This is a genomic window from Candidatus Ichthyocystis sparus (assembly GCF_900078745.1).
Lineage (GTDB): Bacteria > Pseudomonadota > Gammaproteobacteria > Burkholderiales > 2013Ark19i > Ichthyocystis > Ichthyocystis sparus.
In genome coordinates this window covers 1-230686 of sequence record NZ_FKII01000061.1, presented here as the reverse complement: position 1 = coordinate 230686, position 230686 = coordinate 1, and the positions used below count along the sequence as shown (strand labels likewise).

195 protein-coding genes, 6 tRNA genes, 1 other RNA gene and 2 pseudogenes (1 of these 204 cut by a window edge) are annotated in these 230686 nt (G+C 39.3%); 105 read left to right on the top strand and 99 right to left on the bottom strand.

The genetic code is table 11. The annotated features are described in order from the left end of the window. The 18 genes from rpsG to ychF form a co-directional block, all read right to left on the bottom strand. Positions 1–97, bottom strand: the 5' portion of a protein-coding gene (gene rpsG / locus A6733_RS06780) for a 30S ribosomal protein S7 (RefSeq protein WP_092403113.1). It extends 374 nt beyond the left edge of the window; the window shows 97 of its 471 coding nt (coding positions 1–97); its start codon is at positions 95–97; its stop codon lies off the left edge, out of view. Between the two features lie 38 nt (positions 98–135). After that, entirely contained in the window at positions 136–510 is a 375-nt protein-coding gene (gene rpsL / locus A6733_RS06775) for a 30S ribosomal protein S12 (protein ID WP_092403115.1), read from the bottom strand. A 53-nt stretch (positions 511–563) separates the two neighbouring features. After that, the gene (rpoC, locus tag A6733_RS06770) at positions 564–4805 is read right to left on the bottom strand and encodes a DNA-directed RNA polymerase subunit beta' (protein WP_092403117.1); all 4242 of its coding nucleotides are present in this window, start codon (positions 4803–4805) and stop codon (positions 564–566) included. 42 nt (positions 4806–4847) lie between these two features. After that, positions 4848–9017 carry a DNA-directed RNA polymerase subunit beta gene (gene rpoB / locus A6733_RS06765; protein ID WP_092403119.1) on the bottom strand — a complete coding sequence of 1390 codons (4170 nt, stop codon included), beginning with the start codon at positions 9015–9017 and terminating at the stop codon, positions 4848–4850. A gap of 130 nt (positions 9018–9147) precedes the next feature. Further along, positions 9148–9534, bottom strand: coding sequence for a 50S ribosomal protein L7/L12 (gene rplL, locus A6733_RS06760; protein WP_242641458.1), 387 nt, complete (start codon positions 9532–9534; stop codon positions 9148–9150). A 50-nt stretch (positions 9535–9584) separates the two neighbouring features. Further along, positions 9585–10118: a 50S ribosomal protein L10 gene (gene rplJ, locus A6733_RS06755; protein WP_092403296.1), complete on the bottom strand. Its 534-nt coding sequence runs from the start codon at positions 10116–10118 to the stop codon at positions 9585–9587. A 127-nt stretch (positions 10119–10245) separates the two neighbouring features. After that, complete coding sequence (gene rplA / locus A6733_RS06750) at positions 10246–10944, bottom strand: 50S ribosomal protein L1 (protein ID WP_092403121.1); 699 nt, start codon at positions 10942–10944, stop codon at positions 10246–10248. Positions 10945–10946: 2 nt separating this feature from the next. Then, the gene (gene rplK, locus A6733_RS06745; RefSeq protein ID WP_092403123.1) at positions 10947–11378 is read right to left on the bottom strand and encodes a 50S ribosomal protein L11; all 432 of its coding nucleotides are present in this window, start codon (positions 11376–11378) and stop codon (positions 10947–10949) included. A 134-nt stretch (positions 11379–11512) separates the two neighbouring features. Next, the gene (gene nusG / locus A6733_RS06740; RefSeq protein WP_092403125.1) at positions 11513–12046 is read right to left on the bottom strand and encodes a transcription termination/antitermination protein NusG; all 534 of its coding nucleotides are present in this window, start codon (positions 12044–12046) and stop codon (positions 11513–11515) included. After that, the gene (secE, locus tag A6733_RS06735) at positions 12046–12393 is read right to left on the bottom strand and encodes a preprotein translocase subunit SecE (RefSeq protein ID WP_092403127.1); all 348 of its coding nucleotides are present in this window, start codon (positions 12391–12393) and stop codon (positions 12046–12048) included. The genes nusG and secE overlap by 1 nt, the downstream gene beginning before the upstream one ends. A 19-nt stretch (positions 12394–12412) precedes the next feature. Beyond that, a tRNA-Trp gene (locus tag A6733_RS06730) sits at positions 12413–12485 on the bottom strand. A gap of 41 nt (positions 12486–12526) precedes the next feature. Further along, on the bottom strand, positions 12527–13711 hold the full coding sequence (tuf, locus tag A6733_RS06725) for an elongation factor Tu (RefSeq protein ID WP_092403110.1): 1185 nt from the start codon (positions 13709–13711) through the stop codon (positions 12527–12529). Positions 13712–13864: 153 nt separating this feature from the next. Beyond that, a tRNA-Thr gene (locus A6733_RS06720) sits at positions 13865–13936 on the bottom strand. 24 nt (positions 13937–13960) lie between these two features. Further along, a tRNA-Gly gene (locus tag A6733_RS06715) sits at positions 13961–14034 on the bottom strand. Between the two features lie 26 nt (positions 14035–14060). Then, positions 14061–14146, bottom strand: a tRNA-Tyr gene (locus A6733_RS06710). Between the two features lie 95 nt (positions 14147–14241). After that, complete coding sequence (locus A6733_RS06705; RefSeq protein WP_092403129.1) at positions 14242–14760, bottom strand: NUDIX domain-containing protein; 519 nt, start codon at positions 14758–14760, stop codon at positions 14242–14244. A 1-nt stretch (position 14761) separates the two neighbouring features. Further along, entirely contained in the window at positions 14762–16183 is a 1422-nt protein-coding gene (locus tag A6733_RS06700; RefSeq protein ID WP_175330522.1) for a cation:proton antiporter, read from the bottom strand. A gap of 42 nt (positions 16184–16225) precedes the next feature. Beyond that, positions 16226–17323: a redox-regulated ATPase YchF gene (gene ychF / locus A6733_RS06695; RefSeq protein WP_092403133.1), complete on the bottom strand. Its 1098-nt coding sequence runs from the start codon at positions 17321–17323 to the stop codon at positions 16226–16228. Positions 17324–17369: 46 nt separating this feature from the next. Between ychF and A6733_RS06690 the strand changes: the two genes are divergently transcribed. From A6733_RS06690 to A6733_RS06680, 3 genes are all read left to right on the top strand, one after another. After that, entirely contained in the window at positions 17370–17738 is a 369-nt protein-coding gene (locus A6733_RS06690; RefSeq protein ID WP_141663014.1) for an accessory factor UbiK family protein, read from the top strand. A 43-nt stretch (positions 17739–17781) separates the two neighbouring features. Next, positions 17782–18300 carry a cytochrome b gene (locus A6733_RS06685; RefSeq protein WP_092403137.1) on the top strand — a complete coding sequence of 173 codons (519 nt, stop codon included), beginning with the start codon at positions 17782–17784 and terminating at the stop codon, positions 18298–18300. Between the two features lie 211 nt (positions 18301–18511). Continuing rightward, positions 18512–19027: a hypothetical protein gene (locus A6733_RS06680; protein WP_141663297.1), complete on the top strand. Its 516-nt coding sequence runs from the start codon at positions 18512–18514 to the stop codon at positions 19025–19027. A gap of 16 nt (positions 19028–19043) precedes the next feature. Here the strand turns inward: A6733_RS06680 and A6733_RS06675 are convergent, their stop codons facing one another. The 20 genes from A6733_RS06675 to A6733_RS06580 all read right to left on the bottom strand — a co-directional run bounded on the left by A6733_RS06675 (position 19044) and on the right by A6733_RS06580 (position 34723). After that, complete coding sequence (locus A6733_RS06675) at positions 19044–19883, bottom strand: symmetrical bis(5'-nucleosyl)-tetraphosphatase (protein ID WP_092403141.1); 840 nt, start codon at positions 19881–19883, stop codon at positions 19044–19046. A gap of 13 nt (positions 19884–19896) precedes the next feature. After that, positions 19897–20958 (bottom strand): zinc-ribbon and DUF3426 domain-containing protein, encoded by a 1062-nt coding sequence (locus tag A6733_RS06670; protein WP_092460703.1) that lies wholly within the window; start codon positions 20956–20958, stop codon positions 19897–19899. Positions 20959–21089: 131 nt separating this feature from the next. After that, positions 21090–22439 (bottom strand): acetyl-CoA carboxylase biotin carboxylase subunit, encoded by a 1350-nt coding sequence (gene accC, locus A6733_RS06665; RefSeq protein ID WP_092403145.1) that lies wholly within the window; start codon positions 22437–22439, stop codon positions 21090–21092. 18 nt (positions 22440–22457) lie between these two features. Then, positions 22458–22928 carry an acetyl-CoA carboxylase biotin carboxyl carrier protein gene (gene accB, locus A6733_RS06660; RefSeq protein ID WP_092403298.1) on the bottom strand — a complete coding sequence of 157 codons (471 nt, stop codon included), beginning with the start codon at positions 22926–22928 and terminating at the stop codon, positions 22458–22460. A 30-nt stretch (positions 22929–22958) separates the two neighbouring features. Then, positions 22959–23381 carry a TlpA family protein disulfide reductase gene (locus A6733_RS06655; RefSeq protein ID WP_175330523.1) on the bottom strand — a complete coding sequence of 141 codons (423 nt, stop codon included), beginning with the start codon at positions 23379–23381 and terminating at the stop codon, positions 22959–22961. A gap of 96 nt (positions 23382–23477) precedes the next feature. Further along, positions 23478–24614: a hypothetical protein gene (locus A6733_RS06650; RefSeq protein ID WP_092403149.1), complete on the bottom strand. Its 1137-nt coding sequence runs from the start codon at positions 24612–24614 to the stop codon at positions 23478–23480. 13 nt (positions 24615–24627) lie between these two features. Then, positions 24628–25383: a tetratricopeptide repeat protein gene (locus A6733_RS06645; RefSeq protein ID WP_092403151.1), complete on the bottom strand. Its 756-nt coding sequence runs from the start codon at positions 25381–25383 to the stop codon at positions 24628–24630. After that, complete coding sequence (locus A6733_RS06640) at positions 25383–25940, bottom strand: OmpA family protein (RefSeq protein WP_092403153.1); 558 nt, start codon at positions 25938–25940, stop codon at positions 25383–25385. Before A6733_RS06640 ends, A6733_RS06645 begins: the two co-directional genes overlap by 1 nt. Positions 25941–25949: 9 nt before the next feature. Next, positions 25950–27221 (bottom strand): beta-propeller domain-containing protein, encoded by a 1272-nt coding sequence (locus A6733_RS06635; RefSeq protein WP_092403155.1) that lies wholly within the window; start codon positions 27219–27221, stop codon positions 25950–25952. Between the two features lie 17 nt (positions 27222–27238). Beyond that, positions 27239–28021: a cell envelope integrity protein TolA gene (gene tolA / locus A6733_RS06630; protein ID WP_092403157.1), complete on the bottom strand. Its 783-nt coding sequence runs from the start codon at positions 28019–28021 to the stop codon at positions 27239–27241. 14 nt (positions 28022–28035) lie between these two features. Then, a complete protein-coding gene (locus A6733_RS06625; RefSeq protein WP_092403159.1) occupies positions 28036–28455 on the bottom strand; it encodes an ExbD/TolR family protein in 420 nt (139 codons plus the stop codon). After that, complete coding sequence (locus A6733_RS06620; RefSeq protein WP_092403161.1) at positions 28422–29126, bottom strand: MotA/TolQ/ExbB proton channel family protein; 705 nt, start codon at positions 29124–29126, stop codon at positions 28422–28424. Before A6733_RS06620 ends, A6733_RS06625 begins: the two co-directional genes overlap by 34 nt. 18 nt (positions 29127–29144) lie before the next feature. After that, entirely contained in the window at positions 29145–30152 is a 1008-nt protein-coding gene (gene ruvB, locus A6733_RS06615) for a Holliday junction branch migration DNA helicase RuvB (RefSeq protein ID WP_092403163.1), read from the bottom strand. A gap of 4 nt (positions 30153–30156) precedes the next feature. Continuing rightward, complete coding sequence (gene ruvA, locus A6733_RS06610; RefSeq protein WP_092403165.1) at positions 30157–30750, bottom strand: Holliday junction branch migration protein RuvA; 594 nt, start codon at positions 30748–30750, stop codon at positions 30157–30159. A gap of 10 nt (positions 30751–30760) precedes the next feature. Beyond that, positions 30761–31249, bottom strand: coding sequence for a crossover junction endodeoxyribonuclease RuvC (gene ruvC, locus A6733_RS06605; RefSeq protein WP_092403167.1), 489 nt, complete (start codon positions 31247–31249; stop codon positions 30761–30763). Next, a complete protein-coding gene (gene minE, locus A6733_RS06600; RefSeq protein ID WP_092403169.1) occupies positions 31246–31512 on the bottom strand; it encodes a cell division topological specificity factor MinE in 267 nt (88 codons plus the stop codon). The genes ruvC and minE overlap by 4 nt, the downstream gene beginning before the upstream one ends. Before the next feature lie 2 nt (positions 31513–31514). Next, the gene (minD, locus tag A6733_RS06595) at positions 31515–32324 is read right to left on the bottom strand and encodes a septum site-determining protein MinD (RefSeq protein WP_092403171.1); all 810 of its coding nucleotides are present in this window, start codon (positions 32322–32324) and stop codon (positions 31515–31517) included. A gap of 39 nt (positions 32325–32363) precedes the next feature. Beyond that, positions 32364–33131 (bottom strand): septum site-determining protein MinC, encoded by a 768-nt coding sequence (gene minC / locus A6733_RS06590; RefSeq protein WP_139057452.1) that lies wholly within the window; start codon positions 33129–33131, stop codon positions 32364–32366. Positions 33132–33208: 77 nt separating this feature from the next. Then, entirely contained in the window at positions 33209–34252 is a 1044-nt protein-coding gene (locus A6733_RS06585) for an FAD:protein FMN transferase (RefSeq protein WP_092403175.1), read from the bottom strand. Between the two features lie 6 nt (positions 34253–34258). Beyond that, entirely contained in the window at positions 34259–34723 is a 465-nt protein-coding gene (locus A6733_RS06580; RefSeq protein ID WP_092403177.1) for a PTS sugar transporter subunit IIA, read from the bottom strand. Positions 34724–34917: 194 nt separating this feature from the next. On the opposite strand from A6733_RS06580, the gene A6733_RS06575 reads away from it, so the two are divergent. The 15 genes from A6733_RS06575 to A6733_RS06505 all read left to right on the top strand — a co-directional run bounded on the left by A6733_RS06575 (position 34918) and on the right by A6733_RS06505 (position 47837). Next, positions 34918–35703 carry a TonB family protein gene (locus tag A6733_RS06575; protein WP_175330524.1) on the top strand — a complete coding sequence of 262 codons (786 nt, stop codon included), beginning with the start codon at positions 34918–34920 and terminating at the stop codon, positions 35701–35703. A 118-nt stretch (positions 35704–35821) separates the two neighbouring features. Beyond that, complete coding sequence (gene ruvX / locus A6733_RS06570) at positions 35822–36244, top strand: Holliday junction resolvase RuvX (protein ID WP_092403181.1); 423 nt, start codon at positions 35822–35824, stop codon at positions 36242–36244. Between the two features lie 12 nt (positions 36245–36256). Then, positions 36257–36682 carry a CopD family protein gene (locus A6733_RS09885; protein WP_092403183.1) on the top strand — a complete coding sequence of 142 codons (426 nt, stop codon included), beginning with the start codon at positions 36257–36259 and terminating at the stop codon, positions 36680–36682. 97 nt (positions 36683–36779) lie between these two features. Next, on the top strand, positions 36780–37202 hold the full coding sequence (gene gspG / locus A6733_RS06560; RefSeq protein ID WP_092403185.1) for a type II secretion system major pseudopilin GspG: 423 nt from the start codon (positions 36780–36782) through the stop codon (positions 37200–37202). A 5-nt stretch (positions 37203–37207) separates the two neighbouring features. After that, a complete protein-coding gene (locus A6733_RS06555) occupies positions 37208–38398 on the top strand; it encodes a type II secretion system F family protein (RefSeq protein WP_092403187.1) in 1191 nt (396 codons plus the stop codon). 11 nt (positions 38399–38409) lie between these two features. Next, positions 38410–40044, top strand: a complete 1635-nt coding sequence (locus A6733_RS06550) for a GspE/PulE family protein (RefSeq protein ID WP_092403189.1) — start codon at positions 38410–38412, stop codon at positions 40042–40044. Next, positions 40034–41209 (top strand): hypothetical protein, encoded by a 1176-nt coding sequence (locus A6733_RS06545; RefSeq protein ID WP_092403191.1) that lies wholly within the window; start codon positions 40034–40036, stop codon positions 41207–41209. The genes A6733_RS06550 and A6733_RS06545 overlap by 11 nt, the downstream gene beginning before the upstream one ends. Beyond that, a complete protein-coding gene (locus tag A6733_RS06540; RefSeq protein ID WP_092460701.1) occupies positions 41202–41744 on the top strand; it encodes a hypothetical protein in 543 nt (180 codons plus the stop codon). The genes A6733_RS06545 and A6733_RS06540 overlap by 8 nt, the downstream gene beginning before the upstream one ends. Continuing rightward, the gene (locus A6733_RS06535) at positions 41741–42205 is read left to right on the top strand and encodes a hypothetical protein (RefSeq protein WP_092403195.1); all 465 of its coding nucleotides are present in this window, start codon (positions 41741–41743) and stop codon (positions 42203–42205) included. Before A6733_RS06540 ends, A6733_RS06535 begins: the two co-directional genes overlap by 4 nt. Next, positions 42202–44523, top strand: a complete 2322-nt coding sequence (locus A6733_RS06530) for a type II secretion system protein GspD (protein ID WP_092403197.1) — start codon at positions 42202–42204, stop codon at positions 44521–44523. The genes A6733_RS06535 and A6733_RS06530 overlap by 4 nt, the downstream gene beginning before the upstream one ends. Next, positions 44516–44983, top strand: a complete 468-nt coding sequence (locus tag A6733_RS06525) for a type II secretion system protein (RefSeq protein ID WP_242641456.1) — start codon at positions 44516–44518, stop codon at positions 44981–44983. Before A6733_RS06530 ends, A6733_RS06525 begins: the two co-directional genes overlap by 8 nt. 2 nt (positions 44984–44985) lie before the next feature. Continuing rightward, positions 44986–45351: a type II secretion system protein gene (locus A6733_RS06520; RefSeq protein WP_092403199.1), complete on the top strand. Its 366-nt coding sequence runs from the start codon at positions 44986–44988 to the stop codon at positions 45349–45351. Beyond that, the gene (locus A6733_RS06515; RefSeq protein ID WP_092403201.1) at positions 45323–45826 is read left to right on the top strand and encodes a hypothetical protein; all 504 of its coding nucleotides are present in this window, start codon (positions 45323–45325) and stop codon (positions 45824–45826) included. The genes A6733_RS06520 and A6733_RS06515 overlap by 29 nt, the downstream gene beginning before the upstream one ends. A gap of 89 nt (positions 45827–45915) precedes the next feature. Next, entirely contained in the window at positions 45916–46932 is a 1017-nt protein-coding gene (locus tag A6733_RS06510) for a type IV pilus twitching motility protein PilT (protein ID WP_092403204.1), read from the top strand. 5 nt (positions 46933–46937) lie between these two features. Beyond that, positions 46938–47837, top strand: a complete 900-nt coding sequence (locus tag A6733_RS06505) for a hypothetical protein (protein ID WP_092460699.1) — start codon at positions 46938–46940, stop codon at positions 47835–47837. Positions 47838–47947: 110 nt separating this feature from the next. Here A6733_RS06505 and A6733_RS06500 read toward each other — a convergent pair whose 3' ends face one another. The 7 genes from A6733_RS06500 to A6733_RS06470 form a co-directional block, all read right to left on the bottom strand. Continuing rightward, positions 47948–49951, bottom strand: coding sequence for a lytic transglycosylase domain-containing protein (locus A6733_RS06500; RefSeq protein ID WP_175330486.1), 2004 nt, complete (start codon positions 49949–49951; stop codon positions 47948–47950). A 176-nt stretch (positions 49952–50127) separates the two neighbouring features. After that, complete coding sequence (locus A6733_RS06495; protein WP_092403302.1) at positions 50128–51810, bottom strand: proline--tRNA ligase; 1683 nt, start codon at positions 51808–51810, stop codon at positions 50128–50130. Positions 51811–51825: 15 nt separating this feature from the next. After that, positions 51826–52884 carry a uroporphyrinogen decarboxylase gene (hemE, locus tag A6733_RS06490; protein ID WP_092403210.1) on the bottom strand — a complete coding sequence of 353 codons (1059 nt, stop codon included), beginning with the start codon at positions 52882–52884 and terminating at the stop codon, positions 51826–51828. After that, positions 52884–54074, bottom strand: a complete 1191-nt coding sequence (gene hemW / locus A6733_RS06485; RefSeq protein WP_092403212.1) for a radical SAM family heme chaperone HemW — start codon at positions 54072–54074, stop codon at positions 52884–52886. The genes hemE and hemW overlap by 1 nt, the downstream gene beginning before the upstream one ends. Continuing rightward, positions 54059–54655, bottom strand: coding sequence for an RdgB/HAM1 family non-canonical purine NTP pyrophosphatase (rdgB, locus tag A6733_RS06480; protein ID WP_175330485.1), 597 nt, complete (start codon positions 54653–54655; stop codon positions 54059–54061). The genes hemW and rdgB overlap by 16 nt, the downstream gene beginning before the upstream one ends. A 63-nt stretch (positions 54656–54718) precedes the next feature. After that, on the bottom strand, positions 54719–55597 hold the full coding sequence (locus A6733_RS06475) for a PP2C family protein-serine/threonine phosphatase (protein ID WP_092403216.1): 879 nt from the start codon (positions 55595–55597) through the stop codon (positions 54719–54721). 16 nt (positions 55598–55613) lie between these two features. Next, positions 55614–56573, bottom strand: coding sequence for a serine/threonine protein kinase (locus A6733_RS06470; RefSeq protein ID WP_092411189.1), 960 nt, complete (start codon positions 56571–56573; stop codon positions 55614–55616). A 39-nt stretch (positions 56574–56612) separates the two neighbouring features. Between A6733_RS06470 and A6733_RS06465 the strand changes: the two genes are divergently transcribed. From A6733_RS06465 to A6733_RS06440, 6 genes are read left to right on the top strand one after another with little or no spacing between them, the layout of a single operon-like run. Then, positions 56613–57491, top strand: a complete 879-nt coding sequence (locus A6733_RS06465; RefSeq protein ID WP_092403220.1) for an endoribonuclease YicC domain-containing protein — start codon at positions 56613–56615, stop codon at positions 57489–57491. Continuing rightward, a complete protein-coding gene (gmk, locus tag A6733_RS06460) occupies positions 57481–58110 on the top strand; it encodes a guanylate kinase (protein ID WP_092403222.1) in 630 nt (209 codons plus the stop codon). Before A6733_RS06465 ends, gmk begins: the two co-directional genes overlap by 11 nt. An 8-nt stretch (positions 58111–58118) precedes the next feature. Further along, positions 58119–58328, top strand: a complete 210-nt coding sequence (gene rpoZ / locus A6733_RS06455; RefSeq protein ID WP_092403224.1) for a DNA-directed RNA polymerase subunit omega — start codon at positions 58119–58121, stop codon at positions 58326–58328. Between the two features lie 12 nt (positions 58329–58340). Then, entirely contained in the window at positions 58341–60512 is a 2172-nt protein-coding gene (locus A6733_RS06450; protein WP_092403226.1) for a RelA/SpoT family protein, read from the top strand. 18 nt (positions 60513–60530) lie between these two features. After that, entirely contained in the window at positions 60531–60752 is a 222-nt protein-coding gene (locus A6733_RS06445; RefSeq protein WP_092403228.1) for a DUF3460 family protein, read from the top strand. A 6-nt stretch (positions 60753–60758) separates the two neighbouring features. After that, positions 60759–62216 carry an MFS transporter gene (locus A6733_RS06440; protein WP_092403230.1) on the top strand — a complete coding sequence of 486 codons (1458 nt, stop codon included), beginning with the start codon at positions 60759–60761 and terminating at the stop codon, positions 62214–62216. Here the strand turns inward: A6733_RS06440 and A6733_RS06435 are convergent. Beyond that, on the bottom strand, positions 62198–62965 hold the full coding sequence (locus A6733_RS06435) for an exodeoxyribonuclease III (RefSeq protein WP_176695538.1): 768 nt from the start codon (positions 62963–62965) through the stop codon (positions 62198–62200). The two genes, A6733_RS06440 and A6733_RS06435, sit on opposite strands and share 19 nt — an antisense overlap. Before the next feature lie 34 nt (positions 62966–62999). On the opposite strand from A6733_RS06435, the gene pyrE reads away from it, so the two are divergent. Further along, entirely contained in the window at positions 63000–63674 is a 675-nt protein-coding gene (gene pyrE / locus A6733_RS06430; protein ID WP_092403234.1) for an orotate phosphoribosyltransferase, read from the top strand. A gap of 330 nt (positions 63675–64004) precedes the next feature. Beyond that, positions 64005–64838: a hypothetical protein gene (locus tag A6733_RS06425; protein WP_092403236.1), complete on the top strand. Its 834-nt coding sequence runs from the start codon at positions 64005–64007 to the stop codon at positions 64836–64838. A gap of 207 nt (positions 64839–65045) precedes the next feature. Here the strand turns inward: A6733_RS06425 and gatA are convergent, their stop codons facing one another. Together gatA and gatC are read right to left on the bottom strand one after the other, a co-directional pair. After that, the gene (gene gatA / locus A6733_RS06420; protein ID WP_092403304.1) at positions 65046–66521 is read right to left on the bottom strand and encodes an Asp-tRNA(Asn)/Glu-tRNA(Gln) amidotransferase subunit GatA; all 1476 of its coding nucleotides are present in this window, start codon (positions 66519–66521) and stop codon (positions 65046–65048) included. Positions 66522–66532: 11 nt separating this feature from the next. Next, positions 66533–66847, bottom strand: a complete 315-nt coding sequence (gene gatC / locus A6733_RS06415; RefSeq protein ID WP_092403238.1) for an Asp-tRNA(Asn)/Glu-tRNA(Gln) amidotransferase subunit GatC — start codon at positions 66845–66847, stop codon at positions 66533–66535. A gap of 250 nt (positions 66848–67097) precedes the next feature. Here gatC and A6733_RS06410 point away from each other — a divergent pair, with 250 nt between their 5' ends. Genes A6733_RS06410 through mreD form a run of 3 tightly spaced genes read left to right on the top strand, consistent with a single transcriptional unit; the run spans position 67098 to position 69580 of the window. Further along, a complete protein-coding gene (locus A6733_RS06410; RefSeq protein ID WP_092403240.1) occupies positions 67098–68141 on the top strand; it encodes a rod shape-determining protein in 1044 nt (347 codons plus the stop codon). 2 nt (positions 68142–68143) lie between these two features. Then, on the top strand, positions 68144–69052 hold the full coding sequence (mreC, locus tag A6733_RS06405) for a rod shape-determining protein MreC (protein WP_092403242.1): 909 nt from the start codon (positions 68144–68146) through the stop codon (positions 69050–69052). 12 nt (positions 69053–69064) lie between these two features. Then, a complete protein-coding gene (gene mreD, locus A6733_RS06400) occupies positions 69065–69580 on the top strand; it encodes a rod shape-determining protein MreD (protein ID WP_092403244.1) in 516 nt (171 codons plus the stop codon). A 3-nt stretch (positions 69581–69583) separates the two neighbouring features. Here the strand turns inward: mreD and dnaA are convergent, their stop codons facing one another. The 4 genes from dnaA to A6733_RS06380 all read right to left on the bottom strand — a co-directional run bounded on the left by dnaA (position 69584) and on the right by A6733_RS06380 (position 75983). Beyond that, positions 69584–71041, bottom strand: coding sequence for a chromosomal replication initiator protein DnaA (dnaA, locus tag A6733_RS06395; RefSeq protein ID WP_092403246.1), 1458 nt, complete (start codon positions 71039–71041; stop codon positions 69584–69586). Between the two features lie 82 nt (positions 71042–71123). Next, on the bottom strand, positions 71124–72233 hold the full coding sequence (gene rodA / locus A6733_RS06390; protein ID WP_092403248.1) for a rod shape-determining protein RodA: 1110 nt from the start codon (positions 72231–72233) through the stop codon (positions 71124–71126). A gap of 30 nt (positions 72234–72263) precedes the next feature. Continuing rightward, positions 72264–74093, bottom strand: a complete 1830-nt coding sequence (gene mrdA, locus A6733_RS06385) for a penicillin-binding protein 2 (RefSeq protein ID WP_092403250.1) — start codon at positions 74091–74093, stop codon at positions 72264–72266. 54 nt (positions 74094–74147) lie between these two features. Beyond that, on the bottom strand, positions 74148–75983 hold the full coding sequence (locus A6733_RS06380) for a phosphoenolpyruvate carboxykinase (GTP) (protein WP_092403252.1): 1836 nt from the start codon (positions 75981–75983) through the stop codon (positions 74148–74150). A 559-nt stretch (positions 75984–76542) separates the two neighbouring features. Between A6733_RS06380 and dnaN the strand changes: the two genes are divergently transcribed. The 5 genes from dnaN to ffs all read left to right on the top strand — a co-directional run bounded on the left by dnaN (position 76543) and on the right by ffs (position 81808). Then, positions 76543–77658: a DNA polymerase III subunit beta gene (gene dnaN, locus A6733_RS06375; RefSeq protein WP_092403254.1), complete on the top strand. Its 1116-nt coding sequence runs from the start codon at positions 76543–76545 to the stop codon at positions 77656–77658. A gap of 47 nt (positions 77659–77705) precedes the next feature. Then, positions 77706–80090, top strand: a complete 2385-nt coding sequence (gene gyrB, locus A6733_RS06370; protein WP_139057459.1) for a DNA topoisomerase (ATP-hydrolyzing) subunit B — start codon at positions 77706–77708, stop codon at positions 80088–80090. 103 nt (positions 80091–80193) lie between these two features. After that, positions 80194–80721: a type III secretion system chaperone gene (locus A6733_RS06365; RefSeq protein ID WP_092403258.1), complete on the top strand. Its 528-nt coding sequence runs from the start codon at positions 80194–80196 to the stop codon at positions 80719–80721. Between the two features lie 13 nt (positions 80722–80734). Continuing rightward, the gene (locus tag A6733_RS06360; protein ID WP_092403260.1) at positions 80735–81652 is read left to right on the top strand and encodes an aspartate carbamoyltransferase catalytic subunit; all 918 of its coding nucleotides are present in this window, start codon (positions 80735–80737) and stop codon (positions 81650–81652) included. 58 nt (positions 81653–81710) lie between these two features. Then, an RNA gene (gene ffs, locus A6733_RS06355) (signal recognition particle sRNA small type) lies at positions 81711–81808 on the top strand. Between the two features lie 68 nt (positions 81809–81876). On the opposite strand, the pseudogene A6733_RS09880 reads toward ffs, so the two are convergent. Both A6733_RS09880 and A6733_RS06345 read right to left on the bottom strand, forming a co-directional pair. Continuing rightward, positions 81877–82323: pseudogene (locus tag A6733_RS09880) on the bottom strand (Gx transporter family protein); the annotation flags it as partial. After that, positions 82304–82699, bottom strand: coding sequence for a NusG domain II-containing protein (locus tag A6733_RS06345; protein WP_092403262.1), 396 nt, complete (start codon positions 82697–82699; stop codon positions 82304–82306). The gene A6733_RS06345 and the pseudogene A6733_RS09880, both read right to left, overlap by 20 nt. A gap of 143 nt (positions 82700–82842) precedes the next feature. Here A6733_RS06345 and A6733_RS06340 point away from each other — a divergent pair, with 143 nt between their 5' ends. After that, positions 82843–83565 carry a YebC/PmpR family DNA-binding transcriptional regulator gene (locus tag A6733_RS06340; protein WP_092460695.1) on the top strand — a complete coding sequence of 241 codons (723 nt, stop codon included), beginning with the start codon at positions 82843–82845 and terminating at the stop codon, positions 83563–83565. 2 nt (positions 83566–83567) lie between these two features. On the opposite strand, the gene A6733_RS06335 is transcribed toward A6733_RS06340, so the two are convergent. The 4 genes from A6733_RS06335 to metG all read right to left on the bottom strand — a co-directional run bounded on the left by A6733_RS06335 (position 83568) and on the right by metG (position 88951). Continuing rightward, entirely contained in the window at positions 83568–84953 is a 1386-nt protein-coding gene (locus A6733_RS06335; protein WP_242641604.1) for a high affinity choline transporter 1, read from the bottom strand. 287 nt (positions 84954–85240) lie between these two features. Beyond that, positions 85241–85858, bottom strand: a complete 618-nt coding sequence (locus A6733_RS06330) for a MarC family protein (RefSeq protein ID WP_092403268.1) — start codon at positions 85856–85858, stop codon at positions 85241–85243. A gap of 7 nt (positions 85859–85865) precedes the next feature. Further along, positions 85866–87263, bottom strand: coding sequence for an L-serine ammonia-lyase (locus A6733_RS06325; RefSeq protein ID WP_092403270.1), 1398 nt, complete (start codon positions 87261–87263; stop codon positions 85866–85868). Then, on the bottom strand, positions 87260–88951 hold the full coding sequence (metG, locus tag A6733_RS06320) for a methionine--tRNA ligase (RefSeq protein ID WP_092403272.1): 1692 nt from the start codon (positions 88949–88951) through the stop codon (positions 87260–87262). Before metG ends, A6733_RS06325 begins: the two co-directional genes overlap by 4 nt. A 59-nt stretch (positions 88952–89010) precedes the next feature. On the opposite strand from metG, the gene A6733_RS06315 reads away from it, so the two are divergent. From A6733_RS06315 to A6733_RS06305, 3 genes are read left to right on the top strand one after another with little or no spacing between them, the layout of a single operon-like run. Then, positions 89011–90090, top strand: coding sequence for an Mrp/NBP35 family ATP-binding protein (locus A6733_RS06315; RefSeq protein ID WP_092414847.1), 1080 nt, complete (start codon positions 89011–89013; stop codon positions 90088–90090). Beyond that, complete coding sequence (gene dcd, locus A6733_RS06310; protein WP_092403276.1) at positions 90080–90646, top strand: dCTP deaminase; 567 nt, start codon at positions 90080–90082, stop codon at positions 90644–90646. The genes A6733_RS06315 and dcd overlap by 11 nt, the downstream gene beginning before the upstream one ends. 14 nt (positions 90647–90660) lie before the next feature. Then, positions 90661–91173, top strand: a complete 513-nt coding sequence (locus A6733_RS06305; protein WP_092403278.1) for a peroxiredoxin family protein — start codon at positions 90661–90663, stop codon at positions 91171–91173. Between the two features lie 215 nt (positions 91174–91388). On the opposite strand, the gene A6733_RS06300 is transcribed toward A6733_RS06305, so the two are convergent. Further along, a complete protein-coding gene (locus tag A6733_RS06300; RefSeq protein WP_092403280.1) occupies positions 91389–92192 on the bottom strand; it encodes a sulfite exporter TauE/SafE family protein in 804 nt (267 codons plus the stop codon). A gap of 37 nt (positions 92193–92229) precedes the next feature. Between A6733_RS06300 and A6733_RS06295 the strand changes: the two genes are divergently transcribed. From A6733_RS06295 to metK, 3 genes are all read left to right on the top strand, one after another. Further along, positions 92230–92466: a hypothetical protein gene (locus A6733_RS06295; RefSeq protein ID WP_141663298.1), complete on the top strand. Its 237-nt coding sequence runs from the start codon at positions 92230–92232 to the stop codon at positions 92464–92466. Positions 92467–92479: 13 nt separating this feature from the next. Beyond that, on the top strand, positions 92480–93358 hold the full coding sequence (gene dapF / locus A6733_RS06290) for a diaminopimelate epimerase (protein WP_092403284.1): 879 nt from the start codon (positions 92480–92482) through the stop codon (positions 93356–93358). A 2833-nt stretch (positions 93359–96191) separates the two neighbouring features. Next, positions 96192–97337, top strand: a complete 1146-nt coding sequence (metK, locus tag A6733_RS06285) for a methionine adenosyltransferase (RefSeq protein ID WP_092402313.1) — start codon at positions 96192–96194, stop codon at positions 97335–97337. Here the strand turns inward: metK and A6733_RS06280 are convergent, their stop codons facing one another. From A6733_RS06280 to A6733_RS06270, 3 genes are all read right to left on the bottom strand, one after another. After that, entirely contained in the window at positions 97338–98072 is a 735-nt protein-coding gene (locus tag A6733_RS06280; RefSeq protein ID WP_092460691.1) for a CADD family putative folate metabolism protein, read from the bottom strand. It lies immediately after the preceding gene. A gap of 46 nt (positions 98073–98118) precedes the next feature. Next, positions 98119–98194, bottom strand: a tRNA-Lys gene (locus A6733_RS06275). An 85-nt stretch (positions 98195–98279) separates the two neighbouring features. Further along, complete coding sequence (locus tag A6733_RS06270) at positions 98280–99815, bottom strand: alpha/beta hydrolase family protein (protein WP_139057494.1); 1536 nt, start codon at positions 99813–99815, stop codon at positions 98280–98282. 205 nt (positions 99816–100020) lie between these two features. Between A6733_RS06270 and A6733_RS06265 the strand changes: the two genes are divergently transcribed. From A6733_RS06265 to A6733_RS09025, 5 genes are all read left to right on the top strand, one after another. Then, positions 100021–101601 carry an Ig-like domain-containing domain gene (locus A6733_RS06265; RefSeq protein ID WP_092487399.1) on the top strand — a complete coding sequence of 527 codons (1581 nt, stop codon included), beginning with the start codon at positions 100021–100023 and terminating at the stop codon, positions 101599–101601. A gap of 11 nt (positions 101602–101612) precedes the next feature. Continuing rightward, positions 101613–102716 carry a tRNA nucleotidyltransferase/poly(A) polymerase-related protein gene (locus A6733_RS09700; RefSeq protein ID WP_139057493.1) on the top strand — a complete coding sequence of 368 codons (1104 nt, stop codon included), beginning with the start codon at positions 101613–101615 and terminating at the stop codon, positions 102714–102716. A 68-nt stretch (positions 102717–102784) separates the two neighbouring features. Next, a complete protein-coding gene (locus A6733_RS09445) occupies positions 102785–102988 on the top strand; it encodes a hypothetical protein (protein ID WP_141663002.1) in 204 nt (67 codons plus the stop codon). 57 nt (positions 102989–103045) lie between these two features. Beyond that, positions 103046–103186, top strand: coding sequence for a hypothetical protein (locus A6733_RS09030; RefSeq protein ID WP_176695522.1), 141 nt, complete (start codon positions 103046–103048; stop codon positions 103184–103186). A gap of 588 nt (positions 103187–103774) precedes the next feature. Further along, entirely contained in the window at positions 103775–103927 is a 153-nt protein-coding gene (locus A6733_RS09025; RefSeq protein WP_175330498.1) for a hypothetical protein, read from the top strand. 134 nt (positions 103928–104061) lie between these two features. Here the strand turns inward: A6733_RS09025 and A6733_RS06250 are convergent, their stop codons facing one another. Continuing rightward, a complete protein-coding gene (locus A6733_RS06250) occupies positions 104062–104613 on the bottom strand; it encodes a YggT family protein (protein ID WP_092402298.1) in 552 nt (183 codons plus the stop codon). Positions 104614–104727: 114 nt separating this feature from the next. Here A6733_RS06250 and A6733_RS06245 point away from each other — a divergent pair, with 114 nt between their 5' ends. From A6733_RS06245 to A6733_RS06185, 13 genes are read left to right on the top strand one after another with little or no spacing between them, the layout of a single operon-like run. After that, positions 104728–105531 (top strand): undecaprenyl-diphosphate phosphatase, encoded by an 804-nt coding sequence (locus A6733_RS06245; RefSeq protein WP_175330499.1) that lies wholly within the window; start codon positions 104728–104730, stop codon positions 105529–105531. A gap of 46 nt (positions 105532–105577) precedes the next feature. Beyond that, positions 105578–106036, top strand: coding sequence for a type II secretion system protein N (locus A6733_RS06240; RefSeq protein WP_139057436.1), 459 nt, complete (start codon positions 105578–105580; stop codon positions 106034–106036). Positions 106037–106071: 35 nt separating this feature from the next. Further along, the gene (gene gspG, locus A6733_RS06235) at positions 106072–106512 is read left to right on the top strand and encodes a type II secretion system major pseudopilin GspG (protein WP_092402289.1); all 441 of its coding nucleotides are present in this window, start codon (positions 106072–106074) and stop codon (positions 106510–106512) included. Positions 106513–106516: 4 nt separating this feature from the next. Next, positions 106517–106972 (top strand): prepilin-type N-terminal cleavage/methylation domain-containing protein, encoded by a 456-nt coding sequence (locus tag A6733_RS06230; RefSeq protein WP_175330501.1) that lies wholly within the window; start codon positions 106517–106519, stop codon positions 106970–106972. A gap of 5 nt (positions 106973–106977) precedes the next feature. Beyond that, positions 106978–107364, top strand: coding sequence for a type II secretion system minor pseudopilin GspI (gene gspI, locus A6733_RS06225; RefSeq protein ID WP_092402283.1), 387 nt, complete (start codon positions 106978–106980; stop codon positions 107362–107364). Beyond that, complete coding sequence (locus tag A6733_RS06220) at positions 107361–107954, top strand: PulJ/GspJ family protein (RefSeq protein WP_092402280.1); 594 nt, start codon at positions 107361–107363, stop codon at positions 107952–107954. Before gspI ends, A6733_RS06220 begins: the two co-directional genes overlap by 4 nt. A gap of 8 nt (positions 107955–107962) precedes the next feature. Further along, positions 107963–108850, top strand: a complete 888-nt coding sequence (gene gspK / locus A6733_RS06215; protein WP_175330502.1) for a type II secretion system minor pseudopilin GspK — start codon at positions 107963–107965, stop codon at positions 108848–108850. A gap of 29 nt (positions 108851–108879) precedes the next feature. Further along, entirely contained in the window at positions 108880–110028 is a 1149-nt protein-coding gene (locus tag A6733_RS06210; protein WP_092402275.1) for a hypothetical protein, read from the top strand. Continuing rightward, the gene (locus tag A6733_RS06205; RefSeq protein ID WP_092402272.1) at positions 110021–110563 is read left to right on the top strand and encodes a type II secretion system protein M; all 543 of its coding nucleotides are present in this window, start codon (positions 110021–110023) and stop codon (positions 110561–110563) included. Before A6733_RS06210 ends, A6733_RS06205 begins: the two co-directional genes overlap by 8 nt. Further along, complete coding sequence (gene gspN, locus A6733_RS06200; protein WP_092402269.1) at positions 110560–111315, top strand: type II secretion system protein N; 756 nt, start codon at positions 110560–110562, stop codon at positions 111313–111315. The genes A6733_RS06205 and gspN overlap by 4 nt, the downstream gene beginning before the upstream one ends. A 15-nt stretch (positions 111316–111330) precedes the next feature. Continuing rightward, positions 111331–113643: a type II secretion system secretin GspD gene (gspD, locus tag A6733_RS06195; RefSeq protein WP_092402266.1), complete on the top strand. Its 2313-nt coding sequence runs from the start codon at positions 111331–111333 to the stop codon at positions 113641–113643. Continuing rightward, on the top strand, positions 113640–115115 hold the full coding sequence (locus tag A6733_RS06190; RefSeq protein ID WP_092402263.1) for a GspE/PulE family protein: 1476 nt from the start codon (positions 113640–113642) through the stop codon (positions 115113–115115). Before gspD ends, A6733_RS06190 begins: the two co-directional genes overlap by 4 nt. After that, positions 115102–116307, top strand: a complete 1206-nt coding sequence (locus tag A6733_RS06185) for a type II secretion system F family protein (RefSeq protein ID WP_092402260.1) — start codon at positions 115102–115104, stop codon at positions 116305–116307. Before A6733_RS06190 ends, A6733_RS06185 begins: the two co-directional genes overlap by 14 nt. Positions 116308–116419: 112 nt before the next feature. Here the strand turns inward: A6733_RS06185 and A6733_RS06180 are convergent, their stop codons facing one another. The 5 genes from A6733_RS06180 to glmU all read right to left on the bottom strand — a co-directional run bounded on the left by A6733_RS06180 (position 116420) and on the right by glmU (position 124380). Then, positions 116420–117187: a hypothetical protein gene (locus tag A6733_RS06180; protein ID WP_092411171.1), complete on the bottom strand. Its 768-nt coding sequence runs from the start codon at positions 117185–117187 to the stop codon at positions 116420–116422. Between the two features lie 664 nt (positions 117188–117851). Continuing rightward, a complete protein-coding gene (locus tag A6733_RS06175; protein WP_092402254.1) occupies positions 117852–118631 on the bottom strand; it encodes a hypothetical protein in 780 nt (259 codons plus the stop codon). 1228 nt (positions 118632–119859) lie between these two features. Next, positions 119860–121044 (bottom strand): hypothetical protein, encoded by a 1185-nt coding sequence (locus tag A6733_RS06170; protein ID WP_092401227.1) that lies wholly within the window; start codon positions 121042–121044, stop codon positions 119860–119862. A gap of 49 nt (positions 121045–121093) precedes the next feature. Next, positions 121094–122920, bottom strand: a complete 1827-nt coding sequence (gene glmS / locus A6733_RS06165) for a glutamine--fructose-6-phosphate transaminase (isomerizing) (RefSeq protein WP_092411172.1) — start codon at positions 122918–122920, stop codon at positions 121094–121096. A 104-nt stretch (positions 122921–123024) separates the two neighbouring features. Beyond that, positions 123025–124380 carry a bifunctional UDP-N-acetylglucosamine diphosphorylase/glucosamine-1-phosphate N-acetyltransferase GlmU gene (glmU, locus tag A6733_RS06160; protein WP_092401221.1) on the bottom strand — a complete coding sequence of 452 codons (1356 nt, stop codon included), beginning with the start codon at positions 124378–124380 and terminating at the stop codon, positions 123025–123027. Positions 124381–124528: 148 nt separating this feature from the next. Between glmU and A6733_RS06155 the strand changes: the two genes are divergently transcribed. After that, positions 124529–125062, top strand: a complete 534-nt coding sequence (locus A6733_RS06155) for an ATP-binding protein (protein ID WP_092401218.1) — start codon at positions 124529–124531, stop codon at positions 125060–125062. A 13-nt stretch (positions 125063–125075) separates the two neighbouring features. On the opposite strand, the gene A6733_RS06150 is transcribed toward A6733_RS06155, so the two are convergent. The 3 genes from A6733_RS06150 to recA form a co-directional block, all read right to left on the bottom strand. Continuing rightward, on the bottom strand, positions 125076–125411 hold the full coding sequence (locus A6733_RS06150; protein ID WP_092401215.1) for an HPF/RaiA family ribosome-associated protein: 336 nt from the start codon (positions 125409–125411) through the stop codon (positions 125076–125078). 143 nt (positions 125412–125554) lie between these two features. Then, entirely contained in the window at positions 125555–126001 is a 447-nt protein-coding gene (locus tag A6733_RS06145) for a regulatory protein RecX (protein ID WP_092401212.1), read from the bottom strand. A 14-nt stretch (positions 126002–126015) separates the two neighbouring features. Continuing rightward, a complete protein-coding gene (gene recA, locus A6733_RS06140; RefSeq protein WP_092401209.1) occupies positions 126016–127110 on the bottom strand; it encodes a recombinase RecA in 1095 nt (364 codons plus the stop codon). A gap of 136 nt (positions 127111–127246) precedes the next feature. Between recA and A6733_RS06135 the strand changes: the two genes are divergently transcribed. After that, positions 127247–127801: a 5-formyltetrahydrofolate cyclo-ligase gene (locus tag A6733_RS06135; RefSeq protein WP_092401206.1), complete on the top strand. Its 555-nt coding sequence runs from the start codon at positions 127247–127249 to the stop codon at positions 127799–127801. Here A6733_RS06135 and A6733_RS06130 read toward each other — a convergent pair. Both A6733_RS06130 and A6733_RS06125 read right to left on the bottom strand, forming a co-directional pair. Continuing rightward, entirely contained in the window at positions 127791–130436 is a 2646-nt protein-coding gene (locus A6733_RS06130) for a DNA topoisomerase III (protein ID WP_092460687.1), read from the bottom strand. The genes A6733_RS06135 and A6733_RS06130 overlap by 11 nt on opposite strands. A 143-nt stretch (positions 130437–130579) precedes the next feature. Further along, on the bottom strand, positions 130580–131410 hold the full coding sequence (locus A6733_RS06125; protein WP_141663003.1) for a hypothetical protein: 831 nt from the start codon (positions 131408–131410) through the stop codon (positions 130580–130582). Positions 131411–131559: 149 nt separating this feature from the next. On the opposite strand from A6733_RS06125, the gene def reads away from it, so the two are divergent. The 24 genes and pseudogenes from def to A6733_RS06010 all read left to right on the top strand — a co-directional run bounded on the left by def (position 131560) and on the right by A6733_RS06010 (position 153981). Continuing rightward, a complete protein-coding gene (def, locus tag A6733_RS06120) occupies positions 131560–132063 on the top strand; it encodes a peptide deformylase (RefSeq protein ID WP_092401197.1) in 504 nt (167 codons plus the stop codon). Positions 132064–132101: 38 nt separating this feature from the next. Beyond that, on the top strand, positions 132102–133049 hold the full coding sequence (gene fmt, locus A6733_RS06115; protein WP_175330467.1) for a methionyl-tRNA formyltransferase: 948 nt from the start codon (positions 132102–132104) through the stop codon (positions 133047–133049). Positions 133050–133069: 20 nt separating this feature from the next. Continuing rightward, complete coding sequence (gene rsmB / locus A6733_RS06110) at positions 133070–134353, top strand: 16S rRNA (cytosine(967)-C(5))-methyltransferase RsmB (protein ID WP_092401191.1); 1284 nt, start codon at positions 133070–133072, stop codon at positions 134351–134353. Then, positions 134331–134942, top strand: coding sequence for a DUF4390 domain-containing protein (locus A6733_RS06105; RefSeq protein WP_175330468.1), 612 nt, complete (start codon positions 134331–134333; stop codon positions 134940–134942). Before rsmB ends, A6733_RS06105 begins: the two co-directional genes overlap by 23 nt. Beyond that, on the top strand, positions 134939–137053 hold the full coding sequence (locus tag A6733_RS06100) for a sensor histidine kinase (protein ID WP_092401186.1): 2115 nt from the start codon (positions 134939–134941) through the stop codon (positions 137051–137053). Before A6733_RS06105 ends, A6733_RS06100 begins: the two co-directional genes overlap by 4 nt. A gap of 34 nt (positions 137054–137087) precedes the next feature. After that, positions 137088–137436 (top strand): annotated as a pseudogene (locus A6733_RS09930) (response regulator); the annotation flags it as partial. A gap of 29 nt (positions 137437–137465) precedes the next feature. Beyond that, positions 137466–138377 carry an AAA-type ATPase lid domain-containing protein gene (locus tag A6733_RS09925; RefSeq protein WP_439328882.1) on the top strand — a complete coding sequence of 304 codons (912 nt, stop codon included), beginning with the start codon at positions 137466–137468 and terminating at the stop codon, positions 138375–138377. 3 nt (positions 138378–138380) lie between these two features. Continuing rightward, entirely contained in the window at positions 138381–139763 is a 1383-nt protein-coding gene (locus tag A6733_RS06090) for an NAD-binding protein (RefSeq protein ID WP_092401183.1), read from the top strand. A 15-nt stretch (positions 139764–139778) separates the two neighbouring features. Next, entirely contained in the window at positions 139779–142364 is a 2586-nt protein-coding gene (leuS, locus tag A6733_RS06085) for a leucine--tRNA ligase (protein WP_092401181.1), read from the top strand. Between the two features lie 23 nt (positions 142365–142387). Next, positions 142388–143389: a DNA polymerase III subunit delta gene (gene holA / locus A6733_RS06080; RefSeq protein WP_092401178.1), complete on the top strand. Its 1002-nt coding sequence runs from the start codon at positions 142388–142390 to the stop codon at positions 143387–143389. A gap of 27 nt (positions 143390–143416) precedes the next feature. Next, positions 143417–145603 (top strand): ATP-dependent helicase, encoded by a 2187-nt coding sequence (locus tag A6733_RS06075; protein ID WP_092401175.1) that lies wholly within the window; start codon positions 143417–143419, stop codon positions 145601–145603. 21 nt (positions 145604–145624) lie between these two features. Beyond that, complete coding sequence (gene lipB / locus A6733_RS06070) at positions 145625–146329, top strand: lipoyl(octanoyl) transferase LipB (RefSeq protein ID WP_092401172.1); 705 nt, start codon at positions 145625–145627, stop codon at positions 146327–146329. Next, on the top strand, positions 146319–147281 hold the full coding sequence (gene lipA / locus A6733_RS06065) for a lipoyl synthase (protein ID WP_092401170.1): 963 nt from the start codon (positions 146319–146321) through the stop codon (positions 147279–147281). Before lipB ends, lipA begins: the two co-directional genes overlap by 11 nt. Before the next feature lie 15 nt (positions 147282–147296). After that, positions 147297–147662: an HIT domain-containing protein gene (locus tag A6733_RS06060; RefSeq protein ID WP_092401167.1), complete on the top strand. Its 366-nt coding sequence runs from the start codon at positions 147297–147299 to the stop codon at positions 147660–147662. Positions 147663–147684: 22 nt separating this feature from the next. Further along, a complete protein-coding gene (locus A6733_RS06055) occupies positions 147685–147945 on the top strand; it encodes a Sec-independent protein translocase subunit TatA (RefSeq protein ID WP_242641442.1) in 261 nt (86 codons plus the stop codon). Positions 147946–147948: 3 nt separating this feature from the next. Next, positions 147949–148191: a Sec-independent protein translocase subunit TatA/TatB gene (locus tag A6733_RS06050; protein ID WP_092401161.1), complete on the top strand. Its 243-nt coding sequence runs from the start codon at positions 147949–147951 to the stop codon at positions 148189–148191. Continuing rightward, complete coding sequence (gene tatC / locus A6733_RS06045) at positions 148184–148912, top strand: twin-arginine translocase subunit TatC (protein ID WP_092401158.1); 729 nt, start codon at positions 148184–148186, stop codon at positions 148910–148912. The genes A6733_RS06050 and tatC overlap by 8 nt, the downstream gene beginning before the upstream one ends. A gap of 236 nt (positions 148913–149148) precedes the next feature. Next, the gene (locus tag A6733_RS06040) at positions 149149–149904 is read left to right on the top strand and encodes a Nif3-like dinuclear metal center hexameric protein (RefSeq protein ID WP_092401155.1); all 756 of its coding nucleotides are present in this window, start codon (positions 149149–149151) and stop codon (positions 149902–149904) included. 73 nt (positions 149905–149977) lie between these two features. Beyond that, positions 149978–150601 carry a ubiquinol-cytochrome c reductase iron-sulfur subunit gene (gene petA, locus A6733_RS06035; protein ID WP_092401152.1) on the top strand — a complete coding sequence of 208 codons (624 nt, stop codon included), beginning with the start codon at positions 149978–149980 and terminating at the stop codon, positions 150599–150601. A 3-nt stretch (positions 150602–150604) separates the two neighbouring features. Beyond that, positions 150605–151999, top strand: a complete 1395-nt coding sequence (locus A6733_RS06030) for a cytochrome b (protein WP_092401149.1) — start codon at positions 150605–150607, stop codon at positions 151997–151999. 12 nt (positions 152000–152011) lie between these two features. Next, positions 152012–152854, top strand: a complete 843-nt coding sequence (locus tag A6733_RS06025) for a cytochrome c1 (RefSeq protein WP_092401146.1) — start codon at positions 152012–152014, stop codon at positions 152852–152854. 45 nt (positions 152855–152899) lie between these two features. Next, positions 152900–153487: a glutathione S-transferase N-terminal domain-containing protein gene (locus A6733_RS06020; protein WP_092401142.1), complete on the top strand. Its 588-nt coding sequence runs from the start codon at positions 152900–152902 to the stop codon at positions 153485–153487. Continuing rightward, positions 153487–153888 (top strand): stringent starvation protein B, encoded by a 402-nt coding sequence (locus A6733_RS06015; protein WP_176696784.1) that lies wholly within the window; start codon positions 153487–153489, stop codon positions 153886–153888. Before A6733_RS06020 ends, A6733_RS06015 begins: the two co-directional genes overlap by 1 nt. A gap of 18 nt (positions 153889–153906) precedes the next feature. Then, positions 153907–153981, top strand: a tRNA-Thr gene (locus A6733_RS06010). Positions 153982–154000: 19 nt separating this feature from the next. On the opposite strand, the gene gpmA is transcribed toward A6733_RS06010, so the two are convergent. After that, entirely contained in the window at positions 154001–154687 is a 687-nt protein-coding gene (gene gpmA, locus A6733_RS06005; protein ID WP_092401136.1) for a 2,3-diphosphoglycerate-dependent phosphoglycerate mutase, read from the bottom strand. A 131-nt stretch (positions 154688–154818) separates the two neighbouring features. Between gpmA and A6733_RS06000 the strand changes: the two genes are divergently transcribed. From A6733_RS06000 to A6733_RS05985, 4 genes are read left to right on the top strand one after another with little or no spacing between them, the layout of a single operon-like run. Next, a complete protein-coding gene (locus A6733_RS06000) occupies positions 154819–155286 on the top strand; it encodes a rhodanese-like domain-containing protein (protein ID WP_092411174.1) in 468 nt (155 codons plus the stop codon). A 2-nt stretch (positions 155287–155288) separates the two neighbouring features. Beyond that, positions 155289–155555: a glutaredoxin 3 gene (grxC, locus tag A6733_RS05995; protein ID WP_092401130.1), complete on the top strand. Its 267-nt coding sequence runs from the start codon at positions 155289–155291 to the stop codon at positions 155553–155555. A gap of 47 nt (positions 155556–155602) precedes the next feature. Next, positions 155603–156061 (top strand): protein-export chaperone SecB, encoded by a 459-nt coding sequence (gene secB, locus A6733_RS05990; protein WP_092401232.1) that lies wholly within the window; start codon positions 155603–155605, stop codon positions 156059–156061. Positions 156062–156091: 30 nt separating this feature from the next. Beyond that, positions 156092–157063, top strand: coding sequence for an NAD(P)H-dependent glycerol-3-phosphate dehydrogenase (locus A6733_RS05985; protein ID WP_092460682.1), 972 nt, complete (start codon positions 156092–156094; stop codon positions 157061–157063). On the opposite strand, the gene A6733_RS05980 is transcribed toward A6733_RS05985, so the two are convergent. Together A6733_RS05980 and A6733_RS05975 are read right to left on the bottom strand one after the other, a co-directional pair. After that, entirely contained in the window at positions 157023–157514 is a 492-nt protein-coding gene (locus tag A6733_RS05980; RefSeq protein ID WP_092401124.1) for a tRNA (cytidine(34)-2'-O)-methyltransferase, read from the bottom strand. The two genes, A6733_RS05985 and A6733_RS05980, sit on opposite strands and share 41 nt — an antisense overlap. A gap of 90 nt (positions 157515–157604) precedes the next feature. After that, positions 157605–157898 carry a DciA family protein gene (locus A6733_RS05975; RefSeq protein WP_176695523.1) on the bottom strand — a complete coding sequence of 98 codons (294 nt, stop codon included), beginning with the start codon at positions 157896–157898 and terminating at the stop codon, positions 157605–157607. A gap of 5 nt (positions 157899–157903) precedes the next feature. Here A6733_RS05975 and A6733_RS05970 point away from each other — a divergent pair, with 5 nt between their 5' ends. From A6733_RS05970 to priA, 15 genes are all read left to right on the top strand, one after another. Continuing rightward, positions 157904–158821: a M23 family metallopeptidase gene (locus A6733_RS05970; protein ID WP_092401118.1), complete on the top strand. Its 918-nt coding sequence runs from the start codon at positions 157904–157906 to the stop codon at positions 158819–158821. Positions 158822–158867: 46 nt separating this feature from the next. After that, positions 158868–161507, top strand: coding sequence for a preprotein translocase subunit SecA (gene secA, locus A6733_RS05965; protein ID WP_092411175.1), 2640 nt, complete (start codon positions 158868–158870; stop codon positions 161505–161507). 14 nt (positions 161508–161521) lie between these two features. Continuing rightward, positions 161522–163369 carry a tRNA uridine-5-carboxymethylaminomethyl(34) synthesis enzyme MnmG gene (gene mnmG, locus A6733_RS05960; RefSeq protein WP_092460680.1) on the top strand — a complete coding sequence of 616 codons (1848 nt, stop codon included), beginning with the start codon at positions 161522–161524 and terminating at the stop codon, positions 163367–163369. Continuing rightward, positions 163362–163997 carry a 16S rRNA (guanine(527)-N(7))-methyltransferase RsmG gene (gene rsmG / locus A6733_RS05955; RefSeq protein ID WP_175330510.1) on the top strand — a complete coding sequence of 212 codons (636 nt, stop codon included), beginning with the start codon at positions 163362–163364 and terminating at the stop codon, positions 163995–163997. The genes mnmG and rsmG overlap by 8 nt, the downstream gene beginning before the upstream one ends. Beyond that, positions 163997–164809: a ParA family protein gene (locus A6733_RS05950; RefSeq protein WP_092401106.1), complete on the top strand. Its 813-nt coding sequence runs from the start codon at positions 163997–163999 to the stop codon at positions 164807–164809. Before rsmG ends, A6733_RS05950 begins: the two co-directional genes overlap by 1 nt. Further along, positions 164796–165692, top strand: coding sequence for a ParB/RepB/Spo0J family partition protein (locus A6733_RS05945; RefSeq protein WP_242641444.1), 897 nt, complete (start codon positions 164796–164798; stop codon positions 165690–165692). Before A6733_RS05950 ends, A6733_RS05945 begins: the two co-directional genes overlap by 14 nt. A gap of 58 nt (positions 165693–165750) precedes the next feature. Next, positions 165751–166587, top strand: a complete 837-nt coding sequence (gene atpB, locus A6733_RS05940; protein WP_092401229.1) for a F0F1 ATP synthase subunit A — start codon at positions 165751–165753, stop codon at positions 166585–166587. 33 nt (positions 166588–166620) lie between these two features. After that, entirely contained in the window at positions 166621–166866 is a 246-nt protein-coding gene (gene atpE, locus A6733_RS05935) for a F0F1 ATP synthase subunit C (protein WP_092401100.1), read from the top strand. Between the two features lie 38 nt (positions 166867–166904). After that, on the top strand, positions 166905–167393 hold the full coding sequence (locus tag A6733_RS05930; RefSeq protein ID WP_092401096.1) for a F0F1 ATP synthase subunit B: 489 nt from the start codon (positions 166905–166907) through the stop codon (positions 167391–167393). Further along, positions 167383–167904: an ATP synthase F1 subunit delta gene (gene atpH, locus A6733_RS05925; RefSeq protein ID WP_175330509.1), complete on the top strand. Its 522-nt coding sequence runs from the start codon at positions 167383–167385 to the stop codon at positions 167902–167904. Before A6733_RS05930 ends, atpH begins: the two co-directional genes overlap by 11 nt. A gap of 66 nt (positions 167905–167970) precedes the next feature. Next, the gene (gene atpA, locus A6733_RS05920; protein WP_420885910.1) at positions 167971–169455 is read left to right on the top strand and encodes a F0F1 ATP synthase subunit alpha; all 1485 of its coding nucleotides are present in this window, start codon (positions 167971–167973) and stop codon (positions 169453–169455) included. Between the two features lie 14 nt (positions 169456–169469). Continuing rightward, the gene (gene atpG / locus A6733_RS05915; RefSeq protein WP_092401086.1) at positions 169470–170342 is read left to right on the top strand and encodes an ATP synthase F1 subunit gamma; all 873 of its coding nucleotides are present in this window, start codon (positions 169470–169472) and stop codon (positions 170340–170342) included. A gap of 33 nt (positions 170343–170375) precedes the next feature. Then, a complete protein-coding gene (gene atpD / locus A6733_RS05910; protein WP_092401083.1) occupies positions 170376–171755 on the top strand; it encodes a F0F1 ATP synthase subunit beta in 1380 nt (459 codons plus the stop codon). 12 nt (positions 171756–171767) lie between these two features. After that, positions 171768–172205 carry an ATP synthase F1 subunit epsilon gene (gene atpC, locus A6733_RS05905; protein WP_092401080.1) on the top strand — a complete coding sequence of 146 codons (438 nt, stop codon included), beginning with the start codon at positions 171768–171770 and terminating at the stop codon, positions 172203–172205. A gap of 331 nt (positions 172206–172536) precedes the next feature. After that, positions 172537–174735: a replication restart helicase PriA gene (gene priA, locus A6733_RS05900; protein WP_141663294.1), complete on the top strand. Its 2199-nt coding sequence runs from the start codon at positions 172537–172539 to the stop codon at positions 174733–174735. Positions 174736–174769: 34 nt separating this feature from the next. On the opposite strand, the gene A6733_RS05895 is transcribed toward priA, so the two are convergent. From A6733_RS05895 to A6733_RS08395, 14 genes are all read right to left on the bottom strand, one after another. Further along, the gene (locus tag A6733_RS05895; RefSeq protein ID WP_092411178.1) at positions 174770–175345 is read right to left on the bottom strand and encodes a hypothetical protein; all 576 of its coding nucleotides are present in this window, start codon (positions 175343–175345) and stop codon (positions 174770–174772) included. Positions 175346–176041: 696 nt separating this feature from the next. Further along, the gene (locus tag A6733_RS05890; RefSeq protein WP_092401071.1) at positions 176042–176251 is read right to left on the bottom strand and encodes a hypothetical protein; all 210 of its coding nucleotides are present in this window, start codon (positions 176249–176251) and stop codon (positions 176042–176044) included. A 179-nt stretch (positions 176252–176430) separates the two neighbouring features. Continuing rightward, positions 176431–176880, bottom strand: coding sequence for a hypothetical protein (locus A6733_RS05885; protein ID WP_092411179.1), 450 nt, complete (start codon positions 176878–176880; stop codon positions 176431–176433). A gap of 2288 nt (positions 176881–179168) precedes the next feature. Beyond that, entirely contained in the window at positions 179169–179780 is a 612-nt protein-coding gene (locus tag A6733_RS05880) for a hypothetical protein (RefSeq protein WP_092411180.1), read from the bottom strand. Between the two features lie 2014 nt (positions 179781–181794). After that, positions 181795–183642: a hypothetical protein gene (locus tag A6733_RS08400; RefSeq protein WP_141663475.1), complete on the bottom strand. Its 1848-nt coding sequence runs from the start codon at positions 183640–183642 to the stop codon at positions 181795–181797. 1851 nt (positions 183643–185493) lie between these two features. Continuing rightward, the gene (locus A6733_RS05870; protein WP_092460677.1) at positions 185494–185934 is read right to left on the bottom strand and encodes a hypothetical protein; all 441 of its coding nucleotides are present in this window, start codon (positions 185932–185934) and stop codon (positions 185494–185496) included. A gap of 1486 nt (positions 185935–187420) precedes the next feature. Further along, on the bottom strand, positions 187421–187891 hold the full coding sequence (locus A6733_RS05865; RefSeq protein WP_141663474.1) for a hypothetical protein: 471 nt from the start codon (positions 187889–187891) through the stop codon (positions 187421–187423). 23 nt (positions 187892–187914) lie between these two features. Then, positions 187915–188142 carry a hypothetical protein gene (locus A6733_RS05860; protein ID WP_092403823.1) on the bottom strand — a complete coding sequence of 76 codons (228 nt, stop codon included), beginning with the start codon at positions 188140–188142 and terminating at the stop codon, positions 187915–187917. Between the two features lie 391 nt (positions 188143–188533). Further along, positions 188534–190954, bottom strand: coding sequence for a hypothetical protein (locus A6733_RS05855; protein WP_092460672.1), 2421 nt, complete (start codon positions 190952–190954; stop codon positions 188534–188536). Positions 190955–192369: 1415 nt separating this feature from the next. Next, complete coding sequence (locus A6733_RS09425) at positions 192370–195186, bottom strand: hypothetical protein (protein ID WP_242641602.1); 2817 nt, start codon at positions 195184–195186, stop codon at positions 192370–192372. 1597 nt (positions 195187–196783) lie between these two features. After that, positions 196784–198172, bottom strand: coding sequence for a hypothetical protein (locus A6733_RS05840; protein WP_092460670.1), 1389 nt, complete (start codon positions 198170–198172; stop codon positions 196784–196786). Continuing rightward, positions 198159–198455 (bottom strand): hypothetical protein, encoded by a 297-nt coding sequence (locus tag A6733_RS05835; RefSeq protein ID WP_092415338.1) that lies wholly within the window; start codon positions 198453–198455, stop codon positions 198159–198161. The genes A6733_RS05840 and A6733_RS05835 overlap by 14 nt, the downstream gene beginning before the upstream one ends. Before the next feature lie 1993 nt (positions 198456–200448). Further along, positions 200449–203052 carry a coiled-coil domain-containing protein gene (locus A6733_RS05830; RefSeq protein ID WP_092411615.1) on the bottom strand — a complete coding sequence of 868 codons (2604 nt, stop codon included), beginning with the start codon at positions 203050–203052 and terminating at the stop codon, positions 200449–200451. 1495 nt (positions 203053–204547) lie between these two features. Continuing rightward, a complete protein-coding gene (locus A6733_RS08395) occupies positions 204548–207541 on the bottom strand; it encodes a V-type ATP synthase subunit I domain-containing protein (protein WP_141663473.1) in 2994 nt (997 codons plus the stop codon). Between the two features lie 1253 nt (positions 207542–208794). Here A6733_RS08395 and A6733_RS08390 point away from each other — a divergent pair. Beyond that, complete coding sequence (locus A6733_RS08390; protein ID WP_092403613.1) at positions 208795–209004, top strand: hypothetical protein; 210 nt, start codon at positions 208795–208797, stop codon at positions 209002–209004. A 104-nt stretch (positions 209005–209108) separates the two neighbouring features. Here A6733_RS08390 and A6733_RS08385 read toward each other — a convergent pair whose 3' ends face one another. The 9 genes from A6733_RS08385 to A6733_RS05780 form a co-directional block, all read right to left on the bottom strand. Then, positions 209109–209300, bottom strand: coding sequence for a hypothetical protein (locus A6733_RS08385; protein WP_141663472.1), 192 nt, complete (start codon positions 209298–209300; stop codon positions 209109–209111). Positions 209301–209340: 40 nt separating this feature from the next. Continuing rightward, complete coding sequence (locus A6733_RS09020; protein WP_175330536.1) at positions 209341–211806, bottom strand: coiled-coil domain-containing protein; 2466 nt, start codon at positions 211804–211806, stop codon at positions 209341–209343. A gap of 1119 nt (positions 211807–212925) precedes the next feature. Then, complete coding sequence (locus A6733_RS05810) at positions 212926–214794, bottom strand: hypothetical protein (RefSeq protein ID WP_092411411.1); 1869 nt, start codon at positions 214792–214794, stop codon at positions 212926–212928. A 2341-nt stretch (positions 214795–217135) separates the two neighbouring features. Continuing rightward, entirely contained in the window at positions 217136–219337 is a 2202-nt protein-coding gene (locus A6733_RS05805; RefSeq protein WP_092460666.1) for a hypothetical protein, read from the bottom strand. A 2398-nt stretch (positions 219338–221735) separates the two neighbouring features. Further along, positions 221736–221990 carry a hypothetical protein gene (locus A6733_RS05800; RefSeq protein ID WP_092460664.1) on the bottom strand — a complete coding sequence of 85 codons (255 nt, stop codon included), beginning with the start codon at positions 221988–221990 and terminating at the stop codon, positions 221736–221738. Further along, positions 221965–222423, bottom strand: a complete 459-nt coding sequence (locus A6733_RS05795) for a hypothetical protein (RefSeq protein ID WP_092415346.1) — start codon at positions 222421–222423, stop codon at positions 221965–221967. Before A6733_RS05795 ends, A6733_RS05800 begins: the two co-directional genes overlap by 26 nt. Continuing rightward, positions 222410–224161, bottom strand: a complete 1752-nt coding sequence (locus tag A6733_RS05790; RefSeq protein ID WP_092460662.1) for a hypothetical protein — start codon at positions 224159–224161, stop codon at positions 222410–222412. Before A6733_RS05790 ends, A6733_RS05795 begins: the two co-directional genes overlap by 14 nt. Before the next feature lie 2110 nt (positions 224162–226271). Continuing rightward, on the bottom strand, positions 226272–226472 hold the full coding sequence (locus tag A6733_RS05785; protein ID WP_092403746.1) for a hypothetical protein: 201 nt from the start codon (positions 226470–226472) through the stop codon (positions 226272–226274). Between the two features lie 21 nt (positions 226473–226493). Continuing rightward, the gene (locus A6733_RS05780) at positions 226494–228929 is read right to left on the bottom strand and encodes a hypothetical protein (protein ID WP_141663471.1); all 2436 of its coding nucleotides are present in this window, start codon (positions 228927–228929) and stop codon (positions 226494–226496) included. Between the last annotated feature and the right edge of the window lie 1757 nt (positions 228930–230686).

Below are 230686 nucleotides of genomic sequence, written 5' to 3'. Positions count from 1 at the left end.
GGGTCATCAACACATTCACAAACTTCGACACCTCAACCGAACTAAACTTCGGATCAGGCATGATCTCACGAACCGGAACCTCCCTACGACGCGGCATAAAAACTTCCCCTTAAACAAAGCACTCTCAGACAACAACTATTTCTTGGGCATCTTCGCACCATACTTGGAACGCGCCTTCCTTCTATCCTTAACACCCTGCGTATCAAAAGAACCCCGCACCGTGTGGTATCTAACACCGGGAAGATCCTTAACACGACCACCCCGAATCAAAACAACAGAGTGTTCCTGCAAATTATGTCCCTCACCACCTATGTATGAAATAACTTCGTACCCATTTGTAAGTCTCACTTTACAAACCTTACGCAGAGCAGAGTTAGGCTTCTTCGGAGTAGTAGTATAGACACGGGTACAAACCCCCCTCCTTTGGGGACAATTCTCCAAAGCTGGAACCTTACTTTTCAGCCGGGGAACAGACCTCCCCATACGCACTAACTGATTAATCGTTGGCATACTCTTGTCCAATAAAAATTACAATCATCACATTCTCTAATAACTTAAAAAAACTAGCTAGATAGAGCAGGCCCCAAAACAACACCTGCTACATCGCCAGAAACAGGAAGCTGATCACAGGGGACATCATCACTCACCGCATCACTAGAATCATCACGACTTGGTATCATGGCATAGGTAGAAGATTTTCTATCCCTATGGTAGGCTAAACCAGTACCTGCAGGAATTAATCTACCAACAATTACGTTCTCCTTAAGTCCTCTAAGCTCGTCGCGCTTGCCCATAATAGCGGCTTCAGTCAAAACACGAGTAGTCTCCTGGAACGAAGCAGCAGACACAAACGAATCAGTTGACAAAGAAGCCTTAGTAATTCCAAGTAGCATGTAGTTAAAAGAAGCAGGTCGCTTAGACTGTTTCTCAACCTTCTCATTCTCATCCAAAACTTCGGAATACTCCACGTGTTCACCCAGTATGAACTTAGTATCACCTGGATCAGAAATATGAACCCTACGAAGCATCTGACGCACTATCACCTCTATGTGCTTATCATTTATGCGCACACCTTGCAAACGATACACATCCTGCACTTCGTTAACAATATAACGAGAGAGAGCCTCAACACCTAGTAAACGCAACACATCATGCGGATTGGAAGGACCATCAACAACAGGTTCACCCTTATTAACAATCTGACCATCGTGAACCAATACCTGACGATCTTTCGGAATAAGAAACTCTCTACTATTTCCCTCCAAATCAGTAATGACCAACCTCTGCTTGCCCTTGGTATCCTTACCAAAAGATACCGTACCAGTAACCTCCGCCAAGATACCACTATCCTTTGGTGCACGAGCCTCAAACAATTCTGCAACTCTAGGCAGACCACCCGTAATATCCCTTGTTTTCGAAGTCTCCAATGGTATGCGAGCTAGAACCTCACCAACATCAACAAACTGACCATCCTTGACTGTAATTACCGAACCAACCTGAAAACTAATGGTAACCACGTGCTCAGTACCAGGAATCTTAATCTCTTCACCAGATTCACTAAAGAGCTTAACCTGAGGCTTAAGAGCTTTAGATGATCCAGAACGACGCTTGTTATCAACAACAACAAGAGTAGACAAACCAGTGACATCATCAACCTGACGAGCAACAGTAACTCCCTCTTCAACATTCTCAAAACGAACAATACCAGCAAACTCAGAAATAATAGGCCTAGTGTGCGGCTCCCAAGTAGCCAACACATCCCCAACAGAAACTTGCTCACCATCACCGAAACGCAATACAGCACCGTACGGCATTTTGTGTCGTTCCCGTTCACGACTGGTAGCCACATCAACAATGGTTACCTCACCTGAACGAGTAATAACAATCTTCTCCCCTCGCATATTAGTCACATAGCGCATAGAAGAAGAAAAGCGCACAACCCCAGGAAACTTAACCTCTACACTAGAAGAAACAGCAGCACGAGACGCTGCACCACCTATGTGAAACGTTCTCATCGTCAACTGAGTACCAGGCTCACCAATAGACTGAGCAGCAATAACACCCACAGCCTCACCAACATTGATTAAATGCCCCCTAGCCAAATCACGACCGTAACACTTAGCACACAACCCATATCTAGTTACACACGTAAGAGGAGTACGAACCTTAACCTCATCAACACCAACAGCCTCGATGCGATCAACCTCATCTTCTCCCAACAACACACCTGCATGAAACAATACCTCTTTAGTATCTAAGTGAACGATATCCTGAGCAGCAACCCTACCCAATATTCTCTCTCTAAGGGACTCAACAACCTCACCACCTTCTATCAAATCCTTAACCCAAACACCGTTAGATGTACCGCAGTCGTTCTGAGTTACAACTAAATCCTGCGTTACATCAACAAGTCTACGAGTCAAATATCCGGAATTAGCAGTCTTAAGAGCCGTATCTGCCAAACCTTTACGCGCACCATGGGTAGAAATAAAGTACTGCAAGACATTCAAGCCTTCACGAAAGTTAGAAGTAATCGGCGTCTCAATGATAGAACCATCAGGCTTAGCCATAAGACCACGCATACCGGCCAATTGCTTAATCTGAGCAGCAGAGCCCCTTGCACCAGAATCAGCCATCATATAGATAGAGTTGAACGATTCTTGCTCCGTAACAGAACCATCTTCTAACGTAACCTTCTCAACAGACAACCGGTCCATCATTGCTTTGGCAACAAGATCACCAGTACGACCCCAAATATCAACTACCTTATTGTAACGCTCACCTTCCGTTACTAAACCAGAGCTGTACTGATTCTGTATCTCTTTAACCGCATTCTCTGCTTCATGAACAAAATCGTCTTTCTGATGTGGAACCAACATGTCATACACTGAAATTGATACACCAGACCTCATGGCATGATAAAAACCCAAACGCATCAACTTATCAACAAAAATAACAGTCTCCCCAAGGCCACAGCGCCTAAAAGAAGAATTAATAAGTTTAGAAATTTCCTTCTTGTTTAGAGTACGATTAACCATTGAAAATGGTAGCCCAACAGGCAAAGTCTCAGAAACGAGAGCACAACCGACCACGGTATCATACCTGGAAGATACACTAGACACTTTTCCGTCTACGAAAAATTTCCCTTCCAAACGAACAGTAACACGCGCATTAACATCTACAACACCCACATCGTAAGCTCGCTTCAATTCCGACAAATCGGAAAAAAACATGCCAGTTCCCTTGGCAGACTTGTTCTCTCTGGTGATGTAATATAAGCCCAGAACAATATCCTGCGAGGGAACTATGATGGGGTCACCATTAGCTGGAGACAAAATGTTATTGGAAGCAAACATCAACGTCCTAGCTTCCATTTGAGCTTCAAGAGACAAAGGAATATGCACCGCCATTTGGTCACCATCAAAATCGGCATTGAAGGCAACACACACCAGAGGATGCAACTGAATAGCCTTGCCTTCTACAAGAATGGGTTCAAATGCTTGAATACCTAACCTATGAAGGGTCGGGGCACGATTAAGTAGAACGGGATGCTCACGAATAACCCCCTCTAATATGTCCCAAACTATAGCCTCTTCATTATCCACCATTTTTTTAGCTTGCTTTATGGTAGTTGCCAAACCCATAACCTCAAGCTTCTGAAAAATAAATGGCTTAAACAATTCCAAAGCCATTTTCTTAGGCAAACCACACTGATGAAGCTTCAACTGAGGACCAACTACAATAACTGATCTACCAGAATAATCTACTCGCTTACCTAGTAGGTTTTGCCTAAAACGACCACTTTTACCCTTGATAACATCAGAAAATGATTTCAAAGGTCTCTTATTCGCGCCAGTCATGGCCTTGCCACGACGGCCATTATCAAGCAAAGAGTCAACCGCTTCCTGCAACATTCGCTTCTCGTTGCGAACTATAATGTCTGGGGCCCTCAGCTCCAAAAGCCTACGCAACCGGTTGTTACGATTAATCACCCTTCTATATAGATCATTCAGATCGGATGTAGCAAACCTTCCTCCGTCAAGAGGAACTAAGGGACGCAACTCTGGAGATAAAACTGGTAACACTTCCAAAACCATCCACTCAGGACGAGAAGAAGAAGAATCAAACGCCTCAAGCAATTTCAAGCGTTTCGCAATCTTCTTTATCCTTGCTTCAGAGGAAGTTTCTTCCAAAGATTTACGAAGAGCTTGAATCTCACGAGGCAAATCCAAACTCTTCAGCAAATCACGAACAGCCTCAGCGCCCATAAGCGCCACAAAATCATCACCATACTCTTCCACCTTAGCCATATAATCATCGTCAGTAAGCAACTGACCTTTGGTCAAAGGAGTCATGCCGGGATCAACAACAACAAAGGCCTCGAAGTACAAAACTCTCTCAATATCGCGAAGCGGTATATCCAACACCATACCCATACGCGACGGAAGCGACTTTAGAAACCAAATATGCGCAGCAGGAGAAACCAGCTCGATATGACCCATACGCTCACGGCGAACTTTAGAAAGAGTAACCTCTACCCCACACTTCTCGCATATAACGCCACGATGCTTGAGACGTTTGTACTTTCCACACAAGCATTCGTAATCTTTTACGGGACCAAAAATCTTCGCACAAAACAAACCATCCCGCTCTGGTTTAAGAGTGCGATAATTTATGGTCTCCGGCTTCTTGACTTCACCATAAGACCAAGAACGAATCTTATCGGGGGATGCCAAACTTATGGATATAGCATCAAATTCTTCGCCATGCCCCACCTGCTTAAACAAATCAAGCAACGCCTTCATCGAGTTCTCTCTCGCCAAATATCAAACCTACCGGAAACCAAATTAAGAAGTTTCAAGCTCAACGTCTATAGCCAAAGACCTAATCTCCTTAACCAGGACATTAAAAGACTCGGGCATACCAGCATCTACCTTATGATCACCCTTGACAATGTTCTCGTAAACCTTAGTCCGGCCAGAAACATCATCTGACTTAACCGTCAACATCTCCTGCAAGGTATAAGCTGCACCATAAGCTTCAAGAGCCCACACTTCCATCTCACCTAAGCGCTGGCCACCAAACTGCGCCTTTCCACCCAATGGTTGCTGAGTAACTAAGGAATACGGACCCGTAGACCGAGCATGCATCTTATCATCAACCAAATGATGCAACTTCAGCATATACATATAGCCAACAGTCACCGGACGAATAAACTTCTCACCCGTACGACCATCGTAAAGAGCAACCTGTGTCCTAAAAGATGTAAAGCCCATAGATCCATCACACAAATGATCCGGATACGCAAGCTCTAACATCGAACGAATCTCGTCCTCGGTAGCACCATCAAACACCGTAGTAGCAAAAGGAACACCATCCACTAGATTGGTAGCCAACTCAAGAACCTCATCATCATCCAGCTCATGCAAAGATTCTTCTCTACCACTGCTATTATAAATCTTAGCCAAATAGTCCCTTAATAAAGAAACCCTATCCTTATCTTCTTGTACTTTTTTCAATATCTCAGAAACACGAGAACCTAAACCCTTAGCAGCCCAACCTAAGTGAGTCTCCAGGATCTGGCCTATATTCATCCGCGATGGCACACCAAGAGGGTTCAAAACCATATCAACCGGGGTACCATCAGCAAGATAGGGCATATCTTCCACAGGAATAACACGGGAAACCACTCCCTTATTACCATGGCGCCCCGCCATTTTGTCACCCGACTGCAACCGCCTCTTAATGGCAACATAAACTTTAACCATCTTCTGAACGCCAGGGGATAACTCATCGCCCTGGGTTATTTTCTTACGCTTCTCTTCAAACATCAAATCAAATTCATGTCTTTTCTGCTCCAAAGATTGACGAAGAATATCAAGCTTAGCCGTACTAGCTTCATCCTTTAGAGAAATATCAAACCAATTATGACGGTTCAGCCGCGACAAATACTCTTCAGTAACAACCTGACCTTCGCTGAGATGTGGAGCATGATGAACCGCCTGACCCATCAAAACACGAGACATACGATCAAAAGTATCATTTTCAACTATTCTCATTTGATCAGACAAATTGGCCCTATACTTCTTCAAATTGTCGTCAATAATTTGTTGGGCACGAAAGTCTCTCTCAACACCATCCCTAGTAAATATTTGGACATCGATTACGGTACCAGAGATACCAGAAGGCACCCTAAGAGAAGTATCCTTCACATCAGAAGCCTTCTCTCCAAAAATAGCACGAAGCAACTTTTCTTCAGGAGTAAGTTGGACCTCACCCTTTGGTGTTATCTTGCCCACCAAAACATCGCCTGCCTCTACCTCTGCACCTATATAAACAATACCTGACTCATCTAAACGACCTAACTGGGACTCAGAAAGATTAGAAATATCACGAGTAATTTCCTCAGGTCCCAACTTAGTATCACGAGCAACGACAGACAACTCTTCTATATGTATGGAAGTAAACCTGTTGTCGGCAACAACACGTTCGGAAATAAGAATTGAATCCTCAAAGTTATATCCATTCCAAGGCATAAAAGCAACCAACATATTTTGCCCCAGCGCTAACTCACCCTTATCAGTGCACGCACCATCAGCAATAACATCACCCTTGCTTACAACATCACCCTTCTCAACAATAGAGCGCTGGCTAATATTGGTATTTTGATTAGAACGAGTACATTTAATTAGATTGTAAATATCAACACCAACCTCACCATCAGCTGCCTCATCATCGTTGACCCTAACAACAACACGATTAGCATCAACAAAATCAACCACCCCACCTCGGATAGCCTGAACAGTAGTTCCAGAATCAACAGCCACAGTACGTTCAATACCAGTTCCAACCAGAGGCTTCTCTGGACGTAAACACGGTACTGCTTGCCTCTGCATGTTTGAACCCATCAAAGCCCTGTTAGCATCATCATGCTCCAAAAACGGAATCAACGCCGCAGCGACAGAAACAATCTGAGACGGAGAAACATCCATATACTGAACACGATCGGGCGACATCAAACTAAACTCACCAAGATAGCGACAAGAAACAAGATCATTAATCAATCGCCCATCTTCATCTAAAACGGCGTTAGCCTGTGCTATAACGTAACCAGATTCCTCTATAGCAGATAGATATTCAATCTGATCTGTCACACGACTGTTTTCAACACGACGATAAGGAGTCTCCAAAAAGCCATACTCATTAGTTCTTACAAAAAGGGCCATGGAGTTTATGAGACCAATGTTTGGACCCTCTGGGGTCTCGATAGGACAAACACGTCCATAGTGCGTAGGGTGAACATCACGAACCTCAAAACCAGCCCTTTCACGCACCAACCCACCTGGACCCAAAGCAGAAACTCGCCTCTTATGTGTAATTTCAGACAAAGGATTAGTCTGATCCATGAACTGTGATAGTTGAGACGAACCAAAAAATTCTTTTATAGCCGCAGCTATTGGCTTAGCATTAATCAGATCATGCGGCATCAAATTCTCAGATTCTGCATGACTTAATCTTTCCTTAATTGCCCTCTCTACACGAACCAAACCAGAACGAAACTGATTCTCAGCCAACTCCCCTACACAGCGCACCCTACGGCTTCCGAGATGGTCAATATCATCCACCGAACCGCGACCATTGCGTAACTCCACCAAAATGCCAATAACAGCAACTATGTCACTGTCAGTCAAAGTCATAGAATTAGGAACATCCTCAAGATTAGAGTAAAAGGACTTCAACCAAGAGGCACTTCCGGAATCAATATTGGGAGGATAGGAACGACTATTAAACTTCATCCTACCAACCACAGACAAATCATACCTATCAGAAGAATAAAATAAGGCACGAAACAAAGCCTCAACAGCGTCTTCTGTAGGTGGTTCACCTGGTCGCATCATTCTATAAATGGCCACCTTAGCAGTCCGCTCATCCACAGTCTCATCAATACGCAACGTCTGAGAAATATAACCACCGTTATCTAGATCATTAATGTATATAACATCGAAGCCATCAATTTCAGCATCAAAGAGAGCCCTTAAAGTCTCTTCACTTATCTCGTCATTAGCACGACATATAATCTCACCAGTATTAGGATCACAATAATCCTTAGCAAGAACCTTCCCAAAAACATACTCAAGAGGAACAGGAACATCCGAGAGCTCCGCTGACTCAATTTCACGAATATGTTTCGAGGTAATTCGCTTGCCCCTAGCAACTATCAAAGAACCATCAGGTGCAAATATATCGAAACGAGCTATCTCTCCTTTCAACTGATCAGAATTCAAGCCTAAAAAGTACTGCCCACCTTCTATACGAAAATGATCGAATGAATAAAAGGTTGATAATATTTTTTCCTTTGAAAATCCCATCGCCTTAAGCAACACGGTCACAGGCAATTTACGACGCCGATCAACCCGAAAATACAAATAATCCTTGGAATCAAACTCGAAATCCAACCAAGACCCACGATAAGGAATAATCCTGCCGAAGAAAAGCAACTTACCGGAACTGTGAGTCTTACCTCTATCATGCTCAAAAAACACACCAGGAGAACGATGCAACTGAGATACTACCACCCTCTCAGTGCCGTTGATTATAAAGGAACCGTGACGAGTAATGAGCGGAATCTCACCCATGTACACCTCCTGCTCCTTAACCTCTCTAACTTTTTCTCTATTGGATTCTTTGTCAAATAACACCAAGCGAACCTTAGCCCGAAGAGAGGAAGAGTAGGTTAAACCCCTCTGCTGACACTCCAAAACATCAAACCCTGGTTCTCCCAAAGAGTAAGAAATAAATTCTAATCGCGCGCAACCAGAATAGCTCGAAATCGGAAAAACAGCCTCGAAAGCAGCCTGCAACCCTCTGGAAACCCTATTTTGCGCCGGAACATCCGCTTGTAGAAAATCTTTGTACGAACGAAGCTGAGTAGCCAGAAGATAGGGAATCTCAAGAACCGTGCCCCTCTTAGCAAAATTCTTCCTTATCCTTTTTTTCTCTGCATAGCCGTACGACATGAAAATAACCCCTCCCATTGGCAAAACGAGAACCGTCAACACAAGCCCGGCTACTGGCCTCTACCAGTCTTAGCTGACACAGAATGCATATGCCCCGCCCAACAAGTGCTAGTAACAAAGGCAATAAAAACTACTTAAGTGTAACAGTAGCACCAGATTCTTCCACCTTCTTCTTCATGGCCTCTGCATCGGCCTTAGCTACACCCTCCTTAATGGACTTAGGAGCAGACTCCACTAACTCCTTAGCCTCTTTTAAGGGCAGGCCGGTAATCTCACGGATAACTTTAATTACCCCTATCTTATTATCGCCGACGGAAGACAAAACAACATCAAATTCTGTTTTTTCCTCAGATGCATCTTTCTTAGAATCACCGTCAACACCTGCAGCAACAGCAACAGCAACCGGAGCTGCCGCCGATACACCAAACTTTTCTTCCATATCTTTAATAAGCTCTGACAGTTCTAGCACAGTCATACAGGAAATAGCCTCTAAAACGTCTTGCTTGGACATAGCCATAATAACTCCTCAGCACACAACAACAGTGAAAAACGTACACACCCCACACCCTAGGAGACAGAAGACTCCTTCAAGTCCCTAACAGCAGATAAGACACGAACAAACTTGGATGGAATCTCATGTACAACACGAACAAACTGCGCAATAGGGGCCTGCATAGTACCAGCCAATCTGGCCAACAAATCCTCACGGGAAGGCAATGTGGCAAGCATCTTCACACCATCAGGATCAACATACCTACCGGACACGGAACCACCACGCAGAACAAAAGTCTGCTGTGCCACACTAGAAAAGTTATACAAAACCTTGGCAGCTGAAATAGGATCCTCACCTATCGCATAAATCAAGGCACCAGAAATCTTATCTGATAAAATATCAAACGAAGTACCTCTAATGGCACGACGTACCAAAGAATTCCTGATTACCTTAAGGTACACCCCACTCTCTCTAGCATTTTTTCTAAGAGCGGTTGTCATAGTCGCACGGGTACCGACGTACTCAGCAAATAAAACAGCCTGAGCACTAGCAAGACGCTCAGACAACTGGGAAACAACAAACTCCTTATCTTTAAGGCTTAGGCCCATCACTCCCCCTTTAAACAATTGGACACACAACAGAAGCAAAAGAAGGAGCAACTCTACAATTACTATCTGCGGTAGCACATCTACTTTAAGCAACCAGGCCCTACCGGTCTCCGATAAACACAAAAAATCACACAATAGGAATAGAAGCAACATCTAGACGTACAGAACGACCCATAGTGCTTGACACAAAAACCTTTTTAAAATACGTACCCTTAGAAGAAGCAGGCTTAGCTCTACTTAAAGCTGACATCAAAGCAACTATATTCTCCCTCAAACTACCCTCAGGGAAAGAAGCTTTCCCAACAGCACAGTGTACTATTCCCGTTTTATCGGTCCTATATTGAACCTGGCCAGACTTAACATTCTTTACGGCAGCAGCCACATCAACAGCAACCGTTCCAACCTTAGGATTAGGCATCAATCCTCTGGGGCCCAAAATCTGCCCCAACTGACCAACCAGCCTCATGGAATCTGGAGAGGCAACCAAAACATCAAAATCAATCGTCCCAGCCTTAATAGTTTCAGAAAGATCTTCGAAGCCAACTATATCAGCACCAGCCACCCTAGCAGCATCAGCCTTCTCTCCTTGAGCAAAAACAGCAACTCGCACAACTTTCCCAGTTCCAGAAGGCAAAACCACACAACCACGAACAACTTGATCAGACTTACGAGGATCTACCCCCAAACAAACCGCTATATCAACCGTCTCATCAAAACGAGCCGTAGCAAGCCTCTTGAGCAAAGGCAAAGCCTCGTCCAACTGGTACAACTTATGGCGATCAACCAAAGCATCGCAAGATGAAAAACGCCTACTAAGTTTCGCCATAGCTAAATCCCTTCAACCTTCACGCCCATGCTCCTAGCAGAACCAGCAATAGTCGATACCGCCGCGTCTATGCCAGCAGCAGTAAGATCAGAACCCTTCAACGCAGCAATCTTCTTGCACTGCTCAAGAGTCAAAACCCCAACTTTATCTACATGGGGCCGCGCAGAACCTTTAGCAATACCGGCCTCTCTTTTTATGAGAAACGTGGCCGGAGGAGTCTTCATAACAAAAGTAAAACTTTTGTCAACATAAGCAGTAATAACCACCGGCACCGGCAAGCCCGGCTCAAGGGACTGCGTGGCAGCATTAAATGCCTTGCAAAACTCCATAATATTGAGTCCCCTTTGGCCCAAAGCAGGACCCAAAGGTGGAGACGGATTGGCCTTACCCGCAGGAATTTGCAACTTGATCAATCCCAAAACTTTCTTAGCCATCCGCAAACACTCCAGACCAACCTTACACAAAATACAATCGAGCCAACGATTCTACTATCAGATGGGGCAATTGAGAAACAAAAAAATCGCCTAAAAATAAAAATAAGCTATAAATAAGCTATTTTTAGTTGCTACTACACTTTTTCAACCTGATCAAACTCTAACTCTACAGGGGTAGCCCTACCAAAAATAGTCACGGAAACACGTAACCTGCTCTTATCATAGTTAACATCTTCAAGCACGCCATGAAAATCTGCAAATGGCCCCTCTTTGATACGTAAAACCTCACCTATCTCAAACAAAACCTTAGGCTTGGGCTTTTCCGAACCATCCTGAACCAATTTCATGATCTTCTCTACTTCTTTTTCGGAAACAGGAGTAGGTCTACTAGAGGTTCCCCCAACAAAACCTAAAACCTTAGTAGTACTACGTACCAAATGCCAAGTTTCCTCATTAAAATCCATTTCAACCAACACGTACCCTGGGAAAAAACGACGCTCAGATATCCTTCTCTGCCCACCTCTAATTTCAACAACTTCCTCTACAGGAACGAGAATCCTACCAAACAAGGACTCAGAACCAGAACGAGCTATCTTTTCCTCGAGAGATCTACGAACATGCTTCTCAAAGCCTGAGTGAACATGAACCACGTACCAAGACTTAGACATTATCTCCACCCTAGAATCAAATCATAAAGAAACCACTCAAGAAATTTGTCAACGAAAAAAAGATAAAGCGCCACAATAACTGTAAATACAAACACCACTAACACAAGTTGCATAGTCTCCTTACGAGTGGGCCAAAACACCTTTGAGGCTTCGCGAACAGATTCTCTAAAGAAGACCATCAGATTTCGCCCAAAGTCAGAAAACCAAATCAACGTCAAACAAACTGCAACAGAAACCAAGGCCACACCAAGTCTCACAAAAAATCCTTGAGATGGGAAAAAGCTGAAAAAAATCACACCAGCTAAAAAAACAAGAAAGAACAACGCTACTTTAATTTTCTCTAACATGTTGTCGTAATATCAAAAACAGGCCAAGAGGGAATCGAACCCCCAACCTTCGGTTTTGGAGACCGACGCTCTACCAATTGAGCTATTGGCCTTAAAAGTAAACTAATGGCCCGTACAGCTTGGATAATATCCACTACTTAATAACTTTAGTAACGACGCCTGCTCCGACGGTTTTTCCACCCTCACGAACCGCAAAGTGTACACCCTCTTCCATAGCAATAGGCGCTATTAACTCAACTCGCATCGTAACATTGTCCCCTGGTATCACCATGTCACCCTCAAACGAAATCGATCCAGTAACATCCGTCGTCCTAAAATAAAATTGCGGCCTATATCCATTGAAAAAAGGCGTGTGCCTACCACCCTCCTCCTTCGATAAAACATATACCTCAGCATCAAACACCGTGTGCGGAGTTATAGAACCAGGCTTCGATAACACCTGACCCCTCTCAACATCATCCCTCTTCGTACCCCTCAACAATACCCCAACATTGTCACCAGCACGCCCCTCATCTAATAACTTGCGAAACATCTCCACACCAGTACAAATCGTCTTCTGCGTGTCACGTAAACCAACTATCTCTATCTCCTCGTTAACACGCAAAATACCTCTCTCAACTCTACCTGTTACTACGGTACCCCTACCTGATATCGAAAATACATCCTCTATCGGCATCAAAAACGGCTGGTCCACAACCCTAACAGGAGTCGGTATATAACTATCCAACGCCTTAGCCAAATCCATCACCGCCTTCTCACCTATATCACTCTTGTCACCCTCTAACGCCTTAACCGCAGAACCCTTTATCAAAGGTACGTCGTCGCCAGGAAAATCGTACTTCGTTAATAACTCCCTAACCTCTATCTCTACTAACTCTAGTAACTCAGAGTCATCCACCATGTCGCATTTGTTCAAAAACACAACTATGCTAGGCACACCTACCTGCCTCGCCAACAATATATGCTCCCTTGTCTGCGGCATAGGCCCATCAGCAGCTGAAACCACCAATATCGCTCCATCCATCTGCGCAGCACCAGTTATCATGTTCTTCACATAATCAGCATGACCAGGACAATCAACGTGCGCATAGTGCCTCGCTTCCGTCATATACTCAACGTGCGATGTATTTATCGTTATGCCTCTAGCTTTCTCCTCAGGAGCATTGTCAATCTGATCGTATCCTCTAATCTCTCCGCCATACACCTTGCTCAGTATCGTCGTCAACGCCGCCGTCAACGTCGTCTTCCCATGATCAACGTGCCCTATCGTACCCACATTAACGTGCGGCTTCGTACGCTCAAACTTAGCCTTAGCCATATTAGGCCTCCCTTAGTCCAACACCCCTAAACTTAGACCTCACACAAAGCTCCCACCAATAGAAAAAAGCTCAATAAATCAGGTCTTACGCAAACAAACTATATATAAATAACGGAACTGAAACCGCAAACGACTTCTCACAAAAAGTGAAAATGCCCATGATCAGAGTTGAACTGACGACCTCTCCCTTACCAAGGGAGTGCTCTGCCACTGAGCTACATGGGCTAAAGATACACCCCAAAATAATACTGGAGCGGGTGAAGGGAATCGAACCCTCGTCATAAGCTTGGAAGGCTTCTGCTCTACCATTAAGCTACACCCGCACAAGCACAAGCACAAGCACAATCTATGGTGGAGGGGGATGGATTCGAACCAACGTAGGCGTAAGCCAACAGATTTACAGTCTGCCCCCTTTAGCCACTCGGGCACCCCTCCTCAAAGAGAGGTTATTCTTCAGAGAAAAGCAAGGTTTGTCAAATTAAAAAATTAAGAAAGCACTTCAAGACAACAAGAAAGATAACCAACAGCCATCATACGCTGCCTTTGCTATCAACATCAGATGAAACCTTCACATTCATGAGCCAACTTATCAAAAAATTTACTGCATCTTTTTTAAAATCAGGCGCGGTACTAGCCCAATCCTCAACGAGACACCAAGAGGCATCAATAAATTCACATGATTCAGTAGAGCGTAACGCATCATAAGAAGTAAGAAGCTGAAGAACATACCATCTATGTACTTGTCCTTTACTAAAACAAGAGGATTTATCAGTCATTGGCAGCTCATATCCCACCCAAACCGGACAAACAGCAATGACCTTTAGTTCTTGTGACAAAATGCCAGTCTCCTCAAAAACCTCCCTAAAAATAGCCTCATCTGTTTGCTCATTTTTATTAACACCACCCTGTGGACATTGCCACGTACCTGTGTAATCACTACGACGAAATAATAACAATTTGTCTAAGGAACAGTCCATAATGATGGCACCAACACCAACACGAAAAAACACACTATCATCATCTGCTAACATCAATGAATCTCTACCCATTTCACAAAGAACTCTTCTGCTTGCTTAGCAAAAAACTTAATACCCACGGACTAACTATAGTAGTAAGAATAGTAACCGCAACAAGAATAGAAAAGTATGGATCCACAAGCACTCCGTATGCACGACCCGCCGCCAAAAAGATTAAACCAACCTCTCCTCTAGGAACCATGCCCCAACCAACAATCCACCGGTTCGATGATTTTAAAAATACGGCTGAAAAAAGCTTACTTACTACTGCCAAAATACCAATCACCAGCACCAAAAAGAGATTCCTCATTTCAAAAAGCACCCTAAGATCCAATTCTGTACCAACAACTATAAAAAATAGTGGCAAGAAAACTTCTTTCAGTGGAGTTATTAAAGATATGCACTGCCCTCTGCGAACAGAAACCAGCCGATCTCTAAGATACTTAGAGGAAAGAACATCCGATTCCGATTGCATAACTTTCAAATAATCGTTGACCATCTGCACGGCTTTGTCATCAGAAAAAAGAAGCAAATTTTCTTCATCCAACATAAGCCCCGCAGCAAAAGCACCAACTATAGCAGCCAAACCAACACTAATAGCAAGATGTGATCCTACAAACGCCAATGAAATAAGTACCATAAGAGCCATAGAACGACTATTGTCTATTTTTTGGGCAACAAAATGAACAATTGATTTGACCACAGGCCTTCCTATAAGCAAGCAAGCTGCTAGAAAAGCAAAGGCAGCAACCAAAGAAATAAAAATTCCCCAAATCGAAACTTGCCCTTCGCCGACCAACTCTCCCAAAGCACCCAAAAGAGCAAAGCCAAAAATGTCATCGAACAAAGCAGCACCCATAATAACTCGCGACTCTATGGTATGCACCAAACTAAAGTCACTGAATATGCGGGAAGTAACTGCGATAGAAGTTGCAGAAAGAGCCGCCCCAATGAAAAGCCAAGCCTTAATACCTGCACTGGGCAAAAAGATGGGACCAATAACGGCAACACCCAAAAAAATGGCACAAATTGCCCCTAATACAGCTACTATCATAGAATCAACACCACACGACCTTAGAGTCTTGGGATCGAAATGTAACCCTATTTCAAAAAGCAGGATAACCAATCCAATATCAGATAAAAATAGAACTACATGGTCCTTAGAAAAGCCTTGAAGAGCTGTTGGAAGAGCAATACCCATCCAGGCAAAATTCCCCAGGCACACACCCACAAACATCTCGGCAGAAACTGGTGGCAATTTGATCTTACCTACAAAGGCAGCAAGTATTTGCGTGAACAACAATAGCAGGATCAGCATCATAAACGAAGAAATATTCTTCTCGTTACCTGCTGCCATAACAGTGGATGGGAAAAAAACAAACAAAAAAGCCAAAGCCCGATAAGATATGGACAAAGGCCTCTTAATAACAGTCAAAACCAGAGGAATTCTAAACATAGTCAACCCCATACTATCGCTATTTACGATATCTTATCGGCATTACACGTTAAACCTGAAATGTATGATATCACCATCTTTAACAATATATTCTTTACCCTCTAGGCGCACCTTCCCTGCTTCCTTTGCTCCTTGCATTCCCTTATATGCAATATAATCTGAATATGACACTACTTCTGCACGTATAAAACCCTTCTCCATATCTGAATGAATTACACCAGCTGCGCTCTGTGCTTTCGTCCCAATAGGAATTGTCCAAGAACGAGACTCTTTGGGGCCAACAGTAAAAAAAGAACATCTTCCCAATAGAGTGTATGCAGAACGTACAAGCCTGTTTAATCCCGAATCTTCAAAGCCCATATCGGCTAAAAACTCCCTACGTTCATTATCAGAAAAATCCATTAATTCTTTCTCTGCTGCGGCATTTAACACAAACAAATCTACTCCTTCATCTTTAGCCAAAGATGAAATCTCAGATAAATGTCTGTTTAAGGTTAAGCTTGCCTCATCAACATTAGCACAATAAAACATTGGCTTATCTGTCAATAAATTCAGAGAGCTAACCAAATCTCTCTGATCATCTGTTAAGTTCAAAGAACGCACGGACGGGGTATTACCGTTTAACTGATCTAATATAAACTCGACCAGATTAATACGAGCAAGAGACTCCTTTGAATTAGATAATTTTGCAGACTTGCTATTCTTGGCAAGATACTTTTCTAAAACAGATATATCTGCTAGGACTAGCTCAAGTTGGATAACACGAACATCGGAAACCGGATCAACTGTACCATTAACGTGAACAATGTTTTCATCTGAAAAACAACGCACAACGTGTATCAGAGCATCAGCTTCACGAATATGAGATAGGAATCTATTTCCCAAACCCTCACCCTTAGAAGCTCCAGACACTAGGCCAGCTATATCAACAAAGTCGCAAAACGAAGGCACCGTATTTTCGGAACAAGCCATCTCCGCCAAGAGATATAGCCTCTCGTCAGGAACAGCAACTGACGAAACATTAGGCTCAATGGTACAAAATGGATAATTCTCAGCATCAACAGAAAGACGAGTCAAACAAGAAAAAATTGTGGATTTACCAACATTAGGTAATCCAATAATACCGCACTGTACAGACATGTAAACAACTCTCAATAAAAATAACGTCCTACGTAAATGTTAGCACATGCATAAAACCATACTCATGACATCTAACATCAGCCACACAGCTTCACAAATTACCCTAAAAAATGATAGAATCGGTGGTTTCATATATAAAAGTACTCTACTGGATGTATTGCTTATGCTGGATATGAGTAAGGTCAAAGAAAAGTTATGTTCCGAGCTATGTGAGGCAGGAGAATCCGTGAAGAACATTATGTGCGCTTTGGTTGCCAATCGTTTGTCTCGTTCGGGTCTAGTAAGTCGTGACACTTTCAACGCCCAAAGCAATTTTCTGGACGAAATTGAAGACAGGATAGGATTAGTGGAAGAAAAACTTGCAAAAATAGAATCCTTGATAGACGGCAGTGGTTCGGCAGACTGCCGTAACTAGGAAAGTGTTAGTTCACATCCTCAATTGTGTGGAGGGGTAGCTCTTGGCTCACAACAAATATTACCCGGTGTCAATTTTTCTACATTGGTTGACGGCTGTAGTGGTGGTTTCTACCGGATTGCTCGGGTTCTCTGCGGTTAATATTATCTCGGGAAAACCCTTGCTTATGAAGGTCTTTTATGTTCACAAAACAATGGGGCTATCTGTACTCATAATAACAATAATAAGGCTGATGGTGCGTATTTCTTATGAAATGAACCCGGCAAAAATTACAGCGCTGGAAAAAATGCTTTCTAGAGCAGGTCACATATTGATGTACATCCTGCTTATGGCGATTCCCATCTCTGGTTACGCAATCAGCAATGCTCATGGGCACGACGTCAGTTTCTTTTCTATAGCTCTTCCTAGAATTGTACCCAGCAGCAAATACACGGCAAGCCTATTTGAGAAAATACATTCAGTACTAGCCTTCACCCTTTTCGTAACCATAGTATTGCATGTGACTATGGCTATCAAACATCTGTTGATTGATAAAATAAACCTATTTGCCCGGATGTGGTAAGAGATAGTACTAGATAGAGATATAAATATAATCAGAATCAAGCCCAGATATTATGGAAATATACGTGTTACTTCCTGAATTATTGGGCTACCATCGTTCCTATGTTTCAATGGCGCTTTAAATTTTAATTACGGCAGTGGGAGGGTAAATGGTTAATAATTTCAGTATTAGGAAGGTAATATCTGTAATCTCGATTTCTTTAAGCTTTTTTGTGCTAAGCGCTTGCAGTGAAGCTTTCTTAGATAGCATGTCTGAAGGAGGCTACAATGAGACCGTGTTCTATGGTCATATAAAGGAGGTGCGCACTGTATACTACATCGGCAGCGCTAAATCCAACTCTGCTAGTGGCGCCCTTCTGGGAGGCATTATAGGTGGAATGGCTGGGGCCGGGTTGAGCAATGGTAGTGGCGTGGGCATACTTGTTGGTGCAGGTGCAGGAGCTACAATTGGTGGGGCTGCCGGTAGTGTTAAGGACAGTGATTTCTCTGAAAATGCCTCTGGTAAAAGAGCCACGAAGCTTGTTATAAGAAAAGATAACGGCGATATAGTAGTCATTGTGCAAAGGTTTACCAGAGCCTTTATGCCTGGAGACAGCGTCAGAGTCTCAGTGTTTGGGGATGGCAGTGTAGGAATAAGGCGCGTTATGGAAGAAAGGCGTTCTTACGATGATGACGTCGATTACTACCGCAGGAGCAAGCACCATCACCATCATAATTATGACGATTAGCAAAGAAGAGGGGGTACTAGCTGTAGCAACCACCGTCCCTACTATGCAGGGACCATCTTTGCATGAGAGGCAATTCTACCATTGTAAGTTGGTTGCCCCACACGCACCCCGTGTCAATGCACAGGTAGTTATCCCCTTGGCTCCATCCAAGTCTAGACCAATGACCGAAGATTACCTTCCTTCCTCCGAGCTTGGATGGAGAGAGTCCTTTGAACCAGGGAATACAGTTGCTTGGTGGCCTTATAGGGTCGTCTTCTACGTCCAATCTGAGCTCACTATAGGAAGTAGATAGAAAACGAACCCTCAGTAGAATGTTTAGATAAAAAGCCCTCCTGTCGTCATCTTGCATATTTTCTGTCCACTTTACGCACAAATTGCCATTCTCGTAGAAATGTCTTAGAAAATCGACGAAACCAGGGCCTAATATCACCTCAGAGAGATCAGTGGCGTACAACTTGGCTTCATTAACGTCCCATAGGGGGGAAATTCCCGCATGAACCAAGAAATAATTTTTATCCATGAAGGCAATTGGACGAGCTCTCAGCCAATCCACTAAATCAGACTTGCGGCTGTATGATAGTAGGTCCACTAGATTGTGATCATACTTATCCGCAGCACCGCAAAGAAGTGCTAAGGCATATAAATCATGATTCCCCAGCACTGATAAAACATGGTCGCCCCAATTTATAAGGGTTTTTAAGACATTTAGTGAATCTGGGCCTCTATTAACCAAATCACCAACACACCACAAATAGTCAACTTGCGGATTAAACCCGACCAATTCAAGAAGCGACATGAGAGAAGAATAGCAACCGTGAATATCACCAACTACAAAAGTACGAGAAGAAGCACACAAGGGGCACCAAAACCTATCTCAAATACACCTGGAATCCATCTAATTTTTTTAGACTACCTCCGTCAATAGGAGTAGAAAAAAATATCCGAGATCCTGCATGAAATCCATCTTTTTCATTATGCTCCCTTAGATACCTACTTGGTGAAAGCACATCTTTTCTTAAAATAACCCCATTATCGTCCAACAAGCGTATCTCCAGGGACGGAAATAACAAATTCTGATAACTCCTATTTTTAAGAACACCAGTAAGGAGCAATTTATCCCCTCTATCAAATCTTAGTTCTAATGCACGCACACTAATTTGATCATTTTTACACGGCCAGGATAAATTTTTCCCTAAAAATAAAGACATCCTTCGCATTACATTGTACGTACTCGGGAAAAACCCCACAAAATCATTTCTATGCATAAATATAGTTATTGTTATAAGCAAAATTATACCGGCGGTCAAATTGGCAACAAATACGGATCCAGTTTTTCTCTTACCCTCCATGCGTAATGATTCACTAAATGTACGAATACTGTCCTCAGAATCAATACAAACATCATTGTCAGAACAATATCTACCTGAAGAAACAGGCCTAACATCAGGATACGTCAATGGTTTACGCATATTCAAAAGGGAAAAACCAAAATCATGTTCGTGTTCTGAAGGCAAGAGCTCATTGGAGTCAAAGGAGGTTAGAGAATCATCCATTAAAGTCACAGCGGCCAATTGAGTAACACCACCTATTATGTGAGAAGAATCATCAACTGATGCAATTTTCTCTATCTTTGTATACGAGTCAACATTATTATTGCAAACTGTCACGCCGGGTCGTACTTGCCAACTAGAGGCAACACCCTTGATATTGTTTACTATGTTACTTACTTCCTTTACTTCACACTTGGTAAGCGTCTTCGGAAAAGCGCGTATTACGGGATTGATCCTCGCACAACGTGCATCAAAAGTACCACGACAACTACCACAACGCACCTTATATGAGCACACCTTCAACCGATCATCGGCAACACGATAGCGACGGCGGCAAGTAGGACATTGTAAAATTGTATCGCTGCAGGCGGCTACGTTCATTGCTATCTTTCTCAGCAAACGGACAAAACGCCACCACCATTATATTATCGCAGCAAATGTTTTCATGTTTCCCATAAACACAACATTCTTATTTATAACTAACACACCACAATTAGTGCTCCACCCCTCTATTACCGCCTTAATTTTTTAACAAAGCCATCCAAGTATCCAATCCCAACCCCTCCATTACAAAAATCCGGATCTCTCAAGACCTCAAGATGCATTGGCACATTAGTTTTTATGTCACCTATAACAAACTCACTCAAAGCAACCCGCATTCTGGCTATAGCCTGGTCACGATCATAACCATAGGCAATCAATTTACCAACCAAGGAATCATAATAAGGGGGAACAGTGTAGCCATGATATACATGGGAGTCCAACCTAATACCAGGACCACCGGGGACATTGTACACCGTAACCGATCCAGGAGACGGCATCCAGGTCAATGGGTCTTCTGCGTTTATACGACACTCTATGGCATGTCCTCGCATAATAATATCAGACTGTTTTAAACTCATCTTATAACCAGCTGCAACCAAAATTTGTTGCCTAACTAAGTCAACGCCAGTAACCATTTCTGTAACTGGATGCTCCACCTGAATTCTGGTATTCATTTCAATGAAAAAGCACTCTTCCCCGCTCAGCAAAAACTCGAAGGTACCAACACCAACGTATCCTATAGAATGTGCCGCTTTCACGCAAAGTTCACCTATCCTATTTCTTAAATCATCACCAATGAAAGGCGCGGGGGACTCCTCTAAAATTTTTTGATGCCTACGCTGTAAAGAACAATCTCTCTCACCCAGGTGTATTATATTATGGAAGCTATCAGCTAGAATTTGAAACTCAATATGGCGTGGATTATCTAAAAATCGCTCTACGTATACATTGCTATTTTTAAATCCTCGTTCAGCTTCCTCTCTAGTTGTAAGCACCGACGACCACAAATCCTTCTCTTCATTGACGACTCGCATGCCTCTGCCACCACCACCACCAGTAGCTTTAATAATTAAAGGATAGCCAATCTGCCGCGATATGCTCTCCACTTCAGTGCGATCATCCGACAAAACATTATCAGATCCAGGAACGCACGTAATACCAGCAGCGGTCATCGCCTTCCTAGCAGAGACTTTGTCTCCCATCAAACGTATAACGTCTGAACTAGGACCTATAAAAACAAAACCACTTTTTTCAACTTTCTCTGCAAAATCAGCATTCTCAGATAAAAACCCATACCCGGGATGAATGGCATCAGCATCGGTAACCTCTGCCGCGCTAATTATAGATGGAATGTTTAAGTAGCTTTCAGAAGAAGCAACAGGACCTATACACACTGCCTCGTCAGCCATCTTTACGTAATTTGCGTTAGAATCAGCAAGAGAGTAAATAGCAGCCGTTCTGATACCCAGAGAATGGCAAGCCCTTAGAACCCGTAGTGCTATTTCTCCGCGATTGGCAATTAAAATTTTCTTGAACATGAACTACCTTAGCAAAAATCAGCGCAAGGCAAATAATGGTTGATTAAATTCAACCGGCTCACCATTTTCAACAAAAATGGATACTACGACACCAGAACACTCTGTTTCAATTTCGTTTAACAACTTCATCGCTTCTATAATGCACACAACATCACCAACCGAAACCACACTACCTACAGAGACAAACGGAGGGTTATTGGGGGCAGAAGAACTATAGAATGTACCTACCATGGGGGAACGTACTATAAAGCTAGACTCTTCGGCAATATCAGCAACAGACTGATCAGAAATTTTGTGAGGAGAAGCCATATTAACCGTATGAATATTATCTTGAGATGTCATAACCGAAGGTACACCTACCATCTGGTTATGAATTTGAGGAGTAGACTTAACAATACGAACCTTACTATCACCATCGGTCAGCTCCAACTCCGATATAGCGGAACTTTCGACTATACTTATCAACCTCTTTAACTTTTTAAGGTCCATAGGAAAACTCACACCCCCACCATTTTCAATTCAAACTACCGTGCAAAGCTCTTTGTCCATAAGGTTACGGACAACCCTACTACTCAATTTCCCAATAAAGGCCCGTCTCACATGGCCATGAATCAACAAGGTAAAAGGAATAACACCGTTCTCATCGCCGTATTCTAGCAAATGTTGGATAGCACTTACATCGGAGACATATACAGGGTAGTCCACCACCCTTTTTCTAACAAAAGAAATAACATTATCAGTGGAATCAACAGCAATACCTATAAAGTAAACACTTAGTGGCGCGTAATCCCTGTGGAGACCAGATATAAAAGAAACCTCTGCTCTGCAGGAACTGCACCATGTTCCCCAAAAATTGATGAACACTACCTGACCAAAATCAGAATTAACAGCAATCGGGTGACCCCTTAGGTCAGCTACATTTAGATCTTGTAAAAGCCTCACCCTAGGACTGTCGCAGACACTGCAATCATTGTGGCGAGAGCAGCCACAACAAACTAGAAACAGTCCTAACAGGAAAAATAACCTAAGTAACACGTCTCAGAAAGAAAACATAAATCCGACACCAGCAAAGCAAAGCCGCTGCTCTCTTACCAGTCCCGGCCAACTAACAAACCCCAACTGACCAAAAAGATGTAGTGCCGAGTTAATTTTCTGGCTTACAGAGAATATCCAACCATCACTAACTTGAGTACGATGAAATAAGCTTGTCCTAGAATAGGTAGCCAAAAAATGCGTGCGACCATGTACGTAGCGAATACCCTCGACAAAATAGCTTACTCTGGGCAAACTCTTCATGTCATAGCCTACCGGCCAAAGAAAATCTGACAATAAACCCATGGCCCTTCCCATCTGATAACTCATAATCAAAGAAACACCATCCCCAGACAAACGCGATGGCCCTAAAATACCACCTATTTCACCAGCTGAAACCATAAAGGAGGATTTATTATACCTATTGAACAGTGACTGCAAAAAGTAATTGAACCAAAAATGAGCCCAATCAACGTTATACGAAAAATGAACCGACATATTGGGCAAATAAGATTCTTGAGCAGAATTTCCTGTGAGCTTTTGTAGCTCAGTTCCATCACCAATAGAAACACCTGCACAAAAATTACTCAAAACAGGAGTACGATAAGAAATAACAGCATATGAACGAGGTAAATACGTCCTATATCCTGAGAAGGATTCAAAATTTCGCTCAACAGGGGATAACAACCCATTGTACGAGAAAACTTCCCTCCCCAAAGCAGGATAATTACGACCTATCTCGAATCTGCCAGAGGACGGACTGTCCCAAAAAATAAGATTCTGCGTAATAGAACGAGAAACTGTTAAGTCACCCTGATCAACCAATCCATTGAAAACTGGAAGACGGACTGTAAAAATACCACCCACGGTCATTTGCTGCTCTTTTTTAGACACCTCAAAAGAAATAACAGATGGCAACAAACCATTGGTAACTACATAATCGCCCCAACTATCCAATGAAGACGGACAACGTATAACATCACGCCCAATCAAATTTCTATCACATGAAGATAGCATAAAAGCACCATTGAGAAATCCATCCACTGAAACAGTCCACGGAACATTCTCAAATGAAACAGCAATAGAAGACCCACACCTAACAAAAAATAGCACCACCAGGACAATTTTCTTGTAAGAAATCACCGCCCATTAATTCCTAATAAGTAGATTTTGACAATGACTTTGCGGCAGAGGAACGAGGATAATTTTTAAGCAAAATTTCCTCTGCTGATTTTGCTGCAGACCTCTGATCAGTTTGATAATAGCTATTAATTATATTGAATAACGCATCCGAAGCATGATCATTACGCGGCCATAGTTCATAAACTTGAGTAAAAAATTCAATGGCATTTCTGTAATCACCCAAAAGGTAGTAAGCAGTTCCTATCCAATAACTCAAATCACCCTGAAGTGGTAATTTGAGTGGTGCCTTTGATTTAAGCTCCTGAAACAAAGTCAACGCTTCCCTGTAGTGACCAGCTCGCAAGGTCTTAAGTGCCTCTTCATACTCATCCAGACCAAGCGAGGAGTCTACGCCTCCGTCGGACTTAGCTCCAACATACTTGCTATTGCCAGCGCCAACATTCTCAGAATGATAAACTACATTAGGTGATGGTAAAGACTCTCGATCATGCTTCCTACGGGATAAGTTAAGCTGTAAAATCTGCCTTTGCAAATCCGACAACTGCCCAAACAACTTCCTATATTCTCCTAGTAGTTCTTGCTTACTATTAACCAAGTCAAGCTGGATCCGATCTAAACGTGAAGACATACGTCTAATCTCTTCATCACTATGATCTACTTTTGTCTCTAATTCTCCTACCCTACTGGAGCAAGGCAAATCACCAAAATCAGCCCAACCACGATCGCATACAAGAATAAATACAAGTACCAACAATGACTTGTAGTTCATCAAAACTCCCCAAGACTTTTGTATAGGAGATCACTCCTCCTATTTACTGCCCAGGACGCATCGTCGTGTCCCATAGCTTTAGGCTTTTCCTTACCAAAACTCACGGCTTCAACACGAGACGACTCTACACCCATGGAAATAAAAGCTTGGCGAACAACTTCAGCCCGCTTCTGTCCAAGCGCCAAATTATATCCCCTGCTTCCCCTCTCATCAGTATTACCAATAATACGAACGCTATCCTCAGGATTATCCCTTAGGTGAGCTACAGCGTCCAATACAACCTTTTGGTACTTTGGATCTACTGTAAAACTATCAAAAGCAAAATAAATATTTCTGCCTGACAGTTCCTCACCACCACTATCAAAATTCGATTCAGAGGTAGACACAGACTTACTGTCCAGCGGTATAGACTGAATCGGCGCATAATTATCCGAATTAACATCGGAGGACCTGTTCCTCATATTATTAGAGCCGTAACTATCTGCTTTATTATCATAAACACTAGTTGCACACCCCGCCAATAAAAACACCAAAAATAATCCACCGACCTTTTTCATTCTCTCAACCTATCTATCAACTTGATTACCCCAAACTGGTGTAATCACTTTTTGGTCAGGAAAGTGCATCTCGTAGTGACCTTTTCCAAGCAAAGAAACAATACGTATAGCACTACCCATGTTATAAGCATACATCACCAGCTGACCATTGGGCGAAAAACTAGGAGACTCATCATATGGACCTGATGTCAATGGCCAAAACTCATTTGTCAAAAGATCCATCAACATCACAACATAACCTTTTCCATCCAGTTTGCCAATGTATGCTAGATAATGTCCATCTGGACTAACTACAGGAGAAACATTATATCCACCGTCAAAGGTTACGCGCTCAATACTCTTGGTATTAATTGTGTAACGATAAATTTGCGGTGAGCCACCTCTATCTGAGGTAAAAAAGATATATTTACCATCATGAGAGTATACCGGTTCTGTATCAATACTACGGGAATAGATAACAGTGCTTGGCTCACTACCATTACTAGCAATAGAATAGATTCCAGAAAATCCATCCTTAGCAAGAACGACTAATAAATGTTTTCCATCCGGAAACCACGTAGGAGATGAGTTACTTCCCTTGTAATTGGCCAAAACAAATCTCGTTCCTCTTGTCATGTCCAAAACATCAATCACAGGCTTTTTTTTCTCAAGAGATACAAATGCCAACTTACCATTATCTGGAGACCACTTTGGTGATAGAAGAGGATCGGAAGACTTAACCCAAATCTTGTCATTTTTCCCATTTAAATCAGATGTATGCAACTCATACAATCCATTTTTTTCAAGAATATATGCAAAACTACTGCTAAAATAGCCATCAACTCCCAAAAAAGCTTTATAAATTTGATCAGATATTAGATGTGATACTTTATCTACTTGATTATCTAAAAAAATAAAGGCTTTACTAACCAGGTACTTACCTTGATTAACATCGTAGATTGTAAAATCTATCTCTAAATGTCCTAGCCCAATAACTCTCACAACCGCACGAACTAATGCATCAAAACCTCGAGACTTCCAGGCATTGGAATCTACAGTATCTTTAATTCCAGTAGTTTTAAGTTTGACCTGTGCAACACGAAAAAACCCGCTCCTCTCCAGATCATCGATAATAATACTTCTAGGATCAACAGTTAAAGAATTAACATTCTGAAATGGGGGCAATAAAAGATTAACTACAATCTTTGCACCGCCGCTTATATCTATGTCTACAGGTTGAGAATTACAAAAAACCGGAACTTTCAATAACATAAATAAGAAAAATACAATAAACTGTCTCATATAGAACCCATAATTTTTTAAAGTTTCCTTTGAGGGCTAAATTTCATGATGATAGCGTCTTGAAACATATCTGCATGCTTAGGTAACGGAAGTGGGCTACCTCTATAGACAGCGGAAACTACCTGCCTATCATAGGTATCATTGCCACTTTTCTTGATTATGCTGACTGACATAACCCTGCCACTATGGTCTTGAACAAGCTTTACTACAGTCTCCAGGGCAGAAGAAAACGAAGTAGATGAAAAAACTCCAGCATATATCTTGTTACGAATATCATTAAGATATTGCCTACGAGCTATGACACCAGCTATTGTAGAACCAGATTGATTTTCTAATTGTTTACTAAGGTACTGTTCTCTCCTCTCGTGTTCGACCTTATTTTTCTCTGCCAACAAGCTCTCCATAATTCTTTTATGAGAAATAGAAATTATCTTCTTCTTTGTATTTGTTACGGAATCATTTTTTTTATATGCATTGTGTTCAACTGCTTTTTGTTTTTTGTTATTATCCACGTGCATTACTTTTTTTGTCTTTTTTTCTTCAGGTTTAACCGCCATCTCCTTTACGGCACTTGCTGCTGGGTGTTGTTTGGCAACAATATCATCACGTGAATAAGTGTCTTCAGATTTATCTGGCAAATGACCATGTTCATTATTAAGATACGAAGCTGATGTCCTCATTGCTACATTAATGGGAGCACCAATTTTATTAGTAGATGCTCCTTGGGAAGCAAAAATCATCAATAGCAAAAACAGAACCACATGAATAAAAAGTGACAAGACAAAAAATTTTTTAAGCATCTGTCTGCCTAGAATTAAGTTCGAACTTCATCCTGAACTACAAGGCTTAGATTAACAAATCCCAATGAACGAAGCATAGAAAATATGCCCATGACTTGACCGTACGGTATTTTTTCATCTGCTAGGATAGATACATCTGTCGACCCAGGATTACTGTAGTATGATAGTTCTCCTCTTAGCTCGGAGGCCGTAACAGACCGATCCACTGCCTTGTTTGAATCAGAAAAGCGGATGCCATCTAAACTCAACTTAATAGACAAGAATCTATGCGAAGGTGAAGCACGCCCGCCAGATACTGATGGTAGACTAATGTCTGACACATTCATAATTGGGGCTGTTATCATAAATACTGCTAGTAGGACCAGCATAACATCAATCAATGGGATAATGTTGAGCTGTACTACAGTCTCCCTTTGTCTTGTTCTTCCCAACACACATATTCTCCAGATATTAAGTGAGTGTATAATTGCAACAAAAAATACTCTTTGAAGTCACAAACGGCACGTGCCAACTCATCCACAAGTAAATTCAACCTGCTATATGCAATAACAGCCGGGATTGCAACAACAAGACTAGCAGCAGTTGATATTAATGCCTCAGATATGTCAGGAGCCACCTGAGATAACGTTACTCTTGATAGATCAGCAAATCCATGAAAAGCGCTTACAATGCCCCAAACAGTTCCTAACAATCCTATATATGGCGCAACAGAACCAATCATCCCCAAGTACGAAACATGAGGCCCAATGGTACTGACATATTTTGATACCTCATCATCGGCACAAATACGAATGGGCATCATAATCTCTGATGGTAATAAAGGCTGTTGATTAGAAAAAGCCTTTTTACAAATTCTTTCACTTCGTTCGAATATGTATATAAATACTGAAAGTAAGACACATTTTTTTAGGTAATCTCCTATATCTAGAACACTAGAGAACCCACTAATTCTACGATTTATTGCTGTAACATGAAAAATGAGACGTCTTAAAACAACATACTCTGACAAAATTACAGCCCATGAAAAAATAGACATAACGAATAACATAAATAAAACAACCTTAGTTACTAAAGTTGCTGATTGCACTACCTCAATAACTGACATGTCCCCTAACCTTTCTCTTTAAAAGTCGGAAGATTCTTCTATACAACTATGTGACTTGGGTAAAAGCACCCTACCACGAGCAGTTCTTTGCACAAATCCTTGCTGAATTAGAAATGGCTCTATCACATCTTCTATAGTATCCACAGATTCACCCAAAGCAGCAGCAATACTTTCCAAACCAACTGGACCATTATTGAAGTAATCATGAATTGATCTCAGAAATCTTAAATCGTTATGGTCTAGTCCAAACTTATTAACCTGTAACATCTTCAATGCCGAACATGCTACATCATATGCAATACAGCCATCAGCCTTAACTTCGGCAAAATCCCTAACCCTACGCAATAGACGATTAGCTATCCTTGGAGTACCTCGTGAGCGACGAGCAATCTCAAAGGCAGCACGATCATCAACCTCAACTCCTAACAGCTTGGCCGAACGCTTTACTATGAGAGTAAGGTCATCACTAGAGTAAAACAATAACCGAAAAACTATGCCAAACCTATCCCTAAGGGGATTAGTTAGCATTCCAGCTCTAGTAGTAGCTGCAACTAAAGTAAACGGGACCAAATCCAATCGCACCGAACGTGCACTAGGACCTTCACCAATAAGGATATCTAACCTGTAATCCTCAAGGGCAGGGTACAAAATTTCCTCAACAGAAGGTGATAATCGATGTATTTCATCTATGAAAACAACATCGCCTCTTTCTATATTTGTCAAAATTGCAGCTAAATCACCAGATTTTTCTATGACCGGACCCGAAGTCTGTCTTAGGTTTACTCCCATTTCACGAGCGATAATAGCTGCCAAGGTTGTCTTTCCTAATCCTGGAGGGCCAAATAACAAAACATGATCCAAAGACTCTTGCCTTTGCTTAGCAGCTTGCATAAAAATTGACAGTTGCTCCGAAATAGCTGTTTGACCAACATACTCAGATAAACTTCTTGGGCGCAGTGCATGCTCTAGCGAATCGTCGCTTTCATTATTGCATTTGGGAGTAACAAGACGATCGATCTCTATCATGGCATCATGCGCTAGAAAGATACTTAAGAGCTAGTTTTATAGCATCAGATACACTGGCATCACGGGAAATTTTGGGAATAATGGATGCAATCTCCTTAGCTGAATATCCCAAAGATATAAGGGCATTTTGTACGTCACCAAGCGCCGATTTCACAATGCATGGTACATTTTTCAACTTGTCCTCATGGTTATTGTATGAGTAGCAAAAATCCTTCATCTCTAATGTTAATCTCTCAGCCAATCTAGACCCAACGCCAGGAACTGTCTTTAAAAAACACACATCCTTAGACATAACAGCAGCCGAAAACTGACCCAAGCTCATGGTTGACAATATTGCTAATGCAAGACGAGTTCCTACTCCATTAGTCCTAATTATCTGCCTAAAGAAAACACGCTCTTCTTCCGTAAAAAATCCGAAGAGCAAATGAGCATCGTCGCGAATTGATAAATGGGTTCTCAACAAAACTACATGCCCAATATCTGGCAGCTGATGAAAAGTAGACATAGGTATATCAACGTCATAGCCTACACCACTACATTCAATGACAACATGTATGGGACTCTTATCCGCCAAAATACCACTTAAGTAACCTATCATAGCCAAACACCTACAACTTAGACGACGAAAAAATACGCTGAGAACAACAAATTGCACATGCCAAGGCATCAGATGCATCAGACCCGACTTTTTCTTGCAGAGAAAGTAAGTATGCAACCATGTACTGCACCTGATTCTTTCCAGCATGTCCATTTCCCACAACAGACTTTTTAATCTGCAGAGCAGTATACTCCGCTATAGGTAAACCAGACATGGCAGCAGAACACAAAACAACACCTCTTGCTTGCCCTAGGCAAAGAGTAGAACGCGGATTAACATTAACAAACACCTTCTCAACACAAATCCAATCAGGCGAAAACGTATTGATAACCGTACTGACACCCTCGAACAGTTCTTTGAGACGAATTGCTAAAACCTTCTGCGTCATACGCACAACGCCACTAGAAACGTACTGGAATTTAAAATAGGAAAAACAGTCAATTACCCCAAATCCAGTCAAACGTGATCCTGGATCTAAACCGAGAATTCGTGCTTTCATAGCTCATGCTTAGCTTCTTCTGGGATAATAATGTTAACTTCTATGACCTCATAGTCACCTTGTTTTTCTAGAGCAACCTTTATATCCTCATCACTAACAGAAACATACTTTGAAATCACGGCGATTAAGTCCTTTTGAAGGGCTGGCAAAAAGTTATGATTGCGCCCACCAGCGTTTTGGTGTGCTAAAATAATCTGCAACCTTTCCTTAGCAACTTCCGCTGATTTTTGACGGCCGTGAAATATAAAATCAAATAAAGACAAAGCTACCTCCCTCCAAAGATTCTTCTCAACAAGCCCTGTTTCTCAGCGGAAACAAACCTAAGAGGTCTATCCTCTCCTAAAAAACGATCGACCACATCCCTATATGCCTGGGCACTATCATGCTCTGCCATATGAATAACAGGCTTACCTTGATTCGAAGCCTGAAGAACCATTTCTGACTCAGGTATAACACCGATTAAAGGAATCCTTAAAATCTCCTGAACATCAGAAAAAGCAAGCATCTCACCAGATTCAGCACGCCTCACACTGTACCGAGTAACTAACAGATATTCCTTAACTGGATCACCGTTACTTTCTTTGGCTTTAGCCTGTAAAATTCCTAAAACTCGATCTGAATCACGTACGGAGGAAATCTCAGGATTGGTAACAATTACAGCAACCTCAGCAAAACGAAGAGCCATAATAGCACCATGTTCAATACCAGCGGGGGAATCACATATTATGTAATCAAACCCCATGGATGACAGATCTTCCAAAACTTTCTGAACACCCTCCTCCGTAAGTGCATCCTTGTCACGCGTCTGAGATGCAGGAAGTATATGTAAATTGGGGCTATACTTATCCTTAATCAGAGCTTGAAATAGTGTAGCTTCTCCATTTATAACATTGACAAAATCGTAAACCACACGACGCTCACAACCCATAAGCAAATCAAGATTGCGCAGCCCAACGTCAAAGTCAATAACGACAGTTTTATGACCTTTCATTGCCAAGCCAGAAGCAAAACTCGCACTGGTTGTCGTCTTACCAACACCACCTTTTCCCGAAGTGATAACAACAACTTGAGCCACAGTATCTCCTTTGTCTCAAAACAAAATTGTTCAAAATAGTTAATTTGTCAGCACATCAATAGAAATATCGTGACCATCACGACCCTTTTGAACTAGTGAGATTTTCACAGGTTTAGACATCAATCGAGGGGGAATACCTTCCTCAAAATTCCTATAAACCCCAGCAATTGCAATCAACTCCGCTTCAAAACAAGTTGTGAATATCATGGAAGAAACATCACCAGAAGCTCCAGCTAAAGCTCGGCCACGCAATGGTGCATATATATGAATATTGCCGTCGGAAATTAGCTCAGAGCCTGCACTAGCCACGTTCAAAACAATAATATCCCCTCTACAATAAATTTGCTGACCAGAACGCACCGGCTTGTCAATGTTCATACTTTCTTTAATTGGCTGCTGATCACAAGATGTAACATCACCTATAACGTTCTTAGCTGCTTCCACATCATGATGTTGGCTTTTTATAAAATCCCTAACACCAGAACCGCAATCAACTACAGAAAGACCTGCACGAGCCGCCGAAGCACAGTGACTAGGATGAACACTTTTTGCGGCAAATGGTTTTAGTCCATGAGAACATAACAACCTTACAACTGCCATCCAATTTATACTAGCGTTGGATTCTATTCTAGACGTATCGATTATAGTAGGTTCATCTGAAAAAAAATCAGGGGTTTTTGACAACCTACGAACAAGAGCAGATTCTAAAAATATAATGTCCACTGTCTTTAAAACAGCTGTCACCACAGTAAGTACCGATCCCTTAAACTCTATATATTCCATACCACCACTCTGAAATGCCTTCAAAATACGCTCCACAAAAAATGATCCTAAGAGAAGATAGTAAACAAATACTATTCAAACAGAATGTCCCTTATTGCAAGTTAAAATAACTTTACAATGGTAATTTTGGGGTCAATAAATACAGCTCGTTTTGCTAAGCTAGAAGTCATTTCATACTTTCCTTCGAATACACGAGCAGCTAATTTAACGTCCAACGACTTAGCTAACTCAATCCAACTAGATGAGTCTGACAAAAACAGCGGCTTTGACAAAACATCGGACCTTACACCAGAATGTGTCCTCCTCTCAATCAAAACAGTTACAGACTCAACTCCCAATGGCGGATAGCCTAAAAACGGATTGATAATGTGACAATATCGAACACCCTTATAATCGAAATACCGGTGATAATTACCCGACGTTCCAATGGACTCACCATCGCGAAGCGGTATGATAGCAAAAGCACGCGCTAACCGAGGATCACGTATGCCAATTAACCAATTATTACCATTATTTTTCCCGATTGCTATAACGTTGCCACCTATATTTATCAAAGCATTCTTTATGTTGTGATGCTTCATAATATCAATCGCCCTGTCCAAAGCTAATCCTTTAGCATATCCACCGTCGTCTAGCGATACAAATCGATTACTAGAACGAACATATCCCCTATCATCAATCGACAAATCCCCCAAAGATGGCTTCTTCGAAAGCAAAAAACGAATGGATTTAGCAGATGGTACACATGGAACAAAACTAGAGGAATGAAATCCCCACAAATCTATCAAAAGACCTATAGCTGTGTTAAATAATCCTTTAGTTAATTTCTCGTAATATTGCATATCCTTTATCATAAAAACCATATCGGAAGATGCCTTGAACGGCTTACCTGCAGCAATATGTTCATTAAGAGATACCAGCTCGCTTGGCTTCTCCCACGGGTGAAATTGCCTATTGAGACGATCAAAATCATGCATAACTTCATCTATTGCCCAATTGGCCTGCTCTTTTGTAGCGTTGGAAACTATAACCTCTACCAAGGTCCCAAAAACAAAGGACTGACGCTCGGTAACATGGTTTGAATCACAGCTGGCCAGAAAAAAAAGAAGGACAAAAAAAGGACATAGCCAAACCCTTTTAATCATAATAATTCAGTCATAACAGCAAAAATGAAAGAGGTATTGGTAAAGAGCAGACGGATCGTCAATAATTTGAGCAGTTTTAATGACATCTTTGCGGTTTGACAGCATGGACCATTCCTTATAGATAGAAGATGTCTTATCACTACAAGTAGGAGGAGTCAAAACAAACAGAAAAAAAGACGCATAACGCCCACGGCGATCGAAAATTACTGGATCCTTTAGGCGAACAAGGCCACATAAAATTTCGGAAATTGATGCAATCACAGCATGCGGAATCGCCCATTCACAACCATCTGCAATAAGTGTAGAGCCTAATCTTTCTCTTTCAAACAAAGCAGGATACACCACATCCTTGGGAACCCCGAACCTATTTTCGAAGAAAATCCCCATTAATTCGAACAGTTTTTTTACGCTCCCCACCTCAACATTGATCAAAACATTAGCTGGTGGTAAAAGTTCTGACAACATGCTCATAACATTATGATTAACCCATTATCACAAAAATAATATACTCTCATTGAAGCGCAAATAGGCAATGAAATTCATTAATAGAGTACTCACGTATGCTAAGTTCAATAAAACTATTTTCGCACATAAAGAGAATACACCTATCAACCTTTATATCTCTGTGCACCCACATACTCATACTGTCCTTAGGGACAACATTTTTGGTTAGTAAAAAACAACGTTTCCATTCAGTAGAAGCAATAGTAATAAATACTAATGACAATACTACATCTCCCATGACTGCAAAATTTCAGGCACAAAAAAACAGCCATGGTGGTGGATCTACCACAGAGGGAAATAACATTATCCGTTCATTTGTACAATATGCACACAAAAACAGCGATGGCACACATAAAAAGCAGGAAAAATCATCTACCTCCACTTCAAACCTTTCCCATTGGGTAACAAGATCTTATTCCATGGATCTTGTTTTCATTTTGCCATCAACACATCCACGCGAGCAACATACAGGCCAAGGATATCTAAATGAAGATCTAAAAAAACTACTCAAGGCAATCAAAGCACAACTCCACAAAATGGTACAAGTAGAACAAAGTGAAAAAAAACGGCTGTTTGTAGGAATAACAGCAAAAAAAGCATCTCACGCAGAATACATAAATTCTATCGCTGAAAGAATTGAAAAAATAGGATCCAGTAATTTTCCAGTACAAGCACGAAATCACCCCTTCAGCATTATCGTAACCATATCCATACAACAAAATGGAACTCTTGAAAAAATAAGAATTGATAGGGGATCGGGAAGTAAATATCTGGATGAGTCTGCTTTAACAATCATACGCAAAGCCTTTCCGTCTTACCCATTCCCTCCTGACATAAGAAAAGACTACTCGGCTATTGACATGACCCGCACCATATACTTCGAACCCTGTACCACTGAACAACCCAAAAATAAACACCCAGGAATTAATACTGATAAAAATCAGTAGATATTTGGACGAGTTATATGTAGAATGCGGGAGGGTTTAGGTGTTGGACGCTTTGTAATGTAGGAGGTGTAGGGATGAGTGTCGAGATTGTAGTTAGGTTACCTATAAGCATCATACTGTGGTCGACCTGCACAAGGTAGAAACTCTTCTCGGTATTGACTGTGGGCTTAGGAGGACTGGCGTCTGTATTGGGAATACTCTAACTAAGACAACATCTCCGCTGGACACTATACACCACAAAAGTAGCCAAGACTTCCTGGATCAAGTGGGGCCGATAATCCAGTCCTGGCAGCCTCGGTTGATAGTAGTAGGCTATCCTATCGGAAACGAGATGATGATGAAGTATTGCAAATCAACAGCCCTATCCATGGAGGAATCATATTGTATCGCTTGCGTGCTGCATGAAGAAAATTTGTCATCATGGGAAGCAGAATCTTATCTAAAGCAGCAAATACGCATAGCAAAGAGCAATAAAGATCTAATAGACAAGGTTTCGGCCCAAATAATACTCCAATCTTTTATCAACGAGCACCTAAACTAGGATGAGTTAGAAGTGGAATACAACCTTATAATCTCTATCCATATAATTGCTGTAATAGCTTGGATGTCTTCTCTATTTTACTTGCCACGACTATTTGTATACCACAGCATAACAAAAGATAAACTAGGATATGATCTTTTTATAACTATGGAAAGAAGGCTGTATCGGATAATTTCGCTTCCTAGTATGATAGCTACATGGGTTTTTGGGTTATATGCGGCCTTGGTGGGCAATTGGTGGCACGCTCATTGGTTTCATGCAAAGATGTTGCTGGTCATAATATTGAGTATGTACCATGGCATGTGCGGAAGATTCATAAAAATTTTTCAAAATAGAAAAAACACCCACTCCGAACGCTTTTATCGCCTATTTAACGAAATTCCTACTATTCTCCTAGTTGGAATAGTTATGTTGGTAAAACTGAAACCATCTCTGTGACATCCAGGATGGTGGTGGTACACTAACAGTCTCATTGCCCTTTTCGCCTTTATAATCTAGTAGAACTAACTATTGATAAGTAATATATGGAATAGGAATGATAAAAACACCTTGTATAAACAAAACTGGCTTCACTCTCATAGAGTTACTTGTAGTTATTGTAATAATAGGATTACTAGCATCTTATGTCGGTCCTCGCTATTTCTCTCAACTGGAAAGATCAAAACATGAAACAACCAGGGCCCAAATGCAGGCCTTTGGTGAGGCACTGGATGCTTACAGGATAGATAACGGTTCATATCCATCTACAGAAGAAGGACTAGCAGCTCTAGAAAAAAATGTAGCAAACTTAAAAACGTGGTCTGGCCCTTATCTCAAAGAGGATATCCCTTCTGATCCATGGGGAAACGAATATATTTACAAGAGAACATCGGAAGAAAACTTCACTCTTTACTCCACTGGGGGAGGTACCGCAAATAGCGGTCAAGGAGATACCGATAAAAACATATATTATCAGTAGAGAAGATGCAGCCATTCACTGTTAAATTTAAAATAGGCACAGAAACTGGGAGTGATACAGTATTCGCTTCAAGTGAATCTGAGGCAGTTTTGCATGCCAAGTCTAGGGGATTGGACGTACTATACGTTACATCACAAGAATCATTAATAAATAACTCAAAAAAAAAATCATCTAACTTCGACGTTGCTATTTTTTGTGAGGAGCTACTCACACTTATAGAAGCTGGATTAACTATCAAAGAAACTCTAAGGACTCTCTACCTTAAAGAAAAAGAGTTATCACATAAACAAACACTTCAAGAAATCACAAGTGATCTAGAGCATGGCGTACCACTGTCTAATGCTTTGCAGAAACAATCCCATATCTTCTCCGACTTACTCATAGCATCGATCAAAGCAACTGAAAGAAGTGGCAACATAAGAGAAACTTTTGCAAGATACATAGAATACCAAAATAACATCGACACCATAGTAGCAAAAATCAAGTCAGCCAGTATATACCCTATAACAATCCTATCTATAGGATCACTAGTTATTCTATTCCTATTTAGCTATGTAATACCTAAATTTGCCAGTATTATTAAAGATGGATCCGGAAACGTATCTGGAGCTTCTTTAGTCGTTGTAAAAATAGGAAGCTTTGTCCACAATCACATAACACTTGTATATGCCAATGTAATTGCAATAGTGCTTTTAATAATATATGCCGTTAAAGACAAATCGTTTAGGAACAAGACAGTATCCATAGTATTAAATACAGGATTGATAAAGGAAAAGGTCAAAATATACCGTAGAGCCAAATTCTCACGTGCCCTAGCATTACTTTTAGAATCGGGAATAGATCTTCCTAGAGCACTACATCTATCATATAACATACTAAGTGAAGAAGAAAGAAACAACCTAACATCAGTTATAGAAGAAATAGAACAAGGTGGGTTACTATCATCTTCTTTGGATAAATACAATCTAAGTGATCCAATAACATCGTCTCTGGTATCAGTTGGAGAAAAATCAGGATCGTTGCCCAAAATGCTCCTAAAATCAGCAATATTTCATGAAAAATATTTCTCTCGTTGGATAGACAGAGCCACTAAAATTGCTGAACCCACGATAATGGTTGCGCTAGGAATCATAGTAGGGGGAATTTTGATACTAATGTACACCCCTATATTTGACCTAACTGGGTCAATAATGTAATAGGGACATAAATGGGCAATTCTAACATTAGTCTAGATACTCTTAGCAACTTGTCAAAACTAGGCTGGAAAAACGTTAAAGAAAAATATAGAGACAAGCCACCAATTGAGCTATCACGTACTCTTGGAAAAATGTTTGGATATAGTGTTCTATTGTTTGACGACCTTGTATCATGTGAACCAGATTTTGAAAAGCTAAGCTTTTCCTATTGTCTTTCCAAAGGTTGCATAATACAAAAAGATGCTGAAAAAAGGGTAATTTTATTTAATCCTTTTGATAAGGAACTAGTCAATTGGATACACTACTACCTTCCTGAACACCAGATTTACATATCACCAGAAAAAGATATAAAGGCTTACTTACACTGGTGTGAAAGTGAATTACGAGTTCTTACGGAAGTTGTTTCAGACTCTAATGAACAAGTAAAGGAGGACTCATCTGTAGTCAATCTATCCCTGTCGTCTGTAACTAGTGATCAAAACTTAATAGTAAGAACACTCAATTCTACCCTTTACGATGGCTTATCTTTATCAGCAAGTGACATTCATCTAGAGTCAAATGAGCATGGAATGTCAGTTAGATTCCGTATAGACGGATCTCTAATTTACGTTAGTTCTTTTGAAAGTAAAGAAATATCTCAGCAAATCATATCTCGCATAAAAATTTTATCTAACCTTGACACTACAGAACAAAGAATACCTCAAGATGGAAGATTCCGTGCTCGCATAAAAGATAGGGAAGTAGATTTTAGAGTATCGATTATGCCTAATAACTTTGGAGAGGACGCTGTTATTAGGGTGCTAGACAAACGCACATTTGAATCCAATCAGTCCAGCATATCTCTAAATAGCCTTGGGCTAGATCCAGAAATAATAGATATTATACGTATTCTCGGCAAACGTCCCTATGGCATGTTTTTGGTTACTGGTCCTACAGGATCGGGAAAAACAACAACACTATACGCATCATTAGAAGAAATAGACAATCGCGAACAAAAAATTATTACAATTGAAGATCCAGTAGAATATAGTCTAAAAGGTGTTTTACAGATACCGGTAAATGAGAAAAAAGGTTTAACTTTTGCTAATGGACTACGCTCTATTCTGCGGCATGATCCCGATATTATAATGGTAGGGGAAATACGGGACCATGGAACTGCACAAATAGCAATCCAGGCCTCACTTACTGGGCATCTAGTTTTAACTACAGTTCACGCTAATAATATTTTTGATGTATTAAGTCGCTTTCTTCACATGGGTATAGATAGCTATAATCTGGCTACTGCGTTAAATGGAATCATTGGACAGCGATTAGTGAAGAAACTTTGCCCTAATTGCAAACAAGAATACACACCAACAAAACAGGAAATAGAGGAATCAGGATTATCTACAGATGACATAAAAAACTCCCTTTACAAAAACGTTGGCTGTGGACAATGCCATGGATCTGGATATAAAGGAAGATATGCCTTGGCAGAAGGAATTATTTTCAATGATAAAATCAGAGATCTTGTTATAAATCATGCCTCTATTTCTCAATTAAAATTAGTTGCTAGAGAGAACAAATTCATCAGCATAAAAGATATGGCAATAAAAGCGCTTAACTCGGGACAAACAACTATTAGAGAGATCAGACGTGTCTACTAATATAAAGACCATATATGTTTCTTCCATGTATGTAGAAATATTAGGGACCGATAAAAAAATAATTTCTGATGAAAAAAATAAAATTCCGCAAATAGTAGAACATCTGTTAGAGGATAACAGCCTGCAACTCAAAGAGATTGACCTAATAATAGGGGCAGACATATCAGAACAACTTTTTGTGCCTTGGATATCTTCTATAGAAAATAACCCCTTTGTTATGATTGACAAATGGTGTAGCAATTTTTATGTTTCTCAAAAAAGAAATCTTATATCTTTTCAGAAAAAACTTATATCACGAAATTACAGGGAACCAATAGAATCTATATTTTTCTACGACGTTGAAAAAGAGTTGTTATCTATTCTAGATAAAAATAATATATCCATTAGAAATATATACATATCATGGCTACATTCTTGTGTAGACAACAGCAATCACTTATCTGTTATGGTTGAACAAAACACTCTAACTTCAGTATATTGGAAGAATAGATATATTTGTGCGGTGTATCAAGAAAAAATTATGTCTACATCGACCAATCCGTTGCCTATATTTATAAAGCGCTCATTCTTGCAAATGAATATTAATGACAATATTACTTCTATACATATTTCATACTTACAGCATCAAGAATTAATTATGTCTGGTATTGAAGATAGTTCAATAAAACAAGCCCATACAAAATCTATATCTGGTAAAAATATACCTTATTACTATAGAATAAACAATTCATTAGAAAATAACAAAAAAAGGAGTACTTTCATGGTAGCTGCGAGTATTCTAATTTTGTCTCTGTTTTATATATACTCTGTTAGAACATACATTAACCTAATTAATCGACAATCTATCCAATTAAATACGCCGTCACCAACAATTAGGAAAGCAAAAACAGAAATACTGCAGTGGATGTTCAAGTCAAAATTCAATCTATTGTCTATATACCAAAAAATAAAACCCAAGAAAAATATACATATTAATATTAATAGATTAAGTATCAAGAACCCAAACTTTTATCATTTAGAAGGTACGACACCATCTTTGGAAGATTTGAATTCTTATATCAAATCCCTACAAACTCAGTTTCCAAAACTTTCTGTACATTTAGATAAATATTCACTAGAAAAATCACGGCAATTTGTAATTAGCATAGGCAATCAAAATGAATAATACCTATTTTTCAAAACATTACTTGCTATGGTTAACATATCGTCAACTGCAAAAACTTACAGGAAGTAATTTAACTGCAGCAGTATTGATTTTGATATCTATATTTATAATATCTTTATCATCTCTGTACTTAGCAAATAATCTAAAAAATGTAAAATCAACCAATACAGCCTCTGGGCATTACTTTGGCACTAAAGTAGATTTTATGAAAGACTTTGCAAAAATAAGTAATGAAAACAAACTTATTCATAATATTCTAAAGACATATGATCATATAGACATAAAAAAGCTGTCCAACACCAATAACTATCAATATAGCCCCAAGGATTTGTATAACAAAACTGAGGTAAGCTTGTATTTTGATGTTTTTGCAGCAGATGCACAAAAAATTGCAGCTACCATACTAGACATTTCTCCTCTGATTGTACTAGATAGTGTTAGTTTTAGTAGAATAACCAACCGTATTGACTCCAATCCTATAATTAACGTTAAAATGGATTTAACACTCATTACAAATAGATCACTTAAGGTATGAAAAAAGCTGTCACTTACATCTCTTTAATCAGCATTGCTGCTGCTTACTGTGCTTACAATGTAATAATCAAACCCCAACATGAGACACACTACAAAAAGGATAGCAACACTGTGATTAAAACAAAGTATGAACCAACAACCTCAACATGGTCAGATACGCTTAATATTTTCTCTAGCAATAATCTAAAGCCATCACAAACAGAGAAAAATACGGTTGGTAAAATATTTAAACCCAACGCTGTTATACTGGAGCAGCCAATACCGTACAAATACATTGGCAAAATGATATATGAAAACACTCAGTATATCTTTCTCGAGTATAACAATCAAACAATAGTAGTAAAAGAAGGAAATATACTCCCTGGTAACTATAGGTACGATTACCTAGAGAAAAACAAGCTTATTTTTACAGACATGCGGGACTTCTCAAAAAGAGAAATAACCATCGGAGCTGAGACGTGAATAGAAATGTATTTAAAATATTTTTACCTATTTCAATTATTATTATTTCACAAGGATGTGCTACTGATTCAGCAAGTAATGATTACATACAAGCTAAAAATATTCTTTCTTTTTCACGCAATCAAGAAGATGCTATTCCTCATCTTAAAAAAGCGCTGGATAAAGAGCCAAACAACAATGAATTTATAACAGTATATTGGGATACTTTAGAACGCGTATCTAAACAAAAAACTAGAGAAGCTTTTCTACTCATAAAGGAAAAAAAATATGAAGAAGCAGAAAAGAAAATAGAAAAAATAAAAGCCATATACCCCCAATATCATCAGTTATCTAACATTATTAAATTTCTTGAGGTATCTAAAAATAATGATCTTGAACTAGAGCAAGCAATAAAATTTTATTATTCCAGACAATATGAGCAAGCTCAGGAAATATTAAATAACATACTATCACATTCTCCAGATGATGCAGAAACTAGGCATTGGTTAGAAAAAACTCAAAAGGCAATGCTAAGTCTTAGTAGCGACAAAAATGAAATAAACAGAATGCTTGACAGAAAAATAAGCATTGACTACAAGAATGTAACAACACAAATAATACTAGATAATATATCTAAAGTAACTGGCATTAATTTTTTCTTTGATAGAGAAGTTCGTTTGGAAAATGTTGAAAACATTGTATCAAAAGACAATTCAGTAAGAGACACCCTTGCTGTAATTTGTCTTTCAAATAATCTTAGGATGAAAATATTGAATAACAATTCAATCATATTCTTCCCAGATGTTCCAGACAAAATAAGAAAATATGAATCTCTAGCTATTAGAACTTTTCATATAACTAAAGGCAACATTACTAAAATAGCTGAAAGCATAAGAAACATATTACATGTAACAGACTTAAGTATGGACGAAAAGTCAGGGTATCTTATTGTACGTTCAACACCAGATACTATTGGTGCAGTAGAGCATCTAGTTTCAATAGAAGATCAAGAATCACCTGAGGTTGAACTTGAGCTTGAAGTTCTAGAAGTATCTCATAATGATGCTCGTGCTCTAGGAATTGAATGGCCCAATGATCTATCTTTTTCAGTAATATCTTCAGGAAAAACTGCATCTACTACTTTAGACAAACTACTTGATATAAGTAAATCTGACATTATGGTTAGTGGTCTACAAGGATCAGTTGCAGCCAGTGAATCCATAGGACACTCAAGTTTACTTGCTGATCCACGCATTAGAGTAAGAGATAGTGAAAAAGCAGAAATACAAATAGGGGAACGATTACCATTAAAAAGCTCCTCAACAACGTCAACTGGGGTAATATCAGATTCAGTTAGTTACATAGATGTTGGTCTTAAATTAGAAGTTAGCCCAAAGATATCATTCGATCAAAACGTAACTATAAACTTAAAATTAGAAGTAAGTAGCATGCTCTCAAAGCAGGATCTTGGAAATGGCTCATTTGGATATGACATTGGTACTAGAAATGTATCCACTACACTTCGTCTAATGAATAATGAAACTCAAATTTTAGGTGGATTACTTAAAAATACCAAAAGCCATAGTGACGCAGGATATCCAGGAATAGAAAGAATACCTTTATTGGGATATTTATTTGGCAAAAAATCATATTCCGAGGAGCAAAATGAAATCATATTGGCTGTCACACCTCATATAATTCATCCGGTATCTGCTATAAGCAGGTTAGACCAAAACTTTTCCTCTGGAACAGCATCTAATGTCCAATTAAACGCTTCTTACATAAACTATAAAAAAGTCAGTAGCTCAAAAACTAAAATAACGCCAGAAACAGAAAAAAGGCATGAAGATTTGGCAACCACTACGGTAAATAAAAATTATGTAACAACAAATAGTATCAATAATAATGAAGAAACATCAAAAACCAAGCAAGAAAAGGATTTATCTGATACAAATGAAAGCAAACCATCTTCTACAGTGACAAAAGGATGCTCTATTAGTTATTCTGTATCTGACACTGGCAAAATTTTACTAAGTAGATCCACTTCAGATAGACATATTTGGAACTTAATCTTAGAAAATATTCCTGAAAACATGAAAAACCTTATTATTTACATATGGATTGACAAAAGCAAAATAAACTTTATTAAGCTTCTACCAGGTTCCATAGCTACTATAAACGAGCCAGATGCTAATATAGAGCAAAATAGTATTACTCTCAAACTAGCAGCTATAACCGGGTTCCATTTACCTAAAGATGGCATAGCAACTCAAATAAAATTCAATTCTGATTTTTGCACTGATGGCATAAGGATAGACAAGATAGAACAAAATGTTTAGCATAAGATCTGGATTTACCATAGTCGAAGCTATCATAACTGCTCTCATACTTGGTATAGTTGCCGGTATGGTCCTAGATCAGAAACAAGTAGTAGTAAAAAGAAATAGAGAACAAGAGCTGCGCAGAGCTTTGATACAAATTCGTAGTGCTATAGACAAATATAGGGAAGCTGTATCCCAAAAAATAATTATTCAGGATGAATCTATTCCTCCATACCCACCATCTCTTAGTATATTGGTAAGAGGAGTAAAAACTGTTAATGAAAAGACTATATATTTCTTACGTCGCCTTCCTAGGGATCCATTCAATAATGAGCCCATGGAAAAAGATGAAGAAACATGGAATATACGTTCCTCAACATCTCCTCCTGGAGAATTTTCAAAAGGTAAGGATGTATATGATGTTTCCTCGAAAAGCGAAGAAATAGGACTAAACGGAATACCTTATAAAGACTGGTAAAAATGAAAAAAGGGTTTACATTCGTAGAACTTTTAGCGGTTATGGTTATTATTTCCCTATTAGCTTCGATAGCTGTTCCACGGTACCACTATGCTATAGAAAAAGCCAAGGTTAGTACGCTAAAGCAAGATTTATTTATATTACGTAAAGTAATAGACGAATATTACTCAGATAAAGGATTCTACCCCAAAAGTGTAGCGGCTCTTGAAGAAGAGAATTATATAAGATCAGTACCAATAGATCCGATAATTAATAGTAAATATTGGAATGAAATTAGAGTAAGCAGTGATATTAACTCCGGTGTTACGGATGTAAGAAGTAGTGCTCAAGGAAGGTCATATGAAAATATTATGTACAGCGATTATTAACAATAATAAGGGAACAATTTACATTTTTTTACTTATAGCTATAACCATAATAGCTATAACTTACAGATCAATATTTGAAATCATATACACTAAAACAATGAGAGAAAAAGAAGCATATCTTATTTATATTGGTGACAGATTCCGTGCAGGACTAAAGGAATACTACGAATGGCATGGACTTAACCAATACCCATCATCATTGGATAACTTAATTCTAGACAAAAGACCTCTTAAGCCTGTTAGTCACTGGAGAAAAGTATACTACGACCCAATTACAAGCAGCAAAGATTGGGGAATAGTTAAGATACATGACCGCATAGCTGGAATTTACTCCAAAAGCAAAATGCCCCCTATAAAGAAATCAAACTTCTCTGAGGAAGATTCATCATTCACTCAGGCCAAATCTTATCAGGACTGGAAGTTCACTTATCCTAAAGATATGAAATTATTACCCAGAGCGACAGGCAACGATTGACGAAAATCACTATTTTATTTGTGCTTTTCAAGAATTGAAATAATGATCAAGATACTCTAGTCTCATGTACAACCAAAAACAAAAACAAAATGAAAATTTCAGACATTTTAGGGTTCATGGTTCGCAATAATGCGTCAGATCTGCATATATCCTCTGGAGACATGCCTATTCTTAGGATAAATGGGGACATTAAAAGAATTAATAGTACCATCTTAAGCAGTGAGGAAGCCAAAAGTATAATTTATGAGTCAATGAGTGAAAAACATAGAAAAAAGTTTGAAGAGCATCTGGAGTTAGATTTTGCGTATGAACTGGATGGTATAGGCAGATTCCGCGCTAACGTATTCATGCAGGCAAGAGGAATATCGGCAGTCTTCCGTAACATTCCAACAGAAATTAAAAGCCTAGAGGATCTAGAATCACCTGAAGTAATAAAAAAAATATCTCTTAATGAAAATGGGTTAGTATTGGTTACTGGTCCCACTGGTTCCGGTAAATCTACCACTCTAGCGGCTATGATTGATTATATAAATAAGAATTGCCCATCACATATTTTAACTATTGAGGATCCAATTGAATTTATTCACTCTAATAAAAAATCCCTAATTTCTCAAAGGGAACTAGGAACTCACACGTTGTCCTTCAACCATGCACTTAAGGCCGCTCTTCGTGAAAATCCTGATGTTATTCTTGTAGGTGAAATGCGTGACCTAGAAACCATCCGACTTGCGCTAACAGCAGCAGAAACTGGCCACTTGGTTATGGGTACCTTGCATACTGTATCTGCAGCAAAGACCATCGATCGCATAATTGATATTTTTCCACCTGAAGAAAAAGAGGTAACGAGAACAATACTATCTGAGTCACTGCGGGCGGTAATTTCACAAAAGCTAGTCAAGAACAAAAATTTGGACGGCAGGGTATCGGTGCAGGAAATACTAATTGGCACCCATGCTATTAAAAATCTAATTAGGGAAAACAAGGTATCACAAATAATTGGAACTATGCAGGTTGGTCAACAACATGGAATGCAAACCATTGATCAGGCCATTGAAAGACTTTTAAAACTAGGAAAAATATCTCAACAATCTTTGAGCAAGAGCTAATCATTATGAAAAAAAAGTTCGCTATTATTGAAAACTCACAAAAACAGTCCAGGAAGAAGGCTATATTTGATTATATTATTGAAAAAAGCAATATAAATTTGTGCACTGAGTCCATGTACTGTGATAAGGATGGTTTTCAAGATCTTATTGATTCTCTAAGATCTAGCAACTACTACGGGGCTCAAGTTTCATCATCATTTAAAACCCATGCTTTCTCAGTTGCTGACCTAACTACAGAACGTGCTATTTCATGCAAAATGGCCAACACCCTAACATTTTCAGATGGCAGAATTTATGCTGATAACACATATGGACATAGTATAGTATCAGACATAGAAAACAATCTAGGCATAACTTTATCTGAAAAAAAAGTAATAATAATTTCTAGCAATAATAATATGTTCACCTGCCTATTAAGCGAAATAGAAAAAAGGGACATAAAACAAATTTTTCTTGCCAGTCGTTCACCGGAAAAAATAAGTAGTATACTAGAAGAAAATGATCAATTATCGCCACATACTTTTTCGATACACATTGATGATATTGAGGGATTATTTGATGTAATCATTAATACCACTAATGTTATATTCTCTGAAAAAAATAACCCGTTTTCCACAAGGCATTGGGCTAAGGGAGCCTTAGCATATGACATTAATATATCTGGTAGTGAATATAATCATTTTTTAGAATCAGCAAAATCAGAGAACATAACAACTAGAGATGGTACTGGATTTATGATAGAACAAGCAGTAGAATCCGTATCTGTTTGGGTAGGAGAAAAGATAGAAAGATCATTTGTAAAAGAATTGATAGAGTCAATTACGAATAAAACTTCGTCATCAGAAAACGTCACTACAATAATTAAATTATTAAACGATAGACAGCAAGCTCAGCAATCAATATAGTGGTATTTCTAATATTAATTAAATAAATGTATTTTGGTATTTGTATACGTAAATAACTATGGCCCCAACAATAAGTATCAAGTAAAAATTATTTAAATATCACACAAATATTAAGGAACTCTAGATAAATAAGGTTTGAAAGTAGATAACGACGGTATGTCTCTCATAAATGATGTTATCTTAACACTGTGGCTTGTATGGTTTAATTTTTTATCCAATATGAGCTTGTATATACAGGCGTTAGCTAAAACATTTTTAACGTATCTACGGGTTTCAGCAAATGGAATGGTTTCTATGTATATTGTAGCTGGCAATAGTGTTTCTTGGTCTCTCCACAAACTAGCCCTGTTAGGTCCGGCATTGTAGGCAGCAGTAGCTAAAATAATAGACTTAGAAAAAGCCCCGTAAATCCAATGAAGGTAAGCCGATCCCAGTATAATATTAATCGCAGGATCAACAATTTCTCTGCTGTGCTCCTTTTCAAATAAATGAAACTTCCTGGATACAACAGATGCTGTGTGCGGCATGACCTGCATTATACCCATTGCACCGGCTGCCGATACAGCTTTTTCCATAAACCTACTTTCTTGCCTAGCAACACCATAAACCCACGAAGGATCAATATGAAATCTCTTTGCTGTAGACATAACTGTATCAAAGTACGGCAACGGATATCTTAACATGAACCCTTTGTAATAATGAACCATACTGGCGCTTTGAATACATAACCCCAACATTCCATAATCTCGAGCCAAATATGAAGCGGTCAATAACTGGCTATCTGAAAGATTATTAGTGATCCAATTCCATTCTTTAATTGCCAAATTTAAATAACCTGCTCTATGTAATAAAATAGCCCTTTTTATTGATTTATTACTTAGTAACGACTGATAATATTTTTCATCTAAAACAATCTCTTTATTTTCAGGCAAAAAAACCTTAGTATGCAAAGCCTCTCGTGCTAAGAACGAATAGTAATTATACTTACCAGCTATTTTTTTCCAAAGTGCCTCAGATTCTTGTTTATGGCCCAATGACATTAATGCATACGCCTTCCAGTATACCCACACATCTTGATGTGACAAGGATTTTGGCATGTCATCTATAACTAAAATTAGCTGCTTCCAATTACGCTCACGTAAAGCTGTACGTGCTAGCCATTCTTGCAGATAATGTGGAAGACCTTTCTGCACCCTAACTTTCTTGAACCAAAACATGGCATCTTTACGATGTTGCCTAGAAGATTGATAGCTGTACTGAGAAATTAAGTAATCTTTTTGTGATGGCAAAAAAGTAGTTCGTGCCATAAATCTGTACCATAGGTGAACAGCTTGATCAAATTTTTTGGATGACAAATAACTCAATGCCATAATGATACATTCTTTTTCTAATCGTGAATAACTTCTTGAGATTGATAGCATACGAATCAAAAAAATGTCAGGGTACAAACGAATTTTTTTTATCTGATAAACAGAAAGTGGGCTATCAAAAGTAATAAACAAAAACTCTCTTAGAAGATCTATGTTGCCTTCATCAAATAGAACATGTACCTGCTTGGAAACATAATCTTCTGAAATAGCTTTGCTCTTGAATAGAAAATCAACTAAAAAATAACATTCCCTATCCAAGTCTCCGTAGGCCATTTTTTCTTGTATTGGGCTAATAAAATCCCAATAGGAGGATTTTTTAGATTTCACCTTCCATGACCAGTAAACACACTGCGAACCGTAAGATGGAAATTTGAGACGTCTGTAGTACTTTTCAATTATAGCGCCATACGTACCCCGCTTTGATAGCTCCTTTATCCATGCCTCTATAAGATCTTGAGTTAAGACTTCATTGGGGTATATGTTAATAAACTTGTCAATATCATAAGAACTAGCATTACTTATATCACCTACTATAGACCAAAAATCTGGATAAATTTTTAATGCACTCTTTCTCAAATTAATAGAATCTTGTTTCAATAGGTGTCTATCTTTAGGGTTATTATTATGATAATACGCTTCACGTATGGCACTAACCTGTGGCTCTTCATCACTCAACGAAAGATAGCCTGCCGTTATCATTATGGGAAAAAAAAGAAAAAAAGCAGCAAAAGTAGCTCTAGTCATGCAGTGTACCATTTTAACAAACTCTACTTTACGAACTACATGTATACAGTAAAAAGCCTGTTACTGTTTACTGCGCTATCACAAAATTAGCACGGCCATCTATCTAACTAGAAAATATAAGTATCGCGCACCTAAATTACCTACAAATTAACACTTGCCACAGGTAAAGCCCAATATTAGACTGATCTACCAACACTAATCAAATAAGACCCTATATCGGACAATGGAACTAATTTACTTGATCTAGATGATCTGCATTGATACTCCACACTATTTACCTCAATAGTAGCTTGGCTAACAATCAGCCTATCTGGAATACCAATAAGATCTGCATCATTCAACTTTATTCCAGGTCTAGATTGCCTGTCATCGTACAAAACTTCTATGGATAAAGAACAAAGTTCATTATACAAATTCTCAGCTACCTCAATGACCCTGTTGCTAGAACTAAGCCCTATTGTGATGATAATAACCTGAAACGGAGCAATCGCTCTGGGCCATATAATTCCTTTATCATCATGCGATTGCTCAATAATAGCGGCTAAAGCACGAGAAATTCCTATACCATAGCAACCCATGAATAATTCTTCTTTTTTCTGTTCCTCGTTAACAAAAGAACAGGACATAGCACGTGAGTACTTCTTCTCTAATTGAAAAATATGTCCTAACTCTATCCCTCGACAAAAGTGAAGTGGCCCACTAAGATCTGGTGACAAATCCCCTTCAACAACCTTTCTTATGTCTGCAAAAACTATTCCAGATATGTCGCGCCTTATATCTACATTTGTCCATAAAAAACCGTCTTTGTTAGCACCACAAACTACAGGACCAGAGTGATACAGTAATTTATTATCAGCTATTATGGTGGCTTTATCAGGCGATGGATATGGTCCTATGAAATCAGGTGAACAAAAATAAATCTTTTCGATTTCATCAGGTGACAAAAATTTCCAATCTAATCCAATACCTTCTATATGGGAAATTTTAGTTTCATTTATCTCATCACCACTAGCAAGAAGAAGAAAAAATAAATTTTCACCAGAACTCACAACTTTAGTTCTTATATTAGCCTCAGTACCAACATCAACTGACACTAGGACCGGGTCACCAACAACATCTTTAAATTCATCATTAGGCTCGTACGAACAGGTAGCTAGCTCTATGTTAGCAGCGTAATCTGAATTTTTAGAGTACACGAGTATATCTTCCCCGCAATCGGCCATAGCATGAAATTCATGAGAATACTTTCCCCCTATAGAACCTGTATCAGCATGAACAACACAATATTTAATACCCAGGCGACTGAATATATTATTATATGCCGAATACATATTGTCGTACGAGTTATTCATTCCCTCTTCATCTTTGTCAAAAGAATAACCATCTTTCATCAAAAATTCACGTGCCCGAATAACACCAAAACGAGGACGAATCTCATCTCTAAATTTAGTAGCAATTTGAAAAACTACTATCGGCAGCTGCTTATAACTCCTAATTTCTTTTCTCATTAAATCAGTAATTACCTCTTCGTGCGTTGGAGCAAAACAGAAATCCCTGAGATGACGATCTTTTATCTTCAACATCTGGGGACCAAAATCATCCCAACGACCAGTTTGTTGCCATAATTCTGCGGGTTGAATACATGGCATAATAATCTCTTGAGCCCCGATAGATAACATCTCTTCACGAATAATGCTCTGTATTTTGAGCAAAACTCTCATGCCCAAAGGTAAAAATGTATAAAGCCCAGACCCAACCTGACGAATCATCCCAGAACGCAACATAAGTTGATGACTAACCAATTCTGCATCAACTGGAACTTCCTTAATTGTTGGAAAAAACAAATTAGAACAACGCATACAAAGACTCACAAATCAAATTGCAAAGCGAGAAAATAAATCTCGCACTCTTTCAACAACAAAATTAACACTTCCAACAGGAGTAAGTCTATGTACACCATGACCTAGATTAAAAATGTACGGAACTTTGCCCTTAACAGCATTGACAATACGCACCAACTCAGAGTTTATTTCATCTGTAGTACCAAATAGGCTCATTGGATCCAAATTTCCTTGCAGGGCACATGAAAAACCACGTAACCGTTCAACAGCAGATGCTAAATCAACCGTCCAATCTAATGCCACTACATCACACTGCGACGATGCAATATTCTCTAGCCACAAGCCACCACCTTTTGCAAAGATGATAACAGGAACCATTGGATGAAGTACTTTCACCGATTTAACGATACGATTAATAAACGGAAGAGAGAAGGATAAATAATCATGTGTGGACAAAATTCCTGCCCAAGAATCAAATATCATAACAGCATCCACCCCAGCATCTATTTGAGCAAGTAAATGACTTTCCGCAGCAATCGCGACTCTTTCTAACAAAAATTTAAACCATTCTGGATTGCCATATCGTGCTTTCTTAACCCGCATAAAATCACTGCAACTGCTTCCCTCTAACATATAGCAAGCCAGTGTAAATGGACTTCCTATAAAACCTATTAGTGGCACAGATACAGCCAACTCTCTTTTGCAACAGCGAATTCCATCATAAACTGGCTGCAAAAATCCAGTAACTGAATCTACATCTAGATTACCAATATCACTACCACATAAAATCGGCTCGCTAAAAACAGGTCCCACCTTATCAACAAAATCCAGATGCATATTCATAGCATACGGAACTAGCAAGATATCGGAAAATATTATGGCAGCATCCAATGAAAAACGCTCAACAGGCTGAATAGTAACTTCCGTCAATGCATCTGGGTTAAAGCACAAATCCAAAAATGTGCCAACACGAGAACGAACTTGATTATATTCTTGCAAATATCGACCTGCCTGACGCATCAACCAAACAGGTACTTGGTCAGTGATGTTACCAGTTGCAGCTCTTAAAAAAAGACTATCGCTTGAAGACATTATCCTGTCTTCTCCATAGGCATAAAAGCCATTAAAATATCATTTAAAAAATCCCATCCAAGTGATGTAGTCCTAGTACCCAATACATCCCTAACTAGCAAACCCTTATTCACCAATTCATCCACTTTTGACAAAACAGTCATACGACTCAAGCCCGTTCTTTCTTCATAAACACTCCAAGTTATACCGTCCTTTAGGCGAAGTCCATTCATGAAAAATTCAAAGGGACGATCTTTGAACAAAACTTCTGCATCGTATGACAATACACGCTCTGAACCAGAACCGTCCATAAACCTTTTGGGACTATTAACACGAGCTTGACGAACAACTTTCTGATGGCAAGTCAACTTGGAATGAGCTCCGGCTCCTATACCAATGTAATCCCCGTATGTCCAATAGTTTAAGTTATGTTGACATTGTAAATTTGGCAAAGAAAATGCAGATATCTCATACCTATCATAACCACTATCTGCCAAAATGGCGCATAAGTTGTCTTGCATAACTGCACATACATCCAAAGATGGAATATTAATTGGCGGACGAATTCCAAATTTGGTCCCAGGTTCCAATGTTAGGTTATACAAAGATAAATGATCTGGCTCAAAACTTAAGGCTCGTTTAAGATCCAACATTGCTTCATCAACCGTCTGACCTGGCAATCCGTACATGAGATCAACATTATATGTAAAGGAAGAATCTGATAAAGCATACAAATTCTTTTCTATATCGTGCACACTGTGTATGCGTCCAATGGCATGTAGTAAGCTCTCAGAAAAACTTTGAACTCCAAGTGAAATACGTGTTACGCCCGCATAACGATACCCATCTAGATGGTCAGGAAGCAACACTCCTGGATTCGCCTCCATAGTAATTTCTATTCCTGGAAACAAAAAAACACGCGCACGAATTTCTGACAGTAACCGCGATATAGCCTTATAAGAAAACAAACTAGGCGTACCACCTCCCATAAAAATAGACCTAATTGGTCTGCCCCATATAGTTGGCAGCGCAAACTCCAAATCCCTAACCAAAGAATCTATGTACTCATCTTCAGGTAAAATCGTCTGCAAAGTATGGGAATTAAAATCACAATACGGGCACTTGCGCACACACCACGGAAAGTGAATATACAAGCTTAGAGGAAGAACAACTCTCCGTAAACCAGAAGTAAAATTCACCCCCAAGGACATCGCAGTATTTCCTCTCTCATCTTCCTAATAGCTTGAGCCCTGTGGCTAAGGTCTCTTTTACTGGATGGAGGCATTTCAGCAGCTGTTTGCTTACATCCCAATGGAAGAAAAATACGGTCATAACCAAACCCCGTCTCCCCCACCTCTTCAAGAGTAATACACCCCGACCAGAAGCCATAGGATACTAATGGACACAGATCGCTATAGGATCTGATTAACACCATCACACATATAAAAGTTGCTTGTCGATTAGAGATGCCATGTAGAGCGGATAGAAGTTTTCTCCTATTAGACTCATCAGTCCCGTCTTCGCTATACCTTGATGAAAAAACACCTGGCTTACCATTAAGCGCATCAACACATATACCTGAGTCATCAGCAAGAACAGGAAGTGATACTAGCTTTGATACTTCTCTAGCCTTATGTAAGGCATTTTCCATGAAGGAAAAGTATGGTTCATCATAGCTAAAAGAACAAGTAAAATCATTTAGTGACAAACAATTAACTCCCCAATCCTGGGTAATGCTAACTATTTCGGAAAATTTATGATTATTATTAGTGGCAATAACTATTTCTTTCACACTAACTCCGCAGTAGAAATATTTAAAATAGCAGTTATGTTGTCTACAGTTAGGTGAAATTGTCTACAATTCCAACATAATTTCGTCTTCCAGTTCGTCGAACACACTATCTTCGAAATTCTCTAATACTTCTTCACAACAAAAGTTTTTCTGGGTCGCATATCCAGACAAAACGGTATCTACATCAGGTAAGCAAGATATGTCTATATGAGACCACAAAAGAGCCATCAAAGTTAAATTATCTCGGTTAACTCCTCCTCTGCTTTCTGCCAAATCCATAAGATTGCTGCCCATAATTGATAATGGCGGTACAGACGTATACCCCCACATTTCCTGTTCTGTCACATAATTCCACAACCCATCTGAGCACAGAATAACAATATCCCCATGAGACAACGGTAACTCTTCCAAAGATGGAATAGAAGGGTTAAACAACCCCAGACAGTTATACACCTTGTTCCTGTCAGGGTGAAACAAAACTTCATTTACAGAAATTTCCATATGATCCATTAAATACTGGATCCTAGTATGATCCTTTGTTCGTCGTTTAAGCTCTCCGTCTTTACCTAAAACATACAAACGAGAATCACCAAGGTGTGCATGGTACAACATACCATTTTGAATTAGACAAGCTACCACGGTGGTTCTAGGAATTTCTAATAGGCCATTAATTGATGCATATTCCAAAATAACCCTATTAGCACTTTTACACGTTTCACTTAAAAAGCTGTAGTGGTCCTCTATAATCGGCTTGGCTGCATTAAGATGACAATCTATCATGTGAGTAACAACTAGGCGTGATGCTATTTCCCCGTAGAGGTGACCGCCCATACCGTCAGCCAACACCATGAATAGTGACTTGTCTGTGTAAGTATAGTCACAAAAATCTTCATTTTTGGCACGACCACCGACTCTGGCTTCATGAAAAATAGAAAACCCCATGATTTCCCTCTAATTCTTAATCTACGAGTAAAACGCCTGAATTAACCCTTTTTTCACAATACAAAATCTTCCCACAAGAGTTAAATATAGATATTAGAGCAGATTGAATCTCATATCCTGATCCAGGACGTTTGGATACATCAAGCGACAAACAAAGATCAACTAACTCAAGCAAATCACTGCTGTATAATCCCTTAAAAAGCATCTTTGCAGGCACTAACCTATCAACTTTTAGTCGTTCATAGGCAGATTGGGGGGCTTTTCGTGCCATGCAGGCATATAACGAAGCACCCAAGGCATAAAAATCGCTCCATGGCCCCAAAAAACCTGATTTTTTGTACTGTTCTGGAGCAGAATAACCATGGGTATACATAGGAATACCGGCATTAGGATTAGGAGGCATTGCAGAGAAAACCTGCCTGGCCGATCCAAAATCTATCAATACCGGCACAAAATCCTTGCGAAGATAAATATTAGCCGGCTTAACATCCAAGTGAAGAAAACGACAAGAGTGAATCTTCCTCAATCCAGATAAAACATGTATAAAAATCTTGAGTAATACTTTTTCTGAAAAATTATTGTAGTCACGTGATCCTTTTGACTTTATATAGCCATGCAGAGTCTGTCCCTCTTCGTAACGTAGTACCAAATATACAGTTCCGTTAGCACGAAAGAAGTTTAATATACGAACTATATTAGGATGGGATAGCTTAGATAGGGCCTGTCCTTCCTGAAAAAAACAGCTCATGCCATATTTGAATGATCGCTCTTTTCCTCCTATCATCATAATTTGGCTTCCATCATCTTGACGATAAGAAAAATTAGCAGGAACATACTCCTTAATGACCACAAGAGAACCACGTTTGTCTTTGGCTAAATATACGATTGAGAACCCTCCCGTAGACAAAACCTTAAGTATCGTATATTCAAGCAGTTGGTAATGTTCTGGTAGGGGATTATTATTTTGCTTTCGCATGTTTTGGTAGTAAACCGACTAGTTAATTAGTGAAAAAGTATGATTAAAAGTATGACAGGCTATGGCAATGCAACCATCAATACCAGCCATACCACCATAGAATTAGCTTTAAAGAGCGTTAATAGCCGAACGCTTGATATCCATTTCAAATTACCGGAAGAGCTTCAGCATTTGGAGCCAGAAATGCGTAAGATGGCAAAGGCTAAATTGAGTCGAGGCAAGGTAGAAATACGAGCTCACTGCATATGGGATTTATGTTCTACACAGCAACACATTAAGGATACCAATTCATCGTTATCGGCGATACAAACAAAGTACAGTTTAATCAAAAAAAACATTCCCGATATTCAATCACCTTCGATAGAGTGGGTAGTAAAAGAATGGCACTCTAGGCAAAAAAATGTAAATCAGTACCAACAAGAAATACTCGATTGCTTTGGCGTGGCTTTGGATAGTCTTGATGAAAGTAGGCAGGAGGAGGGAAAAGGTATTTCTTCCTTTCTATACGCGTCGTGCATGGATTTATCTAAGAAACTTATGGATCTATCTTCCTTACTTAGGAAAGAGTTAGAAAGTTCCCATAGGAAATTACTCGGACATTGGAAGGATCTCAACATAGACCCTGAAATAAATATCATCAAAACAGAACAAGAAAACTACATTATTTCAAATTGGCTTGCAAAATTTGATGTAGATGAGGAAATTGGACGTCTCACATCTCATATAATGGTTCTTACTGAGATAATTGGGAATCCACCCAAATCTGTGGGAAAAAAGGTGGAATTTTTCATACAGGAAATGGGACGGGAGGCTAATACTTTGCTATCAAAGTCATTAACTGGCAATACAGCCATCATTGCAATAGACATTAAGGTAATAATAGAAAAGATGAAGGAACAAGCACAAAATGTCGAATAGAACTAATGTGGATAGCAAAAAGTGCCTGTTCTTAATAAGTGGGGCCTCAGGCACTGGCAAAACATCATTGGTAGGCAACATATTAAAATCTGACCCTAACATAGATTTGTCAATCTCGTTTACCACTAGAAAACAACGTGGTCAGGAGGTCAATGACCGCGACTATCACTTCGTATCGGAAGAACAATTCGATATGATGGTAAAGGAAAGTGAATTTATAGAGTGGGCTGAAGTCCACGGTAATTTATATGGAACATCCAGAAAATGGCTAGAAAATACCATTAGAGAAAAAGATGTTATTTTGGAGATTGATCACCAAGGAGCTAGTCAAATCAGAGAAAAAATCAGTGAGTCTGTAAGTATATTCATACTTCCTCCATGCTGGAGGACCCTAAAAGAGAGACTTGCTAACCGGGCAACTGACTCGAATGATTCAATAGATCTTAGGTTAGTTAATGCAAAAAAGGAAATGTTCTGGGCCTTATCATCCGATTACGTTATAATAAACGATGACTTTGATCGTGCTATTGAAGAACTTAGGGCGATCATCATGTCTGCTAGGTTAACTTCACGTCAAAGAAGACGTGATATTCTAGAAATGTTAAAAGATCTACCTTAGGAGGATATATGGCACGGGTAACTATAGAAGATTGCCTAAAGAGAATTCCCAACCGTTTTGTTGTAACGCTCGTTGCTGTTGCCAGAGCTAGGCAGCTTGCTCAAGGTGCAGAGCCTCTAATTAATTCTAAGAATAAGCCTGAAGTTACTGCTCTTAGAGAGATAGCGGCGGGATTAGTTGACGAAACCATATTGAAAAACAAATATTCTAACATTTAGGCAAGTCATGGAATGGCTGAAAAAAACTCTGGTTCTGACAGGCACTTAGGGTACGAACAAGATGGGATATTCCGTAATCTGTCCGAAAAGTTATCAGAATACCTAAACAATAATGAAAGGAATTTTGTACTAAGAGCCTTTAGGTATAGCTATAACGCTCATAAAAATCAAAAAAGAAAAAGTGGGGAGCCCTACGTCACTCACCCCGTTGCAGTGGCAGAAATATTGTGCCGGTGGAGGCTAGATCACCAAGCTATAGCGGCCGCTATACTCCATGACGTCATAGAGGACACTGGGGTCACATTCGAGCAAATAGAGTCACTTTTTGGTAATAGCGTTGCTGAATTGGTGGATGGGGTCTCTAAAATCACTAGAATTACCATGACCACAAAAGACAAAAAAGCAGAAAGTTTCAGCAAAATGCTTTTGGCTATGGCGAGGGACATTCGTGTAATAATGATTAAGCTAGCTGACAGGCTACACAACATGCGGACATTATCGGCTATGCCTCCGCTAAAAATAAAGTCTATAGCACAGGAAACGATGGAAATTTATGCACCAATAGCGCATAGATTAGGATTAAATGATGTATTTCAAGAGTTACAGGTAATATCTTTTCGATTTATACACCCATGGCGATCAGATATTATCAGCAAGGCCGTTAATATCTCCCTAAGTCATCAGAGTGAAATTATAGATAAGATAGTCGACAGAATCACAGAGAGGCTTAATCAATCTCAAATCCCTCATTGTGTCAACGGTAGAGAGAAAGACCCTTACAGTATTTACAACAAGATGAAAGTAAATGGTCTTTCTTTTTCTCAAGTAAATGACATAGTTGGAGTACGTGTTGTTGTACATTCCGTAAGCGATTGCTACCTGTGCTTGGGAGAAATTCATTCCTTATTTCGGCCATTTCCAGGGCAATTTAAAGACTATATAGCATTACCTAAAAATAATGGCTATCAATCTCTACATACATCTGTCATGGGTCCCCACGGCAGTCCTGTAGAAATTCAAATACGCACCCATGACATGCAAAATGTTGCTGAATCAGGACTTGCTGCTCACTGGTTATATAAGAGTAAGCCTATCGAACTTACAGAACTCCAGAAAAAAACTCACAGCTGGATTCAGTCGTTACTGGAAATGCAACGATCATCAAATAGCGCTCAAGAATTTCTGGAATATGTCAAGGTTGATCTTTTTCCAGATGAAGTTTATGTGTTCACCCCCAAAGGAGAGATAAAAACTCTCCCTAAAGGATCTACAAGCATTGATTTTGCATATAATATACACACAAATGTTGGTAACAGGGCAGTGGGCTCAAAAATAAATGGCATTGGATCTTCGCTAAAAACAGAACTTAAGAGTGGGGATATGGTTGAGATTATTTTAGGTGACGTACCTAATCCAAAGATATCTTGGCTAAGCAACGTACGCTCAGCACGTGCTCGTTTAGCTATTAGAAATTTTCTCAAAAAGCGTCAATATGATGAATCATTAACCCTAGGAGAACGCATACTTGCCAGATCATTTAGCATGTTAGAAATGTCACTGTCAAAAGACATAACTGACAAAAATTGGGAAGATTATTTCCGACGTAGTGGTTATTCATCCAAGGAAAGTGTATTCGCAGATATTGGCATAGGAAAGATCTCGTCAGCAATAGTTGCAAGATCCATAGTTGGAGAGGGAATTCTTGGAAAAAATGAACTACATGAACAATCTGCGATGCCGTACAGTGGAGATATAGCAATAAGGACTGCTGATTGCTGTCAGCCAATACCGGGTGATACAATCATAGGCATAGTAGGAAGTGGCCAAGGTTTAACTATACACATGTGTGGCTGCCAAGTAGCAAAGAAGCAAATCAGTAACAAACGAGCACGAACTATAGATATAGAATGGGGAAACACCAAGAACAAGATGTTTTCCGCCTCTATGGTAGCAATAATTCAAAATCGCAGAGGAGTTTTAGCTAAGATAACATCTAAGATTGCAGAAACCGGATCAGACATAATAAGCGCAAACATGGAAGAGTATGATGATAAAGACAGGGTTGTAATATGTCTTTCTCTTAGTGTTTCTGGGCGTAAGCATTTAGCTGACATATTCAGAAAAATTCGCTTGGTTCCTGAAACATTGAAGATTTGGCGTACCGTAAAATCTGAGCACAGTTAAGGCCAAAGGGGAATTAAGATGCCATCCTTGTATCAATCGGATATCACTGTTTTCTTGAACAGTATTAAGGAAAAAGATAGTATGTTGGAAAAAGAGCAAAAAAGAAACTTCGATACTTGGTGGAACAAATTACAGGACTTCGATGTAGCAAAGAAGAATTCTATGTCTGAGTGTCATCAAAACTCATACTACTACATACAGAAAGATATAAGTAGGATGCGCGGCGATGAATCAAGTTAGGGGAATATGTTGGAACCTAGTAAATTGTCTACTACAAATGTACTGTTATGGACAGGAATACTGTACTTTATCGAAGGGTTCCCTTATGGACTATTTTTTGATCTTTTCCCGCTTTGGATGCGTTCCAATCAAATGTCGCTTGCAGGTGTAGGCACTCTTTCTTTACTAGGACTAGCATGGTCACTTAAGTTCTTATGGGCACCAATAATAGATTTTGTGTCCCATCACAAGTGGTGGATATTTGGCACAAACCTAACTATGGGTGCATGTTTTGTATTCATGTCTTTTCATACCACCAACCTCTCTCCCGTGTCTTGGGCAATACTTTGCGTATATGCTTTATGCTCTGCAACTAATGATTCTGCAATTGACGGCTTAACCATCTTGATAAGTGACGCCACACAGTTGGGACGGGTAAATGCGGTAAGGGCTGCTGCATACCGTGCCGGTCTGATATGTGCTGGAATGATACTTGTGCTAAGTGGCAAACTAGGGTGGGGGAAGACATTTGCTATTAGCGGTATAGCATTATGGATAAATTCCTGTTTCCCTCTATTTGTATCTAAATTTAAAATACAAAAAAGCATAAAAAAAGAAATGACCATTAGACAGGAATTTAAAGTTCTTATGGATCATCCTATTATTTTGCTTGGACTCATAATTTCATTAATTGGACTCCTATGGCCGGCTATAAGCAGGTTAATTCCAATAAAATCTGCTCTGTTAAACCTAACTCCTGTAGTTCTAGTAACTATAGGGGTATATTCCGTATCCAGAAACATTTCGTCTTTGAGCTATTCACAACTTGGCCCTGCATTTGGAACCTTACTTGGATTACTAAAAAGGCCTGGGATTACGGGTGCCATTGCCTTTATTTTGCTCTATAGAATTGGTGAATCTGCATCTGGGTTCATGGTTAAACCTTTTTGGATGGATGCAGGTTTCTCCAGACAGGAGATTGGACTTTTTTCGGTCAATCTTGGCATTTTGCTCTCAATAATTGGAGGAATAGTTGGTGGGTGGTATATAGATCGTAACAGCATGATGAAATCGTTGTGGATACTGGGAATAATACCGTCGCTTGCTAACCTTCTTTACAGCATTGCTGCTCATATAGCACTACCCCACATTCCTGGAGAACCGGTGTCATCGTATGCCAGAATAGCTATATATATATCAAGTATTACCGATTCATTTACGGGGGGGCTAGGAGCTTCAGTATTTCTAACATACCTTATGAAAATAACTAGAAAAGAGCACGCTTCATCTGAGTACGCTATTCTTGCGTCAATTTTTTCTTTCTCTAAGTCTATATCTGGATGGTTTGGTGGAGCTTACGCAGAGATAATGGGTTACAGTGTTTACTTCTTCTTTACTTTTTTGCTGTGTTTCCCTGCGTATTTGTTTATGCCATATGTTAAGAAAACCCTAGTAGGAATAAAAGATCACGGCAACAGCTCGTAAGTTACAATCAAAGGGGCATGATCAGATAGGATAAGATCATTGTACACATACGCCTCCTTTGCGCATTTCGCTAAGGGAAGAGATGCTATGTGGTAGTCTATGCGCCAACCTACGTTATTAGCCCGCGCCTTTCCTCTTTGCGACCACCAAGTGTAAGAAACCTGATCCGGGTACAAGTAGCGGAAAACATCAAAGTAATTCCTGTGTTCCAAAAAATCGGTTAACCACTGACGCTCTTCTGGCAAAAAACCAGGATTTTTACTATTGGAACGCCAATTTTTAAGGTCTATTGGGTGATGTGCTATGTTGAGATCCCCGCAAATAAGAACCGGCTTGTTAACATATTTATCAAAATCTTCAAAAAACTTTGAAAATAACCCTAAAAATCTATACTTCGCCTCTTGCCTTGAATTTGAGCTAGATCCAGAGGGAAAATAAACTGAAAAGATCCACAAATTATCCAACTCTATACCTATAAATCTACCCTCTTCATCAAACTCACCAAGATCAAAGCTATTTATGAGATTTATAGGCTCATATTTGGTATAAATACCTACTCCGCTGTATCCTTTTCGTGAACCATAACAAAAAAAAGACTTGTACCATCCCCCAAAAAAGTAATCATTACACATAGAAGAGGGGTCTATACGAATTTCTTGTACACAAAAAACATCAGGGAATGTACACTGTACCAAAGTCGAAAGCCCTTTACTGTAGGAAGAACGTATTCCGTTAAGATTAAGGGTCAAAATTTTCACACCGCTTACATTCTAAGAGGGGTACATGTTTGTCGAGCACGTAATAGAAAAGATATATCCTACCAGAATAAATTTTATTGAATTCTGCAGGAAGAATGAGTCTCTACTGTTCGGAGAGTTTATCACAAAATCTGGTAGAAAATCTCCGTATTTTTTCAACTTCGGTAACTTCAGTGTAGGAGGAGCTGTAGAAACTCTGGGAATGTATTATGCTCAAAAAATTCTTCTAATGAAGAACAAACCAGATGTCATATTTGGATCAGCGTATAAAGGAATATCTCTAGTAGTTGCCACTTCCATTGCTCTTCACAGATTAGGATTAGTAGTGGGGTTTTGTTACAACCGTAAGGAAGCAAAGAATCATGGAGAACAAGGACTGTTAATTGGTAGCTCTATTAATAACAAGCAGGTGCTTATCATTGATGATGTAATATCATCTGGTGGATCAATAATTGAATCTAGCAAGTTTATAAAAGGTGCTGGAGGAAATGTAATAGGAGCGGTTGTGGCGGTTGATAGAGAAGAGAGGAAGGGAACTTCCATGATAGCTAGTGAAGAACTACAAACCAAGCATAATATAAATGTAGAATCATTAATCAACCTTAATGATATTATAGAATACACAAAAACGGTACCAGAACTGTCTCAATATTCTGAGCAGATAATTAACTATAGTAGAGATGGTTCTATATCGAAGTGATAAAAGAACAGCTCCTATAAATAACTGCACTTGTCTATTCTACTGCTGCCATTCAAATGACATATGGGTTTTGGTATCTTGATTACATCAATTTTACATGCAAAAAAACATGTTAGTTATTACAAATATTAACAATTATATATAGCCTAGAATTTGTTTAATTCCATAAATAAAAGATCGTCTCCTTTCGTTGTGATATATTTATTTGACATAACATGTCATGCGTATTATAAGATCTGCGAGGGTGTCGTGTATAAGCACTTATAGTTTACGCTTGTACATCTTCAGCGGTGATATTTAGCATTTTAACATGACTGTGGTGTTTATAATATGGACAGAACAATTGGTAGGAACTGTTCACCTACCGTAGAAACAAACTCAGATAGCTCATTTGTACTGATTGATAACTCTAACGAATCTATAGATGATTTGGAGCAAGCATCTTCTAGTACCACTATAAGTAGCAATGATAGTGTTAGTTCCGGCAGTACCGATAGTTTGCCCGATATCGACTTTGGTGGTGCAGGATCTCCAGAAAGCAGTGGGCAACATCACCGTACTAGATTAGGATCAACTTCCCACCCCCTCACATTTCAGAGCTTGGGTCACCTACTGGACGTAGAATATAACGGAGATGAGTCTTCACTTTCCGGGGAGGAATCTCCACTTTCGAGTCATGATCAACCACCATCGTACAGAGAAGCGTTACGATGTAATACGGCGAATGGTGTGATAGGCATGGAACGTAGTTATTTAAATAATACTCATACCTCTCGATTAGCAATGATATGTCTGCTGGCATCACTTTCTTCCCAAATGCAACAACTACAAGAAAGTGATGATAGCGAGGGACCTTTGCCTATCCAACCGCCACCGCACAGAGAAGGGTTACGACATAGTGCAATGAATGGCGTAGGTCACATGGGCCGCGGTTATATAAACAATGACAACGAAGATAGAGATTTGGCACCCAGAAACAACATTCTTGGAGAGAGCACCTCCAACATTCGAGAACCGGTGTCTTTATTACTGGTAGCAGCAGCTTTCTTTATGCTTGGTGTTTTTTTTAAGTACCTGTATGGAGATGATTGCAGTCAAAAAAACAGCACTTCCACACCAAATAACAATATCTTGGGCGACAACTACTACACCAGAGAGTACTAGTGGACTTGATAGTTTTTAACCTACTTTAAACGAAAACCATGGGTGACAGAGATACCTTAACGTCTTTCTGCGTAAGGTGTATTAGAATCTAGTGGTTGCTTTATAGTTACATACATATTACGTAATACTATATTGAGCATAATAGAATTTAGGCAACAATGGGCAAGCGCGTAAAAATTTCACGCCCATAGAAGAACCGGGAAAATGCTAGGCACTAACAATACTAGGCAGGCGAGTATGGTAGTCAGTGTTACACTGAAATGAGTGAGCAACCCGAAAAAGTTCAGATTCACAAAAATGACGTGACATCATCTGTAACCCAACTGGGAGCTTATTGGAAAAACCACAAGGGATAGTAATGGCAGGAATACCCACCAAATTAGCTGGTATGGTAAACACATCTGAAAAGTACATGGATATAGCATCTACTGCTTTTTCTCCCATACGAAAAGCAACCGTAGGAGAAGTAGGACCAACCAATATGTCACACGAAGAAAGTACAGATATAAAATTATTGTACAAAATACGTCTAATCCTCTGGGCCCTTAGATAGTATCGTTCATAGTTACTCTTTGAGAGAACAAAATTTCCAGTAAGAATACGCCTTTTAACTTCCTCCCCAAATCCCTCACCCCTATTGTTGGAGTAAAATTCCTCTAAAGAATTAAAAGGAGTATCAGAACGAAAGCCGTACCTCACCCCATCAAAACGAGCAAGATTTGAAGCAGCTTCAGCAGAAGCTAAAACGTAGTATAGGGCTACCGAAAACTCAACCTCTGGTAACGATACCTTCTTAAGGTTAGCCCCCATCTTACATAACTCGCCGATAGCTCTATCAACAATAGACAGCAACTCTGGGTCTAACTCAGGAGAAAAAAATTCCTCCACCACACCTATACATAAACCCGACAAATCATTACTGGAAGACATTAAATCATCAAAATATCGTACTGGGGACCTATTAGCTTGAGTTGAGTCTCGCTCATCATAATCAACCATCTCCTGTAACAAAAAGGCGCAATCTGCAGCTGAACGAGCCATTGGCCCAGCCTGATCAAAAGAAGAAGCAAAAGCTATAAGACCATAGCGGGAGACCAAGCCATAGGTCGGTTTCAACGCAGTTATACCAGACAAAGCTGCCGGTTGCCTTACAGAGCCACCAGTATCGGTACCAGTAGACAAAGGAGACATCAACGCAGCAACAACAGAAGCTGAACCTCCGGACGATCCCCCAGGAACTCTGCCCAATTCCCAGGGATTATGCACAGGACCAAAAAATGAGTTTTCATTGGAAGCGCCCATAGCAAACTCGTCCATATTAGACTTCCCGAGAGTAATAAACCCTTTATTATTGAGAACGGAAACAATATGAGCATCATAGGGACTAATAAAGTCTTTTAACATACGTGAGCCACAAGTGGTAGGCAGATCACTAGTACAGAAAATATCTTTGTGCACAACAGGAAGACCAGCACATCTGGACATATCAAACTTGCCATATGCACGCTTGTGATCTATATCTCTAGCTTTTGCCAATGATTTTTCTCTATCGAAGGAAATGATGGCATTAATTATTGGATTCAAAGACTCAATACGATCCATGAAGAAGGTAACAACCTCCTCACTTGATATCCTTCTTAAAACCAGATCTTGCGACAACTCATATACTGGCTTCAAAATCATAGACATAGATATTATCTTTTTGCAATAACTGCAGGAACAATGTACAAGCCCTCCTCAAAAAGAGGGGCCACTTTCTCGAGCTGTGCACTGCAATCCCCCACTTTAATAGAATCATCCCTAAGAGCCAATCCGTACTCAAGCGGGCAAACCATAGGGTCCACACCTTCTATAGAATCGTAGTTCGACAGCTTATCAATAGTGCGAGAAATGCTGTTAAGGTGATCTTTAATGGAAGAACACTCAGATTCAGATAAACTAAGCCTGGAGATTGCTGCAAGCTCACAAACATCCTGATATGATACGCAACAAGCACCATCCTCATCCATCGACCAATACCTCAAACCCTCAACAACAAAAATAGAGATGCTACCAGAAATTTAGATCATATTAAAAAAATAAACCGCCCAAAATTTGGGCACAAAGTCACCCGCTAAAACAGCATAAAACAAACTTTAGTTATATTCTATCTCTATCACAATTTCAGGTTTGGTTGGTTATTAGGCTTGCTATAAAAAATATAATCAACTATGCAATAATGTTAAATAAATAGACGAATTACGTCAGGGGTTAGTCAATATGTTTGAAAGTATAAAAAGTTACTTTTCCAACGACCTTGCAATAGACCTAGGCACAGCCAATACACTAATATACGTTAGGGGCAAAGGGGTATTGCTGGATGAACCATCAGTAGTAGCAATAAGACAAGCAGGTGGTCCTAACGGAAAAAGATCCGTTCAGGCGGTTGGTGCAGAGGCAAAACAAATGCTAGGAAAAACTCCTGGAAACATAGTTGCCATACGTCCTATGAAGGACGGAGTTATAGCAGACTTTGCTGTAACTGAGCAAATGCTAAAACAGTTCATTAAAAAGGTTCATCCCACCTCCATTTTTACACCTAGCCCAAGAATCATTATCTGCGTTCCATGCGGATCAACTCAGGTTGAAAGACGCGCAATAAGAGAATCTGCCCTCGGCGCTGGAGCATCCCAAGTCTACCTTATAGAAGAACCCATGGCTGCTGCTATAGGTGCTGGGCTTCCGGTAGAAGAGGCAACAGGATCCATGGTAGTTGATATAGGCGGAGGAACAACGGAGGTTGGAATTATATCTCTTGGAGGAATGGTTTATGCAGGATCAGTGCGGGTAGGAGGAGACAAATTTGATGAGGCAATTATTAACTACATTCGAAGAAATTACGGGATGTTAATCGGAGAAGCAACGTCAGAACTTATAAAAAAACAAATAGGATCTGCCTTCCCTTGTCGAGAAGTGCGTGATATTGAGGTCAAAGGAAGAAACCTGGCTGAAGGAATACCAAGAAGTTTTACAATTTCTTCAAATGAAATACTTGAAGCAATTTCTGAGCCACTAAACAGCATAATAGGTGCCGTAAAAATTGCGTTGGAGAAAACTCCTCCAGAGCTGGGGGCAGACATAGCAGATCGTGGCATGATTTTAACTGGTGGGGGTGCTCTTCTTAGAAACTTGGATAGACTGCTCACCGAGGAGACAGGTCTACCAGTATTTGTTTCAGAGGAGCCACTAACATGTGTTGTTCAGGGTTCTGGTATCGCCTTAGAGCGCATGGATAAAATGATAGGTGTCTTTGCTTCTGAGTAGATATGCCATATCCTGAAAAAGTAGTAATAGAAAAACAGCGTCTGTTCTTTAAAAGAAATGAGTTTCACGAAAAAATGTGGACCATTATCTACATAATTCTTTCATTGAGCTTTATGACACTTGATCATGGGTATAACAAGCTAGAAAAAGTAAAATTCTTTGTTGGCTCATGCATAAAGCCTGTACAAGAATATATATTAAATATTACAGAACTTCCCTACATAGTTACGTCTGCACTTGCTAATGCACTAACAAACGCAAAAAAGGTATCAGCGCTATCCATGGAGCTTTCTCACAAAAGAATTGAGGAAAATTATCTTTTATCTCTAAAAGAGCAAAACGAAAACTTATTACACATTCTTAAACTAGTTAATGAAAACAGCCACACACATTTGGTTGCAGCCCAAATAGTGCAGATTGGATTAAACCCCTTTATCAATGAAATAACCTTAAACAAGGGACTTTCTGATAGCATTGCCCTTGGAGATCCAGTGATAAATGAGCAAGGGTTAATTGGTCAAGTTACTAGACTTTACCAACATCACGCTGAAGTCACATTGCTAACAGAAATAAATCAGGAAACACCAGTTAAAATATTACCAAACAATGACATAGGAATAGCTTTTGGTAGAGGAAAATTTATAGAAATATCATACTTGCCAGACGATGTTAAAACTAGCCCCGGTGACTCTGTAGTAACATCAGGACTGGATGGGTTATACCCAGGACAGATAAAAATTGGCACTGTAACCAAAATAGTAACAAATGCAGACAAATCAGTGAGAGTAATTGCCAAACCTATAGCAACGGAAAGACTATCCCCTTATGTGTCAGTTATTTCTTCACCTCATAAAGTTAACTTGGGAGATGAAAGATACATAGCAACTCAAAACCATCTATGTAAACAATAAGCGAGGTGTCCCATGCCGCTTCTTCGAGGAAAGCAAACTATACTACTTCCGGTAAGTCCATTGTTTGTACGCTCCACAATATTTATAGCATTTCTAATAAATATATCTCTTGGTAAAGCAGCTGAATTAGTAAATGTACTAGACATCGTTCTAATTTTTTGGTTCCTGAGAGAAGGAAGAATTGTAAAGCAGGGAACAGGATTCCTTATTGGGATTATAATTGATTTGTATTTTAACACCACGATAGGACTTAACGCTCTTTGCTACACAATCACATCTGCTATAGCAAACCACATATCTGTACGATTTCTATCTATAACCCCCAAAGCACAGGCTTTACTCATGTCTTTAACTTTATTAATAAAAAATATATTGTTATCAGCTCTGTTTGTACTAGTTCTAGGAAAATATCCACCACTAGGTATATTCGTGTCTCCAATAACATCTGCAATTCTATATCCATTGTTCTACCGTATGCTGCTTGCACCTCAACTAAGATCCACATCTTCTGAAGAGACACCAATATAAACACTACCCCTTAAGAACCTGTAATAGAACATGAACGTCATGGTTTATCCTGGGATCCTTCTGCCGTAAGCTGGCAACGTGTCTGCATGCATGAAGCACAGTGGTATGATCCCTCCCTCCAAACGCCTCTCCTATTAATGGCAAGCTAGCAGGAGTAAGCTCCCGCGCAAGAGCCATGGCAATCTGGCGCGGACGTGCAATACTAATAGACCTTTTTTTAGAGTAAAGCTCTGATACCTTTATCTTAAAATATTCAGCGACGGTCTTTTGTATAAGATCAATCGTAATTTGTCTATTGTAGGTATTTAAAAGGTCCTTCAGTGCTTCTCTTGCAAGTTCTAGAGTGATGTCTCGCCCATGGAAGCGAGCGTACGCTAAAACTTTATTTAAGGCACCTTCTAACTCTCTTACATTTGACTTTAGGTGCTTGGCAATAAAGAAAGACACATCCTCATGGAGAATTATTCCCTCTGCTTCTGCTTTCTTCATGAGAATAGCTACCCTCATTTCCGGCTCTGGTGGCTCAATAGCAACGGTCAGTCCCCAGTCAAAACGAGAAATCAAGCGATCACTAAGACCTGTTATATCTTTAGGATAGGTATCGCATGTTATAACTATTTGCTTTTTTGATTCTATCAATGCATTGAATACATGAAAGAACTCTTCCTGAGTACGAGTCTTATTGTTAAAAAACTGAATATCATCAATCAGCAACACATCCAAAGAACGATAGTACCTTGCAAAGGAATCGAACGAACCTTGTTGATATGCTTTCACAACATCAGCATAGTAGTCGTTTGCGTGTATATAACGGACAACGCAAGCTGGATTGTTACCAAAGGCATTGTTACCAATAGCCTGTATAAGATGAGTCTTGCCCAAACCAACCCCACCATAAATAAAAAGTGGATTATATGAATACCCAGGACTTTGGGCGACCTGCCTAGCAGCAGCATTAGCCAAATCATTTGCTTTACCACGCACCAATTCAGCAAATGTCAAATGCTCATTAAGACGTGTCCTTTCATAAGCACCACGAGAAGAATCAGCCACAGACACACAATTGGGTGATTCAGAAACATTGGTACCAGAAGAGTCAGAAGCGTCTATGTCTATATTAGGTGCTACTAAAGGCTTCCTTATATTTCCACTTACATTAACTGGCAAGGTAACAGGCCTGGAGTGAGAACCAGGCTTTGGTAAAACCAAAGCAACCTTCCATACAGATCCACCCCTATACTCATCGGCCAACTGCTGAATACGTGGAAGATACCTTTCACGTATCCACTGCAAAACAAAACGGTTTGGAGCAACAACAGACACAACGCCAGAAGAGTCGGCTCCGTCAACAACAAAAAGAGGCTTAATCCAAGTAGAAAATTGCTGGCCAGGAAGCTCCTCACGAAGCTTATCGGAACAAAAAGACCAAAATCCACTAACAGTAGTAGTATCAACTTCCATATAATTCTTCAGAGGAATTAGCCACTATTACAAGACTCCATAAGTAACCAGGAATTGTACACCAAATACAAACTATACAAAATTATACAGAAACCAAATGGCGTTGGCGGTGAATGCTCATTAAAAGACCCAAAGAAAAAAATAAAGTCATCATTGAAGATCCACCGTAACTAACATATGGTAACGGGACACCAACAACAGGAATCAGTCCTGTAACCATTCCTATGTTAGCAGATACATATGTTAGAAATGTGCATGCCAAGCTACCTGCCAGAAGACTGGAAAAAACAGACTGCGAGCTCCATGCAATCCAAAAACTTCTAAGTATCAAATTCCCATATAGTAGCAATAGAATTGACGATCCAAAGAAACCAAACTCTTCTGCGAAAACAGCAAATGCAAAATCTGTATGAGATTCAGGAATAAAATCAAGATGGGACTGAGTTCCGTGAAGCCATCCCTCTCCCCAAAAACCGCCAGATCCTATGGCTATCGTGGCTTGAATAGTATGATAACCAGATCCAAAAGGATCAGCATACGGGTCCCAAAAAATAAATAGTCTCTTACATTGATACGAATGTAGCAAAGGGTGGTGAATAATAGATGGAAAAGGAGTCCCACACAAAAATGGGTACAACAGAGCAATAGAAATTACTCCAAATAGAATAACCTTCCAGCTTAGACCTACAAGAACCAAAACACAAAATCCAGACGAAAAAATGAGCAAAGCTGTTCCCAAATCAGGCTGCTTAAGCACTAGGAAAACCGGGACCACTAACACAATTGTCGCAAAAAAATATGTTCCTACATCAATATTTTTGTCCTTCTGTGAAAACATCGACGACAACAGTAATGGTATAGCAACCTTCATCAACTCCGAGGGCTGAAGACGAAAAAGACCAAAATTAAGCCACCTTTTTGCTCCTTTAGAGGTATCGCCCCAAAAAAACACAGCAGCTAACAATATTAGACATAAAAAATAATACCTAAAAGCAAACTTCTGCAAGGTGGACAAAGAGCGAGTAGCAGCCCAGTACATAAGTACTAAAGAAACGCATAAATGAAAAACTCCCGACCAAAGTTTTGCTGGATTGACTGAAACCAGAACCATAAAACCGGCACAACAAATAAAGAGAGCATTAAGCAACAAATTAAAATCTATAAAATTAGTCCACTTTTTATCTTCAACCATAGTAGTACACTTAAATGATCTATTAACACATCAAGTAGACTCGATATGGGAGTAATAAAACTCCATGATGTTTCTCACAATTGGCGCGGCTGATTGTGCACCCCAGCCACCATTTTCAACTAGAGCTACCACAGCAATTTTAGGTTTATCTACAGGTGAAAAAGCTATAAACCAAGAGTGATCTCGTTGAAACTCATCCACATTTAGTGGATTGTAACGATCTTTCATATTAATAACTTGGGCTGTACCAGTCTTCCCAGCTATAGAGTAAGGGAAGTCTTTAAAAACTTCTTTGGCTGTTCCATCCTTACAAGCTCGTTGCATAGCCTGAATTACTCCATTGTAGCTAGAAGTATCCAATTTAATTACTCTTTTTATGTGCGGAGGAACGTTAACAATTTTGTTATCCGATCCCTTTATTGCTCTCACCACGTGAAGCTGCATCATCTCTCCTTTGTCAGATAAAACCTGAAGAGCCTGTGCAACTTGTATCGGAGTAAAAGAATTATATCCCTGACCCACACCTAAACTAACTGAATCACCGTCATACCAATTTTGATGAATCCTTGACTTTTTCCATTCACGTGACGGCAAAATTCCAGAAATTTCATAAGGAAGATCAATTCCCGTCTTATCTCCAAATCCAAATTGCTTGTTGAAATCATGAATTACATCTGGCCCCATCTCGTAGGCTAGCTGAAAAAAGTAAACATCACATGAGACGGAAATAGCATCATATATGTTTATGTATCCATGTCCAGATCTGGAATCGTCACGAAATTTGTGGTTACCCAGAAAAAAGTACCCTTTATCAAAAATAGTCTGAGATGGGGTACGATACCCCAAAGACAGAGCAGCTAAAGCCACGTAGGGCTTATAGATAGACCCAGGTGCATACAAGCTTCCAACAACACGATTAATTAGCGGGTGATTTTGATCATGTATGTATTTTTTCCAGTACTTGGTATCAATACCACTTGCAAATAAGTTTGGATCAACGTTAGGAGAACTAGCAAATGCCATTATCTCACCCGTTTTAGGATCCAAGACTACTATTGCACCACGCTTACCATGAATTAATTTCTCAACAACTTCTTGCAAAGAAAGATCAATCGTTAAATACAACTCTGCACCGTCTTGAGGTTGCTTAGTACCTAGATTACGAACAACTTGACCCGTCGCTGTTACCTCTGATGCTGAATAGCCAGTAATGCCGTGCAAATAAGCTTCATACTGTTTTTCAACACCCTGCTTGCCAATAAAACGCGTGCCCTGGTAATTACCAGATGCATGAGTTTCTTCAAGATATTTCCAATCTCCATCAGAAATATGCCCCATGTACCCTATAAGATGCGAAGCTGTACTACCATGAGGATAGTATCTTATAAAGTGGGTTCCTATACTGGCATACGGAAACAAAAAATGATGAGCATAAAACCTAGCTATATCAACATCAGATAACTCATCCTTTATGGTAATAGATTGATCACCATGGTGGGCTCCTCGAATAGACATCAAAATAGATTTCTTATCTTCCTCAGAAATAGGAAAAAATAAGGAAAGTCTGTCTAGTAAATTTTGGTGAGATATAAGGTAATTTATTTTTATATCAATTGTATGATGAAATCTTGTATCCGCAACAACCCTACCCAAACGATCACGTATAACCCCACGCCTAGGATGCATTGGAACAAGAACAATGCGATTGCTATCAGCTAACTTTTTGTAAAAATAATGCCTAAGCACCTGGACCTCAAACAGGTGCGCCATAACAACCACAACAAAGAAAAATAAAACAACAGCAACAACTATGATTCTAAAACGAATGGTCGACAAGTGGCCATCACCAAAGTCCGTCATAGCCACTCCAATATCACTAATGCATGAACTAAGTTACAACTATTGCAGCAAATACTAATCCTTAACAAACTTCTTCATCATGCGACAATGATACTCGTGAAGAGCCTTAGGAAGTCTATCTCCAAATTTTTTCAAAAATTCATCTCTATTACTAAGCTCCAGGGCCCACAAATCACTATCAACGCTAATTATCTTATCAAAACGCGATCTAGGAAAATCAAGTCCGTTCCAATCAACGTCATCATATCTAGGATAAAATCCCAACTTATTCTCCTCAGCACCAACCTCACCTCTGCATCGCTGAATTATCCATTTAAGAATTCGGGCATTATCACAAAAACCTGGCCACAAGAACTCTCCATCTTCTTTAAGAAACCAGTTAACCAAAAAAACAGGAGGACGGGAAGTAGAAGAAACTTTTTTACCCATATCGAGCCAGTGCTGAAAGTAATCAGCCATGTTATAACCACAAAAAGGAAGCATCGCAAATGGATCAATACGAACAACACCAACCTCAGAGGATGCAGAAGCTGTAGTCTCAGAGGCCAATGTAGAAGCAAAATAAACTCCAGCAGTCCAATCCTCTGTTTCTAATACGAGAGGAACTGTAGTCGACCTACGCCCCCCAAAAATAAATGCCGATATAGGAACACCACCAGGATAATCCCAGTCCGCATCCATAGATGGACACTGAGCCGCAGGAGAAGTAAACCTAGCATTAGGATGGGCCGCGGTAGAAGAACTGCCCGGAGTCCAAGGCTGTCCTCTCCAATCAATCAATGAAGAAGGAGGATTATCAGTTAGCCCCTCCCACCAGGGACAACCGTTGCTATCAACAGCAACATTAGTAAAAATAGTATTCTTACCCAGTGTTGCAATAGCGTTCGGATTAGTCTTAGGCGATGTCCCTGGAACAACACCGAAATAACCATTTTCAGCGTTAGTAGCATAAAATCGGGAATCGCCTCCCAAATGTATCCAGGCAATATCATCACCTACAGTAGTAAATTTCCAACCATCCATCCCTTTAGGGGGAATCATCATTGCGAAATTAGTTTTTCCGCATGCGGAAGGAAACGCCGCAGCTACGTAACTCTTTTTACCATCAGGAGATTCACAACCCAAAATAAGCATGTGCTCAGCCAGCCAACCTTCTTCTCTAGCCATACATGAAGCCAGCCTTAAAGCTAAGCACTTTTTACCCAGAAGAGCATTGCCACCGTATCCGGAACCAAAAGACATAATTTCACGACTTTGTGGAAAATGAGTAATGTACTTTACATCGTTACAAGGCCAAGAAACATTGTCCTCTTTTTCTATCAGCGGTCTGCCACACGAATGTAAACACTTAACAAACTTATTTTTTTTACCCAACTTCCTAGCTACAGGAATACCAACCCGCGTCATAATGTGCATGTTTACGGAAACATATGCAGAGTCTGTAATCTCAGCACCAATAACAGACCATTTAGAATCAACATGTCCCATGCAAAAAGGAATAATGTACATAGTCCTGCCACGCATGCAGCCATCAAACAGATGGCTTAAAACAGACTTCATATCCTTGGGAGAACGCCAATTGTTCGTAGGACCTGCTTGATCTGGACTATCTGTACAAATAAAAGTTCTGTCCTCAACACGGGCAACATCCGATAAATCAGAGAGAGACAAGAAACACCCAGGGTAGTTGTCTGAGTTCAACTCAATAAAAGTTCCTGAGCGCACTAAAAGTTGGCACAAAGCATCATATTCCTGCTTAGAACCATCGCACCAGTGAACTTCTCTTGGTTTAGTAAGGGACATCACTTCCTGTACCCAAGACACCAGCTCATCGTGCTCAATCCACGAAGGAACTGAAAGGGAAAACTCTGTACCTAAAGATTCAACCATGATAGTAAGATCCTAAAAAGCAACCAACTCCGCGCTAAGTGTGCTTAGAGTAGCGATTAGCATGAATAATATACCACTTTCTCATTATATCTAAGCGGCAATGAGAAAACTCAGCAAGACTAAATGAAGGAACCAGAATTAGTACTATGTATAAGTAACAAGAGCTATATCTACAAACTTATCAACATACTGTTAGTAAAAAAAATTATTATTATTTAATTGAGAATAAGCGTCCACCTGCGATACCAAGCAACTTATTCATACATTTGTCCACACATAACAATACAACACCAACTAAACATGTTAACAGAACCCCTGATTACTGTTAATAAAAACCCGTTTTTCAGGAAAACGGATTTTTATCCAATTTTAATCACATGCTTATACGGAGTTACGCACAGCCCTATATCAAATATAACTCACTAATGAATAAAGAACAATAGGAGTTATATACATAGTTAAGCTCGCTATTATTATTATAGTATTATTTAAAAATAAATAAAAAATGAACTAATAGTAATAAGCTAGAAAATGTTGAATAACATTGTAGGAAGAGTAAATGTCACTGACGAACAATATAGATATACTTGTAGATAATTTTTTGCAGCCATTGCAAAAATTAATTGGAACGGTAGAACGCAAGCAACGAATTCCCATATTGGGACATATACTGGTAACTATAAATGGTTCCGGATGTACTATGATTGCTTCTGATGGTGAAATTCAAATGCAATCATTTTTTGAAACATTTTCCTCAGAACCAATTGCTTTTACAGTTAATGCTCGTAAGTGCCTTGATATATTAAAGGGAATTACCCTAGGAACTCACATAAAATTAATTATTGAACCCTCAAAGTTCACATTGTTGTTTGGTAGAAGTAGGTATTCTTTATCCACACTTCCGGAAGACAATTTTCCTATTTTATTACTACGTGATAAAATATGCTGGGAGCTTTCCTTTCCACAGATTGTTCTTAGAAAGTGGTTGCTTTTGGTAAAGCCTGCGGCTAGCGCTCAAGATATTCGTTTTTTTCTTCAAGGAGTTCAACTAAAAGTCAGTAAAGGGGAAGTGTTTCTCGTTGCTACTGATGGTCACCGAATGGCGTTTGCTAAAATTTCATCAGGGGTTCGTTGTGAAGATTTTAGTGTAATTCTTCCACAGAAAACTGTGTCTGAACTTTCCAGAACACTTGTTGATAGGGAGGATATTGTGCACCTTTCTGTTACTAAATTTCAGGTGCAATTTTCTTACAGCTCAACTGTTCTTTTGTCTAAGCTTATAGAGGGCACATTTCCTGATCATACAAAGCTTCTCCCTTCTGATTTTAATATTTCCTGTAGTGTTGATAAATCTTTAATTTTGCAGAGCCTATTGAGGATATCAGTGTTTTGTCAGGATAAATTTCCTTGTGTGCGTATGGTGTTATCCCCAGGAAAAGTTTCTTTTTTATCTTTATCAACAGATTTTGAAGAAGCATGTGAAGAACTTGATATATCGTATAGCGGCCAAACACACGAAGTTGCATACAATATAAACTATATTACTGATATCCTGTCAGGATTTTCTGATTGTGTGGTGTGTTTTTCGATTAGTTTCGAAAAAAATTCGTTGCTTATTTTCCCTGAAAAGGATAATGGTACATACGGCTATTTGGTTATGCCACTGCGCATTTAGTTAAGTTTAGCAAGTTTGTTATCTTTGTAATATCCAAGGAGTTTCTTGTGACAGAGACCTATGATTCTTCAAGTATTCGGGTTCTAAAAGGACTGGAAGCTGTTCGCAAGCGTCCCGGTATGTATATTGGAGATACTGCCGATGGTAGTGGTTTGCATCATATGGTTTTTGAGGTTATTGATAATTCAATTGATGAATCATTGGCTGGGCATTGTACAGATATTACCTTAACTATTCATGCAGATAATTCAGTAAGTGTTCAAGATAATGGCAGAGGAATTCCTACGGGTATAAAAGAAGATGATGAAATGAATCGCTCTGCAGCAGAGATAGTTATGACAGAGCTTCATGCTGGAGGGAAATTTGATAATAATTCTTACAAGGTTTCTGGCGGGTTGCATGGTGTTGGAGTTTCCTGCGTAAATGCCTTATCTGAATGGTTAATACTTGTTATTTGCAGGGATGGTAAAGAGTACAAAATGACTTTTGAAAAGGGGATTCCAACTTCTTCATTGGAGGAAGTTGGCAATTCCACCAGTCGAGGTACCTTTATTCACTTTTTACCTGATAAAGAAATTTTTACTATCATAAAGTTTAGTTATGAGGCCCTGGCAAAACGTTTGCGTGAGCTTTCGTTTTTAAATAACGGGGTCAATATTTTTTTAGTTGATCGTCCAAACTCTCGTCAAGAAAGCTTTAATTTTACCGGTGGAGTTAAAAGTTTTGTAGAGTATGTAGATAGCTCGCGCCCGTCAATTCATCAGACGATGTTTTATGCTCGTGGGATGATAAATAATACAGGTGTTGAAGTTGCCATGCAGTGGAACTCTTCATACAGCGAAAATGTTTTGTGTTTTACTAATAATATTCCACAGCGTGATGGTGGAACTCACTTAACTGGATTACGTTCTGCCATCACTAGAACCATTAATCAGTATATTGAAAAGAATGATTTATTGAAGAAGAATAAAGTAGAAATTATTGGTGAGGATATGCGTGAGGGCCTTACTTGTGTTCTTTCTGTTAAGGTCTCTGAGCCAAAATTTTCATCTCAGACCAAAGAGAAGCTGGTTTCATCTGAAGTTAGGCAGGTGGTTGATGAGTTTGTTACATCAAAACTAACAGAATATTTGCTTGAACATCCTAGTGATTCAAAAATAATTTGTGCCAAGATAGTTGAATCATCCAGGGCTCGTGAAGCAGCTAGGAGGGCTCGTGATTTAACTAGAAGAAAGGGAGTATTAGACTCCATGGGGCTTTCTGCTAAATTGGCAGACTGTCAGGAAAAGGATCCATCTAAGAGCGAGTTGTTCCTTGTTGAAGGTGATTCAGCAGGTGGTTCTGCAAAACAAGGACGAGACAGGAAATATCAGGCTATTCTTCCTTTGAAGGGTAAGATTTTAAACGTAGAGAAAGCAAGATATGATAGATTGTTGGAATCTCAGGAAATAATTACACTCATTCAAACCTTGGGAACAGGTATTGGCAAGGATGACTATAACATCGATAAGCTCAGGTACCATAGAGTTATCATAATGACTGATGCTGATGTAGACGGTTCGCATATAAGGACGCTTTTGCTTACGTTTTTCTACAGACAGATGCCAGAAATAATCGAAAGAGGTCATATTTACATAGCTCAGCCTCCTTTGTACCGTGTGAAGAGGGGAAAATCAGAGCGATACATCAGAGATGACAGTGAAATGATGTCCTATATTTTGTCAACTGCTCTTGACAATTATGCGTTTTTTGATGGAGATAAAAAGCTATCTAGAGAAGATGTTCTTGTGTTAGCTCAGGATTATTTCTCCGCCAAATCTGTTGTTAAAAGTTTTTCTAGTATCTATGACCCATCGTTTCTCTTAGCAATAATGAAAGGTGTAGCTATTGATTTTTCTTCAAGAGAGAAATTTTTACTTTCAGTTGATGAGTTAAACAAAGTTTTATCTGTCGATTCCGTTTTTTGTACAACTGAAGTAACTGATAATGCTGTGTTTTTGCATTTTCATAGTACCAGTTTTGGAAATAGTGTTGAGACTGTTGTTCCTTCAGATTTTTTCTTTTCCTCAAACTATTTAACTCTAAAGTCTTTTGCTGAAAAAAATGCCCTATCTTTTCCTAATAGGGTTGTGTCTGTTGAAAAAGACAATGAAGTTAGTATATTTCCATCCTTTGTTGAGGCTTTAGATAGCATTATGAAGGTTGTACAAGATGGTATGACCTACCAGAGATACAAAGGTTTGGGAGAAATGAATCCCGATCAGTTATGGGAGACAACCCTAAATAAGGACTCTAGGCGCTTGTTGAGAGTAAAGATTGACGATATGGTTGAAGCTGATGGCGTTTTTAGTACCCTTATGGGAGATGTTGTAGAGCCTAGGCGTTTATTCATAGAGAATAATGCCCTTAAGGTTAAGAATATAGATGTGTGATTGTTTTTCGTATATACCTACTGTGTTCCTAGATTTTTTGGGTTAGTTTTGATAGATTGTTTGGTGATTTGGGGCTGGGTGTTTAATTTTTTATTGGTGTGGCATGGATAATTCCACTAAGATTGATGGTTTTTTAAAAGAGATTTCTCAGAAGCTAGGGACCAAGTTTTCCCTTATTGATGGCGTTTGTGTTCTTGTTGATAAGGACAGGACTAACCGTTGGATCATAGAGGTTCCGGAGAATGGTGACTTTGTTGTCTTCTTCGCCCCTCTTTTTGTTATTCCTGACTACAAAGTAAGGGAGGGCTACGAGATAGTTCTTCGTCGCAATATTTATGCCAATGAGAACCGAGGTACGTGGCTGGCGCTTAATCCTAATTCGTCTGAGCTTACCCTTGTTTTTTCTCATGTTGTCGACATGCTTAACTGTCAGCTTTTTGAGAACATTTTGACTCAGTTTGTTGAGTTCTCGAAGGAAGTTAAGGAGTCCGTTAATGATGAGATAATGAAGGGGGTGAGTCGTTATGATCGCCGTGCTCCTGCTGGTGGTACTGGCGGGCCTTCTCCTTCAGGTACTGATGGCGGTGGAGATGACGACGGTGGCCGTCCTGATTTTTCTCGCTTAGCTTAATTTTGAGGGCTTTTTGTCGTTTCATTTAGTTGATCCGGGTGCGCTTAGCGTATCAGATGTGGAGCGCTTGTTTGAGTTGGCTGCTTTGGCTGGGAGTGGTTCACTACTTTTGGACAAGCTGCGTGGCTCGAGTGTGTTTACCGTATTTTTAGAAGATTCTACTAGAACTAGAATATCCTTTGAGGTTGCTGCACGTAGGGTTGGTGCTGAGGTTTTCGATTTTTGTTCCCATGGTTCTTCTTTATCTAAAGGTGAAACTTTTGAGGATACGCTCCGTAATATAGTCAGCCTAGGTGCCGATTTTCTTATAATTAGACATTCGGATGGTGATTTTTTTGATCGGTTGCTGGTAGACTTTCCACTTGATGCTCATGTGATAAGTGGTGGGCATGGGGCTAGACATCACCCAACACAAGGCTTACTTGATGTTTTTTGTATAAGTAAGTACAACTCCAGGCTTGATGATGTCTCTGTTCTTATACTTGGTGATGTTGTTCATAGTCGTGTTGCTAGATCACAAGTTCAGATTTTAAAGACCCTTGGCTGCAGGGATATACGCCTTGTGGGACCGTCATCGTTTCTTCCAGATCCTAGTAAGGATGTTTTATTTTCTTCTGTCAATACCACCTCTTCTCTGGAGGAAGGACTTTCTGGGGTTGATGTTGTTTCTTTGTTGAGAGTACAGCGTGAAAGATTCTCGGATAATGAAAATATAAATTTGGATGAATACGTAGCTAATTACGGCTTTAAGCGTTCTCACGCTGAAAGGTTAAAGGAAGGTGCCATAGTAATTCATCCCCAGCCTCTTAATCGTAATTTAGAGATATCTGATGATGTAGTTGCACTTCCTTGTTGTAAATTTTTTGAGCAAGTTGAGTTAGGAGTGTTTATGAGAATGGCTTGTTTAGTTTGGCTTTACAATTGTTTGTAATATCAGCCGTTTCATATATGTCTGCCAATTTTTATGGGTACTGTGGTACAATCCTAGGCGCGGGCCTCCTCGCATGGGTGGTTTGCATACCTGGTCAGGTTCGGAAGAAAGCAGCCAAAGCGGATTTACTTTAGTGCCGGGGTAAGGCTCGTAGTATTTTTAATCAGATGATTGGCTATGGATCCATTGATGTATCCTGTCACTACTGCTGATATTACAAATATCGGTATGAGACTAAACAGTGATTTTGATGGTATTAGTACTACGTACGCGGCCGATATTTGCCCTACGTAGTGGAATATAGCGCATATTATGCTAGTTGAAATCAGGCTGAAGTATTTTTGTGGCAGATATTTAGCTAATATAAGCGATGCTAGGCTCAGTGTTGATCCCGATATTGATAGTATGAACCCAGGGGTACCCAGCGAACCAAAAATAAGTCCGGCTGATATTATCCTTAATGTAGCCACCCACGTTGCTCTGTTTATCCCCCCGGTGTTGTATGCAAACAGAGTTATTATGTTCGCTAGCCCAGGCTTTATTCCCAAGAATATGCTAGGAAGGCTGTTGTCTATTGCTGATAATCCTATAGATAGAGCTGCAAGCTGCGATATCAGTGCATCGTCTGGATTAGGAGTGTAAGATATGTGTTTAGTAGGACGTGCTGTCATATTGATGCTTATCTCCTTTAATTTCAAGTGTTATTTCACTTGGGGCGCAAATTAGAACAGAGTTGTTTTTTTCTATCCAACCTTGTCTAACACATATTTGTCTTGGGCCAGGGTCCTTTGTTACTCGTACACGATAATCACTTATTTCTACTTCAGTAAATCCTATTGCCCCGTTCAGTTTAATCTTTTGCCTTAATGGTAATAAATACTTATGTGTGATTTTTCCTGATTTACGTACGATTAGATAAAGCGGGCCGTTGCTTGTATGGGTGGTAATTTGTGTTCCTATTGCTATTAGTAAGACAGCAATTACAGCTATGTCTCCTATCCTTGGGGATGACATTTCCTTTAGTATCTTTACCAATTCGTTGCTCACAACCAACCCCGTTATCCTAGTATATTTTTAAGAAATCAATATTATGTAGTCAATATAACTCTAAGACTAAAGACAATTTGAATTTTATTCGCATAATTCGTTTTGATACAATGTTTGCGGAGTGTTTTTTTAAGGTAGTTTTTATGTCAGGACATTCAAAGTGGGCAAATATTAAGCATCAGAAAGCTGCTGCTGATGCAAAAAAAGGTAGTATTTTTACTAAGATAATTCGTGAAATTACTGTTTCTACTAAAAAGGGAGGAGCGGACCCCAGTTCTAATCCGGCATTGCGTTTAGCTATGGAAAAGGCTAGTGCTTCCAATATGCCTAAAGACACTGTTAATAGGGCAATACAAAGGGGAAGCGGCGCTTTGTTTGGTGCAGAGTACATTGAGGTACGTTATGAGGGGTACGCTCCTGATAGTGCTGCAATTATTGTGGATTGTTTAACTGACAATAAGGTTCGTACCGTTGCTGCCGTTAGACACGAATTTTCTAAGTATGGAGGAAACCTAGGAACAGAAGGATGCGTGTCCTATATGTTCAAACATTGCGGCTTACTAGTATTTTCTCCATATGTTTCAGAAGAACAAATAATGGGAGTAGCTTTATCGCATGAAGTAGAAGATGTCGTTAAGCAAGATGATGGATCAATTGAGGTTACAACGTTGCCGTCATCTTTTTTTGACATCAAGAATGCTTTTGAAGAGGCATCTCTTGTGCCTGAGCTGTCTAGGATAGTTATGCAACCGGAAGCAGAAATTACACTGTCCCCAGATTCAGAAAAAAAAGTAAGAAAGCTCGTATCTTCTCTCGAGGACATTGACGATGTTCGAGAAGTATTTACAAATGTAAATTTTTTATAATACTAAACTCTAAGTTTTATTTTTGCACTTACGTCTGGAAGATAAGACCCAAGTACCATTCCTATAGTTGCTGCTATAAGTCCCGCTATGTGAGGTGGTACCGCGCTGTTAATCTTGTTACCGGAGAATCCAAGCCATACTATTATTCCCATGCTTATAGCTATTACAGCCCCCGACGTATTTGCTTTTTTCCAATATGTTCCCGCAACTAGAGGAACGAAAGGAATTACCATAGTTATTTTATCCGAGTTTGTAACCATGTTATATATGCTGTCATTGGATATAGCCGAAAAAATGGTTGCAACTGTACCAAATACAACTACGACCACCCGAGTTACCAAAAGTACTATGTAGTCTGGCATCGGTGACATGTACTGCTGTATAAGATTTTTCGTTAGAATGGTCGCAGGAGCTAGTAAGCCTCCACTTGCCGTGCTCATGATAGCAGACAGCATAGCCCCAAAGAACACTACCTGGGTCCCAATTGAAGTATGCTGCATGATTATTTGAGGTAGTATGACTTGACTGTCTGAGTTGGCTAAATCAGGTGCTAGTATAAAGCCATAAGCTAGTATTAGTATTGGTAATGTAGCGATAAAAAAGTAAAGAATCCCTGCCAAGATAACTCCGGTTCGAGCTGTAAATACACTTTTAGCAGATATTATTCTCTGGAAAATATCTTCTTGAGGTATTGATCCAAGTGAAGCAGTGGCAACAGCAGCTACCATTTCTATTGTGTTTTTTATTGAATGACCTTCCGGTGAAAAAGAAAGTTTTCCTGAATCTCTCATTGATTGTATGATTACTGAAGGAGCTGGAAGCTTTAAAGACATGTGGTACGAGATATATATCAGACCACCGATAATTATTATCATTTGAAAAAAGTCTATTATTGCCAATGACCACATCCCACCGTATACAGTGTATGTAATTATTACACTAGAACCTATGACTATGCCAGATATTTTGGAAATAAGTCCCTGAGAAAGAGCATTTACAACCAGACCAAATGCGGTAAGCTGAGCAGCTACCCAACCTACGTAAGATATGGATATTGCTATCGAACAGAGAAGCTCTACAGTTCTTGAGAAGCGCTCTCGGTAGAAGTCGCCTATGGTTAGGAAATTACCGTTATACCAATATCGTACAAAAAAGGCAGCGATTATGAAAAGACACACCGCCGTACCTATAGGATCTTCTGCTATAGCTGATATTCCACCCTTCATGAACTCTGGGGGTATTCCCAGTACAGACTCTGATCCAAACCACGTTGAAAAAACTGTTCCTACAACAATAGGAAGAGGCAATGATCTTCCAGCAACAGCATAGTCCCTAGAATCTTTAACTAGAAATTTTGATGAAATTCCTACTATTATCGAAAAGATCATGTAAATGATAGTTAAGGTAATAAGCATGAGCTATTCCCCAGGTAAACCTAAGAGAGAAAGAAGAAGGGTATTACTAAGCTGATTAATACTCAAGAAATTTTTCCTAATATTGCGTACAAATGGCACTTTATATAGCCCTAATCTACCTATTAGCCAATGTTTACTCATTGCTTAAGTGCGATTAATTGGGATATTATTTATATGAACATATTTTCTGCGAGTTTGTGGCGTCAACTGTTGCCGTCGAAAAACGACGCAATGATACTGGATTTATATGGCTTTAAAATTTACATTGAGTGCACGAATTCCTTTATTCCCGCTAATACCATTTGAACTGATATGGTACTTAGAATAAGCCCCATTAAGCGAACAATAGCATTCATCGTCTGTTTTCCAAGACTCTTATATATCCATTCCGATGAAAGCAAAGTGATAGTAGAGATTATCATTGCAATTATCAAAGCTGATGAATTCAATAATTTAGAACTTTGGTTAGACAGTAACATCACCGTAGCTATTGCCGACGGACCAGCAAGTAAAGGAACTGCAACTGGGAATATAAAAGGCTCTTCATGAGTTATACAGCCCTCAGTTGAGCTTGCATTTTTTACTGTCCCCCCTGGAAATACCAAGTCTAGAGATATTATAAACAGTAGTATTCCACCTGATATTTGCAAAGAACTACTAGATAGTTTAATTAGCGATAAAATCCCGTTTCCAAAAAACATAAATAACAAAAGAATAAGCGTAGCTATGAATCCTTCACGTAATATAAAAAATCTTCTACGACTGGGCGCAACACTGTGGAGTATTGCTACTACAGCCGCTATGTTTCCAAGGGGATCAAGGACGAGAAGTAGTATTGCAAGAGAAGAAATAAAATAACTAATTGATGAAGAAGACATTATAATCTCAACAATTTATAAAGTTTACGGTTCGTTTATAATGAACAGCCAATCCTCCTTCGGATGTTTCTTTATACTTTTTCTGCATGTCTTTTCCAGTTTCACGCATTGTTTCTATAGCACTATCAAGTGATATTTGGTGCGATCCAGTTCCATTTAAAGCCAGACGCGCAGCATTTACTGATTTTACAGAAGCAATGGCATTTCTTTCTATACATGGGATTTGAACAAGCCCCCCAATGGGATCACAAGTTAATCCCAGAGAATGTTCAATAGCAATCTCAGCTGCGTTTTCTATCTGTAACGGTGTGCCATTCATTATTGATGCCAAGCCAGCCGCAGCCATTGAAGAAGCTGATCCTACTTCTCCCTGACAACCAACCTCAGCTCCGGAAATAGATGCATTGGTTTTAAACAAAATCCCGATTGCCGTTGCCGTCAAAAGAAATTGTAATACCATTTCATCACTGAACTGAGGTAAGAACTGTTCGCTATATTTAAGAACAGCAGGTATTATTCCAGCAGCACCGTTAGTTGGTGCTGTAACAACTCTTCCTCCTGCAGCGTTTTGTTCGTTTACTGCCATTGCATAAAGATTAATCCAGTCACATGTTTCAAGAAATCCAATATTGCTTTTGTCATGTTTGGACAGTTTTCTGAAAAGTTCTGAAGCTCTTCTTTGTACATTAAGCCCACCAGGTAAAGTTCCGTCTGTACGACATCCTATTTCTATACATTCTTTCATGGTATCCCATATTTTTAGTGTTTTTTCCATTATTTGATCGTACGTCAAGAAGGTCATTTCGTTTTTCAAGATGAGCTCACTAATGGTTAGTTCGTGCTCATTACACATTTGTAGAAGTTCATTGGCTGATTTAAAAGGATATGGAACCAGTTTAGTAGCTTTGTTACTGTAAATACGATCGCACTCACCTTGTTCCTGTATGAATCCACCACCAACTGAAAAGTATGTTTTTGTCTTTAAACAATTACCATCCTTGTCAATAAGCGATAGCGTTAAAGCATTTGGATGAAAATCCAATGGTATTTTGTCGAAAAACATGTCCGTTTCGTAGTTGAAAGGAATGTTTTTAACTCCCCCAAGTCCAATATGTTTTTCTTCTAATGCCTTATTAAATATCAACTCTATTTCATTAGGATCTACAGTTTCAGGATTTAGTCCCAGAAGTCCTGAGATTACAGCTTTATCCGTGCCATGACCCTTTCCTGTTGCTGCAAGTGATCCATGAAGCACTATACGAATAGACTCTGTTTTATCAATAAGACTTACATACTCTTTTACGAACCTAGCAGATGCAACCATAGGTCCTACAGTATGAGAACTAGATGGGCCTATACCTATTTTAAACATATCAAACATGCTTAGGTACTTTGGGTTATTCATTTTTTATCCTTTTGGTCAAAAGTAAACATGCCCTCGTGTTCTGGACCAACTCGGTTCATCAATTGCGTTCTATCTTGAGATACCGCTATACTTACATGCTCCAAACGCGGTAGAGTACTCGCGTCTATGCAACAACCACAATCAAGCATTTCCTCTACTCTTTGTGCCGTTCGTGGAATTATTGGCTTCATGTATAGTGTAAGTATCACGAATCCCCTTATGGCAGCAGATACACACGAAAGCAGCTTGTAGTCGTTCTCTTTTGACCTATTCTTTACCAATAGCCAAGGCTTTTTTTCATCTATGTATTTATTTATTTTGTCTGCAGCACCCATTACCTCACGTGTTACTTTAGAAAATTCTCTTAGTTCATATAGTTTAAGGATGTTAGACCTAATTTCTAGTAGTTTAATCTCAAGTTCTTTGGCATCCTGCTCCAATTTAGCATACGCTAGAAGGTTTCCGCCTAGAATATCTGCAAACTTTACTGATCTGCTAAATACATTTATGTATTTTCCTATCAGATTACTATTTATTAAGCTGTGAAACTCAGTCCAGTTTAGGTCTATATCCTTAATTGCCCGCCCAGAGTGAGCCGCTACATAGTATCTCATCCACTCCGGGTCTAGATTTGCCGATAGGTAATCGTTAGCACTTACGAAATTACCTCTCGATTTAGACATTTTTTCATGATTTATTGTTAGAAATCCATGAATGAAAACCTTAGTAGGTAGTTTCGTATCGGAGAATTTTAGCAATGAAGGCCAGAAAAGAGTATGGAAGTAAACTATATCTTTGCCTATGAAGTGGTAAATTTCGTACTCTGAATCTGGTTCCCATATATCCTTCCAAGACAATTTATTTGCATTGCATAGTTCGTGAGAGGTTGCTATATAGGCTATCGGGGCATCAAACCATACGTAAAAAAATTTATCGGGCTCGTCAGGTATGGAAAACCCGAAGTATGGCTTATCTCTTGAAATATCCCAGTCAGCCAAATTTGCTTCTCCACTACTACTATCGCCTATCCATTCTTTAAGCTTTCGTACTGTTTCATCCTGTACAGCAGTTGGTATCCATTCTTTCAGGAAAGAAACACACCGACTATCAGATAGACGAAAGAAATAGTGATCTGATGCTCTCATTACAGGGACTGACTTACTAAGAACAGAGTACGGGCTTTTTAGTTCCGTTGGAGAATATACGGACCCACATACTTCACATCCGTCTCCATATTGATCCAGAGCCGTACACTTAGGACATTCACCTTTGATAAAGCGGTCTGGTAGGAAAACATTTTTTTCTTTATCAAATAGTTGATCAACAGATTTTTTGTCGATGAGCCCTTTTGCCTTGAGTGAGTTATAAATTCGATAAACGTGATATTTATTGGTGGCTGTATGGGTTGATGAGTAGTGGTCAAATTCTATCCCAAATGCAGATAAATCACGTATATGATCTTTTTTTGTTCTATCAATCATTTCTTCCGGTGATATATTACTTTTTTGAGCACTGATCATTACGGGGGTTCCGTGTGCGTCATCTGCGCAAACATACCAGCAGTTTGTGTCTGATAGCTTGTGGTAACGGCACCATATATCAGATTGTATATACTCGATTAGATGTCCAAGGTGTATAGGGCCGTTAGCGTAGGGTAATGCCGATGTAACAAGAACATTTCTTTTCATAAGGTTTTTCCCCGTGTACGATTCACAAAGCAATTAGTGGCAGCCCTGGGGATTAGGGCTTGAGTGAGGTAATAATGTATGTCAATTCTCATGAAGTTTGCAATGTCTTATCAAAACTCTATGACCCATACCAGGGGGAGTTGTTAGTTGAATCTGGCCAATTAACTGTAGAGGATAATTCGGTACGGGTTCTTCTTCCATACCCTGCGCAAAGCTATCATTCTGTTTTGAGTGAGCAGATAAGGGTCTTGTTAGCTGATAATTTTCCTAACAAATCTTTTGACATATCTGTTTCTAGTGGATTTTCTGCTCATGAAAATGCTAGAGGAATGGATTCTATGCCTCACGTTAAGAATACGCTCGTAGTGGCTTCTGGCAAAGGAGGTGTAGGAAAATCAACAGTAGCATTGGCTATTGCCAAATCGTACGTTGAAGATGGAGCTTCTGTAGGCTTATTAGATGCTGATATTTATGGCCCATCATTGCCACAGTTAATTGATAATTGGGATGATAAACCTGATCTTGATGAAAATGATATGATGTTACCTATACAGGTAGATGGTTTGTCTGTTATGTCCATTGGACACCTAGTTCGACCAGAATCTGCAGTGGCTTGGCGTGGTCCTATGGCAACTCAGGCTTTGAATCAGCTTCTTACCAAGACATGTTGGGGAAGCCTTGATATCTTGGTTATTGATATGCCACCTGGTACAGGAGATATTTACTTAACTCTTTCACAAAAGGTTCCTGTTACTGCCTCAGTTATTGTTACTACTCCCCATCCCCTGTCGTTCTACGATGCGCGACGTAGCTTGCATCTCTTCCAGAGAGTAGATATTCCAGTGCTTGGTATAATTGAGAACATGAGTTTTTTTAGTTGTTCTAATTGCTCACATAGGCATTTTTTATTTGGTCAAGGAGCCGGAGACAGGTTGGCTAATGAGGCTAGAATTGATCTTCTGGGTCAGCTACCTCTTTCTATTGGATCGGGTTGTGATTCAGACTTTAAGGTTAAGATATCTGATATTGCTAGAAAGTTGGCTGTTAGTTTATCACGTCTTAAGAGCAAGTCCTCGCGGAGAGTAAAAATTGAAATTAAGCCGATTGCCAAAGGAAATGGGAAGGATAATGGGAGTTAAATCTGATGAGTGGATTATTTATATGGCTTGTGAGAAAGGTATGATTGAACCTTTTTCTGATCGTCAGGTACGAAAAACAGCTGATAAATCTTATATCTCTTATGGGGTATCTAGCTATGGGTACGACGTAAGATGTGCAGGTCAATTTAAAATTTTTACTAACATAAACAATGTAATTGTTGACCCCAAAAAATTTGATGATCGTTCCTTTGTAGATTTTGAAGGAGATGAGTGCGTTATTCCGCCTAATTCATTTGCTTTAGCTAGAACTATAGAGTATTTCAAAATTCCTCGTGATGTGCTGACAATTTGTGTAGGAAAGTCTACATACGCACGATGTGGGATTATTGTTAACGTTACGCCATTGGAGCCCGAATGGGAGGGTCACGTAACTTTGGAGTTTTCTAATACCACCCCACTGCCCGCAAAAATTTATGCACACGAAGGCGTCGCTCAAATGATATTTTTCAGCGCAGATAGTCCGTGCAGGGTTTCCTATAAGGAAAGAGATGGAAAATATTGTGGTCAGACGGGTGTTACTCTTCCTCGTCTTTAAAAAGGAGCAACATTGTGAATACTGCATTTTTCTTTAAGAGGTTGCTCATTATAGTTTCTATTTCAGCTGTTGTTGTAATGTCAGTGGTTGCGTTATCTGTAACTAGGGTTTCATTGACTGAATTGCCAATAGCACATGAGCATGACCGGATTGTACTGGTAAATTTTTGGTCTATAAGTTGCCCAACTTGTGTTTCAGAGTTACCTCTGATTAAAAAAGTTTGGTCTGATTTTCATAACAAGGGATTTAATGTCGTAGGCGTGTCAATGTGGTACGACGGCCGTGATGAGTTTAATAAATTCAGTAGTCGTAACAAGCAACTTTTCCCATATCCAGTATTAATTGATAGTGACAAGAAAATTCAACAGCGCTTTGGTGGTATATACGCTACTCCTACGTCATTTTTAGTTAATGTTGCAGATGGTAGTATAAGGAAGAGGTACCTAGGTAAAATTGATCCCACAGAGCTGTATAGAGATATAAATAATGCTTTGCCTAGCAAATTCAATCAGGTAGTATCCTATTGACTTGTTTTGCTGTACCTTTAAAATATGATAATCCTCTGCGGTGTTCGAGTAGTCATTCAATCTTTGAATCGAGATCATTGCATATGGCCAGTATTCCCTTTGCTCGGATAGCGGGTGCCTTTATTGATGCCCCTTGAAGCAAATATCTTGGCCAACTTATAGTTGTAGTTCGTAGATGGTGGCTATATGCGGCACAGGCGGAGGATTCCTATTTATCATATTAGGCCGTAGGCCATTTTTGCCATGCTTGTTATTAATGCAGCTAAGAAAGTTATTTTTATCCACTTTGCTGGTATCCTGTTTAGTACTAAAGCCCCTGCTCTTGACCCTATTAGCACTGCTATCCCCATGTATACCACTATGTGGAGTTTTATAAGCTCAACATTGTGGTTATTAATGTTGCCGATAGCATGTCCTAGTATTGTTCCTGTAGCTGTTGTTAGCACCAACAGGCTAGATGTTCCAACTACTTGTGCCATTTCTATTCTGTGAGCATTTAAAAGAGGCACGTATATTGCCCCTCCTCCTACTGACACCAGAGAGCTTATTACTCCGGATATACCGAATAGTAGTCCTGATGTTTTTTTTTCTTCCAATGGTATTGTCATTTTATCTTGGTTGGTTACTTTTTTTTGCCAAAACATTTTAGTTACTGTCATGAGACAAATAGCAATAAAGATCAACTTTAGTTCTACTATAGGTATGTTGTGTGAGATTGTCGCGCCTGCAGTGCTTCCTATGAATACATACATAAAGTACCTTTTTACTAATTTCCATTTGAAGTTTCTTTTTTTGAAATTGAAGTAGGCATTGGATAGAGAGGATATTAGGGTGAGAACGGCTGATGTGGCTAGGGCTATACGGTAGGATTCGTCTTTTGGGAGGTTTTGTAAGTAGAATGCATGTGTTAGTACAGATACGCTTATTATTCCCCCTCCAAGACCTGTTATATTTGATATGAATCCAGTTACTAATCCTGCGACAACATAATATAATATCCATCCCAACGATATATCCATGTCTTTTCCTTCTGTGAAACATGGCTCTTATGTAACCATGGCTATTCTATTATCCCAGTTGTCTCGTAGTTGTACTAATTTCTTTGTACTAATATTGGTGTTTATGTGGATTTTTAGGGCAATGTTTGTAGGTAGTAATTGCTGTATTAGAGGATATTCTTATTGTGGTTTTAGTATTTTATGTGGGGTGGCACAGTGTTTTGTAGATATTACCGCTTTTGCTTTGGCCATTGTTCTAAGCTATGCAATTGTTGTTGCTTTAATTGCAAGGTGATATTTTACCATCCGTGCTTGCCTTGCTTGGAGAAGTAATGCTTAAGTTTTATAAAATGCAGGCTAATGGGAATGATTTTGTTATTTTGCCTATGTGGGTAGATATTAATCCGGATGAGGAGACTATTCGCAGCATATGTGACCGTAGGTTTGGTATAGGGTGTGATCAGTTACTTATTATTTGCCCCCCGCTTCAAAGTGATCAGATGTTTTTTTGTAGAATATTTAATTCCGATGGCAAAGAAGCCTTTCAGTGTGGGAATGGTGCTCGGTGTATTGCTTTGTACGCCTTTGAAAAGTTATATTCCAGAAGTACAGGAATAGTTTTTCAAATGGGCAAGGCTGTAGTTGAGGCAACTATTGTTTCTGGGGTAGTAAAAATTAAGATGGGTATTCCTGAATTTGCTCGTGACGGGGATTTTTCCATTTATGAGTTTCCATGTGCCGTTGAAAGGTGGTGGCCTGTAATACGAGTTTTTCTAGGTAATCCCCATGCTATTGTTTTTAATCAGAACCTACCATATGACCTAGTTGGTTGTGTTGCCACTCATTTGATGAAGGTTATTGATCCGGTTGATGGCATAAATATTTCTTTTTGTGATGTTGTTAGTTCTTCAGATATTAGATTGGTAACCTTTGAAAGGGGTTCAGGGTTAACTACAGGATGTGGTAGTGCATCCTGCGCTGCTGTAGCTTCTGGTATTAGAGCAGGTTTTTTATCTCATCGTGTAAATGTTCGTCTTCTGGTTGGAGAGTTGGTTGTTGAATGGATTGATTGCCAGAAGGACATTTTTTTAATAGGTAGTGCAAGTTGCTCCTTCTGTGGAGACTTTCCTACAAATTGGATGGAAGTTCTTGTAGGAGATAAAATTTCTTCTGGTAATAAACAATAAAAAAAATTGAAGCTAATATTATTGGAATTTGGAAGGTGCACTCTATAGCAATGTTTCACGTGAAACATCATGGGAATGTGTTTCCGGTGCATAGATACTTTTAAGTCACTTGTTTATTTCTCATAAAATGGAGTTATTCTGAGGCTCATCCAAACCAGTTGGCCAATCAGATTTCTGACAACTTTCAATGCCCTTTTGTCCTAGTTCTATGAATTGAAGCTAATATTTGGAATTTGGAAGGCACCACCTACTTGCAGTCCTACAGCAATGTTTCACGTGAAACATTATGGGAATGTGTTTCCGGGGTACAAATGCTCTTAAGTCATTTGTTGGTTTTTCATAAAATGGGGTTATTCTGAGGGTCGTTCAAATCAGTTGGCCGATCGGATTTCTGGCAGAACTCTCAATGTCCTTTTGTCCTAATCCTATCAATTGAAGCTAATATTTGGAATTTGGAAGGTACCACCTACTTGCAGTTCCACAGCAATGTTTCACGTGAAACATTATGGGAATGTGCTTCCGGGGTACAAATACTCTTAAGTCATTTGTTGGTTTTTCATAAAATGGAGTTATTCCGAGGGTCATCCAAACCAGTTGGCCGGTAGGATTTCTGACAACTTTCAATGCCCTTTTGTCCTAGTTCTATGATTTGGAATTTGGAAGGTACCCACCTACTTGCAGTCCTACAGCAATGTTTCACGTGAAACATTATGTGAATGTGTTTCCGGGGTACAAATACTCTTAAGTCATTTGTTGGTTTTTCATAAAATGGAGTTATTCTGAGGGTCATTCAAACCAGTTGGTCGATCAGATTTCTGATAGAACTCTCGGTGCTCTTTTGTCGTAATCCTATGAATTGAAGCTAATATTATTGGAGTTTGGAAGGCACCACCTACTTGCAGTCCTACAGCAATGTTTCACGTGAAACATTATGGGAATGTGTTTCCGGGGTATAAATACTCTTAAGTCATTTGTTGGTTTTTCATAAAATGGAGTTATTCTGAGGGTCATCCAAACCAGTTGGCCGATCGGATTTCTGGCAGAACTCTCAATGCCCTTTTGTCGTAATCCTATGAATTGAAGCTAATATTATTGGAGTTTGGAAGGCACCACCTACTTGCAGTCCTACAGCAATGTTTCACGTGAAACATTATGGGTATGTGTTTCCTGTGTATGAATACTTTTAAGTCATTTGTTTATTTCTCATAAAATGGGGTTATTCCGAGGGTCATCCAAACCAGTCCAGTTGGCCGGTCAGATTTCTGATAGAACTCTCGGTGCTCTTTTGTCGTAATCCTATGAATTGAAGCTAATATTATTGGAGTTTGGAAGGCACTACCTACTTGCAGTCCTACAGCAATGTTTCACGTGAAACATTATGGGGATGTGTTTCCGGGGTATAAATACTCTTAAGTCATTTGTTGGTTTTTCATAAAATGGGGTTATTCCGAGGGTCATCCAAACCAGTTGTCCGATCGGATTTCTGGCAGAACTCTCAATGTCCTTTTGCCCTAATCCTATGAATTGAAGCTAATATTTGGAATTTGGAAGGTACCCACCTACTTGCAGTCCTACAGCAATGTTTCACGTGAAACATTATGGGAATGTGTTTCCGGTGTATAAATACTCTTAAGCCATTTGTTGGTTTTTCATAAAATGGGGTTATTCCGAGGGTCATCCAAACCAGTTGTCCGATCGGATTTCTGGCAGAACTCTCAATGTCCTTTTGCCCTAATCCTATGAATTGAAGCTAATATTTGGAATTTGGAAGGTACCCACCTACTTGCAGTCCTACAGCAATGTTTCACGTGAAACATTATGGGAATGTGTTTCCGGTGTATAAATACTCTTAAGCCATTTGTTTATTTTTCATAGAATGGGGTTATTCCGAGGGTCATCTAAACCAGTTGTCCGATCAGATTTCTGATGGAACTCTCAATGCCCTTTTGTCGTAATCCTATGAATTGAAGCTAATATTATTGGAGTTTGGAAGGCACTGCCTACTTGCAGTCCTACAGCAATGTTTCACGTGAAACATTATGGGAATGTGTTTCCGGGGTGTAAATACTCTTAAGTCATTTGTTGGTTTTTCATAAAATGGGGTTATTCTGAGGGTCATTCAAACCAGTTGGCCGGTAGGATTTCTGATAGAACCTCGATGCCCTTTTGTCGTAATCCTATGAATTGAAGCTAATATTATTGGAGTTTGGAAGGCACTACCTACTTGCAGTCCTACAGCAATGTTTCACGTGAAACATTATGGGAATGTGTTTCCGGGGTATAAATACTCTTAAGTCATTTGTTGGTTTTTCATAAAATGGAGTTATTCCGAGGGTCATTCAAACCAGTTGGCCGGTAGGATTTCTGATAGAACCTCGATGCCCTTTTGTCGTAATCCTATGAATTGAAGCTAATATTATTGGAATTTGGAAGACCACCTACTTGCAGTCCTACAGCAATGTTTCACGTGAAACATTATGGGAATGTGTTTCCGGGGTATAAATACTCTTAAGTCATTTGTTGGTTATTTCATAAAATGGGGTTATTCTGAGGCTTATCCAAACCAGTTGGCCGGTAGGATTTCTGATATAACCTCGATGCCCTTTTGTCCTAATCTTATGAATTGAAGCTAACTTATTGGCGTTTGGGCGGTGCCACTTACTTGCAGTTCCACAGTAATGTTTCACGTGAAACATTATGGGAATGTGTTTCCGGTGTGTGGATACTTTTAAGCCACTTGTTTATTTTTCATAAAATGGAGTTATAAAAGCTGATACAAAGGCCCTATAATAACAGCTATTAAAGTATTTACTTTTTGGCAAGGCCTTTCCTTATGTCTCTTGTTGTCAGTACTTCTGAATCTGTTTCTGAGGGCCATCCAGATAAATTGGCTGATCAGATTTCTGATGGAATTCTTGATGCTCTTTTGTCCTATGATCCTATGTCGAGAGTTGCGGCCGAAACTCTTGTAGCTGGTAACGTTGTTGTACTAGCAGGAGAAATATCCTCCTTAGCTTCTGTTGATTATGAATGTATAGTTAGGAAGGTTATTCTTAATGTTGGTTATGTTGATGAAAATACAGGTATTAATGCAAACAATTGCAAGATAAATGTTTTCTATGGAGAGCAGAGTCCTGATATTTCTACTGCTGTTTTTAAAGGAAAAGAGTTGGCGGCAGGAGACCAGGGGTCGGTGTTTGGGTATGCTTCTGATGAAACAAAGTCTTTTATGCCCATGCCTGTTTGGTTGGCACACCGTTTAATGCAACGGCATAGTGAGGTTAGAAGAGACGGTAGATTGCCTTGGTTAATGCCTGATGCAAAATCACAAGTTAGCATAAGCTATCGTGATGATCGTCCAGTTGCTGTTGATACCATAGTTTTTTCTACTCAACATAGGGAGGATGTTACCCATAAGGATTTGGTTGAGTCTGTCTTAGAAGAAATAATAAAACCAATGTTGCCAGACCTTCCTGAACAGAAGAACATTAACTTTTTTATTAATCCCACCGGAAGATTCGTAATAGGAGGACCTCTAGGTGATTGTGGTCTTACTGGAAGGAAGATAGTTGTTGATACTTACGGGGGAGCTGTACCTCATGGCGGTGGGGCATTTTCTGGGAAGGATCCATCAAAAGTAGATCGGTCAGCGGCCTATGCTGCTAGGTATGTAGCAAAGAATGTTGTAGCTGCTGGTTTGGCCAAGAGATGTTGCGTGCAAATATCCTATGCTATAGGACTCACCGCGCCAGTAAGCATATCTGTTAATACATTTGGAACATCTATAATACCTAAGGACGAGCTTAGAAGGGGTATTTTGCGTTGCTTTGATCTTACACCTCAGGGAATAATAGAGTCCCTGTCCTTGAGAAGAGCAATATACCTAAAAACAGCATCATTCGGCCACTTCGGCCGAAACGAGCCAGAATTTTCTTGGGAGGCAACTGACAAGGTGTACGACATAGCCGCTGCCTTATGATTAAGGAAGAGCGCAGCTAATGTCCGAGCAATAAGTTGTATCTATGGAATCTAAAAATCCTAGTAAAGCATCCGCTGCTCTCTGGCAGGCTGACTTCACGGACGATAACTTTTCTTCCGAATCCACAATACGTTCTAATATTTCAGCCTCTTCTGAAGAGTGGATCACATCAGCCTTTTCATGTACGGAGAAAAACTTGTAGGAGTCAGGATCTGTTAACCCGTAAAAATCTCTCAGGCCCGTAATCTTTTGTCCCGCAACCTCTGGAATTTGTGATTCAAATGCATACATGGCTGCAAGACCGTTGTAGAACGGCTCATCCCTGCAAATTTTGTGAAAACAATCAAGCAAATTCCTTGTGCCAGGCAGAGTATCTTTGTCCAGCATATCAGACTCTTCCATTCCTAAAGAGAGACAGAAATTTCTCCACAGTTCTGGGTGGTTTTCATCTCCCTGCTCTTCTCCAACTAGATTAGAAAGGATTCTTTGTCGGATAGAAATGCCACAAGGATCACCCTCTGTGGGGAAATTGGGTGTATTACTATGAATTGCGCTTAAGAACCTGGGCTCGTCCAAAACAAACTTAAAATACTCCTTAGCATACTTTTTGATATGTAACACACTCAAAAGACCCATTCTCCATTTTACATAATATCTGTGATCGAGCATTCTTCTCAGATCAATTATAGAGTCCAGAGAATTTCTTACACAATTTTCGGATGATAAATTAGCCATATAAGTATGAGCCCGCAAACAAGTAAGGTAAGCATAAATTTTTACGTGGTGGGCCGTGCGCGGATCGAACGCGCGACCAACGGATTAAAAGTCCGCTGCTCTACCAGCTGAGCTAACGACCCAAACACCCAACAGTATAGGAAACTTGCGCCAATTGTCAAAGCAGATTTTTTAACGTGTTTTTATATTTGCAGATGTGGGGGATAATCATAGTGCTTTTTCTCTTTTAAGCAAGGAGTCCCAAGCTTGATAGGAGCACACGGTCGATAAATTCAATATTCCTAATTTTACAAGCTTTTCTAATCCTGCCTTGTAACATGGGATCTTGTTTATAGTTATAGGAGTTGCTTGTTCACTATTTGATAAGTAACCTAGAAGCGCGGATAGGCTACTATCTCCTGCTGAGTTTTCGTATATAAAAATCTTAGAACTTTGATAATCCAAAGCATTATTTTGCGACAATATGCCGTTTAACTCAGTAAGACTATATAGGTACGACAGGTCATCTTTTGATGCACCTGATATGTTGTAAGCTGTTCCAAAATAGTATGCGTATGTTTTGATAATAGCTCTAGCAAGTTGTTTTTGATAAGTAAGATCAGATTCCACCTGCTTTATTAGATAAGGAACATTATATATGCCACTATACAGAATTAGATCAGATACATTTTCTCCATGCTTAGCAAAATCTATCCAGCCCGCAATTGCATTGTATGCTCCACGTCTTCCACCTACTAGGATGATTTTGTTTGTTAATCCTGATGCTAATTGATCAACAAAATAAGATCTAGCAGCAATCCACGCATCTCTTACTTGTTCTCCTGTGCTATCTAGTATGAAATAAGATGGTTCTACCCCTACTGTATCGCCGTATCCAAGCATGTCTGGTGCTATAAAGACAAATCCTTGGCTGGCTGCCAATATAGCTAACCAAGTGTCTGTGCTGTTTTTGTTGGACGGGCTGTGCTTAGGTTGATCCCAGCTATGCAGATATATGATTGCTGGTAATTTAGTGTACTCTATGCCCTGAGCTACAGGATAAGCTACAAGGGCGCTGAGATTTTTTTCCCTTCCAAATGGGTCTGCCGATGAGTAGATCATCTTCCCAATAGCAACATCGTATCTGCCCTCTAAAGTGCTAAGCGTATGGAGGTCGTTATCCATAATTTTACTTACCGTTGAAATAACCTCCTTACTTCTGGACTTGACCAACTTTCCAGTTAGTATCTCTAGAGGTTTAGTTATGCTGTAGGCAGGTACGATCTTTGTTCCTGAGTAGTCTTTCCATTTGTAGAAATCAGACAGTATTTCTTCCTGTCCTAGGTAGTTTCCTTGGAAACTGTTTTGTTGAGCTGTTTTAAATTCTGCAATGACAGAATCTCCGAGTACAAGTTTATATTTTTCTTCTGGTTGTAGATAATCTTCGTCTAAAAGTAGCTCATAAGTATTTAAGAACAATGATTGACTAGATGATAGAAATGATGAATTAAACACATGGGAATTTACTGTTCTACCCGTTTTAGATTCTACGATTTTGGGTTGACCACATAAATTCTTTTTTTCACTTTGATAATAGATGGTCATGCTATGGTTAAGGGGTACTTTTTCCGTAGTGGTTGGGTCTACGTATAGAACTACACATGCGTCCGGAGGTAATCGAGGTGATGTTTGTGATTTATCTGTGGATGCTAATGCTAAACAACTACTTATAAAAACTGCCAAAGCTATAAGGTTCTTAATCATTTTTTCCCACATGTTAGTACTCTATACTTACTACAGTCTACGAGCGAAATAATGCAATGTTATGCACAACCACACTGTGTTAGTAAGTAATCACACTTTCGTATGAACATTCTGGATTGATGTAATATCACACACATTGTGTTATGAGACTGTTTAATAATAAATGCTTAGAATGTCTTTGTCATTTTTTAAGGAATATTTGTATATGACCTGCCGACATTCATTATGTCTTAACTTGTTAAGGTTATTGTGCTTTATTTGCAATTTTTGCGTGGCCACCAGCGCATTGAGTTGTAACATTATTCTTTCAGATCCAGTAGATGGTCAGAGAGATGTTGCCGTTAATCACAATATTGTGCTGATTGTAGAGAAAAATTTTTCCGAATCATGTCCCATCAAGATTACAACAAGTGATGGTAAGAGCGTGATTCCAGTAACTGTGTTGTATAGCAGTCCTGTTGTGAAGGAGAAAGATGTATCTCGTCAGATAGTTGTTGCTAGGCCAAAGTCTCTACTGTGGTCTCCAGGTGGTAATTATGTGGTATCAGTAAGCGCCAAAAGTAGCGTAATTAGTTTTTCCGCTGACAAGAGCGCCCATGATATAGAAGGAAGGCTGTCTTCCGTAGTTGACAATCCTATACAATTTTCTCCTTGGCGTAACAGAAAATTTATTGCAGCTTCAGATATTAACGATTCCCTTGGTGTTTTTTTGGACTTAAAATTAGGACAAGATCCAGGCCCACGGATTAAAGAGTTTTTGTCAAAGCAATTACATGTTTCCTTTCCTAATTTTTCATCTGCTAAATCTAGGTACGGGGTGAGGATAGGAAAGATTTATTTTTACTCCTTTATTCCAGGAGGTAGGAAAGAAAAATTTAGTGCACTTTTAGTATATCCTGTTGCGGAAAAATTGGACTATAAGAAATCAGGCATAGTTTTATTTGATACCCGCTCAAGATCACACTATCAGCCTTCTAGTGCGGATAACTACATATCCTGGTTGGGTAGTGTGATTGCATCCAAGGGTTATGTCTTTGTTTCTCCAGACGCATGGGACAATATGAGCAGTGATATTTCTGCAGATGCTTACCCCTTTTATTATGCGAAAAAAAATATTGATTTAGTTGAGGCTACACGAGAATTTTTTCTTAACACGTATTCATCAGATTTGAAAGACAAGTCAATACTTGTTGGTAGTTTTGATGGGGGAAGAGATGTTATAGATACCTTGTTATTGTCTAGTATTTTATCATACAGAATGCCTTCCATTGTTATGAGTGATAGTTCTGCCTACGATCTTTCATCATACTTTTCCCCAATTTTGAGTTGTTCGGATTCTTATAGTCATAATATACCCAAAGACTTGTTGAGCAACTTGTCTTACATTGTTTACTCTTATTCACACTACTGGGACTTGTATTCTTACTTAGGTAATATATTTTCACTTGAAAAAGGACTGATTTTTAATGAACCAAGGCTTTGTAAACAATTTTCGGATTATTTGCAGTTGATGAGTCCATCTCATCAGTCTTGGACAATGCATGCTAATGGAACAGAGGTTTATTTATATCAACATCCCTTAGATGATACTCTTCCAGCGAATAATTCCCTGGAATTGTCCTCGTCATTAATGAATGGTGGGAAATTTAAGTTTATTACTCATAGTCCGTGTGATAAAAAGTCTTTCTCCGCTATAATGCGCTCAGGTGCAGTTACCTCACACTCTGCTTGTGGGTTTTTCATGTTTGATGATTTATTACATTTACTTTCTACTGGTAACGCATAGTTGGGAGGAGTGTGCGTTGCTACATAGTTGGCGGTGCCGTGCGAGACTTTATTATGGGAATTTCCCCAGAAGATCGCGATTGGGCTGTTGTTGGCTCTTCTGTAGAGGAGATGTTGTCTCTTGGCTTTATTCCAGTTGGAAGAGACTTCCCGGTTTTTTTGCATCCTGAAACAAAGGAAGAATATGCCCTAGCCCGTACGGAGAGGAAATTTGGTAAAGGCTATAAGGGCTTTACCATATGTGCAGAGCCTAATGTAAGTTTAGAACAAGACCTTATGCGTAGAGATCTCACAATTAATGCCATTGCCATGGATGAGGAAGGTAACATATTTGATCCTTTTGGCGGCGTTAGTGATATTAAAAATAAGATTCTTAGACATGTTTCTTCTGCATTTTCAGAGGACCCTCTGAGAGTTCTTCGTTTGTCTCGTTTTTCAGCTCGTTATCCTGAGTTTAATGTGCATCCAGATACCATGGAATTATCGCGCCTAATGGTGCAAAACGGTGAATTAAATACTCTGGTTGAGGAGAGAGTGTGGCAAGAGTTAAGTAAGGGATTGGCTGCCCCTTCTCCTCACAAAATGTTTTCATTCTTGTTCCTTTGTAATGCATTTTTTGAGATTTTTAAAGAATTTAAGTACATAACTAAAGATAGTGATTCTATTTCTTTGTTCTTTAGTAGTTCTTCAGATGCAGTGAGAGATCTTGCGGTACCTGAACGATTTGCCTACTATTTTGCGGAATTTCTTAACATAGAAACGTTGTGTTCTATGTGTACTAGAATGAAGATACCTGTTATTTTCAGGCGGCTTGGAATGATATGGCGTCGTTGTTTGGAAAGTTCATGTACGCCTCCAACTACCTCTTCTGATATTGTTGAGTGGTTTGATACACTAGATTTGTGGAGATGCCCAGATAAATTTAGTTCCGTGTCTAAGATTATTGCAAGTCGTATGAGTACGTCCACAAGCGTTTTAGATACTCTTAAAACTGCATTTGATGCTTCCCGCACGGTAAAACTGTTGCCGCATGAGATAGCCTTGCTTTCAGTTAAGGAGATAAAAGACCTTCTTAAAAGAAAAAGAATTATTGCCGTTTCATCCGCAATTTACTGATATCTCTGAAAGACAATGTTCTTACTATACTTATGAATATTCTTACAAAACCTATTCTTCCTGCCCACATGGCTATAGTTAGTAGAGTTGCTTGTTCAGTTGTGAGAATATTCGAAGGTAGTATTGAGTCATTCCATGAAATTCCCATATTGTTAAGTGAAGCTAGTGCCAGAATTAACGATGTCGATATGGATTGGCCGCTAATATTTAATAGAAAGCAAATTGCAAATATGGAACACAAATATAGAGTTAGATTGAGAGTAATTTGCTGAGGAATGTCTTGATATGACTTATAAATTTCAACTATACTGCTTGGATGGAGACTTATAATGATCTCTTTTTTAGCCTTATTTATTAATGATTTTAAGTTGACCAATGAAATGCCAGCTTCATTAGTTTCATTTTTGTATAAGCAGGTTACTAATGACATCATCATTACTACTATAGGTGGCCAGATACTTATACTTTGAGTATCTATTCCTATTCCTGTTACCCAGGCTAAAGTTGTGAGGATGCTATTTTCTGTTGGGTGAATATGTGGCTCAATTATCAATAGCATTATGGTTACTATTATAAACAGTATGCTAATTAGAGCTAGCTTGTCTGAGAATATAGTTCGATTGAGAAATTGTTTTTTTTGTTGTATTTGAAAGAATGAAAAGCTAATCCAAGATATAACCACTATGATAGATAGTATTCTCTTCAAGAAAGATACGTTGTTAGTCACATTGTCTAGGTTTGTATCATAGAAGCTAAGAGATGATAACCTCATCCCAAGGCAAGATGCATCTATCCATTTTATCCCACATATTTTAATTAATAAAATGCACATAATGACTAATGAAATGTAACACGCAATGCAAATAGATAAAGAAGATTCTGTTTCTATTATTGTGGCCTCTGATCTGGAAAAAATCAAAAAGATTGAGTACATTCCACCTACAAAGCAAAGGTAGCTTCTCCAAAAATACAATGATGTAGAATTTGAAACATTAGGTGCAGCTGTTCCAGTAGATGTTATTTGTGAAACTGTATCAAAATATGCTAATGGAAAGTTTTTGCTTATAGAATATAGAGGTATAGTTGCAATTAGGGATAACAATACCCACGAAAAGACGGTTGCTAATAGAGGGTCTGCAGATATTTTGTTCTTAGCGGCAATATCTATGAGATATATTGATAGTAAGCACAGGACTCCTGTTATGCCATAATACCAAGACACTTCTTCCTTGTTATTAGTAGATATAATAAATGTTGCTATACAGACTACACATGTCAAGAAATATATGCTCTTCTGCCGGTCAATAACGCGTCTTCTCAATTAGTGCTCCTTCCCTACAACTATCTACCACCATGAAGGAATATATAGCCTAAGCGGTACAAGGATAATATTAAGTACCAAGAGCAATAGTAGTGGTGAAATATCTATATTGGCAATTGGATTTACAAACTTTCTTATAGTGAGGATAGCAGGTCTAACTATTGTCATGAAGAAAGGAAGGGTTTGATTGCGAGGAGAAATCCATGATAATATCGAGTAAGCTATGGTCGAGAATATGTATATTTCTGTTAGAAGAAACGCTATCTTACATACTGATGCCAGCATCAGTTGAGCAATGCTTATTTCTGCTATGTTTCCCATATTGATAAGTGCCAGTATGGTTCCCTGTGCTATTGTTACTATAAACACCGCCGCTATGCCAGCGCCCATCTTTCCTAGCGGTGGAATTACTCTCCTGATTTTTGTTACCAAGGGGTTGCTTACAGATAGGATAAACAGTCCTATTGGGGAGTGGAATGACATGTTAAGGTGGATCATTATTAGGCGCAGAAGGATAATATAGGAAAAAAAATTGCCTATTGCGCTGACAATTACACTTAGCATTTCTCTCAACATGAGTTTTCCTCCGGAGGCACATTGTTCCGACGGTGTAGTGGTAAGCTCCGCAGTGCCTAATTGTAAGCCAATATTGTACCAGATATTTTTTCCTACTTTGGGGGAATGTTATTAGTGTTAAGTGCTGTATTTATACTGAAAGCGTGCTTATTGGGGGTTGTACAGGGTATTACCGAATTCTTACCTGTATCTAGTTCTGCTCATGTTGTTCTCTTGTCTTCTTTATTGGGTGGTATTGGGCCACATTCTAAGGCAATGCTAATTTTTCTACAGGGAGTGTCGGTTCTTGCTGTAGTACGTTTGTACAGACCTGCTTTGTGGCAAGTAATTGTTAATTACAATACTACTGGTCGCTCTTTCATAATTGGTGTTGCATTGGGAACTTTGCCGTTTGTAGCTATAGGTGGTATAAGTCACGGGTTCGTGGTTAGAAATTTGTTTTCCCCTATGGTTGTTTCCATAAATCTCATTATTGGTGGTTTTGTTTTGATTGTAGCCAACTATTTTTGCCGTATTGATAAATATAATAATATCTCTTCTTTAGATGAAATTAAGCCCTTAACTAGCCTAATGGTAGGGTTAATTCAGGTATTAGCAGTTTTACCCGGTGTTTCTAGGTCTGGTTCTACTATTATTGGTGGCATGTTGTGTGGAATGTCACGTCCTTTGGCAGTTAAATATTCTTTTATTTTGGCTATTCCGCTTCTAACCGCCGTGTCAATTTTTCAAATGTCATCTGTTATTAATTTGTTGACTATGGACGAATGGGTGATATTGTTGATTTCTTCATTAGTAACTTTTTTTATTTCCTGTGCTGTTGTGAGGATACTGGTTGATTTTTTGGGTCATGGGAGTAATAGCCTATTGTTAATTGGCGGGTACCGTGTTTTTTTAGGGATAGCTATTCTCATTTTGTAACTTTGATTTAGTATACCGGAGGTATTTTGTGGTTCTTCAGGAGCTGATGAATAGAGTTTTATCCTACAGCTGTGCCAGTTTCCTTTTTTCTAAGTTAGTTGCTGCATTGTTTGATATTATCTTGGTATTGGCTGCAGTGTTTTTTTTAGCAGGTGTTTTACAGTTTTTGTTTTTTTCTTCTGTGGATACTGAGTTCTCATTTGCGTATCCTACTAATGCCTACACTAGCGTGTCTTTATTTGGGAGCGTGTCTAAAAGTGATACCGCGACTTCTATTTTATCTCATCTAAAGTTGGTTGGTACCATGATTTTGTCTAATGGGCATGGAATGGCCGTTATTTCTGACAAAGATGATTACTCCAATACTTATGTTGTTAAGGTTGGGGATGCCTTGCCTGATGGTTCGGTTCTCAGTGAGGTTGCTGTTGATCACGCAATCATTGACGATCATGGTAGGAAGGTTAGGCTGGAAGATGTTTCTAATCAGGATTTGGTGAAGTTTTAAGTAAGTAATTTTTTAATAATTTTTGTTTTCGAGGTATGGCAATGTCGCGCAGAGGTGGTGTGGGGTTCACATTGATTGAAATTATGGTGGTTGTGGTGATCTTAGGTATTTTGGCAGCTCTTATTGTGCCAAAGGTTATAAATAGGCCAGATGATGCCAGGATTGTAGCCGCTAGACAGGATATATCATCAATTGTGCAGGCGCTAAAGTTGTATCGTTTGGATATTGGGCGTTATCCTACGCAGGATCAGGGCTTAGAAGCTCTGGTAGAGAAGCCTAAAATTGCTCCAATTCCTGTAAATTGGAAAGAAGGAGGATATCTTGATAAATTGCCCAGTGATCCATGGGGAAATTCTTACAAGTACATGATTCCTGGCAAACATGGGGAGATGGATGTCTGTAGCAATGGTGCAGATGGTGAAGATGATAGCAAGCCTGATGCACCCAAAACTATAGTTTGTTTTTCGGATACGTGATCCAGTGCGTGCGGATGGTTTCACCCTAATAGAGGTTTTGGTAGTCATTATGATCATGGGCGTTGTTATGGTTTCCTCCAGTATAGCTTTAGGTAATGGGGACAATTCTAGGATGCGTAGATCCGTTGAGGAGTTGTTGTTAGAGGCTAATTATTTATCTCAGAAATCTGTGTTGAGTAGTAAGTCTTATTCTGTAACTATAAGTGCTCTAGGGATTGATCTTTGGGTGTATGAGGATGGTGGTTGGGTTCCTTTTTCTGAGGAAGGTTTGCCACACCACCGGAGTTGGCCTCTTGAGGGGGTAAAGGTGTCTGGATCTTTGAGTCATGGTGGAAGGGTTTCTTTGTTTTTCTTCCCTGATGGGATGGGATTTCCGGCTGACCTAGTGATAAGATCCCCCGTTTCAAACTATCATCTTACTAGCGATTTTATGGGTAATGTAACTGTTAATCGAGAGTAGCAGTCATGATTCTGGTGCTTTCTTCTTCGCGTGGTTTTACTTTATTGGAAGTTCTTGTAGCGGTTATTTTAGTTGCGATTGGTTTAATGTCTGGTCAGCGCGCCGTTTCTCAATCTATCAATACCTATACCTTTGTTAGGCAACATCAAATTGCGACCTGGGTGGCCCGTAATCAGGCTACCTTGATGTATCTTAATCATAATTGGCCTAATCCAGGAAATGTTTCTTTTGATTGCTCTGATATGGGGTACAAATTCTCGTGTCAGAGACGGGTGTTTTCTACTGAGGATGATTTGTTTCGTGAAGTGGAGTTTTGTGTATTTTCTGATAATAACCATATGCGATTGGCCTGTTTATCAGCGATTATTAATCGTGTGGAGGGAATATTATGAAACTTGATGAGGGCCTAACGCTCATCGAGTTGCTGGTTTCTCTTATCATCGTTTCCATTTTGTCAGTTATAGTCACACGTTCTTTGTCGTCTTTTATACGAGTTAAAGAGCAAACTGACGTTGCTATGAATTCCTTTGATAGACTCTCCAAGGTCTTTTTGGTAATTGATCAGGATGTTACTCAGATAGTGCCGGTTGCTCCTGTAGGTAAAAGATTGGTTGATAATCAATTTTATGCTTTTCCTGTTGGTGTAAAATCTGATACTACTTGGCTTGTTTTTTTAAAAATGTCTCCTGATAACTTAGGTAGGTTAGTTCCGCCAGAAATAGTATCCTACAGGATTATTAATGGGAAACTAGCACGTTTGCACAGACATTCTTATGAGTCAGAAGATAAGACTAAAACAGACGTACTTTTAGATGGAGTGACATCAATACACGCGGAGTATTTTGATAGCGAGCATAAAAAATGGTGTGGCCAGTGGCCTTGTGCTGATTATAAGAGGTATTTTACTCCAACTGCTTTCTCTTTGAGTCTTTCCACTGTTGATGGTTACGAAGTTCATCAAGTTTTTCTTTTGCCGAGGTGATGGATTTTATGAAGCGTTTATCTAAGGGCGCTGTTTTGATGATGACTTTATTAGTTCTTTTTATCATCTCCCTGATAGCGGCGACCTTGATGTCAAGGGCATACTTACAGACATCATTACTATGGAACAGACAAAGCAAGGCCCAGCTCGATTTATTTAATAAAGGGGTTGTCAATTGGGTTAAGGTTATGTTGTGGGTTGACCAGAAGCACCGTACACCTACTACACTGAATGATTCTTGGGCAATTCCTCTTGATCACACGACCATACATGGTGGTACTATAACTGGGAAAATAGATGATGCTCAGTCTCGTTGGAACTGTAACAATATGGTTTACGGTGGCGTGTTGCATAAGTCGCAGGTCATGATTTTTGAAAAGTTGCTACGAATATTAAAACTACCCACAGAACTTGCTATATCATTGGCACAGGCCCTGGTACATGATTCTTTTGGGCACAGTAAGATTCATAGACCAACATATTTAATTGATATATCTGAGCTTTATGCCCTACCAGAGTTTTCGGATACAGTTATTGCTCGACTTAGACCTTATGTTACCGCATTGCCTGGATATACCAAAGTCAACGCTAATACAGCTTCTCCAGAAGTTTTAGCAGCAGTTGTACCATCTTTGGATATGTCATCAGTACAGCATTTGATTGCCAAAAGAGATATGTCCCCATTTTATAATATGGAGGAATTATACTATTTTATAGAAAGTATGATTCCATCATCTAAGTATCCTTTTAGTGAATTGCTGGAAATTGTATTGAGAAGTGACTATTTTTCCCTTTCTGGATTTACAGAAAAAAATGGTGCCAAGAGTCCTATAACAGTTTTGATTAAGAGAGACTTACAGGGAAAACCATATGTGATTTGGTTTAAGCGTTCCTAACCATTTGGTCATTCTAAAGGGGTTATTACGTGAAGGAGCGTATTGTGAGTGAGTTAGCAATTTTTTTACCTGCTGAGAATGATTATCCCTTTCTCATATATGATCCTGTTACTGGCGAAACTTTAGAATCCTTTTTTTCAGAGGATATTAAAGATGGTCGTTTTTCTGGGCGTTATGCTAATGTTGTTATTCCCTTAAGTCGTTTATCAGTAGCTGTTGTTACATTGCCGGGCAATGTAAAACAAAAGAAAAAAGCCCTACCCTATTCTCTAGAGAAATATATTATTGGAGATCTATCTGCGATCGAATTTTTTGTATCCAACTTTGCGTTAACTGATACGGTAGCATATTGGTTAAACAGGGATTGGCTCATATCAGTTTTAGAAAAATTAAAAAATGCTGGGTTACTTATATTGAACGTGGTTGCTCAGCCTAGAGCAATAACTAATAACTCTGGTAATTATCTATGCATGAAGGTTGGAGTAGGATTGTTTTTACTGCGAGGTGATGGGTTTTTCTGGCGTCTTGATGAATCACGTTATGTTATTGATAGGTTAAAAGAGAAATTGGATAAATTTTCTTTGATTTCTTGTGACAGTGAATCCGATGATTTTTTGAAAAACTTTAAACGCATGCGAAGAGATTATAGTTGGTGGCAAGCTAATTTTTCTAGAAATGACAATTGGCTTATATCTAAAGCACTGTGTAGATTTTTATCTAGAAGAAGGCAGTACGAATGGTTGGTTTTGTGCTTTAGAAAATTGTTTTTATCTTCAAGTCTAGTATTTTTTTGTAGTACCATTTTGTTTTCATATGGTTTTATTGATTATCACAGGTATAAAAAAGCTGCGCAGTCTTTGATTAAATCGACATGTACTTCTTTTAATCCTGGGTGTGTATCAGAAAAATTGCGCTTGTTAAAGCATAGTCTTGGTTTAATTGACAGTAGTGATTTTTTGCCTATGATTGCCATACTACAAAGAGCATACAGGGTGGAGTCTCTTCCCGTGGTACATCACATAATTTATGATAGAGGCACATTGAAGATATATTATTCCGGTAAAAAATTATTGCCTACTGCCCATCGTGTTTTGGAAACAGTATTTAAACAGGCAGGATACTTGGTTGATTCGACCGAAGAGAACAACTTTCTTTTGATGGTGGTTAGGTATGTTTAAGGGAGGAAGAAAGAACCTTTTTAGGGCCTGGGAAAAGTTTAAAGTAGCTATTTGCTCTTGTAGAAGTAGGACGATCATTCAGTACATTAAGCTTTATGAGCCTATTTTTTCTCTAGGTGCATCTATTGTAATTTTTCTCATTTCTCTTTTGTTGATATCACAGTCCAGAGTGTTTTTAGATGCATGTTTACAGCAAAGTATCAAGTACTCTGTTATTAAGTCTAGTGTTTCTAGTATAGCAACTTTGTCTAATAAGAAAATTACTGCTGATAAGTCAGTTGATATGGCTATGAGTATTTTAAGAATAGTTATAGATAACTTTTCTCACTACCAGATTAATTTGGAAAAAACAGGAGAAGGTAAGGTTAAGCTTCGTGTTTCTGACATTCCTTTTACTGAGCTGATTAAGATGATTAATGATATCCAACGTGTTTCTCATTGGGTGGTTGAGAACATTAGAATTGATAAACGGGCACTAGAGGGGATTGTAGCAGCTGAATTTTCTTTGCGTGTATTAGGGAAAGAAAATAAATGAAGAAGATTTTGTTATTCTTATTTTTTGTTATAGGTATGTTTTGTTTTGTGCCTTCTAGTGTAATAAATATGGTATTTAAGCACTTTAATGTTCCTTTATTGCTTGAAAATGGATATGGAACGATTTGGTCAGGTGGTGGAGGTATGTTTTTTTCTCCTCCTCCAAAGTCAACATTGAAGCCATTTATAATTCTAGATCAAGTAAATTGGAAAGTTGATTTTAGCCACATATTTTCTAAGGGATTGGTAATTGTTTTTAAGTCTAATAATTTTCTGAAAGATATATTTCTATCTGTGTCTTTGAATAAAATTTCTCTTTCTAGGCTAAAGATTTTTTCTAATGCTGAAATTTTAGAAAAATTAGGGGAGCCACTTCATACTCTTGCGCTCCATGGAGTAGTGACATTTGAATCAAATGGTGTAACATTTGGCAGTGATTCTGTTGTAGGGGAAGCGGTTGCTCATTTTGATTTAATATCATCTCGTCTTGTTCCTGGAGTTAATGTTTTAGGTAGTTATGATTTGCGTATTGGTTTTATCAATAATCGTTCATTAGTTGATCTTTCGTCCAGGGATGATGTTGTTATTCTTAAGGGATCAGGTAAGATCGATTGGAGTAGTAGACATTTTGTGTTCAAAGGGTTTGCTGAAGCCTCTCCACAAGCACCTATATCTGTACAAAAAATTTTACTTCTTGTCGGACGACGTAGTCACGGATCTCGCAGCATTTTGGATATTAATTTCTCTTGGTAATAAAAAGGTTAATTTATGAGGCTGTGCATTTTGGTTGTGTCTTTTGCGTTGAGCTTCGTTTCATATGTTATGGCTGACAGTAGTTATCCAGACAGATCTGGCCTTTTTATAGATATTGATAGAAACAGCAGTGATAGTGTGCTTAAAAAGGATGATGTTGCAAAAGATTATAATAAAAAAAAGCCTGTTCCTTCTACTACTGGTGGCAGTGATGTTAAAGCAACTTTAAATTTTAATCATGCTGATCTTGAAGCAGTTATAAAAGCTGTTGGGTATTTTGTTAAGAAAGATTTTTTAGTTGATCAACGTGTTCATGGGAGTATAAATTTAATTTCTAATGGCCAAGTTTCTCGTAGCCAGGCGTATGATATTTTGCTTGCTTCGCTTCGTATGCAAGGATTCGTTATAGTAGAGGGGGACAAGTTTGTAAAAGTATTGCCTCGTGCTGATGCATTTGGCGAAACTGTAGTGGCAGATTCTTTAGATAAGGTTCCTGATGATCAGATAGTTACCAAGGTTGTAGACTTACAAAGTGCATCATCATCTCAAGTGTTGCGTGCAATTAGGCCGGTGTTTTCTCCCCGAGGTATTTTGACAGCATATCCTGACACTAATACTTTGATTTTTAGTGACTATAAGAACAATATAGTTCAGGCCATGAAAATCATTGATAAATTGGATTCTCACGGAAGTAACTTTGATAGAGTTTTTCTAAAGAACTATACAGCTTACGATATGTCAGTTTTAGTTGCACCTTTAGTTGATCCTAAAACTTTGGGTTTGACTGAAGATCCTGGTAAGAGAGTTTACGTATTGCCTGATAGGGATAATAATTCTCTAATTATTTATGGGGGCACGCGCGACTACAGAAAGAGAATTGTAGATATTATAGGATCTATTGACGACAGAGTAGATCAGTCATCAGACTATCATATAATTTACTTGAAGTATGCTGACGCAAACTATATAGCTGATACTCTAAGGTCGGTTTTTTCTCGTAGTCAGGATAAAAATTCAAAAACCTCATCTATTTCTAATGCAAATACCCTTTCTTCGAATGGCCATACCCCAGAAAGCTATCGTAGTACTGGCATTCAACAAAATCAGCACAGTGGATTTTCGCATGGGTCTTTGTCTGCATTTTCGTCATCTTCCATGGATTCTGATTCTTTGCCTCCAGTTAATAATGGACCAAAGTCTGTTGAGCCAGTGATGTTTTCTGGAGCTACAATTGCGCCAGATGAGTCAATTAATGCTTTAGTTGTATATGCCCCCCATGAAATTTATGTTGCTATTAGAAAATTGATTGATCAATTAGATATTCGTCGTGCTCAGCTTTTTATTGAGTCACTTATAGTTGAGATATCGTCTGACCATGAGGGTGATGCTGGATTTCAGTTTAGTAATTTGTCATCAAAAGGCCCATTTTTTGTAACTAATTTTTCTAATATAGGTTCTTCCATTATCCAATCATCAAATAGCGTTGCTAATTTGGGTACGGGCCTGATTGTAGGTTTACTGCGAGGGTCTATATCTCTTCCTGGTGGCCAGAAGATACTTGATCTTGCTATGTTAGCCAAGTTTTTAGAAACACAGACTCATACTAATATTTTATCTAAGCCTAATTTACTTACTCTTGACAATCAGGAGGCCAAAATTGTTGTAGGACAGAATGTTCCTTTTGTTACAGGGCAATATGTTCCACAGTCAGGATCATCTCAGCAGCCATTTCAAACTATTGAGCGTCAGGATGTTGGATTGACTCTAAATATCCGTCCTCAAATAATGAAGGATGGTCTGGTTAAGCTTGATATATACCAGGAAGTTTCTTCTGTACAACCTAAATCTTTTACTGATGGTACTAGTTCTGCGGCTGATATTGTTACCAGTAAGCGCTCTATTAGTTCTACTGTTATGGTGGATGATGGTCAAATTGTTGCTTTGGGAGGTCTTATAGAAGACAAGTTACGTGATTCGTATCAGAAGGTTCCTTTCTTAAGTAATATACCGATTATTGGAAATTTATTTCGTTCTAGTAATAGAAGCCATCAAAAAACCAATTTAGTCATATTTTTGAGACCAGTAATTATAAGAAATAATCAGGATGTTGATTCCTATACTATGGAGCGCTATCGTTATTTGAAAGTTATTGAAGACAAAGAAAAGCTACCTAGTGTTTTCGGTATACCCAATATGGAGTTTACACTTTTGCCTGATATTGCTAAAGATAACTTACCTGCTGATCATGGCAAGGATAACGTTTGCTCATCAGATGAGCGTTATTTGTTATCAAATTTATGGAAGTCATATGGAAATTGTAACTTATGATTACAGTTCTTCCTTATGCTTATTCTCGTCTACACAACGTTATTATTTCAGACAATGTATTGTTAGTTACTGCTGCCACAGATTTAACTGTTTTAACTGAAGTGTTTCGTTTCTACGGAAGAAATTTTTTTGTTCAGCTGTTGCCGCAGGAGGAGTTTGATCAACAATTGGCAGTTGCTTATTCTGATGCTCAATCAAAGGAGAGTGCATCCGATGTGGTGGATGCAGCTGCTGATGAACTTAATTTGACGGCGTTGCTTGATGATATTCCAGCTAAGGAAGATTTGCTCAATAGTGATAATGATGCCCCCATAGTTAGAACTATTAATGCTTTACTTGCTCAAGCGGTTAGGGATCGTGCCTCTGATATTCATATTGAACCTTTTGAGAATTTATCTTTGGTCAGGTTTCGTGTTGATGGGTTGCTGGTAAATATTGCTAAGCCTAGGCGTTCTTTGCATGCTCCCATTGTTTCTCGTATAAAAGTGATGTCCAAGATGGACATAGCTGAGAAGAGATTGCCTCAGGACGGTCGAATTGCTATTCGGTTAGGAAGTAAGCAAGTTGATGTTCGTGTTTCAACATTACCTACTGTTTACGGAGAAAGGGTTGTTATCCGCATTCTAGATAAGGAACGTGGAATTTTGACTTTTGAGTCCCTAGGATTGTCTAGTGATATTAGAGCTAAGGTTAGTCGCATTTTATCTATGCCACATGGAATTTTATTGGTTACTGGTCCGACTGGATCTGGTAAAACTACGACTTTGTATGCTGCTTTGAGAAGTTTTACTGATATATCCAATAAAAACATTATGACTGTTGAAGATCCTGTGGAGTATGACCTAGAAGGAATATCTCAGACTGGCGTTAATGCTCGTATTGGTATGGATTTTGCTAGATCTCTGCGATCTATTCTTCGTCAAGATCCGGATGTTGTGATGATTGGTGAGATTAGAGACGTGGAAACTGCACAAATAGCTGTTCAGGCTAGCTTGACTGGTCACTTTGTGTTGGCAACCCTGCACACAAATGACTCTTTGAGTGCCATCACCAGGTTACGAGATATGGGAATTGAGCCTTTTTTATTGGCCCCGGTTATACGTGGTGTTATAGCTCAGCGCTTGGTTAGGCGTGTTTGTTCTCACTGTGTAAGTTTTAAGGAGAGTTCATCTGCGGTTTCCAAATTATTGTCTTTACCTGAAGGTGCTATGGTTCCGGTGGCTGTTGGTTGTGAGAATTGTAGGTTTAGTGGTTACTCTGGAAGAGTTGGTGTTTTCGAGTTACTAGAAGTATCGCCTCAGTTGGAGGCCATGATTCACTCTTGTGTATCTGAGCAAATATTGCGTGATAACGCTATCCAACAAGGCTTTAGGACTCTTAAGGAGGATGCTTGTCGTTTGGTTAGAGACGGTTTTACTACCCCAGAGGAGGTTTTGTTGCTAGGTAGAGAGATAGAATATGCCGGTTTATAAATATAAGGCTATTGATTCTTTGGGTAAGCCCTGTGCTGGTGTGATTGAGTCTGACAGTGAACGTCTTGCCCGCCAAAGTATTTTGCAGCAGGGTCTTACTTTGTTAGAAATTAGGGGCGCTGACTATTCAGATAGAGGTTTTTTTGTATTTAGGGAATCTCTCAGCTCATCTGACCAGGTTCTGTTTGCGCGGCAGTTGAGTATTTTGTTATCTGCTGGGTTGACCATAGAAGATTCTTTGCTTGCCCTTGTGCAGCAATCAGAAAAAAAACACTTTCGAGCCACTGTAGCTGTTTTGCGTTCTGATATTTTAGAGGGAAGTACTTTGGCGGACGCTTTGCTAAAAAGGGGTAAAGATTTTCCTAAATTTTTTTCAATGTTAGTTCGTGCAGGTGAGATGTCCGGCAGTCTTTCGGAAGTTTTGTCATTGTTGTCTGACTATCTAGAAAATCGCCAGCAGCTTTTTCAAAAGGTGGTAGGAGCGTTAGTTTATCCTGCCATTGTTACGGTATTTTCCATGTTTGTTATAGTCTTGATGATGGTTTATGTTGTTCCGCAAGTTGTGGGTGTGTTTGCGCATTCAAAACATCAATTGCCGTTTCTAACGCGTTTCCTAATAGGGGCAAGTTATTTTTTGAAGAAGTATGGATTGTTAATTTTGTTACTATTGGGAATAGGTGTGATATTGTTCTGCAGATGGGTTAGATTGGAAGATAGATTGTTTAAAGTTCATAGGTTTATTAACAAATTTCCTGTGGTTGGTCGTCTCATTATTGCCCTTAATACTGCACGCTTTTCCGCTACATTAGCAATATTGCTTAAAGGCGGGGTATCTTTGTTACAGGCTTTGTCTATATCTGCTGAATCGGTGCAGAATTTTCCCTTACGAAGGCTTATTAATAGATCTGAGACATTGGTGAGCGAGGGTGCTACTCTTGCGAGTGCTTTATCTGCGGAAAGATTTTTGCCTGCTATATTTTTACATTTAATTGCAAATGGTGAGAAGACAGGACAGCTGCCAGCACTTTTAGATAAGGCAAGTAATATTATGCAAAGGGATGCTGAGCGCCGGATAATGTTGTTTGCCAGTTTGCTGGAACCCATACTTATTATGTTAACAGGGGGGATTGTCCTATCGATAGTGTTAGCTATACTAATTCCTATTCTAGATATGAACACTCTAGTTAAGTAGTTCTTAATATTTTTATTGAGAATCCACATAATGCCCAGCAAATAGTTATTACTTGAGTTTTTGATGACAAATGCAATAATTGTGCTTTCTGCGGACGCAAGTACCGCTGTTATCATGAATTTATATAATCCCAGTTAACGTAGAGACTATAGATTGCCATAACTATCGTATATAGCGAAACAAAAAATGTAACTGTGAGTATAAAGATAGAAAGTACGCCATTTACTATATCGTTACAGGATGTCCTTGATACTTCGTTTTGATTATTCGCTGCACCTACACTATCATCGCTATTGCTATCTTCATATGTAGACAGCATAGACATTGGTTCTGCGTTTCTATCTCTGCCACCAACATAATACATGCGTCTACCGTATGATTCACGAACAGAGTTGTAAGACGGCGGGTCATAAGCTGGCAGGAAGAAGGGGTTGGCCATGTTTCCTGCGATAGATTCTTCGTAAGAAGGCAGGTAGCAGTTATCAAGGGAGATAGGTATGCTATTTTCAGGTATTTCTGCATCCGAGCTGCTAGTATTTCCCTGATTTTCGGTAGTTTGTATGTGAGTCTGATGATCCGGTGTTTGGTGTGTAAATGTTACTTCAATGTAGATATCTTCTTCTAATGACGAAGAACTAACTCTGTCAGCCGTAAATAGATTAGGCATTGAATTTGTGCGCGCAGCTAAACCACTGAAATTTTCCTGGTCTTCGGCAGGTTGTATATGAGTCAAATTATCTAATGTTTGGTGAGATATTAATGATATTTGATTATCATTAATAGAAATAGAAGATGCTGCTTCAAAGTAGTCCTCTTCTTCTGATGACGAAGAACTAACACTGTCAGCTGTAGATATACCAGCCACTAAATTTGCACGCACGGTTGGATTCCTGAAAAACTTAAAACACACTCTTATGCTACCTAGTTTAATTTGATATAGATAGGAACTATGATGTGTATTGGTAGATTATATATAACAATGTGACATTTATTTTACATTATTTGGATTGCGTTATATTGCGTGTGCTATGCATAATTTGTTTTGTCATAGTTAGTTAAAAAACCAGAGCTATGCTAGGCGTTTTAGTCTCATGACATTAGAATAATTTCCACTGATATTCTCACATTTATTGGTAGAGTTTTTAGTCACTGTATAACAAAGGCATATGCCAATATATGGCAAATGTATATTCATTGTAGATCTTACTTTACTACAGCAAGATATAAACATCATGCAGTAAGTATTAGAACAAGTATATGATTAAAAACGAGTTGACTCTACGTGTAGTCAAAGTTAAAATGATGCGCGCGTACCGTACGTGCGTCTAGACCAAGACCACGTTATAAGAACAATATACACAGATTAAATACATACCTATGTTTCACCGCAACCTATCCCACTTACACACAATGTAATACTGTAAATTACTTAATGACAGAAAATAAAAACCAGCAAGATGATATATCTTATTTGTACGGCAACCAAAAACTTATTTTTGGTAAATAACCACATGTTCTAACCAAGATGTAGTTACATCCTATTATTATGGTGCAGCAGGTGAAGAGGAGTTATTTCCACCACCACTGTCGTTATTTAATCCTTTTTCGTAGTCTCTTCCATATACGAATCCTATGCCAAACATAGCAGCTAGTATTACAATTATAATCAAAGCCCATACGAAGAAACCGCAATATGTAGATGCACTAACACCACTGTGGCAACAACGAAAAACCAGTTCATCCTCCTCCTCCTCCTCAGGACCTCTTCTCACTGCATCAGCGTTTTGTGCTTCTTCTATACGACGTGCAGCACCTCCCATGACGAGGCTCATTCTTCCTGCAGGATGTCCACTTGCAGTTTCTCCATCAACACCATATCTGGGCAACAATACAAGTTGAAGTTGGTCTCCATTACCCACAAGCCTACTCTCGCCACCTAAAATTGGCATTGAGTCATATGAGGGGGGGGGGTCAGTCAATTCATAGTCAGATCCCTGTAGATTTGCAGGATTGGCAGAATAGGGGGGAGGTGGCAAGCCTACGTCGTATACTGTGTCTTGATTATTTCCACCTTGTTCACCCCTTCTGCTATTTCCTTGATTATTTCCACCTTGGTTACCCCTTCTGCCGTTACCCCCTCTTATCCACCTAACTAATGACAATCCACCACCGGTACCTGTTGGTCCCATAGTACCAGTACCATTTTGCATACCCCCATCTGGTGTTTCATGATGCTCCATAGCCAATTCTACATGATCACCTTCCTGCGCCTCATTACCGGGAGACTCTCCTCCCATAGTGGTGACAGGTGTTGTATTATCCATAAAACCAAATCCTTCCTTGATAAGCTAGATTTGCTTTGGTCTTATGCACTTCACATAAAAATAGATACTAGTGCGGCATTCATACTAGAACATGAAAAATCATGCGCCCATACTATTATTATCATGAAGTAGCGCTCAAACTAACTATTATTAAGTTTTGCACATTGCATAACACACGGTTATCGTTATTATATGTATACCCTTTAGTCATAATGCCTAGATGACCATGGCCACTAATTATCACTCGTACGACAAAATTTGATAACAGAACCAAGTACCACTTTTTATAGTAGAACCAGGGATCATTTAACGTACATTAAGGCATCATTATTAATAAATTGGGAAAAACATCTAGGTTACTACTATAATTTTATGTACATAGGTTTTTGACTATTGATTTTTGTCTGCTTGGCGTAGCTTTTACCTAAAAATTTCAATATTGACATATTGGATAAAAAAATAGATTAAATTTTTTTATTATGAAGTAAGTATTTGAATGATTAGATTGCCATAGTTAGTAACAATTTTGCTGTTTTGTAAAAATATAATAATGACATACGTGTTTGCCCTAACATAAAAAATTAGAATTTATATGTCATGGATTACACCTAGATCGCTATTAGGTTCACATAAACTTACATCTACTACCAAAGTAAGATAGCTATTTATTTTTCTTCTTTTATAATATTGGCAAATCTTCTTGTATAATATTGCAAAGTTAATCAATTAATTATCAATAATGTTTAATAGGTAAAAACATGTACTATGCTTGGATTTTAGTTTAGTGCATATTTATTGTTTATGACAAACTTATAATTTGATTATGGTCTGTTTTAGTATCTCGTATATCATGTAATAGATAGTTTAATTTATTAAATATTAACGCCGTTTGCTTTTTGTTAGTTTACATACATAAATGTGTACCCAAACAGTATACAGATGTTCGTACGTTACATCCGTAGTCCTATTGAATTTGCTAGTACTGTATAAAGTACTAGATCTATCATAGGTTATTGTATATTACTCGTAGGAGGTACAATCAGGTGTGTTTACGGTTTTGCTGGCCTTTAATTTATTACCTGTATAGTTTGCGGTTTAGTAATTTTAGACTAGTATAGAAGCTAATTTATGTGTCCAGCTCCAGTATCCTGGTTGCTTAATTTGGATATTATTTTTTCTACTTGTTTTTTGTAAAAATTCCTGTAGCACAGAAAAGCTTTTTCAAGTCCTATACCGCTATGTGTATCAAGTAGAATCCAACGACGAAGGATAGTATTAATGGCAGTGACAGCCATTCCCTAATAGTTCTTCCCTTTTTTAGGTGGTGGGTTAGTATTATACCAGCAGAAGATCCAAACCATAAAAGTGATCCACCAAATCCAACAGAGAATGCAAGTAATGGCCAGTTATATCCTTTTTGTTCGATGGCCATAGCAGTCAATGGTATATTATCAATACAGGCTGATACTATACCTATAATTAGCGTAGAAAGTGCAGATGGCGTTGGCAGCGATGAGATATTTATTAGGTGAGCGTTTACAATAAGTCCTAGCAGTATTATATGTCCAGACATATTACCTATAATGTTTTTTCGTGGAATGTTTCTGGTAATCGCAGTTAGGAAACACATAAAAAGCATGAATATGCCAGTAATTGGGTAATCTTTAATAAGTTGCGTATCCGTGTATCTGTTCTTTATTGAGTTGGTTACTATGAGCATTAACAATAAAAAAGCAACTAATAGCAATCTGGTTTTGTCCACTGGTAAGTGAGTTTTGTCTACCGGTAAATGAGTTTCGTTATTACTTGACATACCTTGACAGTTTTCTATTTTAGTTTTTTTGTACTGATTTAATGAGGCTGGGATACCAAATAAAAATAAAGCAATTACTGAACCGTAGAATGCATAGATAAGCTTTGTCGCAGGAACACCTGAAAGCCACAGCATAGTAGTTGTGGTATCGCCAAGTGCGCTTCCAGCCCCACCGGCGTTAGCTGCAGCTACTATAGCAGCAATAAATTGTACACTTATGTTGCCTATGATCTTTTGAGCTACAGTTCCGCACACAAGAGCCGCAAGTATATTATCTAGAAATGTAGATAGGAGAAAAGTAATCAATAGTAAACAGAAGTATCCCATGGCATTTCTAGGAATGATGCGCTTTATTACAAGGGTTATTCGGGATCGTTCAATGTGCTCTGATACAAAAGAGAAAGTTGTCAATATAAAAAATAAATCTATTAGGAAAGTAATGTTAGATGTTATTGGTAGAAAAATATTACCCAATGATTCGTGACTAACTAGTAATCTACTGGCAACAATAGATACAGATCCCGCAAAAATAAAAAACTTACTGTGTTTTTCAAAAAGAGCTATGCATAACACTGAAAGTAGAAAAAAAAATATGTCCATTTTTTATCCCTGATATAGCTACTAATAATTGCTAAATATTAATTGGTAGCTATTCAACTGTTACAGACTTTGCTAGATTTCGTGGTTTATCAATCTCCAACCTGCGTGCTTGAGCTGTAAATCTAGCTAACTGTTGAATAATAATGCTCATGCAAAATGGTCTGCACAATCTGTTGATATTGTTGATAAATATTCCCTTACCATCTACACTTAGACCATCTCCAACTGCCATGATGAGTGTTTCCCCTTTTCTGGTTGTTACTTGCGAATGGTGTGCACGTACTTGGGAGAACACATTGCTATTGGTTATGATAAATACCACAAGAAGTTTGTCGTCAACCATTGCCAATGGACCATGCTTGAACTCTCCAGATGAGTATCCCTCAGCGTGAATATATGCCAATTCCTTTATTTTTAGTGCTGCCTCCAGGGCCAGTGAGTAATCTTCATTCTTTCCTAGAAAAATTATGTTTTGTTGTTGACTAAATTGTTTTGCATAGTTAACAAATACATTCTCATTCATACTCAGTACTTCTTTCATGGAAGAAGGAATCGTACGCACCATATTACAAAGATTAACTATTTCATCTTTACTTGCACATGGTTTTTTTGATTTGAGTGAAATTGCTAAAATAAGTAGGCACAATAGCTGCGATGAAAAAGTCTTTGTTGAAGCTACACTTATCTCAATTCCAGCTTGTATGTTCCAGAAAAAGTCAGTTTTTCTCGCTAAAGTTGAGTTTTCAGCGTTACATAAAGCTAAAGTCAGTGCTTTTTTTGTAGTTGGCATGCGCGAAAGAGCCGCCAATGTATCTGCTGTTTCTCCTGATTGAGAAATAAATATTACTAGACTGTTATCTAGTATTTGGCATGGGTATCCTTTAAACTGACTGGCTATATCAACTTCCGTATGAATTTCTGCAATATCCTCTAACCAGTTTTTTGCGAGAACAGCTGCATGGTAACTACTTCCACAACCAATAATATAAACATTTTGAATGTCATTAAGTGACTGCCAAAACTCTTTTGTTAATTCATCGTTTGGAGAAACGCCATCATTATCTATAAAACGATCTATTATGTTTGATAGTACTTGCGGCTGTTCGTACGTTTCTTTTTCCATAAACGTGTTGTACTTGGAATTAAGTTGAAAGTGGTTGCTGGGAAATATAATTTTTCTTTCGTGACGTTTTACTGTAATTTTATTTTTATCGATAATGTGTATACCATTTGGCGAGCAATGTGCTATATCATAGTCCTGTAATTCAGAAAAGTTAGTGCTCAGATGTGCTATACCTAGTGGATCAGACGATGCTAGTATGCCCCATATTGTTTTTGCTACCACTATAGGAGAAGAATATTTAGTTATATATATCTCTCTTGGGAATTCTGTATCTATAACCGCTAAGGCGAAAGATCCCTCTATGAGTCTCGTAGTGTTTATTATGGCGTCAAGTGTGCTAAGGCCCTTATTTTTTTTCCACCAAACTATTATGGATGCTAGTACTTCGGAGTCAGTCTCAGAAGATAGTGGTTCAGTATTAGGGAATTTAACCAAGAGTTCTCTGACGTTTTCTACGATACCATTATGTGCTAATACGATGTTCTCGAACAGCAAGGGGTGGACGTTTCTTTCATCGAGTTGTCCATGTGTGGCCCATCTTGTGTGTCCTATTCCGGTAGTGCCGAATAGTCCCTGTTCCTCTGTTTTCTTTTTAAGCTCAGATATTCTTCCCACTGTTCGTATTCTATGAGTTTGTGGCGTTGTCACAGCTATCCCCGCTGAATCGTATCCCCTGTACTCTAGGGCCTCCAAACTTTTTATGATAGCCGGCACAACGTTTTCCCGGGATAATGCTGCTACTATTCCACACATTGACGGTTTCTTTCCTGCAAATAAGTAAATTGGTAGAAAGCTGGATTATGCCGTAAAAATTATCAGTTAATGTCTCCTTTATCACAAACGGTGTCGTTTTCTTTCTAAGATTTGATTTTTCTCTTAGAAATTACTTTTTGATGAATGCGTGATGTGGCTATGGATTGGTTAGGGACGTTTTTTGTAATGGTACTTCCAGCACCTATTGTTGCATTACTTCCAATAGATATAGGTGCTATTAGCTGAGTTCCAGATCCTATGAAACTGTCGTTTCCTATGTGGGTAGGATTTTTTTTATGTCCATCAAAGTTGCACGTTATTGTACCTGCTCCTACTAATACCTGTGTTCCTATGGTGGCATCACCAATATAAGATAAGTGATTTATTTTGCAGCCATCTCCAATAGAAGAATTCTTAACTTCTACGAAATTTCCAATCTTTGTGTGATGTTGTAAGTTTGTGCATGGGCGAATACGTGCAAACGGTCCTATGGATGAATTCATGCCTACAGTGCTGCCTTCAATTATACTGTTCGGTAGAATTTCACTGTTATCCTGTATTGTTGAGTCACGTATATAACAGTTTGGTCCCACAGTAACATTCTTCCCCAGATGTACTTTTCCGACGAACACACAGTTGATGTCTATGAATACATCTTCATCACATTTAAGCACTCCTCTAATATCTATTCGCGACGAATCAGCTAATCTAGTTCCATGTGCCATGAGATGTTCTGCTCGATTTTTCTGTAATCTACGTTCAACTTGTTCTAGTTGCTTGGCATCGTTGATTCCTAGGATTTCGTATGGATTTTCTGGACTTATAGACTCTACTGCTACCTTTTCTAGTGAAGCTTTTCTAACAATGTCGGTTAAGTAATATTCACCTTGTCTATTATGTGCTTCCAATGAGGTTAACCACCTGCGGAGCATGGTTGTGCCGGAACAATAGATACCACAGTTAACTTCATTAATTTTTTTCTCTTCTAAATTGGCATCTTTTTCTTCAATTATATCGATTATTTTGTTGTTCTTATCGCGAATAATCCTACCATAATGTGATGGATCCGATAAACTTTCTGTTACTAATGTGAGACTTGCTTTTTTTTGATTGTGAAAATTCACTGTTTTTTGAAGAGTGGGTGCACTCACAAGCGGCATATCTGCGCATAATATGAGACACACATCATCATTATCAATCAGATTAAGTCCTATCAGAGCAGCAGATCCGGTTCCAGTAGGTTCATCTTGTTCTGCCCAGAGAATGCTATCTTTACCAACAAGTGATTGCAAATCCTTCTTGTTTTTTCCACATACAATAACTACTCTATGTGCACCTATGGTTTGTACAGTCTCTACAATATGACTAATAATTGGAACGCCAGCCAGTGGTTGGAGTACCTTAGGCTTATGGGAGCGCATACGAGTGCTTCTACCGGCGGCAAGGATGATTATATTCATGGATGTTGTACAGTTAAGCACTCATTCATTGGAACAAACGAAAAGCTACCTGCTCTTGCCCTGATGATATCACCTAATTGAGGTTATTACGATACCGATTAGGTGTGTCTATTTATTCTTTAAGGGTGTTTTGTAAACATAGGGCTGAATGTATATAGTGCTGGTAGCTACTTTTGAGACAAGGATCTTTCTCTTGGGGCCAGGAAAGAGTTTTTATTGGGAAGCTACCGATAGCGATCATGGATTAAGCAGCTTAATTGATGCCTTTATGTTATGGGCTGATTCCGCACTAAAAGACCAGGATCCAAGTGTTGTTGTGTCTTTGACCTTAGTTTTTGATGAATTGTATATGAATGCATTGATGCACGGATACAAGAAGACCCCTACCTATTTTTGGGTTTCAATACACGCATTTGTGCAAAGAGATAAAGTTATTGCTATTTACAGAGATAAGGCCGTAAAGTTTAATCCGCTTCTTATATCTACAAAAGATCGTGATCACTTTGTAGATAGACCCATAGAAGAAATTGCTCTAGGGGGCCTAGGAATACATATTATAAGAAAATTTGTAGATGATATAAGCTACAGCTTTGTAGACGATTGTAACGTGGTTACGGTAACCAAGAGACTACAAGTACCCGGCACCCGAGGGGCAGCAAGCACGGGACCAGATACTTACTAAAATAATACCCCACCTAATCCACAGGGTGTTTTTTATTCACAGAATTTATAGATCTACGTAGTTCCGCGCGCTTCTTGCCCTTTTCCTTAGATACTACCTTGTTAAGTTGTATTGCAGCAGTGCTTACTACATCGTAGATGTCACTACCCCCCTCCTGCACCGACATACTACGGTGTCCTACGTTACATTGAGCCTTAGCGATCCTGGACTCCTTCTCCTTGCTCAGAACCACCCTTACCTTATCGACGGTGCGACTAATTGATCTGAGGGCTCCAATAAACTTTTTCTCCGTAAACTCCTTGAGAGCTTTTGTAGGGCGTATATTCTTTCCGAATACTATGATCTCCATAACAGCCTCCTAATCTACACTTTTGTTTTTGGCAAAAGAAGCATCAGTGTTCTTGTTTTCCTTGTACCTACACGATAAATGCTATTGCAACATTATATACCACACTGTTGTATAGGATGTGTACACATATTTGGCTGTTATAACTATTGTTTATGGGAAAATATGTCATTTATTGTATCTAGGGAAAAACCCTTATTTTTTAGGAACAAGCGTTGCTTTGCAGGAGACATTGATGGTTGCTGACGAAGTCTCTTTGCTATTAGCTTGGATGCGACTTCAGGTTCGTTGTTTTGAACCTTTTTAAGTTCTTCCACGATTAGCGCATCGTCTATATCATGTGCTTTCAAAAATTTCTTTATGTAATATGCACCGTGATTTGTGGATTTTACAGAACACACACTACTAGCGAAACGTTTATTTGAGAGAGCTCCATCATTTGCCAGAGCAAAAATAACCGAATAAACAACTTCTTCCTCACAGCAGTAGCGCATAAGTAAGGAAATAAGCTCCTTTTGAGAGTATTCTCTACGTGCCAAAGCCCTTATGCCTCTATGGTATAGAGAATCAAATAACTCTTTGTTATTATTCATGTTTTTACACTGAACTACTGATCAGCTAGTACCAGAGATTTTTCACTTCCTTGCACATTGCCCCCTTCGGTAGTGCTTTGTGCATTGTCGTCCTTAGCTGTGCTTTTTTTAGTAACTTTTGAACGAATACTGCGTTCCATGATCTGATTTATTATGTCAGATGATATGTCTGGATTTTTTTTCATAAATTCGCGAGCATTGTCTTTGCCTTGGCCTATCTTTTGTCCTTTGTAGCTGTACCAAGATCCTGACTTATCTATTATCTTTAAGCTTACTCCAAGATCTATTGATTCACCCTCACGAGATATTCCCTCATCATACAAAATATCGAATTCTGCCTGCTTGAAAGGAGCAGCGATTTTATTCTTTACTACTTTAGCTCTAGTTTCTGAGCCTATTATTTCATCACCATGTTTTATGGTTCCTATGCGGCGAATATCTACACGTACAGACGAGTAAAACTTGAGCGCATTACCGCCCGTTGTTGTTTCTGGATTTCCAAACATAACACCGATTTTCATGCGAATCTGGTTTATGAAAATAACTAGCGTGTTTGTTTTTTTGATATGTCCCGTTAGTTTTCTCAGCGCTTGACTCATCAATCTAGCCTGCAGTCCCACATGGGAGTCTCCCATTTCTCCCTCAATTTCAGCGCGAGGAGTAAGTGCTGCAACTGAGTCAACTACTATGAGGTCTATGCCTCCAGATCGCACCAGCATGTCACAAATCTCTAATGCCTGTTCACCTGTATCTGGTTGTGATACAAGAAGATCATCTATCTTTACACCTAATTTAGCAGCGTATTGCAGATCCAAGGCGTGTTCTGCGTCTATGAATGCCGCGGTCCCACCTGATTTTTGAATATTTGCTACTACGTGTAAGGTAAGTGATGTTTTTCCAGACGACTCAGGACCGTAAATTTCTACCACTCTTCCTTTGGGAAATCCACCTATACCTAGCGCTATGTCAAGGCCTATTGAGCCGGAAGATACTTCCTGTATGTCTTCTACTTCAGTTTTGTCACCCATTCGAATAATAGCCCCACGACCAAACTGCTTTTCTATCTGAGCAATGGCGACAGACAGGGCTTTTTCACGATTATTTTCCATAAGAGTTGCTCCTGATATCAGGTAAGGCGATAAATACGAGGTCTATACAAATCTGACTGGGGCGTACTTTTTATTACAACCAAGATACCATAAACAGTAGAATAATAATCTTATATTATTTCTCAGAGTTAATTGTATGTCCGTACTAAAAAAAGATCTAAGAAAAGGATTACGTAATATTCGCGAAAGTATGACCATTGATTATAAATCATGGTCTGACAGAGTTATACAAAAAAAACTACTAGAACTCATTTCTAATATTAAAAGCTCTTGGATAGGTTTTTATTTTCCTATTCATGGGGAACCAGACTTATTGCCAATGGCTAGTTTTTTGCAAAATGAGGGAGCAAGAATATGTTTTCCTCGTGCTAATGACGATGATTCATTGAGTTTTTATCAGTGGCGTCGTGGTGATTTATTTGATAAGGGTCGATACCTAATTCCAGAATTAATGAACGGTTCTCCAGAAGCAAAAATTGACACTATTGTTATTCCTATGCTCGGATGGACATTGACAGGATACAGGGTGGGATATGGAAAAGGTTGTTTTGATAGATTTTTGTCTGAATACCCCGAGGTTTTTAGTATAGGTGTTTCTTATTCGAATTTAATCGTTAATCAAGCATTTGAGGAAGAACATGATTTACCAGTGCACAAAGTTATTACTGAGAGGGAGATAATTACTTGTTAGCTGGTTTTTTTCTAGAAGATGTCTTTGTACTCTTAGCAGTAAGTGCTTTTTTGACCGTAGATGTTTTCTTTGATGTTGCGGTTGAAGGTTTGGTACGTAGCTTTTTGGTTGTTGCGGTTGAAGATTTGGTACTTACCTTTTTGGCTGGGGCTGATTTTTCTTTTGTTTTTGTTTCTTGTTTTTTCTCAAATTTGAAACCTATAGATCCGTCATCCTTAACTATGAGGTGAGCGGAAAATGCCCTTCCCTTCTTGGAAATAAATTTGTCAAGTAGGTCAGTTTCCTTGAATGTTAGTAGCTTAATTATTTGTTCTAACTCTATGTTTCTTTGCAAGATGACCTTGGTTGTTCTGAATGTACAACGTTTGTCTCCTGTCATGTTTACAGCATTTTCACATGTGTACTTGAACGGTAGTTCAAAGACCCTTCCAGAACACTTGGGGCAATTACCCAACGGTTGTTTCTCACTGAAGTCTATAGGCTCACTCTGTTCATCAGTCTGACCAAAATCAAACGCTATGCTCCCCTCTTCACTTAGTTTCAAAGCAGCAGAAAAAGGACGCCCCTGCTTGCTTCTAAAGCCAGTTATGGTGCCCAACGATTTGTTTTTCAATAACTCTTCTATTTCTTCATACTCGAATATGCGCCCTGCAAGAGCTTTAGGTAACGAAAAATTGCACCCCTGACATTTGAAATAACGATAATTCTCTCGGATAGTATTGTTACAGTGAGGGCATGGTGAAGAAAGCGTAACGTAATCTCCAGGCACCGTATCAGATTCATAATTTTTGGCCTGTGAGACAATTCTTGCTGTAGTTTCTTTTATTGCCTCCATAAAATTTTCCCGAGAGAGTTGTTTTTTCTCTATCAGTGATAGTTTGTATTCCCACTCCCCTGTTAGTTCCGGTGATGTTAGCTCTGCTATATCTAAACCACGAAGTAGTGTGATTATGGAAAATGCTTTTGCAGCTGGGATTAATTCTTTTCCTTGGCGAACTAAGTATTCTTCGTGTATTAGCCCTTCAATGATTGCAGCCCTCGTGGCAGGAGTACCTAGTCCCTTCTTACCCATGGCCTCACGGAATTCATCGTCTTCAACAAATTTTCCTGCGCTCTCCATAGCAGATAGTAGTGATGCTTCTGTGAAACGCGGTGTGGGCTTGGTATGCAGATTTTTTATTTCAATATTTTTGATATTGGTATTACCTCCAGGGATAAGTGGTAGTAAATCGTCGCTATCTTTTTCTGTGTTATAGACGACCCTCCAACCTGGTGTTGTTATTACTCTACCCTCTGTGCGAAATTTATGTTGTCCTACAGTGGTAGTACGGGTAGTTATTACAAATTCTGCAGAGGGGAAAAAAGCGCTTAAGAATCGGCGCATAATGGTATCAAATAACTGCCACTCAATATCTGAAAGTTTTTTAGGAACCATCGTAGTGGGGATAATTGCAAAGTGATCTGATATTTTTTCATTGTCAAATATTTTTTTGTTGTTGCCGTTAACCCAATTGTTCTTAATTATCTTTTCAGCAAATTCTTTGTATTCGCTTAATGCAGGAGAAGACTTAATAGTTGCTAATACAGATTTAGACGTATCTACGTAGTCTTCCGGCAGTGCTCGGGCATCTGTTCTGGGATAAGTAATGACCTTGTGTTTTTCGTATAATGCCTGGGCAACGTTTAGCGTGGATTTTGCAGATAAACCGAACCTTCTATTGGCGTCACGCTGCAAGCTTGTTAAATCAAACAACGGTGGGGGAGATTGTTTGCTGGGCTTTTTTTCATCAACTGCTTTGCCAGTTCCTATACTTAGACATTCTTGTTGGATTTTCTTTGCTGTTTCTTCATCCCATATCCTAGTGTTGCGCTGATGCTCCGCGTCAGCAGCTTTCTGGGTGTTATTGGGGTCGAACCATATAGCTTCGTATTCCCCTAATTGCCCTACACTGAAGTCAGCTATTATTTCCCAATAGGGGTGACTTTTGAATTTGCGAATTTTATTCTCGCGTTCCACCACCATGGTTAGAGTCGGTGTTTGCACTCTGCCAACGGTCACTAGGAGAAATCCACCCTCCCTGGAGTTGAAGGCAGTCATGCTCCGAGTGCCATTTATGCCTATCAACCAATCTGCCTCAGCCCTGCATCTTGCAGCGTCGTTAAGCCCCTGCATTTCTTTGCTACTACGTAGATTTTTGAACCCCTCCTGTATGGAAGCTTGTGTCATTGATCTCAACCACAACCTACGAGTAGCTTTTTGGGTTCTAGAGAATTGTACTATGTAGCGAAAAATTAACTCACCCTCACGCCCTGCATCACAGGCGTTGATTACTTCCACTATGTCTTTACGTTTAATTAGCTTAATGAGGGAATTTAGTCGATCTTTAGTTTTTTCAATTTCTCTTAGTTCAAAGTGAGGCGGTATTACCGGTAGTTTTGCAAAGGTCCATTTCCCTCTTTTGACCTCAAATTCCTCAGGAACAGTTAACTCAAGTAAATGCCCCAATGAGAAACTTACGACAAATTCATCGTTCTCGTAGCGATCCGTATACTTTTCAAATTTTCCGAGAGATTTAGCAATATCGGCCGCGACAGATGGTTTTTCAGCAATTATTAGGGTCTTGAGTTGGCTCATGGGGTGTTCGCAAAAAGGTTACAAAAAAACTACCTAAAGCTATTTTGCCCGGGAAGAAATTTTTGTCCAGGACAAGAGGAAGCTATAGGTTGCCTACGTTAAGAGTTCGTTACCGAAGAAAGATAGCAGCTTTTTTGTTTTCTTTATTGATTTCTTTTATTGGTTACCATGTATCCAGGCTCTATAACTTCTTCGGCTGACGTTACTATAGCGTAGGAAACGTCGTGAAAAACTGAAATTACCATCAGCTTCCCTATAAGGTTTTTATCATATATGACCTTAGGTATGCCACTTTTGGGCTTAAGTCTGAATCCCCTATGCCTTTTACGGCCCTTATGCTCACTTTTAGGTAGTATTTTATCAACTGTGGAGTACTGTGGTTTGTACACAAAAAATAGATCCCCCTGTGTAACGCCATTTTTTTCACCTAATCCTATAGATACTATGTCTAGACCTCCAGCAAAAGTCATCATAGACTCGCCATATATGGAGTAGATGCTGGTTACCTTTTCTTTTTCATTTTCCCCAGCCATCCGCGGTATAATTTTGGAAAGCTCTATCTTTACTTTGGGCACTGTAAGGCTGGTTATACTTATTTCACGCAATGTCTTAGTAATTAGCACCTTACTTACAATCCCTGATGATACTACCCGTCCCTCCCCTGCTTTAATGAGTTCCGTTCCTATTACATGTTTTGTTCCCGGCACAACCACGTTTTTACCACTATTGACTATATCCACTATGGTATTTTCTGGAATAGATCCTATGTTCTTTACATAAAGTGTGTCTCCTTCAGAGGCTATAGCTTTCCCGCCACTTAAAGATAGAATTTTACCTATTATGATACTACTACTATTGTTGTTCTCTATTGATAGCGGAAAGTCTAAAAAAGATTCTATTTGGTTTAGCTTTACAAGATCGCTATATTGATCTTTAGGCTGTCCTTGCGTTCTAATATGCGGTGAGATCGTCACTGTGTTTGCCGAGGATCCGTGGTCAGTCCATGGAGACGAGGAGACCGCGGGCGCAAGTAGTATTGCGATTGAGCCTGCGATGGCGGTGGATTTTCTCATAAGAGTCCATGTGGTTTTCTGTCAAATGAATTTTATAGGCTATCTCTCATATGTCCATACTGACCATACTATCGTATCCAGATTCTAGGCTACGGCTTAAGGCTAGCCCTGTTACCAGTTTTAGTGCAGATTTGGCGGTACTTGCTGACAATATGGCTGATACCATGTACCGTTGCAAGGGTATAGGTTTGGCTGCTACCCAAGTTAATGTACAGCAGCGACTAATAGTTGTTGACATTTCTGATAAACGAGATGAGTTGAAGGTCTTTGTTAACCCTAAGGTGATTGACAGTAGTGGTACTGTTGTGACACGCGAGGGTTGTCTTTCGGTTGCTGAGGTTATGGGCGATGTTGAACGTCCGTCGCATATTGTACTGGAATACCATACCCTTAGGGGTAAGCATTGTACTACAGAAGCAGATGGATTGCTTGCTGTTTGTATTCAGCATGAAATAGATCATTTAAATGGCGTTGTTTTTATCGATCATTTGGACGAGAGTGAACGTTCGAAGGTGGATGCTTTCTTTGCTAACCGTAGTTCTCAGGCCTCTTAAGTTTTATTTGTGCTTTACAGAGGGAAGGTTTTTGTCGGGTGAATATTGTTTTTGCTGGCACGCCTGACTTTGGTGCTGCTACTTTGAAAGCGATCTTGTGTGACTACAAAGTTTCTGCGGTTGTGACTATGCCAGATCGTCCAGCTGGGCGAGGTATGAAGGAAAGAATGTCTCCAGTTAAGGAGATTGCCTTGTTGAACACGATTCCTGTCTTGCAGCCTGAGGCACTGGGTGATCCTGAATTTATGGAAGCTTTGAAGTCATATTCTCCAGATATTATTGTTGTATCCGCCTACGGAAGTTTTTTCCCCAAATCTGTCCTGTGTTTGCCACCTCTGGGCTGTATCAATGTTCATGCTTCGCTTCTACCAAAACACCGTGGTGCGTCGCCTATTGCTCAAGCTATTCTTCAAGGTGATAGTATTGCCGGTGTGTCAATTATTAGCATGACCAGCGTATTGGATGCAGGACCTGTGCTTGTTTCATTGTCTACTCCGTTGTCTCCTAAGATGGAAGTTTCTGCTTTACATAATGTTTTGTCTTGCTTGGGGGGAAAGGCTGTTCGTATTGCATTACAAAGAATTGAAAAAGGAGTTGTTTGTTCTCATGAACAGTGTGGGACGGAAGCGACATATGCTCCCAAGTTGGGGAGGCGGTGTACTATAGATTGGTCAAAAAGTGCTTCTGAATTGGATCGGTTTGTGAGAGCACTAGGAAACTTTCCGGGTGTGTACTCTACCTATAATAATAAGCTCATAAAGATAATATCACTTGAGCCTGTTACGGATATAGTAAGGTCTATTTACGGACTTCCTGGGGCAATATTGTCTATACATAAAACAGGCATAGTGGTTAGCTGTGGTGACGGGTGTGTGCGTCTGCTTAAGTTGCAAAAACCAGGAGGCAAACGCTTGTCTGCTTTTGAGTTTTCTTTGGGTTCTGGCTTAGCTGTTGGTGGGGTGTTGGGTCTTGGTTCAGTTGTGTAGGTTTTTCATGATCATATTGAATGTCTCTTTCTTCTCTTGGTGAAGTTTTGCGCTTGAGCGCGGTTGTCCTGTCCGAAGTTATGCGAGGGCGTTCTTTGACTACGGCATTTGTCTCTGTATCTATACCTGATTTTTTGTTGTCAGCTGTTCGGGCCACTTCGTACGATGTTGTTAGGAGCCTAAACTATGTTATGGCTGCCTTTTCCCACTGTCTAGACAGTACCAACAGTAAATTGGATCCGTTCTTTCATAGCCTAATGTTGGTGGCTTTTTCTAAATTAGAAACTAATCAATATTGTTCTTATGCGATCGTTGATCAGACCGTTAATGTTGTTAAAAAGAGTAAGTATCGTCACCTGTCAGGTTTTGCAAATGCAGTTCTTAGGAGGTATCTCCGCGAAAGGGACGTTTTGAGGGAGGCATTGTCTAAGGACGATAGTTTGAGGTATTGCTTGCCAGATTGGTGGTGCCAGCTCTTGAAAAAGCAGTATCCTGATTTTTGGCAGGAACTTGCTAAGGAGTTGCTTTGCCACCCACCGATGTCGTTACGTGTTAACAGAAGGAAAGTTCCTCTAAGCGAATACGTTGATATTTTGAATAAAATGCATATTGACCATAGTGTCATTGATCAGTACTCCATTATTTTGGATAGGCCCTGTCCCCAAAAGGACCTACCCCATTATGATGATGGATACGTTTCTGTGCAGGACTATGGTGCACAGAAAATTACATCTTTCATTAATTTAAATAAAGGCGATCGCTTACTTGATGCTTGTTGTGGATCTGGAGGCAAACTGTGTGCTGTTTTAGAGTCATTTGATGGACTTGATGTTGTAGCCGTAGACAACGACTGTGTTAGGTTGTCTCGGTTGCGTGAAGAATTAAAAAGATTGCAATTGGATGCTACTGTCATTCAAGCTGATTTGTTCGATCTTTGTCAATGGTGGAATGGAGTTCCATTTGATGTCATAGTGTTAGATGTTCCTTGTTCTGGCTCCGGAAGTGTGCGTAGACATATTTGTTCTAAGTGGCATAAAAGACAGGAGGATTTGTTGAATTTTTCACGTATTCAGTCCAATATGTTGCTAGCTCTTTGGCCTTTACTTAAGCAAGGGGGGCAGCTTTTGTATGTAACTTGTTCTTTGTTCGATGAGGAAAATCTGATTCCTTTGAGATTTTTAGTAGATAGATTTACAGACGCCTTTGTTGCACATTTGCCGGGGCAGAACGGTGTGTGGGGTGTTAACTTGCACCCAGGTCCATATAGCGATGGTTTTTTCTATGCTGCTCTTACCAAAAAGTAGTAAAGCGCGCAACTTATCTGTGGTTTTGATCAAGTTGATGGCCCCCCTACTTTTTTTTCTGCCTGGATCTTGTTTGGGGCAGATTCTTATAACTCATGGCTCTTTATCCTACAAAGGCGGGTGTTTGTCTGTTCAGTACGCGTTTAAGGTGAGCTTTCCCGACGATTTGAATAATTTAGTTCGCTTGGGTGTTGCTGTATATCTGGGCTCTGAGTTTCGTTTGGAGAAGAAGAGGAGTTTTTGGTTTGATGAGCAACTCGTTGATGAAACCCAGGAGTGGAAGATTTCTTACCACGCTATTACAGGTAAGTATTACTTGACCCGCAATGGCAGCTATCTACCATTTAATTCATTGGATGAGCTTTTGTCTCAATTGAATCATATTTACAGTTGGCAGTTGACTTGTTCAATACGGATGTTGGATTCTTCCCAGTATCAGGCTATGATGCGGGTTTTTATAGTGACTGACAAGCTACCATCAGTTTTTCAGATAGGTTCGGGTGGGTATATTAGGTGGCAGTCCGATTCTGGTTGGTTGCGCTGGGACTTTATGTTAAATGAAGGTGCTTTTAGTGTTGATGCACTATGAAATACATACTGTCTGCGTTGGCTATTTGTTCAATTTTTCTTCTTTTATTGATTACTTTTGGCACGGCCAATTATCCTATTTTAGCTCGCTATTTCTGGGTTTTTGTCCTATTTGACATAGTGCTTTCTCTCTGTTCTATTGCACTAATATTTTTTCAGATTAAAAATTTAGTGTGCCAGTACCACGCTAGGAGGTTTGGTGCGCATCTTAAGATGCGACTGGTAATTTTGGTTGCATCCGCTTCTTTTTTCCCAGGGGTAGTGATTTACTTGGTTTCTATAGGATTTGTTACACATAGTATTGAGTCGTGGTTCGACGTTCATGTTGATAAGGCACTAGAGTCAGGCGTCAAGCTAGGTAGGGACATGCTTGATACTATGCTCCACAATTTGTCCGCGATTGCTCGGGATAACGTTATTTATTTAAATTCTTCCTCTGCCAATAATTCCAAGTTGAGTCGATTACTAATCAAGCTGAAAGATTCTTCTCAGTCTGATGATGTCTTTATTGTGGATTTACATGGTAGGGTTTTATCCTATGTGTCAGACCATAGCCTATCGTTGCAGCCTATTGGTATTCCTACTGCCGCCCAGTTATCAGAAGCAAAGAATTTGGGATCGCTGTCCATGGTTACTATTCACTCAAAAAGCAATCGTTATGGGTTAATGGTTATTAGACCGCTTATTGGTTCCTATATGGTTCCACAAGAATTGTTTTTGGTGCTACAAAAGAGTATCCCCGATTCTTTAAGCAAGTCCTTAACTAGTGTTGAAGATGCTAATAGAGATTACGCTACATTAGCGTTTTCCAGGAAAAACCTGAAGAACCTCTACATACTGTCACTTACGTTGGTTTTGTTGCTGATATTGTTATTTGCTGTCTTGGCGGCCATCTATTACAGTGATCTTTTGGCCGCTCCTCTTTTTATCCTATTTGAAGGAACCGAGGCTGTCTCCCACGGAGATTTTTCTCCTAGGAAGTTTAGTGGAGGTACTGATGAGTTATCCTTGCTGACTCGACTTTTCCATCAGATGACGGGTCAATTAAGAGAGGCTAAGCAATTAGCAGAGGAGAGGAGTATAGAAATAGAGCGGGAACGCTCTTATTTATCCAATATATTGAAGACATTAACAGCGGGAGTAATAACCTTTGATGCGCATTTTCGTGTAAAGGCTATAAATAAAAGTGCTACAGAGATTTTGGGAGATGATTGTGAAGATTTACTTAATATCAGCTTGAGTTCTTGGACCAGACTATGTGAAATTTCAGAGCTTATTTTAAGTAATTTTTCCTTAACTCAATCAACTTGGAGAAGACAAATTAACTATACTTCATCTTCATCCGATAAATCTCTTCTGGTTCGGGGGGCTTATTTTAGTCACGATGATGAAGGAGGGTATATTGTAGTTTTTGACGATTTGACTCCACTGGTTCATGCACAGAAGATGGTGCTTTGGGGGGAGGTTGCTCAGCGGTTAGCTCACGAAATTAAGAACCCGCTTATGCCTATTCAGCTTTCTGCTGAACGTCTTCAGTTAAAGTTGTCCGATAAGTTGTTCGGTGATGATAGGTTAATGCTAGAAAAATCTACTCGCTTGATTGTTAGGCAAGTTGTTGCAATGAAGGATTTAATAAATGATTTTAGAGATTTGACACAGTTACCTGTTCCTCAAGTTTTTCCGATAAAGATTTCTGACTTGGTAACCGAGGTTACATCATTGTACGAACAGGATAATTTTAAAATTAATCTGGATTTGGATAGTAGGGATGTTAACGTATTGGTGGATGAGAAACAGATAAGGCAAGTTTTGCACAATCTTTTGAGAAATGCTTTGGATGCTGTTTCTGAAGAAAAGCATCCTTGTGTTGGTGTGAGGCTATATTATGAGAATTCTATGGCTGTGGTTGTTGTGTCTGACAATGGTGTGGGTTTCCCTCCCCATCTGATTAAAAAGGTGTTTGAGCCGTATGTTACTAGTAAGCTTAGGGGGACAGGGTTGGGTCTAGCCATAGTTAAGAAAATTATTGATGAGCATGATGGGACTATAGAAGTTCGTAATGATGTTAAAGGTGCTTCTGTGATAGTGGCTTTGCCGTGTATTAGGCAGTAGTTTTTTTGTGTTTTCGAGTCAAAAAGGTGTAGATATGCCTCAAATTCTAGTTGTTGATGATGATATTGGTATTCGTGAACTGCTGTTAGAAATTCTTTCTGACGAGGGGTTTACGGTACACTTGGCCGAGAATGCAGCGACAGCTCGGCGTGTTCGTCAAGCTGGTCGTCCTGATTTGGTTCTGTTGGACATTTGGATGCCAGATATGGATGGTATTAGTTTATTGAAGGAGTGGGCTGCAAATGGTCAGTTGACAATGCCTGTTATTATGATGTCTGGTCATGCAACAATTGATACTGCAGTTGAGGCTACGCGAATTGGTGCGGTTGATTTTCTAGAAAAGCCTATAGCTCTACAAAAGCTTTTAGCAACAATTAGGCGAGTTTTACAGACTCATGGTACAGCTCGTCGTGTGGGTCCAACTCTGTCTGCTTTTTCTCGTGTGCGGCTTATATCTAGTCTGCAGGAGAGGCTAGATAAGGCATCTGAGCATTCGTCTGCAATTATGTTATGCATGAATGTGCCAAATAGTTTGGCTGAGCTTTGTGCTCGTTCCCTTCATAAGCCCAATACAGTTTGGATTGATGGTGCAACCGTTTTAAATAGGGCCTCTTTAGAGTGGATTAATGGCTTAAATGATGGACTATTGTTTATTGCAGACTATACTTCTTTGTCACCGCAAGCACGCAAGAACCTACTTGCAATTGTTACTGAGCTACAGTCTAGGCGTATTCTTCTTGTTTTAGGAACTTCCGTTAATCCTCTTCCTGTTCCAGATGGTGTTATTTTGCAAAAGCTGTCCCCAGTGTGGATTCAGCTCCCATCTTTAAGTGATAATAGAGATGATATTCCTGAGCTAGCAACATACATACTGTCACAGATGGTTGAGCATGGAGTATGTCCATTGAAGCGTTTTTCTAGCTCTGCTCTAAATGCCCTAAGGGCATACTCGTGGCCGGGTGATTTTTCTGAATTGATGGAAGTTATCAGGAACTTGGCTCTTATTTCCCCGGGAGATGAAATTTCTAGTCATGATGTTGCGTACTCTCTTCGTCATGCATCAGGGAGTATATCTACTTTTTCAAACATGACTATAAATCTTAATCGACATTTGCGTGAGTCCAGAGAAGAATTTGAGCGGCTATATTTTCGTTATCACATAGAAAAAATAGGCGGAAATATGACTCGTTTGGCAGAGATAAGTGGTCTTGAGAGGACTCACTTATATCGCAAATTGAGACAATTGGGTATGACTGCAGGTAAGAGGGCCGATGCTGAATTGTACGAGAGGGAATCTACATCATCTAGCCCTGATCAGAGTTAGTTCATGAAGATAGTAGTACTGGGAGATCATTTTTTAGCTGTTTCAATGGCGCATCTCTTGTTTAGGCAGGGACATGATGTGTCTTTGGTTCTAGGATCAGCTTTTTTTCATTCCTTTTTTTACAGAGAGAAGAATTTGCCCTTCCAGTGTATAGAGGGGTCTTTGACTTCTATGGCGTCATTGGAAAAAGTAGGAGTTGATGACGCAGAGCTGGTTTTGCTGCTTAGTAGATCAGATGAGAAAAATATTATTGCGTCTATGTTAGTAGAGAAGGTTTTTCATGTTCCTCTTCAAATTATGGCGCTGCAATCTTTTGAGCTTGATTGTCTTACCGATCTGTTAGGCGGAAGCTATGCCCGTGGGGCGATGATTATTTATCCAGATCATCTAGTATTGGGATACTGTATCGATATAATTAGGTATCCACAAGTTTCTGAGCTGTTTGATATTTTTGATTGCTCATTTAGATTGGTCGTAGCTGAGGTAGCAGAGCAGTCTGTATTGTGTGGACACGAGTTTAGTTCTGCATCATCCTATTGGTATTCCCAAGGTATTTACTTTTTAGCATTATCTAGGTCTGGTAGAGTTTTTCTTAGAGGAGAAGCGGCGCGAATTTTACCTTGTGACCAAATTTTGTTTTTATCCATGCCACAGGCATTGGGCGATTTCTTAAAACACTCTTTTCCCAATCATTCACCTATTAAGCGGATTATGCTTAATAGTGGCTACGATATCGGCTTTAGGCTTGCTAAGAGTTTGCAGGATACTCACAGTGTTTGCTTGTGTGAGACCGATAAGTCACGCTATGGGTTGTTACTTCAAGATTTGAGCAATTCTTTGATTCTAAATGCCGATGCTTCAGATCCATTTGTATTGCGTGAGGAGGGCATAGAAGGAGTGGATCTTTTTTTGGCAATAAGTCCAGATGATAAGGTTAATATTATGTCGTCTCTTATGGCAAAAAAAATGGGAGCAAGGAAGACGCTACTTCTAACGCGCCACGAAGACTACCAAAATTTTTGGGATACGAAAGGTGTGGATTTTGAGTTGTCACAATCGTCCATTGTATTTTCCAAAATTACGGGATTTTTACGCCTAGGCGATGTAAGAGGGGTATACAACCTAAAATTTGCCAATGTTGAGGTACTGGAAGTAGTTGTTCATGGAGATTCCAAACATTCCAGGGTTGTAGGTCGAAAATTACAGGATTTAAAATTTCCTGAGGGGGTTATGATTTGTGGTGTTGTTCGCGATTCGGTATCTCTATTTTTTGAGCCGACGTTTATTCTAGAAGACAATGACAAGGTTGTTTTATTGTGTTGTCGTGGCAGTAGCAATGATTATCCTGAAAGTTTATTTCAGGTTGATGCAGGTTTTTTTGAGTGAGTGTGGTGTATCAAGATGGACCAATTTTATGACCCCCATAAGGTAGAGAAGCAAGCGCGAGATATTTTCGATAAGGAGTCGTATGTTGCTGTAGAGCACGAAGGCATGCCTAAGTACTATTGTTTATCTATGCTGCCTTATCCGTCGGGGCGTTTGCATATGGGACACCTTCGTAATTACACAATAGGTGACGTGTTGAGTCGTTATCGTCGTTTACTGGGGTTTAGTGTGTTGCAGCCTATGGGGTGGGATGCTTTTGGCTTGCCTGCAGAGAATGCTGCGAGGGAACGTAATACTTCGGCTAGCGATTGGACGTATAGCAACATATCATCTATGCGTTCCCAGCTTAAATCTCTAGGTTTTCATATAGATTGGAGTAGAGAGCTTACTACTTGTTCTCCCGACTATTATTGTTGGGAGCAGTGGCTATTTCGACGATTTTGGGAGAATGACCTTATCTATCGTGCAGAAGGCACTGTAAATTGGGATCCTGTTGATAACACTGTATTAGCTAATGAGCAGGTTATAGATGGCAAAGGATGGCGTTCTGGGGCGCAGATTGAGCGTCGCAGTATGCCCATGTATTACTTACGAATTTCCAAATATGCAGATGAGTTGCTTGATGGTCTTGATGGTTTGTTATGGCCAGAGCAAGTAAAAATTATGCAAAGGAATTGGATTGGTCGTTCTTATGGTGCGGATGTTGATTTTTATGTAGATGGTTACGATAGTAAGATAACGGTTTTTACCTCTCGAATTGATACCATCTTTGGTGTTACATATATTGCTATATCTATTGAGCATGATCTGATTAAATATTTGTCCGAAAAGTCAGAGCATGTTCGTGAGTTTGTTGAGATCGAAAGCAGATTTTCTGGTACTGCCGAGTCAGTGCATATGACAAAAGAAAAACGAGGGGTGGACTCGGGCGTATTTGCCATTCACCCTTTAACGGGCAAAGTAATACCAATATGGGTTGCTAATTATGTTTTGTCTGGCTACGGTAGTGGCGCTGTAATGGGGGTCCCAGCGCACGATGAACGAGATTTTGATTTTGCAAAACAATACAATTTGCCCATGTTGTCAGTTATAAACTCGCCAATATGCCCTTCTACTTGGGATAAGAGTTTTTCGGATAAGGGTGTTTTGGTTAATTCTTATGTTTTTGATGGACTAATGTACGAAGAGGCTACAAATAAGATACTAGATACATTGGTTGAAATGGGAAAGGGTCGGAAATGCGTTAAGTATAGGTTACGAGATTGGGGAATTTCCAGGCAGCGGTATTGGGGTTGTCCACTACCAGTTGTTCATTGTGATAGTTGCGGGGTTGTTATACTTAGAGATGATCAGCTACCTCTTTTACTTCCAGACCAGGATGAACTAGGGGGGAGATTTTCTTTGCATTATGCTCATAAGTGGAAGCAGGTAGATTGTCCTAAATGTGGATGTTTGTCTCAACGTGAGACAGATACTCTTGATACCTTTGTTGAGTCTTCGTGGTATTTTCTTCGTTATTGTTGCTCTGATAATAATAAACAGATATTTGATAGTAGGGTTGACTATTGGATGAAAAACGGAGGAGTTGATCAATATGTGGGTGGTATAGAGCATGCGGTAATGCATCTGCTTTATGCTAGATTTTTTACAAAAGCACTAAGAGATATAGGATTAATCAATTGTGATGAGCCATTTAGGCGCTTGTTGACTCAGGGAATGGTTACAGCCAATACTTACTATCAATATGATAGCTCGGGTAAAAAGATATGGATAAACCTAGATGATGTTGTAGTTTCTGCCAATGATAAGAACAAATTTTTTGTGTCTAAGATTAATAATGAGCCCGTTTTTTGTGACGGTGTGCAAAAAATGTCGAAATCTAAAAATAACGGAGTTGATCCACAGGTAGTAATCGAACATTATGGCGCAGATACGGCAAGACTATTCATGATTTTTGCAGCCCCTCCTGATCAAAACTTGTTTTGGTCTGATAGAGCTGTTGAGGGTTCTTTTCGTTACCTGAAGAGACTTTGGTCGTTGTGTATTAAGCACAGTCAAATGGGTGTGATTTTACCTTGTGATAAATCAGATGGACTTACAGATAAGCTTAAAAAATTGCGCAAACAAGTTCATGAAACATTGAGGAAGGTAGCTAACGAATATGAGTGTAGGCTGCAGCTTAACACCGTAGTGTCGTCATTGATGTCATTAACTAATGCTATATCTGATGTGATTTGTGATACAGATCGTGTATCTCGTTCTGTTATCCAAGAAGCTCTACAGGATGCCATAATCATGGCTCACCCCATTATTCCTCATATAACTACTGTACTATGGCCAATTTTGGTACCTGGCTCTTCCATGTGTGAGCAATTGTACCCTAAGGTGGATGAGTCAGTTACTGTTTCTGATACAGTATCTTTGGTAGTTCAAGTTAATAGTAAAAACAGAGCAACCATAGTTGTAGCCTCTAATGCTAGCGAAGAAGAAATAAAATCTTTGGCCCTTGAACAAGAGGAAATATCGTTATACATCGAAGGCAAAACTGTGCAACGCGTTTTAGTCGTTCCTAATCGGTTAGTCAATATTGTTGTTAAATAAATATAAGGCGGGGAATTGGTAAGGTGCTTATTCGAGCCGAGGAATTTATCAGATTTTTTCAACGGGGACTAATTCTCAATCGTTTGGTTGTGTACGGTGACGATGCGTTCTTTAGAATGCAAATCATAGATATGATTAGAAATATTTTTCGTGCTAAGACAGAGTCCGGGGAAAGGTTGGTCTTCGATTGTCGAAAAGGAAATTATGATAATTTTATATCAGCACTTCGCAGTTATTCTTTGCTCTACTCCCATAGATTATTTGAAATTAAATGTCTTCCTTCTCAGGTAGAGGAGTTGTTACAATATTTTTCAGTAGAAGATGGAAATGATTTTTGTGTGGTTATTTTAGATGATCTATCATGGCAAGATAAGAAGGGAGCTTGGTTTGTTGATGCACTTAGGAGCGAGAGTACGTTTTTGTTTTCTTGCATAGCTCCAATTTCTGAAGATTTTACCATGTGGATTGGTAGCATGCTTAAGCTAAAAGGCATAAAATATGCACCAGATGTCCCAGAATTTTTATCTGGCTTTTTTGAGGGCAATTCTTGTGGAGTTTTTCAGGCACTGGAACAAATTACTCTTCAGAGATTGAAAGATGAAATTACAGTTGAATTTATTCAATCAATTTTTTTTTCTGCCACTAGGTATAAGGTTGATGATTGTGTAAACGCTATTTTTTCTCGTAACAGACAGCGTTTTGTCAGAGTACTGAATTATTTACGTGAGAGCGATGAATCTTTGATGTCCCTTCTTGTGTGGCGATTTGCACATGATTTACGTGTGTGTTGCGCTTATTATGGTGAATCCCCAGCTACATCTAATCAAGTAGACTTATTTTTTCAAAAGAGGAAAGTATTTGGTGCACGTCGTTCGTTTTTTATTGAGGCTGTAAAATTTTTGAAAGAGTCTGACATCGTGAAAGCACTATCCCGCTTAAGTTTTATTGATAAAAAGCATAAGGCAATTGTTCCTGGTAATCCTTGGGAAGATTTCTTTTGGCTGGGAATATTTTTAATGCGCTAGCAGTAAATGTGTTAGGTGGAGATTATTATGTCATGTTTGGATGGTCTCAATGCACAGCAAATGGAATCAGTCTCTTGGGATAATGGATCACTTCTTGTTTTGGCTGGTGCAGGCAGTGGTAAAACCAAAGTTCTGATTTCAAGATTAGCCTGGCTTATTGAGACTGGGCGCTGTAATCCTTACCAAATCCTAGCAGTTACTTTTACAAACAAAGCTGCGAAAGAGATGATTAGGAGAGTTTCGGATATTCTTCCCGAGAGGATGAGTTCTTGGGTCAGTCGCATGTGGATTGGTACGTTCCACAGTATTTGTTTGCGATTCCTGAGGCAATATGGCAGGGAAGTTAATTTATCATCAACATTTCAAATTATGGATCAAGCTGATCAGATTTCCTTGGTTAAGCGCATATTGAAGGACGAAGGAAAGGATCCCGCCCTTTACCCTCCAGCTCAAGTAGTGAATTTTATTAATACTTCAAAACAGAGAGGACATAGGAACTCAGACGTATCTGATGATAATTTGTTTTATCGTAAGATGAAGTCCATTTATGTGAGGTATGAGCATATCTGTGAGACCGAGATGTTGTTTGATTTCTCGGAATTGATTTTGCGTAGCTACGAACTTCTAATGAGTAGTAATGAACTACGTCAACGAATGGTTGATCAGTTTCCATTTGTTTTGATTGACGAGTTCCAGGATACGAACTTGTTACAGTATCAATGGGTTAAAGCTATGACTGGACACGGAACTGGCAATTGTCGTTCGGTCTTTGCAGTTGGTGATGATGATCAGTCAATCTATTCTTTTCGTGGTGCAACGGTAGACAATATACATGATTTCCAAAATGACTTTAATGTTAAGAAGGTAATTAGGCTAGAACAGAATTATAGATCGGTGAGTTACATACTAGATGCGTCCAATAAACTTATTGCCAATAATTCTAATCGTCTAGGTAAAAGTTTGTGGACAGATAACTGCAAGAACGGCGCAATTACTGTATGTCGTGCTCAGAATGATTACTATGAGTCCATGTGGATAACAGAAATGATAAACAAATGTGTTGGTAATGGATTTAGTCTTTCTGAAATAGCCGTGCTTTATCGCACTAATGCTCAATCACGATCGATTGAACATGCTCTGTTTTCAGCAAATATACCATTTCGTGTTGTTGGTGGAGCAAGATTTTTTGAACGTATAGAAGTAAAGCACGTTATGGCTTATCTTCGCTTGGTGGTAAACGACACCGATAGCATGTCGTTTCTACGAATCGTAAATGTTCCCTCGCGTGGTATAGGACCGCAAACCATTGCATCTGTACAAGCTCAGGCCGATAAGAATGGACAATCGTTGTTGCTAGCAACTGCTAATTATCAAGGACCGAAATCCAAACCTGTTCTCCGTTTCTATCAGCTTATTACGAGATTGAAGGAAGCATCAAAGGAGATGTCATTACTTGATTATGTGTCATTTGTAATCAAGGAAACAGAGGTCATATCATCCTTTCCTATATCAGAGCAGGATGAAAGACGTGATAATCTTAACCAGTTATTGCTATCTCTAGAGTCTTTTGAAAAAGAATATTTGTTAGGAAATGGTAATTTACATAGTGACAATTTTTCCATCTTGTCCGCGTTTTTGTCATCTGTTGTTCTGGAGACTCCTGTATTGTCGGAGGAAGAGGTTGATAAAGTAAGCTTGATGACGGTTCATATGGCTAAGGGGTTAGAGTTTGATACGGTGTTTATTGCTGGCCTAGAGCAAGGGTTGTTTCCCAATGAACGCTGGGATAAAGATGTAGAAAAATGTATTGAAGAGGAAAGGCGGCTGATGTACGTTGCTATGACGAGAGCTAAGCGTGATTTATTTTTTAGCTTTTGTCGCGAGCGGCGCTCATATTTTCGTTCTGAGCCGGTGATTTGCTATCCGTCCCAATTTGTAGAAGAAGTTCCAGGGGCCAACATAATTGATTATCCACGATGCAGAAGTGTTATATCTAAACCTATTGCAAAAAAATCATCTCAAAACTTAGCTTCCTCAATCGACAAATCTTCTCTCTATCGAGTTGGTCAGACAGTTAATCACCATAGCTTTGGTAGGGGAGTTGTTATATCTATAGAAGGTGGTAGCGACGATTTATACATTCGTGTGCGTTTTGATGGGTGTGGATCAAAACTTTTGTCCTCTAAATTGGCAAAATTGGAAGTTGTGCATTGATCAGCGCGGGGGTTTGCAAATTTGATTGTTGGACCTAATGCGTTTTTGGGAAAAGTAAATTTATACTTACGTAACCATTGTCTTGTAAGAGACATTGGGCTTATACCATACGATAGGTGCTTGGTTGCTATGATCAAAGAGGTAGAGCTACTGGCGTCATCGCTGCATGAACCCATTTCTCAGTGTTGGTTGGTTGAACACTATCCGGTGTTTACTGCCGGTATTTCAGCCTCTCCTAAGCATTTTTCTTCTATTGGTCAATCCGCTCAAAAGATACCTTTTGTATTTACAGATCGAGGAGGTCAAATTACCTATCATGGCCCTGGTCAGCTGGTTATATACCTATTGGTTGATGTTCGCCGCCTTTTTTGTTCCGCTCCAAAGTTATTTGTTTCTTGCATCGAGAAAACCCTAATTAATATTTTTCGCTCCATGGATATTGATGTACATTTAAAGCCCGGTTATCCAGGAGTTTATATTTCTGATTTAAAGCTGGTATCATTGGGTTTCAAGTTTCGTAGAGGGTGGTCTTACCACGGTATTGCTATCAATGTGGATATGGATTTATCGCCGTTTTCAGAGATTAATCCTTGTGGCAGTTGTGGGTTGAAGATGACTCAGTTGAAGGATGTTAGTACATCATTGACTACCGTGGATATTTTGGATGTTGTAGTCGATGCTTTGACAGCTAGTATAGTTGGGCGGGGAGGTATGGATGGCAACTGATCGTTTAGATCCGACGCAAAAGCAAAAGGGGAGACTTAAGACAGCTAGAATTCCTATCAAGCTAGCTTCTCCAGCTACTGGTGTTCGGCATCCTAAACCGGATTGGTTACGTGTAAAAGTTCCCAGTGTAGATTCACGTTTCTACGAAATAAAAAAGCTTCTTCGAGACCATAATTTGTACACTGTGTGTGAGGAGGCTTCATGCCCCAACATTGGGGAGTGTTTTGGTAGAGGCACTGCTACTTTTATGATCATGGGCGACAAGTGTACACGTAGATGTCCGTTTTGTGATGTAGGCCATGGTCGTCCAGATCCGTTAGATCCTGATGAGCCTAATAAAATAGCCCAGGCTGTTTCTTACTTGAATCTTAGCTACGTTGTCATAACTAGTGTTGACCGCGATGATCTTAGGGATGGAGGGGCTATGCATTTTGTTGAGGTGGTTAAGAGCATTCGTTCCGTGTCTAACGCTCGTATAGAATTGTTAGTTCCTGATTTTAGAGGGCGTTTGGATAAAGCTATATCCATACTATCTAATAACATGCCTGATGTCATGAATCATAATTTGGAGACAGTTCCTGCTTTGTACAAAAAAGTTCGTCCCGGAGCCGACTATCACCACTCCCTTACCCTACTAAAACGTTTTGCTGATATTTGTCCTGACGTTCCAACAAAGTCGGGTATTATGCTCGGTTGTGGTGAGACTGATGAAGAGGTTTATCAACTAATGCGTGATTTGAGAGCTCATGGTGTAAATATGTTGACCGTAGGGCAGTATTTACAGCCTTCTCCTCATCATTTGCCCATAGACAGATATGTTCCTCCAGATAAGTTTTTGGCAATAGAAAAGTTTGCTTATTCCATAGGCTTTACTCATGCTGCCTGTGGACCACTAGTTCGCTCTTCTTATCATGCGGATGTACAGGCTGCTAGTGCCGGAGTTTGTGGTTAGTGTAAAGGAGATAGTATGTCTTCGGTTGTCAATTGTATTTTTTGTCAGATAGTTAGCGGTAACATTTCCGCAGACATTGTGTATCGTGATGATACTATAGTCTGTTTTAAAGACATTAAGCCAGCAGCTCCTGTACATTTGTTGGTGGTTACTTGTGAGCATATCGATTCTTTGTCATGCGTTGGTCCCGCTCACGCTGGTGCTTTGTCTAATATGCTTTTAATAGCTGATAAGTTAGCCAGGGATAATGCTTCCCCAGATGGTTTTCGTTTTGTCATTAATACAGGTCGTGTTGGTTGTCAGGAAGTTATGCACCTACATGGGCACATTTTGGGAGGCGCAGATCCATTAAGAATTAGTCGTATCGGTGCTGTTCGCTAAGGGAGAAAGCAAAGTGGGTTCCATGAGTATTTTACACTGGTTGTTGGTTATGTTGGTTCTTGGCTTATTTTTTGGTACGGATCGTCTGCGTAACATGGGGAGGGATTTGGGTGTTGCGTTTCGTCAGTTTAAAGAAGGCTTAAACGATGGCGAATCTTCCCCAACAAATACCAAGGCTAATGTTCCAAACGCCAAGGATGATGCCGCAAGTGCTAAGGAAGGTGCTACAAACGCCGGGGATAATGTTCAAGTGGATGGCAACAACAATGGAAATACTCAGTAATAGATGTTTAATATAAGTTTTTCAGAAATTGTGGTGATATCCTTGGTGGCTTTGCTAGTGCTTGGCCCCGAGCGTCTCCCAAGAGTTATGCGTACTGTGGGATTTCTTTGGGGTCGGGTGGTGTCTGGGTTTAATCGATTGCGTTTCGATTTATCCCAGGAAATGCATCAATATGATTTGAAAAGGATGCAAGATGATGGCTCAGTAGCGCCTAAAGATACTTCTCGCTGTGCTGAAGATGACTAAAGCCTTTATTCCTTACATTGCTGAGCTACGTATACGCGTTATTTACTGTCTTGCTTTTTTCTTTTGCGTGTTCTTGCCAATTTTTACTTTTCGTAAGTTTTTCTATTCCCTACTGGCATTACCAATGGTGAAGTTTTTACCCGAAAGTAATCTGATATCCACTGCTGTTTTGTCCTCTTTTTGGGTGCCAGTAAAAATTGCAGCCTTTTTGTCATTACTTGTTGCTATGCCTTTTATTTTATGGCAATTATGGTCCTTTGTTCGTCCTGCACTGTATTCCGCAGAGAGAAATATAGCCTTTTTTATAGTCTCTTGTGGGTACCTTCTGTTTTTATTGGGAATACTTTTTGCATATTTTGTGGTTTTTCCTATTATGTTTGCGTTCATTCATCACGAAGCCCCGTATGGGGTTACATTAATGACCGATATTGATCAATATTGGTCATTTATTTGCTCTTGTTTTTTGTCATTTGGGTTTTGTTTTGAGTTGCCTGTCGTGATGTTAGTTGTTTCTTATTGGGGCATTTTTGATGAGAGTAAGTATATACACTACAGGCGTCATGCTATCGTTTCTTCCTTTGTTATTGCAGCAATTTTATCCCCACCAGATGTGTTATCTCAGTGTTTGCTAGCAATTCCATTGTGCTTTTTGTATGAATTGGGAATTCTATTAGTTAGGTTGGTACTGCGTAGCCGTAACAATGGGGAGTATGGGATATAATTATTTGATTTGATATACAGTTAGCTTTGACAGAACTGATGTACGGAATTTAATGTTGTTAGCAGGTAGTTTTTAGGGAGTTTTGCCAATTGTCGGGTTTCTTCTACCTTATGACTGGATTCTAGTATATATTTTCGTATTTTCAATTTATTAAAATACAATGTTCTAATTTTAAGGACTATTTTTATCGCTAAAGCGGCACACCATTTGTGTTAGATACAAGAGAGATTTTTTCTATGAAGTTTTCGGATCTGGTTGACTATGCTGATAATTTACTCCAAATCAAGAATTTTTCTCCTGATTACTGTGTTAATGGTGTGCAAGTAGAAACAACTCGTGAGATACGTAAAATTGTTTCCGGTGCTACCGCTTCTCTAGCACTGATCAATGAAGCCGTTGTTCTTGATGCGGATGTTGTTGTTGTCCATCATGGTGTTTTTTGGAACGGTGACCCCCCGGTTATGACGGGTATAACTAAGGGGAGAGTTTCTGCCCTGTTGGCAGCTAATATTGGATTACTAGCTTATCATCTTCCTCTGGATGCTCATCCAGATGTAGGAAATAATGTGTGTTTAGCTAGGTTGATGGGATGGAATTGGGAAGGTGAGACTTTTGGGCGCCATAATTTAGGGTTCGTTGGCTTACTGGACTACTCTATTCCAGCGCATGAGTTTTCCCAAAACATATGTTCCACTTTGGGCCGTGAACCTTTGTTTATTTGTAATGATAGGAATAAACTCATTCGCAAGGTGGCTTGGGTTACTGGTGCCGGGCAGGGTTATTTTAAGGGTGCTGTCTCCTTGGGGGTAGATGCTTTTGTGACAGGTGAAGCATCTGAGTTTGTATATCATGTTGCTATGGAGACGGGTGTTGCCTACGTTGCTGCTGGACATCATGCAACGGAGCGGTATGGTGTACAGTCTTTGTGTAAATTGTTGGCAGATACTTTTGGCTTGGATCATCAGTATTTGGAGCTGGATAATCCTGTGTAATTAACCAAGGTCTTCTATGTTTGTCTTGAAAACGTTAGAATCTTCTGTTTACGCTTATGAGGCTCATTAAGTTATGAGTGACACGTCGGATGGTAGGGATACTGTAGATAAGCAAAGGCGTCGACTTATTGCAATCGTTTCTGCAGCTGGTGCAGCTACTGGTGTTGCTTGTGTTATCCCTTTTGCAGCATCGTTAGCCCCCTCTGATAGGGCGCGCTTAGCCGGAGCTCCTGTTGAGGTTGATATTTCTTCGCTTAATTACGGTGACATAATTACTGTTGAGTGGCGAGGAAAGCCCGTGTGGCTATTGAAAAGAAACCAAGAAATGCTCGATACCTTGCCCCAGCTTGATTCTTTGTTAGAGGATCCAAAGTCTTTGCGGCACGGAGATGAATTTACTCCTCCGTATTGCCGTAATGAGCATCGCTCCATTAAGCCAGAGTGTTTAATAGTTATCAGTATTTGTACTCATTTGGGCTGTATTCCTTCGCCTAGGTTACAGGAGGGTCCACAACCATCTCTCCCAGATGATTGGAAGGGCGGTTTTTTGTGTCCATGTCATGGTTCTAAGTACGATCTCGCAGGTCGTGTATTTTTGAATCAACCCGCCCCCGACAATTTACAAATTCCACCACACCACTATAAGGATGACAATACCGTAATTATAGGAATTGCGCCTGATGAGAAAGGTAGTTAGGTTATGGCTTTGAGGGAAACTGGTAGCCAAGATGGCTTTTATGCTTGGATTAACAGGAGACTTCCTATATCTTCTTTTGTTAAGAAGCATCTAACGGGCTATTATGCTCCTAAGAATTTTAACTTTTGGTATTTCTTCGGTTCTTTGGCACTGATTGTTCTTGGTATTCAAATTGTTACTGGTATTATTTTGGTCATGCATTACAAGCCAGATGCATCTTTGAATTTTGCTGGAATACCAAGGGCATTTGCTAGTGTTGACTATATAATGCGTGAAGTGCCTTTTGGGTGGTTAATTCGTTATATGCATTCCACAGGTGCTTCCATGTTTTTTGTGGTTGTGTATTGTCATATGTTTCGTGGTCTTCTATACGGTTCTTATCGGGAGCCGCGTGAGTTGATATGGGTTTTTGGCACGCTTATTTTTCTATGTTTAATGGCTGAGGCTTTCTTTGGGTATTTGTTGCCTTGGGGACAAATGTCGTATTGGGGTGCGCAGGTTATAGTTAACCTGTTCTCTGCTATTCCCATTATCGGCGAAGATCTGTCTTTATGGATACGTGGTGACTATGTTATCGGCGATGCAACTTTGAATAGATTTTTCTCGTTTCATGTTATTGCTATTCCATTGGTCTTAATTGGGCTTGTTATTGCCCACTTAGCAGCTTTGCATGAAGTTGGATCGAATAATCCTGACGGTATAGAGATCAAGGATCACAAAGATGAATCTGGTGTGCCACTGGATGGTATCCCGTTTCATCCTTATTACACCGTAAAGGATTTATTTGGTGCCTCAGTTTTCATGGTCATTTTTTTCTTGGTCGTATTTTTTGTCCCGGAAATGGGAGGGTACTTCTTGGAAGCTAACAACTTCATTCCTGCTAACCCCATGAGTACTCCGACCCACATAGCTCCAGTTTGGTACTTTACACCGTTTTATTCGATACTTCGTGCTACGACTACAGACTTTTTGTACCGATTGGCTGTAACCTTTTTGTTGTACATAATTCTTTCTTGGCGGCTTTTGGGCAGCTTGGTGGCGCGTTCATCTGTGGTATTGATGTGGGTGGCTATGGTCATAGGTTTTAGATACGTAGATGCTAAATTTTGGGGAGTGCTTCTTATGGGCGTTTCTGTGCTTATTTTGTTCTTTCTGCCCTGGTTGGACTGTTCTCCCGTTAGGTCTATCCGGTATCGTCCCTATTGGCACATGGTGATTTATTTTCTTTTTGTAATTTCATTTTTTGCACTTGGTATTTTGGGGATACAGCCCCCGACTCCAGCCAGTCAACTTGTGTCCCAGATGCTGTCTCTGGGGTATTTGTCGTTTTTCTTCTTAATGCCCTGGTGGAGTAGGAAGGGTCGTTTTAGGGCTGTTCCCGTGCGGGTAGTTGATTGAGGGCCTGCTAAAATGTATAGAAGAACGATTCTTTGTTTGTTTATATTTGCGGTTTCTACAGTGCCTGTTGAAGGCTTATCTGAGGAAGGTGATGTTGCGCTAGATAGAGCTAATATTTCTTTTAATCCAGTTCACCTTCAAAGGGGAGCACGTACCTTTGTTAATTACTGTCTGAGTTGTCACAGTGCCTCGGGGTTTCGTTACGATGGTTTTCGGAAGATTGGTTTAGGGAAGAAGGAAATTTTAACGTACCTAGCACCAGGTAAGAAGATGAGTGATTTTCTTATTTCTCCTATGTCTCATTTTGATGCAGAAAAGTGGTTTGGTGTTGTTCCCCCAGACCTGTCATGGGTTGCTCGATCCAGGGGCGTGGACTGGATCTACACTTATCTTAGGAGTTTTTACAGAGATAATAGCCGTCCTAGTGGGTGGAACAATGTGATATTTCCAAGTGTTAATATGCCTAATGTGTTTTATGATCTCGAGGGTGTTCGTTCTGTTACCTTCGAAGATCTTAGAGCTATTCATCACGCTGCTTCCGGTGATATCTCAGGGTACGTGCATACTGTGAAAACTTATCCTGGCGATGGGTCTCATAGTGAGACTGTTAATAATTTACCAGATATGGGGCATTATCCTATGAGTAGGGTGATCTGGGGTGATCCAAGTGGAGGTGTTGTTGACCCGGTTGCTTATGACCATATTATTGCTGATCTGGTTGATTTTATGGCGTATATGGCAGAGCCTACATTAGAGGATAGAGAGTCTATCGGCTTCTTTTTTGTTTCCTGGTTGTTGGTTCTTTCTGGCCTCTTTTACGCGCTCAAGGTAGATTTTTGGAAGGATATTGATTAATGCGTTTTCTTGGGTTTTTGTTCTAAATTTAGGGAATCTTTGTCTATGATGCGTTTGTACTCAGGTTCTACTTGTCCTCTTAGCCAGAGATGTAGGATTGTCCTGTTTGAGAAGGGTATGGATTTCGAGATAATTGATGTTGATCCTTCGTCGCGTTCTGAGGATATACTGAAGATGAATCCCTATGGAGATTTGCCCATTCTTGTAGAACGCGACTTGGTTTTGTACGTATCTAATGTGATAAACGAGTACATTGATACTAGGTTTCCCCATCCTCAATTGATGCCTCCTGATCCTGTTTTGTGTGCTCGTGTGCGTTTGTTATTGTTTACTTTTGAGAAAGAGATTTTTTCCCATATACCAGCCCTTGAGGAAGGAAGCGATGCATCTAGGCGTATTGTTGCAGAGCAGCTTTTGGCCATGTCATCTGTCTTTTTAAAGAACAAGTACATATTGGGGGACGATTTTTCTATGCTAGATGTAGCTATGGCTCCGCTTTTGTGGCGTCTGGATCATTACGGCATCGAGCTTGGTAAGCAGGCTGCTCCTATAATGAAGTACTCGGAGAGAATTTTTAGTAGAAATGGTTTTATCGAGGCCCTGACCTCTCAAGAAAAAGTGATGAGGAAATGATGAATGATAAAGATGATATCCCTTCCAATAAGCCATATTTAATCAATGCCATATTTGATTGGTGTATGGATGCTGGGTTGACTCCTTTCTTGACAGTTGCTGATTCAGAGGCCTGTGTTTTTCCTAAGCAGTACGTTACTGCCGGTCTCATGACACTCAATATTTCTCCGAAAGCGTCTCCAAAGTGTGATATAGGTCCCGTCTGGGTAGAGGTTACCGCTCGTTTTGGCGGTGTTGCTACAGACATGGTTTTTCCTGTTTCGCGTGTAGTAGCAATTTACGCACGAGAGAACGGCAAGGGACTTAATTTCGATCCAGAAGATGATCCAGAGCCAGATCAACCAAGGGGTGGTGGTGTTCCAAGTGGCACTAAGGTGGGACATCTACGAGTGGTGAAGTAGAAGAAGTTTATCTTATCAGCCGGCTTAGCTCAGTGGTAGAGCAACCGCCTTGTAAGCGGTAGGTCATCTGTTCAAATCAGATAGCCGGCACCACAGGCCGGTCTGAGTAGATCTACAATTCGTGTTGTTTACATATTTCCAGAGAATTATCTAACTCATACACTATCGGAACCGCATTCGGTACATTTATCGATGATATTTGCTGATCAGATATATTCATTAGGTGTTTTATGATGGTCCTTAGTGAATTCCCATGCGCACTGATCATGACGGTTTGGTTTGCGACCAACAAAGGGGTTACCTTGTTCTTAAAAAATGGAATAGTGCGGTTAAATGTATCCTCTAGAGACTCTGTTGCTGGCAAGTTCCTAGGGTCTATATCTTTGTATCGCGGATCCCACATAGGGTGTCGTTTGTCGTCCTCTGGTAGGGACGGTGGAGCGTGTTTATAGCTCCTACGCCACATGTTAACTTGCTCAGAACCAAATTTTTTCCTGGCCTCATCTTTGTTCATACCCTGTAATGATCCATAGTGGCGTTCGTTCAAACTCCAGTGATGATAAACAGGAATGCTAATATTTCCCATTCCGTCTAGAGCAAGCCATGCCGTTCTTATAGAGCGAGACAGTACAGAAGTAAGTACAACATCACACGTAATGTCAGCTTGTTTGAGTTTTCTGCCAGCTTGAAATGCTTGTTCCTTTCCTGCTGAAGATAGATCGCTATCGTACCAGCCGGTGAACAAATTCTGGTGATTCCAGATACTTTCACCGTGACGCAGTAGAATCAGGCGATGCATGTGAGGTCCTTTAAATAGAAAGATATGATTATTAGGGTATTTTGTACAGTTCACATTTTTGCTGCAATAAATTTTTATCTTTGATTTACTCTGCAATCGCTAATAGAGTATTTTTGTTGTAGCATTGCCCTATGGTTTTTAACTGGAGGTTGTTTGCTTTGTACACGTTGGCAGATTTCCTGTTGCGCCATTGGCTGTTATCTGGTACCGCAGTTTTGAGCGCTGTTGGCTTGTTATTTCTGCTTGACGGTAGCGTGCGTAATGCTTTGGGTGTTGATCCGGAGCAGATGGTTATCATGATAAATAAAGGTAAGGTTGTTTTAATTGATATCAGACATGAAGATGAAGGCCTGTTGAAGGGCGAAATTAAAGGATCTAGACATGTTCATCGAGATAAACTTAGTTCAGTAGCCTCTTCGTGCTTTTCAGGGAATCGAACTTTATTGTTAATTTGTCAAGATGGTAGTAGTTCGAAATCGTTTGCCCATAGCCTAAAGAAGGAAGGTATGGCTGTACACTACCTTATTGGGGGGATAAATGCCTGGATGGCTGCTTCCTTGCCGGTTAGTAACTACGAGAAACATGATGGAAGGGGATAGTTGTGGCTGTTGTCGAAATGTACAAGCGGAAAAATGGTCCCTGTCCGTATTGCGATAGAGCTGAAAGATTGCTAAGAGAAAAGGGATTTACAGATATTTCTTTTATATATGTGGACGAAGATCCCACCAAACTTGAGGAAATGATGGAGCGTTCTTCTAAGCGTTCCATTCCGCAGATTTTTATTAACGGACAGCATGTTGGGGGTTCGGATGATTTGGCTGCTGCCTATGCTAGTGGTGAGCTGGATCGCTTATTATCCTCTGGGTGAAGGTTTGCTTTATTTGATGTTAGTTGATAATGAAAGGTAGTGCCCATATGGATAGTAATCAGGGGAATCAGGATAAACAGCCAGTTTTTTCTATTGAGAAGCTTTATGTTAGGGATGCATCCTTGGAGGTTCCTCTTTCCCCCCTAATCTTTTTGGAAAGACATTCTCCACAAGTAGAGGTAGAATTGGATTCAGTACACAAGAAAATAGATGATTCTGTCTTTGAGGTAGTTGTCTCAGCCAACGTAAAAGCCACCTCGTCTGCTGATAAGGTGCTCTTTATCATAGAGGTATCCCAGGCTGGTGTCTTTAGACTCAGGAATATTCCTGACGATTATCTTGAAGGTATTCTCAGTGTAGATTGCCCAAACGTTGTCTTTCCATACCTTAGAGAAGTGGTTACTGATTTTTCTACAAAAACTGGATTTCCACCAGTATATATGTCCCCTGTTAATTTTCAGGCGCTTTTTGAGCAACGTAAGGCTGCTGCAAACAAGGATAAGTAGGGGGTTTGGGAAAAACTAAGAGGTGTTTAATTGAAAATAGCAATTCTTGGTGCCGGAGCGTGGGGGACCGCTATGGGCTTGTCTTTATCCTCAGCTAGACATGATGTGACCTGGTGGTCACGTCATGGCGATATCGTGGATAGCTTAAATTCTAATGGTCGCCATCCTTATCTCTTTTCAGATGTAGTAAGGAAAAATGTTGCTGCCACAACTTTAATGAAAGATATATCAGGAAGTTTCGATTTGGTTATGATGATGGCATCTAGCCAAGGTTGTAGGCCTGTGCTCTCAGAATTGTTTGGTTATTACAGAGGGCCAGTTGTACTAGGTGCCAAAGGTATTGAAGCAGAAACTAAGTGTTTTCCTCACCAAATTGCCGCAGAAGTTGGTTTTTCTAAAGATAAAATATTGACCTTATCTGGTCCAAGCTTTGCGCGGGATGTTGTTTATGGTCTGCCAGTTGCCCTAGTATTGGCATGTAGTGATGAGACCAATGCGCGGAGTTTGTCTGCGTTTTTGTCGTCTCCTACAGTGCGTCTCTATACTGCCTCCGATATGTTGGGTGTTGAATTATGTGGGGCCGCAAAAAATTCCCTGGCAGTAGCCGCTGGCGTTAGCGATGGTTTGTCATTAGGATCAAGTGCTCGTGCTGCATTACTGACCAGAGGTCTCCTTGAGATGAGTAGATTGGCTCTTTCTTTGGGCGGAAAACAAGATACCGTATATGGTTTGTCTGGGCTGGGAGATTTAATTCTTACGGCTACTAGTGATTTATCGCGGAATTGGCGACTGGGATACGCTTTAGCTAAAGGTAGATCCCTTGATAGCTTTCTTGATGAGTTGGGTCAGGTAGCTGAGGGTATTGGAGTTTCATATGCACTGGAGTGCATTGCTAAGGACAAAGGGGTAGATGTTCCTATTATCCGATCGGTGTGCAGGATATTGCGAGGAGATGTCAGGCCTATAGATGTAGTAAATGACTTGATGACCCGCGGGCGATGAACTTGTTTTGTCTCCACGCCTCATATACTGCTATGGCAACTGAGTTGGATAAGTTTATGCTTCTACTGTTTGGCATCATGGGTATTTTGGTTGCTAGTCCTATTTTTTTGAAAGAATTAATTATGTGTTCTGGCAATCCCCTAGTTTCAGGTCCAAATACCAGAGCCGTGTTCGGGCTGTACTGTACCTCATCGTAGTTTACGGTGCCTTTAGTACTGAATATGACTATAGTATTGTCGGCCATGCTTGATTCAAAATCTTCCCACTTTGAATGTATCGTTGTCCTTGTAAGATCGTGATAATCAAGTCCTGCGCGTTTTAGTTGTTTATTGTCCAGATTAAACCCCAATGGACCAATAAGATGAAGTAAACACCCAGTGTTGGCACATAATCGTATAATATTGCCAGTGTTATGTGGAATTTCAGGCTCAAACAATGCTATGTGGAACATGGTTTTTCCGTTATTTGAGGACTATTCCCTATTTATGTACGATGTATAAGTAACGCATTTTGTCTCAGTCTGTTGTGCAGATCTCACTGGCTATGATGCTGGCTGTGATAGAATCTTGATTTCCTCTACGGTAATTCCGTGTTCTTTCAGTGTTTTTATAAGGCTATCCTGAACGAACCGTAATCTTGTTGCCACAGATGAATCGTCTGCCCGTATGACAAGCTTTCCGTTCCTGAGGACCACTACTCGGCTGTTCTTTGCTGGATACGGAGGTGGGAGTTGAGAATATATCGCTCTTACAGACAGAGTTAAGTTTATGTCGCTTAATAAAGACCCTAGCGGGAGCTCGATTGCATCTCCAATTTTTTTTCCGAGTACTGACACCAGTTATGCCGTTTGTTCGTTTATTACAACTAGGGGGCTTTGTGGTAGGAAACTATTTTCGTTCAATGTATTACTTCCTTAATAAACGCAAGTTGCAATCGTACCAAAAATTTATCGGCATTGCATTTTTCTTTTTTGTAGCTGTTTTTTTTACCATCGTGGGTTATTTTTGCGCTTTTTGGTTTAGTAATATTTCGGAATTAAAGCCAACACATCAACGTATTGTACGAGAAGTTAGCGTATTGGAAGAGCGATTGGTTGGCTTGGAGTCGGGACTTAAGAAGGTACAGGACAGTTTTGGCTTTCATTTGCCAGAAAATGTCCTATTGCGCTCTGTGCCACAGGTTTTGAAAAGTAGAGATCAGGGGGGACCTATCGTGTCCTCATCCTCACTACAGGTTGCTAATCACTATATTCAAAAAGCTATAAATGGCATATCTTTAAGAATGAGTCGCGACGAAGGTGTGCTTAGTATCGCTGAATCCATACTAATTCGTCAAAAAGCCCTTAATTTATTGATGCCTAAACAACTTCCCGTTGAGGAGTTTCGTATCACCTCTGGATATGGGCCCCGTGTGGATCCCATAAACCATAGACCATCGTTTCATGTCGGTTATGATTTTGCCGCACCAATTGGTTCGCAAGTTATGTCAGTGGCTCCCGGCATAGTTAAGAGGTCTGGTAGTTTTGGAAGTTATGGTCATATAGTTGATGTTGACCATGGACACGGGTTGGTAACACGGTATGCCCATCTTGGAAAGGTATTTGTCCATGTTGGTGATTTGGTTGAGCAAGGTTCGTGTTTGGCACAGATAGGTGTTTCTGGACGTTCTACTGGGCCACATTTGCACTTTGAGGTGCTAAAATATGGTGTCCCACAGGATCCTGGTTTGTTTTTTATCAAATCAGATCAGTACAAATAAGTTATGTAAGCACTATGTTTTGTTTAACTTCAAAAAAGAGTGATCGATGCTGAGACGTCTCATAAGGTCAATGTTTGGTAGTAGGAATGATAGGGTGATCTCGCGCTATCGTCAGATTTTGTCTCAAGCAAATCAGTATGAAGATGCATACAAGGAGCTTGCTGATTGTGATATTCCATTGAAGACTGCCTCCTTTAAGGAGCGTTATAAAAATGGAGAATCATTAGATAGTCTGCTACCAGAAGCTTTTGTTTTATGTAGGGAAGCTAGTAGCAGAACGCTCAAGATGCGCCATTTTGACGTACAGTTTGTCGGGGGTATAGCACTACATCAAGGTAAAATTGCCGAGATGCGTACTGGTGAGGGTAAGACTCTTGTAGCCACATTAGCTGCTTATTTGAACGCTTTGTCTGGAGATGGCGTTCATATTGTGACTGTAAATGATTATTTAGCCAGCAGAGATGCGGCTTGGATGGGCAGGCTTTATGAATTTTTGGGATTAACAGTTGGAGTTAATCATAGCGGATTGAGCATAGAAGAAAAGAAGGAAGTCTACAAAAGGGATGTGGTTTACGGAACTAATAATGAGTTCGGATTTGACTATCTTCGGGACAATATGGTCTACGATGTTGGCTCGCGAGTTCAACGGGGATTAAACTACGCAATTGTTGATGAGGTTGATTCTATACTTATTGATGAGGCTAGAACCCCGTTGATAATTTCTGGTCAGTCTGATGATATGACCGACTCGTATGTGGCTATGGTATCAGTTTCTGATCAATTAACTATACAGGATTCGGAAGAAGTTGAAGACGGGACAGTTTGTGGCGATATAGTTGTAGATCATAAAAACCATCAGGTGTTTTTGACAGAGCAAGGACAAGAAAAAGCTGAGGGTCTGTTGGTTAAAGCAGGATTACTCCCAGAGGGAAGCAATCTATATCACCATTCCTTTATCAGTTTGATGCACTACCTTAATGCGGCTTTGCGTGCTAAACATCTATTTCATCGTGATCAGCAGTATGTTGTTCATAATGGTCAGGTGGTAATAGTTGATGAATTTACAGGGCGATTGATGCCAGGTCGTCGTTGGTCTGATGGTCTTCATCAAGCTATTGAGGCTAAGGAGGGTGTTGAGGTACAAAATGAGAACCAAACTTTAGCTGCGATAACTTTTCAAAACTACTTTAGACTCTACAATAAATTGGCGGGTATGACTGGTACCGCTGATACCGAGGCGTACGAATTTCATCAAATTTATGGTTTGGAAACAATAGTTGTTCCAACGCATAAACCAATCCGTCGTGATGACAGGATGGATCAGATTTACATGACAATGGAAGAGAAATATTTGGCGGTTATAGATGACATTCGTAATTGTCATAAAATAGGGAAACCTGTTCTAGTTGGTACTACCTCCATAGAAAGTTCAGAGTACCTTGCAGGATTGTTGGACAAAGAAAATCTTCCTTATCAGGTGTTAAATGCAAAACAGCACGAACGTGAAGCGGAGATTATAGCTCAGGCTGGACGGCCGGGTGTGATTACTATAGCAACCAATATGGCTGGTAGGGGGACTGATATTGTTCTTGGGGGCAATATAACACATAAGCTTGCTGAAGTTTCAGATCATGCAGATTGGGACGATAATCGCAAGCAGAAGGAAGAAGAACTGTTGCGTGTAGAGTGGCAGAAGATGCATGACAAAGTTATAGAAGCTGGTGGCTTGCACATTATCGGTACGGAACGTCATGAATCACGTCGTATAGATAACCAACTGCGAGGACGCTCCGGCAGGCAGGGTGATCCAGGTTCCTCACGTTTTTATTTATCTTTAGATGATCCCTTGCTTAAAATTTTTTCTGGTGATCGTGTGCAAGCCATTATGCAGCGGCTAAATATTCCACGTGGTGAGGCAATTGAACATCAGATGGTTTCTCGTTCTTTAGAATCTGCTCAGAAAAAAGTTGAATCTCGTAATTTTGATGTCAGGAAACAGCTGTTAGAGTACGACGATGTTGCCAATGAGCAAAGGCAGATAGTTTATAGGCAACGCAACGACATCTTAGAAAATAGTGCATCTGAAGTTATTACTAATATGAGGCACGGGTACATATTAGACCAGTTTAACACCTTCATTCCTCGAGATTCTACCGATCATCAGTGGGATTGGGATGGTTTGGGAAAATTTTTATCTGGTTTGTCATGGACAGTTGATTTACGTAAATTGTTTTCTGAGCACGAAAAATGGACAGCTAGTGATTTGTTAAAATACATAACTAGTGAGATTGATCGGTTGTCTGCACAGCGTTTTGCGGATGTACCATCGGATATTCGCGCCGATATAGAAAGATCTGTGCTTCTTCAATGTTTGGATACACATTGGAGGGAGTTGTTATCTGCCTTAGATCATTTGAGGCAGGGGATTCATTTACGTGGATACGCTGCAAAGAATCCGCGGCAGGAATATAAGCGCGAAGCATTTATGTTATTTGATCAGATGCTGCAGAATGTACGGCACGATGTAGTAAGTTTGCTTATGAAAATTTCTGTTGTTCCAGCTGAAGAGGTTCCGCATACTAAAAATCAGAATGTATTAGATCGTGTTTCACGTAATCAACCATGTCCCTGTGGCAGCGGAAAGAAATATAAGCACTGCCATGGTTCGCCGGTTGTGGTTCCTTAGAGAGTGTTTTTCCTATGGGTGGATGTTCCCGTTTTGAGGTTATTGTTGTTGGTGCTGGGCATGCTGGTGTTGAGGCAGCTATGGCTTCAGCCAGGATGAATGCTAGTACTTTATTGCTGACTATGAGTAAAGATGATCTTGGACGCATGTCATGCAATCCCTCAATTGGTGGTATTGGTAAGAGCCATTTAGTTAAGGAACTTGATTCTCTCGGTGGACTGATGGCCACTGTTGCAGATCGTTCCGGGATTCAGTTTCGTGTTTTAAATCGAAGCAAGGGCCCCGCAGTTCAGGCTACCCGTGCTCAGGTTGATAGACTTTTGTATCAGCAGGCAGTGTCAGATGCTGTAAATGATTTTCCTTTTTTGACCGTTTTGTGCGGAAAAGTTACTAGCTTATCTATTTCCAACAACAAATGTATAGGAGTTTTTTGTGGAGGGGAGGAAATTTTATCTGATGTGGTTATCCTGACATCAGGTACTTTTCTAGGTGGAGTAATGTATGTAGGCGAAGAGAAGTTTGAATGCGGTAGATTGGGTGATCCATCAGCACACGAATTATCACTGCAGTTACGTAGTATAGGACTGCCTGTTGGTAGGTTAAAGACTGGTACCCCACCGCGTTTGAAAACTAGCTCTATTAAGTTCGACAATTTGGAAGAACAATGGGGTGATTCTCCCACTCCAGTGTTTTCTGATCAAGGTGTTTTTTACCCTCATCCAGAGCAGAGGTGTTGCTGGATTACCAAGACCAATCAAAAGACGCATGATATCATTCGCGCTGGGTATGATCGGTCCCCTATTTTTTCAGGTGCAATTGAGGGAGTTGGTCCAAGGTACTGTCCTTCTATAGAGGACAAAGTATTTCGTTTTTCTGACAGGGATAGTCATCAAATTTTTCTTGAACCAGAGGGATTGAGCTCAGATATAATTTACCCTAATGGTATTTCTACCTCTCTTCCTAAAGATATTCAAGATGAGTTTATTCGCTCTATACATGGTTTAGAACAAGCAGAGATTGTTTGTTACGGATACGCTATTGATTACGATTACATAGATCCGCGAGATTTGTTTCCTCATCTAGAATCTAGGTCGTTGCCTGGATTGTTTTTGGCAGGCCAAATAAATGGCACGACTGGTTATGAAGAGGCTGCTATTCAGGGTCTTTTGGCGGGAATCAATGCAGCTCTTAGGGTAAGAAAACAAGAGCAGTGGGTTCCTAGTCGTTATCAATCTTATCTTGGCGTTTTGTTGGATGATCTAGTTTTTAGAGGAGTCACAGAGCCTTATCGAATGTTTACGTCACGGGCTGAATATAGACTTATGCTGCGTGAGGATAATTCTGACCAAAGATTGACAGAAATTGGGTATCGCTTGGGTACTGTTACTGATGCGCAGTGGTCGTACTTTTGTCGTAAGCAGGATGCTCTGATACGAGAAGAAGAAAGGCTCAGATCTTCTTATGTTAAGCCAGAGTCTAAGGAGTGGTTGTCACTGGACTTAACTAAGGAAGTGTCCTTATTGCAGTTATTGAAGAGACCTGAAATTAATTATGTTGATGTTGTTTTTGGTCAGGGGGAATCTTGGCCTGCATCGTGGGTGAGATCATTAGAGGCCAGTATTAAATACGCTGGATACGTAGATAGGCAAAAGAAAGATATTGAGAGGATGAGCCTATTTGATTCTTTAAATATCCCCACAGATTTAGATTTTGACCGAATTTCTGGATTATCAAACGAGGTAAAGCAAATTCTTAGGAAAATTTCCCCAAATACTTTAGGACAAGCTTCTAGATTAGCTGGTGTTACTCCAGCTGCTATTCAGTTGTTGCGTGTATATCTGCGGCGTTGTTACGGTGTCTGATATAGAATTTCTTTCGGAGGCACTTGCCAGACAAAAAATTTTGGTAACTAAGAAGCAGCTGGATAAACTTTATAGATATGCTAATCTCATACTAAATTGGAATAGAGTATATAATCTTACATCTGTTAAGGTATTTGATGAGGTAGTTATCAGACACATTGTGGATAGTTTGTCTGTGGTGCCGTATTTGTCTACACGTTCCTTTTTTTCCTTATTAGATGTAGGTAGTGGAGCTGGGTTACCTGGTATTCCATTATCTGTCGTTTATCCAGATGTTAATTTTTGTTTGTTGGAGGCCAGGGAGAAACGGTGTATTTTTTTGTCGCAAGTAAAAGCTGAGCTAGATTTGCCTAATGCTGATGTCAAGTGGTGTCGTGTGAGGGATTTTGTTTCTGATGAGGGATATGACGTAATTATATCTAGAGCTTTTTCATCTCTGTCTGAATTTGTCTTATGTTCCAGACATTTGTGTGGCAAAGGCGGTTGTTGGTATGCAATGAAAGGTGCATATCCGGAGCATGAAGTTAGAGAGTTGTCAGATGATTTTGTTGTGCTAGAGTGGTGGCCTATTAAGTTTGTTGATACTAGAGCTAGTCGCTGCTTGCTGCGTATAGCGAGGAAGGTTTGATGAATAAGGTGTTTGCTATAGCAAATCAGAAGGGTGGCGTAGGAAAGACCACAACTGCTGTTAATTTAGCTGCATCTATTGCTATTCGTGGCTTTAAAGTGTTGCTTATTGATCTGGACCCTCAGGCCAACGCGACAATTGCAAGTGGAATTTCTTCTATTGATGTTAGCGTATACGATGTTTTATGTGGCCGTGCTTCAATTAATAAGGCCATTTATTTTAGTAAAGATGTTAATTTTCATGTGCTGGCTTCTTGCAGAGATCTAGTGGCAGTTGAGTTAGAGTTGGCTAGTATGCCCAAAAGGCAATTGCTTTTACGTAATTTGCTATCAGAGATCAAAGGTGATTTTGATTTCATTTTATTAGATTGTCCTCCGGCCTTGGGTTTGTTAACTTTGAACGGTTTGACTGCCGCGCATCGTGTTCTTATTCCCATGCAATGTGAGTACTATGCTCTTGGTGGTCTAGCTGAGTTAGTTGGCACTTTGCGCTCTGTTAAGCGTTCCTTCAATAAAGGACTGGAAGTGGAAGGTCTAGTTTTGACGATGTTTGACAGCAGGAGTGTGCTTTGTCGTCAAGTTGCTGATCAAGTCCGCGAACATTTTGGGGACAAGGTTTTTGACTCAGTTATTCCTAGGAATGTTCGTTTAGCGGAAGCTCCCAGTTATGGCTTGCCATGTGTTGTTTTTGATAGGGCAGCACGAGGTTCTCGTGCCTACTTGGCATGTGCTGATGAATTTATTCGTCGTGCTAAGCAGGTGCAGTTAAAAATTCATCACAGAGAAGATGACGTTACTTATGAAGAAGCATAGAGGTCTAGGTAGGGGATTGGATAGTTTTTTTAGGGAGTCTTTTGTCTCCGATGATTTTTCTACCAGTGATTCTGTAATTCAGTGTTCTGTTGAGGAGTTGTTTCCCGGCAAATGCCAACCAAGAACCTTTACGGATCCTGATGTTTTAGAGGAATTATCTGCCTCTATCCGTGCTCATGGTGTAATACAACCAATTGTTGTTCGTCCTCGCGCTGGTGGTGGATACGAGATTATTGCTGGTGATCGTAGATGGAGGGCATCAAAGTTAGCTGGTCTTAAGCTGGTTCCAGTTATAGTTAGAGATGTTCCAGATTCAGTTGCCCTTCCCTTGGCCATTATTGAGAATGTACAAAGAGAGGCCTTAACCCCTATAGATGAAGCTCAAGCTATAAAGAGATTGTTGGATGAGTTTGGAATGACTCATCAGCAAGTTTCAGAGACTATTGGTAGATCTCGTACTGCTGTAACTAACCTACTTCGGCTATTATCTCTTCACAAAGGTGTTGTCCAATTGTTACAAGATTCTTGTATTGATGTTGGACATGCACGGCCGTTGCTATCTTTGAGCAAAGAAGATCAGATAGAAGCGGCTAAACAGATTATAGACAGGGGTTTATCTGTTCGCCAGACAGAAGCTATGGTTCGTAGCTTTGTTAAGCAACCAGGTAGGTCTGATCTTAAAAAGAACCCTGACAGGATTGATGCTGATACACGTCTTATCCAAGAAAGGCTGTCCGATATATTATGTGCTCCAGTGTCAATTAACAAACTCTCAAATGGCTCCTTTTGTCTCTCCGTTAAATATGATACCCTGGACCAACTGGACGGTTTTTTAAGCAGATTTGGAGTTTTTGAGACCGATAAGGTAATGGATATTTGCTAGACTGTTGTTGAATGTGCTTGTTGTTTCTGGTAATCTCTGGTCTTGTTGTTTTTGGATTTTGGCAGCTCCAGTGGATGCTTCTAGTTTAACTCCGGCGGGGTATGTTCTTCACCACTTGCGGAGTATGGTTTCGAAGGATTTTGGTCATCATATCCCCATAGTTGACTTTTCTTACATAAACATCGATACAGTCCTGTGGTCTGTCTTGATGTCGGTTTTCGCCTTTCTATTCATGTTTCTTGTAGCTCGACGTGCTACTGCTGGTGTTCCTTCTAGGTGGCAGTGCTCAGTAGAGATTCTGTTCGAATTTTTTGCGTCTCAGGTGCGGTCGATTATTCCTGGCTCTTCTAAATGTGACTTTGTTATCCCTCTTTCGGTAAGCGTTTTTATCTGGATTTTTATGATGAATGCCCTGGACTTATTGCCCGTAGATTTGTTTCCCAGGTTGTTTTCGGTTACCGGTATATCGGAGTATCAAAGAATAGTCCCTACTGCCGATGTTAATGGTGCTTTGGGGATGTCCCTTGGAGTGTTGTTGCTGATGTTCTTTTATGGAATTAAGTCGAAAAAATTGGGATTTTTTAAGGAATTAGTTACTGCACCTTTTGGTTCCAAGTTGATTTTGTTTATACCTAATCTGGTGATAAACGTAATAGAATACTCAGCCAAATTTGTTTCCTTGGGCTTGAGGCTTTTTGGGAATATGTATGCCGGTGAGTTGCTGTTTATGTTGATTGCACTCATGGGTGCTACTGCCAAGATCTACGGTTGTGTTGGCCAGTTTTTTGCTGGATTGCTATGGGCGATTGCTCATATTTTTATCATATCACTGCAGGCATTTATTTTTGTTATGCTGATGATGATATACATAGGTCAAGCGCAGGAGAAGCACTAGTTTTTTTGTTATTTTTTGACTCAGGGGATTTTCATGACAGATGTTTCTTTTGTTGCACTTGCTTGTGGGATGATCATTAGTTTTGGCGCTATTGGGGCCTGTATAGGTATCAGTTTGATGGGTGGAAAGTATATTGAGGCTGCTGCTCGTCAGCCTGAGTTGATGGACAAGTTGCAAACTAAAATGTTTCTTTTGGCAGGGTTGATTGATGCTGCTTTTCTGATAGGTGTTGGTGTTGCTATGATGTTTGCGTTTGCTAACCCCTTTGTTACTGGATGATTTAGAGTTGGTTGTAATTTATTAATGGGTGAAAATGCGTGAATCTTAACGCTACATTGTTTGTTCAGTGCCTTGTGTTTTTTGGTTTGGCCTGGTTTACTATGCGCTTTGTTTGGCCCCCAATTTCTAAGGTCTTGGATGAGAGGTCTGAGAGAATTTCTTGTGGTCTGGCAGATGCTGAGGCCGCTGCTCTTGCGTTATCTGAGGCTAAAGCTGAATCTCATGATCTGATTGGTAAAGCAAGATTAGAAGCCAGGGATATTGTGCTTAAGGCAGAGAAGCGAGCTGATGATATTGTTTGTCGTGCGCGCGAAGAGGCCGCTGCTGCTGTTGCTCGTGCTCAAGTATTGGCAGAGCAAGCTTCTGTTCAGGCTAAGAAGCGGGCTGAAGAAGAGTTAATGAAAGATTTTTCTAGCTTGGTTATGGAAGCAACCCGTGCGGTGTTGCTTAAAGAAGTAGATATGGGAGTTCACCAAAGTATATTGGAGCGTATGGTGCGTCGTGATGAGTCGCGGTATGGCAAATAGTTTTACTTTGGCTCGTCCCTATGCAAAGGCCGTTTTTGATATTGCTGAGAGATCTGATTTGCTGGATTCTTGGTCCGATTTTTTAAAAGCGGTTAACGATGTTTTTCCGGACCTTATGCTGGTTGTTTTTGGAGCTTCGGGTCGTCGTGGTGTGTTGTCCCTGTTGGACTTTCGGTCTATTTTTTCTGAGCAGCAGGTGTTTTTTCTAAAGTTGCTTTTGAGTAGAGGAAGGTTTAGGTATTTTCCGGCTATTTGCTCGATTTTTCATGAGATGCTTTACCAAAGAAATGCTATTACTCCGGTTGTTGCGAAATCAGGCTTAGATTTATCTCCGGAAGATATTTCGTCTATTACCGCTTTCTTAGAGAAGATGCTTTCATCTAAGGTGGATGTTCGTTTTGATATAGATTCTCGAATTATAGGTGGTTGTGTGTTCCACATCCATGACGATTGCTACGATGCATCAGTTTTAGGGCGCCTTGAAAAGTTGGAAGGTGCTTTGGGCGTATAGGAGGTTTTTTACATGCAATTGAGCCCCAGTGAAATAAGTGCAGTCATTCGCGAAAAAATAAAAAGTATGAGCATGGATGTTGTTGTGTCTAACGAGGGTGTTATTTCATCCTTGTTTGACGGCATTGCTCGTGTGGATGGGCTTGGAAAAGTTATGCAAGGGGAAATGGTTGCTTTTCCCGGTGGTACTTATGGGTTAGCTTTGAATCTAGAGAGAGACTCGGTTGGTGTGGTTTTACTTGGTGAGTATGGGCATTTATCTGAGGGAGACAAAGTTCATACCACTGGGCGTATTCTCGAGGTTCCTGTTGGATGTGCTCTTTGTGGGCGTGTGGTTGATGCTTTGGGAAGTCCCATTGATGGACTTGGCTCAGTAAATACAGAGAAAACTTCCCCTATAGAAAAGATTGCTCCTGGTGTTATTGATCGCTGTTCCGTTTCTCAGCCATTGCAGACAGGAATTAAGTGCGTTGATTCGATGGTTCCTATTGGACGTGGTCAGCGTGAGCTCATAATTGGAGATCGTCAGACCGGTAAGACTTCCTTAGCCATTGACACTATTATAAATCAGAAAGGCACCGGAGTTGTTTGTGTTTATGTGGCTATTGGCCAAAAGGCTTCCTCTGTCGCCAACGTTGTGTCTAAGCTTGAGGAGCACGGAGCCTTAGCTCATACTATTGTTGTGGTGGCCTCTGCAAGTGATTCGGCTGCCATGCAATATATTGCCCCTTACTCTGCGTGTGCTATGGGTGAGTTTTTTCGTGATCGCGGCGAGGATGCGTTGATTGTTTATGATGATTTGACGAAGCAGGCGTGGGCCTATCGTCAGATATCGTTGTTGCTTCGTCGTCCACCTGGACGAGAGGCTTACCCAGGTGATGTATTTTATTTGCATTCCCGTTTGCTAGAGAGGGCGTCACGGGTAAATGAGAGCTATGTAGAACGGGCTACTTGCGGCAAAGTTAAGGGCAAGACTGGTTCTTTGACGGCTCTACCAATCATTGAGACTCAGGCAGGGGATGTCTCGGCTTTTATTCCCACCAACGTAATTTCAATCACTGATGGTCAGATTTTTTTGGAAACTGATCTTTTTAATTCGGGTGTGCGTCCTGCTTTGAATGCGGGAATTTCGGTATCACGTGTCGGAGGTGCTGCACAAACCAAGGTCATCAAAAAGGTTGGTGGTGGTGTTAGGTTGGCTCTTGCCCAATATCGTGAACTAGCATCTTTTTCTCAGTTTGCCTCCGATCTTGATGAAGCTACGCGTAAGCAATTGCAACATGGAGAGCGGGTGGTAGAGCTGATGAAGCAGTCTCAGTTTTCTCCGTTTTCTGTTGCTCAGATGGCTGTAGTGTTGTTTGCTGCTAATAATGGCTACCTTGATGAAGTAGAAGTGTCTAAGATTTCTTCATTTGAGAGTGAGTTGTTATCGTTTATTGACCATAATCATGCTGATTTTATGTCACGTCTTAATAAGAGTAATGATCTTGTTCGTGATTTGGAGGTTGAGCTGAGGACGATTATTGGTAAGTTTAAAGAAACTTATTCCTAGGTAGGATTTTCTTTATGTCGTCTGCAAAGATTATTCGTCAAAAAATTAAGAGTGTGACAAGTACACGTAAGATTACTACGGCTATGCATATGGTTTCCGCATCTAAAATGAGAAAAGCTCAGGAGGAGATGTTTGCCATGCGTCCTTATGTTGTTAAGGTGCGTGAATTGGCATTGAACTTGCTATCGTTGGCAAAGGACTATCGTCACACCTATGTATTTGGCAATGGCGCCGTTCCCTCTAGTACCGGCTTTATCGTAATTTCTACCGATAAGGGTCTATGTGGGGGCTTAAACTCCAATCTATTTCGTAGTCTCCTAAAGAGTATTGATGATCTTAGACTCAGTATAGATTCGGATTGCCGTGTTGCTACTATAGGTGAGAGAGCTTATAGTTTTGTTAGACGTACTGGTTTTAATGTGGAAGCTCATGTTTCGTTAACGGGATACCAAGATAATTTTTCTGGAATTTTGGCAGTGGCAAAATCGATGCTGTGTCTTTTTGACCGAAATGAGATTAGTAGGCTGTTTATTTTGTTTAATCGTTTTGAGAACACGATGAAGCAAGTTCCAAAGCTGTTGCAGTTGTTGCCAATACAAACTATAGAAGATACAGCCATTAACTCTAAGAGGCGCGACTGTATTTTCGAGCCTAGTGAGACGGAGTTGGTTGATCTTTTGTTAGAGCGCTACATAGAGAGTTTAGTCTTTGAGTCTGTGGCCGAGCATAATTCATCGGAGCAGAGCGCGAGGATGGTTGCTATGAAAGCTGCTTCTGACAATGCCGGGGATTTTATTGATTATCTGAAGCTAGAGTATAACAAATCTCGTCAGGCTGCCATTACCAAGGAGTTGTCAGAGATTGTTGGTGGTAGCAGTGTTTTGTAGCGTGGTTGTGCCCGTTCAAAGGAAATATAGTGTATGAGTAAAGGTAAGATAGTTCAGATCATTGGTCCAGTAGTGGATGTTTTGTTTCCGCTTGATAGTATGCCAAAGATTTACGAAGCTGTCCGTACAGTTGATTCGGGTCTGGTTTTGGAGGTTCAGCAGCAGCTTGGTGATGGCTTAGTGCGCACTATTGCCATGGGATCCACAGATGGTTTGTCACGCAGTGTAGATGTTGAGTCTACTGGGGGGCCTATTTCTGTTCCAGTAGGGGAAAAAACTCTGGGGAGAATAATGGACGTTCTTGGGCAACCCATAGACGAGAAGGGACCAATTGGTGATGGCGAGCTTCGTTCCATTCACGCTCCTACCCCTGCATTTGAGGATTTGAAGCCATCTACAGAAATATTGGAAACTGGCATTAAGGTAATCGATCTGGTTTGTCCCTTTGCCAAGGGCGGTAAAGTCGGACTGTTTGGTGGTGCGGGTGTGGGCAAGACCGTAAACATGATGGAACTTATTCGTAACATTGCTATTGAGCATAGTGGATACTCAGTTTTTGCCGGTGTTGGTGAAAGGACTCGCGAAGGAAATGATTTCTATCATGAAATGATGGAATCTAACGTACTAGACAAAGTATCTCTAGTTTATGGACAAATGAATGAACCACCAGGTAACCGTTTTAGAGTTGCATTAACTGGACTTACCTTGGCCGAAAAGTTTCGTGATGATGGTCGTGATGTTCTCTTGTTTATTGACAATATATACCGTTATACCCTAGCAGGTACTGAAGTTTCAGCTTTGCTGGGTAGGATGCCATCTGCCGTAGGTTACCAACCCACATTAGCTGAAGAAATGGGCCGACTACAAGAGCGTATAACCTCTACCAAGAAAGGCTCTATTACCTCCATACAGGCAGTATATGTGCCAGCAGATGATTTGACTGATCCCTCCCCTGCAACAACGTTTCTGCATTTAGATGCTACAGTAGTTCTGTCGCGAGACATAGCTGCCTTAGGTATATATCCCGCAGTAGATCCACTGGACTCTGCAGCTAGGCAGTTGGACCCGGCAGTTATTGGTAAGGAGCACTATGATGTGGCTCGATCTGTCCAGGGTACATTGCAGCGCTACAAGGAGTTAAAGGACATCATAGCTATTCTCGGTATGGACGAATTGTCGCAAAGTGATAAATTAACAGTTACAAGGGCCAGGAAAATTCAGAAGTTCTTATCCCAGCCGTTTTTTGTTGCAGAGGTGTTTACAGGCTCTCCTGGTAAGTATGTCTCTGTGGCTGAAACCGTCCGAGGGTTTAAAATGATTGTGGATGGTGAATGCGATCATCTGCCAGAGCAGGCCTTTTATATGGTTGGTGGCATTGATGAGGCCTTTGAGAGAGCCAAGAATTTATCTTGAGGGGGCGGCCGCATGGCTAATTTTTTTCAGCTAGATGTTCTGACACTCAAGGGTTCTTTGTTCTCAGGCAAGGTTTATTTCTCTGTTTTTCCTGCCGTGCGAGGACCTATAGGAGTCTATGCTGGTCATGCTGCGTTTTTAACCCGTGTTCTTTCAGGATTGCTGAGAATTTACACCAGTGAATTTGTTGGGGTAGAACCATCGAAACCCGATGAATCCATTGTGGTTAGTGGTGGTGTGCTGGAGGTTCTTCCCACATCGGTTGTGCTTTTAGCTGATGTGGCTCTTCGCACTGATGAAATTGATGAGGAGCATGTTCTAGAAGCTCAGCTTGTCGCTAAGAGGAAAGAAGTGTCTGAGGTTGCCGATGATGAGCGTGCTAGAATGATGCAGGAAATTGCCCTAGTTCAGGCCCAAATGGCTGCTTTGAGGCATCTGCGCAGGCGCTAAGCTTTATGAAAATATCCACAGGATTCTACTTAAATCCGCGTTGAGGTTTGTTTTTTCTCTCGTAACGAAAGTGTGTTTTTTGCTACAAGCTATGTTTATACATATTCCATAGTTTTGAGCAAAGCGTGTTTTATATTTTAAAACAATATGTTACCGGAATGGCACAATATTTTTTCTAGATTTTTTGTGTTGTTTTATCTGTCCCATCAGGGCAACTGTCATCTACTGTCTTATATTGTCCACAACCACGCTAGTCATTTTATAACAGATTTATCCACAGCCTTAATGGGTAGTTGAGTTTATAATATTTTTATTAACACTGAGGTGCAACTTGAGCCGCTTTATACGAGTTGTTGTGGATGTTTGCGCACGTAATCAATTCTTTGACTATCGTATTTCTGATGATCAATCAGTATCATGCTACCAATGGGTATTTGTTCCCTTCAGAAAAAAGTCTGTTTTAGCATTTGTTATTGGGGTAGATATTGAGCCTGCTATAGATGGCGATAAGTGTCTATTTATTAACAGTGTGGTGCCATTGCCACCAATGCCTAGGAGCTGGTACAACCTAGTTGAGTTTGCCTCTAGCTATTATTTTTACCCCATTGGCCGGGTCATTCTGCAAACTGTGCCAGCAGATTTTAAAAAAAATGGGAGCAGTTTCTGTTTAATGTGCTACAAACTGACAGAAGATGGACAGGATTTTTGTGATAATACACCACCTCAGACTAGTACTACGGCTCAGATTTGCCACATAATCGGATACTACAACGGGCATTGCCTATTACCTAGCGTTGCTTATGTAACGCCAAAAATATCGCAAATTTTGAAGACCCTGCTGAGAAAAAAATATATAGAATCACATACCCATAGCGTTGGAGATGAATTTAAACAACCAGCGCCATTACCAATCTCTTGGCCTACAATTGCATTGTCATCTGAGCAGAAAAAAATTTTTGAAGAATGTATTTCTTCCAAAGAGGGGTTCTCAGTACATCTGCTATACGGAGTTACAGGTAGCGGTAAAACTAATACTTATATGCAATGGATTAAACATACTTTGCTTCTTAATAAGCAAGTTTTAGTTCTATTGCCTGAGATAGGTCTGATACACCAAACTTGTCAAAGCTTTGTTAGATATTTTCCTGGAATTTCAGTTGTATGCTGTAGTAGTGCTACTACTGGCAGGATAAAAACTCAGGACTGGTTAGCTGCTTTTACTGGTAACGCCAGCATAATTATAGGAACGCGTTCTGTACTGTTTTTTCCATTACCATATCTTGGGCTAATAGTAGTTGATGAAGAGCATGATCCATCATATAAACAAGATGATCACTTAAGATATAATGCCCGTGATTTGGCAGTTTGGTATGCTAAGAGCATTAACATCCCAATTATTCTTTCTTCGGCTACTCCATCATTGGAAACAGTTAGACATGCCAAGGCTGGAAAATACATATGTCATAAGATAACATCTCGGCCCAATAATCAAATAATGCCAGATATTTCGCTAGTAGACATAAGAGGGCAATACTTATCATCTGGTATAAGTAATGGTATTTTATTGGCAATAAGAAATGCTCTAAATAAATCTGAACAATCATTAGTTTTTATCAACCGTAGAGGTTTTTCTCCTATACTTAGATGCTTAATTTGTCAATGGGAAAGCATGTGTCCCCATTGTTCAGTGCGACTGGTTTTTCATAGAGAGAGTAAAAAATTAGTTTGCCACCACTGTTCTTTTAATCAACCCGTCGTTGTCTCATGTCCAAATTGTGGAAATATTGATTTATCATTGTATGGTATTGGCACACAAAAAGTTGAGATGGTGCTGGAAGAGCATTTTCCTGGAACAAAGATAACTAGAGTCGATCAAGACGTAATTAGAAACCCACAGGTGTTTAATGAAATCGTTGGTCGCATTAAGCGTAGAGAAGTAGATATTATCGTTGGAACACAGATGATGGCTAAGGGACATGATTTTGAACATTTAACTACAGTGGGCATTATAGATGCTGATTATCTATTATTTTCTCCTCTTTTACGAGCCCCAGAGAGATTATTCTCATTATTGCTACAAGTAGCGGGACGTTCAGGTCGAGGGCGTTGTTCTGGCAAGGTATTTATACAAACAGCATATCCCGATTCCTCGTTATATCAAAAATTGAAGAATCACGATTATTGGTTATTTGCTGATGAGCTTCTTAAGCAACGAGAGGAGTGCAACTTGCCGCCGTTATGCCACCAAGTGCTACTATGTATCCGTGACAAAGATGAATCTAAATTATGGAGCAACATCAAACGATGTCGCGAGATAGCATTGTCTATAAAGACTAGTTCGGTAATTATTTACGATCCAGTGCCAATGATGCCCTTTAAAGTGTCAAGACGCTATAGAGCACGACTACTTATTGAATCTGCTTCCAGATCCAATTTGCACCTACTTATTAGCTCCCTACGCATTAAACTTCTGGAGTCGCTGAATAACAACATAGAGTGGTACCTAAATGTTGATCCAATAGAGGTGTAAGAAGAAGTACGACCCTAACCGCACTTAATTCATACTATTTAGTTCCCTCTTTTGAGGCTTCACTGTCTCCCATTAGTACGCCGACCCTAGCCGCAAATGACGCTGAACTTGATTCAGAATCCAGTGAACATCCTTCTACCATGTCTGCAGCATCTGCCAGTTCCATTCTGTCGTCTCTAATCTCACTTTCCAGGTCTGGAGTCCAACCTTTACCCAGCGAATCTACTATTATTTTTCTTGCTCTGTGAATTTCATTGCTAGCTGCAAGTATTCTATCTGCAGCCGTGACCATATTTTCACACGCTACAATCATTTCTTCCTGGCTAACAAGAATCTCTGAAAGCACCTGTGAGCGACCACCCTCCGCCAATGAACGATTAGCGCACTTCACAGCGTCTCCCATCAGGTAACCTCTGGCCTGGCCTAGCAGAGCTGATCTTTCTCTCAGATCATGCTCAACCTTTTGTAATGGATCACATTCCTCATCTGCTCCCCCTACAGTATCCACTTTTGCTATATCTTGGGATCCTGTAGATGAGGAATCACCATCCTCTGGTCTACCCGCACCAGCACCTGAGTAACCAGATCTAGAAGCCCCTGCTTCAGCCATAATATTTGCCCCTTAAAAGTTATTATATTTCTCATTAGCAGGAACCGAAAAAACAACACACCCAATTAATCAAAAACACGCTAACGCTTTCTTAGCTTGAACTGAAAATACCAAGGTTAGTTATTGGAACATGTGTTGCAATTGTAATTATTAGTTTTTAGTTAAGCGCCGAGTATACGCAATGTGTACATGTTAATTTATATCACCGATCGATTTTTTATACTCATCATATAGCAAAGGACCCCCTACATCCTATAAAGTACAGTGGCCCGCTATATTACTAATGCTGTAAGAATATCAACAAACTAAAATTAATTCACACAGCGTGGGCAGATATCGACCTAACATAATCCATATACAATATCTATGCGCAATATAAACTTAAACTATGTATTCCATGTAAGTAAATTAAGTACTTAAATTAGAGCATATAGACACAAATATCTATTGATGTTTGTATCTATGTTCTTACTTTGTTTACGTTGTTAGAGTTAGTGTTTACCAGTAAATAAAGCTCAGAGTAAGACGGCATAGCCATCGAGCTATTGTCAATTAGAAACTCATTTTATCGGAACTTATGTTATTGAAAGAAGATGCCTACAGGCACCACAAGACTTAGAACAAGAAAATTCTAAAATCATGCGGAGTATAATTTAGAGGATGTTTGTCTGTGCTTTTTATATTCAAGCAACTAACTCATTCAAGATCTTCATTACTATTACCAGCTGAGCTTTCATATGAGGCAGTTTCAGCATCTGCTAACTCATCATCACTAAATTCAGGTTCGGCAACGGCTATATCTAATCCATTGTTATCAGGCTCAGGTCCAGCCTCAGCAAGAAGCTCATCGCCAAGCAATGCTAACAAACTTTGCGTTCTTAAGGAAAAACCAGTTATATCTGTCATGGTATAGCTAACACATCAATCACTTTAATTATTCTAGTAGAGCTACTAACAGGAAAGCACTTTTTATACTGCATACAGTCAATACAAAAAAATAAGTACGCAGATAAAGCAGCTGCAAAACGTTTCCCTAAACAATAACTCCGCGGGCACTACTAGTATTTTGGTCTGTTATCCATATTTTAATACGGCGAAACACTCAAGCGTCTGTAAAGGAGCAAGAACAAAATTAATCCCAATAAAAGCAAAAAAACAAACGCAGCCAATACAGACACGAGAACCATACACCTAACTAATATACGCTCGCGACCTTCGTAAACATTAGCATCTGCATTTCCTACTTCAAGCAACACTGCAGTAGCACTATCACTACCCAGCAAAGAGCCATCACCCGATTCTGGGCCAGAACCATAGCCATCATCAACATAATGAGGAGGAGGTGGACCCCCACCACTAGATCCCACAGCAACTAGTACCTCACAACATGGTTCTTCTTCTGGGAACTTATCATCATTGTTATTGCATACTTTTCCTTGCCACAATCCTAAACTTTTTTCTTCTTTTAATACAAGATCTCTATTGCCGCGTGGTTCAAGGAGACCAGAAGTCCAAAGAACTGATATTCCACCCATTGCTATTTCTCCCTATCTTACACGCAGTGACAATCTTATGGCTACCAACGATTTTCTCATATTAGGTACAAAATATTCCCTAAACTAACCATAAATGCACATGCTGAAATCCGATTTTTTTCAAGCGACACCAGAATCAGGTATGCTAAGAAATCCAATACTTATCAAGTATGCAGAACTGAGATCTACATATTCCAATTTTCTGCATGACGCAACTATGCTATAAAGCGCGACTAACATCTTACCTGTACTACCCTACCAAATTTACATCTTTGCAACTACCATGACAGACAGCACTAATTACTAATGTGAAATCTTCCCAATTTATTCGGGAATTTTGTGCAATATGCTCACATTGTCTACTACACCGGTAGTTCCTCATCACCAAATAACTCAACAAGGTAACATTCTAACAGACACAGACGCCGCCAGGTGACAGTAACAGACAGTAGGAGACCTAGCGCCAACTTAATGCACTAGTACAATGTGGCTTATGGTAGTCCTTAATTACTGAGAGTATATGTATTTTACATATACTCGTGTTACGGACACGGAATACCCAATGCCAAGCGTTCCTGCTAGAACTATGGTCAGACTATTGTTTTTTCAACATTACCGTTCCTGTAACTACTCCATTAAAACTTATTCAGCGCCAGTGACTGCATTAATAATAAAACAATTTTTTTCTGCTAAGTTAATTGTTGCTACTTTATCTTGTTTTAGTACTTGTCGGAGAAAAAGATGCTAGGACTATTATTCCGGACGAAGCAGTACAACTACTAACTTTAGCCCATGAAATAAGAGAAGGACTAAACGCATTTAGTCATTTTAGTTTTACCGGCAGTAATTATATTATCAGCATTATTTACATTATCTTCGGTTGCACCAGCAATTAGCTTACGAACTCGTGCAGCGCAGATAGATCTGCTAATTTCGAGTGTTTTTTTCAGTTTCTTGTACTATTAATTATGATATCTCTGATAGTGTACAAGAAACCCCTCTTTTTAAGAATGAGCGGTCCCCCCAACGAGCCTAGGATAGGGCAGATTGTAGCACGTTGATCAGATACACTCCCAGAAGGAGTATTTGAAATAGCACGTTCTGTGTTTCTATTATTAACGCTGAATATCATCTTCTTCTGAGCTTTGTCGGGTAAACTCGTAGTTGCGGGTTTCTCCTTTTTATGGCATTGCTTTTAACAAGAGAAAAAGCACCGTCAGAATCTGATTCCGCAGATTTAGAATCTCCTCCTGCTGTGTTTGCTACTAATCCCGTTCATTGATTATAATTTTTATCATGACGATGAAAGATTTGTAAACTTACATATGATTCATAATTTCATGAGCATAAAATAACTGAACAAACTACAATAATTTACGTTGACCTATACGTAAATTTAAGCAACTTATCAATGATGACTTAACTAGTCATGTTTACCTAGCAAGTTAGTACATTCCTTTTAAGCTATTTTTTTATGTATGCTGATATTGCTTGGCAGGTGTGGAGTGATTTTTTTCTGCACTTGTAACATACGCATTATTACTTACAAGTAAGAAGATGAAAGTTTTTAAGTGTCCAATTTTACTGAATTTAGTTTTATTCAATTAAAATAATGTAATCATAGATATGGAAAAAACATCGAAACACTATTTACAGTAGTCATATTGTGCTACCTAGTGCCTAATTTTGGGTCTAAATTACCATACGTAATTAGTAGTTACACTAAAAAGCATGCGACTAACATAAATTGTTATATAAAAGGAGTACTTATATAAAATTTTACTCAAAATTTACCACACAACCACATTTTTAATATCTGGCATTGAGTTTACTGATGCTATAAAGAACATACTGCCAAATATCCTAATTATATTGGATATTCATTTTATTAATATGTGATTGACATATACCCATATACCTGGTTTAGTTAATATAAGCATTGTCCGCCGACAATACTAACACCATGTAAAACAATCTACTTGATACTACAAATTTACAAATGGGAAAAACATTTTATTGCACTGTAGTCGATATTTATACTTGAATCATTAAGTTTAACCAAATATGATATCGTAGCTGCATCGTTAATAATTTGTTTGTTGCCACATACAAATTACATAAATGTTTAAAACCAAGCATTTCTGATAAAACTAAGTCCGGACCATTTTTTACAACATATGTACCCACCATTATTACAATTTACCTTCCTTGTTACGATTTCATTAAAACCTATTCAGCGCCGGCGCCTTCAAGTAATACTAAAATAATTTTTTCTGCTAATTAATAAATTAATCGTTGCTACTTTCTCTTGTTTGAGTACTTGTCGAAGAAGAAGACGTTAGGGCACTTACTCCGGCATCAGCAGTACAACTACTGGCTTTAGCCCATGAACTATAATTATTCAACGCCGAAACGCAGTTTCTCATTTTATTTTCACCAGCAGTTATTATACCATCAGCATTACGTACATCATCTTCGGTTGCACTATTACCTAGTTTACAGGCTCGTGCATGGCAGATGTCTTTGCTAACTTCTAGCATCTTGTTAGCTTCTTCTGACATTAAATCTGTCATCTCTGAAATATCTGATAGTGCACAACAAACTTCTCCTATTAATAATGAATGTCCTCCTGACGAACCGAGGATAGCTGCAGCACGTTGACTAGCTACACCACTAGAAAGAGAACTTGAAACAGCACGATCTACGCTCCTACTATTACGCTGAATCTCATATTCTTCTTCTTCTTCCCCTGGGCTTTTTCGAGTAAGCTCGTAATTGCGGGTTTCTCCTTCTTCCAGCTTTTCTCTAACTCTAGTGAGAACACTATTTGAACCTGATTCATCATCAGATTCATAATCTCCATCTCCAGCTGTACCTGTCACTAATCTCGACCTGTCCATTGATTTTATCCCTTTTACATGAGTGATGAAAAATTTGTAAACTTACATATAATTCATAATTACATGAGCATAAAATGTGACAAAAAATAACTGAAAAATACAATAATTTATGCCGACATATGATGATTTAATTTAAGCAACTTATCAATCAGATCTACTAACTAGTCATATTTACCTAGCAAGTTAGTACATCCCTTTCAGCTATTTTTTTTATGTGTGCTGGCATTACTAGACAGGCAGAATTGTAATATTTTGTTTGCATTTGTAATATACGCATCATTACGTACGAATAAGAAGCTGAAAAAGCTTAAAGCATCTGGTTTTACTCAATTTAGTTTTATTCAATCAAAATAGTATAATTATAGATATAGCCAAAACATAGCTTGCGGTAGTCAAATTGTGCTACCTAGTACCAAAGGCCTAAATTACAATACTTAATTAGTAATTACACTAATATATAAAGCATGCGACTACATTAATTGATATGTAAAATGTATAGTACTTATATATGACTAATAATTTTACTCAATTAAAATTTACTATATTTCTAATGTTTGGCATTGAGTTTATTGATGATATAAAAAATATTTTGCCAAATTATTCTAATTGTATTTGGATATTTATTTTATCAAAATGTATTTGAGATGTGCACGTATATCTGAATTAGGTAATCTAATTGTTATTAACTGATGACACTAATAGCCTTTAACATGGGAAACGACTTAATTGATCCTACAAATTTATGAATGGGTAAAACATTTTATTGTACTGTGAATGATATTTATACTTAAGTTATTAAGCTAAACAAATATGATATTTAGTTTTATTATTTATAATTTATTTGTTGTTATATATAGCTACATACATAAATAGATATTTACGCAAGAATTAGGAAGAGAAAAAATAATAACCTATAATTTATACTCATGATTCTTGGTTTAAATGTCTAAACACTGTCGATGATATTTTAGTTAAGATATTATTAATATTGGATGTACTGTATAGATGAATTTGGTGAAGTATTAATTTATTTGCACAAATTAACTGCATACTTATGCTATAATATTTCCATTAATTTTTATCCACAATACAGTTGTTGCTTTCAGTTATTCTTCTTCTTCCAATACTTCTACTCTTCTTTCTAGTACTACCGATAACGCTTTTTATACCCCTGTAGTGCTTTTATGCTATTAATCAGAGATGTTATAAAAATGTCTTCTAATTAGAAGAGTATCAGTTATTACTGCCATTATTCTTAGGCTAGCATTGCTAGTTTTTACTATATGATTGCTCAATAGATCTTCCTGAATTGCTAAATCTGTCCAACTGTAACCATCCTTCATAGGATTAAGTACTTTGTTCTAGTACACTTACTGTGTATCTACATCATCTTTTTCATCGTTATTTATCTTGCTGTTTACTTATTTAATTTGTACTACTTAATCTTAGCTGCATACCAGAGGGACGTATTTTAGGGGCAATAGAACATACTGCAGACAATATTTTCTTCAACTAATGTTAATATACGTACACTCATTAACAAAAAATGAACAACTAAACATACATACCAAAAATAAGCTATCTCACTACAAAGATATAGTATATACATTATGAATTTTATTATCCGTATTAAGAAAAAATAAAACATAAAGTTCAATTCATTTGATATTTTTATGTGTATTGCTCATACTCTGTAAAGTATTGCTAGCTGTCTATACAGCCTCATTAGGTATTAACAATTGTTGCTGCAACGATAACGCTAGGGCAAATATTTAATCTCCTTGTTTCTGGATTATTCTACTGCTATTTTTGTTCTTCTTGATTTTATTGTGCAAACAGTACATTCATAAAACTTGTAGCTGCAGTTATCACTGCATACGGAGCAGTAATATGTCGACATACTGACTCTAAGTAAAGTATACAATTTGTATCTTATTTAAAAATACTTAACTAATATGATAACACTGTTTAAATAACTTACTTCATAGTTAATATATCATATAAATATTACCACTTAATCGCTGTCAGACTCTTCCCCTGCTAAAGATCTTTCTATTGCTTTCAGTATATCAGGCCTGATATGTTGTCCCCTATGTCTGGTGTGTCGTACAGCAGAAGTTGATGGCATATCCACTTCTGGAATGGTTGTGCTTATTGCTACTAAAGACGATGTGCCATCTAAATTAGATGAGGTGGAAGATTCACTACTAATTTCTAATGACGTATCTTCTTGTGAAACTACTGCTGACGTTTTTCTGACCATTAATTCAAATAAACTGCTAATATAATCATTATATACTGATAGAGTATTAACAAGTCTACATTCTCTGTTTTTACTTTCCTTTAATTCAGTATAATATTTACCTGCATTATCTTTTAATTGATCTTGTAATTTTTGCTCTTTATCTATAAGTGATATTGATTCTGATCGTGCTTTAATAATTTTTTGTACCATAACCAATGCAGTTTTATATTCCATATGAAGAAGTAAAGATGATACCTTATCTCTACTTTCAGCTACGAGCGTTTCTTGCTCCTTTATTTCTTCTAGATACGTACTCTGAAGTTGTAATTCTAGCAAATTAACTAGTAATTGTACTTGTGTGTCTAATTCACTTTCAATAGCCTCTGTTAGGCTACTCTGATGATTACTAAGCTTATCGGTTGCTGTTGTTGTAATTCTTGTTTCCGATGCCATTACCCTTTTTATTGCATCTTCTATTGATGCTTCTTCTTCTGCTATCGCTTTCTCTACTTTTGCTCTCGCTGCTCTTTCTGCTTCTTCTACTCTTGCCACCCCCTCTGCTATTACACTTTCTATTTCCATTTCTACTTCTTTCATTTGTGCTGCTAATGCTGCTTCTTCTATTCTTTTTTCTATTAATGCCACTGCTACTCCTACTGCCACTCCTTCTTCTACTACTTCCCCTAATAACTCCTCTGCTAGTAATTCCATTTCTTCTTTTTCTTTTAGTAACGCTACTTCTTCTAATTCTTTTTCTACTTTTTCCATTTCTTCTTCTGCTATTCCTTTTGCTATCAGTATTGCTATTTCTTCTTCTAATACCTCTAATACTATTTCCATTTCTTCTTTTTCTAATGCTACCTCTTCTTCCATTGAGTCTTCTACTACTGCTGCTATTTTTACTTCTTCTACCCTTTCCATTTCTGTTCCTACTTCCATTTCTTCTTCTGTTGCAGATGCCTCTCTTTCTTCTACTACCGCTGATACTTTTTCTCCTGACTCTTCTATTTCTTTTTCTGCTATTACTGATTCTACCGCCATTCCTTCTTTCATTATGTCTTCTATTACTGGTGATACTTTTACTTCTTCCACTCTTTCTATTTCTGTTCCTACTTCCATTTCTTCTTCTGTTGCAGATGCTACTCTTTCTTCTACTACTAATGTTACTTTTTTCCTCAGTTCTTCTGCATCTTTTTTAGCTACTTCCAATACAGTACTTTCTACCTCTTCCGGTTTTTCTGCGCTTCCTACCAGAGCTTTCATTAATGCCTCATTATATGCCATGAGAGCATCGTCTTTTTTTGCTTCTTCTCTGGTTGCTGTACTGGTTTCTTTTTCTAGTGCACTAAGTATTATGTTTTCCTGGGTTTCTAAAATTTGATTTGCTAAACTTAATGCAATGGAAGCCTGTGGTGTGCCATAAAACATACCCTGATGTATCGTGTTGTTTCCAGGGGGCATTCCAAGAGCTAGAGCTAAACTTGGCTCCAATTCTAATCCCTCTCCAGACGGGTCTGTGCTTTGATCCAAACTTAATGATGGTTGGGGGACTGTATTTGCAACATCTTGTCCATTGTTATCTTGTGAGCTACTTTTACTACCCGATGCTCTTTCCATACTCGGAGACCTTATTTTTCTTTGTGATAATCATAGACGCTGTGGACAAGTTACTCCATGATTCGAGCTTTATTTTTTATATTATCTAATATTTCATCAACGATATATGTACACTCACTCTGAGAAAAAACATGATCACAAAAGTATATATATCCACATTAACATTAAATACGTTTAACATACTGAGTTAGCAAAAGCCAGCTTTCAACTAGCATTGACCCTCATTCATTACTTTATATTATCTTTATTATCTTGCCGGCAGTAGAATTAGTTTTTTTATTAACTATTATGATTTTAATAATTCTTAAAATTTAGTTAATAGAGTAAAAAGCAATATGTAAAGTTGTATTTTTACTAAATTGTTTACATAAAAACAGGTAAATGTTTACAGTATTGAATATAACTATAGAAGATCAGTTTTATTTTCATCCATCCTTACCTTATAAAATTAGATAAAATGCTAATCCCTACTTCTTAATGAATATATGTTTCATACTTGGGCTTATTATATTCAGTCTCATAACTATAGTTTGCCATCCTAACATTATTTGCAATTAAACTCAGCAGAAGATTACTAACTACCAATATGGTTTCATCAAGCATTAACTATTGTTGCTATCTTACTACTTACCCGTAGACAGAACATATAATTGCTTATTGCTATGATTAGCTTTTTTCTTAAATTTCTTGTTGTTGATGCACATCTATATGCGGATGTGCTGGTTCTTGAAGAATAAAATACCAATGTCTGATTTATTTAGACAATTTGACAAACTTACAATGTAGTTCCAATAACACATTTGTTGGTAAAATATAACATTTACATTTATACACTTAGATAAAAATACTAAAGAGGTTAATGAGTCAAGTTAATACAAGAGCAAGAAAAATTAAGTACCAGATCGCTGTTCTACACTATATAAACATTACATTATTCAATAAGTATTGATCTTTGCTAGCTAAGATATTTTTAGTAGCTTGTATGAGTGGTATGTCATACATCTTGTACTTCTGAAGTTGATGGAATAACGACATTATGGTGTATTGTTACTAAAGACCACGATTACTAGAACGATGGCAGAAAGGATAAACTACATAATTTATTATGTATGATATTATGTTATTTCCAATATCGAATACTTTTTATATCACAAACTCTACAAGAAATAATTTTAAGAGAATTTTTTCTTTGTATTTCCCCCTCTATACTTTAATAGTACACTGTTTTTTGACACCATATCGATGCAAGTAAGTAGCCTACATATTGGCTTATATGTTCAACAGAGCCAACAATCTATATCGCCTGGATTCAATTTATTTCAATTCATGAGAGATTATACATTTCAATCATTTTGCTATTTACTCTGTAACCATTTTTCTTTATTTATATTATGGTAAGTATAATTGCACTTTGATCACTGTCTCTAATTCCACTTTCATAATTACTTACAATACACTTACTTAATGGCTGCACATGCAACAAAGACTTTTTACTCAGATTTGTTATTTTAGCTGATTTTGGGGACAAGGCATTACTCTTACGCAGGCTCTATTTTGTTCTTCTAAGTTACTCTCCTAAGATGCTACTTATTTATGGTTTTTCATTTGGCAACCCACATGACGATGAGTTATTACATACCTGACATACTTCTTAAGAAGGAACAAATAGCCACAGAATCACAACTGATTTTCCTTACTTTGGTAACTAAACATATTTACTTTAGAACCAGTATTACGCTCCGTAACATCAGTTAGTTTCAAGGGGAATCAATATATTTAGGATTTGGTCTCGGGTTTATTTTGTGTCCATAGTGCAAGGCTAAGGTAAGAACTTTCCCTCTTTTGTGTTTATTATTCCTCACTTTGTGATGCTATAATAAATTCCTCCTCCTCTGATCTCTCCATACCTTCTGGTGCCTCTAAGCTGTCGATTAGAGCGTCTACCAACGATGCATTAGATGCCATAAGAGAATCATAGTCATATGCTGCTTGTGCGTTATCAGGCCCTTCTATTGGTTGATTGAGAAGTAGACTCCTCTGAACTTCTAAAATTTGAGTTAATAAATCTAACACAACAGGAGCCATCATGCTGCCATAAAACATACTCCTAGACAGCATAGCACCAGGGGCTAACCCCAGCATTAGTGATAAATCTGCACACAGTATAAATCCCTCACCTTCTGCACCCTGTTCGAGTGGTGCTGGTGATCGTTGTCCTTGCGTATTTGCACCAGAGTGCATATCGCCGTTTTGGTAATTTTGCCCATTTGCACCACCCAATCCTCGTTCCATACGTATGGCCTTATTTTCTTGATCAACTGCAAATAGAGTTTTCCCCTAATAGTACTAAGCCTGATTTTTTATACTTAACATACTACGCACACACGTCTACTATGACAAAAAATACACATATTTACGCACATTACTGACCAACTACGGAGACACCGCAATCCATAGTGTGAATTTTATTGTCCATATTATAGCCACCATCAACAAACATTATTAAATTTAGTAAAAGCCTTTAAATGGAACTATCTCCATTTACTTACGTCACATCGTTATCATCATCTTTGCTGATTTGTTGGCAGTTTTATAAATTAATGTGATTTTCAAAATTTAGTTCAGTTAGAAAATAACGCATAAAATTGCAATTTTATTTATGTGAGTCATAATCCTCCTTATGGAAAGCAGCTGTTGATACAGACTATCTAGTGACAAACCGGCCCCGCACACTCCTCATCTTATATGATTATTAATATAAAGTGGTTATGTACATACCCTAATGGATTTCTGTCACATATTTAGCCTCAGCAGATTTACGTTCGGATCAGTGATTTCTACATATCGGTAATTGGTTGTATAGCTCTGGGATAATTAGAAGATTGTTAAACATAAATGATGTGTTTTCATAGGTTGTAGGCAGCTGTTGCTGTGGTGATGATACTGGAGCTGACATGTCACAGTAATTGATTAACTTATTCCGTGTTCTTTTACCAATTCATCGCAACCTATTGGAGGGTTGCGCTGCCGGTTGTACTTATTGTGTTTTTTTCTCAGACTCTGCCTTTAGGACACTTGCAGTCTTGCTAATGTTATCAATACGTCAACTCTGCATTGATGCACTTCTTTAGAAGAAGGTAGTAGTATTTACGTATTTAAACAATTGGACTGACAATGCAGTGCCGTTTTTGTTACGTGTAGGTCTGTTCTGTTTCTCTCTGGCCTTTCTTTAATCTATAATCATTTCTTGCATTAGTGCCTTACATTATTTACGTATGAACCAGAGTTGTACTTTTCAAATTAATTGCCTTCATGTTTCTAACTAATTATGAATATACGACATGAAAATGTTCTTCTTACATTATCTATGTTTCATTAACCTTGTTTTGTTGTTGAATTTGTTCCCCACATGTGCAAATTCAGGAAACGTAATAACCATGAGATTTGGTACCTGTCTACGTAACTTATTGCACTCTGAATTGATATCTCTATCATTTTATCATCGGATATAGGACCTATTACCACCCTTTGGCCACTTTTGCCTCAGAGATTCCTTTTCTCACATCCTTTCTTACATTCCACAGTGCTTTGTTTTTTTGACATTGTTGTCTTTACCTTTGTTTTTTGACCTGCCACCGGTATTGTAAATTTTTCCCGAATCTTTTCTTCCCTACCACTTATCATTTGTGCTTCCAGTGCCGCTAATCTATTGATTTTCTCTTCCTCTGATTCTTTTATTGTTGTTATTTCCGATGTTGTCTCTGCAGTAACTACTGTGCTATCTGATTTTCCCTTTTGTTGAGGCGTCTTTTTTTGCCCGCACTCTCACCTTTCCATTTACTGCTCCCGATTCTGTTTCTAAGTCTGAGTCTACTACTACTGTAGAAGATACTGCCGCTGTAGGTGCTTCTATACTACCCATTAGAGCTTTTATTAATTGTTCGTTAGTTGTTATAAGAGAAGCAATGTCTCCAAAATTAAAGCCAATTTCTTCTTGGGTTACAATACCGGCTCTTTCTAGTTTTTGATTGTGCAATAAACCTTCCCGAATTGCTGAAATCTTATTTACTATGTCTAAAATGTTGTGAGACTGTTGAGTGCCATGAAACGTACTCCGAAACAGCCTTTCACCAGGTTGAATTCCCAGCTCTATTGCTAAATCTGGTGTTAATATTAATCCTTCTTCCTCAGAGTCTATAGAACCATGTTTTGGCGTACTTTGGTACACTTGCCCGTAAATAGAACTCATATCCTCCTCTACCACTGTCGGTGCTACTGTAAGTGCAATTTTTCCATGCTATCCATCAGCGCTTGCATTGTTAACGCGTTAGATTCAAATAAGACTAAGAGATCAGCAATACTATTTTGAACGGCAGAACCAGTTCCATCATCTAATTTATGGCGAACTAGTACTTCCTGTTCGTCTAAAAGCTGAGCTACTAAATTTGATATATGAGAAGCCTGCGGTGTGCCATGAACATACTTAGAAACACATCTCACCAGGTTACATCCCCAATGATTGTGTCAAATGGGGTACCAATAGGAACCGGCAGATCATGCACCTTGTCTCGATACTAAAGCACTTGATTGTTTCGTCTGCTTATCTACCCTTCCTATAGACACCCTACTCAGGAGTACTTGCTTTACTACCCGAGCTTTATTCTTTATGTCCGATTAATCTTGCTGTTGAATTTGTTACACATGTAAGTCAGAAAATAGAACAACTACTAGATTTGGTAATTGCATTTTTGCTAGCCGGAAGAAGATAACATCTCCCATTGGCGCATATGCTGACATAACAATCACCTCTTCTATTAATTTTTATGCGCTACTCATTCTATTATCACTCATTTATACCGAGTACCCATTTGCATTGCCAATTCTTTTACCACTACTGCTTTCCTTGCTTATCTTTTTCTTCCTCCTTTTCCCTCTCTTTTTCTTCCAACAATGCTCTTATTCTTTCTAGTGCCTCTTCCCTCTGTCTGTCCTTCATCGCTTTTAATTCTTCTTTCGCTTTTTTTGCTGCTGCTTTTACTTCCGCTTTTTCCTCTCTTATTCTCTTCCTTTCCCTCTCTTTCTCTGCTTTTACTGCTGCCTCATTCTCCTGTCTTAATAATCTTATTCTTTCTCTTTCCCTCTCTCTCGCTGCTTCTGCTTCTGCTTTTAGCCTCGCTTTTGTCGCTTTTACTTCTGCTTTTCTACTCTCTGCCGCCGCTTTTCCTGCTGCTTTTATTCTTTCTCTTTCTATCCTAATAGCTTTCATTGCTGCATTTTCCCTTGCTTTACTTTCCGTTAGTGCTTTAACTATGGCTGCACTTCGTGCTTCTATTTCTTTCATTATATCCTCAGGTATGGAGGAACCTATCGCCACTCTTTTGCCACTTCTTACCTCATCCATTTTCTTTTCTTCTCTCCTTCTAGCCTTCGCCAGCAACTTTCTTTTTGTTTTCTCTTTTTCTTCATCTTCTTCCTCATCCTCCCCCTCCAGTGTTGCTAATTTTTCCATGGCCCTTTTTTCCGCATCACTTATCATTTTTGCTTCCAGTGCTGCCAATCTATTAGCTCTTTCTTCCTCTGATTCTTGTATAATTATTGTTATTTCCTTTGATGCCTCTTCACGCGCTTTCCTCAATGCAATCATTTCTTCTTCCTCTTTTACTTCTATAAGCTTTAGCTCTTCAGCCATCAGTAGCTCTCGTTCTATCAACAGCTCCAGCTCTATCTCCGTTGTTCTAACTCTAGCTCCCTCTAATTCTAATGCTAGTTCTATATCTTCTTCGCTTGTTCCAGCTCTTGCCTCTATTCTCAATCTATCTAGCTCTACAATTCTCTCTTCTATGTTCACCATCCTTTCTATCTCTCTCTCTCTCGTTATCAACTGCTCTAGTTCTGTTTCTCGTCTGCGAGCAGTTTCTATCATTGCTTTCGATTCTACTAGCCTTGAATTTATCTCCATCTGCCTTGCTCTTACTTCCTCTATCTCTTCCCCGCTTGCTCCTGTTGCCACTAGTTCTATCTCTTTTGTTAATAGTTCGTTCGTCTCTCGTTCTAGAGCTTCCGCCTCCTTCATTCTATCTGTTGCTCTTCTTAGCTCCTCCTCCATTACTATCCGTCTTGCTCTTACTTCTCCTAGCTCTACTGCACTTTCTCCAGCTCCTACTCTGTCTAATTCTATTTTTCTTGCTCTAACTTCATCTAGCTCTCTTCTCATCTCTTGCAAGCTTCTTGATGGTGTTAATCCCAGAATCGAACCTAATGCTTTCTTTTTCTCTGTAATTGCTCTTAACCTTTCATCAATTTCTGTCAGGCTTGGCGGTATTTCTATCCCTGGTCCTCTTGTGCCCACTCCTACCCTATTTTTTACTTCCCTTAGCTCTTTCTCTCTAAGTGTAGCCCTGCCTAGAGCTAATACTACCCCTTGTTCTACTCTTTCCTTTTCTAATCTAGCTTGAGATCTAGCTAATCTCTGATTTCTCTCTTCTTCCAATTTCTCCAGCATTCTTTTTTCTGATCCTGTTTCTGAGTCTGAATCTGTGCTTGAGCTTGAATCTACTACTGTATAAGGTACCGTACTCCGCCCTGATGCACCTGGGTCTTGCCAATGCGATGCACCTGGGTCTTGCCAATGCGATGCACCTGGGGCTTGCCCATGCGATGCACCTGGGTCTTGCCAATGCGATGCACCTGGGTCTTGCCAATGCGATGCACCTGGGTCTTGCCAATGCGATGCACCTGGGTCTTGCCAATGCGATGCACCTGGGGCTTGCCAATGCGATGCACCTGGGTCTTGCCAATGCGATGCACCTGGGTCTTGCCAATGCGATGCACTTGGGCCTTGCCCATGCGACGCACCTGGGGCTTGCCCATGCATAGCACCCACACCTCCTCCTATTATCAATGATGCAGGTGCTTCTATGCTACTCACCAGAGCTCGTATTACTCGTGCGTTATATCTAGCAAGACTAAGAGACTCAGACATGTCATGTTGAGTGCTAGAACTAGTTCCCTCTCCTAGTTGTCCACGGCGAAGCAGTGCTTCCTGTTTACTTAAAAGTTCATCCACCAGAGATGATATACAAGAAGCCCGTGGGGAGCCATAAAACATACTCTGAAATAACTTTTCACCAGGATGCATTCCCACCATTTGCGCTAAATGTGGGTCTAATATGAATCCTTCTTCCCCAGCAGATCTTGTACCTTGTTCTAATGCTAATGCACCTGATTGTTGCACTTGCCTATCTGAATTGTCTCCATCGTTGCCATTCAGACTACTTTCTCCACTACTTGTGCTACTTAATTTACGTTTCATTGGTATACGGCCCTTATTTTATTGTTTTTTTTCTTACTATCGGTGCCACACGCTGTGGGAAGGTTTCTCTGCAATTAACATCAAAACTTAATTCATATGTATCCTATTCTAAGAAAAACACCCCCAGCAAAAATACATGGGCTCACGCATTCTAAAAAAACTTCGTTAACTGTATAGATTAGATGAAGCACGATATCTAAGAGCTAGACGCAGCCTGTATCTGAATGGATATACAGCACACTCACCATGCTGGGTTAGTAAAAGCTTTCTTTCAACTAGTATTGCTACCTATATGTTGGCTTCAGTATTGTAACTATCTCTGTAGGTTTACTGATAGCTGATAGCTAGATTAAAAATATTTATCAATTAGCTCAACTTCAACAATTTTTCAAATCTAATTAATAAAAAATATAACATAAAAAATGTAATTTATTTGATACTTTTATTTGTACTTTTTAAGATTTTTTTATGAAATTTTTTGAAAAATACTCAAAATTTTGTTGTAAGCACGGAACATATCCAATATCACCGAGCAGATTGGTTAACTTTCAACTAACCTTGCTTCAGTATCTAAAGTTTAATAACCGCGCCTAGGCTCTAGTACATATATTTCTATACTCTGACTAATTGTTTTGTTGCCCCTATAACATAGCTATGGTCAGCAGAACATTATTAGCCACCAATGCAGTTCAATTAGTATATGTAGTTGTTGCTGTGGTGTTTAATAATTAACGTCGTTGATTATTAATTGCTACACTTCTGTGATATTACCCCGCTTCTTCACATCAATCGTGAGAGATTATAGCTAATTACTTCTTATCTACTTCTTCCCGGACTTTTTGTTCAGGTATCACTTTTAGGATAACTGCAGCTGTTACTAATCATCATTAATGGAGCAATTACTTGTGAATATATCTCATTTTGAATAGGCAATTCCTCAATACTGCCCTTTATAAAATAATTTAACAAACACAACAACGTTGTCTTAGTGATGTATTTGTTGATACAGTACTTATCCCACCCATTTGCGTACTATGGCTAGGATACTAAAGTAAACAGCGACTCAAAAATACTAGAAAAAATCTGACGTATATGGCTAAAAGAAGAACTTGATTGTCGTGTCAGTCTACCCACTCACCCTGCCTATAGTTGTCCTACTTGGGACCACTTGTGTTTTGTTCTTTATGCTTGATTAATCTTGCTGTTGAGTTTGTTCCAGATGTAAATCCAGGAAACGGTGTAACCACGGGATTTAGTACCTGTCTTTTTGCTGGCTGGAAGAAAGTAATGTTCCCCCATTAGCATGTCTGTTGGCACCATCAACAATTATCTCTTCTATTAATTCTTCTGAGCTATCTATTTTATTATAACTTATTTATACCGAATATCCATTTGCATTGCCAATTCTCTTGCTACTACTGCTTTCCCTGCTTATCTTTATCTTTTTCTTCCTCCTCTTCCCTCTCTGTTTCTGCCAACATTGCTCTTATTCTTTCTTGCATCTCTTCCCTTTGTCTATCCCTCATCGCTTTTAATTCGTCTCTCGCTGCTTTTTCTGCTGCTCTTCCCTTCTCTTTCGCTGCTTTTGCTGCCGCTCTTTCCCTCTCTCTCGCTGCTTTTTCTGCTGCTTTTAACCTTGCTTTTGCCTCCGCTTTTGCCACTCTTATTTCCTCTCTTTTTTTCTCTTTCGCTGCTCTTGCTGATGCTTTTACCCTCTCTTTTGTCGCTTCTATTTCTGCTTTTTTACTCTCTTCTGCCACTTTTTTTTCTGCTTTTACTCTCTCTCTTTCCTCTTTTGCTTCCCTCGCAGCTTTTACTTCCTCATCTTCCATTGCTTTACTTTCTATTAGTGCTTTAACTATGGCTGCACTTCGTTTTTCTATATCTCTCATTATGTTATCAGGTATGGAAGAACCTACCACCACTCTTTTGCCACTTCTTACCTCATCCATTTTCCTTTTTTCTCTCCTTCTAGCCTGCGCCAGCGCCATTTTTTTTGCTTTCTCTTTTTCTTCATCCTCCTCTTGTGTTGCGAATCTTTCCATGGCCCTCCTTTCCCCATCACTTATCATTTTTGCTTCCAGTGCTGCCAATCTATTAGCTCTCTCTTCCTCTGATTCTTCCATTATTATTATTTCCCCTGGTGTCTCTTCAGGCACTGCCCTCGATTTAATCTCTTCTTGTTTTTTCCTTTTTGCTTCTCTAAGTCTTAGCTCTTCAGCTATCATTAGCTCTCGTTCTATCGACAGCTCCAGTTCTAGCCCCCTTATTCTAACTCTCGTTCCCTCTAGCTCTAATGCTAGCTCTATCTCCTCTTCTGTTGCTCCAACTCTTGCTTCCGTTCTCAATCTATCTAGTTCTAAACCTCTCTCTTCTATGTCCACCATTCTCCCTAGTTCTCTCTCTCTCTCTCTCAATTGCTCTAGTTCTATTCCTCGTTCGCGAGCGTTTTCTACCACCGCTTCCGATTCTATTAGCCTTGAACTTATCTCCGCCTGCCTTGTTTTTACTTTCTCTATCTCTTCCTCGCTTGCTCCTGTTGCCTCTAGTTCTACCTCTTTTTCTAACAGTTCATCCGTCTCTCGTTCTAGAGTTTCCACCTCCGCCACTCTATCTCTCGCTCTTTCTAGTTCCCCCTCTATTATTTGCTGTCTTGCTCTCACTTCTACTAGCTCTGCTGCACTTTCTCCAACTCCCACCCTGTCTAATTCTATTTTTTTTACTTTAACTTCCTCTAGCTTTCCTCTCATCTCTTGCAAGTTTCCTAATGATGCCACTCCCAGAACCGAACCTAATGTTCTCTTTTTCTCTGTAACTATTATTAACTCTTTACCAATTTCTCTCAGGCTTGACGGCATCGCTACCCCTGGTTCTCTTGTGCCCACTCCTACCCTATTTTTTACTTCCCTTAGATCTTTCTCTCTAAGTTTAGCCGTACATAGAGCTAATACTACCCCTTGTTCTGCTTTTTTCCTTTCTAATCTAGCTTGAGACCTAGCCAATCTCCGACTTCTCTCTTCTTCCAATTCCGCTAGCGTTCTGCTTTCTGATTCTGAATCTGAGTTTGAATCTACTACTACAGAAGGTACTGTCTCTGTATGTCCTTCTATGCTAGCCATCAGAGCTGCTAATAATTCTTCGTTAGTTGCTATAAGAGAAGCAGTATTTCCGTAACCAAGTCTACTTTCTCCTTGGGTCATAACACCAGCTCTTTCTAGTTCTTGATTGCGCAATAAATCTCCCTGAATTCCGGAAAGATGATCTATCATTCCTAGCACGACACGAGACTGTTGTGTGCCATGAAACATACCTCGAAACAGCCCTTCCCCAGGCTGCATTCCCAGAGCTGATGCTAAATACGGTTCCAACACGAATCCTGTATCAGAGTCTATAGTACTCCGTCCTGGAGGTGCACTTGGTCCTTGCCAATGCGATGCACCTGGGTCTTGCCAATGCGATGCACCTGGGTCTTGCCAATGCGATGCACCTGGGTCTTGCCAATGCGATGTACCTGGGTCTTGCCAATGCGATGTACCTGGGTCTTGCCAATGCGATGTACCTGGGTCTTGCCAATGCGATGCACCTGGGTCTTGCCAATGCGATGCACCTGGGGCTTGCCAATGCGATGCACCTGGGTCTTGCCAATGCGATGCACCTGGGTCTTGCCAATGCGATGCACCTGGGGCTTGCCAATGCGATGCACCTGGGTCTTGCCAATGCGATGCACCTGGGTCTTGCCAATGCGATGCACTTGGGCCTTGCCCATGCGACGCACCTGGGGCTTGCCCATGCATAGCACCCACACCTCCTCCTATTATCAATGATGCAGGTGCTTCTATGCTACTCACCAGAGCTCGTATTACTCGTGCGTTATATCTAGCAAGACTAAGAGACTCAGACATGTCATGTTGAGTGCTAGAACTAGTTCCCTCTCCTAGTTGTCCACGGCGAAGCAGTTCTTCCTGTTTACTTAAAAGTTGATCCACCAAATCTGATATATAAGGAGCCCGTGGGGAGCCATAAAACATACTACGAAACAACTTTTCACCAGGCAGCATTCCCATAATTTGCGCTAAATGTTGATCTAATGGGAATCCTTCCTCCTCAGCAGATCCTGTACTTTGTTCTAATTCTAATGCACTTGATTGTTGCACTTGACCATTTGAACTGCCTCCATCGTTGCCATTCAGACTACTTTCTCCACTACTTGTGCTACTTAATTTACGTTTCATTGGTATACAGCCCTTATTTTATTGTTTTTTTTTCTTACTATCGGTACATGTATGCTGTGGGAAGGTTTCTCTACAATTAACATCAAAACTTAGCTTATACCTACCCCTAAGAGAAAAAATCCCCCAACAAAAATACATGGGCTCACGCATTTTAAAAAAACTTTGTTAACTGTATAGATAAAGATAAAGTACGACATCCAAGAGCCAGACGTAGCCTGTATCTGAATGTACATACAGTACACTCACCATGCTGGGTTAGTAAAAGCTTTCTTTCAACTAGTATTGCTACCTATATATTGGCTTCAGTATTGTAACTATCTTTGTAGGTTTACTGATCGCTGATAGCTAGATTAAAAATATTTATCAATTAGCGCAGCTTCAACAATTTTTCGAATCTAATTAATAATTATTTAACATAAAAAACTGTAATTTATTTGATACTTTTATGTGTACTTTTTAAGATTTTTTATGAAATTTTTTTGAAAAATACCCGAAATTTTAGTATAAGCATGAAACATATACAATATCACCAAGAGCAGATTGGTTAACTTTCAACTAACCTTGCTTCAGTATCTAAGGTTTAATAACCGCGCCTAGGCTCTAGCACAATTTCTATACTCTGACTAATTGTTTGTTGCCCCTACAATGTAGCTATGGTCAGCAGAACATTATAGCTACCAATGCAGTTCAATTAGTATATGTAGTTGTTGCTGTGGTGTTAATAATTAACGTCGCTTATTATTAATTGCCATGCTTCTGTGATATTACCCCGCTTCTTCACATCAATCGTAGGGGATTATAGCTAATTACTTCTTATCTACTTCTTCCAAAACTTTTTATTCAGGTATCGCTTTTAGGATAGCTGCAGCTGCTACTAATCATCATTAATGGAGCAATTACTTGTGAATATATCTTATTTTGAATAAGCAATTACTCAATACAGCCCTTTATAAAATAATCTAACAAACACAACAAAGTTGTCTTAATAATGTATTTGTTGATGTAGTACTTATTCCACCCATTTGCGTACTATGACTAAGATACTAAAGTAAACAGTAACTCAAACATACTAGAAAAAATCTGACGTTATGTACACTATTATGTACTAGATGGAGATAAATTTCGTCCTAGCCCCTAACAATAGTTTTCTACTTTCTTTGCTAGGGATCTTACCTTACTCTAATGTAGTAAATATTAGGCGGCGTAAGTGAATTAAAATGTGATGTAATAACAACCCTTTTGTCCTGGAAGATGCTGCATACTCTGTTTTGATACTAAAGAAGAACTTGATTGTCGTGTCAGCCTACCCACTCACCCTGCCTATAGTTGTCCTACTTGGGACCACTTGTGTTTTGTTCTTTACGCTTGATTAATCTTGCTGTTGAGTTTGTTCCAGATGTAAACCCAGGAAACGGTGTAACCACGGGATTTAGTACCTGTCTTTTTGATGGCTGGAAGAAAGTAAAAGTAATGTTCCCCCATTAGCACGTCTGTTGGCACAATCAACAATTATCTCTTCTATTAATCTTCTGAGCTATTTATTTTATTATAACTTATTTATACCGAATATCCATTTGCATTGCCAATTCTCTCGCTACTACTGCTTTCCCTGCTTATCTTTATCTTTTTCTTCCTCCTTTTTCCTCTCCATTTGTGCCAATAATTCCCCTACTCTTGCTGCTATATACTCCTTTTTCTTCTTCTTCACTGCCCCTAATTCTTCTTTAGCTGCTTTTCTCTCCGCTCTTGCTTCTTCTTCTAGCTTTGCTTTTTCCACTCTCATTTCTGCTTTTCTCTTTGCTTTTGCCTCTCTTAATTCTGCTTCTCTACTCTTTTTCTCCGCTTTTTCTGCTGCTTTTATTCTCTCTTTTTCCACTCGCTCTTTCACTATAGCTGCGCTTCGTATTTCTATCTCTTTCATTATATTCTCAGGTATGGAACCTATTACCACTCTGCTGCCACTTTTTGCCTCAGCTACTTTTTCTCTCTCTCTGTGTTTGGCTTTTGACAGCGCTATGATTTTTGCTCTTAATATTCCTACATCTTCTTCCTTTTCACCCTGTATTAAAAATTTTTCCGTAACCTTTACTTCACTATGCCTTATCATTATCTCTTCCAGTGCCGCTAATTTATTGGCTCTCTCTTCCTCTGATTTTTCTACTACTATTATTTTCTGTGATATCGTGTCTTCACTTTTACTTTTCATTTCGAGCACTTTTCCCCTATATCTTGCTTCTTCCTCTTCCATTAGGCTTCTAAGTATCCCTGCGCCCACTGGATCTGGAGATCTTATTCTTGTCGCTTCCTCTTCATTTGGTACTCTACATTTCATTTTTCCTTCTTCCAATTTCGCTAGCGTTCTTTCTTCCAATTCTGTTTCTGAGTTTGAGCTTGAGTCTACTACTGTGGGAGGTGTTGTCTCTGCAGGTGCTTCTATGCTAGCCATCAGAGCTTGCAATGATTCTTCGTTGGTTGCTATAAGGGCAGTAGTATCTTTGAAACTAAGACTAATTTCTCCTTGTGTTACAACACCGGCTCTTTCTAGTTCTTGATTGCGCAACAAATCTTTCTGAATTTCTGAAAGTTGATTTATCATTCCTAGTACTACATGAGACCATTGTGTGCTATGAAACATACCTCGAAATAGTCTTTCTCCAGGCTGCATTCCTAGAGCTGATGCTAAATATGGTGACAACATGAACCCTGCCTCATAGTCTATAGCGCTCTGTCCTGATGTACTTGGATCTTGCGTATACGGTGGTGCGCTCGGGTTTTGCCAATACGTAGTATTCCCTTCTACTGCCACTGCCGGTACTACTTGAAGTTGAGGTGCTTCTATACCATGAAGTCGAGGTGCTTCTATGCTATCTAGAAGCGCTCGTATCGTTATCTCGTTAGAATCCATAAGAGCAGAATCACGATCGCTATCGCTAGATTGGGCGGCATAACTAGTTCCCTCTCCTGATGCACGACTATCCTGATGCACGACTAATTAGTGCTTCACGTTCTTCTAAAAGTTGAGCTGCCAAACCCGATACAAGAGGGGCTTGTGATGTACCATAAAACATACTTCGAAATATACTGTCACCAGGACGCATTCCCAATGATTGTGCTAAATGTGGAGGTAATACAAATCCTCCAGCATCAACAGATATTGTACTTTGTTCTGATTCTAACAAACTTGATGATTGTGCTTGCTCATCCACACTGCCTTGCGTGTAATCACCCTCAGTGTTACTTGCTTCACTACTACTTAATTTTCTTTTCATTGGTACAAAAGCCCCTATTTTCTTTTTTCTCTTCTTCTATTGATGCCACACGCTGTAAACAGATCTGCCTACATGTAATGTCGAGCTTGTTTTTTTAAATTTAATATGCCTTTTAGAACACATTTGACCACACTAATGAAAATATCACCAAAAAATATACAGATTCACGCACATATGAAAGAAACAACTTTATCAACTAACAGAGACTAGTAACCATGAATTAGATTTAACTACATCTAATAAGCACAGACCTGTCATGCTGAGTTAGTGAAAGCTCTTCTTCAACTAGTATTGCCCCGCACACATTAGATTCAGTTATTGCAACTATCTTTGCAGGATTACCTACTAAGAGATTATGAGTCTTTATTAATTAGTGTAGTTTTCTCAATTTTTTGAATTTTGAATCTAATTTATAAAAGAAAAACGCGATATAAACACTGTAATTTATTTGATATTTTTATGTGTACCTCTAAATATTTTTCATGTAATTATCATCAATACTAAAAGAGTAATTGTTGTTTAAATACATCTACATCTAATAGCATCAGCAGCAGATTAGTTAACTTATTAACTAATCTTACTTCAGTATCTAAAGCACCGTACCTACACTTTAATACATATGTCTTTATACTCCGATTAATTGTCTGTTGCTCCCATAATGCAACCATGGTCCAGCCGAACACCACTAGCTACCAATATAGTTTCATTGGTGTACGTGCTTGTCAGTATGGCGTGTAATGATTAAACTCCGTTGATTATTAATTGCATCTCCCTTGTGATATTTTTCTGCTAATTTACAGCAAATGCAAGTGATTACTTCTAGCTTTCCTTATTCTATAGCCTCTTGTTCAGGTATTGCCCTTAGGATAACTACAATCGTCACGGATCATTGTTAATGAAGCAGCTACGCGCCGACATACATGATTTTGAACAAGTAATCACCCAAAACTGTGCTTTATTAAATAATTTAACAAACACAGCAATACTTTTTTAATAATGTAACTGTCGATATGGAAACTACCCCTTCTGGGTGCCATGACAAAAATACTAAAGTAGTACAATTACTTAATCTGATAACAAGAAAAAAATAACGGTAGGTACACTACTCTACACCAGATAAACTCATCCTAACTCATACAGAATAATAGTGATCTAGGTTGGACGCTACTTAGCAATGAGGTTACTGCACGTAAAAATCTTAACCACACAAGTCCTATTGACCAGATTGTAATGGATTATCAGGTAAGAATAAACAACACCGCTCTTGTAGTGCCTATTTTTATATTTTATGGGATACATCAACCAACCAGACAACAAATGCCCTCCAGAAATTAGTCTTGAACTTTGCTCCAATTATCTATCTAAAACAAATTTCCAATCCATACACCTGTATTATTCGTGATGTTTTACTATGCTGTTTTGTTGCCAGATATGTTTTTTTATACGTTAACTATTATTAAACTGACAAGCTTCATAACAGAATATACACCAGACTATATAGGACCGTACTAAACGACATTTTTATGTGCCCAAAATCAATCGCAAGTACGCAATCTACCCTCGCCGAGACTACGTATAAGTGTATTATCATTACGTCTAGAAATTTACTCTAATGAAACCAATTATCAAACAACACTTTGCCAAGTTACACTATTATTACTAGAGATAGATTTACACTCAATTGCAATTCCTCCGCCCTAGGATTACGTAACCCATCTTAGTGCTATTGGAAAGTGCATTGCCCTTGGATGCAACCACTATCCTACTGTTATTTTACAACTGACTACCTAACTTACATAAGTGACTTGGTATTTGTATCGCGAGGGTAGCATCCTTATATTTTATGTAGCCTAATACAGTAAAGACTTCATCTAACACCCACTCTCACTACGAATTTTATATTTCTTATATTACTGTTCCTTCCTGTATCTATCATTTTCATCGCTAATTTTTCTATTCACTATCTCCTGCACCATTTCTAATCCTGATCTTGCTATCCGGTACTTAGTCTATCTAACTCTAGAACTAGTATCTTCGCTCTTAATCTTGCTGTCGATAACTCTATCCTCAGTTTTAGCTCTTTTATTTTTTCTAGAGATCTATTCCTATTTAGCTCTTTCATTTTATCTTTTTTCTCCTCTATCTCTGACGCTGTTGCTCCCGATATCATTCTACCTGCCATTATCTCTCTATCTAGATTCATCGAGCATACTCTCACCCGATCCAATTCTAGACCTAGGTTTTGCTCTTGCGTTCTTACTAATCTTAGTTCTAACTCTAGATCTCCCCTGGTTGCTGCTGTTCTTGTTCCCTCTCCCACTTCTCTAGATCTCTCTAATCCTATAGCTCTCTCTAGTTCCAGCTCTAGCACTCTAATATTCATTTTCATCTCTCTTTCTTCCGCTAGCTCTCTTCTCATTCTTGCTGATCTCTCCTCTACTAGAGCCCTTGTTCTTTCCGCATTTTCTCTCCTTAATCTTTCTCTTGCCGCTTTTTCTTCTAGTGCTAACCTATCTCTTGCCTTTCTCTCCCTCTCTACTTTTGCTACTTTTGCTCTTTTTGTCTCCGCGCGTGCGCTCTCTATCTCTGCTATATCTCTACTTAATCTTTCTTTTACCGCTTCTTCTTCTAGTGCTAACCTCTCTTTTGCCTTTCTCTCCCTCTCTACTTTTGCTACTTTTGCTCTTTCTGCCTCCGTTCTCTCTATCTCTGCTATAGCTTCCTGTCTTTCTCTTTCTATTTTTTCCCTCCTTGCTATCTCTTGCTCTTCATCTAACCTCTTAATTAGTTCTTCGTTTCTAATTATCTCTCTTCCTCTAGCTTCCTTAAGCTCTGTCTCCATGGATATCAGCAGCTCTAGTTCTATCGACAGCTCCAGCTCTAGCTCCCTTATTCTAACTCTAGCTCCCTCTAATTCTAATGCTAGCTCTATCTCTTCTTCGCTTGCTCCAGCTCTTGCTTCTATTCTCAATCTATCTAGCTCTAAACTTCTCTTTTCTATGTCCACCACCCTCTCTATCTCTCTCTCTACCAATCTCTCCAGCTCTACTTCTAGCTCGCGAGAGCTTACTATTATTGTACTCGATTCTGCTAGCCTTGAATTTATCTCCGTCTGTCTTGCTCTTATTTTTTCTATCTCTTCCTCGCTTGCTCCTGTTGCCTCTAGTTCTATCTCTTTTGCTAATAGTTCCTCCGTCTCTTGTTCTAGAGCTTCCACCTCCTCCATTCTACCTCTTGCTATTCTTAGTTCCCTCTCTATTATTTGCTGTCTTTCCCTCACTTCTCCTAACTCTACTGCACTTCCTCCAACTTCCACTCTGTCTAATTCTGTTTTTCTTACTCTAACTTCATCTAGCTCTCTTCTCATTTCTTGCAAGTTTCTTGATGGTGTCAATCCCAGAATTGAGCTTATTTCTTTCCTTTTCTCTGTAACTGCTTTTAACCCTCTATAAATTTCTATCAGGCTTGGCGGTATCTCTACCCCTAGTCCTCTTGTACCTACTCCTACCCTATTTTTTACTTCCATTAGACTTGTCTCTCTGAGTTTAGCCGCACGTAGAGCTAATACCACCCCTTGTTCTACTTTTTCCTTTTCTAATCTAGCTTGAGATCTAGCCAATCTCAGATTTCTCTCTTCTTCCAATTTATCTAGCGTTCTTCTTTCTAATTCTGTTTCTGAGTCTGAATCTGAGTTTGAGCTTGAATCTACTACTATAGAAGGCACTGTCTCTGTAGGTCTTTCTATGCTAGCCATCAGAGCTTCTAATAATTCTTCGTTAGTTGCTATAAGAGAAGAAGTATCTTCGAAACTAAGACCAAATTCTCCTTGGGTCATAACACCAGCTCTTTCTAGTTCTCGATTGTGTAACAAATCTCTCTGAATTTCGGAAAGATGATTTATCATTTCTAGCACGACACGAGACTGTTGTGTGCCATGAAACATACCTCGAAATAGCTTTTCCCCAGGCCGCATTCCCAGAGTTGACGCTAGATATGGTGCCAATATGAACCCTGCATCAGAGTCTATAGTACTATGCCCTGGTGCACTTGGTCCTTGCCAATGCGGTGCACTTGGTCCTTGCCAATGCGGTGCACTTGGTCCTTGCCAATGCGGTGCACCTGGGTCTTGCCAATGCGATGCACCTGGTTGCCCATACACAGCACCCACACCTCCTCCTGTTATCACTGATGTAGGTGCTTCTATGCTACTCACCAGAGCTCGTATCACTCGTGCGTTATATTTAGCAAGACTAAGAGACCCAGACATGTCGTGTTGAGTGCTAGAACTAGTTCCCTCTCCTAGTTGTCCACGGCGAAGCAGTTCTTCCTGTTTACTTAAAAGTTGATCCACCAAATCTGATATATAAGGAGCCCGTGGGGAGCCATAAAACATACTCCGAAACAACTTTTCACCAGGCAGCATTCCCATAATTTGCGCTAAATGTTGATCTAATGGGAATCCTTCCTCCTCAGCAGATCTTGTGCTTTGTTCTAATTCTAATGCACTTGATTGTTGTACTTGCCTACCTGAATTTCCTCCATTGTTATCATTCAGACTACTTTCTCCACTACTTGTGCTACTTAATTTACGTTTCATTGGTATACAGCCCTTATTTTATTGTTTTTTTTCCTACTATCGGTACTGTGGGAAGGTTTCTCTACAATTAACATCAAAACTTAGCTTATACCTACCCCTAAGAGAAAAAATCCCCCAACAAAAATACATGGGCTCACGCATTTTAAAAAAACTTTGTTAACTGTATAGATGAAGCACGACATCTAAAAGCTAGACGTAGCCTGTATCTGAATGGATATACAGTACACTAACCATGCTGGGTTAGTAAAAGCTTTCTTTCAACTAGTATTGCTACCTATAATATATTGGGCTAAGTATTGTAATTATCTTTGTAGGTTTACTGATAGCTAACAGCTAGATTAAAAAAATATTCATCAATTAGCGCAGCTTCAACAATTTTTCAAATCTAATTAATAAAAAATACTCAAAATTTTGTTGTAAGCACGAAACATATCCAATATCACCGAGCAGATTGGTTAACTTTCAACTAACCTTGCTTCAGTATCTAAAGTTTAATAACCGCTCCTACGTTCTAGTACGTGTATTTCTATACTCTGACCAATTGTTTGTGCCCCTACAATGTAGCTATGGTCAGCAGAACATTATAGCTACCAATGCACTTCAATTAGTATATGTAGTTGTTGCTGTGGTGTTAATAATTAACGTCGCTTATTATTAATTGCCATGCTTCTGTGATATTACCCCGCTTCTTCACATCAATCGTAGGGGATTATAGCTAATTACTTCTTATCTACTTCTTCCAAAACTTTTTATTCAGGTATCGCTTTTAGTATAGCTGCAGCTGCTACTAATCATCATTAATGGAGCAATTACTTGTGAATATATCTTATTTTGAATAAGCAATTACTCAATACAGCCCTTTATAAAATAATCTAACAGACACAACAACGTTGTCTTAGTAATGTATTTGTTGATATAGCACTTATCACACCCATTTACGTACTATGACTAGGATACTAAAGTAAACAGTAACTCAAATATACTAGAAAAAATCTGACGTTACGTACACTATTATGTACCAGATGGAGATAGATTTCGTCCTAGCCCCTAACAATAGTTGCCTACTTTCTTTGCTAGGGATATTGCTCTAATGTAGTAGGCGGCGTAAGTGAATTAAAATGTGATGTAATAGTAACCCTTTTGTCTTGGAAGATGCTGAATACTCTGTTCTGATACTAAAGAAGAACTTGATTGTCGTGTCAGACTATCCACATTACCCTGCCCATAGTTGTCATACTTGGGACCACTTGTGCTTTGTTTTTTTGTGCTCGATTAATTCTGCTGTTGAGTTTGTTCCAGATGTAAACCCAGGAAACGGTGTAACCACGGGATTTAGTACCTGTCTTTTTGCTGGCTGGAAGAAAGTAATGTTCCCCCATTAGCACGTCTGTTGGCACAATCAACAATTATCTCTTCTATTAATTCTTCTGAGCTATTTATTCTATTATAACTTATTTATACCGAATATCCATTTGCATTGCCAATTCTCTCGCTACTACTGCTTTCCCTGCTTATCTTTATCTTTTTCTTCCTCCTTTTCCCTCTCCATTTGTGCCAATAATTCCTCTACTCTTGCTGCTATACACTCCTTTTTCTTCTTCTTCGCTGCCACTAATTCTTCTTTCGTTGCTTTTCTCTTTGCTCTTGCTTCTTTTACTAGCTTTGCTTTTCCCACTCCAGTTTCTACTTTTCCTTTTCCTTTTCCTTTTGCCCCTCTTAATTCTGCTTCTCTCCTCTCTTTCTCCGCTCTTTCTGCTGCTTTTATTTCCTCTTTTGCCGCTTTTTTTGCTGCTTTTATTCTCTCTCTTTTCTTTTTTGCTTCTCTTGCCACTTCCAGTGCTTTTACTGACTCACATTTTTTCTTTGCTTTTCTTTCCGCTTGCTCTTTCACTATAGCTGCGCTTCGCATTTCTATCTCTTTCATTATACTCTCAGGTATGGAACCTATTACCACCCTGTTGCCACTTTTTATCTCAGCTACTTTTTTTCTCTCTCTCTGTCTGGCTTGTGATAGCGCTACGATTTTTGCTTTTTTGGCTTGTGGTTGCTCTATGCTTTTTGCTCTCACTGTTTCTACATCTTCTTCCCTCTCCTCCTGTATTGAAAATTTTTCCATAACCTTTACTTCACCATGCCTTACCATTGTCTTTTCCAGTGCCGCTAATTTAGCGTTTCTCTCTTCCTCTGATTCTTCTATTACTATTATTTCCTGCGATGTTGTGTCTTCACTTTTACTTTTCATCTCGCGCACTTTTTCCCTATATCTTGCTTCTTCCCCTTCCATTAATCCTCTAAGTATCTCTTCACCCACTGGATCTGTAGATCTTATTCTTTTCGCTTCCTTTCCACTTGTTACTCTGCATTTCAATTTTTCTTTTTTCTCTCTAAACTGCAGTTCCACAATCATCAGCAGCTTTAGTTTTATCGATAACTCTAGTTCTAACTCTTTTATTCTAGCTTCTACTCCCTCTAGTTCTAATGCTAGCTTTATCTCTTCTTCAGTTGCTCCAGCTCTTGCTTCTCTTCTCAATCTATCTAGCTCTAGACCTCTTTCCTCTATGTCCACCGCTCTCTCTAGCTCTCTCTCTCTCTCTCTCTCTCTCTCTCTCAACTGCTCTAGCTCTGCTTCTAGCCCGCGAGCGTTTTCTACCATTGACCTCGACTCCGTTAGCCTTAAATCTATCTCCACTTGCCTTGCTTTTACTCCCTCTATTTCTTCCTCACTAGCTCCTGTTACTTCTAGTTCTACCTCTTTTGCTAATAGTGCATCTATCTCTTTCTCCAGACTTTCAATCAGCGCTACTCCATTTCTTGCTCTTCTTAGCTCCTCCTCTATAATTTTCTTTCTTACTCTCACTTTCTCTAGCTCTGCTGCATTTTCTCCAACTCCCACTCTATCTAATTCCATCCTTCTTTCTCTAACTTTTTCCAATTCTACTTTCATTTCTTGCAAGTTTTTTAATGATACCGTTCCTAGAATTGCAGTCATTGCTTTCTTTTTCTCTGCAATTGCTTTTAACTCCCCATCAATTTCTTTCTTACTTGACGGTATCTGTGTCTCTGGTCCTCTAGTATCCGCTCCCATTACATTTTTTACTTCCCTTAGATTTGTCTCTCTAAGTTTAGCTACACGTAGAGCTATTGCTGCCCCGCGTTCTAGCTTTTCCTTTTCTAGTCTGGCTTTCGATATAGCTAATCTCTTAATTCTTTCTTCTTCCAATTTCGCTAGCGTTCTTTCTTCCGATTCTGAGTCTGAGTCTGAGTCTGAGCTTGAGCTTGAGTCTACTACTATGGGAGGTGTTGTCCCTGCAGGTTCTTCTATGTTTGCTGGCGTTCTTTCTCCCAATTCTGTTTCTGAGTCTGAGCTTGAGTCTACTACTATGGGAGGTGTTGTTTCTGCAGGTGCTTCTATGCTAGCCATCAGAGCTTGCAATAATTCTTCGTTGGTTGCTATAAGGGCAGTAGTATCTTCGAAACTAAGACTAACTTCTCCTTGTGTTATAACAACACCGGTTCTTTCTAGTTCTTGATTGCGCAATAAATCTTTCTGAATTTCTGAAAGTTGACTCATCATTTCTAGCACGACACAAGACTGTTGTGTGCCATGAAACATACCTCGAAATAGCCCTTCCCCAGGCCGCATTCCCAGAGCTGACGCTAGATATGGTGCCAACATGAACCCTGCATCAGAGTCTATAGTACTCTGCCCTGATGCACTTGGATTTTGCGCATACGGTGTACTTGGGTCTTGCCCATACGATGAACTTGTGCTTTGTCCATAAGGTGCACTTGGGTCTTGCCAATGCGATGCACTTGGGTCTTGCCAATGTGATGCACTTGGGTCTTGCCAATGTGATGCACTTGGGTCTTGCCAATGTGATGCACTTGGGTCTTGCCAATGTGATGCACTTGGGTCTTGCCAATGCGGTGCACTTGGGTCTTGCCAATGCGGTGCACTTGGGTCTTGCCAATGTGATGCACTTGGGTCTTGCCAATGTGATGCACTTGGGTCTTGCCAATGTGATGCACTTGGGCTTTGCCCATGCATAGTACTTACACCTTCCCCTGTTATCACTGATGCAGGTGCTTCTACGCTATCCAACAGCGCCCGTATTGCCAGTGCGTTATATCTAGACATACTAAGATACTCGGCCATGCTATGTTGAGTGATAGAACTAGTTCCTTCTCCTAGTCCACGGCGAAGCAGCCCTTCCTGTTTATCTAAAAATTGAGCCGCCAAACTTGATACATAGGAAGCCATTGGGGAACCATAAAACACACCCCGACATAGCCTTTCACCAGGCCGCATTCCCAACAGTTGCGCCAAATGTGAATCTAATAATAATCCCCCCTCTAGCTCGGAAGATTCTGTGCTTTGTTCTGACGCTGATGTACTTGGTGGCTGTACTTGCTCATCTGCACTACCTAGCCCATCGTTACCATTCAGACTACTTGCTCCACTACTTGCGCTACTTAATTGCCGTTTCATTGGTGTAAAGACCTTATTTTATTGGTTTTTTCCTGCTATTGATATACCTTGGAAGGGTCTATCTACAATTAACATCAAGACTCAATTAGAACACTCATGTAACCTATCCTAAGAAAAATACTCTAAACCAAAACACATGGGCTTACGCATGTTAAAAAGGGCTTACGCATGTTAAAAAACAACTTTAACTTTGTTAACTGCAGGTGAGGCACAATGCCCAAAATGCTAGACCCAGGAAGTATCTAAACGAATACACAGCACACTTACCATGCTGAGTTGGTAGAAGCTTTCATTTAACTAGTATTGCTACTATAAGTTAGGCTCAGTCATATTGTAATTATCTTTGTAGGATCACTGACATCTGATAGCTAGATTAAAAATCTTCACTAATCAGCGCAGCTTCAACAATTTTTAAAATCCAATTAACAAAAAATACAACATAAAAACTGTAATTTATTTAGTACTTTTGCGTGTACTTTTTAAGAATTTCATGAGTTTTTAAAAAGACCACTTAAAACAAAACTAGTAGTTTAGTTTAAGCATAGAATATACCTATCTCTAACAGCACAAGAGCAAATTGTTTCATTTTCAATTAATTTTTCTTCAGCATCTAAAGTTTAATGCTTGCACCTACCACCTGGTGTGCACATGTCCCCTATACTCTAACTCATGTCATTGATTGTTAATTCCCACATTTATGTAGTGATATTACTCCGTTCTTCACATCAAGCGCACGGTATTATGGCTAATTGCTTCTTATATTTTATCTACTTATTCCATAACTAGAATTTTTTGTTTAGCTATTGCTTGTGGTATAACTGCAGCTGTAACTAATCATTATTAATTAAGCGATTACGCATGAATATACCTTATCTTAACAAACGCGACAACGTTGTCCCAATAATGTATTTGTCGACTATGACTATAGTAATTGCCCCCATTTGTGTACTATTATACTAAAGCAGACAGTAACTAAAACTATTATAATACGGGGAAAAAAGCTTATGTTCTGTACACTATTATGTACCAAGTAGATAGATTATGTCCTAATTTCTGACAATAGTTTTCTACTTTCTTTGCTGAGGATTTTACTCTAATATAGCAAATATTAAGTGGCTCAAGTGAATAAAAGTAGTTCTTCGCAAAATAACAATGGACAGCCAATACGTAGTGTTCGTAGCTTTTACTGTTTGCCGGTACGTTGTAAATGAAGATGCTTCTATATATCCATCAGCGTTTGTATTGTTGTCTAGTTGGAGGTTACAAGAGCGAGTAGTATTGCTGCTGCTAACTGGACGACAGAACTAGTTCTTCCTGTTCTTTTAAAAGTTGAGCTACTAGATTTTATTTATATATTAGAAGCACTGGGTAGTGTCACACAAAACATACTTAGAACAACCATATCGCAAGGTTGCATCCCCAAAGATTGTGCTAAATGTGATGCCGGAACCCTTATGTTTTAGAAGATCATGTACTTTGTTACAACGTTAAAGCACTTGATTGTTAATTCTGCCCCCTACCTACCCCACCTTTCCTATAGTTACCTAACTCAGGACTACTTTGCGCTTTATTCTGCGTGCTTGATCAATGTGGCTGTTGAATTTTTTCCACATGTAAACCTAGGACAAGCACGAGATTTGGTATCTGTCTTTTTGCTGGCTGGAAGAAGATAACATCTCCCATTAGCGCATCTGCTGACATTACTACAACCACCTCTCCTATTAAATTTTTCTACGCTACTCGTTACATTATTACTCATTTACACCGAGTATCCATTTGCATTGACAATTCTCTTACTACTACTGCTCTTCCTGTTTCTCCTTTTCTTCCTCATTTCCCCCATATATTTCTGCCCAAATTGCCCTTATTCTTGCTTCTCTCTCTTCCTTTTGCTTCTTCTTCATTGCTTTTAATTCTTCTTTCGCTGCTTCTTTTGCCATTCTTACTTCTTCTTTCGCCGCTTTTGTTGCTGCTTTTATTTTTTCTCTTGCTGCTTTTGCTGCCTCTATTGCCGCACTTTCTCTTGCTTTTCTTTCCATTTGCTCTCTAACTACCATTGCGCTCTGCATAGCTATCTTTCTCATTTTATCCTCAGGTATAGGACCTATCACCACCCTCTGACCGCTTTTTGCCTCAGCGACTTTCTTTTTCGTTCTCTTTATCGCTTGTGACATTGCTCTGTTTTTTGCTCTCGTTTTCGCATTTTCTCTTTCATTCTCCTCCAATATTGCAAATCTTTCTCGAATTCCTTCTTCCCAACCTATCATTATTTTCTCTTCCAGTGCTGCTAATCTATTGGCTCTCTCTTCCTCAGATTCTTCTACTGCTTCTATTATTATTTCTGATGGTATTTCTGCATTTTTGCTTTCCATCTCGTACATTTTTTCTCTATACTTCGCCTCTTCATTTTCCATTACCCTTCTAGCTATTTCCTCTTTTCCTAACAACTCTATAGACCTTATTTTTGCCACTTCCCCTCTGCTTGGGCCCCTCTCCCGTATGTTTGTTCCTGCTTCTCTAAATTCTAGCTCCACAGCCATTAGCAGCTTTAGTTTTATCGATAACTCTAGCTCTAGCTCTCTTACTCTAGCTCTTACTCCCTCTAGTTCTAATGTTAGCTCTATCTCTTCTTGATTTGCTCCAGCTCTTGCTTCCCTTCTCAATCTATCTAGCTCTAGACCTCTCTCCTCTATGTTCACCGTTCTCTCTAGATCCCTTTCTCTCTTTCTCAACTGCTCTAGCTCTATTACCAGCCCACGAGCGTTCTTTACCATTGACCTCGTCTCCATTAGCCTTGAATCTATCTCCATCTGTCTTGTTTTTACTTTCTCTATCTCTTCCTCACTAGCTCCTGTTACTTCTAGTTCTACCTCTTTCGCTAATAGTGTATCTATCTCCCTCTCTAGACTTTCCATCTCAGATGCTCTATCTCTTGATCTTCTCAGATTCACCTCTATCATTTTCCGTCTTACTCTCACTTCTTTTAGCTCTACTGCATTTTCTCCAACTCCCACTCTATCTAATTCTATTCTTCTTGCTCTAACTTTCTCTAGTTCTCTTTTCATCTCTTGCAAGTTTTTTAATGGCACTGCTCCTAAAATTTCACTTATTGCTTTTTTTTTCTCTGCAATTGCTCCCAACTCTTTATCAATTTCTTTTTGACTCGATGGTATCGATATCTCTGGTCCTCTTGTACTTGCTACTAATCTATTTTTTACTTCTTTTAGATTTGCTTCTCTAAATTTAGCCATATGTAGAGCCGGTACTACCCCTTGTTCTAGTTTTACCCCTTCTAGTTTCGCCTTCGATCTAGCAAATCTCTGACTTCTTTCTTCTTCCAATTCTGTTTCTAAGTCTGGACTCAAGTTTGGGCTTGAGTATACTACTGTAGGGGGTACTGCCTCTACAGGTGCTTCTATGCTAGCTATCAGAGCCTGCAATAGTTCTTCGTTAGTTGTTATAAGAGAAGCGGCATCTTCGAAACCAAGGTTAATTTCTCCTTGGGTTACAACACCGGCTCTTTCTAGTTCTTGATCACGTAATAAATCTCTCTGAATTTCTGAAAGTTGATTTATCATTTCTAGCACTACATGAGACTGTTGTGTTCCATGAAACATACCTCGAAATAGTCCTTCTCCAGGCTGCATTCCCAGAGCTGATGCTAAATGTGGTGCTAATATGAACCCTGTCTCAGAGTCTATAGTACTCTGTCTTTGTGTACTTGGGTTTTGCCAACACGGTGCACTTGGGTCTTGCCAATACTGTGCACTTGGGTCTTGCCAATACTGTGCACTTGGGTCTTGCCAATTCATAGCACTCACACCCCTTTCTGTTACCACTGTCGGTGCTACTGTAAATGCAGGTTTTTCTATGCTATCCATCAGTGCCTGTATTGCTAGTGCGTTACATTCAGCAAGATTAAGAGACTCAATGACGCTACTTTGAGTGTCAGAACTAGTTCCCTCTCCTAGTCCATGGCGAAGCAGAACTTCCTGCTTACTTAAAAGTTGAGCCACCAAATCTGATATATGAGGAGCCAGTGGGGAGCCATAAAACATACTCCGGAATAGCCTTTCACCAGGACGCATTCCCAACGATTGTGCTAAATGTGGATCTAATAAGAATCCCTCTGCCTCAGCAGATCTTGTACTTTGTTCTAATGATAATGTACTTGACGGTTGTATTTGCCCATATAAACCACCTAGTCCACCGTCACCATCAAGACTACTTGCTTCACTACTTGTGCTACTTAATTTACGCTTCATTGATATAGAGTCCTTGCTTTTTTCTTGCCATTGGATACTGCAGCTGCAGAAAAATATCTCCTCAATTAATATCGAACTTGTTTTTTGATTTAATTAGAGCACACATGCAACCTACTCTAAGAAAAAATACTCTCAATAAAAATATACAGGTTCATGCATATTAAAAGGTAACTTCGTTAACTGTGAGGGGTTAAATATCTAAGAGGTAGATGTAACTTACATCTGAACTAACACACTCGTTATGCTGAGTTGGTAAAATACATATTCCAACAGTATTGCCACCTATACATTAGGCTCAGTTACTGCAATTATGAAAGTTGATTTATCATTTATGAAACGACGCTAGACCGTCGGGCATTATAAAACATACCTTCACGCGCATACTTGACTAGGTTGCATTCCTAGCTCTAGTGCTAAATCTGGTGCCAATATGAACCCTTCATTAGAATTTCTCGTACCCTATTCTGATGTATTTGGCATCTGCCAGTACACAATACCTATACCCTCTACTGCCCCTCTCGTGCTTGCCAATACTCAGCATCCTTAACTTATACTGCGCCGGTACCATAATAAACAAAGTAGATCCTACGCTATATCAGAGCTTGTATAGTTGCCCCGTTAGAGCTACAAAAGCAAGAAAGAACATCACCGCTGCTAGGGCGTGACGTCGGAACTAGGTCCTTACTCTAATGCTATGACAAACCAATGCCTCCTGTTCTTTTAAAGATTGAGCTACTAAACCTGATGTATGGGAAGTTTGCTGGGAGCCAAAAACACATCTCGATGCGCTATTCTATCAGGCTGTATTCCCAACGATTGTGCTAAATGTGGCGCTAACAGCAACCCTTTTGTCTTAGCAGATCCTGTATTTTGTGTTGCCTACTCAGAATCACTTGCTCTTTATTCTTGATTAATCTTGCTGTTGAATTTTTTTCCAGATGTAAATCCAGTAAGCAGGGTAACCACAAGATTCAGTAACAATCTTCTTGCGGCTGGAAGAAGATAATATCCCCCATTGGCATTACCATAATCTCCTCTTCTATTAATTTCTATGCGCTACCTATTTTATTATCACTCATTTATACTGAATACCAATTTGTATTGACAATTCACTTACTACTACTGATTTCCTTGCTTATCTTTTTCCCCCTCCGTTTTCTCCTTCATTGCTTTTAATCTTTCCCTTTTCATTTTTGCTGCCTCTTTCTTCGCTTTTTCCATTTTTATTTTCTCACTTCTTCTTGCTTTTCTTTCCATTTGCTCTTTCACCATCATTGCACCCCACATTGATATTTCTCTCATTCTATCCTCAGATATAGGGCCTACCACCGTCCTTTTGCCGCTTCTTGCTTCAGCGACTTTACTGATCACTCTATTTTTCGCTTTCGACAGCGCTTTGTTTTTTGCTCTAGCTGCTTTTACATCTTCTTCTTCATCCTCCCCAGGTATTACAAATTTTTTCAGAATTTCCTCTTCCGTATCATGTATCATTTTTGCTTCCAGTGCTGCAAGTCTATTGGCCTTCTCTTCCTCTGATTCTTCTACTATTATTATTTCCGGTGTTATCCCTACACTTTCTCTTATTCGGTACATTTTTTCCATATATCTTGCCGTTTCCTCCTCCCTTATCCTTCTAAGTATCTCCGTGTCTCCTAGCTCTAGAGACCTAAATTTTGTCTCTTTATTTTCACTTAGTCCTCTCCTCTCTGGCATTTCAAGCCCTAGCTCCGCAGTCGTCAGTCGCGCTAGTTCTATCGATAACTCTAGCTCCAGCTCTTTTACCCTTACTTTCACTCCCTCCAGCTCCAATGCTAGCTCCACCTCTTTTTCGCTTGCTCCAACTCTTGCCTCCCTTCTCAATCTATCTAGCTCTAGATCCCTTTCCTCTATGCTCACCATTCTCTCTAGATATAGCTCTCTCTCTACTAACTGCTCCATCTCTGTTCCTAGCTCGCGAGCTCTTGCTATTATCGCCTTCGATTCCCATAGCTCTTCATCTATCTTCATCTGCCTTGCTTTTACTTCCTCTATTTCTTTCTCGTTTGCCCACGTTGCCTCTAGATCTATCTCTTTTGCTAATAGTCCATCTAGATCTCGTTCTAGACTTTCCACTTTTGCTACTCTATTTCTTGCTCTTTCTAGCTCCACCTCTATGCTTAGCTGCCTCATTCTCACTTCTTCTAATTCTACTGCACTTCCTCCAACTCCCACTCTATCTAGTTCTCTCTTTCTCACTCTAACTTTCTCTAGCTCTCTTTTTATTTCTTGCAGGTTTAATGTTACCTTTCCCAAAATTGAACTTATTTTTTTCTTTTTCCTTTTAACTGCTTTTAACTCTTTACTAATTTCTTTTGCAGTTGACGGTACCAATACCCTTGGTTCTCCCGTGCTCGCTTCTATATCACTTTTTACTTTCCTTAGATCCGCCTCTCTAAATTTAGCCATACGTAGAACTACCGCTATTTCTTGTTCTGGCTCTCTACTTTTTAGTCTCGCTTTAGATAGAGCCAATTTCTGATTTTTCTTCTCTTCCAATTTTGTTTCTGAGTCTATTGTTACTGTATAAGGTATTGCCACTGAGGGTTTTTCTACGCTATCCATCAGCGCTTGTATTGCTAATGCGTTGTGTTCAGCAAGATTAAGAGATTCAATGACGATGCTTTGAGATTCAGAACTAGTTCCCTCTCCTAGTCCACGGCAAAGCAGTTCTTCTTGGTTACTTAAAAGTTGAGTTACCAAAGCTGATATATAAGGAACCTGTGGAGAGCCATAAAACATACCCTGAAATATACGTTCACCAGTCCTCATTCCCAACATTTGCGCTAAATGTGGATCTTCCAATAAGAATCCTTTTGCCTCAGCAGATCTTGTGCTCTGTTCTAATGCTAATGTACTTGATGTTTGTTCCTGCGAATCTGAATCACCTGGTCCATCGCTGCCATTTAGAATACTTGCTCCATTACTTGTACTACTTAATTTACGTTTCATTGGTATATAGTCCTTGTTTTATTGTTTTTTTCTCACCACCATATGGCCCCATACGCTGCAGATAAGCCTCCCCCGCAATTAATGCCAAACTTATTTTTAGAACACATATGTAGTTCATTCTAGGAAAAATACTCCCAACAAAAATACACGGACTCATGCACACTAAAAGACAACTTTGTTAACTACAGATGGGGCACAACATCCAAGAGCTGGGCGTAACATATATTTAAACGAACGTACAGTACTACCATCATGGTGAGTTAGCAAGAGTTCTATTTCAATTGGTGTTGCCGCTTATGCATACATTAGGTTCGGTTATTGCAATTATCTTTGTAGAACCAGATTAGAAATATTTATCAATTAGTGTAGCTTCAACAATTTTTCACATCTACCTAATTGATAAAGAAAAAATACAATATAAAAACTGTAACACTGGATACTTTTGTGTGTACTTTAGAGATTTTTCATGAAATTATCCAAAATGATAAGCAAGTGTTTGTACATAAGAAGTATCTAATATTACCAAGAGCAAATTGGTTCATTTTCAACTAATTTCGCTTCAGTTTCAGTATATAAATTTTAATAGTTGCACCCACACCCCAGTGCACATGGCTTTACATTATGACTAATTATTTGTAGCACTCTATAACACAACCAGGCCCAGCAGAACATTACCAACTACCAATACAGTTTCGTCAGTATATGTAATTGTTAGTATGATGTTTAATAATTAAAAAAAACATTATTGGATATTAATCACCTTATTTACGTGATATAGTTCTGACTACTCTATACTCTACAGTAAATGCAAGGTATTACTGCTAATTGCTGCTCTTCTTTTATAATCTCTTGCCCAGGTATTGTTTTTAGGGTAACTGCAGTTGACATTGATCCGTTACTGACGGAGTACCCATGCTTGAATACACTTATCTTTGAATAAGTAATCCCCCAACATTGTTTTAATAATGTATTTGTTGATATAGTAATTACATAGTTTGTGTACTGTGACCAAAATACTGAAGTAGAAAATATTAAGTGGCGTAAGTGAATCAATTAGCTAGTTGCAAAATAACAATGGACAGAGAATTGTGTAGTATGAGGAGCAATGCACTGTCCGAGTACACTTGGACAAGAACACAATACTGAGGTAAGTCTACGGTTGAATGCAAGTTTGGCTCTGATTCTCTAGGAATGCAGCTTGATGAGACGTTGCTTCAGGTTGGGTTTAGTAGCGCTAAGTTTTTATACTTTCAGGAGAACTTAATACACCAGAATGGTAGAAGGTTATAACAGTGACAGAGCTAGAAGCAAAATCTCTAATGGTAAGCATTCAGAACCTACAGAAACACATAAATGGTATTGGTAGCACAAGCAGATAGAAAGAGTGATTGATGAATTACAACAAATAGTACCAACGATAGATTAGTAGAAGAAATGGTTCTGCTTTACCTAAGATGGTTAGCAAGAGGACAGGGAACAAATTTTATGAATGATTTGTTTACTGGAGGACTAGCAGGTGATTGTTAAACGCTAATGAAGGAAGTCTTAGAGGAGGTTGTTGATGCGCTTAGTAAAATTAGCAAGGAAGTAGATTGAGATTGCGTACTTGTGACTAACACTAAGCAAGTAAAATATCAAAATGCAGTTTAGTAACAATTATAGTTTAGAGTGTACCCCTTCAAGAAACGTATCAGTCTAATAGTGATTACTTACTTGTATAGTGTATGGTAAAAAATCACAGATAAGTGCAAATATTGCGGACACAAGATTCGTCTTAAATATATAATTAGAGCAAATTTCAAGACCAGGTTCCGCAGAATTTGTATTACCTGGGGTGCCCTAGGTAATACAAAAGCAGGAATTGCAAGAACGTTATAGCTTATCCTCGCTTGGCAGTGTATCACTTTAATTAGATATAGTGGGTGCAAGAAATAGTTGTAAGTTGTAGCATAATCAGAGTTATTATTTATACGTAAAGGAGAGAAGAAAATTACAGCTCCAGTTAAAATAGGTAGGAAATTCATCTTTGTTAGTTCTGTTGCGATATATTATTACTATTTCTTCCCATCAATAGTTGCAATTTCTGGAAGAGAAAATTTGGCGTTGTAAGCAGCGATGTTTCGCATGTTGTAAACTAATAGCGAATCTTCTCATCCCATTGATCTAGGCATTGCTCCTCTTTCTGCCTTTATATACAACAGGCACGGCTTTACCCAATACCCATCCTCACACTATGATTTCTGGGTACTTACCCTATTACTCCTCTACCGTATCTCTCATTCTTATAGCCACCCTTTCACTTACTTTATTTCTTCCGCTAATCTTCGTTCCATTCTAATTCTTATTTCCCTCTATACTTTAGTCTCTCTAACTCTATAGTTAGTTTTTTCGCTATTGCTCTTGCTCTAGATGCCTCTATCTCTAACTCTAGCACTCTTATTTTTGCCATAACCCTACCTCTATTTAGCGCTTTCATTCTATTTTTTTTCTCCTCTATCTCTGATGCTGTTGCTCCCGATATTACTCTACCTGCACGTATCTCTCTATCTAGATTCGTCGCATGAGTTCTTACTCTATTTAACTCTATGCTTAGATCTTGCTCTCGCTTTCTTACCCCAACTAGCTCCAGCTCTAACTCTGGTTTTGCTATTTCTCCCGCTCTCTCCTCTATCTCTACAGATTCTTCTAGTTTTCTAGATTTTTCTAGCTCTAGCTCTAGCTTTCCAATCCTTATTGCTATTGCTCTTTCTTCCTCTAGCTCTCGTTTTATTTTTGCTGTTCTCTCTTCTGCTAGAGCTCTTGCTATCGCCGCATTCTCCATCTTAGAGATACTTCTCCTAGCTGCCCTTTCTTCCTGCGCTTTTCTTGCCCCCTCTCCCCGCGCCTTTCTTGCCCCCTCTCCCTGCGCTTTTTTTGCCTCCTTTTGCTCTTTTTCTCTAGTATTTTCCAGCATTGCTTTTGCTATAGCTGCTCCCCTTTCCTGTTCTTTCGATTCCTCCGCTTTTCTTTCCTCTTTTAATCTTTCTCTTTCTGCTAATATTTCTTTTCTCAATTTCTTCTCAGACGTTTGTTTTTTTCTCCTTTCTTCCATTCTAATAGTTCTTCTTACTTCCCGCTCCAACATTCTTTTCGTTTCCTTTGACTTTAGTTTTTCCAATTTTGCCATTATTAGATCTTCACTTTTCCTCTTCCTCAGCGCTTTTATTGCATTTCTCGCCGCTTCTACTTTCTCTAGTGCCTCAGATACCTCTCTCTCTTCATCCGCTAAATTCCTTGTTACTCTTTGCGAATTCTCCTCTGATATTCTAGCTTCCAACCTTTCCTTTATTAACGATTCCTCCTCTTCCGATTCTGTTTCCGATTCTGTTGGTACAAATGTTGCCATAGGTGCTTTTATGCTGCCAATTAGAGCCCTCATTACAGATCCCATTGCTTTTTCCGCAGCTTTTACTGTATCTATAAATCTATCTATCTCCTTTTTAGTTACTCTATTATCCTCTACTTTTTGCTGATTCTCATTTGATACCCTAGCCTCCAACCCCTCTTTTGTTGACGTTTCTTCTTCAGATTCTGTTTCCGATTCTGATTCTATTAGTATAGGTATTGCCTCCTCTACTTTTTGCTGACTCTCTTCTGATGCTTTAGCTTCCGACCTCTCATTTATTAACGTTTCTTCTTCCGATTCTGATTCTATTAGCATAGGTGTTGCCGTAGGTGCTTCTATGCTACCTATTAGAGCTTGTGTTAATTCTTCGTTAGTTGTTATAAGAGTAGCAATATTTTCTAAACCAACTCCAATTTCTTCTTGTGTTACACTAGCCCTTTCTAGTTCCCGATTGTGCAATAAACCTTCCCTAATTGCTGAAAGTCGCTTTATTTTTTCTAAAACGACGCCAGGTTGAGTATTATAAAACATGCCTCCACGCAGTACTTGATCAGGTTGCATTTCCAGATCTAGTGCTAAGTCTGGTGCCAATATTGACCCTTCACAACCCATCGTACTCTGTTCTGATGTATTTGGCACTGGCTCATGCTCAATACCTACACCTTCTACTGCCAATGCCTCTGGTGTTTGCCAATAGGTAGTATTCGCAACTTCTACTACCGCTTCTTCTGGTCCCACTGTAACTGAAGGAGGCGCTTCTATGCTATCCATAAGCGCTCGTATCGTTGCTTCGTTAGAGGCCATAAGAGCAAGGGTATAGCCATTATTGCTAGGCCAGACGAAAGAACTAGTTCCCTCCTCTAATTCATTTCGAACTAGCTCTTCCTGTTCGTTTAAAAGTTGAGTTACTAAATTCGATATATGATAAGCCTGTGGGGTACCATAAAACATACTTCTAAATATCATTTCACCATGGCACATCCCCAACGCTTGTGCTAAACGTGGCTCTAATAAGAACCCTCTTCCCTCAGTTCCTGTACTTTGTTCTAATTCTAATGCACTTGATTGTTGTGCCTGCTCATCCACATTACCTTGCCTATAGACGCCCTCAGGACTACTTGCTTCGCTACTTGCGCTTCTTAATAATTTCCGTTTCATTGGTATAGAGTCCTCATTTTTTTGTTTTTTTCTTCTATCGATACTACATGCTGTAGACAAGCCTTTATACATTTAAATATCAAAACATCAAGCTTGTTATTTTTAATAATGCACCTTCTAGAGCACGCTTGACCTAACTAATAAAAAGCACCACCAACAAAAATATACAGGCCCGCACATATAAAAAAATAACTGTGTCAGTCATAGAAGTACAGCACACACGAGCCAATTTTATCTACATCTAAGCAGATACACTTATCATGCTGAGTTAGTAAAATCTCTCCTTTAACTAGTATTGTCTCCCTATACATTGGGTTCGGTTGTTGTAATCATCTTCGTAGTCTCACTTATAGCCAGATTACGAGTCTTTATTAAGCGTATTCTCCTAAATTTCTTAAATCAAATCTAAAATTGATAAATAAAAAATTACAATATAGAAATCGTAATCTATTTGATACTTTTGCGTGTACTTTTAAAAACTTTTTCATATAATTATTTTAAGAATTTATTGTCTATGCATAATAACCACATCCAACAGCACCAACAGTAAACTAGTTAGTTTATTTTCAACTAATTTTTCCCCAGTACCTAGGGCTGAATGATTGCATCCACATCCTAACGCACATGTCTTTATACTCTGATTGATTGTTTATTGCTCCTATAATGCGACTGGTCCCAGCCGAACATTACCAACCGCCAATGCAGTTTAATTGGTTTACGTAATTGTTAGTATGGTGGATAATATTTAAAAACCATTGATCACTAATTGCCTCGTCTCTGTGAGGATATTCTGCCTTTTCATACCAAATTCATGGTGTTGCTGCTAACTGCACTTCTTCTATAGTCTCTTGTCCAGGTATTACTTATTAGGATAATTGCAATTGATACCAATCATTATCAATGAAGTGACTATGCGTGAACATACCTGTCTTTGAATAACCAATACCATAGCACTGTGCCTTACAAAAGAATCATTAAAATAACGCAGAAACAGTAACTCAAATTAATACAGAAAACTAATGATTGGCACACTATTTTATGCTATATAAACTCCGCCTAGCTAGTAGCAGTATGTTTTTTTACTCTTCTAAGAATTTTTGTGCTTCTTACTAATGTGTCAATCCTGACCTTGCCATCATTCACATCTGGTATTTCTATAATATGAAGTCTGCGGCATATGGCTTACTAGTACAGCATTGCTTATTGTTAATAAAGATAGATAGGCGCCGAGATTACGAAGGTAAAATAGTTGCTATTAGTTTATAATATATGAGATAGTACCATTTTCGATGCCGAATTTGTTCTTCCAAAAACTAGTTTTTTGTGAGCGTCTATGAAAGTAAAGGTGTATTGCGATAGAGTTGATAGAGCTACATAACTTTGGCTTACCTATCTTTTAATTCAGAACGAATTTTCGCGTTCATTATATTTGAATTGAGGCTGCAATTTTTTCTTTACGTATAAATAATAATTCCAATCACACTGCAACTTACAACTATTTTTTACACTTACTATAATCTAATTAGATAGTCTCTTGTTATATACAGAGTACAACGGTGGTACAAGTAAGGTACTTATTAACAATACGTGGGTACCGCATGCATGAATCTTAACTGTAGAAATTCTCCAATATAATTACCTTTAGCCTCTTGCTTTCAGCTATACGTGTTTTTTGCACCAATACAGTTTATATCCGTACATAAATTGAAGGTGTATTTTTCTCAAATTAATCATCTTTGTACCTGTAACCCATCATAAATACGTGATACCAGAGTGTTACAGTCCACCCAAGGAGGAATAAGCAACACTGTTCTTGCAATTCTTGTTTTTATATTACCAGTGGTACTTTAGGCAATAAAAACCCTAGAGCAATCTTGAACTTTACTATAACTATCTATCTAAGTAAGACAAATCTTCTATCCACATTATTTGTATTTATTCGTGATGTTTTACTATACCGCTTTGTTGCTGTGTCTATTACGTACGCAAATTATTGTTAAAATAATACACCTCTTAATAAGGTACTCGCTAACCCAGAATTGTACCAAACGACATTTTGGTATGCTTTATTTGTCTATCTTCAGCCCCAAGTACGCAGCCACCTCCTTGCCGGTTATTATTAAATACACTGCTCTTTAGTCTACAAAACGCTGAAGCTAGAAGCAACCACTTTGCCAAATTGTATTGCTATCATTAGAGCTAAATTTTCACCGAATTGCAATTCCACCTCAGTATTACGTGCCTGGCCAGAGTACTGCAGGAGAGTATGTTGCCCCTGGACGCAACCACCCTCCTCCTATGTAGTATGACCAGGTTGCACTTCCAGCGATTGTGCTAAATCTGGTACCAACATGAACCCTCCGCCATGTTCATGCGTGATATCTACCTTCTGTTACCACTAACGATGCTGTTGTAAAGGTGCTTCTATGCTAGCCATCAGAGCTTGTAATAATTCTTCGTTATTTGCTATAAGAGCAGCAGCATCTTCGCAGCTAGCGCCAATTTCTCTTTGGATTGCACCAGATCTTTCTAGTTCTTGATTGTGCAACAAATACTCTCGTATTTCCGAAAGTTGACTTATTATGCCTAAAACTGCATTAGAACGAGGGGAACTGTAAAACATGCCTCTACGTAGAACTTGACCAGGGTGCATTCCCAGCGATTGTGCCAAATCCGGTGCTAGCACGAACCCTCTCATTAGAATCTTTGGCACTCTGTTTTGCTACATCTGGTACTTTCCCATGTGTATTACCTACATTTCCTACTATCACTGCTGGTGCTACTGTAGGTGGAGGTAGGAGAGGTGCTTCTACGCTACTCAGCAGTGCTTGTATCGCTGATGCATTAGATTCTACAAGATCAAGAATACGATCTTCATTAAATATGGTGTAAGAACTAGTTGCCTCTCCTGATCGAAGTTGAAGCAGTCTTTCCTGTTCTTTTAAAAGTTTGGCCGTTAAAGCTGATATGCGGGAAGCCTGTGGGGTGCCATAAAACATACCTTGATGTAACACTTGACCAGGTTGCATTCCCAACGATTTTGCTAAATCTGGTACCAATATGAATCCCTCATCATAATCTTTCATACTCTGTACCACTTTCGGTACTACTGACTGCAAGTTGTTTCGCTGTTATTTCTCCCAGCCATAGACCTAACTCCAGTTCTAGCATCCTTACTCTAGCGTTTACCCCCTCTATTCTCAGCATTAGTTCTAGTTCTTTCTCGCCTGATTCAGCTTTTGCTCCCTCTTTTAATCTATTTAGCTCTATTTCCCTTTTCCCTCTATCTATCGTTGCCTCTATCTCTTCCTTTAGTGTTATAATGCTAACTAGTTCTAGTTCTACATTTCTTCTGGTTGTTGCTATTGTTGCTCTTAATTGCATTAGATTTGACTCTATCTTCGTTTTTTTCGCTCTTACTTTACCTAGCTCTTTCTTACTTGCCTTTGCCTCTATTTTCTCCAGATATAGTTCTTTTGCCACTAGCACCTCTAGATTTTTCTCTATATTTTTCACTCTTATTTCTCCTGCCTTTGCTTCTTCTAGATCTCTACTTACTTTTATCTCTTTAGTTCTTATGTAATCCATACCTATTGAAAACTCTACTGCTCCAGCTTTCTCTAGTTCTTTACATCTCGCTCTCGCTTCATTTAGCTCTTTTTCCATTTTTTTTAGGTTTTCTGACCTTGGTTCTGCTACCACTCTTCTTAGTTCTCCCTCTTTTTTCTTTATCCTTTCTATATTTCTTTTTGTTGCGCTTAATGATCCCGGTGTCTCTAACCTTTTTATAGTTTCTTTCACTTTATCTTTTACTTTCTCTAGCTCTGACTCTCTACATACAGCTATACTCAGAGCTGTTTCTAGCTCTTTTTCTCTACTCTTAGTTGCTTCCTCTTCCTCTTTATTTATAAGTTTTTCTGTTTTTGCTTGCTCTTTCATCTCCAGTTTGGCCTTCAATTTCTTCAATTTACTATTTCTCTCTTCTTCCAATTTTTCTTTCGATTCTGTTTCAGATTCTTCTACTGCTATTGTAGGTACTGCCGATGTTTCTATGCTACCCATCAGAACTTGCGTTAATTCTTTGCTAGTTGTCATAAGAGAAGCAGTATTCTCGCAACCAACACTAGTTCCCTCCTGTATTGAACTAGACCTTTCTAGTTCTTGGTTGTGCAATACACTCTCTCGAGTTGCCGAGAGTTGACCTACCATTCCTAAAACGACATCAGATTGTGTAGCGTTATAAAACGTACTTCGACGCAGCTCTTGACCAGGTTGCATTTTCAGCGATTGGGCTAAATCTGGTGCAAACATATCTTCCTCATCATAATTTTTGGCACTTCGTTTCGCTAAAACTGGTACTTGTTCATGCACAATACCTATATCTCCTACTACCACTTCCGGTGTTGCTGTAAGTGGAGGTAGTGTAGGTGCTTCTATACTATCCATCAGTGCTTGTATTGCTAATCCGTTATATTCAGCAATATTAAGAGACTCAATGATACTACTTTGAGAGTCATAACTAGATCCCTCTCCTAGTCCACGGCAAAGCAGTTCTTCCTGTTTACTTAAAAGTTGAGCCACTAAATCTGATACATAAGGAGCCTGTGGGGAGCCGTAAAACATACTCCGAAATAGACTTTCACCAGCCCTCATTCCCAACGCTTGCGCTAAATATGGATCCAATAAGAATCCTTCTGTCTCAGCATATCTTGTGCTTTGTTCTAATGTACTTGATGGTTTAGTCTGCCCATCTGAACTACCTATTCCATCGTTACCGTTTAGACTACTTGCTCCACTACTTGTGCTACTTAATTTACGTTTCATTGACATGGAGTCCCTATTATTTTATCGTTTTTCCCTATATCAATACTACGTGCTGCATATAAAACCTTCTACAGTTAATATAAAGCTTGTTTTTTTAATTTAATATACTTTCGTACTTCTTAGAACACACGCGACCTACACTAATAAAAAATATCCTCAACAAAAATACAGGCTCACGCACACATAAAAAATAACTTTGTCAACTATAAAGAAGGCATGAATTCTCCGAGCTGGTTTTAACTACGTCTAAGCAGACATACGCATATGCTTATCACGCTGAGTTGGTAAGGGCTCTCTTTCAACTAGTATTGCCACCTTACACATTAGGTACAGTCATTGAGATTATTTTTGTAGGCTTACTGATAATCATATTTCTATACTTTATTATAAATAATTGGCACGGATATTTCTCAATATAATTAAAAACTAAAACTGTAATTTATTTGATGCTTTTGTGTGTGTTTTTAAAGATGTTTAATCTAATTATTTTAAAGTGTAAGTAGCAGCTATATTTTTTTCATAAAATATAGCTGTACCTAATAGCACCAACAGCAAATTAATTCATTTTCAACTAGTCTTACCTCAGTATATAAAGTGGAATTATTGTACCTGCACTCTAATGCATATGGCCTTATACTCTGATTAATCGTTTATTGCTCCTATAGCTGCAACTGGGTCCGTTCGGGCATTGCCAGCCGCCAATGCAGTCTCATTAGTTTACGTAATTGTTAGTATGGTGGATGTTAGTATGGTGGATAATAATTAAAAAATATTGATTATTAATTGGCCTAGTTTCTGTGATACTCTTCCACTTTTCCACATCAAATTCATGGGACTACTGCTAACTGCACTTCTTTGATAATCTCTTGTCCAGGTATCGATTCCAGGATAATTGCAGTTGCCACCGATCATTATTAATGAAACAGTTATGTGCTAATATACATGTATTTTTGGGCGAGCAAGTCACTCAACTGTGATTTGTTAGATAATTGAACAAATTAGCAATATTGTTTTAATGGAGTATTTGTCGATATGGGAATACACCCCATTTGTGTACTATGGCGAGGATACTAAAATAGACAACTACTCAAGTTAATACAAGAAAAAATAACGGTTGGTACACTATTCTATACCAGATAAAAACTATGCCTAACTAGTAGTCGTATGTCTTTACTCTGATAAGAGTTTTTTACTGCTTCTGACTTGTCAATCCTGATCTGTCGTCATCCATGCCCGATATTTTGACCAGATTAAGTTGATGGCATATTTCTTATTAGCGTAGCTTTTACTCGTGTTAATAAAGGCGGAGTGACATCTATATCACGATGAGGTAAAACATCCACCATTAGTTGTTTTATAATGTACGAGATAGTGTTTTTACAATGCCTAATTTGTTCTTCCAATAACTAACCTTTTGTGAGCATCGGTGAAAGTAGGTAGTAACGGTATATAGTTGTAGAACTGATAAAGCTACATTCCATAATTTTGTTTCTATTTTAATTAAGAATCTACAGCAAGAATGATACTTACCTCTCAACCATTATTTAAGCTAATGGATTGATTTGAGTATGATAAATACAGAGGCTACTGCTTATAAAACTTCTGGTTATTTATAATTGACCAGCTTTACTTTACGAGAAATATAAAGCGCACCCACAAGATCCAGACTCTCTGCTAACCATTGTTAAGGGGTAGATGATAATATAACCCCCTCTGCTGGTTTGTGCTGCTGACGTTAGTTGACTGATTAAACTGTTATCTCCACTGTTCTTCTTTATACCCTATTACTCCTCCAATACTTCCTACGTTTTTGCAGGTTTTCTGTGCTCTGCAAAGAGTTATTCTTCAATTAATAATGCATTAGATTATATGGGAAGATCATTACAGCTATTTTATGTACGCTACGGATCCCATGAATTTACAAAACCTGGGTTAATACGATAGTGGTGCACTGCGAGGTTCTGTAAAACGTACCACGAACGATACGAGAACGGTACTTGATAATCAATCGTGTTACTATTTTCTCAACAATGGTTGTTGAATTTGCATTTATTCTCCTACTGCACTCGGACATTGTTGCTTTTGCGTATTTTAGTAGGTACCACCTGACTCATTTGATGTAACCTACTACGTAAAGTGTAAAGAAGCACTTGCTATGATTTTCCCACTGCTCCTTCTTTTTCTTATGCCAACTCTCTTGTTGTTGGCACTTACCCTCTACTTTGTTACCACTCTCTCTTGCTAATGCTACTATCATTTCTGATTTTGCTCGTAGCATTTTTTGAGATGTCTTGGGTCTCGTGAATCTCATATAAATAGTACTTTATTACCCTCACCTGTCGCTTTTTCTTCCTGTATTACTTCCCCCCCCGTCTTCTTCTTCTTCTTCTTCTCCTGAGTCTTCTACTACCACCACTTCCGATGCCATATCAGATGTTGTTGTGCTGTCCGTCTCTCTTCCTGCTCTCGGAGGAATCATCCCTGACCTTTCTAGCGCTCTTTCTAGCGTTAAACCTATTATCTCACTTATTTCTGTTCTCTCGGCCTTTTTCTCCTCATCCGTTCTTTCCACCAGCACCATAGATATTACTCTTTTCTCTGCCGCTGTCTTCCTCGACATCAGTTCTCCTAGCCATATTCCTAGCTCCAATTCCAGCATTCTTATTCTTATGTTCATTCCCTCTAGTATCAGCCTTAGACTCAGCTCTCTCTCGCTTGCTTCCGCTCCTACTTCTATTCTCAATCTACTTAGCTCCACCTCCCTTTTTTGTCTATCTATATTTGCTTCTATCTCTTCCATCTTTGCCATCAGTTCACTTAGTTCTAGCTCTAGCTCTGAGCTTTCCCCGTCCCTTTCTATTAGTTCTTTTAATTTTATTAGACTTGTCTCTACCTTTGCCTCTAGCATTCTTATTCTATCTATCTCTAGCATTCTTATTCTATCTATCTCTTCCCCTCTTGTCTCTGTTTTCTCTAGTTCTAGTTCCCTAGCTACTAGATCCCCTAGATCTTTCTCTAGCTCTTCCATTTTTGTTTCTCTTACGCTTGCTGTTCTTGTAAGTCTTCTTACTCTTGCTTCCTTAGTCCTTAGGCGGTCCATTTTTGCTTCAGCCTCTCCTGCTCCCGCTTGCGTTAGTTCTTCATATCTACTTATCGTTTTACTTAGCTCTTCCTTCGTTTCTTGCAGGTTTTCTGGTTCGTCTACCACTTTCTTTAGTTCCCCAATGCTTGATACAACAGCTCTTCTCTCATTATCCGCATACTTTTTTTTCGAGATTGACAATCTCGTTGCTTCTAGTCTTTCCATGCGTTCCGTTACTATCTCTTTTGCTTTCTCCAGCTTTGCCTTTTTACATTTAGCTACGCTCAGATCCACCTCTACCTTTTTTTCTTGAGCACTTTCCACCTTATTTCTCTGTCTATCTCTCAACCTTTTCCCTTCTCTTTTCTCTATCCTTTCCACTTCTGCCTTAGCTCTTTCAAATTTCCTATCTCTCTCTTCTTTTGTTTCCGGTGTCGATTCTTCTTCTGGTTTCGGTGTCGATTCTTCTTCCGGTTTCGGTGTCGATTTTTTTTCAGACTTTTCTACTGCAGGTGCTTCTATGCTGGCCATCAGAGCTCTTAATAATTCTTCGTTAGTTTTTATAAGAGAAGCAGTATCTTCGCCAAGGACAGTTACTCCTTGGGGTGCTACGCCAGATCTTTCCAGTGCTAGGTTGTACAATAAATCTTTCTGAACTTCTGAAAGTTCAATTACTATGTCTGAAACGGCATGGGATTGAGGAGTATTGTGAAACATACCTCGATATAGCGCCTGACCAGGTTGCATTCCCAGCGATTGTGCTAAATCTGTGGCCAGAATGAATCCTCCTTGAGGAGAGGGGCCTCTGCCACTTTGCTTTGCCGCAGTCGGGGTTTGCTGCACATGCGATGCACTTGGATCTTGCCAATGCGATGCACCTGGGGCTTGCGGGTACGGTGTACTTGGATCTTGCCAATGCGATGCACCTGGGGCTTGCGGGTACGGTGCACTTGGATCTTGCCAATGCGATGCACCTGGGGCTTGCGGGTACGGTGTACTTGGATCTTGCCAATGCGATGCGCCTGGGCCTTGTGGGTCTTGCCAGTGCGATGCGCCTGGGCCTTGTGGGTCTTGCCAGTGCGATGCGCCTGGTCCCTGCGGGTCTTGCCAGTGCGATGCGCCTGGGCCTTGTGGGTCTTGCCAGTGCGATGTGCCTGGGCCTTGCGGGTCTTGCCAGTGCGATGTGCCTGGGCCTTGCGGGTACGGTGCACTTGGATCTTGCCAATGCGATGAACTTTGGCCTTGCGGGTCTTGCCAGTGCGATGCGCCTGGGAGTGGAGGTTCTTCTACGCTATCCATCAGCGCCTGTATTGCTAATGCGTTAAGTTCCGCAAGATCCATAGACTCCATGACACCAGCTTGATCGACGGAACTACTTCCCTCTCCTGATCCACGGCTAAGCAGTGCTTCTTGTCTAGTTAAAAGTTGAGTCACCAAAGCTGATACACGAGGAGCAAGTGGGGAGCCATAAAACATACTCCGAAATATCCTTTCACCAGGCTGCATTCCCAATATTCGTGATAAGTGTGGATCTAATAAGAACCCTCCTGCCCCAGCAGGTCCTGTGTTTTGCTCTAATGATAATGCACCTGACGGCTGTGCTTGACCACCTAGACCACCTAATCCATTGTCACCACCATCAGGACCACTCGCTTCACTACTTGCGCTACTTAATTTCCGTTTCATTGGCATGGAGTCCTTATTATTTCATTGTTTTTTTTATCTCTATTTTCACTCTGTTGATACCACGAGCTGTATACAAACCCTTTTACAATTAATACAAAGCTTGTTTTTTAACTTAATATACTTTTTAAGGGTAAGATCGACCTAAGCTAATAAAAAAACATTCTCAACAAAAATACGGCTTACGCACATGTTATAAAAAAAATAACTTCGAAGAAGGCGCAGCCTCTACGATCCGGCTTTAACTACATCCAAGCAGACACACGCACACACCCATCATGCTGAGTTAGTAAAGGCTCTCTTTCAATTAGTATTGCTACCTACACATTAGGCTCAGCTGTTGAAATTATCTTTGCAGGCTTGCTGATAGTCATATTACGAGACTTTATCATAAATTAATTGGCATGGATCTTCTCAATTTTCTAAATATAATTAAAATTCTGTAATTTATTTGGTATTTTTAAAGATTTTTAATGTTATTTTTTTTAAAAATAACAAGTACAAGTAATCATATTTTGTGCGTAAAATATATCTATATACCCCGGTAGAACGTTACAAACTATCAACATAGCCTCGTTAGCATGATGTCTAGTAATTGGACGTCATCACTGATTATCAGTATTGTATTTTTCGCTTCTATAGCGAGTACATGGAACCACCACCAACTGCTCCTACTCTAGGAGCATTCGTCTAGGTATTGCTTTTATGGATAACTGCAGTCGCTGTCAACCATTATTAACGGTGACAATTATTCGTGAATATACCTGTTTTTGAATAAGCAACTCTCCAACATAGTGCTTTGTAAGATAATTCAACTAACACAACTATACTGTTTTAATAATCGTGTTGGCCGTAACCACGCCATTTGCTTACTCTGAACCAAGTACTAGAGTAAATAATAACTCAAATTAATACGAGAAAAAAACCAATGATCGGCACACTATTATATATAAGACAAACTCCGCCTAACTAGTAGACGTATGTTTGTCTGCTCCCCCTAGTAATTTTTGTGCTTTTTCTAATGTTAACCCTGATCTGTCAACATACACGTTGTATTTTGACCAGATAAAGTTGATGACATATTGCCTATTGGACAGCTTTGCCTATTGTCAATAAAGACAGAGAGGTGCTTAGGTAACGAATGGAGGTGAAGAAAGACTAATTGTTAGTTGTAGACATACAAGACAGGGCTATTTAAAGTGCCTACTACTATCACAAAAACTAACTTTTTGTGAGTATCGATGAAAGTAAATAGTAATAATATATTTCTACAGAGCGTATAAAGATACATTCCATAATTTTGTTTTAATTCAGAATTTACAGCAAAGATCAAAGATGTTAATTGTCTGTCTCACATTCATTTAAACTAGTGGACAAAGTTGTATATGTAGTCGATAGATTAAGACCTTTACCTATGTGTAGTGATAATTGTGCTTACAGAACTTCTGGTTTTAATTGATTAGTTTTGCGAGGAGGAAAGTACCCATAAGATTCGGGTTCTCTGTTAGCTATTGCAGGGAGGTAAGACAAACTATTCTACCAATCTGGGTTGTTAATTATTAGTTATACTGATTGACCTATTATGTGAAACTTACCAAGAGCTATACTAGAGCAGCACTTAAAACCAGATTACCATCATACCCAATAATGGACGCTAAACTGGCATTTATTCTCCTGTTGCACCCGGATATTACTGTGCTCTTGTACACCTACATTATACCGACTCATTATTACATTGCGGTAGGCACCTGATTCATTTA

Excerpts from the sequence above, each read along its gene's own strand:
- rpsL (WP_092403115.1), bottom strand. The coding sequence starts at position 510 with ATGCCAACGATTAATCAGTTAGTGCGTATGGGGAGGTCTGTTCCCCGG.
- rpoC (WP_092403117.1), bottom strand. The coding sequence starts at position 4,805 with ATGAAGGCGTTGCTTGATTTGTTTAAGCAGGTGGGGCATGGCGAAGAA.
- rpoB (WP_092403119.1), bottom strand. The coding sequence starts at position 9,017 with ATGTCGTACGGCTATGCAGAGAAAAAAAGGATAAGGAAGAATTTTGCT.
- rplL (WP_242641458.1), bottom strand. The coding sequence starts at position 9,534 with ATGGCTATGTCCAAGCAAGACGTTTTAGAGGCTATTTCCTGTATGACT.
- rplJ (WP_092403296.1), bottom strand. The coding sequence starts at position 10,118 with ATGGGCCTAAGCCTTAAAGATAAGGAGTTTGTTGTTTCCCAGTTGTCT.
- rplA (WP_092403121.1), bottom strand. The coding sequence starts at position 10,944 with ATGGCGAAACTTAGTAGGCGTTTTTCATCTTGCGATGCTTTGGTTGAT.
- rplK (WP_092403123.1), bottom strand. The coding sequence starts at position 11,378 with ATGGCTAAGAAAGTTTTGGGATTGATCAAGTTGCAAATTCCTGCGGGT.
- nusG (WP_092403125.1), bottom strand. The coding sequence starts at position 12,046 with ATGTCTAAGTCTTGGTACGTGGTTCATGTTCACTCAGGCTTTGAGAAG.
- secE (WP_092403127.1), bottom strand. The coding sequence starts at position 12,393 with ATGTTAGAGAAAATTAAAGTAGCGTTGTTCTTTCTTGTTTTTTTAGCT.
- tuf (WP_092403110.1), bottom strand. The coding sequence starts at position 13,711 with ATGGCTAAGGCTAAGTTTGAGCGTACGAAGCCGCACGTTAATGTGGGT.
- A6733_RS06705 (WP_092403129.1), bottom strand. The coding sequence starts at position 14,760 with ATGGGTAGAGATTCATTGATGTTAGCAGATGATGATAGTGTGTTTTTT.
- A6733_RS06700 (WP_175330522.1), bottom strand. The coding sequence starts at position 16,183 with ATGTTTAGAATTCCTCTGGTTTTGACTGTTATTAAGAGGCCTTTGTCC.
- ychF (WP_092403133.1), bottom strand. The coding sequence starts at position 17,323 with ATGTCTGTACAGTGCGGTATTATTGGATTACCTAATGTTGGTAAATCC.
- A6733_RS06690 (WP_141663014.1), top strand. The coding sequence starts at position 17,370 with ATGCATAAAACCATACTCATGACATCTAACATCAGCCACACAGCTTCA.
- A6733_RS06670 (WP_092460703.1), bottom strand. The coding sequence starts at position 20,958 with ATGAACGTAGCCGCCTGCAGCGATACAATTTTACAATGTCCTACTTGC.
- accC (WP_092403145.1), bottom strand. The coding sequence starts at position 22,439 with ATGTTCAAGAAAATTTTAATTGCCAATCGCGGAGAAATAGCACTACGG.
- accB (WP_092403298.1), bottom strand. The coding sequence starts at position 22,928 with ATGGACCTTAAAAAGTTAAAGAGGTTGATAAGTATAGTCGAAAGTTCC.
- A6733_RS06645 (WP_092403151.1), bottom strand. The coding sequence starts at position 25,383 with ATGAACTACAAGTCATTGTTGGTACTTGTATTTATTCTTGTATGCGAT.
- A6733_RS06640 (WP_092403153.1), bottom strand. The coding sequence starts at position 25,940 with ATGAAAAAGGTCGGTGGATTATTTTTGGTGTTTTTATTGGCGGGGTGT.
- A6733_RS06635 (WP_092403155.1), bottom strand. The coding sequence starts at position 27,221 with ATGAGACAGTTTATTGTATTTTTCTTATTTATGTTATTGAAAGTTCCG.
- tolA (WP_092403157.1), bottom strand. The coding sequence starts at position 28,021 with ATGCTTAAAAAATTTTTTGTCTTGTCACTTTTTATTCATGTGGTTCTG.
- A6733_RS06620 (WP_092403161.1), bottom strand. The coding sequence starts at position 29,126 with ATGTCAGTTATTGAGGTAGTGCAATCAGCAACTTTAGTAACTAAGGTT.
- ruvB (WP_092403163.1), bottom strand. The coding sequence starts at position 30,152 with ATGATAGAGATCGATCGTCTTGTTACTCCCAAATGCAATAATGAAAGC.
- ruvA (WP_092403165.1), bottom strand. The coding sequence starts at position 30,750 with ATGATAGGTTACTTAAGTGGTATTTTGGCGGATAAGAGTCCCATACAT.
- ruvC (WP_092403167.1), bottom strand. The coding sequence starts at position 31,249 with ATGAAAGCACGAATTCTCGGTTTAGATCCAGGATCACGTTTGACTGGA.
- A6733_RS06585 (WP_092403175.1), bottom strand. The coding sequence starts at position 34,252 with ATGATTAAAAGGGTTTGGCTATGTCCTTTTTTTGTCCTTCTTTTTTTT.
- A6733_RS06580 (WP_092403177.1), bottom strand. The coding sequence starts at position 34,723 with ATGAGCATGTTGTCAGAACTTTTACCACCAGCTAATGTTTTGATCAAT.
- gspG (WP_092403185.1), top strand. The coding sequence starts at position 36,780 with ATGATAAAAACACCTTGTATAAACAAAACTGGCTTCACTCTCATAGAG.
- A6733_RS06555 (WP_092403187.1), top strand. The coding sequence starts at position 37,208 with ATGCAGCCATTCACTGTTAAATTTAAAATAGGCACAGAAACTGGGAGT.
- A6733_RS06550 (WP_092403189.1), top strand. The coding sequence starts at position 38,410 with ATGGGCAATTCTAACATTAGTCTAGATACTCTTAGCAACTTGTCAAAA.
- A6733_RS06540 (WP_092460701.1), top strand. The coding sequence starts at position 41,202 with ATGAATAATACCTATTTTTCAAAACATTACTTGCTATGGTTAACATAT.
- A6733_RS06535 (WP_092403195.1), top strand. The coding sequence starts at position 41,741 with ATGAAAAAAGCTGTCACTTACATCTCTTTAATCAGCATTGCTGCTGCT.
- A6733_RS06525 (WP_242641456.1), top strand. The coding sequence starts at position 44,516 with ATGTTTAGCATAAGATCTGGATTTACCATAGTCGAAGCTATCATAACT.
- A6733_RS06520 (WP_092403199.1), top strand. The coding sequence starts at position 44,986 with ATGAAAAAAGGGTTTACATTCGTAGAACTTTTAGCGGTTATGGTTATT.
- A6733_RS06515 (WP_092403201.1), top strand. The coding sequence starts at position 45,323 with ATGAAAATATTATGTACAGCGATTATTAACAATAATAAGGGAACAATT.
- A6733_RS06510 (WP_092403204.1), top strand. The coding sequence starts at position 45,916 with ATGAAAATTTCAGACATTTTAGGGTTCATGGTTCGCAATAATGCGTCA.
- A6733_RS06505 (WP_092460699.1), top strand. The coding sequence starts at position 46,938 with ATGAAAAAAAAGTTCGCTATTATTGAAAACTCACAAAAACAGTCCAGG.
- A6733_RS06500 (WP_175330486.1), bottom strand. The coding sequence starts at position 49,951 with ATGACTAGAGCTACTTTTGCTGCTTTTTTTCTTTTTTTTCCCATAATG.
- A6733_RS06495 (WP_092403302.1), bottom strand. The coding sequence starts at position 51,810 with ATGCGTTGTTCTAATTTGTTTTTTCCAACAATTAAGGAAGTTCCAGTT.
- hemE (WP_092403210.1), bottom strand. The coding sequence starts at position 52,884 with ATGTCTTCAAGCGATAGTCTTTTTTTAAGAGCTGCAACTGGTAACATC.
- hemW (WP_092403212.1), bottom strand. The coding sequence starts at position 54,074 with ATGTCCTTGGGGGTGAATTTTACTTCTGGTTTACGGAGAGTTGTTCTT.
- A6733_RS06475 (WP_092403216.1), bottom strand. The coding sequence starts at position 55,597 with ATGGGGTTTTCTATTTTTCATGAAGCCAGAGTCGGTGGTCGTGCCAAA.
- A6733_RS06470 (WP_092411189.1), bottom strand. The coding sequence starts at position 56,573 with ATGCGAAAGCAAAATAATAATCCCCTACCAGAACATTACCAACTGCTT.
- A6733_RS06465 (WP_092403220.1), top strand. The coding sequence starts at position 56,613 with ATGATTAAAAGTATGACAGGCTATGGCAATGCAACCATCAATACCAGC.
- gmk (WP_092403222.1), top strand. The coding sequence starts at position 57,481 with ATGTCGAATAGAACTAATGTGGATAGCAAAAAGTGCCTGTTCTTAATA.
- rpoZ (WP_092403224.1), top strand. The coding sequence starts at position 58,119 with ATGGCACGGGTAACTATAGAAGATTGCCTAAAGAGAATTCCCAACCGT.
- A6733_RS06450 (WP_092403226.1), top strand. The coding sequence starts at position 58,341 with ATGGCTGAAAAAAACTCTGGTTCTGACAGGCACTTAGGGTACGAACAA.
- A6733_RS06445 (WP_092403228.1), top strand. The coding sequence starts at position 60,531 with ATGCCATCCTTGTATCAATCGGATATCACTGTTTTCTTGAACAGTATT.
- A6733_RS06440 (WP_092403230.1), top strand. The coding sequence starts at position 60,759 with ATGTTGGAACCTAGTAAATTGTCTACTACAAATGTACTGTTATGGACA.
- pyrE (WP_092403234.1), top strand. The coding sequence starts at position 63,000 with ATGTTTGTCGAGCACGTAATAGAAAAGATATATCCTACCAGAATAAAT.
- A6733_RS06425 (WP_092403236.1), top strand. The coding sequence starts at position 64,005 with ATGGACAGAACAATTGGTAGGAACTGTTCACCTACCGTAGAAACAAAC.
- gatA (WP_092403304.1), bottom strand. The coding sequence starts at position 66,521 with ATGATTTTGAAGCCAGTATATGAGTTGTCGCAAGATCTGGTTTTAAGA.
- gatC (WP_092403238.1), bottom strand. The coding sequence starts at position 66,847 with ATGGATGAGGATGGTGCTTGTTGCGTATCATATCAGGATGTTTGTGAG.
- A6733_RS06410 (WP_092403240.1), top strand. The coding sequence starts at position 67,098 with ATGTTTGAAAGTATAAAAAGTTACTTTTCCAACGACCTTGCAATAGAC.
- mreC (WP_092403242.1), top strand. The coding sequence starts at position 68,144 with ATGCCATATCCTGAAAAAGTAGTAATAGAAAAACAGCGTCTGTTCTTT.
- mreD (WP_092403244.1), top strand. The coding sequence starts at position 69,065 with ATGCCGCTTCTTCGAGGAAAGCAAACTATACTACTTCCGGTAAGTCCA.
- dnaA (WP_092403246.1), bottom strand. The coding sequence starts at position 71,041 with ATGGAAGTTGATACTACTACTGTTAGTGGATTTTGGTCTTTTTGTTCC.
- rodA (WP_092403248.1), bottom strand. The coding sequence starts at position 72,233 with ATGGTTGAAGATAAAAAGTGGACTAATTTTATAGATTTTAATTTGTTG.
- mrdA (WP_092403250.1), bottom strand. The coding sequence starts at position 74,093 with ATGACGGACTTTGGTGATGGCCACTTGTCGACCATTCGTTTTAGAATC.
- A6733_RS06380 (WP_092403252.1), bottom strand. The coding sequence starts at position 75,983 with ATGGTTGAATCTTTAGGTACAGAGTTTTCCCTTTCAGTTCCTTCGTGG.
- dnaN (WP_092403254.1), top strand. The coding sequence starts at position 76,543 with ATGTCACTGACGAACAATATAGATATACTTGTAGATAATTTTTTGCAG.
- A6733_RS06365 (WP_092403258.1), top strand. The coding sequence starts at position 80,194 with ATGGATAATTCCACTAAGATTGATGGTTTTTTAAAAGAGATTTCTCAG.
- A6733_RS06340 (WP_092460695.1), top strand. The coding sequence starts at position 82,843 with ATGTCAGGACATTCAAAGTGGGCAAATATTAAGCATCAGAAAGCTGCT.
- A6733_RS06335 (WP_242641604.1), bottom strand. The coding sequence starts at position 84,953 with ATGATCTTTTCGATAATAGTAGGAATTTCATCAAAATTTCTAGTTAAA.
- A6733_RS06330 (WP_092403268.1), bottom strand. The coding sequence starts at position 85,858 with ATGTCTTCTTCATCAATTAGTTATTTTATTTCTTCTCTTGCAATACTA.
- A6733_RS06325 (WP_092403270.1), bottom strand. The coding sequence starts at position 87,263 with ATGAATAACCCAAAGTACCTAAGCATGTTTGATATGTTTAAAATAGGT.
- metG (WP_092403272.1), bottom strand. The coding sequence starts at position 88,951 with ATGAAAAGAAATGTTCTTGTTACATCGGCATTACCCTACGCTAACGGC.
- dcd (WP_092403276.1), top strand. The coding sequence starts at position 90,080 with ATGGGAGTTAAATCTGATGAGTGGATTATTTATATGGCTTGTGAGAAA.
- A6733_RS06300 (WP_092403280.1), bottom strand. The coding sequence starts at position 92,192 with ATGGATATATCGTTGGGATGGATATTATATTATGTTGTCGCAGGATTA.
- A6733_RS06295 (WP_141663298.1), top strand. The coding sequence starts at position 92,230 with ATGGCTATTCTATTATCCCAGTTGTCTCGTAGTTGTACTAATTTCTTT.
- metK (WP_092402313.1), top strand. The coding sequence starts at position 96,192 with ATGTCTCTTGTTGTCAGTACTTCTGAATCTGTTTCTGAGGGCCATCCA.
- A6733_RS06280 (WP_092460691.1), bottom strand. The coding sequence starts at position 98,072 with ATGGCTAATTTATCATCCGAAAATTGTGTAAGAAATTCTCTGGACTCT.
- A6733_RS06270 (WP_139057494.1), bottom strand. The coding sequence starts at position 99,815 with ATGATTAAGAACCTTATAGCTTTGGCAGTTTTTATAAGTAGTTGTTTA.
- A6733_RS06265 (WP_092487399.1), top strand. The coding sequence starts at position 100,021 with ATGACCTGCCGACATTCATTATGTCTTAACTTGTTAAGGTTATTGTGC.
- A6733_RS09445 (WP_141663002.1), top strand. The coding sequence starts at position 102,785 with ATGGCTATAGTTAGTAGAGTTGCTTGTTCAGTTGTGAGAATATTCGAA.
- A6733_RS09030 (WP_176695522.1), top strand. The coding sequence starts at position 103,046 with ATGATCTCTTTTTTAGCCTTATTTATTAATGATTTTAAGTTGACCAAT.
- A6733_RS06250 (WP_092402298.1), bottom strand. The coding sequence starts at position 104,613 with ATGTTGAGAGAAATGCTAAGTGTAATTGTCAGCGCAATAGGCAATTTT.
- A6733_RS06240 (WP_139057436.1), top strand. The coding sequence starts at position 105,578 with ATGAATAGAGTTTTATCCTACAGCTGTGCCAGTTTCCTTTTTTCTAAG.
- gspG (WP_092402289.1), top strand. The coding sequence starts at position 106,072 with ATGGCAATGTCGCGCAGAGGTGGTGTGGGGTTCACATTGATTGAAATT.
- gspI (WP_092402283.1), top strand. The coding sequence starts at position 106,978 with ATGATTCTGGTGCTTTCTTCTTCGCGTGGTTTTACTTTATTGGAAGTT.
- A6733_RS06220 (WP_092402280.1), top strand. The coding sequence starts at position 107,361 with ATGAAACTTGATGAGGGCCTAACGCTCATCGAGTTGCTGGTTTCTCTT.
- gspK (WP_175330502.1), top strand. The coding sequence starts at position 107,963 with ATGAAGCGTTTATCTAAGGGCGCTGTTTTGATGATGACTTTATTAGTT.
- A6733_RS06205 (WP_092402272.1), top strand. The coding sequence starts at position 110,021 with ATGTTTAAGGGAGGAAGAAAGAACCTTTTTAGGGCCTGGGAAAAGTTT.
- gspN (WP_092402269.1), top strand. The coding sequence starts at position 110,560 with ATGAAGAAGATTTTGTTATTCTTATTTTTTGTTATAGGTATGTTTTGT.
- gspD (WP_092402266.1), top strand. The coding sequence starts at position 111,331 with ATGAGGCTGTGCATTTTGGTTGTGTCTTTTGCGTTGAGCTTCGTTTCA.
- A6733_RS06190 (WP_092402263.1), top strand. The coding sequence starts at position 113,640 with ATGATTACAGTTCTTCCTTATGCTTATTCTCGTCTACACAACGTTATT.
- A6733_RS06185 (WP_092402260.1), top strand. The coding sequence starts at position 115,102 with ATGCCGGTTTATAAATATAAGGCTATTGATTCTTTGGGTAAGCCCTGT.
- A6733_RS06175 (WP_092402254.1), bottom strand. The coding sequence starts at position 118,631 with ATGGATAATACAACACCTGTCACCACTATGGGAGGAGAGTCTCCCGGT.
- A6733_RS06170 (WP_092401227.1), bottom strand. The coding sequence starts at position 121,044 with ATGGACATATTTTTTTTTCTACTTTCAGTGTTATGCATAGCTCTTTTT.
- glmS (WP_092411172.1), bottom strand. The coding sequence starts at position 122,920 with ATGTGTGGAATAGTAGCAGCATTATCCCGGGAAAACGTTGTGCCGGCT.
- glmU (WP_092401221.1), bottom strand. The coding sequence starts at position 124,380 with ATGAATATAATCATCCTTGCCGCCGGTAGAAGCACTCGTATGCGCTCC.
- A6733_RS06155 (WP_092401218.1), top strand. The coding sequence starts at position 124,529 with ATGTATATAGTGCTGGTAGCTACTTTTGAGACAAGGATCTTTCTCTTG.
- A6733_RS06150 (WP_092401215.1), bottom strand. The coding sequence starts at position 125,411 with ATGGAGATCATAGTATTCGGAAAGAATATACGCCCTACAAAAGCTCTC.
- A6733_RS06145 (WP_092401212.1), bottom strand. The coding sequence starts at position 126,001 with ATGAATAATAACAAAGAGTTATTTGATTCTCTATACCATAGAGGCATA.
- recA (WP_092401209.1), bottom strand. The coding sequence starts at position 127,110 with ATGGAAAATAATCGTGAAAAAGCCCTGTCTGTCGCCATTGCTCAGATA.
- A6733_RS06135 (WP_092401206.1), top strand. The coding sequence starts at position 127,247 with ATGTCCGTACTAAAAAAAGATCTAAGAAAAGGATTACGTAATATTCGC.
- A6733_RS06130 (WP_092460687.1), bottom strand. The coding sequence starts at position 130,436 with ATGAGCCAACTCAAGACCCTAATAATTGCTGAAAAACCATCTGTCGCG.
- def (WP_092401197.1), top strand. The coding sequence starts at position 131,560 with ATGTCCATACTGACCATACTATCGTATCCAGATTCTAGGCTACGGCTT.
- rsmB (WP_092401191.1), top strand. The coding sequence starts at position 133,070 with ATGTCTCTTTCTTCTCTTGGTGAAGTTTTGCGCTTGAGCGCGGTTGTC.
- A6733_RS06105 (WP_175330468.1), top strand. The coding sequence starts at position 134,331 with ATGCTGCTCTTACCAAAAAGTAGTAAAGCGCGCAACTTATCTGTGGTT.
- A6733_RS06100 (WP_092401186.1), top strand. The coding sequence starts at position 134,939 with ATGAAATACATACTGTCTGCGTTGGCTATTTGTTCAATTTTTCTTCTT.
- A6733_RS06090 (WP_092401183.1), top strand. The coding sequence starts at position 138,381 with ATGAAGATAGTAGTACTGGGAGATCATTTTTTAGCTGTTTCAATGGCG.
- leuS (WP_092401181.1), top strand. The coding sequence starts at position 139,779 with ATGGACCAATTTTATGACCCCCATAAGGTAGAGAAGCAAGCGCGAGAT.
- A6733_RS06075 (WP_092401175.1), top strand. The coding sequence starts at position 143,417 with ATGTCATGTTTGGATGGTCTCAATGCACAGCAAATGGAATCAGTCTCT.
- lipA (WP_092401170.1), top strand. The coding sequence starts at position 146,319 with ATGGCAACTGATCGTTTAGATCCGACGCAAAAGCAAAAGGGGAGACTT.
- A6733_RS06060 (WP_092401167.1), top strand. The coding sequence starts at position 147,297 with ATGTCTTCGGTTGTCAATTGTATTTTTTGTCAGATAGTTAGCGGTAAC.
- A6733_RS06055 (WP_242641442.1), top strand. The coding sequence starts at position 147,685 with ATGAGTATTTTACACTGGTTGTTGGTTATGTTGGTTCTTGGCTTATTT.
- A6733_RS06050 (WP_092401161.1), top strand. The coding sequence starts at position 147,949 with ATGTTTAATATAAGTTTTTCAGAAATTGTGGTGATATCCTTGGTGGCT.
- tatC (WP_092401158.1), top strand. The coding sequence starts at position 148,184 with ATGACTAAAGCCTTTATTCCTTACATTGCTGAGCTACGTATACGCGTT.
- A6733_RS06040 (WP_092401155.1), top strand. The coding sequence starts at position 149,149 with ATGAAGTTTTCGGATCTGGTTGACTATGCTGATAATTTACTCCAAATC.
- petA (WP_092401152.1), top strand. The coding sequence starts at position 149,978 with ATGAGTGACACGTCGGATGGTAGGGATACTGTAGATAAGCAAAGGCGT.
- A6733_RS06030 (WP_092401149.1), top strand. The coding sequence starts at position 150,605 with ATGGCTTTGAGGGAAACTGGTAGCCAAGATGGCTTTTATGCTTGGATT.
- A6733_RS06025 (WP_092401146.1), top strand. The coding sequence starts at position 152,012 with ATGTATAGAAGAACGATTCTTTGTTTGTTTATATTTGCGGTTTCTACA.
- A6733_RS06020 (WP_092401142.1), top strand. The coding sequence starts at position 152,900 with ATGATGCGTTTGTACTCAGGTTCTACTTGTCCTCTTAGCCAGAGATGT.
- A6733_RS06015 (WP_176696784.1), top strand. The coding sequence starts at position 153,487 with ATGAATGATAAAGATGATATCCCTTCCAATAAGCCATATTTAATCAAT.
- gpmA (WP_092401136.1), bottom strand. The coding sequence starts at position 154,687 with ATGCATCGCCTGATTCTACTGCGTCACGGTGAAAGTATCTGGAATCAC.
- A6733_RS06000 (WP_092411174.1), top strand. The coding sequence starts at position 154,819 with ATGGTTTTTAACTGGAGGTTGTTTGCTTTGTACACGTTGGCAGATTTC.
- secB (WP_092401232.1), top strand. The coding sequence starts at position 155,603 with ATGGATAGTAATCAGGGGAATCAGGATAAACAGCCAGTTTTTTCTATT.
- A6733_RS05980 (WP_092401124.1), bottom strand. The coding sequence starts at position 157,514 with ATGTTCCACATAGCATTGTTTGAGCCTGAAATTCCACATAACACTGGC.
- A6733_RS05970 (WP_092401118.1), top strand. The coding sequence starts at position 157,904 with ATGCCGTTTGTTCGTTTATTACAACTAGGGGGCTTTGTGGTAGGAAAC.
- secA (WP_092411175.1), top strand. The coding sequence starts at position 158,868 with ATGCTGAGACGTCTCATAAGGTCAATGTTTGGTAGTAGGAATGATAGG.
- mnmG (WP_092460680.1), top strand. The coding sequence starts at position 161,522 with ATGGGTGGATGTTCCCGTTTTGAGGTTATTGTTGTTGGTGCTGGGCAT.
- A6733_RS05950 (WP_092401106.1), top strand. The coding sequence starts at position 163,997 with ATGAATAAGGTGTTTGCTATAGCAAATCAGAAGGGTGGCGTAGGAAAG.
- A6733_RS05945 (WP_242641444.1), top strand. The coding sequence starts at position 164,796 with ATGAAGAAGCATAGAGGTCTAGGTAGGGGATTGGATAGTTTTTTTAGG.
- atpE (WP_092401100.1), top strand. The coding sequence starts at position 166,621 with ATGACAGATGTTTCTTTTGTTGCACTTGCTTGTGGGATGATCATTAGT.
- atpH (WP_175330509.1), top strand. The coding sequence starts at position 167,383 with ATGGCAAATAGTTTTACTTTGGCTCGTCCCTATGCAAAGGCCGTTTTT.
- atpA (WP_420885910.1), top strand. The coding sequence starts at position 167,971 with ATGAGCATGGATGTTGTTGTGTCTAACGAGGGTGTTATTTCATCCTTG.
- atpG (WP_092401086.1), top strand. The coding sequence starts at position 169,470 with ATGTCGTCTGCAAAGATTATTCGTCAAAAAATTAAGAGTGTGACAAGT.
- atpD (WP_092401083.1), top strand. The coding sequence starts at position 170,376 with ATGAGTAAAGGTAAGATAGTTCAGATCATTGGTCCAGTAGTGGATGTT.
- atpC (WP_092401080.1), top strand. The coding sequence starts at position 171,768 with ATGGCTAATTTTTTTCAGCTAGATGTTCTGACACTCAAGGGTTCTTTG.
- A6733_RS05895 (WP_092411178.1), bottom strand. The coding sequence starts at position 175,345 with ATGGCTGAAGCAGGGGCTTCTAGATCTGGTTACTCAGGTGCTGGTGCG.
- A6733_RS05890 (WP_092401071.1), bottom strand. The coding sequence starts at position 176,251 with ATGACAGATATAACTGGTTTTTCCTTAAGAACGCAAAGTTTGTTAGCA.
- A6733_RS05885 (WP_092411179.1), bottom strand. The coding sequence starts at position 176,880 with ATGGGTGGAATATCAGTTCTTTGGACTTCTGGTCTCCTTGAACCACGC.
- A6733_RS05880 (WP_092411180.1), bottom strand. The coding sequence starts at position 179,780 with ATGGACAGGTCGAGATTAGTGACAGGTACAGCTGGAGATGGAGATTAT.
- A6733_RS08400 (WP_141663475.1), bottom strand. The coding sequence starts at position 183,642 with ATGGAAAGAGCATCGGGTAGTAAAAGTAGCTCACAAGATAACAATGGA.
- A6733_RS05870 (WP_092460677.1), bottom strand. The coding sequence starts at position 185,934 with ATGGAACGAGGATTGGGTGGTGCAAATGGGCAAAATTACCAAAACGGC.
- A6733_RS05865 (WP_141663474.1), bottom strand. The coding sequence starts at position 187,891 with ATGAGTTCTATTTACGGGCAAGTGTACCAAAGTACGCCAAAACATGGT.
- A6733_RS05855 (WP_092460672.1), bottom strand. The coding sequence starts at position 190,954 with ATGAAACGTAAATTAAGTAGCACAAGTAGTGGAGAAAGTAGTCTGAAT.
- A6733_RS09425 (WP_242641602.1), bottom strand. The coding sequence starts at position 195,186 with ATGAAACGTAAATTAAGTAGCACAAGTAGTGGAGAAAGTAGTCTGAAT.
- A6733_RS05835 (WP_092415338.1), bottom strand. The coding sequence starts at position 198,455 with ATGAAAAGAAAATTAAGTAGTAGTGAAGCAAGTAACACTGAGGGTGAT.
- A6733_RS05830 (WP_092411615.1), bottom strand. The coding sequence starts at position 203,052 with ATGAAACGTAAATTAAGTAGCACAAGTAGTGGAGAAAGTAGTCTGAAT.
- A6733_RS08395 (WP_141663473.1), bottom strand. The coding sequence starts at position 207,541 with ATGAAACGGCAATTAAGTAGCGCAAGTAGTGGAGCAAGTAGTCTGAAT.
- A6733_RS08385 (WP_141663472.1), bottom strand. The coding sequence starts at position 209,300 with ATGAGTAATAATGTAACGAGTAGCGTAGAAAAATTTAATAGGAGAGGT.
- A6733_RS09020 (WP_175330536.1), bottom strand. The coding sequence starts at position 211,806 with ATGAAGCGTAAATTAAGTAGCACAAGTAGTGAAGCAAGTAGTCTTGAT.
- A6733_RS05810 (WP_092411411.1), bottom strand. The coding sequence starts at position 214,794 with ATGAAACGTAAATTAAGTAGTACAAGTAATGGAGCAAGTATTCTAAAT.
- A6733_RS05805 (WP_092460666.1), bottom strand. The coding sequence starts at position 219,337 with ATGAAACGGAAATTATTAAGAAGCGCAAGTAGCGAAGCAAGTAGTCCT.
- A6733_RS05800 (WP_092460664.1), bottom strand. The coding sequence starts at position 221,990 with ATGCACCCTGGTCAAGTTCTACGTAGAGGCATGTTTTACAGTTCCCCT.
- A6733_RS05795 (WP_092415346.1), bottom strand. The coding sequence starts at position 222,423 with ATGAAAGATTATGATGAGGGATTCATATTGGTACCAGATTTAGCAAAA.
- A6733_RS05790 (WP_092460662.1), bottom strand. The coding sequence starts at position 224,161 with ATGAAACGTAAATTAAGTAGCACAAGTAGTGGAGCAAGTAGTCTAAAC.
- A6733_RS05785 (WP_092403746.1), bottom strand. The coding sequence starts at position 226,472 with ATGAGATTCACGAGACCCAAGACATCTCAAAAAATGCTACGAGCAAAA.
- A6733_RS05780 (WP_141663471.1), bottom strand. The coding sequence starts at position 228,929 with ATGAAACGGAAATTAAGTAGCGCAAGTAGTGAAGCGAGTGGTCCTGAT.